The following is a 188,399-nucleotide window of genomic DNA, read 5'->3' as shown; positions in this document are numbered from 1 at the left end:
GCGGTATCAAAAGTAAACTTTGGATTTTCATCGGTAGAACTAAAACTAGTACCCTCAGCAGACCATTGATATGAAGTTGCATGCAGGCTTTTATTAGTAAAACTAACTTCTTCATTGACCATAGGATTAGTAGGAGTAAATGAAAACTCTGCTGTTGGCGGTTCCCCGTCATCTTTGGAACAACCTACAGTAAATAAAAGTAGGATAAAAGAAAAAAAGACTCCTTTTAGTATGGTTAAAAAATGTTGTGATTTCATAATAAAAATGATTTTAATTAGAAAAATGATGGATAATTTTTTTTAGATAAAAGTAATTTTTAAGATTTGTAAAATCTATACGGCATTTATCCTATTTTTTTAAATAAGATCATTTCGTTTTTTAACTAATAATTACAGATATCTTTTTGTGTTTTCTCCTTAATCATTTCAATCCATAACTCACCATCAAAACCATTTACAATATGATGCTTTTTAAGATTTTTTATTTCATTATAGGCTAAACCAGTGTAGCAAGAAAATACAAACCAATCTTTCACTTGTTGTAATCTAAGCTGTGTAAACTGATAATCTTCCAGTATTTGTAATTCCTCTACAGACAAAAAAACTATGTTTGTAATAACCTTTTCTGGTTTGTATAATATGAATGGGTCAGTTACTAAATATTCTTCAGCTAATGCAAGTTTAATTATTTTACGTAACCTTTGAATGTTCTTATTAATAGTAATTTGTTTCTGATTCTTTTCAGATTTCAAATAAAAATCAAAATCATTTATAAACTTCAATTTTAAATCAGACAGTAAAATATCATGCTTTTTATACTGAAACTTTAGAAATGAAAAAACGTGTTTCTTAGCTTCAATAAATTTATTGTAAGTACTTTTTGCATAACTAACTCCAATCAACTTTTCCATTCGTGAATTATGTAATTCAAACACTTCCATTAAAGTTTTATTATCAGTTGTATTTTCACCTTTATATTGTAGAAAAATATCATTTACATCAAAGTTTTGTTTGTTAATTTGAAGCAATAAAAAAGCCTGATTTAGATTATTTGTTATCAGGCTTAATTGTGTGTTCAAAAGTTTATTTTCTTCTTTAGGAATAGCTAATTGTCTTTTACTACCCCATAAATTTGGATTTATAAATAATCCTATAGAAAATTCTCTTCGTTTTTGCAAAAATGTAATTCTACATCTAATAGGGCATTTCCCCTGTTTATTTAATCTAGCTTTTTGTAGAATAAACAAAATAGTTAACTTACTTATTTCCATATTTATATATTCTTAAAAATGGTACACCTGAGAAGAAAATTGGTACACCTAATTGTATGCCTTTTTTTAAAGAAATTGTAAATATTTTAAAAAGTAACATAACTTAAAACCTTGACATTAAGGCATAAAAAAAGCCTCACAATTATGTGAAGCTTACTTAGTAGCGGGGACTGGACTCGAACCAGCGACCTTCGGGTTATGAGCCCGACGAGCTACCTACTGCTCTACCCCGCGATTTGGACTGCAAAGATATAACCTTTTTTTAAAAAAACAATAAGTTTTTTCCAATTAAAATAATTTAAGAGTACCTTTGCAGCCTTAAACATTGGAAATGAAGCATAAAGCAGGTTTTGTAAATATTATTGGTAATCCAAACGTGGGTAAATCAACATTAATGAATGCTTTTGTTGGTGAAAAACTCTCTATTATTACCTCAAAAGCACAAACTACTCGTCATCGAATTTTAGGAATTGTTAACGGAGACGATTTTCAAATTTTATTTTCGGACACTCCAGGCATTATAAAACCAGCTTATGAATTACAATCTTCCATGATGGATTTTGTGAAATCAGCTTTTGAAGATGCCGATATTTTAATTTATATGGTTGAAATTGGTGAAAAAGAACTTAAAGACGAAGCCTTTTTTAATAAAATAACCAATTCTAAAATACCAGTTCTTTTATTGTTAAATAAAATTGATAAATCTTCACAAGAAGAAGTTGAAGAAAAAATATTGTATTGGAAAGAAAAAGTACCTAACGCAGAAATTTTTATCATATCAGCACTTGAAAACTTTAATGTAGAAAGTGTTTTTAATAGAATTGTTGAATTACTGCCGGAATCTCCTCCATTTTACCCAAAAGATCAGTTAACTGATAAGCCTGAACGTTTTTTTATCAATGAAGCTATTCGTGAAAAAATTCTACTTCATTACAAAAAAGAAATCCCTTACGCTGTAGAAGTAGAAACCGAAGAATTTATTGAAAGTGATAAAATTATTAGAATCCGTTCAGTTATCATGGTTGAACGTGAAACTCAAAAAGGAATTATTATTGGTCATAAAGGAACGGCTTTAAAACGAGTTGGGACAGAAGCTAGAAAAGATTTAGAAAAATTTTTCAATAAAAAAATTCATTTAGAATTGTACGTAAAAGTGAATAAAAATTGGAGAAATGATAAACGCCAGTTACGCAGATTTGGATACAATGAATAATTGCTATTTTTTTAAAACACTCATCATAAACTCATAAAGTTCACCCATTTGTTGATGTCCTGCTTTTTTACCTATTCTGCCTAAAAAATACATCAAAATCCACAAAGCTGGAAGAAGAACAACCATGAATAAAGCAACAGCATAATCTTCTTTAAGCGTCCACTTTACGTATGTCATTATTAAAAATCCAATAAATGCAACTGCTACAGCAAAGTGAAAAAACATAAACAATGTCCAAACCTGAGGCTTAGGTCCAAAAAGTCCTTTTACAATTGACCTATGCTCATCCACTTCTTCAATTTCAATATTTAATTGTGGAGACCAAAAATGATTCTCTTTAACAGAAACATCAATAACAATATGATTTCCAACAACTTTACAACAATACCTACAATCTTTATCCTTTATAGCATCCTTAAACTTGGAAAGTAAATTTTGAACATTTTCATTAAATTCCATCTTAAATCTAGGGCGTAAATGAATATCGCTGTTTTTCTTTTCGTTCATTGAAGTTGATTTTTTTAGTATCGAAATATACTATTTTTTAACAAATGTCTAATTTTGAATTAGTAATACATAAAATGCATCAATAAAATTGCGTAGTTTTGCAAAAAATTAAAGAACTCTATGAGTAATATAGTAGCCATTGTAGGAAGACCAAATGTTGGGAAATCAACCTTATTTAATCGTTTAATTAAAAAACGTGAAGCAATTGTTGATTCAGTTAGTGGTGTAACTCGTGATAGACATTACGGAAAAAGTGACTGGAATGGTAAAGAATTTTCAGTAATTGATACTGGTGGATATACCGTTGGTTCTGACGATATTTTTGAAGGAGAAATAAGAAAGCAAGTTCAATTAGCAATTGAAGAAGCAGATATTATTGTTTTTGTTGTTGATGTTGAAGAAGGTATTACACCCATGGATACGGAAGTTGCCAACCTTTTACGCAAAGTAAAAAAACCTATTTTTATGGCAATTAACAAAGTTGATAATGCTATGCGTGAAGCTGATGCTGTTGAATTTTACAACCTTGGCTTAGGCGACCATTATACTATTTCGTCAATTAATGGAAGTGGTACTGGCGAATTACTGGATGCACTAGCTGAAAAATTAGAAGACGCTCCAGAACAAGAAAATGAATTACCAAGATTTGCCGTTGTTGGACGTCCAAATGCAGGAAAATCATCATTTATCAATGCTTTAATTGGCGAAGACAGAAATATAGTTACCAATATTGCAGGTACTACACGCGATTCTATTGACACTAAATACAATCGTTTTGGTTTTGATTTTAATTTAATTGATACCGCTGGTATTAGAAAAAAATCTAAAGTAAAAGAAGATCTAGAATTCTATTCTGTAATGCGTGCAGTTAGATCTATTGAGTTTTGTGATGTTGCTATTTTAGTGATTGATGCTACTCGTGGATTTGAAGGACAAGATGAAAACATCTTTTGGTTAGCTGAAAAAAACAAAAAAGGAGTGGTTATTTTAATCAATAAATGGGATTTAGTTGAAAAAGAAACCAATACTATGCGCGATTTTGAAGCTCAAATTAGAAGAGAAATAGCTCCATTTACAGATGTGCCTATAATTTTTATTAGCGCCTTAACCAAACAACGTATATTTAAAGCTATTGAAACTGCTGTAGAAGTTTTTGAAAACAGAAAAAAACGCATTCCAACAAGTAAATTAAATGAAACGATGTTGGATATTTTAAAACAAAATCCACCTCCTGCTTATAAAGGGAAGTTTGTAAAAATTAAATTTTGTACACAATTACCAACACCAACTCCTCAATTTGTATTTTTCTGTAATTTACCACAATATGTTAGAGATCCATACAAGCGTTATGTTGAAAATAAACTACGAGAAATATTTGATTTTAAAGGAGTTCCAATTGTAATTTATTTTAGAAAAAAATAAAATTTTAGGCTACTAAATTAACATTCATTCTATAAAATAATCTGTAAATTTGAAATGGTTTTTAACCTATTCTAAATACTACAATTATGGATGACGCCCTTTTATATGGTAGATTGCAATTTGCTTTTACAATAACTTATCATTATTTATTCCCTCAGCTTACTATGGGGTTGGCTTTAATCATTGTAATTTTTAAAGGATTACATTTAAAAACCAACAAACCCTTATATAATAATGCTGCCAAATTTTGGGCTAAAATATTTGCTATTAACTTTGGAATGGGGGTGGTTACAGGAATTCCTATGGAGTTTCAATTTGGAACTAATTGGGCTCAATTTTCTGAACGTACGGGAAATATTATTGGACAAACTTTGGCAATGGAAGGAATGTTCTCCTTCTTTTTAGAATCCTCTTTTCTTGGGTTATTTTTGTTTGGAGAAAAGCTTTTAGGTAAAAAATTACACTTTTTAACTGCTTTTTTAATATTTATTGGTTCTTGGGCAAGCGGATACCTAATTATTGCTACCCATTCGTGGATGCAAAATCCTGTTGGTCATGAAATTTTAGCCAATGGAAAATTTGTATTGAAAAATTTTTCTGATTTATTTAGCAATCCTTGGTTACTACCTTCATTTTTTCACAATCAAATGGCTTCATTAATAACCACCTCATTTGTAATTGCTGGTGTTGGTGCCTTTTATATGTTAAATAATAAACATACAGAATACGCTCATTTATTTTTAAAAACAGCCATTATTACTGGAGTAATTTCTACTTTATCAGTTGCATTTCCAACTGGAGATTTATTAGCTAAACAAGTTGCTTTAAAACAACCTGTAACTTTAGCAGCCATGGAAGGCTTATTTGATTCTGAAGAAGGGGCTCCAATTGTACTAATCGGACAGCCTAATATGAAAGAGCAACGTTTAGATAATAAAATTGAAGTTCCGAAAGTACTTAGCTTTCTTACCTATCAAAGGTGGAATGCTGAAATAAAAGGGTTAAACGATTTTCCAAAAGAAGAGTGGCCTACCAACATACCTGGATTGTATTACTCCTACCATATAATGGTGGGTTTAGGAACTATTTTTATAGGAATTATGCTTCTAGGCTTATGGTTTTTATGGAAGAAAAGATTAGCACTAAAGCGCTGGTTTTTATGGGTACTCTTATTTTCAATTCCATTTCCATATATTGCCAATACTGCTGGTTGGTATACTTCTGAATTAGGAAGACAACCTTATTTAGTTTACGGATTGTTAAAAACAGCCGATGGCATTTCAGAAAATGTATCATCTGGAAATACCCTATTTACACTTCTTGGTTTTATAGGTTTGTATTTAGTTTTAGGTTTTATCATGTTAATATTAGCAGGTAAAATTGTATATGCTGGTCCAAAATCAACTTTAAAATCACACTAATTATGGAATTAACTTGGTATCTTATTTTATGCTTTATGTTTGTAATGTATATAGTGTTAGATGGTTTTGATTTTGGCGCTGGTATTATACATTTGTTTTTTGCAAAAACTGAAAAAGAAAAAAAACAAGTAATGCGTGCTATTGGTCCGTTTTGGGACGGAAATGAGGTTTGGCTTGTTGCTGCTGGTGGAGTATTATTTGCCTCTTTCCCCACCCTATATGCATCAGCTTTTAGTGGGTTTTATTTACCTTTAATTATGATTTTATGGTTATTTATTTTTAGAGCCCTAGGAATTGAATTTACTCATTTAATAAATCATGAACTTTGGATCAAACCTTGGCAAAAAGGCTTTGGTATTTCAAGTTTGTTGTTGGCTTTATTTTTTGGTATTGCCTTTGGAAACATAATAAGAGGTGTTAACCTAGGTGGGGTGGAAAATGGGATGGCTCAATTTAAACATAAATATTCTTTTTTTACACCTTTATGGGACGGTAGCTTTTCTCCATTTGCAGAACGACCAGGGGTAATTGATTGGTTTACTATTACTATTGGTTTAGTAGCTGTATTAACACTAACCATACATGGAGCCAACTGGATAATTTTAAAAACGGAAGGAGAATTTGTAAAAAAATTACAAGATAAAATTTTACCGCTATGGATTGCTTTATTCGTTTTTATCATTATTTCATTAATTGCGTTTGTAACAATGAAATCATTTCATAAGGAACTATTTACCCAGCATCCGAGTATGTATTTATTACCATTATTAACATTCATCGGTTTCATTGGAATGTTACTATTTAGAAAAAGCACCAAAAATTGGTTAGGATTTGCTTCATCAACTTTATTTATTATAAGTGGTATTGGCAGTGCAGTTGCTAGTTTATTTCCAGTAGTTATTCCAAGCACCAATACTATTGTTGAATCTTTAACCATCTACAATACATCATCTGAAACTTACGGTTTAAAAGTAGGATTAATTTGGTGGATAATTGCTTTTACTTTAGTGTTGATTTATTTCACCTTTGTTCATAAAGTTTATAAAGGTAAGTTAACCGAAAAACACGATCATCATTAGCATAAAAATTTAGTCATTGTTTTTTAAAATATCATTTACAATTTTTAAATGATGATTGGTATGAATTTCTAAAAAGCGAAGACTCTTTTTTAAAGATAGCATTCCAAAATATGGATGAGAAAAATAATTTTTTGTTGGTAGTTTTTTCATATCAGTTAAATTATTTTTCGCTAAAATTAATTGTTCTTCAACTGTTTCTTTTATAATATTATCAGTTGAAACAACTTGCTTTGGGGCTTTTGCCTTTCCTCTTGGAATATTTCCAGTTAAAAAAACATAACTCTTTATAAAGCTATGTGTTGGTTTTATTTTTGTTGATTTCACTATTTTTAAATCATCACAAACACTGTTTATTACTTTTAATGAATGGTCTAAGTGCCAAGCTATACCAGCTTTAGAAACTTTATGATTTCCAATTTCTAAAAAAGGTAGTAACTTTTCAAGTTCTAAAATACTTTTATCAATACTCATAAAATTTGTTTTTTTAGGTTTGTAGTTTTATAAAAGTAGTTGAATTAAACTTAATAACTTATTTTTTAAATTTAAGCTTTATTTCTTCTATTATAATACCCTAAAATAAAGCCTAACACTACACTCCAAACTGCTGCCAACCCTATTTGATATGGTTTATCTAACATAAAAGTTATTGTATGTGCTGGAATCCAAAACCAAACTAAAGAGAACATTCCTTTATCAATATTTTTCCAATTGTTTTGCTGTGCTATTAAATTATCTAAAAAACGATGAAGAATAACCAACAATAAACCAAATTGTAAATTCATAGTAACCGAAACAGTAAAAGCCCTTCCAAAAACACCTAGTTCTGGCACTAAATTATGTGATATCAAACTGTCTACAAACCCTTGAAAACCTACAAATGCATATTTTATAGTTATGGCTAAAAAAGCCCACTCTAACATTTTAAAAAAAATTATATGCCATTTGTAAGGAAGGAAAATTACCTTACTTTGCATCCATTTAGAAAAAACATCACCTAAAGTTCCCAAAAGTGCAAACTGAATCATTGCACTGTAAATTGGATATTCTTTTACTAAATCAACATACCAATTCATTACTTTGCATTTAATTTTTAGATTCTAAAAATACAAAGTAAAAAAGACTTAAAAGGGGTTAATTACCATATTTTGTTTTGCTATTAAAAACCCATTTTGAATCACTTTTTGTTGTGCTTCACTCCCATCAATTAACAAAGGGTTTGTATGATTGAAATGAATAAAATAAATCTTCTTTTTATCTGAAGATGATAAATTTTTGAACAAACTCATACTTTCTTCTACAAAAGGATGAGGTATTTCACTCATAGGTCTTCCTTTTATTTCTCCATCTTTAAAAAAAGTAGCATCTAGTAATGCAATATCAACTTCTTTAACCAAGCTTGTAATATCAGCTTCCCAAGTATTCCACTTATCAATATCAGGTATAAATAATATTTTTTTATTGTTTAAATGAATTACAAATCCAACTGTTTCAGAATATTCATCTCTATGCGGTACTTGTAATGGTGTTACCGAAATTCTTTTATTTAAATTAATTGTAGAATCCCTGCGCAAACTTTTTAATTCAATATTTTTTAGGTTTACCAGCTGACTCCAAGGGCCATTATTGCTTAGGTAATTTTTCATTTTTGGCATTGCATAAACAGGCATCCTTTTGGCATTTATAACTTCTCTTCCTAAATGCATTAAACCTGTATAATGTCCTATATGCGCATGGGTTAAAAAAATACCATTTGGTAAGTTTGTTTCTTTGCTTAAATGGGTGGAAAGCAATTTTAGCTGCTTCGGAAAATCTGGTGTAGCATCAAAAATCCAGTTTTCATTTGAAATAGGATCTATTAACGCAATTGAAGAAACTAGCCTGCTATTTTCAGGGTTTTTATAAACACGTTTACAGCATTCTTTCTCACAACCCGCTTGTGGATACCCTGCATCTTGTGCATTTCCTAAAACTAAAATATAAGGATTTACAATTTTAGTTTTTGCAATTTTAAAAGGTTCATTTTTACAAGAAAGAACTAAAACGGAAATTCCGAATATTAAAAATATTTTAGTAAAAAAACGAAGCATTATTTATTATATAAAATTACCAACTACCACCAGATCCACCGCCACTAAAGCCTCCGCCACCAAAACCACCTCCGAATCCGCCACTGCCAAAACCACCACTTGAGCCACTTCCAAATCCTCCACCACCAAAACCACCTCTACCTACTCGGCTTAAAATAATTGCTTCTAAAATATCAGATGCTGTTGAATCTCTTCTAAAACCTCTTCCTCCACCACCTCCTTTATTTTTCTTTGAAAAAGCAATTAGTAAAATAATAAATATGATAAAAATAATTACAAACCCAGGTATTCCTTTACTTTCACTTTTGCTACTTTTGTTATTTTTGTAACTACCTTTTAACACTTCAAAAATAGCATCAGAACCTTTGTCTAAACCAGTGTAAAAATCTCCTTTTTTAAACTCAGGAATAATAATATTTCTGGTAATTTCACCACCAATACCAGCAGTTAATAAATGCTCAACACCATAGCCAGCAGAAATCCATATTTTTCGTTCTTTATTTGCTAATAAAATAAAAACTCCATTGTCTTCTTTTTCTTGACCAATTCCCCAATTATGTGCCCATTTTGGTGTTAAAATTCCAATATCTTCTCCTTGAATTGTTTCAACAGTAGCTATTACAATTTGTGTTGATGTGGAATCTGAATACCTAATTAATTTATTTTCTAAGGCTTTCTTTTGAGAATTTGATAATAAATTCGCATAATCATATACACTCGTTTGAAGTTTTGGCTTTTGAGGAATTGTAAACTGACCAAACGCAACTTGAGCAAATAAAAGACTTAAAAGTAAGATATTGAATTTACTTTGTATGTTTTTTAATATCTCCATTTATCCTTTTGAAATTTCGTCTGATAATTCATTTGTATCATTTGAAAGGTGTGGAAAGAATTCTTTTAATTTAGCTCCAGCTTCTAAAATAGCAAGCTCTAATCCTTTTACAAATTCTCCTTTTTTAAAATGCTTTAATATTAATTCTTTTTCTGTTTCCCAAAAATTTTCTGGCACTTTGGCATTGATTCCTTCATCTCCAAGAATTGCAAATTTTTTACTTTCTACAGCAATATAAATTAGCACCCCATTTCTTAACTCCGTTATATCCATTTTTAAAAAATGAAAAACCTCTAATGCCCTTTCCATAGGAGATTTGTCAGTCTCTTTTTCTATATGAACACGGATTTCTCCAGACGTATTATTTTCTGCTATTTTAATAGCTTCAATAATTGTTTTTTCTTCTTGTTGCGTTAAAAAATCTTCTACTTTAGACATTATTCTTTTTTTCCGAAATCAAAATTTACATCAGGAGCTTTTTCTAGACCAGGCTCAGCATCAAAATAAGGTTTTCCTTCAAAATCAAAAAAGCCTGCTAAAATATTATTTGGAAATGTTTTAACATGATTATTAAAAGGTTTTATTGCTTCGTTAAAACGTGTTCTAGCCGTTAAAATTTGATTTTCAGTACTTGCCAATTCATCTTGTAATTTTAAAAAGTTTTGATTAGCCTTTAAATCTGGATAACGTTCAACAGTAACTAATAAACTTTTTAAAGCGCCACTTAAACCACCTTGAACTTGATTAAATTGTGCTAATTGCTCCGGAGTAATATTAGCGGGATCAATACTCATTGAAGTTGCTTTTGCTCTGGCTTCTATTACAGATGTTAAAGTTTCTTTTTCAAAATCTGCTGCTCCTTGAACCGTTTTTACCAAGTTTCCTATTAAGTCTCCTCTACGTTGATAAGCTGTTTGTACATTTCCCCAACTTTCAGATACATTTTCATTTAACTGTATTCCTTTATTGTAAAATCCTTTTACCCAGCTATAGCCACCAAAAGCTAGCAATGCAATTATGATTACTGGTATAAGCCACTTTTTCATTTGTTTAGTTTTTTAGATTGTTAATATATTTGATTAGTTGTTTTAAATGCAATCTTGTTACAAATCAACTTGATTTTTATGAAATTTGTTCTTTTATTTTAATCAATTCAGCTTTGATATTTTCTAAACGAATTATAATTTCATGATTACTTTTAATGCTTTTTGGGTTTTCTTTCATTTTACTTTTAGCTCCTTCTAAGGTAAACCCTTTTTCTTTAACCAAGTGATAAATCAATTTCAAGTTTTTTATATCATCTTGCGTAAATAATCGATTTCCTTTTTTATTCTTTTTAGGCTTAAGTATGTCAAACTCCTTTTCCCAAAATCGTATATGAGAAGTTTTAAGGTCAAAAGCTTTAGCAACTTCACCTATTTTATAATATCTTTTTTCAGGTAAATCTACAAACATTAATCAAGAGATTGTCCTTCAATTTGAGCAGCTTTTTGCATCGCTTCAAACTCTTCAGGAGATAAATTACCGTAGTAAAAATTAATTGGATTTATTCTATTTCCATTTTTAAAAATTTCATAATGTAAATGCGGAGCTTGAGATCGACCAGTATTACCTACAAAGCCTATTAAATCTCCTCTTTTTACTTTCTGTCCTTTTCTAACATTATAATTACTTAAATGGGCATATAATGATACATAGCCAAAACCATGGTCTATTCTAATGTGTTTTCCATACCCTGCGGATGTTTGATCTGCTCTAACAATAACACCATCACCTGTTGCATAAACTGGAGTTCCACGTGGTGCTGTAAAATCCATACCCCAATGTTTTTTTCGCGCTTTTGTAAAAGGGTCAGTACGCCAACCATATCCAGATGCCATTCTTGTTAAATCTTTATTTTCAACAGGCTGTATCGCTGGTATTGCGGCTAATAATTTTTCTTTATCTTCTGCTAGTTTTACAATTTCATCTAAGGATTTTGATTGCACATATAATTGTTTCGATAAAATATCCATGTTTTTGGTAACATCAATTATCATTTCAGAATTGTTAAACCCTTCAAGTGCCTTATATCTATTTACCCCTCCAAAACCTGCCTTTCTTTGTTCATCAGGAATTGGATTTACTTCAAAATACAATCTATAAATATTGTTATCTCTTTCTTGAATTTCAGCTAAAACTTTTCCAAGTTGTTCTATTTTTTTACTATGTAACTCTTCATTTAGCTTTACAAATTCCAACTCTCTTTTTAGTTCTTTCTCTTTTGGCGACTCAAATACAGGTGTAAAAACTACAAAACCCAATATCATAAAAATAAAAGCTGCTAAAACCATGAGCATAAAAGTTCTGAATTTTTCTCGTTTTCGCACCTTGATCTTTTGATAAGAAAGAGTATCAGGATCGTAATAATATTTTACCTTCGCCATTGTTTAGAAATTATGTTATTTTTGCACCATAAACGTCATTTTATTTTCTAATATTGTGATGCTTAATTAACAAAATTACAAAATGTTTTACAAAAGGAGTAAAACGCATATTTTTTAGCATATAATTAACAACTAATTTAGTTTAAAGAACTTTTAAAAAATAAGTTAGTTGTTCTATAAAAAAGAGGATTTATAAATGAAATCACAACAAATACGTAAGCAATTTTTAGATTTTTTTGCATCAAAAAAACATACAATTGTACCTTCTTCACCAATGGTGCTTAAAAACGACCCAACTTTAATGTTTACCAATGCTGGGATGGTTCCTTTTAAAGAATATTTTTTAGGTCAAAAAACTGTGGTTGACAAACGTATTGCCGATACGCAAAAATGTTTACGTGTATCAGGAAAACATAACGATTTAGAAGAAGTTGGCAAAGACACCTACCATCATACAATGTTTGAAATGCTTGGAAATTGGAGTTTTGGCGACTATTTTAAAAAAGAAGCTATTGCTTGGGCTTGGGAGCTATTGACCGAAGTTTATAAAATTGACAAAGACTGTTTGTATGTAACTGTTTTTGAAGGTGCAGAAGATGATAATTTAGCTTACGACCAAGAAGCTTTTGATTTTTGGAAACAATACATTGATGAAGATCGGATTATTAACGGAAATAAAAAAGATAATTTTTGGGAAATGGGATCACAAGGACCTTGTGGCCCATGTTCTGAAATTCATGTAGATATTAGATCTGCTGAAGAAAAAGCAAAAGTAGCTGGAAAAAGTTTAGTAAACCAAGATCACCCTCAAGTAGTAGAAATTTGGAATCTAGTATTTATGGAATTTAACCGTAAAGCTGATGGTTCTCTAGAAAAACTACCTGCTCAACATGTAGATACAGGAATGGGGTTTGAGCGTTTATGCATGGTGCTTCAAAACAAACAATCTAATTACGATACCGATGTATTTACCCCTCTAATTAGAGAAATTGAAACAATCACAGACAATGAATATGGTACAAATGAAAAGATTGATATTGCAATTAGAGTAATTGCTGATCACGTAAGAGCTGTGGCTTTTGCCATAGCCGATGGACAATTACCTTCTAACACCGGGGCAGGTTATGTTATTAGACGAATTTTAAGAAGAGCTATTCGTTATGGATTTACTTTTTTAAATACCAAAGAACCTTTTATTTATAAATTAGTAACTACCTTAAGCAAACAAATGGGAGAAAATTTCTCTGAACTTAAGGCTCAAAAACAGCTAATTACAAACGTTATAAAAGAAGAAGAAAATTCTTTTTTAAGAACTTTAGATCAAGGGTTAGTACTATTAGATGGTATTATAAAAAATACCCATGGAAAAGAGGTTTCTGGAAAAAAAGCCTTTGAATTATTTGACACTTACGGCTTTCCAATTGATTTAACAGCGCTTATTCTTTCTGAAAAAGGAATGACTTTAAATGAAGAAGAGTTCTCAACTGAATTAGAAAAACAAAAAAGTAGATCTAGAGCGGCAGCAGTTGTTGAGACAGATGATTGGGTTATTTTAGATGATGACCCTGAAGAGGAGTTTATAGGGTATGATACTTTAGAAGCTAAAGTAAAAATAACTCGTTATCGTAAAGTTTCTTCAAAAAAAGAAGGTAATTTATACCAATTGGTATTTAATATGACTCCTTTTTATCCAGAAGGTGGAGGACAAGTTGGAGACAAAGGATATATTGAAGTTAGCAATGGTAACGTAATTTATATTGTTGATACTAAAAAAGAGAACAACCTAATCATTCATTTTGCTAAAAGTTTACCTAAAGATACTTCTCAAATACTAAAAGTTGCTGTTGATGAAAAACAACGATTTAGAACAGCTTGTAACCATTCTGCAACCCATTTATTACATCAGGCCCTTAGAGAAGTTTTAGGAGAACATGTAGAGCAAAAAGGATCAGCTGTACATTCAAAAAACTTACGCTTTGACTTTTCTCATTTCGCAAAGCTAACCGTTGATGAATTACGCGATGTTGAAGATTTTGTAAATGCAAGAATTGATAGTAAAATTCCATTAAAAGAATTTAGAAACATTCCTATGGAAACCGCCAAAGAAAAAGGAGCAATGGCCTTATTTGGAGAAAAATATGGAGATACAGTTCGTGCTATTCAATTTGGACAATCAGTAGAACTTTGTGGGGGAACACATGTACAAAACACTAGTGATATCTGGCATTTTAAAATCACTTCAGAAAGTGCAATTGCAGCAGGTGTTAGACGTATAGAAGCAATTACAAGTGACGCTACAAAAGATTTTTATTTTGAAAATAATAGAGCTTTTTTCGAAATAAAAGATATTTTAAAAAATCCTAAAAATCCACTTAAAGCTATTTTAGATTTACAGGAAGAAAATACAGTTCTAAAAAAACAAATTGAAACTTTGTTAAAAGACAAAGCTAAAAATTTAAAAAGTGATTTAATTCAAGAAGTTAAACCTATAAATGGTATAAACTTTTTAGCAAAAAAATTAGATTTAGACCAAAACAATGTTAAAGATTTAGCTTTTGATTTAGGAAATGCCACTGATAATTTATTTTTAGTGGTTGGTACTGAAAAAGATGGGAAAGCATTTTTAACTTGTTTTATCTCAAAAAACTTAGTGGAAGAAAAACAGCTAAATGCTGGATTAGTGGTGAGAGAGCTAGGTAAGCTAATTCAAGGTGGTGGTGGTGGACAACCATTTTATGCTACTGCTGGTGGTAAAAATCCTGCTGGAATTGAAAACGCTTTAAAAGAAGCTGAAAAATTTATTTTATAATGTTGTTTTAGCAAAACATGCAATGAAATTTAGAACCAAAATAGTACTAAATCAAGCTCATAATCAAATAGATTATAACTCAAAATTGGTATTAATTGGTTCTTGTTTTTCAGAAAATATTAGTGAAAAACTAACTTATTTTAAGTTTAACACTTATAAAAATCCTTTCGGAATTTTATTTAACCCAATTGCTATTGAAAATTTAATTACAAAAGCTATCAATCAAACAAAATTTACCGAAAAAGATATTTTTTATTTGAATGAAAGATGGCATTGTTTTGAAGCTCATTCCAATTTAAGTAATGTTGATAAAAATACTTTATTAGCCAACTTAAACACCTCTGTAGAACAAACTCATAAAAACTTAAATGAGGCCTCGCATTTAATTATTACTTTAGGAACCTCTTGGGTGTATCGGTTTATTGAAACAGATTTAATTGTTGGGAATTGCCATAAAATTCCTCAAAAGAAATTTTTAAAAGAAATCCTTTCTGTTAAAAGTATCATCGCAAGCCTTGAAAACATTATTACACTTGTTAAAAATATAAACCCAAAAATTAATATCATCTTTACCATAAGTCCAGTTCGTCATTTAAAAGATGGTTTTGTTGAAAATTCTAAAAGTAAAGCGCATTTATTAGCTGCCATTCATCAATTAATTGAGCCACGAAAAAACATAAACTACTTTCCTTCATATGAAATAATGATGGATGACCTACGCGATTATAGGTTTTATAAAGAAGATATGATTCACCCAAATAAATTGGCAATACAATATATTTGGGAGCAATTTACTACCACTTGGATTCACCAAGAAGCTTTTCCAATTATGAAAGAAGTTGAGACAATTCAAAAAGGATTAGCTCACAAACCTTTTAACCCTAACTCTAAGCAACATCAGCAATTTTTAAAAACACTTACTGAAAAGAAAAAAACACTTCAAAATAGGTTTTCACATTTTACTTTTTAACAAAATACTACATTTGACGTATTGTTTTCGCATTTATTTATTTTGATTTTTGAATCGTCAATTCAAAATCTGCACTATGAAAACATTAAACATTACATCAAAAAAATTAAAACTAGTTTTTATTGGATTATTTCTTTCAACTATTTCTTTTTCTCAAAACTATGTAGATAGCTCAACACTTACCGTTGAAAAACTTGCCGAAATTTTTAAAAACGCATATATTTAAGTATTGGAAGTCAAAAGTTCTTATGTTACAGTTAAAGACAAATACAAAACTTTTATTGACCTAGATAGTCAAAAAAGATATATTACATTAAGTGGAAATTATGCTTTAAAACCCAATTTAAACAAAGTTGAAATTTTGGATTTTATCAACAAAATTAACACTGAAGTTGCCTTGGTAAAAGCGTATTATAAAGAAGCTAATAATTCCATAAATTATATAGCCTATTTATGGATTGAAAAAGGGTTTACTGAGGCTACTTTAATAAAAACTTTACAATCATATAATTTAGCGTTAGACTTAGTTTTACAAAAAGACCCAAACCTCAAGTTTTTAAAATAAAAACCTAGACAAAAAATTAATGTAGTATCTAGAAACTACATCAAACTTCAATTAAATTAAAACCAATAGTTTCTTTCAATATTAAGTATAATATAGCTTCAATTTAGGTAAAATACGTCATATGCCGTATTGATTTAAGTCGCTATTTATTTGACTTTTGATACCATACCGAACAAAAAAATTAACAAAATTATAATTTATGAAATCAGGATATTTTAATTTAAAAAACAATTTGATAATTACCTTGCTCTTTAGTGTTACATCAATTGTTACCGCTCAAAAATTAGAAAACCCAAATACAATTTATGATTTAGGTGCAAATATTAATGAAATGACACTAACAATTGGAGGGGTTTTAGTTGTAGCAACTAACGAGGGTTTAGTTGGAATAAAGCCAACACAAAAAGAGCCTGTTTTTTCATTTAACACTTTTGGAAAATTAAAACCAGAAGAAACCGAATATATTCCAAACTCCCCATACATTGTAGTTTCACAAGGAGCTGATTCTAAATTTGCTGGACTCACAAAAACAAAACGAGCAGTTATTGATTATGTACAAGGAGATGTTATTTTTAATTCTGAAAATGACAATTGGAATCAAATTTATACTTGTAATGTTATTTTACCTCAAAACAAATTAATAATTAGTGGTATTCAAAAAAAAGGAGATAAGTTTGAAAAAATGACTCCTAAAGTCGCTGTGTATGATTTAAGTTCAAGAAAATTAGATTTTAGTTTCTTTTTAGACAAACCTGGTAGAGTTGGTATTGCAAAAGACTTTAGTGTAACAGGAACCCCACTTTTACTAAAAGATTTTATTATTGTCCCAACTGCTCAAGGATTATTAGCAAAATCGCATACTGGAGAAGACCTTTGGGAAAATAAAATAAAAAAAATAAACTGGATGGTAGCTGATGCTACAGAAACAGAAATCTATGGCTTTGAAACTACCACAAATAGTAAAAATACCAGAATTCATAAAATAGGGAAAAATGGTGAAGAACTTTGGAAAGATGATAGAAAAGTAAAAGGCATTGTTTCTAATTTTGAGATTACACCTAATGGATTGGCAGTTGTTAGTGACAAAAATGATGGAGGAAGTTCAAGCATACTCGCTACAAAAAACGAATCTGAAATAGCATTTTTAAGTGCTTCTTCAGGTGAAGATATCTGGGAAAAAGCACCAAAAACAAAAGGGTACGTACAACATTTTTATGTTCAAGAGGATGGAATTTTATTTGGCATACAACAAGGTGGAATTAATAAAATTTCTTTTGATGGAAAAGCTTTATTTAAAAAACCATTAAAAACTGGTGAAAACATTTTAATAATGGCACAAACACCTCAGGGTTTAATTTATATTACAAGTGAAGATGCAAATATTGTAAATTTAAAAACGGGTGATCAAGTTTGGAAAAAACCTTTAAAATATAAAAATTCAGCCTCAGTAGCTTCAACATTTGACAACTCTAAAAACAGGTATTTAATTGCAGCTAACCAAACTATTTTTGCTATAGATGCAGACTCTGGCGATGTTTCGGAATTAGCCAAAACAAATTTTGACGAAAAAGAAATGGCTAATACTTTAGAAATAAAAAATAACAATATATTTTTAAGTTCATCACAAAATATGATGTTACTTGGGAACAATGGTGATGAAATATATCACAAGTATTTTAAATCTCCAGGGAAAAGCGGTTTTATGAAAGCTCTTTCGGGGGTTGTTGCTGTAGCTTCAACAGCACTTGCCGTAACTACAGCTGCAAGAGCCGGTGCTAACAGATCTGCCTTCGGAAATTCAAACGATTTAAGTAGTTACAACGATTATGGTAAAGAAGCAAAAAGAGCTTCTGATATGTTTGCAGCTATTGGAGCAGCGTCATTTGCTTTAATGTCTCAACGTTTTAAAGCAACAGCTGCAACTGAAAATTCTCAATTTATTTTAACTAAATTAGAAGAAGGTGTTGGTTTAGTTAAAGTTGATAAAGAAACTGGGGAAATTGCTAAAGAAATTATATTAAAAGATAAAAAACCCGAGTATAAAGTGGATGAATATGGAGGTTTTTTATATTACAAAGCAAGTAACAACACCATTAATGCCTACAATTTAAAATAATTATTTTTAAAACCGTTTCAACAACCTACAATTGCTGAGGCGGTTTTTCAATTCTACTTTTTTACTTTAATCTTATAAGTTTATACCTTTTTTTCAATTATCTTTTCCTAAAACAATCAGTTGGTTTACTTTCTAATCCTCCTAATTTAAAGTATTTTAAATATTTATTTTAAACTCAAAATAACAAAAAAAGCTATTACTGCACTTATTTTTTAATTCATTAAATTATTATTATTTTTCTACAATTAAATTGCATTGTAATAACATTAAAATATGAAATTAAAATTGCTCTATGTTTTTTTAATGATTGGCATTTGTGCTATTTCTCAAAACGGTCAATACATTGATAGCCTTGAAATATCCATAAAAAATGTTTCTAAAGAAAAGAAATTACAAGCAATTGTTCATATTCCTTATGATCAATTTGTTGGCAATATTTCTAAATCTGAAAAAATTATTAATTATGGCAAAGAATTGGCTATTGAATTAACAGATAGTCTTTCATTAGCTGAAATTTATTTCAAATTAAGTCAAATAAGTGCCTACAAAGATCAAAGTGAACAAAAGATAGAATACGTTTTAAAAGCAATTAAAATTTATGAAAATTTAGGTGAAACATTAAAAGCTGGTGTTGCATATGGTCAACTAGGGTATTCCATAAAAAGAAATGATATGGATAAAGCTTTTTACTATATGAGAATGAGTATTAAATTAATTGAATCTACAAAAGATCAAACTTTAATAGACCCTATTTATGATAATTATGGCACACTACATTTATTAAATAAAAATGCTGATAGCGCATTGTATTTCCATCAAAAATCATTGGTTTTAAAAAAACAATTCAAAGATAATGTTGGTTTGGGTTATGGCTATGCTAACCTTGCTGATACCTTTACTCAACTCAAAAAATTTGATATTGCAAAAAAATATATTGACAGCTCTTTAACTATTAGAAAAAAACTGAATGACAACTATGGTATAGCCGTTAGTTATACACATATTGGAGACATTAATTTTGCTGAAAAGAAATACGAAAAAGCCATCCAAAATTATAAAACAAGTGGTGATTTAGCTAAAAAGTATAACTACCAACACTTAGAAAAATACTGTGCAGAAATAATTACGCAATGCTATTTAGAATTAAATGATTATAAAAATGCTTTTAACTATAACAAAATTTTTCAAGCCTTAAAAGATAGTGCTACAAATATACAAACCAATACAAGAGTTGCAGAATTACAAATAGAATTTGAAACCGAAAAAAAAGAAAAAGAAATAGCTCAACAAAAAGAACAACTATTAAAAAGTGAATTAGAAATAAAAAACAAAAATTTATATGCATTACTGTTAAGCTCTGGTGTTTTAATATTTTCGTTGGTTTCTTTAGGTTTATACAAACGTCAACAACATAAAAAAAGAGAATATTTAAATCAACTTCAACTTAAAGAAGCGCAAACATATAGCAAATTACAAGATCAAAGACTACAAATTTCTCGTGATTTACATGATAATATTGGGTCTCAGCTTACTTTTATAATTTCATCTATAGATAACCTAAAATTTTTAACCGATACCACCAATATTAAACTTAAAAGTAAATTACTAGAAATTAGCCAATTTGCAAATACTACTATAGGACAATTGAGAGATACTATATGGGCTATGAATAAAAATGAGATTACTTTTGAAGATTTTTACAGCAGAACTTTGGCGCTTATTGAAAAAGCAAAATTGGTTTCAGAAAATATTCATTTTAATATTGAAAACAAGATTACAAGCAAAATCATTTTTTCATCAATTAAAGGAATGAATATTTTTAGAGTTTTTCAAGAAGCTATTAACAACACTATAAAATATGCCGAAGCAACTGAAATTAATATACACATTTCAGAAAATAAAAACTCCATTACTTTTTTGATAAATGATAATGGTAAAGGCTTTGACAAAAACACCACTGAACTTGGTAATGGTTTGGAAAATATGGAACGAAGAATTCTTGAAATTGAGGGTGAAATTTTAATAAATTCTGAAATCAACAAAGGAACCTCAATTAAAATTGTATGTCCTAAAAATTAGTCAAACTCACATTAATTTAAGCATTTTTCAAATTATGATTTTAATACATTTTTAAATTATTTACGAAATATAATACCAATTATTACATATAATACTACATAATTTTTATAAAACAAGTGTTTTTATTAAATATTAAACATACATAAAAACAAGCATCCTTTTTTGTATATTGCTTAAAAACTTCATATGAAACTAAAACTAGCTACCTTATTTTCAATAGTATTTTTATCAACTTCTGCTCAAAATAATGTAATTGATAGCTTAAAATTACTTTTAAAAACTCCAATTTCAGATTCAACAAAAGTAAAAGTATTAGGAGATTTATCTTGGTATTATAGTGGTATTTCAACAGATTCTGCTTTTTATTTTGGCAACGCAGCACTTGATTTATCAAAAAAAACAAAAAATTTAAATGGCGAAGCTCAGGCTTATAATGATTTTGGTATTATTCATTATAAACTTTCAAATTTTGATACATCCATTTCATTTTATAAAAAAGCGTTATTAATTCGAATTAAAAACAAAGACTCTTCTGGTGTTGGAAGCTTGTATAATAAAATGGGAATTTCATATCAAAGAATTTTTAAAATGGATTCTGCAATTTATTTTAATACAAAAGCACTTGAAATTTTTGAAAAATTAAAAAACATACAATACGTTGCTCTTATAAAAAACAATATTGCCAACATTTATTTTAACTTAAAACAATATGAAAAAGCATTAACAGAACATCTTGAAGTTGCAGAAATAAGAACAAGAATTAATGATGAATATGGTTTAGTTTACTCCTACACAAATATTGGAAATTCATATTTGTATTTAAAAGATACTCTACAAAGTTTAACGTACTATAAAAAAGGAATTGAAGTTAGTGAAAAAAACAATTATGAACAAGAACTTTCTGCACTTTATAACAATTATGGAGGTGTTTTAAAAGATCAAAAAAAATATGGTGAAGCACTTAAAATGTTTGATAAATCATTAAAATTACGCAAAAAATTAAATGATAGCTATGGCATTTCAAGTGTAGCTTTAAATATGGGCGATTTATATTTACAAACTGGCAAAATTAATAATGCTGAACTTAAATTTAGAGAAGCTTTATATTTGGCTAATAAAACAAATGCCAATGAATTAAAAATGAATTCATACAAATCGCTACTATATTTATTTGCGCATAAAAATAATAGCGATAGCGTAATTCATTATCAAAAATTGTATTCTGTTATGCAAGACTCTATGTTTAATTCAAGAGTAACAAAAGAAATTGCAGAAATTCAAGAAAAATATGATACTGCACAACGTGAAAAAGAAATTTCGCAACAAAAAGAACAAATACTCAAAAGTGAATTAGAAATTAAAAACAAAAATTTATATGCTTTATTGTTAGGATCCGGATTGTTGGTTTTTTCAATTATTTCATTCGGATTATACAAAAGACAACAGCATAAAAAAAGAGAATATTTAAATCAACTTCAACTAAAAGAAGCACAAACATATAGTAAATTACAAGACCAGCGTTTACGCATTTCTCGTGATTTACACGATAATATTGGGTCTCAGCTCACTTTTATAATTTCATCTATCGATAACCTAAAATTTTTAACCGATGCTACTAATGAAAAACTTAAAAACAAATTAGCCGAAATTAACCAATTTGCATCGGCAACTATTGGACAATTAAGAGATACCATTTGGGCAATGAACAAAAACGAAATTTCTTACCAAGATTTGCAATCTCGCCTATTAGCATTTATTGAAAAAGTAAAAACAGTTGCAACAACTATTCAGTTTCATTTTACATCAAATATACAAAGTAGCAATATTGTATTCTCTTCAATTAAAGGAATCAATATTTTTAGAGTCTTTCAAGAAACCTTAAACAACGCAATTAAATATTCAGAAGCAACTGAAATAAACATATGTATCTCTGAAAATAGTGAACATATTGAATTTGAAATAGCTGACAATGGTAAAGGTTTTGATATAAACACAACCGAACTAGGAAATGGATTGGAAAATATGCAACATAGAATTAAAGAAATTGGCGGAGAAATCATTATAAGTTCTACACCAGCTAAAGGAACCTTAATTAAAATTTCATGTTTTAAAAATAAGACAAATGCCTTATAGCTTTTAGAATTTCAATTTTTTAAATTTAATAATTCAAAAAAACTCATTAAAAATGAAATTAAAAATAGCCATTGCAGAAGATAATAGCTTTTTAGCAAAAGCTATTATAGAAAAATTATCTTTTTTTAAAGATTTAAATTTTAAATTTAAAGGAAATAATGGTGCTGAATTGATTGGAAAGTTAGAAGTAAATCATAATATTGATGTTATTTTAATGGATATTCAAATGCCAGAAATGGATGGTATTACCGCTACTGAAATTATAAAAACAAAATACCCGCATATAAAAATTATTATGCTTACTGTTTTTGATGATGATGAAAATATTTTTAAGGCTATAAAAGCAGGGGCTAATGGATATTTATTAAAAGAAATTGATCCTGAAAATTTACATAAATGTATTTTGGAAGTTGTAAATGGCGGAGCACCTATGACCCCTAATATAGCTTTAAAAACCCTTAATTTATTAAGAAACCCTAAACGTATTCATTCTATTAAAATAAATGAAGAAATTAAACTTACCAATAGAGAAGTTGAAATTTTAGAACATTTAAGTAAAGGATTGAATTATAATGAAATTGCTGATAATTTGATTATATCTCCTTCAACTGTTAGAAAACATATTGAAAATATTTACAAAAAATTACAAGTACATAATAAAATGGAAGCTGTTTTAATGGCTCAAAAACACAAGTTGATCTAAACCAAAAAAGAGTGGAAAACTCCACTCTTTATAATAACTTATTTATACTTTATTAATTTACAAATTTAGCTACATTTTGCCAAGGACCTCCATTTATTATATCCACCCCTTGTTGTTTTAAAAATGATGTTGCTTGTCCGCTTCTAGCTCCACTTCTACATACAGCAATCACTTTTTTATTTAAGGCTTTAATTTCTTCAACTTTAGCAGGAATAGAATTTAAAACCATATTTTTAGAACCTGTAACATGTCCACTTTTAAATTCATCAATTGTTCTTACATCTATAACTACTGCTCCATCTTTTAAATATTCTTCAATGGAAGCTCCGCTTGTTCCACCTCCAAATAATCCGAAAAAACTCATTCTTTTATATTTTTAATTTTGCGCAAATATAAGTCATTAAATATGATTAACAGTAACCATAGTTACTATTTATTTTTTAAAATAAGATCTAATCCACTATTAATGAGGTTATTGAAATAGCCATTACCTTTTAATTTTTTTAAATACGCTTCTAATTTTTCTTCTAAACTACTGGATGATTGATAAATCAACTCATACATTTCTAAAATCAAAAGCCAATCTTTAGGGTAATTTTCAGAAATTTCTTCAAATATTATAGCTAACCTAGGAATGTCTGTTTTATGATTATTTCTCATTGCTGCAACTTCTTTATAAAAGCTAAAAAGTTTTAATTCTTTTTTTGAATACGATATTTTATGTGTTTTTGTTGTTGAAACTTGTCCAATATTTTCAAAAGAATTCGGATCAGCAGGACCTGAGTAAGCCGAAACAATTTCTTTTCCAATGGCCATATCATAAATTCCCCATTCTGGTTTAAAAAGCACTTTTTCAAGGTAAGTTACAGTACAATTTTTAAATGAAATTAATAAAATTTTTCCTTTTAAATCTCTTTTACCAGTAATAACTTCTCCTTCAATTTTAATACCACCTTCAAATTCTAATGTAGTTGTTTTTCCTTCGTAAATGCCGTAAACTTCTAGATCTTTTGGATACATATTTTCTATCGCCAAATTGATTCCTTTTAATTTACCAACTGGGCTTCCAAAACCATCTGCATGATAACTTACCCCATGACCTATTAATTCTTTATCTCTACTTGCTAAAGCTGTTGGTCCAGTAGTTTGTATATATATTGCATTTCCATTATCATCATCAATAACATTGGTAAATCTACCTGAAATTTGTATTCCTGTGCTTAATTCTACGGTTCCTAAATTATTAGAATTTACTAATTTTTGAATACCTTTTAACCCTCCTTTTCTTAATGCCATATTATTTGCAAATTCTTCTAAAACAAAGCTTAAATGAGCAAAATCTGGTGTTACAAATAATTGAGGTTGTGTTTTAGTAATGTCAAAACTTTGTTTAGCAGCATCAATAGTGTAAGGTATTTTTTTAACGTCTTTAGTTAAACATAGTTTACTTTCACCAATTGATGATAATAATCCAGCTCCATAAATTTTTGGTTTATCTAAAGTTCCAATTAATCCATATTCTACCGTCCACCAATGTAAATTTCTTATTTGAGCCATTTCAGAGAGTTCCCCCATATTGTTTTGTAGGTCTTCTACTTTTTGTTGGGCTACATTTATTTCAATTTCTGAAGAATTAGGGTCTTCTTTTAAAATTGAAAGTAAGCGTATGGCTTCATACATTTCATAATCTTTTGCAGAAGAAATTGCTTTACAACCAATTTCTCCAAAACGTCTTAAATACTCAGCATATTCTGGATTTGCTATAATGGGCGCATGTCCAGCTGCTTCATGAATAATATCTGGCGCAGGGGTGTATTCTATATGATCAATGGTTCTAATATCTGAAGCAATCACCAACACATTATAGGCTTGAAATTCCATAAAAGCATTTGGAGGTATAAACCCATCTACAGAAACTGCTGCCCATCCAATATCTTTTAAAATACGATTCATTCCCTCCATTTTAGGAATTCTATCTATAGAAATTCCAGTTTTTTTTAATCCTTCCAAATAAGATTCATGAGCAACTTTACTTAAATAATCAACATTCATCTTCATTACATAACGCCAAACTGCCTGATTTTGTGAAGTATAAGAATCATAAGGTTGCTTTACGATAAACTTATGCAGGTGTTTTGGCAATCTTTTAGTAACCTCATTAAAATTTATTGAATCTTCCATATAAAATTTATAATTTAGGTTGTGAATTTACAATTTTTTAAAAATCTTAGTATCAATTTCACAATAATTTAACTTTGTATCTTTACAAGTATTTAAACAAAAAAAATGAGAAGAAAAAATTCTAAAGTAAAATTACTGATTGGTGCAGCAATCATTATTTTTTCAATTATTCAATACTTTTCAAATAGTGAAATCAATGAATATACTGGTAAAAAGCAACATATTTCAATTTCAGTGAATGATGAAATTGCTATTGGTTTACAAAGTACTCCTACAATGATTCAACAACATGGCGGTTTGCATCCAGATGAAAATTATCAAAAATTTATAGATAATGTTGGAAAAAAACTAGTCAACAATAGCATTGCCAAAAAAACCGATTATCACTACGATTTTCATTTACTGAAAGACCCAAATACTATCAATGCTTTTGCACTTCCTGGTGGACAAATATTTATTACCTACGCATTATTTTCCAAGCTTGAAAACGAAGACCAACTAGCTGGTGTTTTAGGCCATGAAATTGGTCATGTAATAGGCAGGCACTCTGCAGAACGAATGGCAAAACAAGGTTTAACTCAAGGTTTAATTAATGGTGTAGCTGTTGGAATTGATCCAAACACTGCACAAGGAGCTGCAGCAATAGCAAATATTATTAATATGAGTTATGGTAGAGAAGATGAATTAGAAAGTGATGTTTTAGGTGTTAAATTTATGATCAATGCTGGTTATAATCCAAATGAACTAATTGGTGTAATGAAAATTTTAAAAGAGGCTACCGGTCCAAACAAAACTCCTGAAAGGTTAAGTACGCACCCTGATCCAGAAAACAGAATTGAAAAAATTAAAGAAGCCATCAAAAAATATAGAAAATAAGGTTACCCATTAATTACAAATCTATAACCAATTCCTCTAACATTAATAATTTTTAAACTTGAGTCTAGTTCAAGTTTTTTTCTGAGTTTAGAGATGTATACATCGAGTGTTCTACCAATATAGCTCCCTTCATCACCCCAAACCTCATTTAAAATATATTCTCTTTCAAGCGTTTTATTTTCATTAGAATACAATAAAAATAATAAACTAGCTTCTTTATTTGATAGTTCAACAGATTGACCTTGAATACTTAACAACATTTTTTTTTGATTGAACCGATACTTACCAATTAGTATAACACTAGATTTTAAAGTTAAATGGGTTCTCCTTTTTTTATAATATGTAATTGTACTTAAAGTTATTGCCAAAAAAATAAAGATATATGTAAAGTTGTAAAGTGAAGTTGCGTTATTTTTTACAATTTCTTCATTGGTATTTTCAATAACAGTAAAATAAAAAATATAACAATCGTTTGGTAAAACTCTTTGCTTGCAGGGAATAATATTTCCATCTTTTCTGATACTTGTTTTAAAACTATAGATAACTTCTTGGGTTATACATTGTTCTACTTCAACAATAAATGTTTCTGATATATTATATTTTTCAATAACATTAAAAACTGTTGAAAATAGCAAATTGGGCTCAAATGAAAATTTTCGTTCAAATTGAACGGCATACCTCCCATTTATTTTTTTAATAGGCAAAACACGCGAAGTACTATCATTTAATTGTAATAAAAATTCATGTCCTATTGCTCGTAGTGAAACTTGTAGTTCTTGATTATTGGTAGTTTTTGCATCTACTTGAAAAGCAAAACATCCTATAACAAATAAAAATAATGAGAGCTTATATAATTTATGAAACATCATTTTACAAATCTATTTGAATAAACTCTTTATTAAAATTTTTTTGGATTAAATTACATAAGATTTACATTAATTTACACTTTTTAAATCTTTTTTGAACAACCTCAAAATATTTTTAAGCATAATTAAAAAACATAAATTATGAAAACTAAAATCATCAATGTATTAATGGTATTGTGCCTAATTTCTTTTACAGCTTGTTCTCAAAATAAACCGACAAAAGAAGTGGAGGTTCAAACCAAAGCAAAACAAATAAAAACTGAACCACACACATATGGAGGATGGTATTGCCCAGATAATCTAAATGGATTTCCGCCTGTTGACATCCAAAATTGGAAAAATGTACCTGTTGTAAATGGAAGAATGGCTACAAAGGAAGAAACCCAAAATGGAACTTCTTTAATATTTGTAGATACTAAAAAATATCCAAATGCAAAAGTTTTAGATATTAAATTACCTAAACTTGCTAATTATTATAATGAAATTACTAGAAGAAATGACCTTATAATTGTAATACAAGCAATACATATAAATAATGATTCTATAGTGGGTTTTAGGTATTTAAATGGTGGAAATGGAAGTGCTAGATTAAATGAAATTGAATTTCTATCAGACAATGAAATCAAAAACATTCCTAATTCAAAATTTGTTACATACTCGATAAACATAAACAGTTCACAAGATAACATTTGGAAAGTGCTTACAAAAAAAGAGTATACTGCTGAACTGCAACCTATTTTTGATAAAAACAATTTACTAAATAAAGATTGGAGAGAAGTTTCAAATGTAAATTTTCACTATAACAATGATAAAATTTTGACTTCACAATTTGCAAGAAAACTATTTGGGAATTTTTATATTCAAAATGATTACAAGAATGCACTATATAATGAAAAATTTCTTCTGTTAGAAAATTTAGTATCAAAAAACACAGAGTTAAAAATTGTTTGCGGTCCTTTTGAAGATGATTATGAAAATCAAAAAAATATCCTCATTGAATGGGCTTCAAAAGTGAAAGAATTGAGTGAACTATAATTAAAATAAGAAAGCTGGGGAAATTCCCAGCTTTTTATTCAACTACATCAACAAAGGGAAATTACCCTCTATTTCTTTTTTGTTTTTTTTGTAGCTTTTCTTCTTCTAAAGCACTTTTTATCACTTTATAACACTCTTTTGCATTGGATAATTCTGCATATTTGAGTGCAGTTATTTTTAATCTATCCGATTTCACTTTTAATTTTGCACCGTTTTCAATTAATAATTTTACAATTTCAACTTTATTATATCGAGCTGCAAACATCAAAGGTGTTAATCCTGTAGATTTCCTATTGATATCAACTCCTTCATCAATTAAGGCTTTTACCGCTACTACATCTCCCATACGAATTAAAGTACAAAATGCATTTACATTTGTAAATGGTTTTTCTATTATTTTTAAATTTGGATTCAAATTATTTTTAGCTTCAACTTTTTGAAAGGTTATTGCAAAAATTACGACTAAGGCTACTACTAGTTTTTTCATGTTTTTAAGTTTTTAAGTTATTATTGTATTTAAAAGACGACAAAACTTTAAAATTGTTATTTAACAAAATAGCTATTAACAAGTCTTTAACTAGGCTTTGATGTGAATAGCATTATTTTTGCTGTAGTTGAGTTACTACCATTTTAAAAAAACAAAAATCTCGCAATCGTTTTAGTGAATTAGAGCTAATTTTAACATCATAAAACTGAATACTTCGTATCTTTGAATCACCAAATATTCAAACCTAATTCTGATGAATAAGAAAGTAATTTTAATGATTTTAGATGGTTGGGGAATTACACAAGACCCAAAAGTTTCAGCAATTTTTAATGCAAAAACTTCCTATATAGATAGCTTATACAACAAATACCCAAATGCTAGTTTAAGAACTGATGGTGAACATGTTGGTTTACCAAAAGGTCAAATGGGAAATAGTGAAGTTGGGCATATGAATTTAGGCGCTGGTAGAATTGTATATCAAAACCTAGTTCGTATTAACATGGCTGTTGAAAATAAAACTTTAGGTGACGAAAAAATTTTAAAAGACGCTTTTTCTTATGCCAAAGAGAACAACAAAAGCATTCATTTATTAGGATTGGTTTCAGATGGAGGAATTCATTCTCACATCAACCATTTAAAAGGATTGTTAGATGTGGCTGCTGAAAATGCTATGGAACAAGTATTTTTACATGCATTTACTGATGGTAGAGATTGCGATCCAAAATCAGGTAAATATTTTATCAATAACATTCAAGAATACATGGCAAAAACAACTGGTGAATTGGCAACAATTACTGGTAGATATTATGCTATGGATAGAGATAAACGTTGGGAAAGAGTTAAAGTTGCCTACGATGCTTTGGTAAATGCAATCGGTGAAAAATCAACCAATGCTATTGAAAGCATTGAAAAAAGTTATAGGAATGAGGTTACCGATGAATTTATCAAACCTATTATATTAACCAATGAAAATGGTACTCCAAAAACTCAAATTAAAGCAGATGATGTTGTGATTTTCTTTAATTATAGAACTGACAGAGGTAGGGAGTTAACAGAGGTACTTTCACAACAAAATTTTCCAGATTTTGGAATGAAAACCTTACCATTACATTATGTTACAATGACAAACTATGATGAAACCTTTAAAAACATCAATGTAATATATAATACTGATAATTTAGAAGATACTTTAGGTGAAGTTTTAGAAAAAGCAACTAAAAAACAAATAAGAATTGCTGAAACTGAAAAATACCCACATGTCACGTTTTTCTTTTCTGGAGGAAGAGAGCAAGAATTCAAAGGAGAAAAACGCTTGCTTTGTCCTTCTCCAAAGGTTGCTACATACGATTTAAAACCTGAAATGAGCGCCTATGAAATTAGAGATGCTATTATTCCAGAATTAAACAAAAAAGAAGTAGATTTTGTATGTTTAAATTTTGCAAATGGAGATATGGTTGGACATACTGGTGTAATGGAAGCTGCCATAAAAGCTTGTGAAGCAGTTGACGAATGTGTAAAAGATGTAGTAACAACAGCAAGTCAAAATGATTATACTACTATCATAATTGCTGACCATGGAAATTGTGAAACTATGATAAATCCTGATGGAACTCCACATACAGCACACACAACAAACCCTGTTCCTTTAATTTTGGTTGACAAAGAGTTGAAACAAATAAACGATGGTATTTTAGGTGATGTTGCTCCAACTATTTTAAAATTAATGGGTATTGAACAACCTAAAAAAATGACGCAACATTCTTTAATTTAATTTTGTAGTTTTACTTACATTAAATTAAAAAATATGAAAAAAATAATTTTATGCTTTGTAGTATTAGCTACTATAAGTTGCAAAGTTCAAAAACAAGAAACCAAAGTTATTAAAGATAAATCTGGTAATCTAATTGGTGTTGTTGAAAAAAATCACTTTTTACAAGAGCCTTTTAAAGGCTGGTTTAATTTTAATTATGACGATTATACCTCTAATAAAAATGTTATTGAACAACTAAAACCTTTATTAAAAAAAGTAAAAATTAAAGCTTTTATGGGAACTTGGTGTGGAGATAGTAAAGAGCAAACACCTGTTTTTTATAAAATTTTAGATGAAGCTGGATTTGATTATAAAAATTTAGAATTAATAGCTGTTGATAGAAGTAAAAAAACTCCTGATAATTTACAAGAAGGACTTGACATTATTAGAGTTCCAACCTTTATTTTTTATAAAAAAGATAACGAAATTGGTCGTTTTGTAGAATATCCAAGAGAAAGTGTTGAAGAAGATATCTTAAAAATTGTTAGTGGTAAACCTTATAAACATTCTTACGAAAACTAATCAATAAATAACAAAAAAGGCTGGTTAAATTTAATCAGCCTTTTTTGTTATTATTCTTTTGAGCCTTCTCCTTCTTCCAATTCGTGTAATTCATCAAGCTGTTTCAAAAGCTCAAATGTTTTTTTAGCCTCTACTTCATCAATAGTAGAAATTGCTGCACCAACATGCACCAGTACATAATCTCCAACTTTTGCCTCTGAAACTAAGGTTAAACTTACTTCTTTTATAATTCCATCAAAAGAAACCTTTCCAACTCTAAAAACCTCATCTAATTCCGATGTAATTTCAACTAATTTTCCTGGTATAGATAAACACATAATTTTAAATATTAGATTTTAACCAATGATACCATGCATCCATTCCGTCTCCATTTGTAGCTGAAATTTCAAAAAATTGAAGTTTAGGGTTTACCTGAAGTGCATAATTTTTCAATTTGTCCAAATCAATATTTACATACGGAAGTAAATCTATTTTATTAATAATGCAAACGTCAGCTGTATGAAACATATCTGGGTATTTTATTGGCTTATCTTCCCCTTCAGTAGTACTGATAATCACAACACGTTTCCCTTCTCCTAAATCAAACATAGAAGGGCATACTAAATTTCCTACATTTTCAATCATTAAAACGGAATGATCTTTAGGTTCTAACTTTTTTACAGCATTATAGACCATATCACTTTCTAAATGACACCCCTTACCAGTATTAATTTGCACTACTGGAATATTTAAAGCATCAATTCTATTTGCATCATTCAAGGTTTGTTGATCTCCTTCAATAACATAAAAAGAAATTTCACTTTTTAAATCATTTAGTGTGCGTTCTAATATGGATGTTTTTCCTGAACCAGGAGAACTTACTAAGTTTAAAGCAAATATATTTTTTGCCTCAAAATAACCTCTATTTCTTGCCGCTAAAATTTGATTATTTTGTAAAATATCTTGTTCAATCTCTAATACTTTATGGGTATGAGCATGTTCATGATTGTGATTTTCATGAGGATGGTGGTGGTGATCATCGTGATGATGAGAATGAGAATGATGATGAGTATGTGAATCATTATGTTCACCAGGTTTTAAAATTGTAGGACCATGAGTATCAGATCCACATCCGCAAGTTCCACACATAATTATAGTTTTTTAGATTACTTCTAAAGATTTTACTTTTAATTCTTTCCCTTTTAAAATACCTTTAAAATTGCTTCCACACTTAGGGCAACAATCAAAAATATTTTCCATGTTAAATTTAGTTTCACAATCTGCACATATCCCAACTCCTTCAACTACAATAATTTCTTTTTCTGCTCCTTCTAAAACACTATTCTCAACTGCAGATTCCCAAACAAAATTTAAAGATTCTAATTCAATACCCGATAAAACACCTATTTCAAGTTCAATTTTTGTAACCTTTTGGGCTTTTACTTTAGCCGTTTCATCCTCAGCTATTTTAACAATACCCATTGCAATTGATAATTCGTGCATTTTAGCTATAAAAAGTATTTCTAGTAAAATTACAAATTATATAATAATAAACCTACTTCTATAAATTTTTATGATTTAAAATTTAAAAAAATAACAAAAATTTAAGGTTAATTAATCTTATTTTAATACGTTCTAAATTAGCTACTTACGTAAATACAATCAAATTATTATGTAACTTAGATAGGTTATTACATAGCATATCGACGTAATACAATTAAAAGTCTTTTAATATTTTAAAAACTTCTCCTATGTCAACTAATAATCAAAAGCGTAAAACTTATTATGAAAGCATTATAAAGCAAGGCTATACTCGTAGAGATTTTATGAAATTTTCTACTTATATGGCTGCTTTTATGGGCTTAGAATCTTCTATGATTGGCCAAATAGCCAAATCTCTAGAAAACACTCCTAGACTGCCTGTAATTTGGGAGCACTATCAGGAATGTACTTGTTGTAGTGAATCTTTTATAAGATCTAATCATCCCATAGTTTCAGATATTATTTTAGATAAAATTTCTTTAGATTATACACTTACCTTAATGGCCGCTTCTGGTCACCAAGCTGAAGCTGCTAAACAGGAAACTATGAAAAAATACAAAGGAGAGTATATTCTTTGTGTTGAAGGATCTGTACCTATGGGTGATGATGGTAATTATTGTTGCATTGCTGGAAAATCAGCCAAAGAATCATTTTTAGAAGCAGCGGAAGGTGCAAAAGCAATTATTGCTTGGGGAAGTTGTGCTTCAAATGGTTGTGTACAAGCTGCAAAACCAAATCCAACTGAGGCAACTCCAATTCATAAAATTGTTAAAAACAAACCTATCATTAGAGTTCCTGGTTGCCCTCCTATTGGTGAAGTAATGGCTGGCATTATTGTTCATGTAGTTGCTTTTGGACGTTTACCAAAATTAGACCGATTAGGAAGACCAAAAGCTTTTTATGGAAAACGAGTACATGACAGTTGTTATAGAAGACCTTATTACGACGCAGGTCTTTTTGCAGAATCATTTGATGACCAAAATGCTAAAAATGGATACTGTTTGTATAAAGTAGGCTGCAAAGGACCTATGACATATAACTCTTGTGGTACCATTAAATGGAATAATGGCGTTAGTTACCCAATTCAATCTGGACATGGTTGTATAGGTTGTAGCGAAGAAGACTTTTGGGACAATGGACCTTTCTATGAAAGAACCACAAAAGTGCCTGGTTTTTCTGAAGAAGGAATTGCCGATGATATTGGAAAAGTTGCAGCAGGCGTTTTAGCCGGAGGAATAGCTGTACACGCTGTTGCTGCAAATATTTCTAAACGAAAAGAGCTTATGAATAGAATTAAGCGAGGAAAAAGTAATGAAAAAAATATTGACTCTTAAAAACGATAAAAAATGGCAAATAGAATAGTAGTTGACCCAATTACTCGTATAGAGGGTCATTTAAGAATCGAAGCAGAAATTAAAGATGGAAAAATAGTTGATGCTTTTAGTTCCAGTACTATGGTTCGTGGTATTGAACAAATAGTTAAAGGACGAGACCCAAGAGATGTTTGGGCTTTTGTACAAAGAACTTGCGGTGTTTGTACCACAGTTCATGCATTAGCTTCTGTGAGAGCTGTTGAAGACGCTTTAGGAATTTCAGTTCCAGCCAATGCCGAAATGGTTCGTAATATTATGGAAGGAGCATTATATATGCACGATCATGCGGTTCATTTTTACCACCTTCATGCATTAGATTGGGTTGATGTGGTAAATTGTTTAAAAGCAGATCCTAAAAAAACATCTGAAATTGCACAAAGTATTTCTAAATGGCCAAAAAGTTCTCCAGGATACTTTTCAGACATACAAAAAAGAATTCAAAAGTTTGTTGAAAGTGGTCAACTTGGAATTTTTGCAAATGGGTATTGGGGTCATAAACAAATGAAATTACCTGCAGAAGTTAACCTATTGGCTGTAGCTCATTATTTGGAGGCATTGGATTGGCAAAAAGAAATTGTTAAAGTTCACACTATTTTTGGTGGTAAAAACCCACATCCAAACTATCTGGTTGGAGGTATGGCTTGTGCTATAAATTCTGATGGTGCAGGAGGCTTAAATGCAGAGCGTTTAGCTTATGTTGGTAAATTACTTCAAGATGGTAAAGAGTTTATTGAACAGGTTTATATTCCAGATTTACTAGCTATAGCTTCCTTTTACAAAGATTGGGGCGCTATTGGAAAAGGCTTTGGAAATTATATGTCGTATGGAGATTTTCCTACCAATGGCTATGCCGATTTATCTAGCTTTAAATTTCCACAAGGAGTTATTTTAAATAGAGATTTATCTAAAGTTCATGATGTAGATCATAGAAATGGTGATATTGAAGAATTTGTAAACAATTCTTGGTACAACTATTCTGATGGAGATGATAAAGGAAAACATCCTTGGGATGGAGAAACCAATATCAAATACTCGGGTCCTAAACCACCATACACTCATTTAAATGTAGAAGAAAAATACAGCTTTATAAAAACACCACGTTGGAAAGGATTGCCTATGGAAGTAGGTCCATTAGCTCGTTTATTAGTAGGTTATGGTAGAGGAAATAAAGAAATTCAAGATGCTGTAAATGGAGCACTTTCACATTTAAACGTTCCTGTAGATGCACTATTTTCTACACTAGGAAGAACCGCTGCTAGAGGTATTGAAACACAATTAGTAGCTAATTGGACCATGGAATTCTATAACACCTTAATGAATAACATTAAAAATGGCGATGAACGTATGGCTAATATGGATAGTTGGGAACCATCAAGCTGGCCTTCTGAAACTAAAGGTGTTGGGTTTATGGAAGCTCCAAGAGGTGCTTTGGCTCACTGGATTAAAATTAAAGATGGTAAAACTGAAAATTATCAACAAGTTGTTCCGAGCACATGGAATGCATCTCCACGTGATCCAAAAGGACAACGTTCTGCCTACGAATCTACTTTAATTGGTACGCCTATAGCTGACCCAGAATTACCTTTAGAAATTATTAGAACCATCCATTCTTTTGATCCTTGTATTGCATGTGCGGTACATTTATATGATGAACATGGAAATCATATTTCTAAAGTTCAAAATATTTCTAGTTGTGATAGTTAAATACTAAAATTATGAAAACTAAAAATTTTAAACGAGTTATGGTTTGGGAATTACCCGTACGCTTTTTTCACTGGATAAATGTTCTTGCAATTATAATTCTAACATTAACAGGTTTTTTAATAGCCAATCCACCTGCATTGGTATCAAGTGCTGAAGCTACAAATTTACATTCATTTGGAATCGTAAGGTTTATTCATTTTACTGCGGCATATATTTTCTTTTTTAATATGATTTTAAGAATCTATTGGTCATTTGTAGGAAATCAGTTTGCTAGTTGGAAAGCTTTTTGGCCATTTAGTAAAAAAATGTGGAATAACTTTTGGCATGTGGTAAAAATTGATGTGTTACTATTAAATGAAGAAAAAAGAGATGTAAAAAACATCAGTATTGGTCACAATAGCGTTGCAACAATCTCTTATATTACCATGTTTTTTATTGCCATTATACAAGTTTGCACTGGATTTGCTTTATATGCTGATATGTCTAGTTGGTGGTTACCTAAACTTTTTAGCTGGGTAGTTCCATTATTTGGAGGCGATTTTATGGTAAGAACCATACATCATATCGCTATGTGGGCTTTTATTTTATTTAGTTTAGTTCATATCTATTTAGTATTTTACCATGATTGGTTAGAGGGCCGTGGTGAAGTTTCTTCCATGTTTGGAGGTTATAAATTTGTTCGTGATGATCGCATCAAAAATTCAGTAGAAGTAAGTGAAGAAGATTTAGAAGATTAGCAATTTCCCAAAGTAAAAGTAAATTCATTTTGCTCCTGTATTTTTAAGTGAAATGAATTTACTTTTTTAACCATGAATTATGAAAAAAACAGCAACAACCCCAATAGCAATTTGTAGCGATTCCTACTTCTTTGAAAAAGATAAAACCAATTCTATTTTAGTGATGGGAGTTGGAAATTACTTAATGGGTGATGAAGGAATTGGCGTACACATTATTCAAGAAATGAGTAAGATTAAATTACCAAACTATGTTGATATTTTGGATGGTGGAACAGGGGGTTTTTTACTGCTAAATTGTTTTGAAGCATATAATACCATTATATTTATAGATGCTACTATGGATGGAAAACCTGCAGGAACAATTTCATTAATACGTCCTAAATTTGCTTCCGATTTTCCTTCGGCATTAAGCGTACATGATGTTGGTTTAAAGGATATGATTGAAGCGGTTTATTTAATGGAAAAAATTCCTGACATTCATTTATTCACCATTTCAATTGAGGAATTAAATCCAATGACCGTAAAATTGAATGAAAAAGTTAGTGCTGCAATTCCAAAAGTTATTGAAAATATTTTAGCTCATTCCAAAGAACTTCACTCAAAAAAATTGTAAATTTATAGGATCTTTTAAGCACTAAACTGAATGCTAAAAACCTATCAAATTACTATTTCTGGACAAGTACAAGGGGTAGGTTTTCGTCCTTTTGTTTATAATTTGGCCAATGAATTTTTATTAAACGGAACCGTTTCTAACAACGAAGAGGGTGTTATTATTTATGTTTCTGGAGCAACTGAAAATATTCAAAGTTTCTATAAAAAACTAACCCATTTCCCGCCTCCTGTTTCTAAAATTCAACATAGCTCAATTACCAAAATTGATTTTATAGATTATAAAAATTTCAAAATACTACCCTCTAATAAAAAAGGACAATTAAATTTATCGCTTACTCCTGATTTTGCAATTTGTAACGATTGTAGAAAAGAACTAAAAAATAAAAAAAACAGAAGATATTATTATCCATTTACAACCTGTGTAAATTGTGGTCCAAGATGGGCAATAACCGAAACATTTCCTTTTGAAAGAAATCATACAAGTATAGACGAGTTTGCTATGTGTGATGATTGTTTACAAGAATATAAGAATCCGCTTAACAGACGTTTTCATTCACAAACAAACACTTGTCCAACTTGTGGAGTTAGCTTAAAATTAGTAGATTCTAAAGAAAATGAGATTGAAATTGTTAACGAAACTATATTTAATAAAATTGCTAAACTTCTTTTAGAAGGAAATATTGTAGCCATAAAAAACACTAGTGGGTATTTATTATGCTGCAATGCTGAAAATGAAACTGTTGTTCAAAAATTAAGACTTCAAAAAAATAGACCTAACAAGCCATTTGCAGTATTATTCCCTTCATTAAAATTTTTAAAAAAAGAGTTGACTTTATCTTCAAAAGAGCTAAAATTACTAACCTCAACTGAAAGTCCAATTACCATTGTTCCTTTACAAAACTATCATGGAAAAATAACGATAAACTCCGTAGCTCCTAAATTAAATCAATTAGGAGTTATGTTGCCCTATTCTGGTATTTTACAACTACTAGCAAGTAAATTAAATTTTCCAATTGTAGCTACCAGCGGAAATATTCATGGATCTCCAATTATAAGTGAAAATAAAGAAGCTATAGAAAAACTTAAATCTGTTGCAGATTATTTTTTACAACACAACTTAAAAATAACACACCCTCAAGATGACTCCGTGATTAAAATAAGTAAAAAATTTGAACAAGAAATTCTCTTTAGGCGCTCTCGTGGTTTTGCTCCCAATTATTTCAATCCTTCTATAAATTCTAACAAAAAAATACTTGCGTTGGGTGCCGATTTAAAAAGTAGCATTGCTTATTATCCCAATGAATATTTATACTTAAGTGAGTATCTTGGCAATTTAGAAAATTATGATGTATATAATAGATTTACTTCCACTACAAATGCATTTTTAGCTATTTTTGAACAACAACCTAACATAGTTTTAATTGATAAACACCCTAATTATTATAGCAACCTATTTGGGAAAGAATTAGCTCAAAAAATTTCTTCAACATTAATTGAAATTCAACATCATAAAGCACATTTTTCAGCAATTTTAGGAGAACATAATTTATTTAATAAAAAAGTATTAGGTGTAATTTTTGATGGTACAGGTTATGGAGATGATGCACAAATTTGGGGAGGTGAATTTTTTAAATATGAAAGTAATCAAATTGAAAGATTAAATCATTTCAATTATTTTAACTGGCTGTTAGGCAACAAAATGTCAAAAGAACCACGCTTGTCATTACTATCATTAGCTTCTGAAGAAATGAATACAGTTTTAAAACAAAAATTTACCCAAAATGAATTAAAAACCTATCAACACCTAAAACAAAATAATCAGCTAAAAACTTCATCTGTTGGTAGATTATTTGATGCCGTTGCTTCTTTGTTAAACATAACCGACTACAATACTTATGAAGGAGAAGCCGCCATTTTAATGGAAAATTTAATTACAAATTACGATCTAAAAACTTGTAAAAATTATTTAAACAACCTTGAAAATGAAATTTCATCAACTCAAATTATTAAATACATTTATCAAGATATACAAAACGGAGTTTCAAAAGAAAACTGTATTGCTAATTTTTTATTTACGTTAGCTTCTACTATCTTAAAAATAGCAACTACCAATCATTATAAACATATTGCTTTTAGCGGAGGTGTTTTTCAAAATACCATTTTGGTTGATATGTTAATTGAGTTAGTTCCAAAAGAAATAAAGTTGTATTTTCATAAACAATTAGCTCCAAATGATGAAAATATTTCTTTTGGGCAAATGATGTATTATTTAAACATCAAAAATTAGTTTATGAAATATTTAAGTGAATATAGAAACCTTGAAGCTACGAAAAGAATTTTAGATGAAATTCACAAAATTACAACTCGTGAATGGAATATTATGGAAATTTGCGGAGGACAAACACATAGCTTAGTAAAAAATGGAATTTTAGAACTATTACCTGAAAAAGTAAGAATGATTCATGGTCCTGGTTGCCCAGTTTGTGTAACTCCCCTAAATTTAATTGACAAAGCCATTGAATTATTAGAGCAAGGTGTAATTGTATGTTCATTCGGAGATATGATTCGTGTACCAGGAAGTAAAAAAAGTTTGTTGGAGGCTAAAGCAAAAGGAGGCGATTTACGCATTTTATATTCTCCAATTGAGGCTGTTTCAATAGCTAAACAAAACCCAACAAAAGAAGTCGTTTTTTTTGCAGTTGGTTTTGAAACTACAGCACCTGCAAATGCTTTATCAGTTTTACATGCTGAAAAAGAAGGAATTTTAAACTATTCCATTTTAGCTTCTCATGTATTAGTCCCTCCAGCAATGGAAGCAATTTTAGATGATAAATTTTGTAGCATTGATGCATTTTTAGCCGCAGGTCATGTTTGTGCAATTATGGGAATTCAAGAGTATTATCCTTTGGTAGAAAAATATAAAATTCCGATTGTAGTTACTGGGTTTGAACCTCTCGATTTAGTACAAGGAATTTATATGTCCGTTAAACAATTAGAAGAAGGCAACCATCAATTAGAAAATCAATATGCCCGTGTTGTTAAAGAGCATGGAAACACCTCAGCCATCAATGTCATTCAAAAAGTATTTAAAATAGGAAACAGAGAATGGCGTGGTATCGGTGAAATTCCAAATAGCGGTTATGTTATTAAAACTGAGTACCAAAAATACGATGCAGAACTAAAATTTAAAATTAATAATATAAAAGTACCTGAAAACAACAAGTGTATTGCTGGTGAAATATTACGAGGTATTAAAAAACCTCATCAATGCAATCAATTTGCAAAAACCTGTAAACCATCAAATCCTTTAGGAGCCCCTATGGTTTCATCAGAAGGTGCTTGTGCAGCATATTATCATTTTTCAAACAATTTAATAGAATAAAAATGGATATAGAAAATATAGGTTTTGAAACCATAAATTTAGGACATGGAAGCGGTGGTGAACTTACTAGAAATTTATTAGATAAAATTATATTTAAAACATTTAGCAACCCCTATCTAGATCAAAAACATGATGGATCCGTCGTGAAAATTGAAGGAGAAATTGCAATTTCAACAGATAGTTTTGTAATAACACCTATTTTTTTTAAAGGAGGAAATATTGGTGAGTTAGCTGTACACGGAACTGTAAATGATGTAGCTATGTGTGGGGCAATTCCAAAATATTTATCTTTAGCGTTTATTGTAGAAGAAGGATTAAAAGTTTCTGAATTCATTCAAATAGTGCAATCTGTAAAAAAAGCTGCTGACGAGAGTGGCGTTTTAATAATTACAGGAGACACCAAAGTTGTAGAACGTGGAAAAGGCGATAAAATTTTTATAAATACCACTGGTTTTGGTTTAGTGCACCCAAAAGCAAACATTTCTGTTGATACTATAAAAGAAGGCGATAAAATTTTAGTAAATGGCTATATTGCTCAACACGGGATGGCTATTATGAGTGAGAGAGAAGGGCTAAATTTTGAATCTACCATAGAAAGTGATACAACCAACTTAAACTTTATAGTTACTGAATTACTAGATAAATTTGGCGATAAAATTAAACTATTTAGAGATCCAACTCGTGGTGGTTTAGGAACGGTTTTACACGAAATTGCAAATGACATATCCAAAGGCATATTCTTAAAAGAAAAGTATATCCCTTTAGAAAAACAAGTTGCTGCAGCTTGTGAAATGTTAGGTTTAGACCCCATGTATGTTGCTAACGAAGGTGTATTTTTAGTTATTGTAGATTCTAGTATTGAATTAGAAGTTTTAGCTTTAATGAAAAATCACAAAAAAGGTGAAAACGCAGCTATTATTGGTGAAATTACATCTGAGCATCCAAATAAAGTTGTAATGCAAAGTTCCATAGGAGGAAAAAGAATTGTAAGCCCTCTAGTTGGCGAGCAACTCCCAAGAATTTGTTAATTAGCAAAAATCCAATAAACCCCAATTACTAAAGCAAATAATCCACCAGCAAATCTAATACCTTTAAAAAAAATTTCATTGTGATCTCTTTTAGAAAAATCTGCAATTCTTCCAATAACAATTGCAAAAGAAATCATAGCCAACAAAGTTCCTATTGCAAAACCAATTATGTATTTTGAAGAATCAAACATAGAAGTAAAGCCAATTACAGGTAAAAAAAGTAAAAAATGAGCTACTCCTGCCAAACCATGAATAAAACCTACAGATAAAGAAGCTAAAGTTCCTTGTTTTAAATTGGGGTGAGTGTGATTGTGTTTTTTCTCTATGTGGTGGTCATGCTCATGTTTATGAATCAATGGATGAAGAGTACTATGAATATGGGTGTGTTTATGAGATTGTTCTTGTTTAAATATTTTAAAAAGCACCCATATTCCTAAACCAATTAAAACAATACCTACAAACTGTTCACTATGTGTTGAAATTTTTTCAATAGGAATCAATTCTTTAAAAACCATAAATAACATTCCAATAAACAACATGCCTAATAAATGACCAATTCCCCAAAACAAGCCAACTTTCCAGGCTTTCTTTTTACTTTCAATTGCAAACGGTGTAACTGCAGCTAAATGATCGGGACCTGAAATTACATGTAACATTGCGGCTATTACACCCGCAAATAAAGGAAAAGTAAGCTCCATAATTATCTTATAATTTAATTACTAAATTTAAGATTAATTTTCATTTTTTTTAAATTAAAATCACAAAAAAAGCCAAAACAAATTTGTTTTGGCTTTTAATTAATTTTGCTTGTTTATTAAGATTTAACAGTAATTGGCATACTGTATATTTTATCTCTTACTCCCGGATTTTCAATTTTTTTATAATTTAAATTCTTTCGTATGTAATTAAGTACATCTTGATTTTTTGAATCTACATTTAGTACTACTACCTCACCTTCAGAGCTAAATGTAAAAGTAATATTTACATAAATTTCATTTTCAACAATAAAATCTGGTTTTTCCAATAATTTCACAATTTCGCTTCTCATCTTATCTTTAGAAATATCTTCTTCAATATTAGCTGCAAACAAGCTTGATGTTCCAATAATTAAGGCTAGTGTTAATAGTTTAAATTTTTTCATGATAAAGTAGTTTTATAAGTTATAATCTATTGTAAAGACGCATCAAAAAAAATTATGTTACCTTTTTATAAAGCTATTAACAAATGTTTAACTATTTAACAAGTAAAATTTTTGAAGTATTGTTTTCAATAACAAAATGATATAGGCACTATAGAGATTGATAAAATCTAAGACGATTTTATTATAGTTTTAAATATCTAAGCCTCTAATCTTTTTTTGGTTTATTCACAAAGTGAATCGAAGCTCTGTTGCTATCTGGTTGCTCGTGAACCAAATCCAGACCGATACTCTTGCAAAATTCTTGCATAATCTCTATTGCTTGTGAAGCTGATATTTGCTCTCGCTGTTTTTTCTTTTTTGATTTCATAAACTATCTCTAAAAATAATGAATTATTCTATTTTATTCAAATTTATACTCTAAAAATATTTAAGAGATATAATGCTTACTTTCAGAATTATAAGTAAAACCTTCTACTTTTTTAAAACAAAATATTAGAAAATTTAAAAGCAATTTACAATATTGATTACATAGCAGAAATAACACATTCTATAATTCAATTTTTATTTTATAAATTTATTTTAAGCTTTTAAGAATTAGTGAGGTTTAGAAGGCTCAAACTGAGCAATGAGGACTAAACTGTCTTTAAAGAACGTTATTCTAAAAAGTTAACCACTCATTATTTGCTATAATACATTAAATTATCAGAACACCTCCTTAAAACTAAAAAACCTTGAAAATCAAACGATTAACAAGGTTTTTAGTACAGAAGGCGGGACTTGAACCCGCACGGACATTACTGTCCACTGGATTTTAAGTCCAGCGTGTCTACCAATTCCACCACTTCTGCATTGGTATTTTATATATTGTAGAGCGAAAGACGGGATTTGAACCCGCGACCCTCACCTTGGCAAGGTGATGCTCTACCCCTGAGCTACTTTCGCAGTCATTTTTTTAAGAACTTGGCATTTATTATCTCAAATGCGAGTGCAAATTTAAAACAATTATAATAACTGCAAAGACTTTTTTAAAATTTATTTTAATTATTTTTTTAATCTCCTTATTTTAAGGTTGTAAATCTCTAATAATAAAATATCTTTGCACAGATTTTAAACCTTTTTAATGCAAGCGTCATCTAATTCTACTCATAAAAACATGAATTTTACTCTAATTTATAGAGATTTTAAGCAACTTACCAAGGTTGGTTTATCTTTGAGTGTCGTATTTTCATCACTTGCAGGATATTTATTGGCCACAGAAGAAATTAAAGCTTTAACACTTATTTTATTGGCTATTGGAGGTTATTTAATGGTAGGTGCTTCAAATGCTTTCAATCAAATTATTGAAAAAGATACCGATGCTTTAATGAAAAGAACAATGAATAGACCTTTACCAGCTGGAAGAATGCATGTTTCAATGGCAATGGTAATTGCAGTCTCATTCACCATTTTAGGATTAGCTATCCTATATAGTATCAATCCGAAAAGCGCACTATTTGGAGCTATTTCAATCTTTCTTTATACAAGTGTTTATACCCCTTTAAAACCAATAACACCTTTGGCTGTTTTTGTTGGAGCAATTCCTGGTGCAATACCTTTTATGTTAGGATGGGTTGCAGCAACTAATACTTTTTCAATAGAACCAGGCATGTTATTTTTAATTCAATTTTTTTGGCAATTTCCTCATTTTTGGGCCATTGCTTGGTTGCAATTTGACGAGTATAAAAAAGCAGGGTTTAATTTAATGCCAATGGGTAAAAAAAATAAAAAAGCTGTAATACAAATAATTATTTATACTAGTTGTTTAATTATAGTTTCTATTATTCCGGTTTTAAAAATCACTGGAACTTTTTATATTTACCCAATTACAGCTATTCTTTTAGTTGCCTTAGGAAGTATTATGTTATATTATGCAATTAAATTATACAAACACCAAACCAATAAAGAAGCACGACAATTAATGTTATCAAGTGTTTTGTATATTACATTAATTCAAGTAATCTACGTAGTTGATAAATTTTTACACTAAAATAAATCATATTGAAATGAAAGAAACTTTAAAACAAGAATACAAACAAGCTAAAAGAAAGTCTGCTAAACCAATGCTATGGGTTTCAATGATTAGTATGGTTATGATGTTTGCTGGGCTTACCAGCGCATATGTAGTTAGTAGAAAAAGAAGCGATTGGGTTTCATTTGATTTACCAAATGCATTTTATACTAGCACCATTTTAATTGTTTTAAGTAGCATCACATTTATTTTAGCAAAAAATTTTATTAAAAAAAACAATTATAAACTTACTTCAACTTTTTTAATAACCACCCTTTTATTAGGAATTGGATTTATATTTTTTCAATTTCAAGGTTTTAATGAATTGTTTGATGCAGGTTTTGTTTTTGCAGGAGAACAGAGTACCGTTAAATCTTCATTTATTTATGGAATTACTCTGGCTCATTTAGCACATATTGCTGCTGGAATTGTTGTTCTTTTAGTGGTTATTTTTAATCATTTCAATAAAAAATATTCATCAAAAGATTCTCTTGGGTTAGAGTTAGGTGCTATCTTTTGGCACTTTGTTGATATACTATGGATTTACTTGTTTTTATTTTTCTATTTTATTAGATAAAAAAAATAATGTACTTTTGGCGAAACTATAACTAAAAAATCAAAACAAAACTTTTATGGAAGCAACTATTGCTACTAAAGCTAATGGAAAAACTTGGGATGGTGGTAACAACAAACCACTTGGTGCAAGTTATGGAAAAATGATGATGTGGTTTTTCATTTTATCTGATGCACTCACATTTTCAGGATTTTTAGGCGCATATGGTTTAATGCGTTTTAAATTTATTGAATCTTGGCCTATTGCCGACGAGGTATTTACTCACTTTCCTTTTTTACATGGTTTTCATGCACCAATGTACTATGTAGCTTTAATGACTTTTATCTTGATATTTTCATCTGTAACTATGGTGCTAGCTGTTGATGCTGGACACCAAATGAATAAGAAAAAAGTTACTTTTTATATGTTTTTAACCATTATTGGTGGTTTAATATTCTTAGGTTCACAAGCTTGGGAATGGAAAAATTTTATCAATGGTTCTTATGGAGCAGTTCAATTAAATGATGGAAAAATCATACAATTTGTAGATGCTTCTGGGCATCAAATAGAATTAAAAAGTTTTGCAACTTCCGCACACTCTGAAAGAATACAACATACAAAAGATAAAGGACTTTGGTTTGAAAAAGAAGCTACTTTACCAACCTTTACAGTTGCTGAAGTTATTGAAGGTTTTAAAGCAAATCCAGATATTACAATAAGAACTGAAAAAATAAACGCAGACACTAAAACCAAAACTATTATTCCTCGCGCAGAAGCTATGGCATATTTAAATGAAGCAAATGCAGTAATTGAAGGAGCTAATTTAAAAGTAAATGAATATGGTAAAACATTGTTTGCCGATTTCTTTTTCTTCATCACTGGTTTTCACGGTTTTCACGTTTTATCAGGTGTAATTATTAACATAATTATCTTTTTTAATGTAATTATTGGAACTTATGAACGCAGAGGGCATTATGAAATGGTTGAAAAAGTAGGATTGTATTGGCACTTTGTAGATTTAGTTTGGGTATTTGTATTTACATTCTTCTACTTAGTTTAATTCATTAAAAAAACAACAAAATGGAACACGCACAAGAACATACATCTCACACTAAATTAATTTGGAAAGTATTTGGGATACTTTCATTAGTAACAATTGTTGAAGTTGTTTTAGGAATTATAAAACCTGACTCACTTCATTTAACAAAAATTTTAGGAACAAGTCCATTAAATATCATTTTCTTAGTATTAACATTGGTAAAAGCATACTACATTACTTGGTTTTTTATGCATATGGCCGATGAAAAAAAGAGTTTAAGACGTGCAGTTGTGTGGACAGCAGTTTTTCTAATTATTTATTTAGCTACTTTATTATTAATTGAAGGAAGTTATATAAATGATGTATTAGGTCCACTAACAAAATGGAACTACTAAACAATAAAATATTAAATAAAGAAGGTGGTTAATTAAGCCACCTTTTTTTATTTTTGTAAAAAACATCATGAAAAAATTTTGGATACTTTTTAGCTTATTCATTCTTCCATTAGTATTTTATATTTTCCTTTCAAAAGGGATTTATAAGTACTCAAATTTACCAATTTTAACAGAAAATGTTCTTGATGTTCAAGAATTTTCTTCAACTAATACCACCTTTAAAGAACATCTTACAGTAGTTTGTTTTTTGGGAAACGATTTAAATACAGCAAAAGGAAGTATGTTTAATTTAAATCAAACAATTTATAAACGATATTATCAAAAACCTTATTTTCAAATTGTAGCAATACTTCCTAAAGGAACTGAAAATAATTATAAAAGTGCTATAGAAGAACTTTCTGCCTTTACAGATATAAGCAAATGGAATTTCATTTACACGAATGAAAATAACATAACTTCAACCTTTAAAAGTTTAAATACCCCATATAGTTTAAACGAAAATTTATATTCTGAAAATGCTTTTATAGTAGATATGGAAAATAGATTGCGTGGTAGAAAAGACGATGAAGATACCGCAGATGGTAAATTATATGGCTATAATATGAAGTCGGTATCAACGTTAAAAAATAAAATGAAAGATGATATTGATATTATTTATTATCAATTAAAAAAATCTGCCGAAAAAGAAAGTAGAAGAAAAAGAAAAATTTAAAGTCATGAAAAAATATTCATATATCGGAATTGCCTTTATTATTTTAATTTTTGGAATCTATGCCGTTCCTAAAATTGTAAATAAATTTAAAACTCCCAAACTTGTTAAAATTGGTCAAGTTCCTACTTTTGAATTCACAAATCAAGAAGGACAACTTATTTCAAATTCATTTTATGATGAAAAAGTATATGTAGTGGAATTTTTCTTTACTACTTGTCCAACTATCTGTCCAAAAATGAATGAAAATATGGTAAAAATTCAAAAAGAGTATTACGGCAACCCCAATTTTGGAATTGCTTCTTTTAGTATCAATCCAAAACATGACACTCCAGAAATTTTAAAAGCTTATGCTAAATCTCATGGAGCAACTTTAAAAACTTGGAATTTTTTAACGGGTGATCAAGATAAAATTTATGAATTAGCAAATAGTGGTTTTACATTATACGCAGGTGAAAATAGTGAAGCCGAAGGTGGTTTTGAACATTCAGGAATGTTTGCTTTAATAGACAAAGAAGGAAATATACGTTCTCGTATGGATGAACTTGGAAACCCAATTGCGTTTTACGATGGTTTAGACCCAAAAGGTGTACAAATGATTAAAGAAGATATTGCAATTTTACTTAAAGAATAATGAACAAAGAAATTAAAAAATATAATAAGTGGATTGTGACATTATCCATAGCTATTCCCCTTGTAGTTGCTATCTTGTTTCGTGTAAAAATAGATGCAACTTTACCTATCTTTTTACCTCCAATTTATGCAACATTAAATGCTTTTACAGCTGTGATTTTAATTATTGCTTTTTGGGCAATTAAGAATAAAAAAGTAGTGTTACATGAAAAACTTATGAAAACTGCTATATTGTTTTCTGTTCTTTTTCTAGTAATGTATGTAGCTTATCATATGACCTCAGAATCAACAAAGTTTGAGGGTGAAGGTGCTTTAAAAATCTTTTATTTTATCATTTTAATATCTCACATTGTATTATCTATAGCTGTAATACCGTTTGTATTGATAACTTATGTACGTGCAATTACAAATAATATTGAATTACATAAAAAAATTGCTCGTATAACATTTCCTCTTTGGCTGTATGTTGCAATTACTGGAGTACTTGTTTATCTTATGATTTCACCTTACTATTAAAATGAAAAAAATACTACTTACCATATTACTTTTTTTTACAATCCAAATAATGAGTCCGCAATGCGCAATGTGTAAGGCTGTAGTTGAAAGTGGTAATGCTTCAGAAGCCGAAGGTTTGAATTCTGGCATTCTATATTTAATGGTATTTCCTTATCTTTTAGTTGGGGTCTTATTATACTTCATTATTAAAAATAAAAGAAAAAATAAAATTTAACATTTCTATAAGAGGCTAAAAGTGTAACAAATAATAATTTTAGTCGTCATATAACAAAAATCGACTTTCCCGAAGGAAATTTCTGTTATTATATTTTTTACAATATAAAAGTTCTTGAATTCGGTATTGACCATAAAATTTTAAAAAACTCAACTTAAATGAGATCAAAAATTGTTACTATTTTAGCACTCGTATTTTTTATTACAGTACAAGCTCAAGATAAAAAATGGACACTACAAGAATGTGTTAATTATGCATTAGAAAACAACATTTCAATTAAACAACAAGAACTAAACAAAGAACTGATTGAAGAAGATATTATTACTGCTGAAGGGAATTTTTACCCTTCTTTAAATGCCTCTGCTTCACAAAACTTCAACTTTGGGTCCTATATAGACAATTATGGAGGTCGTGTTTCTCGTGACAGTAGATCCAACAGCTTTAGCCTTGGAACTGGTGTAACACTGTACAATGGACAAAGAAATAAAAACACACTGTTGAGAGCTCAAAAAAACTTAGAGGCTGCTGGTTTTGATTTAGAAGAAAACAAAAACAACATTATGTTATTTGTTGTAAACTCTTACTTAAACGTACTATTAAATAAAGAAAGTCTTAAAATAGCTGAAGAACAAGTTTCTATAAGTGAAAGTCAAGTTGAAAAAGTAAAAAATTTAGTGGAAGCTGGTTCCCAACCAAGAGCAAATTTATTTGAAGCCCAAGCTACATTAGCTACCAACACACAACAATTGGTTACCGCACAAAATAATTTAGATCTTTCATTATTAAGTTTAGCTCAACTACTTCAAATATCTCATAAAGGTTTTGATGTTGAAGATGTAGTATTAAATATCAATGCAGCTTCTTTAATTTATAATGATACAGATGTAATTTATAATACTGCACTTGGTAATTTACCTGAAATTAAAAGTGCTGAAATTGCTGTTGAAAATTCTGAAGTTGCTATAGATATTGCTAAAGGAGCGTTTTTACCTTCACTATCATTTAGTGCAGGTTTAGGAACTTCATACCAACACAATCAAGGACAAAAAGATGTAAGAGCTATTTTAGATGAAAATAACAATGTAGTATATGTACCTAATGGCTTTGGTAAACAACTTGAAGATAACTTAGGTTATAATTTTGGGTTTTCATTAAACATTCCAATATTTAATAGGTTTCAAACAAAATCCAATGTTGCAAGAGCTCAAATAAACAAAGAAAGGTTTGAACTTGCTTTACTTGACAAACAAGTAAAATTAAGAGAAACTATTGAAAAAGCATATGCTGATGCTAAAGCTTCACTAAATCAGTTTGTAGCAGCTGAACAATCTTTAAAAGCACAAGAAGAATCTTTTAAAAACGCACAGGTTAGTTACAATTCAGGTGTAATGACATCTTTTGATTTTGATCAAGTTAGAAATAGGTTAGTAAACTCACAATCATCGCTTATAAATGCAAAATATAATTTTGTGTTTAGAACAAAATTATTAGAATACTATTTAGGTATTCCAATAGTTATAGATTAATATTTTTTACGGAATAATTAATAGTTAAAACATCTAAAGTTTCTCTTTAGATGTTTTCTTTTTATAATCATCAATTTAAGTATCTTTGTTCTTTTAAACAAGACTACTAGTGACTTACATTTTAAATATTGAAACCGCCACAAAAAACTGTTCAGTTAGCATTGCAAAAGACGGTAAAAATGTTATTTTAAAAGAACTCAATGATGGAGCTTATTCTCATGCAGAAAAATTACATGTACTGATTGAAGAAGCGCTTAATGAAGCTCAAATTTCATTTTCAGACTTAAAAGCTATTGCGGTAAGCAAAGGTCCTGGCTCATATACAGGACTAAGGATTGGTGTTTCTGCAGCTAAAGGATTGTGTTTTGCATTAAATATTCCATTAATTTCAGTTGATACGCTTTTATCACTAGCAAATTCAATTTCAATTACTGAAGGTATAAAAGTTCCTTTGTTAGATGCTAGAAGAATGGAAGTTTATAGTGCCATTTACAGTTCAGAAAATGAAAAACTAAGAGCTATTGAGGCGCAAATTATTACTGCTGAATCATTTTATTCCTATTTGAAAGAAAATAAAGTTTATTTTTTAGGAGATGGCGCTGAAAAGTGTAAAAATTTAATTACACATGAAAATGCAAAATTTATGGTTGACCTATTTCCTTCGGCTAATGAAATGAGTTTTTTATCATATGAAAAGTACAAAAAAAGCGACTTTGAAAATGTCGCTTATTTTGAGCCTTTTTATTTAAAAGATTTTGTAGTTACTAAATCTAAAAAAAATGGTTAATTTAACGTATTGTAATACTTAAATAACTGTATTAAATCTTCTTTATCTTTAAAACTAAGCCTATTCTTTTTAGCATAATTTTGAATATCATTAGACTTTTCAGAAAATAACTTTAACACATCTTGTTTCTTTCTAGGTAATTCAGTAGTAGTTCCATTTTTATAACCAATGTAAAATTTGTCATTTACCCTTTTTAATGTTGGTGGTTTATATTTATCATAACCTGTTTTAGGCTTTACAGCTTCAAAAAATTTAATTTTTTCTTTATTTAATAAATCTATTTTATTCCCTTGAAATAAAACAACAAAATATCCAATCGAATTATCATTGTTTTCAGTATCAAAAAATAATTTATATTTTTTGTTAGTAGCCAAAAATACTACTTCTTGATTTAAAACTTTATTAAAATTATAGAACTTTCCTTCTTTTTCAAATTCCATTTCATCTTCATATGCATTATATCTCATAGGGTAGGCTGTTTCAATACCCTTTATTTTAGCTGGGAAAAAATCATCATTAACATATGGACTACCCACTAATTCCTTAGACCTTAAATCTAAAGAAGTTACACTGACACTATGGTTTAAAATTTGTTCAGATTCAGATTGCCCATAACTAAACAAACATGTTAAAAAACATGGTAAAAAACATAATTTAATTAATCTTGTATTCATTTTAAATCTTTTTAAGTTATTAATATAGCTATCAAAAATTATTCCAATAATAATCTTCATTTTTTTATTTCTACTTGATGTGGATAAGGAATTTCTATACCGGCTTTATCTAAGGCTAATTTACCTTCTTCTAAAACGCTATGATATACCTTCCAATAATTTTCAGAAGTTGCCCAAGGTCTTACTGCAAAGTTAACTGAACTATCCGCCAATTCAGATACATTTATCGTTGGAGCAGGATCTTTTAAAACATTTGGGTTATTTAATAAAACTTGCATTAATACTTCTTTAGTTTGTTTAATATCTTCATCATAACCCACTCCAAAAGTTAAATCTACTCTAAGTTGGCCTTCTTCTGTATAATTAATAATATTACCATTTGATAAGGCTCCATTTGGAAGAATAATCAATCTATTTTGTGGTGAATTTAGTTTTGTGACAAAAATTTGAATTTCTTTAACAACCCCTATTTGACCTTGTGCTTCTATCACATCACCCACTTTAAATGGTTTAAAAATCATAATTAAGGCTCCTCCTGCAAAATTTGCTAAAGATCCTTGTAAAGCCAATCCAACAGCTAAACCTGCCGCACCTAAAATTGCTATAAATGAAGTTGTTTCAACTCCTACTTGAGAAATCGCAGTTATAAAAACTAAAATTTTAAGAGCCCAACTCAATAAATCTCCTAAAAATTTTTGAAGAGTTTCATCTACACCTCTTTTTTTCATTAATTTTTTTGTGATTTTAACCACTTTTTTGGCTAACCACAAACCAATAATTAAAATTAAAAGCGCAGAAACTACATTCATTGCATTTTTATCTATTATATCAATTATTTTGTCTAAGTATTTTTGGTAATCCATAAGTTTGTTTTTATTGTTAATTTTCTATTTATTTACTAAAAGTGGTGTACTTCAAAGGTAATAAGCACATATCGATTAAAAAAATTATAAGTTAATTTCTAAAACTCAATTTTTAATTTGGTGATTGCTTTTTGTGCATTAATTTCTGGCAGCTTACAAGTTCCATTTTCACAAACAAAAATATACGTTTCTTGATTTGTATATCTTCCTTTTAATAATGGAAGATTGCTATCTTTTATACTTCCAGCTAAAATTTTATTGGGTATATACTTTTTATGAATCTTAGATAATTTTTCAAATGCACTTTTTCCAGAAATAACAATTTCATAAAATTCGCCAACAAAATTACTCATTAATAGTAACCAGTTTGAGTATCCAGAGCCATACTTAAAAGTTTTATCTTTTACATTATGAAGCATTTGCTGACTAACTTTTAAATAATACGAATTTGAATAATAATGACTTAATTTAAACAAATTAATTGCCATAATTGAGTTTGAAGCAGGAATTACATTGTCTTCAATTTCCATTTTTCGCGTTATTAAACTATCATCTATAGTTGAAGTAAAATAAAACATTGACTTTTTTAAATCAAAAAAATGATCAAAAGTATAATCCGTTAATTGTTTGGCTGTGGTTAACCAAGCTTCATTAAATGTTACTTCATATAAAGAAATATAAGCGTCAATTACGGCGGCATAATCTTCTAAATATCCATTTATACTACTAATTCCATTTTTATAATTATGATTTAAATTTCCAGTTTCCTGTATTTGTTTGGTATAAATAAATGCTGCATTTTTGTTAGCAATATCTAAAAAGTGAGGTTCATTAAAAACTTTATAAGCATCTATAAAACCTTTTAGCATTAATGCGTTCCATGAAGTTAGTGATTTATCATCTAACCTAGGTTTTGCTCTTTTATTTCGTTCGGTTAAAAGTATATTTTGCCACTTTTTTACTTTATTTTTTAATTCTTCTATTGAAATTGAGTTGTTGTTTGCGATTATACTATCTTCGTTTTTTCGAATTAAAACATACGTATCGTTTTCCCAATATCCATAATAATTAACATTGTAATATTCTGAAAATAACTCATAATCTGATTTTAGTAGTTTTTGTAATTCATCTTTAGTCCATACATAATAAGCGCCTTCCTCTAACCTCCCTTCAGAATTTAAACTATCAGCATCTAAAGATGAATAAAAAGCGCCTTCATTATTCATCAGTTCTCGTTCAACAAATTGTAATGTTTGATAAACGATATTTTTGTACAATGGGTTTTTGGTAGCTTGAAAAGCTTCTGAATACAAACTCACTAACTGTCCGTTATCATATAACATTTTTTCAAAATGAGGAACATGCCATTTTTTATCCACCGAATACCTTGAAAACCCACCTCCTACTTGGTCATAAATACCACCATAAGCCATTTTGGTTAAAGAAGTGTTTACATATGTTAATATGTTTTTATCTTTTGCCTGAGTTGCATAACGAAGCAAAAATTGGTAATTATTAGGCATTGGAAACTTAGGAGCTCCTCTTCTACCTCCTAAATTTTCATCCATATATTGATTCCAATTTGTAACAGCTATTTTTAAGTTTTCAAAAGAAAAATTAATAGCTTCTTTATTTTGAACAATTAAATCAGAATTTTTAATTCCTTCGGTCAATTTTTCAGCATACTCTAATACTTCTTCAGTTTTATCAGTATACATTTTATTTAATTGTTCTAGAGCATTTATCCAACTCTCTTTAGGAAAATAAGTTCCTCCCCAAATTGGTCTTCCATCAGGTAAAGCAATGCAGTTAAGTGGCCAGCCACCTTTCCCTGTCATTAATTGGACTGCATTCATATAAACTTGATCAATATCTGGACGCTCCTCTCTATCCACTTTAATATTGATGAAATATTGATTCATCACCGCTGCAACCTCTTCGTTTTCAAAACTTTCATGTTCCATTACATGACACCAATGGCAAGATGAATATCCTATAGAAATGATGAGCAGCTTATTTTCTTTTTTAGCCAACTCAAGCGTTTCTTTATTCCAAGCTTTCCAATTTACTGGATTATGTGCATGTTGAAGTAAATAGGGGCTTGTTTCATGAATTAAACTATTGGTGTATTTTGACATTTTTGTTGTTGTTTTATAATTGCATCCTATTAATAAGGCAACAATAATAGTTGTTAATTTGAAAATAAAAAAGCGCATTAAAGCGCCTTTATTTAATTTATAAAATACGTTGTTATTTAACCTCAAAAGTAATTTTCACATTTACTCTAAATTCAACAACCTCATCATTATCAACAACAACACTTTGAGATTGTACAAATGCAGATTTAATATGTTTTACACTTTTTGAAGCTTGAGAAACTGCTTTTCTAGTAGCATCCTCCCAACTTCTATCAGAACTTGCCATTACTTCAATAACTTTCATAACTGCCATAATAATATATTTTTTGTTAATAGAACTTAAATATACAATTTTCTTGCCTAAACATTGATATTTCTCATTTAAAACAACATTCTAAATTTTAATTTTGGAGCTCTTAAATGAGTCTTCATAATGAAAAAGTTAATTTTGTTTTTAACCCTATTTATAATTGTAACCAAAACCTATTCTCAAATTGAAATTTTAAAAGGTAAAAGAAACTCAAGGTTATTTATTAGCTCCAAGTTTAAATTATAAAATTTCTAAAGCTATCGTATTTAAGTTTTGGTATTTATATTTTAACTATTTCCCAAATGGTGTTTCTCAGGTATTTCTTCATAAAAATGAGCACAGATTTTGGCAATTAATTACTTTAAATTCATCTTTAAATAGTGTACTACATTGTACATTAAGTACACCTTTATTACCTTTTGATTTGACTAAACATTAAAATCCATAAAAAAACCCGAGTAAAATTACCCGGGTTTAATTACAATCAATATAATTTTTAATTCAATGCTGTTTTAATTCTACTTATGGCTTCACGAAGTTGTTCTTCAGAAGCTGCATATGACATTCTAATACAATTTGGTGCTCCAAACGCTTCACCGGTTACTGTGGCAACATTCGCTTCTTCTAAAAGAAACATTGAAAAATCAGAAGCAGTTTCTATTTTATGACCTTTGATTTCTTTTCCAAAAAAAGCGGCAACATTTGGAAAAACATAAAAAGCTCCTTCAGGAACATTTACATCAAATCCATCAATTTCTTTTAATAAATTTACAACAATATCTCTACGGTTTTTAAATTCATCAACCATATATTTTATTTTAGAAACAGGAGCTTCTACGGCTGCAATAGTTGCTCTTTGCGCAATACTATTGGCTCCTGACGTAATTTGACCTTGCATTTTGGTACAAGCCTTAGCAATCCATTCTGGAGCTCCAATATAACCAATACGCCAGCCAGTCATTGCAAAAGCTTTTGCTACACCATTAACGGTAATAGTTCTATTATACATACTTTCAATAGAAGCAAAGCTAAATACAGGCTCTCCATAATTAATATGCTCATAAATTTCATCTGAAAGTATGTAAATATTTGGGTACTTTTCTAATACTTTTGCCAACGCTCTATATTCTTCTTCACTATAAACCGTTCCGCTAGGATTGTTAGGTGAGTTAAAGAAAATCATTTTAGTTTTAGGCGTTATGGCCGCTTCTAATTGTTCTGGAGTAATTTTAAAATCGGTTTCAATTGTAGAAGGAATTTCTTTATAAGTAGCCTCTGCCAAAATTGAAATTGCGGAATAGCTAACCCAATAAGGTGCTGGCAATAAAACTTCATCACCAGGATTCAATAAAACCATTGCAACATTAGCAATGGATTGTTTGGCTCCAGTTGAAACCACAATTTGACTTGGTTTATACTCCAAGTTGTTATCTCGTTTAAATTTAGCACAAATTGCTTGTTTTAAATCCAAATACCCATCCACAGGACTATAAGAACTATAATTATCGTGTATAGCCTGTACTGCTGCTTCTTTAATAAAATCTGGAGTATTAAAGTCTGGTTCCCCTAAACTTAAACTAATGATATTTTTTCCTTGCTCTTTTAATTCTCTTGCTTTAGCAGCCATGGCTAAAGTTGCAGAAACTGGTAAACTGTTAATTCTGTTTGATAGTTGGTCTTTCATAGACATAAAATTTATGCGTAAGCAGGTTGTTTTCCTAAAGATTTAAGTTGATTAAAATGTTCTATTATTGCTTTCCTCATAGTTTTATACTCGTTATAAGGTAAGTTAAATTCTTTCGCTGTTTCTTTCACAATTTTAGCGATTTTTCCATAATGAATATGTGAAATATGAGGAAAAATATGATGCTCCACTTGATGATTTAAACCTCCTGTGTACCAAGAAATTATTTTATTTGTTGGTGCAAAGTTAGCAGTAGTATATAATTGGTGAATCGCCCAAGTATGTTCTAAGTTTCCTTCTTTATCTGGTAAAGGCATTGTTGTTTTTGGAACAACATGTGCTAATTGAAAAATAACACTTAAAATCATGCCAGCTGTATAATGCATTACAAAAAACCCTATTAAAACTTTCCACCAAGCAATATCTAAAACTGTTAATGGTAACACAATCCAAAGTAAGTAATAAACTATTTTAGTAATAATTAAAACAGTCCATTCTTTTGCTGGATTTGGAAACTCTCCATAAGAAAGTTTTCTTTTTAAATAATTATGCATTTGCTTAAAATCTGTAGTTATTGCCCAATTAATGGTTAATAAACCATATAAAAATATGGAATAATACTTTTGGAATTTGTGTATTTTAAACCATTTTGCATGCTTTGAAAAACGAATAATTCTACCTGCATCAATATCTTCATCATGTCCTTGAATATTTGTAAACGTATGGTGTAATACATTATGTTGAACTTTCCAGTTGTATACATTTCCTGCTAAAATGTAGATACTACTTCCCATTATTTTGTTTACCCATTTTTTACTTGAAAATGACTCGTGATTGCTATCATGCATTACATTCATCCCAACACCAGCCATTCCTATACCTATAACAACTGTTAACAATAACAATAACCATTGTGGCATTGAAACTGTTAAAATTAATACTAACGGAATTAAAAATACTCCAAACATAATAATAGCTTTTGAATATAATTTCCAATTACCAGTACGTTTAATTTCGTTTTCTTTAAAATAGGTATTTACTCTTTTATTTAGCGTTCTAAAAAATTTTGCTTTATCTATTCTTGAAAAGCTTATTGTTTTGTTACTCATTATCTTATTTTATATATCTACATCTACGAATTGTCAAAATTAAGCCATTTAAACTTCGCAATTGCTATTTTATGAAAAAAATAACATTTTCACAAAAGATGTTATTTTAATTTTAGAAATAGTAATTTTGCCGCTACATATTAATAATAATGGAAACAATACTAAAATATTTTCCTGATTTAACAGAAACTCAACTCCAACAATTTTCAAAATTAGGTGGTTTATATAAGAAATGGAATGCTCAAATCAATGTCATTTCAAGAAAAGATATTGATGAATTATATACTCGACATGTACTTCACTCCTTAGCCATTGCAAAAGTACAGCCTTTTCAACCTAATAGTTCTGTGTTAGATATTGGAACAGGTGGCGGCTTCCCAGGAATTCCATTGGCTATTTTATTTCCTGAAACTAATTTTTATTTGGTAGATTCTATTGGTAAAAAAATAAAAGTTGTTCAAGAAGTTACTACTGCTTTAGGATTAAAAAATGTAAAAGCGGCACATATGAGAGCTGAAAAAGTAAAAGGAGAGTTTGATTTTATTGTTAGCAGAGCGGTTACTAAAATGGATGATTTTGTTAAATGGACCAAAGGTAAAATTGCAAAAAAACAACAACATCAGCTAAAAAATGGGATATTGTATTTAAAAGGAGGTGATTTAACTGAAGAGTTAAGCAGCTTCCCTAAAGCTACATTATTTAATTTAACCGATTTTTTTGATAACGATTTTTTTGAGACCAAAAAAGTTGTGCATATTCCTCTTAAGAAAAAATAATTATGACATATGTTAGTTTTTAAGTAAATAATAAAAGGTAAGTTTGTCCTATAATATTTAATTAGAATTATGAGTCATAATAAAGAATGTTTAGTTTGCAAAACATCATCATCAGAAATACCTGTAACAAAATTTTATTATCAAGAAAGCGAATTTTTTATTTGCCCTCAACATATTCCTATTCTAATTCATAACCCTCAACAATTAGTAGGATTATTACCTGGAGCGGATAAATTAAAAGGTGGATAATAATTAGGTTCGTTTTAAACTTTGTAACAAAAAAAGCTCGCTAAACAATTAGCGAGCTTTTTTTAAATATATTGTCTTTTATCCTAAAAATGGATATCTATAATCTGTTGGCGGTACAAAAGTTTCCTTAATTGTACGGTTACTTACCCAACGCAATAAATTCCACACTGAACCTGCTTTATCATTTGTTCCTGACCCGCGAGCACCTCCAAAAGGCTGTTGTCCTACAACGGCTCCCGTTGGTTTGTCGTTTATGTAAAAGTTTCCTGCTGCATTTTCTAATTTATTAGTTGCGGTTTCAATTACATAACGATCTCCACTAAAAATAGCTCCTGTTAAAGCATATTCACTTGTATTATCCACAACATCTAAAATTTCTTCCCACTGTTCATCTTCATAAACATAAATAGTTATTATTGGACCAAATAATTCAGTACACATAGTTTTATAATTTGGATTGGTAGTAACAATTACTGTAGGCTCAATAAAATACCCAACAGAATCATCATAACCACCACCTATAATTATCTCAGCATCAGCATCTTTCTTTGCTTGATCTAAATAACCTGCCAATTTATCAAATGCTTTTCTATCGATGACTGAATTGATAAAATTTGAAGTATCTTCAGGTGAGCCTATTTTAAAAGATTTTACATCTTTTTCTACTGAAGTTTTAATTTCGTTCCATAAACTTTTTGGTAAATATGCACGTGAAGCTGCTGAACATTTTTGACCTTGATATTCAAAAGCTCCTCTTGAAATTGCAGTTGCAACTTCTTGTGCATTTGCACTTGGGTGTGCCCAAATAAAGTCTTTTCCTCCAGTTTCTCCAACAATTCTTGGATACGTTTTATAGGTGTCCATATTTTTACCTATGGTTTCCCAAAAACTATTAAAAACTGGTGTAGATCCCGTAAAGTGAACTCCAGAAAAATCTGGGCTATTCAACAACGTGTCTGTTATCATACTTGAGCTACCAGTAACCATGTTTATTACACCATCAGGTAAACCAGCTGCTTTAAACAATTCCATAATAACTTGCGCTGAGTATACTTGTGTACTCGCAGGTTTCCAAATTACCACATTTCCCATCATAGCAGGTGCTGCTGGTAGGTTTCCTGCAATTGCAGTAAAATTAAATGGTGTAATTGCATAAACAAAACCTTCTAATGGGCGGTACTCCATTCTATTCCAAATACCTGGTGCCGATTGTGGTTGGTTACTATAAATTTCAGTCATAAACTCTACGTTAAAACGTAAAAAGTCAATCAACTCACAAGCTGAATCTATTTCGGCTTGGAAAGCATTTTTTGACTGAGCAATCATAGTTGCTGCATTCATTTTATAACGAAAAGGTCCTGATAACAATTCTGCGGCTTTTAAAAAAATTGCTGCTCTATGCTCCCAGCTTGTTGCTGCCCATTGTTTACGAGCTTCTGCCGCTTTTGTAATTGCTAATTCTATATGTTCTTTTTCGGCTGTATGATATTTTCCAACACAGTGTTTATGGTCATGCGGTGGATGAATATCTACAGTATTTCCTGTTCGGTATTCTTTTCCTCCAATATAAAAAGGAATATCAACTTGCTCACCATACATTTTTTTGTAGGTATCTAATAATAACTTACGTTCTGGTGTTCCAGGAGCATAAGAATTAATGGGCTCGTTAACTGCTTTTGGTACATTGTAAAATCCTGAAGCCATGGTATTAATTTTTAAGGTTTTTTAGTTTAAATTTGTTGGCAAAGTTACAAAATCGAAATGACTTATTTTTGTTCAAACTAATACTCAATACTCATATTTTAATAGCATGTGTACCGTTACTTTTTTACCTTTATCAAATACAGATTTCATTTTAACTTCAAACAGAGATGAACAAAAACAACGCGAAACACTTCCTCCTAAAACTTATATTGATGATGGAGTTGAGTTATTTTTTCCAAAAGATAAATTAGCTGGAGGCACTTGGATTGGAACAAGTTCTAAAAAAAGATTGGTTTGTGTTTTAAATGGTGCATTTATAAAACATAAAAGAAATACTCCTTATAAAAAAAGTCGAGGAGTTATTGCAAAAGAGCTATTAAAAACAACTCATTTATTAAATTCAATTGAGCAATTAGATTTAACTAAAATTGAGCCTTTTACCATGGTAATTGTAGATTGGAATCATCAATTAAGTTTATATGAACTCATTTGGGATAATCATAAAAAACACTTTTCTAAATTGGAAAATGAAGCTAAAATATGGTCATCATCTACACTTTATACTGAAGAAATTAAAGAAACTCGAAAACAATGGTTTCAAAACTGGCTTAAAAACAACGAGTTTTCAACTGAAAATATCTTAAAATTCCATCATTCAGAAATTGGTGAAAAAGAACAATCTATTTTAATGAAAAGAAAAAATGTTGAAACTGTGAGCATTACATCTATTCAAAAAATAAACAATACTATAAGTATGTTTTATGAAGATATTGTAAACACAAAAACGTATCAAATTAAATTACCCCAAAATAAAAGATAATACTGCAACAATTGTAAAACCAACTATAGCTAAAAACATATAGTAGCTATTTAATAATATAAATTTTATGATGGTTTTTATTCTTCCTTGTTCATAAAAATAACGCAAGGCTTTATATAAATATATTAAAAATATAACGATTAAAACCCAAGCTACATTTTGCATTTTTACAAAAAAGTTAAGAAAATAAAAAATTGTAAAAAGTAAAAAGAAAACTGTTTGTGTATGGAAAACAAAAACCAAATGTTCCATATAAGTATATTTTCTTCTAATATAAAGCAGCTTTAAAAACAAGGTAAAAACAGGTAAAAATATAAATAGAGAAATGGATATATAAGAGGTCAATGTTTTTAAAAACGTTTTTCCTTTATCTTCTTTTACTTTGTCTAAATTTTTATGAGAGTTTATAGTTTGCTGATAACAAAACCTATTCCAAAAAGTTTCTTCATATTCCAAAGTATCAAGCGCTTGTTTTATGGTATAGGTAGGATGTTCTTTATGAAAATGTTGAAAATCGTTTATTTTATGAAAAAAACTAATTTTTTTAATGGTATCTATTTTACTTTTATAAACATACTTTTCGTCTTTCTTTTTTGATTTATCTTTTAAAACACTAAACACTTTATTTAATTCTTCAAGCTCTCCTTTATTTAGAGAATCTTTTGAAGTATTTGCAATTTGTTCTGTTGTTGTTTTTAAAATGGAATCAAGTTGCTCTGCACTATTTTCAGACAATGAATCTAATTTACTACTAACTTCAACTAAATTGCCTAAAGGTTTTACTTCATCTAACCTATTACTAATTCCAAGGATTAGAAAAAATACAATTGATACATTTAAATATAATTGAAAAGGGTTTACAAAACGCTGTCTTTTGCCTTCTATATAATCTTTAGATACCTTACCTGGTTTAGTTAATAAAGGAATAAAAGTTCTCCAAAACCTAGAATCATACGAAAAAAATCCAGAAAATAAATTGTTTAAAAAAACACTAAAACTTAATGCTTTTGTAGAGTTTTTTTGTCCACAATATGAACAAAAATTCTCATTTCCAGTTAAAGGTTGCCCACAATTTAAACACTCTAATCCTTTTATTTGATTAGGCTTTCTTTTAAACTTTACTAATTTATATTTCATAAATTAATTATAAATACTTGAAACCATTAACTGAAATGTAGGTATGTACACCTTAAATGCTTTAGATGTTGAAAAGTTAACCATATTATAATATCCTTTCATAGCTCCAATAGGAGATGTTAAAAAACAACTGGATTTATAAGTGTGTATTTGTGAAGGTTTTAAAATTGGTTTTTTCCCAATTACACCAGACCCCTCCACAATTTCAGTATTATTTAATGAATCAAAAATTTTCCAATAACGGTCTAAAAGTTGAACTGTATCATTACTTTGATTTTCAATGGTAACTTGGTAACTAAAAGCATAGTACAGCCTATAATTTCTATAACTTGTGCCTTCAAAGTTAGAAATTACTGAAATTTTTATTCCATTTGTTACTTGTTGCACCATATACAATTATTGCTCAATACACAATACCAAATATACTAATTTTTTGAAATTGATACTAATTGTTTATTTTTTCAGAATTCCCAAAACCAACACCTATAACTCTAGTATATCTACTTCCAAACTTCTTATAATACACCAAAACTGTATAATCATTTTCGGTTTGGTAAAATGACCCATCTATATCATGATTGCGAATACTTCCATCATTGGATTTAGTAACATATTGATAATTATAGAAACCTTGTTTTAATAATAATGTGGCTTCATACAAACCAGAATTCATATTATACTGAAGTTTATTTTCTTCTAGCAATTTCCAATTATTATAATTTCCTTGAATGTAGATTTCTTTTCCCTCCAAATTTTCTAAACTTTTTAGTGAAAAATGAACCCAGCTATAATCAGCATCAGTTTGTGGATTTTCACCATTTAAAGTTCTAATTATAAAATTCCCATTAATGTCTGGAAATAATGTATAAGGAAGGTCTATTCTTTCATCATTAGTATATAAATAGGTATGATATAATTCTTCTCCTTGCTCAACATTGGAAATATTTAATGTGGTGCTTCTTATCGCTTTTGAATCAAAGTATAAAAATTCATTCCCTCCAAAAAAACTTGTCTCCTTATTATATTTATATAACAACTGTGTTCCTCTATAAAATTGTGGTTTTAAACCTGCAATTGCAGTTTGCCAGTTGTTGTTTTGAATTATTACAGGAACTACTTCTGCACTTGGATTGTTAATTCTAAAATTAGGATTATTGATAATAAATTCTACCGATTGCTTAGATTGGATTGTTGAAATGTCTCTACTACGGTAAACTGCTACTGCTACTGTAACCTTTGGTTCATAAACCACAAATTTTCTATTAAAAACAACTTTATTATCTTCATCTAATATTGAAATTATATAATTGCCTGAAATTTTAAAACTTGTATGTTCATTAGGAAATATTACACTATAATTTGTATATGGCTGAAGGGTATTGAACGAATTTTCATAATCACGAATTCTGTATTCCGCATAGCCATTTATAAATTCAAACGCCGTTAAATTAGAGCTTTCCCAAAACTCATTACAATGTTCAATTTTATAAGAATAATCATGTTCATCTGCATTTAAATCATCAAATGATAATTTAATTTTTTCATCTAATCTTATTATAGGAGCAAATGCATTTACACCAACTGGTTTTAATATGATTGTTTTAATATGATTTGGTTCAATTATTTCATCTTGAGAAAAACTCAATTGAAAAATTAAAAAAAAGATGATGCTTAGAAACGTACTTTTCAAAATAAAATATTAATACTAGATTTGACAAAATTTATACCAAATATATAACTGTAAACGCAATAAACCTTAAATTGATTGTAAATGAAGACTAATATTGAATAAAAAGTTGTTAAAAAATGTTAAAACTACGTTAGAAATTCTTATTTTTGTGCCGTTTTTTAAAGACTATTAAATATACTTAAAATATGTCACAAGACATTCAAATTAAAAAAGGTCTAGATATTAAGCTAAAAGGTGAATCTGAAAAAATTACCGAAAACGCACTATCTAGTAATGTAATAACATTAAAGCCTGAAGATTTCCACAGCATCATTCCTAAATTATCTAAAAAAGTTGGTGAATTTGTAAAAGCAGGAGAGTCTGTTTTTTATAACAAATCCATTGAAGAGATGAAATTTGTTTCACCTGTTAGTGGTGAGGTTACTGATATTGTTCGTGGTGAAAAAAGAAAAATATTAGCCATTAAGATTAAAGCTGATACAAAACAACAATTTGTTGATTATGGGATAAAAGATCCAAAAGCCATGAATGCTGAGGAAATTAAAAACCATTTATTAAACACAGGTTGTTGGTCTTTTATCAAGCAAAGACCTTATGACGTAATTGCAAATCCAACAAAAACTCCAAAAGCTATTTTTGTATCTGCCTATGCAAGTGCTCCTTTAGCTGCTGATTATGATTATGTGTTGGCAGGAAAAGAAAATGAATTGCAAGCGGCAATCACGGCTTTAAGTAAGTTAACCACAGGAACTATTCATGTTTCCGTTGGTAAAAACTCAAATTCACCATTAACTGGCTTAAATAACATAGCACTACACAAAGTTTCAGGACCACACCCATCAGGAAATGTAGGTACTCAAATTGCAAAAATTGACCCTGTCAACAAAGGTGAAGTTGTTTGGACTATTACACCACAAGATTTAGTAATTATTGGAGAATTATTACTAACTGGAAAATTTAATGCAGAGCGTATTATTGCTTTAGCAGGTTCTTCCGTTAGTGCTCCAAAATACTATAAAACAATTATTGGAGCAACAATCACTTCAATTGTAGAAGGTAAATTAGTAGGAAAAAACAATAGAATTATTAGCGGAAACGTACTAACTGGTAAAGCCAAAAGTCTTAAAGATTGTTTAGGATACTATGATAATTTAGTTACTGTAATTCCTGAAGGAGATGATTACGAGCTCTTTGGTTGGACAGTGCCTGTTTTCAATAAAATATCAATGTCTAGAGCTTTAACTTTTTCTTGGTTATTTCCAAATAAAAAATACGATTTGAATACGAATACCAATGGAGAGCATAGAGCTTTTGTAATGACAGGCCAATACGAAAAAGTTTTCCCATTAGATATTTATCCGCTACAAATTTTAAAAGCTTGTATGTATAAAGATTTAGATGAAATGGAAGTATTGGGTATGTATGAAGTAGCACCAGAAGATTTTGCCTTAACTGAATTTGTATGTGTTTCTAAACAACCACACCAGCAAATTATTAGAGAAGGTTTAGACTTAATGTTAAAAGAAATAGGATAAGATTATGGGATTAAAAGAGAAATTACATAATATTAGCGAAAAAGTGAAAGGAACAAAATTCCAAACCATGTTTGGTGCCATTCACACACTTTTTTACACACCAAAAGAAACTACACATTCTGGAGGGCATTTGAGAGGAGCAGACGATTTAAAACGTACGATGATGAACGTTGTGCTTCCTTTAATTCCTTTATTAATATTTGGAATGTACAATGTAGGATTTCAACATAATGCTGCAATAAATGGTTTTCCTGAAGGAATTGGTTTTTTTAGTTCAGAGTTTTGGAATCTAGACAATTTTACATTTGGAGCTTTAAAATTATTACCGTTAGTTTTAGTTTCATACGTTGTAGGTTTAGGAATTGAGATACTTTTTGCTACCATAAACAATCACGAAGTTGAAGAAGGTTATTTTGTAACAGGTATGTTGGTTCCATTAATTATACCTATAGATACTCCTTTATGGATGCTTACGGTAGCTGTTATTTTTGGAGTTGTAATTGGAAAAGAAATTTTTGGAGGAACTGGAATGAATATCCTAAACCCAGCTTTAACAATTAGAGCATTTTTATTCTTTGCGTATCCAACTTGGATGAGTGGAGATAAAGTATGGGTAGCTGGCGCAAAGGAAAGAGCCAATGAAATAATGGAAGGTGCAAATTTAGATGCTATTTCTGGTGAAACCATTTTAGGAAGTTTAGCACAAGGTCAAGAATTAGCTTATTCAGTATCTGATATGTTCTTTGGTTTTGTACCTGGTTCTGTAGGTGAAACCTCCACACTATTAATATTACTTGGTGGTTTGTATTTGCTTTATACCAAAGTGGCAAGTTGGAGAATTATGTTATCATCTGTAATTGGTGCCTTAGTTATGGGACTTATTTTTAACGGCGTAGTAAACGCGGGTTGGATAACAGAAAGTAGTAAATTTTATTCGTTAATGAATACTGAATTTTGGCATCATTTATTAATTGGTGGTTTAGCTTTTGGTATTGTATTTATGGCAACCGACCCAGTAACGGGTTCACAAACAAATAAAGGAAAATGGATTTACGGTTTCTTTATTGGATTTATCTCGGTAATGATACGTGTATTTAACCCAGCTTATCCAGAAGGTGTGATGTTAGCCATTTTATTAATGAATGTGTTTGCTCCAACTATCGATCATTACGTGGTTCAAGCAAATGTAAAAAGAAGGTTAAAACGTTTAAAAGCAAAAACAGCATAGCAATGGCAAAAAATACTGATAGTAACGTTTATACAATATTATTCGCAACGGCAATGGTGCTTGTTGTTGGTACCTTATTAGCGTTTTTAGCTTCGTCATTAAAAGAAAAAATAGCTGAAAACAAGAGAATTGAAAAGCAACAAAATATATTGTATGCAATGGGCATTAATGAAAATGACGAAACTAGTGTTACGTTTGTTTCTAAAGAAATTGTTAGCGAAAAATTTTCTGAATACATCACTAAACAATTGATAATACAAGGGAGTGAAGTTACTGAAAATGATGAAGCGTATTTAATCGATTTAAAAAAGGAATCAGCTAGAGAAAAAGCAGGAGAACAAAGAAGACTCCCTTTATTTGTAGGTGAAAAAGAAAATTCTAAATTTTATATCATACCTGTAAGAGGAAAAGGTTTATGGGATGCTATTTGGGGTTATGTAGCTTTAGATAAAGATTTAGTAGTTCAAGGTGTATTTTTCGATCACGCAGGAGAAACTCCAGGTTTAGGATCTAACATAAAAGAACGTTTTTTTATGGACGATTTTATAGGTGAACACATCATGGATGGTGATACATTTAAAGGTATTGCAGTTTCAAAAAGTAATGCAGACCCTAAAAACTTAAGAAAAACAGATTTTGCAGTAGATGCAATTTCGGGCTCTACAATTACTGGTGATGGATTAGCAGCAATGCTTAAAAAAGATTTAAAAATGTATCTACCTTATTTAAAAACATTAAAGCAATAATTTATGGGACTTTTATCAAAAAAAGATATAAAATTAATAACAGATCCTTTAGCAGATAATAACCCAATTACTATTCAAGTTTTAGGTATTTGTTCTGCATTAGCTATTACAGCTGAATTAAAGGCATCTATAGTAATGTCTATTGCAGTACTTTTTGTAATGGGACTGGGTAATTTAACTATTTCATTAATGCGAAATATCATACCATCAAAAATCAGAATCATTGTTCAATTAATTGTAGTTGCTTCTTTAGTAATTATTGTTGATTTAGTGTTAAAAGCATTTGCTTATGAATTAAGTAAAACACTTTCGGTATTTGTAGGGTTAATTATTACCAATTGTATTATTATGGGACGTTTTGAAGCCTTTGCTTTAGGAAATGGACCTGTTCGATCATTTATAGATGGTGTAGGAAATGCGTTGGGATACGCATTAATATTAATAATTGTTGGGTTTTTTAGAGAGTTACTAGGTTCTGGTACCTTGTTGGGATATAAAGTTTTAGGCGACCCTATTGAAAAAACTGGTGTATATGCTTTTGGTTATGAAAACAACGGTTTTATGTTGTTAGCACCAATGGCATTAATTACTGTAGGAATTATTATTTGGGTACAACGCTCAAGAAATGAAGCATTAATAGAAGACAACTAAGATATGGAGCATTTAGAATTATTTTTTAAGTCAATATTTGTAGATAACATGGTATTTGCAACATTCTTAGGGATGTGTTCATACTTAGCAGTATCTAAAAAAGTATCAACTGCTGTAGGATTAGGTGCAGCAGTAATATTTGTAATGGCAATTACGGTTCCTTTAAACTGGTTATTAGACCAATATATTTTACAAGATGGTGCTTTAGCTTGGTTAGGTGAAGAGTATGCCGCTTATGATTTAAGTTTCCTTTCATTTATTATGTTTATTGCAACCATTGCAACAATGGTACAATTAGTTGAAATAATTGTTGAAAAATTCGCTCCAGCATTGTACAACTCTTTAGGAATCTTTTTACCTCTTATCGCGGTAAACTGTGCTATTTTAGGAGGGTCGTTATTTATGCAATCAAGAGAAATTGCTTCTTTAGATTTAGCATTTAATTATGGTATTAGTTCAGGAATAGGTTTCTTTTTAGCAATCTTAACAATTGCTGCTATTCGTGAAAAAATTAGATATTCAAATATTCCTGCACCATTAAGAGGACTGGGAATTACATTTATTATAACTGGTTTAATGGCAATTGGATTTATGAGTTTTGGAGGAATGTTAACTGGTGGTGATGAAGAAACAATCAAAGAAGAACAAACTGTTCAAGTTAAGGTTAAAGACAACGATAAAGAACTAGTTATTAACGAAAAAGAAACTAAAGAGTAATGATGATACTAGCAGCAAATACTTTAGGCGTAATTGTAGCAACTGTTGCAGCATTTTTAGTGCTAATACTATTACTTGTTACAGTATTATTAGTTGTAAAACAAAAACTTTCTCCTTCTGGCCCTGTAAAAATTACAATAAATGGAGAAAAAGAAATTGAAGTTGCTTCTGGAGCAACTTTACTTACAACTTTAGGAAATGAAAAAATATTTTTACCATCGGCGTGTGGTGGTGGTGGAACCTGTATACAATGCGAATGTCACGTTCATTCAGGAGGAGGAGAGGCCTTACCAACCGAAACACCACATTTCTCTAGAAAAGAATTGAAAGAGGGTATTCGATTGGCATGTCAGGTAAAAGTGAAACAAAACATGGATATTTCAATTCCTGAAGAGATTTTTGGAATTAAAAAATGGGAAGCAACTGTTGTTAGAAACTACAATGTAGCATCTTTTATTAAAGAATTTGTTGTTGAAATTCCTGAAGATATGAATTATAAGGCAGGTGGTTACATTCAAATTGAAATTCCAGAATGTGAAATCGATTATAAAGATATTGATATAACAGCTCATCCTGAAGAACACGATACTCCAGATAAATTCCAAATGGAATGGGATAAATTTGGTTTATGGGATTTAAAAATGAAAAATACTGAATTGGTAGAACGCGCCTATTCTATGGCTTCTTTCCCAGCAGAAGGACGTGAAATTATGTTGAATGTTCGTATTGCAACTCCACCTTGGGATAGAGCTAAAAATGGATGGATGAATGTAAATCCTGGTATTGCTTCTTCTTATATCTTTTCAAGAAAAAAAGGAGATAAAGTAACTATTTCTGGTCCTTATGGTGAGTTCTTTATTAATGAATCTGATGCTGAAATGTTATATGTTGGTGGTGGTGCTGGTATGGCTCCAATGCGTTCTCACTTATACCACTTATTTAAAACACTAAAAACAAACCGTAAAGTTACTTATTGGTATGGTGGACGTTCTAAGCGTGAATTGTTCTATCTAGAACATTTTTATGATTTAGAAAAAGAGTTTCCCAACTTTAAGTTTTATCTAGTATTGTCTGAACCAGCTCCTGAAGATAATTGGGTAAACAAAAAAGACATTAACGATCCTGAAGGAGATGGATTTACTGGCTTTGTACACCAAGCAGTAATTGATGAATATTTATCTAAACATGATGCTCCAGAAGACTTAGAATTATATTTCTGTGGACCTCCATTAATGAACAAAGCAGTTCAAAAAATGGGAGAAGACTTTGGTTTAGAAGATGAGAATATTAGATTTGATGATTTTGGAGGATAAACTAAATTCAACATCACAATTTTAACACTATAAAATAAAATCCGGTACATTTGTATCGGATTTTTTATTTAATCAATCTTAATATGAGTAAAAGACCTTTAACAAAACAAGAACTGCATAATTTAGCAATGAACATCGTAGGAAAAGATCTAGAAGCTAAAGGATTTGAATTTATTGCTATCAATAGTCAGTTAAAAACAAATCCACAATTTGTATGTATTGATGAAAATAATGTTAGACATTTTGTGCTAGTAAAAACAGCACATATTTCAGAATATGCAATAACCTACGATGTTATTTGGATGGAAACATTTAAAGCTCATGCAAGAAAAAATAATGCTAAGGTATTGTTTGCGGGAGTTGGTATAGGAAACATCAATAATAAAAACTTACCTCCTAATTTAAATGAAGAATACCTTTTGCAATATGAGGGCTTACAATTATTAGATATTGAACTTAATTAAGTTTGCTTCAAAAAAAAACCACGCTGTAGCGTGGTTTTTTTTGAATATTAACTAATTAAATTAGTCTATTTTACTTTCTAGTAATTTAAAGAATTGATCTAATTTTGGCATTAAAACAATTCTAGTTCTTCTGTTACGAGCTCTACCTTCAACAGTATCATTAGTTTCTAATGGTAAATACTCACTTCTACCAGCCGCAATTAAACGAGTAGGATCAATACTAAAATCTTTTTGTAACATTCTAACAACAGATGTTGCACGTTTTACACTTAAATCCCAGTTGTCTTTAATTCCAGCAGTACTAATTGGCTTATTATCAGTATAACCTTCTACCATAATTTCAAGTTCTGGTTGTGCAGAAACAACATCAGCAACTTTTTTAAGAACATCTTTCGCCGCTGAAGAAATTGTAGCACTTCCGCTTCTAAATAATAACTTATCAGCTATAGAAATATACACAACAGTTTTTTCAACATCTACTTGAATATCTTCATCATTAAATCCATCTTTCAATACACTTTTAAGTTTGAAACCTAAAGCCAAATTAATAGAATCTCTTCTAGTCATTGCTTTTTGGATGTGTTGAATATATTCATCTTTTTTACCCATTTGAGCCAATGTTTCTTTAATATTATCTGAAGCAGATTTAGATAATACGGTTAAATTGTCAACGTACTCTAATGTTTTTTCTTTGTCCTTTTTCAAATCAACAACTTGTTGTTCTAAAGCAGAAACTTGAGCATCTTTTTCTACTCTACATTTCATTAAATCAGCTTTTACATCAACCAATTCTTGATTTTTTTTGTTAAAACTATCCTCTAGTTCTGTATATTTTTTTTGAGATACACAAGAACTCAACACTACTGATGCAAAAATCATCAATACAACTATTTTTCTCATAATTCTTATACTGTTTTAAATGTTAATGGCAAATTTAAAAAAAAGAAGTGTAGAATACTATATTTTAGACTAATTTAAGATGATTTTAGCATTAATTAAAATTATATATTTGTGTCTTAGTTTTTTAATCATCCTATAAGCTTAACCTTTGAAAAAAATAACTTATATACTTGCATTTATTGTTTTCATTTCCTGTAAAGATAATGAACCTAAATTAACAACTTTACAAGGAAACGCAATTGGTACTACATTTACAATTAAATATTTAGGAGAAAGCACCATTGATTTTGAGTCTAAAATTGATAGTTTAATTAAATTAGTAAATAAATCAACATCTACCTACATTCCAACATCAGATATTTCTAAAATCAACAAAGGAGATAGCACTGTAATTATTGATTCATATTTTAAAGAAGTTTTTATAAAATCTGAAAGAATATACAAAGAAACAAATGGAGATTTTGATCCAACAGTTGGAATTTTGGTAAATGCTTGGGGATTTGGGCCTGAAAAAGAAATTCAAGATTTAGACTCTTTAAAAATTACCCAACTTTTAAAATATGTAGGTTTTAATAAAGTGAAGCTTCAAAACAATAAAGTATTTAAACAGTATCCTGAAATTTATTTCGATTTTAATGCTATAGGAAAAGGGTTTTTAGTAGATGTTATAGGAAGATTGTTTGAACGCTACCACATTAAAAATTATATGGTTGAAATAGGAGGAGAAATTAGAGCTAAAGGAAAAAACCACCATGGTGAATTTTGGAGAATTGCCATTGAAAATCCAAATTTTGATGGAACAAGATCAATTGCAACTACCATACAACTTAAAAACGAATCGATAGCTACTTCAGGAAACTATAGAAAGTTTAAAACAACAACAGATGGTAAAAAATATGTGCATACCATTAATACCAAAACTGGATATGCTAATGAGAGTAATTTATTAAGCGCCTCTGTTATTACCAAAGGAGATTGCGCAGATGCTGATGGTTATGCTACCGCATTTATGGCAATGGGCTTAGAGAAAACTAAGCTTTTTTTAAAATCTCACAATGAGTTGAAATCTTTTTTAATTTTTGCAGATGAAAATGGAGAATTAAAAACATTCAAATCAGAAAATTTTGAAGATTAAATAAATGTTACTTTTCTTAATCTTCTATTTTTAAAAAATTTAACATCTTTTTTTATATTTCCTTAGATACACTTTGTCTAAGTATTAACACTTTTTTAACACTCATAATATTAGGCTTATATTTTTATAACATTTACAATTCTTTACAGTAAACCCTGAGTTTCATATTTGCACCCTAATCAAATTAACAATTAGTAAATATGAAAAAACATTTTAAAAGGAAAATTCTTTTTTCGTTACTTACATTTATATGGGTAACTGGATTTTCTCAAACACTTATTAAAGGTAAAGTAGTAGATGAAAATAATCTTCCACTACCCGGAGCATCCATTGTTTTAAAAGAATCCAAAATTGGTGTTTCTACAGATTTTGATGGTAATTTCTCCATTAATGCAAATACAACATCAGAAACTTTACTCGTTTCTTATTTAGGATACCAAACGCAAGAGTTAAACAATCTTACTTCAGATTTTTTAACCATAATTATGGTAGCCGATGCTCAAAGCTTAAATGAAGTAGTAATTACAGCTTTAGGAATTACAAAAGAAGAAAAGAAAATTGGTTATGCAACACAAAAAATAGAAACAACCGTAGTAAAAGATGTAAACGTCCCTAATGTAGGAAGTTTATTTTCTGGTCAAGTTGCAGGTTTAACTGTAAATAACCCAACAGGTTTATTTCAAGCTCCATCTTTTTCTTTAAGAGGCAAAAATCCTTTAATTGTAATAGACGGTGTGCCTGTTGAAACAGATTTTTACGACGTTTCTCCAAATGATATTGCAGATATCAATGTTTTAAAAGGAACTACAGCCTCTGCACTTTATGGGTCAAGAGGTAGAAATGGAGCCATTTTAATTACCACCAAAAACGCTACCAACGAAGGTTTAGAAATTTCAGTTTCACATAACACTATGGTAACAGCTGGTTTTACAGTGTTTCCAGAAACACAAACTGAATACGGAAATGGTTCTAATGGAAAATATGAATTTTGGGATGGAAAAGACGGAGGTATCTCTGATGGTGATATGATTTGGGGTCCAAAATTTGAGTCTGGTGTAAAAATAGCACAATGGAATAGCCCTATATACGACAATGTAACTGGCGAAACGATTCCTTGGTGGGGAGATGTTTATGGAACTCAATATAACGATAAATCTCGCTATTCAAGAGTACCAATAGATTGGAAATACCACAATAACTTGAAAGATTTCTTAAAAACCGGAGTTATTTCTTCTTCAGATTTTTCTATTTCTCATAAAGGTGAAAAAGGTTCTTTTAGGTTAGCTGGAAATTATTCAAGTCAAACAGATAGAGTTCCAAATGCAAACTTAAAAACTGGAGGACTAAGCTTTAAAGCAAGTACTAAATTATCTGAAGCTTTAACTTTAGACAGTAAACTAGCTTATAATAAAGTTTATTCACCAAACTACCCTAGACACGGATATGGTCCAAAAAATCACATGTACACCATACTAATTTGGATGGGTGATGATGTAAATGGAAAAGAATTAGAAGAACATCAATACATTCCAGGACAAGAAGGTTACAGACAAGCAAATTTTAACTATGCGTGGTATAACAACGTCTATTTTGCGGCACATGAACTTACTCAAACTTACGATGCAAATAACATCAATGGTCAATTAAGTTTAAATTATAAAATTAATGATAATTTGAACTTACAAGCAAGAGGTTCAGCAATAATTAATGACACTTTTGAAGATAGAAAAAGTCCTAAATCATATCTAAATTATGGAGACCCTAGAGATGGGGATTATAAAACTTGGAATAAAAATAAACTCACCGTAGATTATGACTTTTTAGCAAGCTATAATACCTCTATTAATGATAATTTAGCTATAAATATAAATGCTGGAGCTGCAACATACTACAGAAAATATCAACAAGAGTATAATGCTACAGATGGTATTATAGTTCCTTTTATTTATAGTTTAAATAATACAAAAGGAAGTGTAAAAGCTGAAACTTATTATGAAGAAAAAGCAACTAATAGTGTTTATTCAACTTTAGAATTAGACCTATATAATTCAGTATTTTTAACATTTGCTGCAAGAAATGACTGGTCTTCAACGCTGTCAAAAGATAATAGATCTTATTTTTATCCTTCTGCTTCACTAAGTACGTTGGTTTCAAACTATATTGAAATGCCATCAAGCATAGATTACTTAAAACTATTTGGATCTTGGGCAAAGGTATCTAGCGATTTAAACCCCTACCAAATTTCATCATATTATCAAAATTCAGGAAACTTTGGAGGTTTAACACAACTATACTATCCTAATAGTATTGTAAACCCTTTAATTGAACCTGAAAACTCCACTTCTTTTGAATTAGGTTTAAGTGCTGCTTTCTTAAAGAAAAAATTGAAACTTGATTTTACATATTACAATGTTGTAGATTCAAATCAAATTATAAATTTACCAGTATCAAATGCTTCAGGATTTACTAGTAGAAAAGTAAATGGTAATGAATATACCACTAATGGTTTTGAAGTTGTTTTAAATGCTACGCCAATAAATAGGGAAAATTTTAAATGGGATTTAACAACCAACTGGAGTAAAAAAATACAAAAAATAACTAGTATTTATGATAACCAAACTACTTATGGAGACCTTAATTTAAATGATAGAACAGATAGTTATTATGCAACCGTTTGGCAAAAATCAGCTGACGGTAGGTTAATTTTAAATGATCAAGGACTTCCTGTTAAAGATCCATACAAACAATTTATAGGAAACAAAGACCCTAATTGGAGATTAGGACTACAAAATAGTTTTAAGTATAAAAATATGACTTTAACTGTTGGTATTGATGGTGTTTGGGGAGGTTTAATGCGTTCCAGAACTGTTGAAAAAATGTGGTGGGGAGGCAAACATCCTAATTCAACAGAATTTAGAGATGCTGAATATGCCGCAGGAACTCCGGTTTATATTCCTAATGGTGTAAATATTGTTAGTGGAGAATTGATTAGAGATGTTGAAGGTAACATCACTTCAGACACAAGAGTTTATCAAGAAAACACCACTGCAGTTAACTGGCAAACTTGGTCTCAAAACTACCCATATAGAGCCCAAGTAACCCAAGAGGAAAGCAAAAAATTTGCCAATGTATTTGATAGAAGTTTCTTTAAATTAAGAGCGGTATCCTTCAAATATGATTTAACAAAAGAATTAAACATTAATGGAATCAAACATATTGATGTTACTTTAAACGGATACAATCTTTTAGCTTGGAAAAAAGCAGACATTATTGATCCTGATTTTGGGAATGACGATAATCTTCAAGATCCTTCATCGCGTTATATCGGATTTGGAGTTAATATGAAATTTTAAAAAAATGAACAACATGAAAAACACGTTATTATTATTTTCACTTATAATTTTAGTGTCTGTCTCTTCTTGCCAAGACTTATCTGAAATTAATGAAAATCCGAACAATGTAAACGAAACCCATCCGCAACTTTTATTAACCAATATTTCAGAAAATGCTTTTGAAGTAGATGGCACAGGCGCAATGTACGCAGCAAGAATGTTGGTACAAACTGATGGTGAAAATAGAAGTCAATATTACAACTGGGATAGAGCTAGCTTTAACGATTATGATATGTTAGGCGAAGTGACCAAAATGATGGAAGAAGCTCAACGCATAGAAAGCAATGCCTATATTGCATTAGCCAAATTTTTTAGAGCTTATTACTTTTACAACTTAACATTAACCTTTGGAGATATTCCATATAGTGAGGCTTTACAAGGTGAGTCTAATCAAATTTTCACTCCAAAATACGATGTTCAAAAAGATGTTTTTATTGGTATTTTAAGTGAGTTAGAAGAAGCTAATAACTTGTTAGATGGAAATAATGATATTATTTACGGAGATATTATTTATGGTGGAAATGCACTTAATTGGCAAAAACTAATTAATTCTTTTCGCTTAAAAGTATTAATAACCTTATCTAAAAAAGAAAATGATACTGAGTTAAATATCAAAAGTGCTTTTGCTTCCATTGTAAACAATAATCCAATTATGCAATCTAATAATGATAGTGGTCAATTGGTTTTTTTAGATCAAGATGGAAGTAGGTATACCGAATTTAATTCCAGTGGTTATGGATCGGGTATGTATATGTCTTCAACGTTTATTGAAAGATTACAAGATAGACAAGATCCAAGGTTATTTATTTTTTGTGGAAGAACAAAAAATGCCAAAGAAGCTGGATTAGCAATAGACGATTTTAATGCCTATGAAGGTGGTGATCCTTTAGCTCCTTATGCTGAAGTTAATGACAAAGCAGCACAAGGAGATGTTTCTAAAGTGAATTTAAGATACTCTACTGATCCAACTACGGAGCCACATGCGCTTTTAAGTTATAGCGAATTAGAATTTATTTTAGCGGAGGCTTCTGTCAGAAACTGGATTAGTTCAAATGCTGAAACGCATTATAACAATGCGGTTAAAGCTTCATTTCAATTTTATAATACGTTTGCAAAAGGATTTGAAAGCTATGTAGAAAGTTCTGCTGCTGAAGCCTATTTAAATGGCAACTTAGTTTCATTTAATAATGCACTAACAATGGAACAAAAATTAGAATTAATTTTAACTCAAAAATATTTTACTTCATTCTTACAATCAGGTTGGAGAATGTATTTTGATCAATTAAGAACTGGATATCCAAATTTTGTATATCATGGAAATTCAACACCTCCAAATAGATGGATTTATCCAACTTCAGAATATCAACAAAACACCCAAAATGTTTCAGAAGCTATTAAATCTCAATTTGGAGAGGGCAATGATTTAATCCGTGAACTAACTTGGTGGTTAAAATAACTTATATAAAAACAATATCAATTATAAACTTAAAACCTTGGAAGAATATTCTTCCAAGGTTTTAGAATTAATACCAATAAGTATGTTAAATAATAGATTATTACTTTTTTTTAGTTTAATTTCTTTTTTTGTTACGGCTCAAACAAAAGAAATAATTATAGAAGTTCAACCTTATTTACAAGATGCTACACCTTCATCAATAAAAATCATGTGGCAAACTAATGCAAATGAAGAAAGTATTGTTGAATGGGGATTAACACCTAAGTTAGGTAAAAAAACCAAAGGAATATCTTATGATGTAAATTTTACGGAAGCAAGGATTCATGAGGTTAGTTTAAAAGGTTTAAAACGGTTTACAAACTATTTTTATCGTGTAAAAACAGGTAAAACTAAATCTGATATTTTTCAATTTAAAACACCTCCTTTCGCAAAAGATCAAGAATCTTTTAAAATAGTTGCAATGAGTGATATGCAATACGATCATAATCAACCTAATAAATTTTATGAAGTTGTAAATGATGGAATTTTAGAGCTCTTAAGTAAAAATTCTAAAGATAGTTTACCTGATAATTTAGCCCTAGTTATGATTCCTGGAGATTTGGTAGAAAACGGGACTAAATACCATCAATGGAAAGATCACTTTTTTAAACCCGCTGAAAAATTATTTAGCAATGTTCCTGTTTATCCAGTTTTAGGAAATCATGAAAAAAATTCGTTGTATTATTTTAAATACTTTAGCCTTCCTAAAAATGGTAGCCCAGAATATGCTGAACATTGGTGGTTTAAAGATTATGGAAATACGCGAATTATTGGATTAGATTCTAACAACGGCTATAGAAACTCAAAAGAGCAATACAATTGGTTAAAAGAATTATTAGATAAAACTTCACAAGATGATACTATAGATTTTGTTTTTGCCCAATTACATCATCCTCATAAATCTGAGCTTTGGATTCCAGGAGAAGAGGATTTTACAGGAAAAGTTGTAAAACTTTTGGAAGAATTTAGTACTAAAACAGGAAAGCCAAGTATCCATTTTTTTGGACATACACACGGTTATTCTAGAGGGCAATCTAAAGATCATAAACACTTATGGATTAATGTTGCTAGTGCAGGTGGAGCTATTGACAATTGGGGAGAATTTGAAGGAAGAGATTATGATGAATTTACTGTTACACAAGACGAATATGGCTTTGTTTTAGTTGAAGTTGATGGAAATAAAGAAGATACCAAATTCACTATTAAAAGAATAAGCAGAGGCAATACTAAAGAATTTAAAAATAATATAGTAACCGATAGTATTACTATCTATAAAAATGAAAAAAAACCTCTACAACCCCAAGCAGTTTCGCCTAACAATTCAACGGTTTCTATAACAAAAACTGTATTAAAGGCAAATGAATTTGAAAGTAGTTTTAAAAACGCTTTTCATGCAGCTTCTAATTGGCAAGTTGCAACTGACAATGATTTTACATCTGTTATATTTGATAGTTGGAAACAATTTGAAAATTGGTACTACAAAGAGAACAGACAAAAAGATGACGATTTAACTGATGAGGAAATTACTAAACGTTTAACTCCAAATACTACATATTACTGGAGAGTTAGATACAGAGATCAGCATCTAAATTGGAGTAATTGGTCTAAAGTAGCTACCTTTAAAACTGATTAAAACTTAAATCAATAATAAATTTGAAATAATAATTAAACACAACAATGAAAAAAAATATACTATCAATAGCTCTTTTAATATTTAGTTGCGTAGTACTAAATGCCCAACAAAAAGAAACGAATTCAAATGTAATTTTAATAACCTTAGATGGCTTACGCTGGCAAGAATTATTTGGAGGAGCAGATTCTTTATTAATCTCAAATAAAAAATACACTAAAAACATTACTCATTTAAAAGATAAGTTTTGGGCTAACACACCTGAAGAGCGAAGAAAAATTTTATTTCCTTTTATTTGGTCAACCATTAAAGAAAAAGGTCAAATTTATGGAAATAGAAAACATGAAAATAACGTAGATTTAACCAACAACAAATGGTTTTCTTATCCAGGGTATAATGAAATTTTAACTGGAAAAGCTGATGATGAAAGAATTGTAAGTAATAGTAAGTTGCCAAACCCAAATACCACTATTTTAGAAACCGTTAATCTAACTGAAACTTATAAAAATAAGGTCGCTGCATTTACAAGTTGGGATGTTTTTCCTTATATTATAAATGAAACAAGAAGTGGTGTGCCTGTAAATGCTGGTTTTGATATTGCTGAAGAAGAAAAACTAACCGATAATGAAGCTTATCTAAACAAACTTCAAAAAGTCACTCCTAGCCCTTGGGGTTCTGTTCGTTTAGATGTATTTACACATCATTATGCTTTAGAATATATGAAAAAGAACCATCCTAAATTTATGTATATTTCTTACGGTGAAACTGATGATTTTGCACATGATGGAAATTATAGCGCTTATTTACAATCTGCAAATACAACAGATGGTTTTATAAAAGAACTATGGGAGTTTACGCAGCAAGATGATTTTTACAAAAACAACACAACCTTTATTATAACTACAGATCATGGAAGAGGAACAAACCCAATTGACACTTGGAGAAGCCATGGCAAAGATATAGAGGGGGCAGATGAAGTTTGGTTGATAGCTTTTGGAAACAAAATTAAAAGTACAGGTGAACAAACCTATAAAAATCAACTTTATAGCAATCAAATTGCCAGAACCATTGCAGAAATTTTAGGAGTTGAAATTACCGATAAAACGATTGGGAACAAACTAGAGTTTATAACGTACTAAAGTTGTTTTAATAAAAAAGAGAGAGCTATTCTAGCTCTCTTTTTTATTTAGTACAAACTGGTAAAATTTCACCTTTTACCAAACAATATTTAGTTACTAATTCTGAAGATAGTGTTTTTGAATAATCAAGTTCATTTACCTTAAAACCAACTTTTCTCAATCGTTCAAAATAATCTTTGCCATATACACGAACATGGTCGTATTGTCCAAAATGTTTTTTCCGATCTTCTTTTGACGTAATTGAAAAATCTTCATATGTTTTTTCTAAATTTAAATCTTGAGGTATTTGAAAAATCCCCATTCCTTTTGGCTTTAAAACACGATATAATTCGCTCATTGCTTTTTTATCATCTTCAATATGTTCTAACACATGATTGCAAAAAACAATGTCAAAAGAATTGTCTTCAAAAGGCAAATTGCAAATGTCAGCTTTTACATCAGCTAAAGGTGAAAATAAATCTGCTGTGATATAATCTAAGTTTGATTGCTCTTTAAAACGTTTTAAAAAACATTGTTCAGGAGCTATATGTAATACCTTTTTTGATGCAGTAAAAAAATCAGTTTCATTTTTTAAATACAACCAAAGTAATCTATGTCGTTCTAGAGATAATGTACTAGGAGATAAAGCATTTTTTCGTTGTTTTTCATAGCCATAAGGCAAAAATCTTCTAAAACTTTTACCATCAATAGGATCTGTATAAGTAGCTCCTTTTAAATAACACGAAAGTATTGGACGTACCCAATAACTTGCTTTTAGTAATAATGGTCTAGGTATGGTATTTAGTATAAGTTTAAAAAGTTTCATTAAAAATTTTGTCTAAACTCATCTTCCTCATTGCTTTCAATGCCTAATGCTTCGTATATGTATTTGAAAGTTGATAAAAGTTCCGGTTTTCCATTTACAATGGCTACATCATGTTCAAAATGCGCACTTGGTTTACCATCTTTAGTTAAAATAGTCCAACCATCATTTAATTGATTTATATGTTGTGTTCCAAGATTCACCATAGGCTCAATAGCAACTACCATTCCTTCTACAAATTTTTTACCTCTACCTCTTCTTCCATAATTTGGCATCTCAGGATCTTCATGCATATCTCTTCCCAAGCCATGACCTACTAATTCTCTTACAACTCCATATCCATGATTTTCACAGTAATTTTGAATTGCAAACCCTACATCACCAATTCTATTTCCTACTTTAAATTCTCTAATTCCCACATACAAACTCTCTTTGGTTATTTGTAATAATTGTTTTACGTCTTCAGCAACTTCTCCTACTTGAAATGTATAGGCATGGTCTCCATAAAAACCATTTTTTAACGCACCACAATCTATTGAAATAATATCGCCTTCTTCTAAAGGTTTGTCGTTGGGTATTCCATGTACTACTTGCGCATTTGGACTCATACAAAGTGTATTTGGAAAATCGTACAAGCCTAAAAATCCTGGTTTTGCACCATGGTCTCTAATAAATTCTTCTGCTAATTTATCTAAATATAATGTGGTTACTCCTGGCTTAACTTCTTTAGCTAAAATACCCAATGTTTTAGAAACTATTAAAGCGCTCTCTCGCATTAATTCAATTTCTTCACGAGTTTTAATTTTTATCATGTAACTGTAAAATTAGAGTTGCAAAGGTACTTTTAAAAAAAAGAATTTCAAAGCTATGATTTTAGTATTGACTTTATACAAAAAAGCAATTAAAAGTGTGACATTTGACAGCTTTTAAACTTAAAAACCTATTTAAATTTGTGAAAAGAAAAATTTAATAATTAGTTATGTATAAAGCAGTAACTGCCGAAGAGGCCGTAAAAGTTATAAAATCTAATGATAGAGTATATATACAAGCAGCAGCAGCAGCTCCTCAAGTTTTAATTAATGCGATGTCTGCAAGACATGAAGAATTGAAAGGCGTAGAAGTTTGCCATTTACACATTGAAGGTGATGCTCCTTATGCAGATCCAAAATATAAAGACAGTTTTCATGTAAACTCTCTTTTTATAGGTAAAAATGTACGTCATACTTTAAAAGCTGGTAATGGCTCATACACTCCTGTTTTTTTAAGTGAAGTCCCTAACTTATTTAGACGAAATGTTTTGCCTGTTGATGTTGCTTTAATTCAAGTTTCAACTCCTGATAAACACGGATATTGCTCTTTAGGAGTATCTGTTGAAGCTATATTAGCCGTTATTGAAAACGCCAAGCACGTAATTGCTCAAATAAATGATAAAATGCCAAGAGTTCATGGTGAAGGGTTAATTCATATTTCTGAACTAGATACTTTTGTTGAAGAAAGTGAACCCATACACGAATTTCCTACCACCGAACCTACTGAAGTAGAAAGCAAAATTGGTGATAATATTGCTGAACTAATTGAAGATAGAAGTACTTTACAAATGGGAATAGGTTCTATTCCTAATGCCGTTTTATCTCGTTTAGGAAATCATAAAGATTTAGGATTGCACACTGAAATGTTTTCAGATGGAGTTATAGACCTTATTTTAAAAGATGTAATTAATGGTAATTACAAAGGTGTAAATGCTGGTAGAGCACTTACAACATTTTTAGGAGGTTCAAAACGTTTATATGACTATGTTGATGACAATCCATTTATTGAAATGCGATCTTGCGATTATACAAATAACGTCTCTATTATTAGACAAAACCCTAGAATGGTTGCTATCAACTCAGCTATTCAAGTAGATTTGTCTGGTCAAGTTTGTGCAGATTCTATTGGAACTAGAATGTATTCAGGAGTAGGTGGACAAATGGATTTTATAAGAGGAGCTTCTTTAAGTGATGGTGGAAAAGCAATCATTGCATTACCTTCAGTAACTAATAAAGGAATTAGTAGAATTGTACCTTTTTTAAATAAAGGTGCTGGAGTAGTTACTACAAGAGCCCATGTACAATATATTGTAACTGAATATGGCGTTGCTGATTTATATGGAAAAACTATTCAACAACGTGTTGCTGCCTTGACCAAAATTGCACATCCAGATCATAGAGAAGCTATAGAGAGAGAATATTTTGAAGCAACAAGTTAATAGTTGATTAACATCCCTTTTAAGAAATATTCTTAAATTAACTTGTTAAAAAAAGCAGAGTATATTACTCTGCTTTTTTTGTATATTTTTTTGTTTGTTAGAAATCAAAATACCAATTAAATACATCGGTTTTTAAACCAACAGTTATCCACGTAGAATTTGAAGTGTCAAAAGCATTTGTTGGAGCATTTGGATTGAAATCTCTAAATGTAAAACCTCCAAATATTTTTAAATTAGTTGCTGGATTTACCAAATATCCTAATTGAAAATCAGCGATAAAAATATTTGCTTTATTTCCTTGTCCTATATGATTTCCATATTCTGAAGCTCTATCATCATTATCTCTATAAATGTTTCCTCCGTAGCTAAAAGTATCTGTACTGTTTTTATAATCAAATCCTTTTTTACCAAAGAGTACTTTAGCATTGGCAAACCATCTATTTTTTGAATAGCGAGCAATTCCAATTGTTTCATTAAAATTAGAACCCCACAAATGAGCTAAAGGTTGATTATTATGTCCAAAGTTATAATTTAATTCATCGTGAGAGTATGTGTATGGTCTCACTGAATTATATTCGGCTTGTAAATATAAATTGTCAACACCAAATGCATTGTAATACTTTGCGCCAATTTGAATACCATTTTTATTCCCCCACCAACCATCATTGCTGGTCATTTCAGAAACTCGAAACTCATCAATTAATACTTGTGAATATAAAGAAATATCCTTCATTTTATATTTTAAACTAAATCCTAATAACGAATTTCCAGCTCTTGAACCCGAAGAAAACTCAATGGCTGTATAAAAAATAAGCGGATTTAGGTAATTTACATCAAAGCCCCTATCATTTACGTTATCCCAAATAACAGCTTCAAATAAACCTAAATTTAACTTTTTTGATACATTCCAGCTTAAATAATGTATGGCCATAAACTTTCGTTTATAAGCCCCATCAACCGTTAATTCTGGTCTTACATCTTGCATCCACATCCACATATTAGTGTACTTAATTTTCCAAAAATTAGTATTAATTTTAAACGAGGTAAATGGAGAAGCTACATCAGATAAGAACATAGATCGATATCCATCTCCAATGAAATTTTTGCCATGACCAAATTGAAAGTTAAAAAAGTTGTTCGGAGTGTATGAAATGTATGCTTCTGAAACTGGATAGTCATACGCATCAGATTTAAACTCCTTGGCTATTCCTCTTCCTGGAATTATTGCTGGATTTCCTCCATCTGGTTTTATAGACTCCGCATACTTATTCGCATATTCGGCAAAACGTCCTTGACTTTCATAAAAGCTTGCTGAAAAATTGAATTTTTTGCCCAACCCACCATTCACTTGAATTGCTCTAGTATTGTTAAAGGTACTTATTCCTTCGCTATCTTTTCCAACCTGTAAATCAACTATGGGGTCAATTGTAAACCAATAATCTTTTCCCTTAACAAAAGCCATATGTTCATTTAAAAGTTTTTTACTAAACCACATATTTTTGGGTTTCATTAATTTATTTTTTTGAGCATCTAAATCAATATATTGTTTTACTTCAGAAAATAAATAAGGTTTCATTGCAGTATGGGAATTTGAAGCTTGATCTAAATAAGAATCAAACGTAGTATATTCTGCATGAGTAAAAGGAATATTTAGCTCACTTTGATGCTCTGGAAACAGTGTGTTTTTTTGAGTTTCTTTTAAAGTTTCAATATTAGAAATTAATTTTTCTCTTTTTATTTCAGCCTTTTCTTCAACAATTATTTGATTTTCATTTTTATTAAATGGAATACTAAGTGGTAAAACAAATCTCATCTCAACAGGATGGTTGTTATATTTTGCAGGTGTGATAATTGGAAGGGTTGAAAAAACACGCTGCACTTCTTCCTTAAGTTCTTTATAGGGAGAGTTTACATAAATTACTTTTAATTCTCCTTCAGCGGTTACTAAAAAAACGATATTTACCGTTTCTTGAAAATTTTCTTTTTGTAAATTTTCAGGTATTCTAAAGGCATCAATAACTTTATTTTTAACGTTCACTTTAAAACATTTCTCAATTTTAGAAATTTCTAAAGAATCACAATCTTGAAAAACAGGGTATTTTTCTATTTGGGCTGTTACACTAACTGATAACAATAGGAAAAGTAAACTAATAGTAGCTTTATTCATTATCATTTATTTCGAAACTTTTTGAACTTGATTATTTTTTAGTTGATATTTTTCACCGCTTTCAGGGCATATTGCAACACCTTCTTTATTAAAATTTAATCGATGTCCATATTCACTTATCCAACCTATTTGTTTTGAAGGATTTCCAACTACCAACGCATAAGGTAAAACTTTTTTGGTTACCACTGCCCCAGCACCAATAAAGGCGTATTCACCTATTTCATTTCCACAAACAATTGTAGCATTTGCACCAATACTTGCTCCCTTTTTAACAATGGTTTTTTGATACTTACCTCTTCTAACAATAGCACTTCTTGGGTTAATTATATTGGTAAATACCATTGAAGGGCCTAAAAAAACATCATCTTCACAAATAACACCTGAATATATGGATACATTGTTTTGAACTTTCACATTTTTACCTAAAATGACTTCAGGGGAAATGACTACATTTTGACCAATATTACAGTTTTCACCAATTTTTGAATGAGGCATGATATGACTAAAATGCCATATTTTAGTACCAGCTGCAATTTCACAACCCTCATCAATTACAGCAGTTTCATGTGCAAAATAGTTGCTCATTTTTAATACCCTTCTTTACTTGTTCCTCCATCTGCTATTATTTTAGCTGATGATGTTCCAATACGTGTTACACCTAAATTAACCATTTTTACGGCATCATCGTAATTTCTAACCCCTCCAGCTGCTTTTGCTGGTAGTGGTTTTGCATTTTCAACAATTAATTCCATAGCCTCAAATGTTGCTCCGTTAGGTTTACCTCCTTCTGTTTTAAAAAATCCTGTGGAAGATTTTACAAATACTTTAGTTGCATTTTCCTCTCCAAAATTATCTAGAACTACATCTCTTATCAATTGTGTAAGCATCACAATTTCTTTAGTTGTTAAGGCAGCAATTTCTATAATCCATTTTACAACTTTATTATTCTCCAAAGCTAATTTTGTACCTTGAAAAATTTCAGCTTTGACTAAATTAATTTTTTCTTTCTTAAAAGCTTCATAATTTACTACATAATCTAACTCATCAACCTTATTATTTATTGCTTGTTGTGCTTCTTCTAATTTTTGAGAAGTTGTATAGGTTCCTTCGTGAAAACCAATAACTGTACCCACTAAGGTTGTAGAATTAGCTTCTTTTATTATATTATGAGCTAATGCAATAAACTTAGGCCTAATCATTACTAGTTTGAAATTATTTTCAATAGCTTCATTAACTAGCTCTTTAACTCTATTTTCGGTTTCTTCTTCAGAAATTCCAGCTTGGATTGCTGTTTTTAAATATGTTGAATCTAAATATTGGTTAATATTCATCCTATTTTTTTTACTAAAGTAATTAATTATGATACAAATATACTTTAATAATTAGCTTTTGTTTATAAAAAAATCCCGTTAAAACGGGATCTTTTTACTCAACTCTAAAAACAATCGGTAAACCATACCTAACACCTACTGCTCTACCTCGTTGTTTTCCTGGAGTCATTTGAGGCAATAAATTTATTACTCTTATGGCTTCCTCTTGTAATTTTTTATGTGGCGCTCTTGCATGAATATCTGTAATATTTCCTTCTTTATCAATTTTAAACATTACAAATATTTTTTGTATACTGCCTGATGTTAAACCTAAATCTGAAGCCAGTTCTGAATTGAATCTTTTAGCAACAAATTTTGATATTTGATTTGAAAAACATTCTCTTAATTCTGCATTATTGCCCTTACATCCTGGAAAAATTGGCACATTTTCTATAACCACAAAAGCAACATCCTCTACAATATCCTCATCTTCTTCAACTGCTACAATATCTTTATTAATATCCATATTAATTGCTTCCATTTCGTCGGTTTCTGTTGACTCAATAATTGTTTCCTGAATTTCAACCTCATCTTCTACTTTTACTATTTTTTCAGGAATAACAGCTTTTGCTGCTTGAGGTTCTAATACTTCAATTGGTTTAATTTCAATAACTTCTTCAGTATCATCTTCAACCGACATGGTGCCTACTAACTCTTTAACAGGAGTAGGATACGTTTTCATATTGATAAATTCATATACAATAAACAAAGCCAATACAAGACCTAATTGCATTAAAATTTTACTGTAATTTTCTAAAATTGCACTGGGATATTTTTTTACTTCCATGAGATTCTTTATTTAAGATTACACACGAAAAACTAAATATAACTGCTAAAGGCAGGATAGTTTATAATGCAAGAAATTACGGTAGGTTAAGTAATATTGATAACGTAATATCTAGCAAGATAGATTTCATATTAAATTTACGTTTTTTAAACTTGAAAAACAATGTTTTAAGATAAAATCATTTATATACTTAAAAAGCATCTAAATTTTTATAAATATTTAACCTTAAGATAGTTAAATAATGTTTTTATCAAAAAAAATTTATTACTCAATTTTAAATAGTATAGGTAATGCATATTTAACAACTACTGGTCTACCTTGTTGTTTACCAGGTTCCATTTTAGGCAATAAATTAATAACTCTAACAGCTTCTATTTGTAGTTTTTTATAAGGAGCTCTGGCTTGAATATCAACTACATTGCCATTTTGGTCTATTTTAAATAGTGTGTGTATTTTTTGAATTCCTGGGGATAAACCTAGTTCAGATGCAATATCCGTATTAAATTTACTATTGATATATTTGCGTATTTTATTAGCAAAACAAGCTTTTTTCTCTTCATTAGTTCCTTTGCAACCTGGATATAAAGGGACTTCTTCTAAAAATACAAAATCGACCTCATCATTAGGATCAAATTCTTCAGCTTCTTTTACATCTTCTAAGTTGGTAATATCTACGGGAGCTTCCGGATCAATATTTTCAAAAAAGAATTCATCAATTTCTGCATCATTGTCTTCTTTTTTAATAATTTCTGGAATTATTTTTTTAACAATCTTTACTTCAGGTTTGGGTTGTTCTCTATTTATATCTACTATTTGTTCTTGCTCGTCAATAAAGTTTCTTTCAATACCTGAAATGTCTTCAAAATCTTTAGCATACGATTTATTTTGAATTAAAACATAAACCACAAATAATGATAAAACTAATCCTAATTGAGTAAATAATCTGCTGTAATTTTCTAAATTTGCTTTTGAGTGTTTTTTGGTATTCATAATGTATAAGGTTTATTTTATCCTTTTGTTATGAACTGCTACTAATTAATTGTTTTTAAGTGGAATTGAGAAAATTAATTATAAAGCAATTGATAATTTTGGATAACTGTTAAAATTATGTTAACATCAAGAAACATACCAAAAAAGAAGCTGTCCAATTGGACAGCTTCTTTAAAGCAATTAACCTATTTCTAACTAATCTATAATTGCAATATTTTTATGGTAATCCGTTAATTAAAGCTTCTAAAGCTGGTTGACTTATTGGACTTAAACTTGTTATTACCTCTATATGATCTTCAACAATTGTAGTTCCTTGGATAGCATAATGCAACTGGCCATCAATTTCAGCTACCATAATGATATGAACTTCCATTCCAACAGGGATTAACCCATAATGCTCAGTAAACATCTCCAATTCGGTATTATATACATCCATTCTAGCTAAAGCTGTTGGTTCTCCATCATAAGATAAATACACTGCACAGTTATCTTGATTAAACTCATTAGGAACATCGATAAAAAGTTCTGTTTTAGCTCCAACGAAATTGTACCATCTGTCAAGATTAGTCCATCCAAAATCTCCAATATCATAATTATAAGTTGCAAATTCTCCGTCAGCACCTTGTCCGTCTCTTATTTTTGCATCATCAGTTTGACCATCACCATCTTCATCAGCTTCAACCCAATCACAGGTTGCATCAATTCCATCACAATCATTATCTAATCCACCAGCTCTAAATATTTTCATACCTCCATCTAAATCTGCAAAATCTACAGGTTTACTTGTTACTTCAGCCATTACTAATAGTTCTAAATCATTGTTAGCTTGTTGCGCATTTATAAAAAACTGTCCTGCAGATTTTAACGCTTCTTTGTCTCCATTTGCTTTTTCACCCAAAGTTGATCTGTTTTTAAGTACCATAGAGGCTTTATCATAAATTTCTATTAATTGAACTTTCACATTTCCTGTAACCGGAGTTCCGTTAATTCCAAAAGAGTTTGGTGCAAAAGTTACTTGTGTTCCTTGACTTCCTGTAATAACTCCTCCTGTAGAAGCATCTAAAGTAAATTCTTGCAGAACATCAACCCTATTATTATAAAATCTTTCTGCTAATGCGTCTCCATCAGGTTGAGGTTGGTAAGGTGCATCACCATTATCGGTCACACAACTTGTAAAAAAAGTTAATACTGATACAACTACTATGTTTTTAAAAAATTGGCTCACTCCTTTACTATTATTTAAGTTTGTGATGTTTTCTTTTTGTGTTTTCATAATTATTCGTTTTTAATTGTTTTTAAATTTGTTTTACACTTACATATCAACTCAATTATTTTTTTGTTACCCTTGTTTCTGAAAAAAAAATTAAATTAGCTCTCTATAACTTTAATAAATGAACCAAAAACCACACGAAGACCATATATATATTGAAGCGTTGCTGAAAAATGATAGTAGAATACTTTCTAAAATTTATGAGAAGTATTCTTATAAAATTGTGGCTATGGTTAAAAAAAATAACGGAAATGCAGACGATGCTCAAGACATTATTCAGGAAACTTTAGTAACTATCTACCATCAAGCAATTGAAAAAGGATTTATACTTACTTGCCCTTTTGATGCTTACTTTTACTTATTGTGTAAACGAAAATGGCTAAACGAACTTAAAAAAAGAGGAAATAAGAAGGTAACAATTTTAGAAGATATTACATCTATTAGTGAAGAACAAAAACAACAAGTTGAAGAAACCGAATTGTTTGAACAACAACATCAACTTTTTGAGTCAAAGTTTAAAGAATTAGGCATAAAGTGTCAAGAATTATTAAAAGCATCATTTAAAATAAAGTCGATGGAAAAAGTTGCTGAATTTTTAGGAGTTTCTTATGGATATGCCCGTAAGAAAAAATCGCAATGTATGGGACAATTAACAAAACTTGTTAAAAATTCAACTGAGTTTCAACAACTAAAAGAGTATTAAAATGGAAGATGAAAGATATATAACATTTGAAAATTATTTAACCAATAAACTCTCTAACGAAGAACTTAAATTATTTGAAGAGAAAATTCAGTCAGATGTTGATTTTAAATATGAATTTGAAATTTATAAAGCCTTAAACTCATCTTTAGCCTCAAAGTTTAGCAATGAAGAAAAAGAACAAGAACTTAAAAAAACATTAACTAGTTTAGGAAATAAACACCTTAAAAAAGAAACCAAAGTAATCTCATTATTCAATTATAAAAAATTAATGGTAGCGGCAAGTATTGCATTACTAATTGGATTCTTTTTATTTAAAAATGGAGACCCTGTTTATAGTGATTTTTCTAACCATCATAAATTAGAGCTAGTTGTTAGAAGTGAAAACAACCAAGCAATTTCTAAGGCTGAAGCAGCTTTCAATTCTAAAAATTATAATGAAGCTCTAGAACAACTAAACACCTTATCTCAAATATATTTAAATGATACTGAAATTTTATTATACAAAGGAATTTGCTTATTAGAACTCAATAATTTTTTTGAAGCCGAAGCTATTTTCGATAAAATAAGTAATGGAAATTCAGCATTAGTTAACCAAGCAATTTGGTATAAAGCGCTTAGTTTATTAAAACAAAAAAAGTATTTGGAATGTAAAAAAGTATTAAAAACAATTCCTAAAAGTGCCGAAGAGTTTAAACAAGCTAAAAAATTATTAAGGAAATTGTAACAACTACTTTTTACTTTTAAGCTTTATCTTACTTTTGTATCATGATAATTACCGATACACATACACACTTATATAGTGAACAATTTGATGAAGACAGAAATGAAATGATACAACGAGCTATAGATGCTGGTGTATCTCGTTTATTTATTCCTGCCATAGACTCCACTTATTTTAACGCAATGTTAACTCTAGAAAAACAGTATCCAAAAAATACTTTTTTAATGATGGGACTACACCCTACACATGTAAAAGATAACGTAGAAGAAGAATTGGCTTTTGTAAAAAAGCAATTAAATAAAAGAAATTTTTACGCAGTAGGTGAAATAGGCATCGATTTGTATTGGGATAAAACATTTTTAAAACAGCAACAACACGCTTTTAAAACACAAATAAACTGGGCAAAAGAAAAAAACCTTCCAATAGTTATTCATTGTAGAGATGCTTTTGATGAAATTTTTGAAGTTTTAGAAGAAGTTAAAGATGAAAGATTAATTGGAATATTTCATTGTTTTACTGGAACATTAGAACAAGCAAAAAAAGCAATTTCGTTCAACATGAAATTAGGAATTGGTGGAGTTGTAACTTTTAAAAATGGTAAAATAGACCAATTTTTAAACCAAATTCCTTTAAATCACATTGTATTGGAAACAGACGCTCCTTATTTAGCACCCTCTCCTTTTAGAGGAAAAAGAAATGAAAGCAGTTATATTATCAATGTTTTAAATAAATTAGCAGATATTTATAACTCAACTGCTGAAGAAGTTGCTGAAATAACCACACAAAATTCAAAAAAGATATTTGGAATCTAAACCAACTGCATATTATAAAACACCTATTGGAACAGCCAAAATTATTGGAGATGAAGACGGAATTATAGCTGTTACAGTTTTAGATAATGAAATTGAAACCTCTAAAAATATTCCTAACTGTTTAAAAGAATGTATTCAGCAATTAGATGAATATTTTAAAGGAACTAGAACTACTTTTAATCTAAAATTAAATCCGCAAGGAACCAGTTTTCAAAAAAAAGTTTGGAAAGAGTTATTGAATGTCCCATTTGGAAAAACACGAACTTATTTGGAACAAACCAAAAAAATAGGAGATCCAAAAGCTATTAGAGCTGTTGCTTCTGCTAACGGAAAAAATCCAATTTGGATTGTAATACCTTGCCATAGAATAATTGGAACTAACGGATCATTAACTGGGTATGCTGGTGGATTATGGAGAAAAAAATGGTTGTTAGAACACGAAAATGGAAGCAAACAACAATCTTTATTTTAACCACCAAAAATTTTAAATATTTTTATTTTGGTTTAATTATTGATAGTACATTTGCTTTACAATTAAAAATTATCGTATGAAAAAAATACTACTTCTTCCTTGTTTATTTTTAACCCTTACAGTTTTTGCACAAAACAATTCAAATTCAACTCCAAAAAAACACGAACTTAAATTAAATGTAGGTTATACCTTAGCAGAATTACCTGAAATTACTTACGAATATATATTAAGTGATGAGTCTGCTATTGGAACAAGTGTAACTTTTGGTTTTAATGAAGATGATTTAAAATTTGCGTTAACACCTTATTATAGATTTTACTTTGGACAAAAAAAAGCCGCGGGTTTTTTTGCAGAAGCTTTTAGCATGTTAAATGTAGTGGAAGACGAAATTTATTATTTAGGAGCTTCTAAAGTTACAAATACTGAAACTGGGCTTGCCCTAGGTATTGCCATTGGCGGAAAATGGATAACCAACAATAATTGGCTTTTTGAGCTCTATTTTGGGGTTGGTAGAAATATTATAAATAATGAAAGTATTGACGGAGTTCCAAGAGCTGGTTTAACACTTGGAAAAAGATTTTAACCAAAAAAAGCCTTGCTAATGCAAGGCTTTTTTTGGTTTGAGTTAAAACTGATTACATTTTCATCAACCAATTTTTTACATCTACTTCTTTTTTAATTATTTCTTTAAGTTCAGAAATTTTTACTCGTTGTTGTTCCATTGTATCTCTATATCTAATGGTAACCGATTGGTCTTTTAATGTATCGTGATCTACTGTAATACAAAATGGTGTTCCAGCAGCATCTTGTCTTCTATAGCGTCTTCCAACAGCATCTTTCTCGTCATAATCAACATTAAAATCCCATTTTAATTCATCAACAATTTGACGTGCAATTTCTGGCAAACCATCTTTTTTTACCAATGGTAAAACAGCTGCTTTTGTAGGAGCCAATACCGCAGGTAATTTAAGCACTGTACGCGTTGTCCCATTTTCTAATGCTTCCTCTTGTAAAGAATTAGAAAAGACTGCTAAAAACATTCTGTCTAAACCTATGGAAGTTTCTACAACATAAGGTACATAACGCTCATTTATTTCAGGATCAAAATATTGTAATTTTTTTCCAGAATATTTTTCATGACTCGATAAATCAAAATCTGTACGAGAGTGTATTCCCTCCAACTCTTTAAATCCAAATGGAAATTTAAATTCTATATCAGCCGCAGCATCTGCATAATGTGCCAATTTTTCATGGTCATGAAAACGATAATTTTCAGCGCCCATTCCTAAAGATAAATGCCATTTTAAACGTGTTTGTTTCCATTCCTCATACCATTCTTTTTGGGTTCCAGGGCGAACAAAAAATTGCATTTCCATTTGTTCAAACTCACGCATACGGAAAATAAACTGACGCGCAACTATTTCATTTCTAAATGCTTTTCCTGTTTGAGCTATCCCAAAAGGAATTTTCATTCTACCTGTTTTTTGAACATTTAAAAAATTAACAAAAATACCTTGAGCTGTTTCAGGACGTAAATACAAATCCATAGCAGTGTCTGCAGAGGCGCCTAATTTTGTTCCAAACATTAAATTAAACTGCTTTACATCTGTCCAATTTTTTGAACCAGACAACGGACAAACAATTTCTAATTCTTCAATTAAAGCTTTAACATCAGCTAAATCTTCATTTTCTAAAGATTGTCCCATTCGCTTTAAAATAGCTTCTCCTTTTTCTTTGTATCCTAAAACTCTTGGGTTTGTTGCTAAAAATTGTTCTTTATCAAAGGCATCTCCAAATCTTTTTTGAGCTTTTGTAACTTCCTTTTCAATTTTAGCGTCAAGTTTTCCAACATAGTCTTCAATTAAAACATCTGCTCTATATCTTTTTTTAGAGTCTTTATTATCAATTAAAGGATCGTTAAAAGCATCTATATGGCCAGAAGCTTTCCATGTTGTTGGATGCATAAAAATTGCGGCATCTAACCCAACAATATTTTCGTGCATTTGCACCATTGCTTTCCACCAATAGTCTCTTATATTTTTCTTTAATTCTACACCGTTTTGCGCATAGTCATATACTGCGCTTAAACCATCATAAATTTCACTAGATTGAAATACGTATCCGTACTCTTTTGCGTGTGAAACTACTTTTTTAAATTGATCATCTTGATTTGCCATGCTGCAAAAATAGGAAAGGTTTTAGTAGAAAAAAATAAAAAAGTGGAAATAGCCAAAACTATTTCCACCCATTTAACATTAAACAATTATTAAATTGGAGTTGTCTTCTTTACTTTAACATTGCTTTTGTTGCTCCAACAAATTTATTGTCTATAAAAATATTTACTGTATAAACACCTTTTTCAATATTGTCTCTATTCACTTCTACTAAAGATATTACATCTACCGATTCGTTTAAATAGTTAATTGTGGTGTTATCACTATAAGTTATTGAAGTTCCGCCGGTTAAAATTAATTCTCCTTTGCCTGCAATAGTATTTCCTTTAGAATCTACTATTTGAACGTAAACTTGACGTTCACCTTGCTCTGAAATTTCATTTTTTCCAACCGTAAAGTTAATTCTAAAAGCATCTGTATTTCTTGATCTTGAAGTTTCAACTAATTTACCACTTGAACGTTCTCTCATGGCAATCACTTTTGATGTACTTAACTTTAATACTGAACCAATAGCAACTTTTTCTGCTAAATTTAAATTTTGCATAGATAACGTGTCATTAATTGCTATTTGATTAGATATTTTAACATTTGCACTGTCAAGATTCATTGCTAATAGTTGATTTTGTCCTGTTAAAGAATCGTTTAAATAAAATAAACGTCGGTTTGTTTCCTCTAAATTGGCAATTTGTTTTTTATAACGTCTCATTAAGCTATAATTAGTAGCTTTCATATCTTTTACAGAATCTCTTAAAGCTATAATTCTGTCACGTTCTATAGCTAATTCATTTGACATAGAAGTTTTTTGCGCAATAGCATCCTCATACTTCACTATCATACTATCTAAATTTTGCTCAATCTCTTCTTTTTCCTCTTCAATTGCATTGGTTAGTTTTGTGTACTCACTTCTATTATAAAGAGTATATGCCACTACACCTATTAACAATAAGGCTAATATTATAACTATTACCTTGTTGTTTGATTTTTTGTTTTCTTCCATTGTTTGAATATTTTAGTATTACAATTTAACGCAAAAAATGCGAATAAATTATAATAAAATTAACAAATATTTTTGAGGTAACTATTTTAATAGAGGTGCTATAAATTTACAAAAACCTGTCTAATTATCATAATCTTATTTTAAAATATTTATGCTTATATTTTTTTAATTAAATTTAAATTCTTTATCAAAAAAGATTTGCTATGATTTTTTTAAATGAAATACTTTCTATTTTTTATCCAAAATTATGTTTGGGTTGCTACGAACCTTTAACAACTCATGAAAACTTAATTTGTATTAATTGTAGACATGAGTTGCCATTGACAAACTTTAGTTTTGAAAAAAGTAATTTAGTTGAAAAAGCATTTTATGGAAGAATTCCTATTGAAGGTGCTACTGCTTTATGTTATTTTTTAAAAAAAGGAATCATTCAACAATTAATTCACAATTTAAAATATAAAAATCAACAAGAAATTGGGAAACTCTTAGGCGGCTGGCTTAGTGAAGAAATGCTACAAAGCAACAGATTTAATACTATAGATTATATAATTCCTGTTCCGCTTCACAAAAAAAAGCTTAAAAAAAGAGGTTACAATCAGGTTTCTGAATTTGGAAAAAGCCTGTCTGAAAACCTTCAAATTCCCTATTCCGAAAAAATTTTAACTAGAATTTCGTCAACTAAAACACAAACCAAAAAATTACGCTTTGAAAGGTGGAAAAATGTAAGCGAATTATTTTTTGTAGAAAATCCTGCTGTATTAAATAATAAACACATTTTATTAATTGATGATATTATTACTACCGGTGCAACGCTTGAAGCTTGTTATTTAGCCTTAAATAAAAGCAAAAACATTAAAATTAGTATTGCGTGTATGGCTTATACTAAATAAAAGAACATAATTTACAATACTCCTAATTTTAGTGCGTTTTTTAAATAAAATAATTGTTATTTTGTAACCAAAAAACAACTTATGAGGCATTCTTTATTAAAGTTTATCGCTGTGATTGTATTCACAAGCTTATTTTTTAATTGCGCTAGAAGAGGTACTCCTACAGGTGGTGATAAAGATAGTATTCCTCCAGTTTTAATAAAAGCAATTCCAGCTATTGAAACAACTAATTTTAAAGAAACCAAAATAAGAATATATTTTGATGAATACATTAAACTTAAAGATGTAAAAAAACAACTGGTCATTTCACCTCCTCAAAAATACGATCCAATTATATCTCCAGTTGGAACCGCAAGCAAGTTTATTTCAATTAAAATATTAGACACATTAGATCAAAATACAACTTACGCTTTTAATTTTGGCAATAGTATTGTAGATAATAATGAAGAAAATGAATTAGGTAATTTCAAATATGTTTTTTCTACAGGTAATTATATTGATTCCTTAAACTTATCAGGTAAAGTAATCGATCCAATGGTTAAAGAAATGGTTTCAGGCATAGATGTTATGCTCTATGAATATAACGAAACCTATACAGATTCAATTATTTATAAAGAAAAGCCTCGTTATATTGCAAACACCTTAGATAGCACTTTATTTGAACTTACAAACCTTAGAGCTGGAAAATATTTATTGATAGCTTTAAAAGATGCCAACGGAAATAAAATTTACAATCCTGAAATTGATAAAATTGGTTTTATTAATGATACAGTAACCCTACCAACTGATAAAAGTTACAATTTTAATATTTTCAAAGAAATTCCTGAACTAAACGTTATTAAACCAAAAGAAGTTAATAAAGGTCATGCCATATTTGGTTTTTTAGGAAATGCTAAAGATTTAAAAATTGAACTTCTAACCAAAACTCCAGAAAATTTTAAATCGCAAATTATTTACGAAAAAGATAAAGACACTATAAATTATTGGTACACTCCATTTGAAACAGATTCATTAAATTTTATAGTCTCAAAGGATGAATTTTACCAAGAATATACTTTTAAACCAAGAAGCTCTAAAATTGATTCGTTAAAAATTCAAAAAAGCACCAATAGTGTTTTACACTTGTTAGACACCTTTTCCATAGCAACTAACACCCCAATTGTAGCTTTTGATAAATCCAAAATTAAAATTATTGATCAAGACTCTACTGCAGTAGAATTTACACCAATTTTAGCACCTTCTAAAAACAAATTATACCTCAATTTTGATAAAAAACACAATAGCGAGTATAATTTTGAGTTATTACCTAAAACAATTACAGATATTTATGAAATTTCAAATGATACCTTATCTTTTAAATTAAAAACAAAAACCACTGAAGATTATGGTATTATTAATGTTAATTTATCTGCAAGTAAAAAAACAGCTTTAATTGTAGAACTTTTAGATGATAAAAATAATTTAATTAGAACTTCTAAAGTTAAAGAGCCTCAAGTTGTGAAATTTGATTTTTTAAATCCTGGAAATTATACTGTTAGAGTTACTATTGATGAAAATGGAAATGGCATTTGGGATACTGGAGACTTTCTAACAAAAAAACAGCCTGAAGTTGTAAAATATTTTGATGAAATAATAGAGTTGAGAGCCAATTGGGATGTCAACCAGCCTTTTAATTTAGATTAGTTTTTATTTAATTATGGTATTTCTTTAAGTTTTTATTACATTTGAATCTCTAAATTTTTTCTTTTTTGAATAAAATTATAAAAATAACAACCTCAATTCTATTACTATTATTTTCAATAAATAGTAATGCACAAGACGAAGCTAGTCACGAAGTGGGCTTTATTTCAGGATCAGCATCTTTCACAACAGATTATGGGCAACGAAATCACTTAAAAAGTAATGTAGCTGGTAATATAGGTATGGGGGTTGGTGTAATTTATTACTTAAATTTTACTGATTATAGGTATCGATGGAATCAAAGAACTAGCTATTTTGCTGAACATTTTAGAGTAAGAGCTGAAGTTTCGTATATGTCTGCAGAATTAGATCATTTTGGGAAATGGGTTGATGAATCTAAAACTACACCCGAAGCAGATAAATTACGTGCAATGCACGGAGAAACTAAATTGCTTAATTTAGGAGCGCAGTTAGAATTTCATATTGTTGATATTGTAGACTTTGGATCTAGAAGAATTCCAGATTTAAAATGGTCTCCTTATTTAAGTGCTGGTTTAATGGTTGATTTTTACAATCCATCATTAAAATCTGATTTAGGAGATTGGGAAGCAAATCCAAATTTACTCTATCCTAAATGGGCTGTTCCAGGGGCTACTAAAATGAAATCTAATGTGACGGGTTCTGCAACTTTAGGAATTGGAACTAGACGTAAATTAGGTGAATATTCTGATATTTTAATAGAATCTCGTTGGCAATATTTCTTTTCAAATTATGTAGATGGATTAAATGCTAAAAATGATCCTGCTAACAAATATAACGACTGGTTATTATGGGTTCATGTAGGATACGTTTACTATTTAAACTAAAATATATTCTCAATAAAAAAGGAGCTTTTAAAAGCTCCTTTTTTTATATTTATTTTTAAGGTAGCTTTCTAAATAAGTTTTAAGGCTTGTTCTAAATCTTCTATCAAATCTTGCTCATCTTCAATACCAACACTTAATCTAATTAAAGAATCTACTACACCGGTTTTTTCACGTTCTTCTTTTGGAATAGATGCATGAGTCATACTTGCTGGATGACCACTTAAAGATTCAACACCACCTAAAGATTCAGCCAAAGTAAATATTTTTAAATTTTCAACAATCTTAAATGCATCTTCTATCTTATTCCCTTTAGTTACAAAAGACACCATACCTCCAAAATCTTTCATTTGATTTTTTGCCACTTCATGATTTGGATGATCTTCAAAACCTGGCCAATATACCTTTTCAATTTTAGGGTGCTTTGCCAAATATTGCGCTACAGCTTTCCCATTTTCACAATGACGTTGCATACGCACATGCAATGTTTTAATTCCTCTTAACACCAAAAAACTATCCATTGGACCACAAACAGCTCCACAAGAATTTTGGATAAAATACAGTTGATCTGCTAATGTTTTATCATTCACTATTAAAGCTCCCATAACAACATCCGAATGACCTCCTAAATATTTAGTTGCAGAGTGCATTACAATATCGGCACCCAAATTTAATGGGTTTTGTAAATAAGGTGTTGCAAATGTATTATCTACAGCTAATAAAACCTTATGCTTCTTTGCTACTTTTGAAACTGCCACAATATCTATGATATTCATCATGGGGTTTGTTGGCGTTTCCACCCAAATTAATTTAGTTTTGTTAGAAATATAACTTTCAATATTTGTTGCGTTTTCCATTCCAATAAAATGAAACTTAATTCCGTAATTTTCAAATATTTTAGTGAATATACGGTAAGAACCACCATACAAGTCATTTGTAGAAACTACTTCATCTCCTGGTTTCAATAACTTTAAAACACAGTCAATTGCTGCTAACCCTGAACCAAAAGCCAATCCAAACTTTCCATTTTCAATACTTGCGAAAGCATTTTCTAGAGCTGTACGTGTTGGATTTCCTGTTCGAGAATATTCATACCCCTTATGATCTCCTGGAGAAGCTTGAGCATAAGTTGATGTTTGATATATTGGAGGCATAACCGCTCCAGTTGATGGGTCATGCTGTTGATTTCCGTGAATTGTTTTAGTGTTAAATTTCATCTTGTATTCTCTTTGTTTAGAATTGTATTAGGCTACAAATTTACTTATTCTTTACTTAATCTTTTAATTAATTTCCCTACAGTTAAACCTTGTCCAATAATAGAAAAAACTACAACAATATAGGTAATTACTAAAAATAAATCTCTATGCATTTCAGAAGTTAAACTCAATGCTAATGCAATAGAAATTCCTCCTCGTAAACCACCCCAAGTCATAATTAAATTTGTGTTTGGTACAAAATCTAACTTTTTCGCAAATAGTTTTATTGGCAACATTAACGATAAATAACGAGCTAATAGTAAGGTTGGAACACAAAATATACCTGCAAGAATGTATTGATGGTTATAGGTAAGAATTAGAATTTCCATACCAATCATTACAAATAAAATGGTATTCAATAAAATATCGATTAACTCCCAAAATTTATCTACATATTGTTCTGTAGTTTTACTCATTGTTGTTTGCCTAACAGTATCATGTCCCACTATTAAACCTGCAGTAACCATAGCTAATGGAGCTGATAAATGTAAATACTGGGCTAAAACGGTTCCTCCCATAACTGCTGCAATGGTTATTATAACTTCAACATCATAATCATCTATAGATTTTAATAATTTGTAAGTTATCCATCCCAATAAAAATCCTAAACCTATTCCTCCGATAACTTCAACTAAAAACATTTCGGCTACATGCATAAAAGTAACATCTCCACCACCTTTAGCGATTTGATAAATTGTTAAAAACACAACAACTCCTACTCCATCATTAAACAACGATTCACCAACAATTTTGGTTTCTAAATTTTTAGGTGCTCCAACTTGCTTAAGGATGCCTAAAACAGCAATTGGGTCTGTTGGTGAAATTAATGCCCCAAATAATAAACAGTAAATAAAATCTACTTCTAAAGTAAGCATTTGTAATAAAAAGTAAACTAATACACCTACTAAAAAAGTAGAGGTAATAGTACTAAATGTTGCAAAAGTTAGAATTGGTTTTCGTTGTATTTTTAGTTGCTGAAAATTGGTATGTAAAGCACCTGCAAATAGCAAAAAACTTAACATTACATCTAACAATACAGTTTTAAAATCTATTTGAGAAATTAATTGTTTTTCATGCTCCAACAAAGTATCATCAACAAAGCTTGTTGCCAAAATTAATAACGTAAAAATAATGGTAATTACCATTAATCCTATCGTATTTGGAAGCCTTAAATAACGAACATTTAAGTATCCAAATAATGCAGAAATAACAATTAAAATTGAGGCAATGGCAAACAAACTCATCCTAAATAAATTTCATAAGTTGAAGAATGATTCCCAAATGAATACCTTCATGGTATAAATTGAATGAAATTGCATCTTCCACAGAATTTAAAGTAACATTAATACTTGTTGTGTATTGATTGTATTGTTTAAAAACTCCTTTAGCATAATCTTCTTTTAAGAGTAGAGGTAATTCTAAAAATTGTTTTTTTATGGTCGCAAATTCTGCTTCAGAAATCATGTAATTTGGTGCCGATCCTTTTTGAAAATTTTCTATCATTTCATTTGACACCAAACATTTCAATCCAGATAATTTATAACACAACAATTGTTGAGTTACAAGTAAATGTGTCAAATTCCAAGCAATATTATTTTTAAATCCTTCAGGTATTTTATTCAGCTGTTCAATGGTTAAATTTTCTGTAATTTTTAATAAAAATTTTCTTGTAATAAGTAAAGTATCTATTTGATTTTGCATGCTAATTTGAATTTTTAATTTTATTCAAATTTAAAATAAAAAGTCAGTAATTTTACTGAGAACTCTATTTATTAAAAAATGAAAAAAATTTATTATTTAAAAACTTGTGATACTTGTAGAAGAATTTTAAAAGAAATGGATATTACTAATTATATACTACAAGAAATTAAAACAGAACCAATTACTGTAAAACAGTTAGATGAACTTTTTTCTTTAACTAAAAGCTATGAAGTTTTATTTAGCAGAAGAGCTAAAAAATACAAACAAATGGACTTGAAAAATCAAAATTTAACTGAAAAAGATTATCGACAGTTAATTTTAGATGAATATACGTTTTTAAAACGACCTGTTATTATTAATGAAAATGAAGTTTTTGTAGGAAGTAATAAAAAGAAAGTGGTTTAAATTAACTATTTTTTAATTTAAGATTCAATAAATTACATTTATCACATTAATGATACAAAAGTAACATTAGACACATTATAATTTCATTTAAAATATAAATTTGTTCTTATATTAAAAACAATTTTATATTATGAAAAAACATATGCTATTATTGGTTGCTTTGGTTATTGCAACAAGTGCAAGTGCACAATTTTATGTAAGTGCTAGTGGCGGTTATGCAATCCCAAGTGCTGGTGTATTAATGGGTACTAAAGTAACAGCAACAAAAACTGAAAATACGTACGGAAGTTATGGCGAAGGCTTAAATGGGCAATTACGTTTTGGATATTCTATCAATGAAACTTTTGGAGTTGAGTTAGGACTTGGATATTTACATGGTTCTGATCAAATCAAAAGCGATGTTAATATTCCAAACTACAGAATTACAGATGCTGTAGCTAGAGGTAGAGCTTTTGGTGTATTACCTCAATTAACTTATAAATTTAACAGTCATTTTTATGGTAGAATTGGCGCATTACTTAAAGTTGGTGGTAAAACAGAAGCTGTAGTAGATGATAAAAACTATATGTATGACGCCGAAAACGGTATTACTATCTCACAAGCTCTTAATCTTCCTTCAGGATCATATACACATACAACATATACAGAAGATTACCATGGAAAATTACCTTTAGGAATAGTAGCTGCTATGGGATACAAATTTGATTTAAGTGAAAAATGGTCTCTATTTACTGAACTTGAGTATATGGGTGTTAGTGTTAAACGTAAAGACTCTGAATTGGCAGAATTTAATACTGATGTTGTTTTAGCAGATGGCACTATTGCAGTTCCTGGTTTGTACACATTAGATAACCTGCCTGATGGATATGTTAAAAAAACAACATATGTAGATGAATTATCAAATGCTAATACAGATCCTTCAAAAAAATTATCTGAAAGAGTGCCTTATTCTTCTTTTGGGTTAAATATTGGTATTACTTATACTTTTTCTAAAAAATAAGCTAAATTTTAGCTAACAAAAAAGCCGTTTAGAATTCTAAACGGCTTTTTGTTAAAGTTTTTTAAGTTTAATTACTCGTTAATTTTACATTTGATTCTTCAATAATTTTATTAAAATCTTCTTCAGAAATATTTGATTTTAAACCAAGTAAAACAAAATCTTCATCGCTTTTTACTTTTAAAACCAATTCCCTAATTTTATTTTTCTTTTGCAAAAAATACAATTCAACTTGTTCTCCTTTCTCATTCAATCTAAATATGGAAGTATATTTGTGTTGTTTTATAAACCTATTAAATTTTTTATTAAGTGATCTTGATCCCTCAGAAAAGATCATGACTCTGTAATGTTTTACTTTTTTTAATAATGTCTCAAATTCTTTTACATCCTCATTTGGTATAAATAAATTGGCTACAAAGGCTGGTGTACTTATTGAAAACTCACAATCATGTTTATTTTCTGAATAAAAGGAATTGAATGACGTTTGTGCAGCACAAGAAGTTAATACAATGACTGCAAAAAAAGTTAAAATATAGTTTTTCATAAAAAAAGGTGTTTAATTTATGACGATTAAACACCCTTTTTGTTTCTTCTTTAAAACATTTTATTTCTTTTTGTATAACATTGGATTGGTATCCTCATCATTATACATTTTCATTTGTTTATACACTTTTACGTATTTTTCACCTGTGGCATAATCATGTAACAATTCATTAATTGCAGTAGATAAGTCTACTCTTTGTTCTAATAATACATTTAATTTTTGTTGACACTTTGCTCTATGTTCTTCAGAAGCACTTTCTCTTGTTGCTTCTTCTCGCATATGATATATTTTAAGTGCTAAAATTGATAACCTATCTATAGCCCAAGCTGGAGTTTCAGAATTTATTTTAGCTCCTTCTTTTACTTTTACATCTTTAAATTTATCCAAAAAATAGCTATCAATATATTCAACCATATCCGTCCTATCCTGATTAGAAGCATCAATTTTTCTTTTTAAAACAATCGCTTCTTCAGGGTTAATATCTGGTAAACGAATAATATCTTCATAATGCCATTGGACCGTATCTATCCAGTTTTTTCTATACAATAAATGCTCAAAAGAATTTTTATCATAAGGATTTTCAAAAGGTTGGTCCACGCTATCAATTATATGGTATTTTTCAATTACCTCATCAAAAAGTTTGTTGTATTGGTTTGCTAAATCTATCATTGTTTTTCTAATATATGTAAATATTCAACTGTTTCAGTTGCTTTGTGATTTCTGTTTTCTGTCTTATCAGCTTTAAAGCGCTGATAATTAACTTTTTTTAAACTATACTTTCCATAAGTACTCATTATAGTACTCACCTCATTTTCAGTCATTAAACCCTCATTGTTATAACTTAAAAAAATGTATCTAAAGTTAGCATTTTTTATCAACTCTTCGAAAGATTTTTTCACTTCATTTTTCTTACAATAAGATGATTTATAATAAGCTCTTAAACCCGTTTTCCCTTTTGGTTCAAAGTCATCATATTTAGCAATAGTTGTTAGTATGTGATAATTTGCTCCATATTGCCTCGAATTGTATGGTGGATCCAGATACAAAATATCGCCTTTTATTTTGGTGATAAGTTGATTACTGTCTTCATTAAAAACCTGATGTGTATGTTTAGATTCGGAAAAAAAAGCTGGTGTTATTTGAATTTTTTTTTGTGCAGATTTTTTAAGACTTTTTAAGTAAGCTCCATAAACAGAGGCTGTATTGGCAACTTTATCGGCACTTTCAATTAATGATGCTAGTAAATAAAAATAAAGGTCTTCTGTTATTTTATTATAGTGTTTCCATTCTTCAATTTTTTGCCTCACAGCATCAATTTTTTTTCCATTATCTTTAGAAAAATAAAGTCTATTTCCGCTACCTCCTTCACTATAATTTTGAAAAATAAATCCTTCAACACCTTCTAAATTATTTAACGTATCAATAAAATTTGAATAATCATACGCTTTATTATTTCCTATATAATTTCTATTTAAAACATAACTATAATACTCTACGTCATTTGCAATAATTTTTTTAACCAAAGGTTTAAAAGTCCTACCTACACTTCCAGTTCCAGCAAACAAATCACAAAAAATTAACTTTGATATATCTAAATCAACAGTATCAATAATGGAGTTTTTAATAAATTTAGATAATGTATGTTTTGAGCCTATATAATTCAATTTAAATATTGATTATTGATGTTAGAGATTTATAAATATATTAGTTAAATTATTATTTAATTGCCCAAATAATATCGGATGTTATTATTTGATTTTGAAAATAAAATTTTTCTAAATTTTGAACATCAAAAGTACTTAAATAAGTTGAAATGATATTTTTTAACCACATTAAGTCTGCTTTTAGTTTCCAATGTTCTTGTTCGTTTGCTGTATTAATTAATACAATAAAAAGCCTATTTTTAAAATGTTTACGTTGTTGTTTGCTTTGGTTTTTATAAAACCAATTTATTAATTCTCTTTTATGCTCTATGGCATAAGGAATTGATTTTTTAAATCCTTTAGGGAAAATGGTTGTTTTATGATCAAAAGGAATTTGTTGAATAAAAAAATCGACATATTTATCCTTTGTATTTTGATGTGGATAAACAGATTGATGTTTACAAAAAAACTCTTCAACTGCTTTTGCTGACCAAAAATTAAACCACCTATTTAAAGCATAATTTTTAAAGCTTGTAGAAACTGAAGTGTCTTTAAAATTTGTTTCAATTTCTTTTAAAAGCGTTTCAAAATTAGCACTTTTATAAATAAAATTAGTTTCTTTATCAAAATTATCAACCTGTTTTCTACCCCAAGAGTACGGAAAATCTAATCTTTTTTTTAATTCATTTTCAAGCAATTTATAATCCATTTATACTACATAAATTTACGTTCAATTAAGTTTATTAAGCGTTCTTCATATTCCTCTTTTCCACTCCAATCATAATCGGGTTTTACTAAGTTAAATAAAAAGTCTTTCGTTTCTTTTTCTGTTTTAAATGAGTTTAACTGAGATAACACCCTGTTAAAATCTTCTTGACTTCCGTCAAATAAATACTTTACAAAAGCAATTCTATCATTTAATCCAATTTGCAAATTACTTTTAAACAAAGCGTCGTTTATTGATCTACTTCCACTAGTAGGGGCTTCATCAACTGTAGGACTTTCTTTGGTTGCTTTTTCAAAAAGATTGGTTGCAACATCGGCCGAAATTGCATCTTTAAATTCTTCATCTAAATTAGGTTGAATTGATGGTATTTCTTTCATATCATTTTTAGCCATCGTATCTTTTTCACTAAAAATTTCTTCAACTTGAGTTTCCATTAACGGTTCTTTTCCTTCCTTTTCTTTTTCAACTTCAATTATAGATTGTACGGTAACTTCAACATCTTCATTTTTCTCTTCTATATTAAGTTCTTCATCTTTTAAAGTACCTTCTATATTTGATTCAACAAATTTCAAAACCGTTAGTTTTTCATAAATTGCTTGTGCTTTTTTATGCAACACAAGAATATTATTATTTTTTTGTTCTAAAATACTGTGTGCTAGACTTACTAATTCAGCTTCTATTTTTTTGTGCATAAGTTGATATGTTAAATGATATTTGGTGTGTTATTTTTAATAAATTTGTACAAATCAAAATAGAATTTTCTTGTTTTAAGATTATATTTTAACGAATATAAAAAATATGATCGTTCTATTTTTGCATTTATTTTAAAATGAAAAGATTACAATAACCTTTCAAGCGTGAAATTACAAAATGTTTCTTGAAAATACCGTAAATCATACAGAACAATTTGGTTGGATTGAAGTTATTTGTGGATCCATGTTTTCTGGTAAAACAGAGGAATTGATTCGCAGGTTAAAACGAGCTCAGTTTGCCAAACAAAAAGTTGAAATTTTTAAACCTGCTATAGATATTAGATATGATGATGAAAAAGTAGTTTCACATGATGCTAATGAAATTAGATCTACACCTGTGCCTTCATCAGGAAATATTAGAATTTTAGCTACTGATGTTGACGTTATTGGTATTGATGAAGCTCAATTTTTTGATGATGAAATTGTTGCTGTTTGTAATGATTTGGCAAATAGAGGAGTTCGTGTAATTGTTGCTGGTTTAGACATGGATTTTAAAGGAAATCCGTTTGGTCCAATGCCTGCACTTATGGCAACTGCTGAATATGTAACCAAAGTTCATGCAGTTTGTACCAGAACTGGAAATTTAGCACATTACAGTCACAGAACTGCTGCAAGTGAAGAACTTGTTTTGCTTGGAGAAACGCAAGAATACGAGCCTTTAAGCAGAGCTGCATATTTTAAGGCAATAAAAGAAGAGAAAAAGAAAAAAGCGGAGCCAAATAATGGAAAATAACCACGTTACGGTGCTTGAAATAGATTTAAATGCCATAGATTATAACCTAAACTACTTTAAATCTAAAATTAAAAATTCTACAAAAATTTTAGCAGTTGTTAAAGCCTTTGGATATGGCAGTAATCCAGTTGAAATAGCAAAACATATTGAGTCTAAAGTACATTACTTTGCTGTTGCATATTTAGACGAAGGCATTGCACTTAGAAAGGCAGGCATTAAACTACCTATTTTAGTACTTCATCCACTAAAATTAAATTTTGAAAAAATTATTAAATATAATTTAGAACCAAATATTTATTCTTTAGATTTACTACAATCATTTATCGAAATCTCAAAAAATTTAAACCTAAAAAACTATCCAATTCATATTAAGTTTAATACAGGATTAAACAGGTTGGGATTTTCTAAAAGTGATATTTCAAAAATATCAACCATTGTTAATAAACAAGATGCTATTGAAATAATTTCAATGTTTTCTCATATTGCTGCTAGTGAAGATTTAGAAGAAAGAGCATTTACTTTACAGCAAATAGATACTTTTAAAATGCTTTCTAAAGCACTAATCACAAACTTAAAAAGCACCCCTTTTAAACACATGTTAAACACCTCAGGTATTATAAATTATGCCAATGAAGCACAATTTGACATGGTTCGTTTAGGAATAGGATTGTATGGTTTTGGAAATGATAAACAAATAACTACAACGCTAAAAAATGTACTCACTTTAAAATCCGTTATTTCTCAAATTCATACTATAAATAAAGGAGAAAGCGTGGGTTACAATCGCGCATATACAGCAACAACTAAAATTCAAACTGCAACTATTCCAATTGGACATGCAGATGGAATTTCAAGACAACTAGGGAATGGCGTTGGCTATGTATATATAAATAATCAAAAGGCTTCAATTGTTGGAAATGTTTGTATGGATATGATTATGGTTAACGTGACAGGGATAAATTGTTGCGAAGGTGATGAAGTTTTAATCTACAAAAACAAAGAACATATTGAAGATTTAAGCAATCGATTAAATACAATTCCATACGAATTAATTACCGCTATTTCTCAAAGAATAAGAAGAGTGTTAAAGGAATGTTAATGAAATTATTTTTTTTATTACATTAGCACCTAAGAAATTAATTAACTAAAACTTTAAAAAATGGGAATGTTAAAAGAATTTAAAGACTTTGCAATGAAGGGAAACCTTGTTGACATTGCAGTTGGTTTTGTAATGGGTGCAGCTTTTAAAAGTGTTGTAACCTCATTTACTGGAGGCATTGTTTCTCCCCTTGTTGGGCTAATATTTAAATCTGATTTTAAAGATTTAAAATGGATTGTAACTGAGGGAGTTGCTAATGATGCTGGTGAAGTAGTTGGTGAAGTTGCAGTACTTTATGGTGATTTTTTAACAAATGTTATCGACTTTATTATTGTTGCATTTGTTATGTTTATGATGATTAAAGGAATCAATAAAACCAAAAAGAAAGAAGAACCTGCTCCTGAAGCACCTAAAGGACCTTCCCAAGAAGAATTATTAACAGAAATTAGAGATTTATTATCTAAAAAATAAACCAAACTTTCTTTAATTTATGAAAGGGCTCTCAATATATACGGGAGTCCTTTTTTAGTATATTTTTTTAGATTCGTATACTTCTGCTATTGTGGGTGAGTTTTCAACTTTTTTGATAAGTACCAACTCATCGTTTACTAAAACACTTCCTGTTTGATTTACTTTAAAATAAATTCCACTTTTAGTAGAATTCCAAAATTGCTTTAGTATATTTTGTGTTCCAAAAACAAGCCCTAATTTAAAACAAGGTTGTCTAGGTTTAGTAACTTCAATTATAACTTCGCCTACCTTATAGGTATCTCCAACACAAATTGTAGTTTCATCTAAATTAGAAATGGTCAAATTTTCTCCAAACATGCCAAACCTCCAATCTAAATTTGGATATAATTGCTTCCAATACTCATAATGATTTTCAGAATAAGCATAAACCGCCTTATCTACGCCACCATGATACCTTCTATCAATTACAGCATCATTAACTACATCTTCTTTCCCTAAAAAGATAGGTTGTTTAATCGGAAATTTAAAAATTCCTGTTACAACCTTTTTCCCTTTGTAGTCAATTGTTTTTTTATCGCCAATATTTACTGAAACAACTTTCATTTTTAACTAGTATTAATCTTCATATTTACTAAGTTCATCAGCTATTTTTCTATCATTGGATAAACGTGGAACTTTATTTTGACCACCTAACTTTCCAACTGATTTCATATACTTATTAAAGCCTCCTTTTTTAATAATTGTGACTTTTAAAGGGCGTAAAATTTTTCCATCAATTAAATCAAAATAATAACTATTTTGTTGTTGTAACGCATTATCTACTGCTCCTGAAAATTTTTCAAGATCATCAGGTTTATTCTCAAATTCAATAAACCATTCATGATACGGCAATCCTGAACTAGGTGAAATTTGTGGGGCTACCGTAAATTCATTTACTCTAATTGAAGTTCCTTTTGTTTGGCTATTAATTGCATCTTCTACTTCTTTTCCAATCACATGTTCACCAAAAGCCGAAATAAAATGTTTAATACGACCTGTGACAATAATTCTATGTGGATTTAATGAAACAAACTCAATTGTATCTCCAATATTATACCCCCACAAACCTGCATTGGTATTTAAAATAATTACGTAATTAACGCCTAATTCTACATCTTCTAGTGAAATTCTAGTTGGGGTTTCATTATAAAATTCTTCAGCAGGAATAAATTCATAAAACATTCCGTTATTGGTTAATAGTAACATTCCTTTAGCCGTTTGAGAATCTTGATAAGCAATAAACCCTTCAGAAGCAGGATATAACTCAATAGTATCTACTTTTCTTCCTATTAAATTTTCAAACTTATTTCTGTAAGGCTCATAATTAACTCCTCCATAAACAAATAAATTAAAATTTGGAAAAATATCACCCACTTTTTTACCTGTCCGTTCAATTAACTTTTCAAAATACATTTGTACCCAAGATGGAATTCCGCTTATTAAAGTCATATTTTCATGAACGGTTTCATCAACTATGGCTTCAATTTTCTTTTCCCAATCATCAATACAATTAGTTTCCCAACTTGGCATTCTATTTTTGGTTAAATAGTTTGGTACATAATGTGCTGAAATACCAGATAGCCTACCAGTTTTAACTCCATTTTTTTCATCTAACTCAGGACTTCCTTGTAAAAAAATCATTTTTCCATTTAAAAAGTCGGTGTTTTGAGTTTCATTGATATAATGCAATAAGGAGTTTTTAGCTGCACTTATATGAGTTGGCATAGATTGTTTAGTGAGCGGTATATATTTTGCTCCAGAAGTGGTTCCTGAAGTTTTTGCAAAATACAAAGGTTTCCCTTTCCATAATACATCTGCTTCACCATCAACCGCTTTTTCTACATAAGTTTTCAGCGCTTCATAATCTCTAATTGGCACGTGCTTTTTAAAATCTTGATACGAGTTTATTTTAGAGAAATGGTGGTCTTTTCCAAACTTAGTATGTTGAGCTTGTTTTATAAGTTTTTTTAATAATTTATATTGAATTTTAACTGCATTACTGCTCTCTTTATATGTTTTTGCTGCAATGCTTTTTGCAAATGGTTTTGCTAAAATTGATTTTAAGCTCATAGTTTTTATTCGAAATCAATATAATTAATTGGGTTTACTGGATAACCTTCATTCCATAATTCAAAATGTAAATGTGGCCCAGTACTTAGTTCTCCTGTATCTCCTGCTGACGCAATAACTTCTCCCGAAACTACTAAATCACCTTGTTGTTTATGTAAAGACGTATTGTGCTTGTATATGGATATAAATCCTTGAATGTGCTCTACAATTATCACATGACCTGTTTGCGCCGTCCATTCTGCAAAAATTACGGTGCCATCAGCAACTGTTTTCACTGGAGTTCCCATTTCTACAGCTATATCAACTGCAAAATGTTTTAACTTTGCATTGTAGCCTTCTGTTAATGTTCCAACAACAGGTGCAAAAAATACAATATCAGCATCTTTAGTAGCTTCATTAAAAATACTGTACCTATCTGCTCTTTCAATTTCTTGACGAAATTCTAAATCTACCTCTGAAGGTTCTAAATTCATCGTATCTTTATCATACTGAATTACTTGAAGCGCTGAGTCTTTATCAAATAAAACTTCTGAAACTTCTCCAGTTAATAATTCTTTTACTTTTTTAATATATACATTATTTACCTCCAAAACTTGCTCTAGAGAATCTACTTTGTAAACTAACTGCGTAGCTTCTTTTTTTAGTTTGGTTGATGAGTATCCTGGAATATATTCTCTTAAAGGCGTAAACGCAATTAAAAAAATAGTTGCAACAATAAGTATAATTGAAAATAAACTTCCAAAAATAAACACATTTAATCGGTTTAATTTAAATGTTAATTTTTCTTCAAAAGTATTTTCATTTAAAATAACCAATCGGTATTTATTGATTAATTTCTGCCTAAATTTTCCTTTATTTTTAGGTTTTTTTGTCATAATGCTACTTCAAACAAATATACAACGAAAATATGTTTATTTAATTTTAAACTGTTAATGTTACTATGTTAAAACTTAGCTAAAATTACTATTTATAAAAATTCATTTCATCTATATAACTCCAAACGTTTGTTGGCAACATAGTACGTATATCTTTATTCTCTTTTATAGCATTTCTTATAAATGTTGAAGAAATTTCAACTATTGGTGCATTTACAATTTGTATTTTAGAATGGTTTTTAAATTGATGTTCCACTTTTCCTTCAGATACTCTAGGATACACATACAGTTCATAATTTTGAAGAATGGTTTCATAATTTTTCCATTTATGAAAACCTTTTAAATTATCTTCACCCATAATTAAACAAAATTGATGATTTGTGTATTTTTCTTCTAAATGTACAAGTGTGTTAATGGTATAATTAGGTTGAGGCAAATCAAATTCAATAGATGATGTCTTTAATTTTGGATATTCCTCAACGGCAATAGTTACCAACGCCAATCTATGATGATTGCTTAACATTGATTTTTTTTGTTTGAATGGACTTTGTGGGGTAATTACAAACCAAACCTCATCCAAATCTGAAAATTCAGCAATATAATTTGCAATAATCATATGTCCAATATGAATTGGATTAAAGGTTCCAAAAAACAATCCTACTTTCATTTATTTAATAAACTTTTGAACTAAAGTATAGGCTTCTTCTTTTGCTACTTTTAAATCATCATTTATTAAAATAACATCAAAATCTGTTGCGTATTTTAATTCCTTTTCAGCTTTAGCAACACGTTCCTTAATTTTTTCTTCACTATCAGTTTGCCGATCTCTAAGCCTTCTTTCCATCTCTTTTATTGAAGGAGGTTGCACAAAAATAGCCAAGGTTTTGTTGGGAAATTGTTTTTTAATATTTAAACCGCCTATAACATCAATATCAAAAATTACATGTTTTCCTTGTTTCCAAATTCGTTCAACTTCATTTTTAAGTGTTCCATAATAATTATTATGGTAAACCTCTTCCCACTCAATAAAATCATCTTTTTTAATATGCTCTTGAAATTTCTTTAAGGATATAAAATAATAATCTTTCCCATCAATTTCATTCCCTCTTTTATTTCGAGATGTTGCTGAAATTGAAAAATCTAAATTTAATTCTTGTTGCTTTAACAAATGATGAACAATTGTTGTTTTACCTGAACCAGAAGGCGCTGAAAAAACAATTAGTTTTCCTTCTTTTTTCATAAGTTTAAAGTACGTTTAAATTTTGTTCTTTTATTTTTTCCAACTCATCTTTCATTTGAACTACAACTTTTTGCATTCCTGCAAAGTTAGATTTAGAGCCAATAGTATTAATTTCTCTTCCAATTTCTTGAGTGATAAATCCTAACTTTTTACCATTTGAAATTTCAGATTTCAATTCTTTTCTAAAATAGTCTAAATGATTTTTAAGTCGTACTTTTTCTTCAGTAATATCTAGTTTTTCTATGTAGTAAATAAGTTCTTGTTCAAATCTGTTTTGATCTACTTTGGTTTCTAATTCTGCAATAGCCTTTGATAATTTTTCTTTCACCTGCTCCATTCTCTGAGGATCTAATTCAATTACCTTTTCTAATAAATTTTCAATATTAGAAATTCGCAATTCAAAATCTTGATGCAAGGCTTTTCCTTCATCAAATCTATAGGTATTAATTTTCACAGCTGTTTCATCAATTGCTTTATTAATTTGCAACCATTCTTCCTCATCAAGCTCTTCTCTTTCAGTTTTTAATGAATCTGGCAAACGAACTGCCATTTTTAATAATTCAACTTCACTAGAATCAACAATACTTTTCAATTGATTCATATATTCTTTCACCACTTTTTCATTAATTTTTGAGGAAAGTTCACCTCCATTATCTTCAATATATATTGAAAAATCAATTTTACCTCTTACTAATAATGAAGCCAGCTTTTTGCGAATATCCAATTCTTTTTCTCTATAATAAGAAGGAATACGAACATTTAAATCTAAATTTTTACTATTTAAAGATTTTAATTCTACCGTAATTTTTTTGGTGGAAAGTTGTAATACGGTTTTACCGTATCCGGTCATTGATTGTATCATATAATTTTCAATATTTTGGCAAATTTAAGCAATTTAAACTAGCTATTATTTAATTATAGTTTTGATACTTATTTTTTGTACTAAAACTATTGTGTATTTTTGTTTTGAAAATAAAACACTTACCTTATTTTGAGTCAAATTAAACATTTATTAGTTATCCGGTTATCTGCAATGGGCGACGTTGCTATGACAGTTCCTGTTCTTAGAGCACTTATTAAGCAACATCCAAATTTAAAAATAACCATACTTTCAAAACCTTTTTTAAAACCCTTATTTTCTGATTTAAAAAACGTCCATTTTTTTGCTGCGGAAGTTACTGGCAAACACAAAGGTCTTTTTGGAATATACAAACTATACAAAGAATTAAAAAAGCTACCTATAGATGCTGTTGCTGATTTGCATAATGTTTTACGTTCAAAAATTTTAAGAACATTTTTTAAACTATCGTTTACAAAAGTTGCTTTTATTGAAAAAGGAAGAAAAGAAAAAAGAGCGTTAACAAGGTCTAAAAATAAAGTTTTTAAACAGCTAAAAACAACTCATGAACGTTATGCAGACGTTTTTAGAAATTTGGAATTTAATTTAAAAATTTTAAATCCTGAGTTCCCACATAAAAAACAATTATCACAAGAAGTAATAGATATTACAGGATTAAAATCTGAAAAATGGATTGGAATTGCTCCATTTGCTCAATATAACTCCAAAATGTATCCATTAGATTTAATGGAAAAAGTACTAGAAAGTTTATCTGAAAAAACTCATTTAAAAATTTTACTATTTGGTGGTGGGCAAAAAGAAGTTGAAGTTTTACAAAAATTTGAAGTAAACTACAAAAACACTATAAATGTAGCAGGTAAAATAAAATTAGATCAAGAACTTACGCTAATTTCAAATTTAGATCTTATGGTTAGTATGGACTCTGGAAATGCACATTTTTCAGCTATGTTTGGCATACCTACTATTACAATTTGGGGAATTACACATCCATTTACTGGCTTTGCCCCATTTAACCAACCTTTTAACAATGCTATTTTACCCGATTTAAAGAAATACCCAAACATTCCTTGTTCAATATATGGTAATAAAGTTTGTGAGGGTTATAATGATGTAATGAGAACAATAGTACCTGAAACGGTAGTTGAAAAAATTTTAAGTTGTTTAACTTAAAAAAGACAAAGAGAATTTCAATTTATCAAGGAAAATAATCAATATTTAAAAGGTTATTTTCTATTTTAAAGTAGTATTTTTGCAGTAAATAACTACCAATGATTATCAATATTTTAGATACCAAACAAACCATTCTTAATAAATTTATTTCTGAAATTAGAGATGTAAACATTCAAAAAGATTCAATGCGTTTTAGAAGAAACATTGAGCGAATTGGGGAGGTAATCTCATACGAAATTAGCAAAACACTCGATTATAAATCTCAAACCGTTTCAACTCCCTTAGGAACAAAAATAATGCAATTACCCAAAAAAGATGTGGTATTGTGTTCTATTTTAAGAGCGGGTTTACCTTTACACAATGGACTACTCAATTATTTTGATGATGCAGAAAATGCTTTTATTTCAGCTTATAGAAAGCATATTTCAGAAACTGAATTTGAAATAAAAGTAGAATATTTTGCCTCTCCAAATTTAGATGGAAAAACATTAATTTTAGCAGATCCAATGTTAGCAACGGGTCGTTCTTTAGCTAGTGTCTATGAAGGTTTAAAAAAACATGGAACTCCTAAAGAAATTCATTTAGCTTGTGTTATTGGCGCAACTGAAGGTTTAAATTATATCAAAAAATATTTTCCAGAAGATACCAAATTATGGATTGCTACTGTTGATGAAAACTTGAATAAAAAAGGATATATTGTTCCTGGATTAGGAGATGCAGGTGATTTATCTTTTGGTGAAAAACTATAAAAAATAACTGCTTATTGAAACAAGTAAAAACAAGTATAAAACCATATTTTTAAATGTTTTAGAGCTACTTATTTGTAAAAAATTAGCAAAAACAACACCTAAAGGAAATAATAGAAAATAGAATTCTGATCCATTTTTTATAGGAGATAAAACTATAATTGTTAGAGCTATTAAAAGGTGATTGATAATTACTTGCCAAGATAGTTTTAACTTGTTTCCAACTAAAACTAATTTTGGAGTTACTGAAAAAACAGACCACAATAAAATTGTAACTATAAATGTTATTGGCAACAGTAAATGTAAGGCGTTATACGATGTAAAAACTAAACTTAAATCATATTTAAATTTATCGTAAAAAACAACCACATTGTCAAAACAAAACACATACGTAAAAAATAAAAATAAAGGAGTTATTAAACCTACAAGAGGTATTAAACTGTTTTTTAGATTTATTTTTTTATAAATAATAATACTTACATATACTAAAACTATAAAAAATATACTCCAAGAGTAAATTAAAGATGAAACTCCAATCCACAAACCAGCATCAAAAAGTTTAGCACTTGTATTAATTTCAGATTTTAGACTATAAATTCTTCTATATGAAAGCAATAAAATAAGATTTGAAAAAACGATGTTAGTTGACAAAAATGCTTCTCTAAAAGTACCTAACATTAAAACAATTAATAATAAAGCATAAGAATTATCCTGAGTTAATTTATTTTTTTTAACTATAAAATTAACAATCATTAAAAATAAAATATGCCATCCAAAAAAAAGGATCATTTTTAAAAAATTGTAAATTGAAAACTCCTCTGTATTTACCATTAAACTTGATGACAAATAAAAAATAAACAACAAAACAACTAAGTTAAAAATAGTTACAGGTTTTGTTTTATTAAAAAAATTTGCAATCATTACTATATTTTATACTTTTGCCTGTAAATATAAATAAGAAATGATTGCAAACAATATTTTTAAGGCGATAGGTGATTTTTTTACAAATGTATTATTTGCCCCATACAATGAAATTAGGTTTATGGACAACTGGTGGCTTCAAAACACTGTAAGTTGGATATTTATTGTAATTACATTTATAGCTTTTTTCTACTGGCTAGGAGAAATCAGAAAATACAAAAAAGCTGGAAACGAATAATTTTTCTTTTTCAAAAAAACGATACCATCTTTCCTTTTAAAACACAAAACCTGTGGGAAGTAAAAACAAACTTAAAAGATTTCGTGAAAACGAAACATTCTCTAATGTTATTCAACCAACACGAAAAGAAGTAATTGATGGATTTTCATTAAAAGGAAAATGGCAATCTCATTTTGGAAATAACCATCCAATTATTTTAGAATTAGGATGTGGCAAAGGTGAATATACCATTGATTTAGCACGTAAGAACCCTAATATCAATTATATAGGTATAGACATTAAAGGAGCTCGTTTTTGGAGAGGTGCAAAAACCGCATTAGAAGAAAACTTAACTAATGTAGCTTTTTTAAGAACCCAAATTGAATTAATTGACTTACTTTTTAATGAAAATGAGGTCACTGAAATTTGGATAACTTTTCCCGACCCACAAATTAAATATACCCGAACCAAGCACCGGTTAACTAATGCTGAATTTCTAAAAAAATACCACCATATTTTAACGCCAAATGGTATTGTAAATTTAAAAACCGATAGCGAGTTTATGCATGGTTATACACTTGGATTATTACATGGCGAAGGTCATGAAATACTATATGCACATCATGACATTTATAAGAACTTTCATTCTCCAGAAGAAGTAATCTCTACACAAACTTTTTACGAAAGTCAATACTTAGAAAAAGGAAAGCCAATTACATACATCAAATTTAGAATTCGTTATTAATTATTATTTTTAACGAATGAAAAAATCTTCTGAAAATTTTTTTGATAAAGTTTATGAAGTTGCAAAACTTATTCCCTTTGGAAGAGTTACTAGTTATGGTGCTATTGCGAAATATTTAGGTGCAGCTCGTTCAGCTAGGATGGTTGGTTGGGCAATGAATGCTTCTCATAATAACGATGAAATTCCTGCTCACAGAGTAGTTAACCGAAAAGGTTTATTAACTGGTAAACATCATTTTGACGGTACAAATTTAATGCAGCAATTATTAGAAAGTGAAGGAATTGTAGTAAGAGATCATCAAATTCAACATTTTGAAACAGTTTTTTGGGATCCTTTTATAGAATTGCCCAACAATTTATAAGCAATTTCTTTTTGTAACAAACTCTGCATTACTTTTTAATTCTTAGCTTTTTATATTCAACTGAACTCTGTATATTTGTTGTTTAGAATGATTTTATATAAACAACATGGCATATACCAAAAAAGATATAACAAAAGCTCTTGAAACCATTACTGCACCTGGAGAAGGTAAAAGTTTAGTTGAAAGCGGAGCAATCAAAAATATTGTCACTTTTGACAAAGAAATAATTGTAGACGTTACTATTAGCAATCCAACTTTACAAGCCAAAAAGAAAGTTGAAATTGAAATTATGAAAGCGATTCACACCCAAGTAGATCAAAAAGCTGATGTAAAAGTAAATGTCACGGCTGAAGTTCCATCTACACCTTTAAAACCTGAAAAACCTAAAGTTCCAGGAATACAAAACATTATAGCAATTGCATCTGGTAAAGGCGGCGTAGGGAAATCTACTATTACAGCAAATATGGCAATCTCTTTACAAAAAATGGGATTTAAAGTAGGGATTCTTGATGCCGATGTTTACGGCCCTTCTACCCACCTAATGTTTGATGTCGCAAATGCTAGACCTTTATCTGTTGAAATTGATGGGCGTTCAAAAATGCAACCTATTGAAAGTTATGGGGTAAAAATATTGTCTTTAGGATTTTTTACAGATGCCAATCAAGCAGTTATTTGGAGAGGAGCTATGGCTTCTAAAGCTTTAAATCAAATGATTTTTGATGCGCATTGGGGAGAGTTAGACTTTTTATTAATTGATTTACCTCCTGGTACCGGTGATATTCACTTATCTATTGTTCAAGCAATCCCTGTAACTGGAGCTGTCATTGTTAGTACACCTCAAAATATTGCTTTAGCTGATGCCAAAAAAGGAGTTGCTATGTTTAAACAAGAAAATATAAATGTTCCTGTTTTAGGTATTGTTGAAAATATGAGTTATTTCACACCTGCTGAATTACCAAATAACAAATATTACATCTTTGGGAAAGATGGTGCTAAAAATTTAGCTGAAGATATAAACACTGCTTTCTTAGGTGAAGTACCATTGGTGCAAAGCATTAGAGAAGCTGGAGATGTTGGTCATCCTGTAGCATTACAAGATAATACACCCCTTGAGAATGCTTTTTCAGAAATTACTAAAAATGCTTTATCCCAATTAGTAAAAAGAAATAAAGATTTACCACCTACTGAAGTTGTTAGAATAACTACAATGAGTGGATGTAGCACTAAATAAATTATAAAATGACAACTGAAGAACTAAAAATTAATGTAGAAAACGCCTTGCAAGAAATAAGACCTTATTTAGAGGCTGATGGAGGTAATATTTCATTAGTTGAAATTACAGACAATACTGTAAGTGTTCAACTCGAAGGAGCCTGCTTAGGTTGTTCAGTAAATCAAATGACTTTAAAAAATGGTGTTGAGGCTACCATAAAAAGACATGCACCTCAAATTAAACGTGTTATTGAAATAAACGGTATTACTTTTTAGTTTTTCTTTAAAATTGAAAGTTAAAGAGCTTGTTTGGAAAATATTTTCTAAACAGGCTCTTTTTTAGTTTAATACATAAAAAATTTTATATTTGTGAACTATGAACAATCATTGGACAGGATTATTATTACTTCTAAAATTCTTAATCAAGAGAGATCCTGAGTGAATTTGTTTTATCAAAAGCTTAACAATTTCATAAATAAAATTGCTTAACTTTAATACTTTCAAAGTGCATGTACATCATTATTAACATGTTACTTCTTTGTAAAAAATTTATATTCCATCTATAAAATGGAGTTTTATAACTAAAAAAATTAAACTATGCCTAGATATCATTCATTAGGTAAAATACCTCCAAAACGTCATACAACTTTTGAAAAACCTGAAGGAGGATTGTACCAAGAAGAGCTTTTTGGAACTGCTGGTTTTGTAGGTATGTCATCGTTGATATATCATATTCATCCGCCTACAGTTGTTTCAGAAATTAAAAAATTAAAAAACGTTACTCCAAAAATTGCCATCGAAAAAAACATGAAAGCATTAAGTTTTAAAGGCTTTTCATTGCAACCTGAAACAGATTTTTTAGAAAGCAGAAAAACACTTTTTGTCAATCATGATTTGCATATTGGATTAGCAGCACCTAAAGAATTTTCATCATCCTATTTTTATAAAAATGCCGATGCTGATGAAATGTTATTTGTACACGTAGGTTCTGGAATTTTAAAAACGATGTATGGAAACATTGAATTTGAATATGGAGACTATTTAATTATTCCTAGAGGAACCGTTTATCAAATTGAATTTAATACTACTGAAAATAGACTTTTATATATAGAATCATTCAGCCCAATTGTAACCCCTAAACGCTATAGAAATAACTTTGGTCAATTATTAGAGCATTCTCCTTTTTGTGAACGAGATTTTAAATTGCCTACTAATTTAGAAACTCATGACGAAAAAGGTTCCTTTAAAATTTGTATAAAAAAACAAGGAGTTCTTTGGGAGTATATTTATAAAAACCACCCTTTTGACGCCGTTGGATGGGATGGATTTAATTATCCTTATGCATTTTCAATTCACGACTTTGAACCAATAACTGGACGTATTCATATGCCGCCTCCAATACACCAAACTTGGGAAGCAGCCGGATTTGTAGTTTGCTCTTTTGTACCACGAATGTACGACTATCATCCAAAATCTATTCCAGCTCCTTACCACCATAGCAACATAGATTCAGAAGAAATTTTGTATTATGTTGATGGAGATTTTATGAGTAGAAATAATATTGAAAAAGGTCAATTAACATTACATCCTGGCGGAATACCTCATGGCCCACATCCAGGTGCAATTGAAAGAAGCATAGGAAAAAAATCAACCGAAGAATTAGCTGTTATGATTGACCCTTTTAAACCTGTAATGATTACTGAAGAAGCAATGAATTTACAAGTAGAAGACTATTATAAATCTTGGATAACCGAATAAACCTAAAAAAATGTCAGATTTAAAAAATAAACAGAATTTTAATTACGGTTTGGAAAAAATCTTTCCAGAAGCTGAAGATTTTTTACCACTATTAGGAACCGACTATGTAGAACTATATGTAGGAAATGCAAAACAGGCAGCCCATTATTACAAAACAGCTTTCGGATTTCAATCTTTAGCTTATGCTGGTTTGGAAACTGGACTTACAGACAGAACTAGTTATGTTTTAGTACAAGATAAAATTAGATTGGTACTAACTACTCCCATGCCAAATAAGAATAACCCTGAACTCTTTGAACATATTGAAAAACATGGTGATGGTGTTAAAGTAGTAGCTCTTTGGGTTGAAGACGCTACTAAGGCTTGGGAAGAAACAACAAAAAGAGGAGCAAAATCGTACTTAAAACCAACCAAAGAAACCGATGAAAATGGAGAAGTAATTCGTTCTGGAATTCATACTTATGGAGATACTGTGCATGTGTTTGTAGAACGAAAAAAATACAACGGAGTATTTTTACCAAAATTTCAAAAATGGGAAACCACTCACAATCCTAAAGATGTAGGCTTACGTTATATAGACCATATGGTGGGTAATGTTGGATGGAATGAAATGAATGTTTGGGCTAAATTTTATAATGAAACTATGGGTTTTGCCAATTTAATAACTTTTGATGATAAAGACATTTCTACACAATATACCGCTTTAATGAGCAAAGTAATGACCAATGGTAATGGACGTGTAAAATTTCCAATTAACGAACCTGCAGAAGGAATAAAAAAATCACAAATTGAAGAGTACTTAGATTTTTATAAAGGTCCTGGAGTACAACATATTGCTGTTGCTACCAACAATATTTTAGAAACTGTAAAAGCGATGACAGAAAGAGGTGTTGAATTTTTATACGTTCCAGGTACTTACTATGATACCGTAATGGACAGGGTTGGAGAAATTGATGAAGATTTAGCTGAATTAAAAGACTTAGGAATTTTAGTTGACAGAGATGATGAAGGTTATTTACTTCAAATTTTTACCAAACCAGTAACAGACCGACCTACTTTATTCTTTGAAATTATACAACGAAAAGGAGCTCAATCTTTTGGTAAAGGAAATTTCAAAGCTTTATTTGAATCTATTGAAGCAGAACAAGCCAGAAGAGGAACGTTATAATTTTCTTAATTCATACTTTATTTAATAAAAGCTTAACCTTATGTGTTAAGCTTTTATTATTTTTGGAACAGTAATTGTATTTTTTATAAAAAACAATAATTTACACTACTATTAAATGAAAAAATTACTTATCATATTAGCTTTATTTACCTCTGTAATTTCATTGGGACAATCGGTAAAAAAATTAACTCCCGAAAAAAATTATGCTTTTAAACAAGGAGAATGGCTAAAATTTAGAATGAGCTATAGTAATTTTTTAAATGCTGGTTTTTCAACTATTGAAGTTAAAGAAACAACTAATTTTAATAAAGAAGCGTTTCATATAATTGGAAAAGGAAAATCAACCGGACTTGTAAGTTTGTTTTTTAAAGTAAAAGATGATTATCAAACTTTTATGTATAAAGAAACTTTAAAACCCTATCGCTTTATTCGCAAAATAAATGAAGGAGGCTACACCAAAGACAAAGAAATTCTTTTTGATTATGAAAAAAACGAAGCCATTGTAAAAAATCACAAGCACAATACCGAAACTAAGCATCCAATTAATGATGAAATTCAAGATATGCTCTCATCACTTTACTTTTTAAGAAATCAAAAATTGAAAAACTTAAACAAGGGTGATGAAATTGAGTTGCCAATGTTTTTTGATCAAGAAATTCATAATTTTAAATTGGTGTTTTTAGGCGAAGAAATTATTAAAACAAAATTTGGAAATATTAATTCACTTGCTTTTAGGCCTATGGTACAAGCTGGTAGAGTTTTTAAGGAACAGGAAAGTGTAACAGTTTGGATTAGCAATGATGATAATAAAATTCCATTAAGAATTAAAGCATCATTAGCTGTAGGATCTTTACGAGCAGACATAGAAGCTTTTAAAGGCTTAGCACATCCTTTTAACATTATTTTTGATAATTAAATTGTATTTTTGCGTTTAACTTTAACAAACCAAAACATAAAACGCTTAAACCCTTGAAAAATTTAATAATCTTATTTCTATTTGTTTCATTTATTTCTTGTAAAACTGATGAAAAACCACAAGCAAGTATTGTTCCCGAAACGCCTAAAATTGTTAAAGAATTTGGTTTTAAATTAAATAATTTTAAAGTCATAAACGACACTATAAAGCCTGGAGAAAACTTTAGTGAAATTCTTGATCGAAATCATGTAGATTACCCGAGAGTATTAGAGATTGTCAATAAAATTAGAGACACTTTTAATGTTCGAAAAATAAAAAGTGGAATCCCATATACCGTTTTGGCTAAAAATGATTCAACTGAACAAGCACAAGTTTTTATATACCAACATTCCAAAGTTCGATATACTGTTGTCGATTTTAGAGATTCTATTCCCGTAGCTTATCATGGAAAAAAACCTGTAAAAACTGTACTAAAAACTGCTTCTGGAATAATCACAACCCATCTTTCAGATGCGGTGGAAAGTCAAGGTTTAAGTTCTTACTTAACTTATAAAATGGCTGATGATATTTATGCTTGGACTATAGACTTTTCTAGACTTCAAAAAAATGATAAGTTCAAACTTATTTATGAACAGTTATACATTAATGATACCATTCCAGTTGGAATAGGAGAAATTAAAGCAGCATACTTTGAACATGGAAATCAACCCTTTTATGCGTTTAAATATGTTGCAGATACTATTTTAAATATTCCTGATTATTTTGATGATGAAGCCACCAACCTACGTCGTCAATTTTTAAAAATGCCTGTAAAATTTAGCAGAATTTCTTCTCGGTACAATTTAAAAAGAAGAATTGCCTTATATGGAAACAGAGTAAGACCTCATAAAGGAACCGATTTTGCAGCACCTATTGGAACACCAATAATGGCAACTGCTAATGGAACTGTTACTGAATCTAGAAGAAAAGGCGGTAATGGAAATTATGTTAAAATTAGACATAATGCAACGTATAGCACTCAATATTTACACATGAGTAGAAGAGCTGTTAAAGTTGGAGACGTGGTTAAACAAGGAGATGTTATTGGTTATATTGGAATGACTGGAAATACTTCTGGACCTCATGTTTGTTATCGCTTTTGGAAAAATGGAAGACAGGTAGATCCTTTAAAAGAAAAACTTCCTGCAGCAGAACCTATGAAGGAAAATATAAAACCTCATTATTTTGAGTTTATTAAATCTTTAAAAGAACAGATAGACGCCATTAATTATTCAACAATTGATAACGAAATTATAATTCCTAAAAAAGAATTACAATCTTAGCATATAACACATGAAAAATATAAATCCAACTACAACCAAAGCTTGGGAAAAACTTACCAAAAATTATAACGATACAAAGCACCTACATTTAAAATCATTATTTAATAGCAATCCTTCAAGAAAAGAAAAATTCACTATAAATTTTAACGATTTTGAATTTAATTTTTCCAATAATAGAATTACTGAAGACACCTTAAATTACCTATTAGAGCTAGCAAACGAAGTAGATTTAAAAGGCGCAATAAAAGCGTATTTTTCTGGAGAGAAAATTAATGTCACTGAAAATAGAGCTGTATTACATACCGCACTTAGAAACCAAAATAATCAAGAAATAGTTGTTGATGGTATAAATGTAATGCCTGAAGTTAAAGAAACCTTGCTTAAAATGGAAGCTTTTACCAATAAAGTTGTTTCAGGCACTTGGAAAGGTTACACTAACAAAACTATAACAGATGTTGTAAATATTGGTATTGGAGGATCTGATTTAGGTCCTGATATGGTCGTAGAATCTTTAAAATACTACAAAAACAATTTAAATGTTCATTTTGTTTCTAATATTGATGGAGATCACGTACAAGAAATAATTAAACATTTAAACCCTGAAACTACGTTGTTTGTAATTGTTTCAAAAACGTTTACAACTCAAGAAACATTAACAAATTCAACAACCATAAAAAATTGGTTTTTAGAAAAAGCTACTGAAAAAGATGTTGCTAAACACTTTGTAGCAGTTTCAACCAACTTAAAAAATGTACGTGAGTTTGGAATTGACTCTGAAAATATTTTTCCAATGTGGGATTGGGTAGGTGGTCGTTTTTCGCTTTGGAGTACTGTAGGTTTATCTATTAGCTTAGCCGTGGGGTTCAAAAATTTCAAAGAACTTTTAATTGGAGCTTTTGAAATGGATGAGCACTTTAAAAACACCCCTTTTGAAAAAAACGCCCCAGTTTTAGCGAGTCTTATTGGAATATGGTACACTAATTTTTACAAATCTGAGTCTGAAGTAATTTTACCTTACACTCAATACTTAACTAAATTAGCGCCATACTTACAACAAGCAATTATGGAAAGTAATGGGAAAAGTGTGGACAGAAATGGAAACCAAGTAGCTTACCAAACAGGTAATATAATTTGGGGAAGCACAGGTACAAATTCACAACATGCTTTTATGCAGTTATTACACCAAGGAACCAAATTAATTCCAGCAGATTTTATAGGGTTTAAAAATTCGTTGTATGGAAATAAAGAACACCATAAAAAATTAATGGCAAACTTTTATGCTCAAATACAAGCTTTAGCTGAAGGAAAAACAAAAGAAGAGGCGCATTTAGATTTAAAAACTCAAGGTAAAATGGATGAAATTGAAACGTTGTTACCTTATAAAGTTTTTGAAGGAAACAAACCAAGCACATCCATACTAATAAACAAATTAACCCCTAAAACTTTAGGAAGTTTAATTGCTTTTTATGAACATAAAATATTTGTTCAAGGGGTTATATGGAACATCTATAGCTATGACCAATTTGGTGTAGAGCTTGGAAAAGAATTAGCGCATAAAAACCTAACAAAGCTATAAACACTTAACAATTCTATAACATACTTAAAGTTTTTAACAATATTTTACATATTTCTCAATAATTGTTAATATTTATTTTATTGAAAATCAGCAAAAGGTAGCCATTTTTGTATATTTATAAGTTCTTAATTTTTTGTTAAAAATTAACAATTAATTAAAAGCGAAATCGACAAAAATTTGCACTTTTGCAAAACATTTAATTCAAATTAAAATTAAACAATGAGAAATTTAAAAAATTGGCTAGTGGTAGTTATGTTAATTTCAACATCTATCATTTTTGGACAAACCAAACTTACTGGTAAGATTGTTGACGAGACAAATCAACCTTTACCTGGAGCTTCAGTAGTTTTAAAGGGAGCTACTTCAGGTGCATCATCAGATTTTGATGGTAATTTTACATTTGAAACATCCGTTTCTAATGGTACAGTTTTAGTTTCATTTGTTGGCTATGAAACAAAAACATTAACTTTTAATGGAAGTACTAATTTTGGCACAATTGCCTTAAATCCTTCATCTGAATCATTAGAAGAAATAGTAATTACAGCTACCTCTTTTGCTGTTGACAGAAAAACTCCTGTTGCAGTTTCAACTGTTAAAGCTGATGTTATTGAAAACAAATTAGGATCTCAAGAATTTCCTGAAATTTTAAAATCTACACCAGGTGTGTATGCTACTAAATCAGGTGGTGGTTTCGGTGATGGAAGACTTAACTTAAGAGGTTTTAACTCTGAAAACGTTGCCGTTATGATTAACGGAGTTCCTGTTAATGATATGGAAAATGGTAGAGTTTACTGGAGTAACTGGGCTGGTTTAGCTGACGTTACAAGTGCTATGCAGGTTCAACGTGGATTAGGGGCTTCTAAAGTAGCGGTACCTTCAATTGGTGGTACTGTAAATATCTTATCTAAAACTACTGATATAGAGAAAGGTGGAAATATTTTTACTGCTGTAGGAAATGATGGTTATCAAAAATATGGAGCTACTGTTTCTACTGGATTATTAGATAATGGATTTGCAGCTACAGTATCTGCATCAAAAACCAAAGGTGATGGTTATGTAGATGGAACTGAATTTGAAGGTTATAATTATTTTGTGAATATTTCAAAACAATTGAACGAAAACCACAAATTATCATTAACATCATTCGGAGCACCACAAAGACACGGACAAAGACAAAATAGAAGTCTTATCTCTAAATACCGAAATGCTGAAAGTGGGAATAAATTTAATCCAGATTGGGGGATAAAAAATGGAAGTGTTGTACATGTAGAGGACAACTTCTACCACAAATCACAAACTTCATTAAACCACTATTGGACTATCAACGATAAAACAGATTTATCTACTGCACTTTATGCCTCTTGGGGTACTGGTGGTGGTGGTGGAACTGCTGGAGACAACAGAGATTTATTCAATGTTAGATTAGGTGGAGATGATCAACCTATTGATTTAGACAATATAGTTGAAATAAACAGAGCCAATGCAGCTCAAGGATTGGGTTCTGAAGCTTATTTAAGAGCTTCTAGAAATGATCACAGTTGGTTTGGTATGTTATCAACATTTAAAACTGAATTAAACGATAACTTAGATTTTATCACAGGTCTAGATTTAAGAACTTATACTGGAAAACACTTCTCTGAAGTAACAGATTTATTAGGAGGTGCTTATGCATATGACAATAATAATGTTAACAATCCTAATGCTGCTTTAAAAGTAGGTGATAAACGTGATTACTGGAATGATGGTGAAGTTGGATGGCAAGGTATATTTACTCAATTAGAGTATAATAATGACCAAATTTCTACTTTTGTATCAGCAGCAATTTCTAATACTTCTTACAGAAGAATTGATTACTTCCAATATACACCAGGAAATCAAAAAACTGATAAATATAATTTTACTGGATTTAGTGTAAAAGGTGGTGCTAACTATCGCTTAAATGATACTCATAACATTTTTGCTAATATTGGTTATTTTGAAAAAGCAGCAGGCTTTGATTCTGTTTTCTTACAATTTGATAATGATCATATTAATGCTGATGCTGAAAATCAAAAAATATTTAGTGCAGAATTAGGGTATGGCTTAAGAAGTGAAAAATTAGCTGCTAATTTAAATATTTACAGAACTCAATGGAATGATAGAACTCTAACAAGAGGATTCCAAAATCAAGATGGAACCTTTAATACAGCTAATATTTTAGGTGTAAATGCTATTCACCAAGGTATTGAGTTAGACTTTACCTATAAACCATCTGACAAACTTACTTTAATTGGTATGTTATCTTTAGGTGACTGGCAATGGGATAATGACTTAGAAAATGTTCAAATCTTTGACGAAGAACAAAATTTAGTAAACACAGTTAACCTATATATCTCAGGATTAAAGGTTGCCGATGCTGCACAAACAACAGCAGCTTTAGGTTTAGACTATGAATTAATGTCTAAAACTCATTTCACTGTAGACTTTAACTTCTTTGATGATTTATATGCTGCATATGATCCTAACGACAGAGGAACTCAAGGTGCTCCTCAAGCATGGAAAGCACCAAGTTATAGCACTTTTGATGCAAGTATAAGATATGGTTTCAAAATTGGAGATTTAGACACTACTTTAATTGGTAGAATGAATAATGTTTTCAATACTGAATATATTGCTGACGCATTAGATGGCTCAGGTTCAACTGACCAAACTGCACTAGTATGGTTTGGGTACGGAAGAACGTTTAACGTAAGTGCTAAAATTAGATTTTAATTAAAAAAACAGTAAACAATGAAAAAAATAATTTATTTATTGATGGTTTTAGGCTTAGTTTTTACAACGGCCTGTGACCCTATGGAAGATATATATGCTGAAATAGATGCACAAGAAGAAATTATTACTGGTGAAGTTACTTTTACTTTAAGTGATGATGACTATGAGGATTTAGAATTAAATTATGGTAATTTTAGTTCAATTGATGATGCCAAAGCGATGATACCAGGTCTACTTATTGACAAATATCCTGTTTGGGGAGAAGGGTCTTTAGCTACTGTAACTTTTAAACTATACAACCCTTTAAGCACACCAAGTGCTGAAGTATATGAATTAAGTGACGCTGAACATAATGCAATTACTGGTAAAACCTATGGTAATTTTGACAGAGATTATCACATTTTTGACTATTTAGAAGCTACTTATCCAACACCAGATGAAGGTGATTTTTATTCTTTAAGATACCGTTTTTACGCAGGAGGAGAAGTTACATTAACTGATGGATTTTTATATAAAAATGGTGAATGGAATAGATTTGCAGGGTTTACTCCTGATGAATATAAAGCTATGGGAGAAGGGTATCCTAACTTCTCAAGCCATGATGAAGCAGCAATTAAAATACCTTTAGCATTACCTGACATCTTTAAATTTAGTCCAAAAAAAGCGGGAGATATTGTTCAAGCAATGTATGAATTATATGCTGGTGGTGGAGTTACAAAAAGTTATGTAAATAACTATATTTTTGATGGCTCAACTTGGTCTAAATACAATAATGTAATTGAAGAAACTATTAAGTTTGGTCATGATGGTACTACTTGGGTTCCTGACAACACCATAAAATATACTTTAACAGCTGCAGATTATGATCTAGTTGGAAATGGATATTATCAAAATTTTGATGTAAGATCTGGTAAAGCTGAAGAGTTAGAAAGTGTTAGACTAGAAAAAATTAATACTATTTTATTAAATAATTTCCCTGATAGCGCTGAAGGACAAAAATACGTTGTATCATATAATGTATATTCCGGTGCTGCTGAAGTATGGGAAATGAAAGTTATTTTAAGTGGAGGTGTATATGTTCTTCAATAAAAATAACTAATAATCCTTATAAAAAAAGACCGCTAATTAGCGGTCTTTTTTTATTTATGTTTTATCTAAGCTTAATAAGCTAATTAAATTGAATTATAATCTTATTAAATAAAATCAATAAACTAGCTTTAAGTATTCGTTTTAAAATATCAATAATAAAAAAGGAGTAACCATTTTTATTAAATTTATACTATTGCTTTATAATTTTTAAAGTTAAAGTTTCATCATCTAAATAAACTTTAGCAAGATACAACCCTGTAGGTTTATTTTCAAGGTTTACTTGGATTTTTCCATACATTACAGGATAGCTTTTAGAGGAAATTAATTGACCTTCAATAGAGTATAATTCAACCAGCACCTCCTTTTCAGTTGTTGGTAAAGCGATTGTTGTCCATTCATTGGTTGGATTTGGATACGCAGTAATTGTTGAAAACAACTCTATTTGTTTTGAAAACACCCCTTCACAAGCGATATCGGTTTTTACTTCCAATAAATCTCCTGGCGTTACAGCTACCTCAAATGATGGAGCATAGGTATGCAATACTGTTTTTCCATTGACTAGTACTTGATAAGGCGCTGTTCCTTGTTCTATTGCTACATATGCTTTATTAGACACCACTTTAGCAGAAGCTTTTGCTGAAGTTCCAGCATCAACAGTTACGGTATAACATTGTTGGTAGGTTTCACCTTCTACTGAAATACAAAATTCATAGGTATCAGGAGCCAATCCTTCAATAAAAGCATTGGTAGTATTGGTGAAGTTATAAATTGTTCCATCTACTGTTACAGAATAATTATAGGCTTCTTGTGCAGCAATCTCAATGCTACCATTTTCTTTACCAGCGCAAGTTTCTCCAATAACTTCTATCGTAAAATTGGTTGGGGGTAATGCAAAACACCCTGCTTCATCAACATAAGTTCCTATAGGTGTATTTGTACATTGATCAATCTCATTACTCACACCATCATTATCATCATCCAATTGACTATTGGAACATCCATTAACATCAACTTCTTCTCCTACTGGAGTATTTGGACACGTATCAATATTATTCATTACTCCATCGTTATCATCATCTAGTTGACTTTCAGAACAACCATTAACATTTACACTTTCACCTGTTGGTGTATTAGGACATAAATCAGCACTATTTTGAATCCCATCGTTATCATCGTCCAATTGACCATTGGAACAACCATTAGCATCTACTTCTTCTCCTGCTGGGGTATTTGGACATAAATCATCTACATTTAAAACACCATCACCATCTATATCATCATTATCTTCATTATCTGCAATAATTTTAAAACTATCCACTGTCCAGCGGGTTGGTTCTGCAGTTGAATAATATTTGAATGCTATATAAACCGAGCCTGATATTTCACTTATATCAATGTCTGTAAAAGAGTAAACTTCTTCAGTAGCTTTTCCTGTAGAATGTATCGGTATGGTTACATTTGGTATTTCATTCCAAGTATAATTTGAAGGATTACCTGAACCATCATAATCTGAAGAAAAAACCAGCTCTAAAGGAGTATCTCCATAAGCAGCATCTGTATAAAAACTCAACATTTCACCTGTACTATTATCAAAATCTACTGGGCTTACAGTTATCAGCCAATCTTTACTTAAAACATCTTGTTGATTCCCATTCATTCCCATTGAACCAGAGTTATTTTCTCCATACAAATTTCGGCACTCCCAATTTTTGTTACTTGCTTCACTATAAGTAACAAAATTTAAATTTCCACAATCGCTAAAATCTTCCTCAAAAAGAACTTTAGGCCCTACTGCTGTGGTAAACTCAAGTACAGCACTCATATTTGAGTAATTTGAAGAAATATCTCTAGCTTTAATTGTGATTTGATAAGTAGTTGCTGCAATTAAATTGGTTAAAATTGTTGAAGTTGTTGTTGCTGTTTGCGTATAAAAACCATTTACATAAATTAAATAATCATACACCCCAATATTATCAGTTGAAGCGTTCCAAGAAATTTCTACTGTTGTATCGGTAACATTAGAAGCTACAAGATTTTCTGGAGTAGATGGGGCTTCTGTATCTGAAGATGAATTCATATTCCACTTATCTTCAGCAGCTAAGCCACCCCAAATTAAGGTTGCTAAATATGGATTATCTATATAAGGGTTTCTATTTCCTTGAATACCCGCTAATACTTCATTTCTATTGGCTTCAAAAGGAGATACAGGGTCTTCTACATTCCATTTTAAAAAAAGGTCAATCATATTAGCATCTATAGCGTTTACAGTACCAAAAGCAACATTTATAGGCAAGCAATTGGTTTCAGAGCTTTGAGTTCCGTTTCCATGATAACGCGTGTACATATACATTATAATTCGTGCCACATCACCTTTCCATTCATCACCTGGATACCAACCACCATTGCTAGTTATAATTTTAGAAACACCGCTTCCATCTGTAAATTTATTATTACTTCGCAAGGTATTTCGATCTTGATCTGCAGGTCTTAAATTATGCACATCCGATCCTGGACTTACTAAACCCGACTCGGCTTCTAAAGATGGGTTGGCTAATGATTTAGGAAATACATGTTCTCTATTCCATTTTCCAGGAATATAAGTTGACCCTGCATTTTCGGTTTTTAATCGGGTTCTATCTGTAGAAAAATTTTCATCAGTATCATTATATCCATAAATAAGCAATACGTTTGTTGAAATATCGGGATCTTCATCTGCTAATCTGCAAGCATCCCAAACATCTGTAGTAGAACTTGTATAAGGAATTCCTGTATGTGTTGAGGTAATTCGTCCTGATAATTCTAAAAATAATTCATTTCCTGTTTTGGAAAAATCTAAACCATTGTAATAAGAGGGTATTTGTTGTCCAAAAAATGAAGTTGTAACAAAAAAAAGAATTAAATATAAATAGGGTAATGTTTTTTTCACGAGATATAAAATTATTTGATTTACAAACTTATTATTAATTTATATAAATAAATAATAATGTGAATAATATATTGCCTAAAAGGAATACAAATTAAACCTTCTTATAACCATTAATATTCAAATAAGTTTCATTTTAATTCCCTATTTTTGCTTGAAACTAAAAACTAACTATTATGATAAAAATGATTCACTCCTATTGGGCTTACATTGTATTAATTGTATTAATTTTTGCAGTTATAAATGCATTTATGGGACTCAATTCTAAAAGAGAATTTAAAGCAAAAGATTTAAGAATCTCATTATTTACACTTATTGCATCGCATATTCAATTAATTATTGGGCTTGTAGCTTATTATACTTCGAGCTTTTATGATACTTTGCGTGCAGCCGGAATGGGAGAGGTAATGAAAAATAGCGATTTAAGAAAAATTTTAGTTGAACATCCGTTAGTTGGTATTATTGCTATTACTCTTATCACCATAGGATTTTCTAAACATAAAAAGAAAAATACCGATACCGCAAAATTTAAAACTATTGCGGTATTTTATACCATAGCCTTACTATTAATTTTAAGTAGAATTCCTTGGTCTCAATGGTTTTCAAATTAAAATAAACATATCCTAAGCCTCGTGCTTAGGATTTTCTTTTTTACAACTTATGAAAAAAATTCTCTTATACATTCCTTCAGCCATCTTCTATATTTTTTATGGGAGCTTTTTATTATTTTTTCATGTACTACAATGGCTAGGGTTTAATTTAGGAAAATATAAAGGTCATAAACTAGCAGTTGATTTAATGAACTGTACCTTAACTTATTTATTATATATTTTAGGTAATAGAATACAGTTTATTAGCAAACATCCTATCCCAAAAAATGTGCCTTTAATTGTGGTTTCTAACCATCAAAGTATGCATGATATCTCTCCTATCTCATGTTTTTTAAAAAAATATCATCCAAAGTTTGTTTCAAAAATTGAATTAGGAAAAGGAATTCCAAGTGTATCCTATAATTTAAAACATGGAGGATCCGTTTTAATTGACAGAAAAGACCCTCGACAATCTTTAGCAGCTATTAGAGATTTTGGAAAATATATTGAAAAAAACAATTATACAGCAGTCATTTTTCCAGAAGGAACTAGAAGCAAAAATGGAGTTCCAAAACGATTTTCTGAAAATGGATTAAAAATGCTAACCAAATTTGCCCCTTCTGCATATGTAATACCCGTAACCATTAATAATTGTTGGAAACTAAATAAATATGGGATGTTTCCTTTAAACATGGGGATTAAAGTTACTTTTGAATTTCATAAAGCTATCGAAGCTAAATCAATGAAATTTGAAAATCTATTTAAAAAGGTTGAAGAAACAATTAAAAATAACGTAGTTTAGCGCCCTACTAAACTAAAATCAAAAACATGTCAACACATAATATAAGACTTGAGGTAATGAAAGTCTTAGAAAAAAACATTGATACCTTTATTGAAAAGTTTTTAATTACACCCGAAAAAATTTGGCAACCTACCGATTTTTTACCAAACTCTCAAAGCAATAATTTTATTGAAGAAGTCACTGAAATTAGAGAATTATCTAAAGAAATGAATGACGACTTTTGGGTAGTTTTGGTTGGAGATACTATTACAGAAGAAGCTTTACCAACGTATGAATCTTGGCTTTTAGATATTGATGGAGTTTCACAACATAGTGAAAATGGAGGTGATAATGGTTGGGCAAAATGGTTACGCTCATGGACTGGTGAAGAGAATAGACACGGCGATGTGTTAAATAAATACTTGTATTTATCTGGCAGAGTAAATATGCGCGAAGTAGAAATTACAACGCAACACTTAATTTGCGATGGCTTTGACATTGGAACAGCCCGCGACCCTTATAAAAACTTTGTTTATACAAGTTTTCAAGAGCTAGCCACTTATATTTCTCACAATAATGTAGCTAAAATTGCTCGTAAAAAAGGACATAAATTGTTAGCAAAAATGTCTAAAATTATTGCAGGAGATGAAATGAGACATCATTTGGCTTATACAGAATTTGTAAAGCAAATTTTTCAACACGACCCAAGCGAAATGATGTTAGCTTTTCAACACATGATGAAACATAAAATTGTAATGCCTGCAATGCACTTAAGGCTTTCTGGTGAAGAAAAAGGAACTATTTTTGATCAATTTTCAGCAGTTGCCCAACGAACAGGAGTTTACACTGGTTTTGACTATGTGGATATTATCAAAAAGTTAAATTCTACTTGGAATATTGACAAAATAACTGGTTTAACTTCAGAAGCTGAAAAAGCTAGGGATTATTTAATGAAACTTCCTGATAGAATGTACAGAATTACGGAAAGAATTGTAGTTCCAAACACGAAATATGAATTTAAATGGATGAACCCTATAAGTTAATATTCTAGCTAACAAAATGCTTAAAACGCTATATTATTTTTTTTAATATAGCGTTTATTTTATTACAAAAACATCCTTATCATTTAAAAAGTTTAAGTTACTTCTAACTTCGGTTATGTGCTTTTTATTTAAACTAACAACTATTGTATTCTCAACATTTTCAATAGTACCAGTCATTTTCTCGCCAAGACAATTATAGACTGCTGAGTGCCCGTTGTATTCTAAGTTATTAGCATCTTTACCTACTCTATTTAAACCAATCGTAAAACACATATTTTCAATAGCACGTGCCTTTAATAAAGCATCCCAAGCAGCAATTCTTGGTTTTGGCCAATTTGCCACATAAATTAACACATCATAAGCTTCAATATTTCGTGCCCAAACCGGAAAACGTAAATCGTAACAAATTAAAGGACAAATCTTAAACCCTTTATAATTAATCACAATTTTTTTATTTCCAGAAGTGTAAACTTTATCCTCTCCTGCCAAGGTAAATAAATGTCGTTTGTCATAGTATTCTACCTCACCTGTTGGCTTTACAAACAAAAAACGGTTATAATATGCTTCATTTTCCTTAATTATAGCACTTCCTGCAATTGCAACATTTTTTTTTGTTGCTAAATTTAACATCCAATTTACAGTAGTTCCATCCATAGTTTCAGCTAAATTTTGAGGCTTCATACTAAAACCTGTGCTAAACATTTCTGGAAGAAGAATTAAATCTATTTGTTCTTCAATTCCATTTATTTTTTCAGAAAACCGAATCAAATTTTGTTCAATATTTTCCCAAACTAAATCTGTTTGAAGTAAAGCTACTTTAAGCATATGATTAAATATTAATTTTTTGAAATTAACCAAAGTAACACATATAAACAAGCATTCGTTATTTTTTTGCATTATTGAAAAAACTAGCTTCATGAATGATTTTTTTAAACTTCCTTTTTCTTTTAACATTGAAAACTTGCTCAAAGATTTTAATATTTGTAACCAAACTACTTCTATTCCACACTTTAATACTAATAACTATAGTGGAAAATGGAATTCCATTTACTTAAGATTATAAAATGGAGATTCTACCAATATTTATGCTCACAAAACCGAAAATACTACGTATAAAAATTGTGAAATTTTAAAATATTGCACTTATTTTCAACACATTATCGATCAATTTTATTGCAATAAAGAAGCTATTAGACTTTTAAACTTAGCTCCAAACAACAAAATTAAAAGTCATAAAGATGATAGCTTAAGTTACGAGGATGGCTTTTTTAGGATTCATATTCCAATTAAAACCAATTCTAAAGTTCTATTTCATATTAACAACAAACCTCTTCAAAAGCACTTATTTTATCACTTGAAAGGCAACTAAATTCATGCAAAAATCAATAGAATAAACTAATTCGTTGGTTAGGTTAAATTGTATTTAAAATTTCGGCTGCTTGTTTTAAGGTTTCATCGGTTTTAGCAAAGCAAAAACGCAATACTTTAGTATCTAAAGTATTTTCATTAAATACCGAAATTGGTATGCTTGCAATTTTATATTTTTGGGTAAGCTTTACAGCAAAATCATAGTCATTTTCTTCTGTTATATTTTTAAAATTCAGCAATTGAAAGTAAGTTCCTTTTGAAGGAGAAAACTCAAATCTAGATTCTTTTATCAAGCTTAAAAATAGATCTCTTTTATGTTGATAAAATGCATTTAACTCTAAATAATTAGAAGGTGTTTTTAAATACTCTGCTAAAGCAACTTGAGTTGGATGATTTACACTAAATACATTAAACTGGTGTACTTTTCTAAATTCATGGGTTAATTCTTTAGGTGCAATACAGTAACCCACTTTCCAACCAGTATTATGAAATGTTTTTCCAAAGGAAGCCGTAATAAATGTTCTTTCAGCTAATCCTGGATATAAAGCTGCTGTTTGATGTTTTTCACCATCGAAAATAATATGTTCATATACCTCATCGCTTAATAAAACAATATTGGTGTTTTTAAGTAAAGTTTCTAACTGAGTCATATCATCTTTCGTTAAAATTTTTCCAGAAGGATTATGAGGTGTATTCACAATAATCATTTTGGTTTTTTCAGTAATTAAACTTTTTACCAATTGCCAATCAATTTTAAAATCTTCAGGATTAAGTTGCACTGCTATTGTTTTACCTCCAAAAAGTTCAATAGTAGGCTCATAGCAGTCATATGCCGGTTTAAAAATGATTACTTCATCATCTTTACTAATCGTTGCAGCTATAGCTGTAAATATGGCTTGAGTTGCTCCCGCTGTAATGGTAATTTCCGTTTCAGGATTGTACCTAACTTGGTATAAATTTTCCATTTTATCTGAAATAGCTTTGCGCAAACTAAAAATTCCAGGCATTGGTGCATATTGATTTTTACCATTAAACATCGCATTATTTACCAATTCAATTAGATTATTATCGCTTTCAAAATTTGGGAACCCTTGTGATAAGTTTAGTGCTTTTTCTTTGTGAGCCAAAGCACTCATTACAGAAAATATAGATGTAGAAACATTGGGTAATTTAGATGAAAATGAATTGTTATAGTTTGGCATATTTTTTCAAGTTTAGATTTTTAAATTTACTAAATCTAAAGTTTATTCAATAAAAAAACCTGTCTCATTTTTGAGACAGGTTTTCTTTTTAATTTATACTATTTTTAAAACTAAATAATACTAGCTTTTAAATATTCACGGTTCATACGTGCAATGTTTTCTAAAGAAATTCCTTTAGGGCATTCCACCTCACACGCTCCAGTATTAGTACAGTTTCCAAAACCTTCTTCATCCATTTGCTTAACCATATTTCTAACTCTATCTGCAGCTTCAATTTTTCCTTGAGGCAATAATGCAAACTGAGATACTTTAGCAGAAACAAATAACATAGCACTAGAGTTTTTACAACTTGCAACACAAGCTCCACAACCAATACAAGCAGCAGCATCCATAGATAAATCTGCATTGCGTTTAGAAATTGGAATAGCATTGGCATCTTGTGTATTTCCAGATGTATTTACAGAAATATACCCTCCAGCCTGTTGAATACGTTCAAAAGCAGTACGGTCAACAATTAAATCTTTAATTACAGGAAATGCTTTTGCTCTCCAAGGTTCAATATAAATGGTATCACCATCTTTAAAAGTACGCATATGTAACTGGCAAGTAGTAATTCCTCTATCTGGTCCATGAGCTTCACCATTAATATGTAAAGAACACATTCCACAAATACCTTCTCTACAATCGTGATCAAAAGCTATTGGAACTTCATTTTTTGCTACTAAACTTTCATTTAACACGTCCATCATTTCTAAAAATGACATATGTTCTGAAATATCGGTAACTTTATATTCGACCATTTGACCTTTTTCTTGAGGTCCTTTTTGTCTCCAAATTTTTAACGTTAAATTCATAATGTCTTCTTATTTATATGAACGAGTTTTTAATTCGATATCTTTAAATTCTAATTGTTCTTTATGTAAAATAGCTTCGCTAGGTTTACCTGTGTATTCCCAAGCAGCAACATAAGCAAAGTTAGCGTCATCACGCTTAGCTTCACCATCTTCAGTTACGTGTTCTTCACGGAAATGACCTCCACAAGATTCTTCACGGTGTAAAGCATCCTTAGCAAATAATTCACCCAATTCTAAGAAATCAGCTACTCTACCTGCTTTTTCTAATTCAGGATTTAATTCATTTAAACTTCCTGGAACTTTTACGTTTTTCCAAAAATCTTCTCTAATTTCTCTAATTTCTTCAATTGCTTCGGTTAATCCTTTTGCGTTACGAGCCATCCCTACTTTATTCCACATCACATTTCCTAATTTTTTGTGGTAATAATCTACAGAATGTGTTCCTTTATTATTGATAAAGAACTCTAATTTATCTTTAATTTCTTTTTCAGCAGCATCAAATTCAGGTGAATCTGTAGAAATTTTGCCTGTTCTAATATCATCTGCTAAATAATCTCCTATGGTATAAGGAAGTACAAAATAACCATCTGCCAAACCTTGCATTAGAGCCGATGCTCCTAAACGATTGGCTCCGTGATCAGAGAAGTTAGCTTCTCCAATACAGTACAACCCAGGAACTGTTGTCATCAAATTATAATCAACCCAAACACCTCCCATAGTATAGTGTGTTGCAGGATAAATCATCATTGGTGTTTTGTAAGGATTTTCATCTACAATTTTCTCATACATTTGGAATAAGTTTCCATATTTAGCTTCAATAACTGCTTCCCCTAATTTGGTAATTTCTTCTTTTGAAGGGTTGTGTAACCCTTGAATTTTTGCTTTTTCACTACCATAACGTTGAATGGCAGCCGCAAAATCTAAATACACAGCTTCACCTGTTGCATTCACACCAAAACCAGCATCACAACGCTCTTTTGCAGCTCTAGATGCTACGTCACGAGGTACTAAGTTTCCAAATGCAGGGTATCTTCTTTCTAAATAATAATCTCTATCTTCTTCAGCTATTTCAGTTGGTTTTAATTTTCCTTGCTGAATGGCTTTTGCATCTTCAATTTTAGCAGGAACCCAGATTCTACCATCATTACGTAATGACTCAGACATTAAGGTTAATTTAGATTGGTAATCTCCTGAACGTGGAATACATGTTGGGTGAATTTGAGTAAAGCAAGGATTTGCAAAAAAAGCTCCTTTTTTATGAACTTTCCAAGCTGCTGTAGCATTAGAGCCCATTGCATTAGTTGATAAGAAATATACATTTCCATAGCCACCTGTAGCTATTACTACTGCGTGTGCTGAATGACGTTCAATTTCTCCTGTAACTAAATCACGTGCAATAATCCCTCTTGCTTTTCCATCAACTTTTACAACATCTAACATTTCATGACGATTGAACATTTCAATCTTACCACGAGCAATTTGACGGTTCATCGCAGAATAACAACCTAATAATAATTGTTGCCCTGTTTGTCCTTTAGCATAAAAAGTTCTTGAAACTAGTACTCCACCAAACGAACGGTTGTCTAGTAGCCCACCATAATCACGTGCAAAAGGAACCCCTTGCGCAACACATTGATCTATAATAGCTCCTGAAACCTCTGCTAAACGGTGAACGTTTGCTTCTCGAGAACGGTAATCTCCTCCTTTAACAGTATCATAAAATAAGCGATAGTTAGAATCTCCATCACCCATATAGTTTTTTGCTGCATTGATACCTCCTTGAGCAGCAATTGAATGTGCTCTACGTGGAGAATCTTGATATGCAAATGCTTTTACGTTATACCCTAACTCAGCTAAAGTAGCAGCAGCTGAACCTCCTGCCAATCCTGTTCCCACCACAATAATGTCAATATTACGCTTGTTTGCTGGGTTAACTAGGTTAATTTTGTCTTTATAAATTGTCCATTTATCTTTTATTGGACCTTCTGGTACTCTTGAATTTAAAGTAGTCATATTCTCTTAAGATTAATGGTTAAAATGGTGATATAATGCAATAATAATAAATCCTAAAGGAATTATAATTGAATAAATAACCCCAAGATTTTTAACACATTTAGTATATTTATTATTAAACCCTATTGATTGAAAAGCTGATTGAAAACCATGTAATAAATGCAGTGCTAATAAAACAAATGCAACTACATAGATTCCAACTTTTACTGGGCTCATAAATTTGTGCTGTAATTCTCCAAAATAACGAGTTGGGTCTTCTGGTAAAAACTCAACGTATTTATGGTTTATTTCTGGAATCCAAAAATCGATAAAATGGATTACAATAAATATTAAAATTACACCACCACTAATTGCCATATTTCTTGACATCCAAGAAGCACTTGCAGCTCCATTGAATTTAGTGTATTTAATATTTCTTGCTTTTCTATTCTTTAACTCTAAAACAAACCCCATAACAAAATGAAAAACAACACCAAAAATTAGAACAGGTTGCAGCGCAAATTGGACTAAGGAGTTTGTTCCCATAAAATGGGATAATTCGTTAAATAAATCCTCACTAAATAAGGAAGTTATGTTTACCGCTAAATGAATAATTAAGAAGAAAATAAGGAAGAGTGCAGACAATGCCATAGCCACTTTCCTTGCGATTGATGAAGATAAAAATCCGCTCATTTTTTATTTAATTTTTATAAAGATACAAAGATACTATTTACTTTTTTGTTTAAAAACACAATTTAACTTATCAACGCTATTTAGAATGATTTTAAAAAATTGATTAAAAAAGCATACATTAGTACATTCTAAAACAACTAATTATAAAGACTGTCATGAAAAATTTAATTCTATTATTTTTATTAATCTCATTACCAATAAATGCCCAACAACTAGATATTTCATTATTAAAAAATATGAAAACTCGAGCTATTGGCCCTGCAGGTATGAGTGGCAGGGTGACTTCAATTGATGTTGTAAACAATAATCCAGAAATTATTTATGTTGGAACAGCCTCTGGAGGCTTATGGAAATCTGAAAGTGGTGGTGTAGATTGGAAACCTATTTTTGACCAACAAGCTGTAACATCTATTGGAGCTATTGCTATTCAACAAAACAACCCCGACGTTATTTGGGTTGGTACTGGTGAAGGCAATCCAAGAAATAGCTTAAATGGAGGATACGGACTTTATAAAAGTTTAGATGCAGGCAAAACTTGGCAACTAGTTGGCTTACAAAAAACACGCAATATTCATAGAATTATTATTGATAAAGACCATCCCAATACAGTATACGTAGGTGCTATTGGTTCTCCTTGGGGAGAACACCCTGAGCGCGGAGTTTTTAAAACAACCGATGGAGGTAAAACTTGGGAAAAATCATTATTTGTCAATAACAAAACAGGTTGTGCAGATTTGGTTGTAGACCCAACTAACCCTAATAAATTAATAGCTGCAATGTGGCAACATGAAAGAAAACCTTGGACATTTAATTCTGGAGGTGAAGGCTCTGGATTATATATCACTGTAGATGGTGGTTCAACTTGGAAAAAACTATCAGAAAAAGAGGGGCTTCCTAAAGGCAATCTAGGAAGAATTGGAATTGCAATTGCTCCAAGTAATACAAAATTTATCTATGCTTTGGTTGAAGCTAAAAAAAATGCATTATATAAATCTGAAGATGGTGGTTTTAATTGGAAAATGATCAATGATAAATCAAGTGGAAGAGGTTCTGGTGGAATTGGTAACAGACCTTTTTATTATTCCGACATACATGTAGATCCTTCTAATGAAAATAGAATTTATTCAGTTTTCACCTATGTAAATGTTAGTGAAGATGGTGGAAAAACATTTAAACAACTAATGCCAGCTTATGGAACTGAAAAAGGAGTGCACCCCGATCATCATGCTTGGTGGATTCATCCAAAAGATTCAAATTTTATGATTGATGGAAATGATGGTGGCTTGTACATTACAAGAGACAAAGGTAAAACTTGGCGTTTTGCAGAAAATATTCCTGTAGCACAATTTTATCACATAAATGTAGATAACGAATTTCCGTATAATGTTTATGGAGGTATGCAAGATAATGGTTCTTGGGTTGGTCCAGCTTATGTATTAAAATCTCAAGGAATAAGAAACGCTTATTGGCAAGAATTAATGTTTGGTGATGGTTTTGACGTGGTTCCTGATCCAAAAAATTCTCGTTATGGCTATGGCATGTCTCAACAAGGCTATGTTGGGCGATACGATCGTATTACGGGAAATGCTAAAATGATTCGCCCAACACACCCAAACCCTGATGTAAAACTACGTTTTAATTGGAATTCAGCCATTGCTTTAAACCCGCATGATAACGAAACCATTTATTTTGGAAGTCAGTTTGTACATAAATCTTCGGACAAGGGATATACTTGGGAAATCATTTCACCAGATTTAACAACTAATAATAAAAACAAACAAAAACAACATGAGAGTGGTGGTATTACTATGGATGCAACGGGTGCCGAAAATCATTGTACAATTTTAGCAATAGAACCAAGTTCATTAGATGAACAACTAATATGGGTTGGAACCGATGATGGAAATGTACAACTAACCAAAGACAACGGCAACACATGGGTAAATGTTACTAAAAATATAAAAGGAATGCCTAAAGAAGCTTGGATTCCTCAAATTAGGGCATCTAAATTCAATAAAGGTGAAGCTTATGTAGTAGTTAACAATTATCGTCAATTTGATTTTAAACCTTATTTATTTAGAACACGTGATTTTGGAAAGACTTGGGAAAATATACTTGAAAACAAAAAAGAAACTTTTGGTTATACACTTTCTATAATTCAAGATTTAGAAGAACCCAATTTACTTTTTTTAGGAACTGAATATGGCTTGTATATAAGCATAGATGAAGGAAAAAATTGGGCAAAATGGACGCATAATTTTCCAACAGTTTCTACTATGGATTTAGCTATTCAACCACGTGAACATGACTTGGTAATTGGAACTTTTGGTAGAGCTGCCTATATTTTAGATGATATTAGACCTTTAAGAGCCATCGCTAAAGAAGGAAAACAACTTTTAGAAAAACCTTTATATTTATTTAAACCACCTACTGCATTTATTACCCAAAACCAAGAACCTTCTGGAACTCGTTTTGGAGCAAATGCTATTTTTAATGGTGAAAATAGAGCAAGAGGAGCTATGATTACCTATAGTATTAACAAACCAGATACTACAAAAAATTCAACTTTAAAATCCGAATCATCTAAAAAACCTGCGGTAAAATTCGACTCCATATTTTTTGAATTTTACAATGATAAACTTGAGTTAATTAGAACAATTACTAAAAAAGCTCCAAAAGAAAATGGAGTGCATAAACTATATTGGCAATTAGGAGAAAAAGGTAAAAGAGGACCTTCAAGAAGAAAAATTCAGAAAACTAATATTGAACCTAGAGGGGTTACTGTTTTACCTGGAACTTATACTATGAAAGCCCATTTTGGAAATATAACTGTTTCGGAAAAAATTACCGTTAATTATGATCCAAGAGTTGAAATGCCTATAGAAGTTTTAAAAAGTAAATACCAATTATTAAAACAACTAGAAACAAAAATAGGAGTTGCTGGTGATGCCTCTCAACAATTAATTACCTCTAAAGAAATTGTTGAAGATTACCAAAAAAGAATAAAAGCTCAAGATTCAAAAGAAAAGCATAAAGAACTATTAAAAGCCCATTCTGAAATATTAAATAAAATAAACACTTTGTTGGATGAAATGCTTGGCAAAGAAGATAAAAGACAAGGAATTACCGCTTCTGAATTTCCAAGTACTATTTCATATTTGTACACGGCAAGAAGTTATGTAAACTCTTTACTTCAAAAACCAGGAAAAACTGAAATGACCTTAGTAAAAAATGCGGATGAAAAAGTAGGTACTGTTATTTCTAAAATTAATAAATTTTATAATAAAGACTGGATTGCATATCAAAAATCGGTAGAAAGTTTAAATCTATCACCATTTAAAGAAATTAAAAAATTAAACTACTAAAAATAACCCCATCAGATTTAAAAAATCTGATGGGGTTATTAATAATTGGTTAACGTGGTTATTTTAATTAATTATAAGTGCTTTTTCTGAAGTTCCTTTAGAATTAGAAATTTTAACTATATATTTTCCTTTAGGTAAATAATAACTTCCATTTTGGGCTTCTTTTACAGCTATATCTTGCTTTTCAAAGTGTTTTTTTACACTTTGTTTATCAACTGAAACATTATAATTAAAGTAATTAAAACCTTTATCTGCCTCTACTTTATAACTTTTTAATTTGATACCATTTTCAGCTAAAATATCAATTGTATACTTTCCAGAACTAGCAACATAGTAAGAGATAGTAACCTTAGGTTCATAAACATCATACCATTGACTCCAAGAGCTTCCCCATCTCGATGAAAAACGAACAGCAGGAACTTCTATAATTGAAATCTCTTTATTATTAATAGAATTAAACTTTTGTAATGCAGCAATGTTTGCTTTATAAATTGAACGTCCATGAGTACCAATTACTAAATCTTTTGCTTCCTTTTGAATTACTAAATCGTGAATTGCAACTTTTGGCAATCCTTTAGAAAATAATTGCCAATTTTCACCTTTATCAAAACTTACATAAGCTTCATTATCTGTTCCTAAATACATTATATTTTCATCGGCAGGATCTTCTTTAATAACATTTATTGGATAATTTGGCAATTGACTTCCAATATTCTTCCACGTGGCTCCTTTATCTTCACTTACATACACATACGGTTTAAAATCATCATTTCTATAACCATTTAAGGTTACATAAACTCTATCATTTTCATGTTGTGAAGCAATTACTCTAGAAACCCAAAGACCCTGAGGTAAATTATCAGAAATTCTTTTCCAAGTAGCACCTCCGTTTTCAGTTATATTAACATAACCGTCATCACTTCCAACATAAATAAAACCAAATTGAAAAGGACTTTCAGAAATACTTGTTAAAGTACCATAAGGAACATTACCTTTTTTACCACCCGTAGTTAAATCGTCAGAAATTACATCAAAAGTAGCTCCTTGATCCATTGACCTTAACAACTTATTTGCTCCCATATATAAGATATCTTGATTGTGTGGAGATAATAAAATTGGAGTTTGCCAATTATAACGGTATGGTGTATCACCTAATTCATGAGTTGGATGAATACTCATGCGTTCTTTTGTTTTTAAATTATAACGGAAATAGTATCCAAATTGAGACCCTGAATACACAATATTATTATCTCTATTATCAATTTGAACTTGCATACCATCACCTCCTCCAATACTTTTATATGGATAATTTCCACTACTCTCCCAACGTTTAGATGCTTCATAATTACTTGGTCCATACCAAACCCCATTATCTTGTAATCCTCCAAATACATTGTAAGGTTTTTGATTGTCTACATTTATATAATAGAATTGCCCAACTGCTGGTGAATTATTTTTAATCCAATTTTCACCATCATCGTACGTAATATTTATACCTCCATCGTTACCATCAATTATATGACCTTCTAAATTTGGATTTACCCAAAGTGCTTGATGATCTGAGTGTACATTTTCTTTTCCGATTGAACTAAAGTTTTCTCCACCATCATCAGATCTTAATAATGGAACTCCTCCAATGTAAATTTTATTTTGGTTAGATGAATTAACAGCAATAATTCCAAAATAATAACCATAAGAACTATACATTCCATCCAAATAGCCTTTGTGAGTTTTGTTCCATGTTTTTCCACCATCGTCAGATTTATATACCTCAGCGCCTATTACTTCCGAATTTAATAAAACGAAATTGGCATCTTCTAAATATATAGCTAAATCACTAGGCTTAATTTTTCCTTTTCTAATAGAGGTTTTTACATTTTCGGCTGAATATTTTCTATCAAAATTATGAACTCTCAAATATGTGTTTAATTCTTTATTGTCTAATCTCAAAAAATCTTCTTTAGACATTTTTTTAAAATCATTCTTTTTCAATCCTTGTTCTTTCTTCTTTTCTTTTTCAGATCTCATAAATTGATTGTCTAACAAAGCATATATCACCTCATTATTAAACGCAGCCAAACCAATTCTTCCAATACCACTCCCTGTTGGAAATCCATTTTTTTCAGTAGTTATTTTTTCCCAAGTTGAACCTGCATCAGTACTTTTATAAATTGCTGAGTGTTTTCCATCTCCATCAAAGTTCCAGGCTTTTCTTATTCGTTCCCAAGAAGCAGCATAAAGCACATTAGAATTCTTTGGTGATACGCTTATATCTATTACACCTGTATTTTCATCTATAAACAACACATTTTTCCAAGTTTTTCCTCCGTCAATTGTTTTATATATTCCACGTTCTTTATTTGTTGTATATAAATTGCCTATCACTCCAACAACTACTTCATTTGGATTATTTTTATTGATAATAATTCTGCCAATATGCTGAGAATTTTTTAAGCCAACATTTTCCCAAGTTTTTCCTTTATTGGTACTTTTTAAAATTCCAATTCCAGAATAAGATGAACGCGAAGAATTACTTTCACCAGTTCCAACCCAAATAGTGCCATTTTTCCAATCTATCGCAATATCTCCCATATTTTGAGTTGGAGCATTTTCTGAAATTGGAGTAAATGTTGTTCCATTGTTATTGGTATACCAAAGACCTCCTGAGGCATAGGCCACATAAAATTCTGAAGGTTTTTGTGGGTTCACATCTACATCTACTACACGACCACTCATAATTGAAGGTCCAATATTGGTAAAGGATACATTTTTTACTAAAGAAGTTTGTGCGTTTAATCCTAAAAAAATTAGTAGCATCGAAAACAGTAAGGTTATTTTTTTCATTTTAAAAAGTTGGTGTTTAGTTTAAGTTGTACACCTATTTGGTGTAAAACTCAAATTTATCATTATAAAAAATGATTGAAGCACGCTATTTCTTAAAATTTTCTTAAATTAAAAGGTGTGGTGTAAAATTAAAAAAGGAGTTGTAGAGTAATATTTAATATTATTAATATTAGGTCTAAAAAGAATTTGCTCAAATAAATTTAAATTTTTAGCTGCCATTACTATTAAATTTACAGCTGTTTTATCTACAAAATTTTCGATAGCAATTTCAAATTTTTCATTAATTTCATTATGAAAACTGTGATTTTTATCTTTAAAATAATCACATAAAGTTTCTTTGTTCCAAACTTGTTCTTTATCTAAGTTATTATTTGTCTTAGCTAAATATACAAAGTGAATGCTTGATTCTTTAAAATTTAAAATATTAGTACCATTTTGCAATAACTTGGCTTCGTAAAAGTTAGTATAATCCGTTGGAAAAGCTATCTTTTGCAAACCATTATATCTAGCTTTGCTAGGAACAGCTAAAACAGAACATTTTACTTTTGTAATTATATCTTCAGAAACAGACCCAATACTTTTATCTGTTTTAGCAGATAATCCTTTTGTTCCTATAACAATAAGTCCAATACTTTTTTCTTTTACAATATCTCTTGTTGCATTTACGATGTTTGAATTGATAAAAGTTGGGTGAAAAGTATGGTTTTTAGCTAATTTTTTTGCTTTTATTTTAAGAAGTAAATTATCAAATTCTTTGGCGGGATTGATTACATCTTTAATAGCTTTAGAGTTGTTTTTAAAAGATCTATTTTTACTATTAGGAGTATTTAATAAATAAAAAATACTTTCCTTGTCCTTATATAAAGTAAGAATATACTCTATAGAATTCCAAGAACTCTCTGAAAAATCAGTTAAAATTAAGATGTTTTTCATTTACTTTATTATTGATACAAACTTATAGAAAGGTGCATTAATAATAAATGACATCGGTCAGTGAAATTTTAGACCATTAAAAAGCAAAATAATGAAAACAAAATTGACAAAAATTAATTATACGATTCTAATTTACCTAAATCTAGAATTCTAATATTTCTCCCTTCAATTTCAAGAATTCCTTCTTTTTTCATATCGGTTAATGTTCTAATTAAACTTTCGGTAGCAATTCCTGCAACACCTGCTAAATCTCTTCTAGATATATTGATACTATCTGATGATTTGTGAGACATTTTATCAGCAAATTTTAAAATGGTTTTGGCAGTTTTTCTTTTCATAGAACCATATGCCATTTCTAAAAGTTGCTCTTTTACTTCGGTCAAAGAATTATTCATTAACTGAAAAAAATCTAACGTTAATTTATGGTTGCTTTCTAAAATTTCTAACACCGTTTTTTTAGACAAAAACATTACTTCAGAATCTTCCATTGTTTTAACTGATTCAAAGTAATAAGAACCATCAATAATAGCAGAAACTCCAAAAAAGTCATCATCCTTAAGGATGTTAATGATTAGTTCTTTCCCTAATTCGTCTATTTTATAGGTTTTAATAACTCCTTTGTAGATGAAGTAAATATTATTAGAGAGGTCACCTTCTTCATAAATTATTTTTCCTTTTTTTAGATTATTAGAGGTTCCATAATCACAAAAATAATTTTTTAAATCTTCTATAGTTTCTATTTCTGAATATGGGTTTTTAGGCTCTTTTATTGGTGCTTCAACTTTCTCTACTTCTTTTAATAAGGCAGCTTTTGCTAACCTACTTTCAATAGCGCTAATTAATAAATCTTCATTAATAGGTTTTGTTAAATAATCATCTGCTCCTAAATCCATTCCTTTACGAACATCTTTTGTTTCTGTTTTGGCAGATAAAAAAATGAAAGGAATTCTTTTCGTTTCTTCATACGTAGACAATATTTCTAACACCTCATAACCATCCATTTCAGGCATCATAATATCACAAATAATGATATCTGGAAGCATTATTTTTGCTTGCTCAACACCTCTTTTTCCGTTAGCCGCTGTAAAAACTTTATAATTCTCTAACTCTAATATTTCTGCAGTTGTTTCTCTTAAAACCGTATCGTCTTCTATGATTAATATCGTTTTCATTATTCTTTAATAAATGGTATTTCTACAATAAATGTTGTTCCAGTATCTTGGATACTTTTAAAACTAACACTACCTCCTAAACTTTCTAAATGTCCTTTTATAATATTAAGACCAATTCCTGTTCCTTGATTGGTCAATGCATTTTCAGCTCTAAAGTAACGTTCAAAAATATGTTTTTGATCTTTTGAAGGGATTCCAATTCCTTGATCTTTAATTTCAAATATAAGTCCTTTTGGAGTTTCATCAATTTTAAAATCAATTTCCGTATTTTCTGGTGAATATTTTATAGCATTACTTAAAAGATTGGTAAGTACCAATTCTAAAATTTTTTCATCATGATAAATACTAATATCATTAATGTTTTTGGGATAAGTAATATGCTGTCCATTTTTTAACATCATATTTGCATTATAAACCACTTCATTGACAACCTTACTAAGTTTAAAATTAGTAAATTTATATTTCACTTTTCCTGAGTCTAGCCTTTCAACAGATAAAAAATCGTTTAAAATTCCATCTAAATAATGAACTTTACTTTTAATGGTTTGCAGATGCTTTTCTCTTTTATCTTGCATTTCAGTTTGAGTATATTTTCCAACTAAAACAGCTGCATTTAAAACACCGCTTAATGGAGTTTTAAACTCATGAGAAACCAACGACAAGAATTTTGTTTTTAGTTCGTTAAGTTCTTTTTCTTTTTTAAGTAAACTTCTTAATCTGGATTCGGCTTTTACTCTTTTGGTTATTTCCTCCTTTAAATTTGCAACCGTTTTATGAAGTTCTTTTGTTCGTTCTGAAACCTTTTCTTCAAGTGATGCGTTTAACTCTATAATTTTGTCTTCGGCCTCTTTTCTAACGGTAATATCTATTATAATAGACATTACATATGTTTTATGATTAATTTTAAATGGATTTAATCCAACTTCTACTGGAAAATTTTCACCATTTTTACGGACTCCAAACAACAGTCTGTTTTGTCCCATTTGTCTTGGTGAAGCTTTTTTATAAAAAGAAGAAAAATGTCCTCCATGAACTGTATGATGTTTTGATGGAATTAGTATATTTAAATGTTGATGACTAATTTCATCTTTCGTATATCCAAACATTTTTTCAGCAGAAGAATTGGTTGCTACAATAGTTTGATTTTCATCAACTACCAAAACACCTTCAGAAACTGCTTCAAACAAGACGTTAAAAACGAATTCGTTTTCTTGAAACAAACTAGGCAATATTGTAATTTTTTTAGTTTATAGTAGTTTCGAAATTACTAAAAATTTAATGATTTAAAAAGCAATTCTTTCGTAAAAAAGAAATTTTTAAATCTATGATATTCCAAGGTTTAAATAAAATTAATAAGTTTTTGTCATTGTTTTAGGCACTACAATAATAAAATCTGCTCTTTTTAATTCTTCTTTCTTTAGCTTTTTAATATTTTCTTGTTCTACTACAGTAATCGTAACAATTTTTATTTCATTGTTTAACTCTTTTAAATACCAGTATATTCCTTCATAATTATCAGAATGATATGAACCATTATAATGTATAAACAAACTTTTATTAGTTCTATTTTTGGTTATAAAATATCCCATGGTGGCATCTTTTATTGCTTGAGCTTTGGGTAAATTTTCACCTCCATGTCCTCCCATCATTTCTTTCATTTTCACATAACCTGGCAATGTTTTATCATATTTAATAGGTAAAGGTGCTATCCAGGATTTTTCTTCACTGGTAAGGTTTTCTAACACTTCAAAACCTCCTCTAAAAACTTTACTTGCATACCTTCTTGGAATATTGGTTGCTATAAATTTTAATTGATTGTTTTTGGCAAAATCAACCAAAGGTTGATAATCTGTTTTATAGTTATTCCACAATCTTGCTAAAGTATCTAATGCTTTTTCATCAATATTTCCTGCTAAATAATCATCCAATACTTTTTGATTATCGGCTTCAAGCATTTCGGCTCCTAATATTAATTTTCTTTTTTGAAATAAATCTTTCGTAGTTTCAAACTGCAACCAATGTATAATTGGGTTATTATGATGCTCACCAAACAAAACCACATCTGCTTTGTTCATTGTTTTGATCATTTTATTATAAGAAACTTTATTTCCTTTTGCATTAAATAATTTGTACGCTGGTTTACCTTGTGAAAAAATAAACGTGGTAAAACAACTAAAAAGCAGAGATACTATTAATTTTCGCATAAATAATATTGGTTTTGTAAGGTTTGGTTTTCAACAAATTTATAACTTTGTTACTAAATTCTTTCATAAAATTTTTATTTCCTAAATTAGGAACTTAACATTCATTTTTAAGTTTGAATTTTGAACTAAGTTTTATGTTAAGATCATTAACAATTCTAAATTATATCCGATGAAATACCATCCTATTAATAATCAACTTTTTATTAAAAACAGGGCTAAATTTACAGCTCAAATGAAACCAAAATCAATTGCCATTTTCAATTCAAATGATTTATTTACAACTGGTGCAGACAGCACTATTCCTTTTGAACAAAGTAGTGATTTACTGTATTTAAGTGGAGCAGACCAAGAAGAAAGTATTTTATTACTTTTTCCAGATGCCATTGATGAAAAACATAGAGAAATTTTATTTTTAACTGAAACTAATGAACATATTGCTATATGGTATGGTGCAAAATACTCTAAAGAAGAGGCTACAAATGTTTCAGGTATAAAAACAGTTTATTGGCTATCTGAATTTAAAAAAGTGTTTTTTGATTTAATGACTGAAGCTGAAACTATTTACTTTAACACCAACGAGCACTATCGTCAATCTGTTGAATTAGAAACAAGAGAGGATAGATTTATAAAACAATGTAAAAAAGACTTTCCTGCTCATAAATGGGAAAAAAGCAATCAAATATTACAACATATAAGAGGCGTAAAAGAACCTGAAGAAATTGACATTATTCAAACTGCTTGTGACATTACAGAAAAAGGTTTTAGAAGAGTTTTGCCTTTTGTGAAACCTGGAATTATGGAATTTGAAATTGAAGCTGAATATATGCATGAATTTTTAAGAAATCGCTCAAAAGGCTTTGCTTATACTCCAATTATAGGTTCAGGCTATAGTGCTTGTGTACTACATTATATTGAAAATAATAAAGAATGTAAAGATGGCGATATGTTATTAATGGACGTGGGGGCAGAGTATGCAAATTATTCAAGCGATATGACACGTACAATACCTGTAAATGGTCGTTTTACTGATAGACAAAAAGCTATTTATAACGCTGTTTTAAAAGTTAAAAATGAAGCTACTAAAATGCTTATACCTGGAACTCTTTGGGTAGAATATCATAAAGAAGTAGGAAATTTAATGACCCATGAATTATTAAATTTAAAATTAATTGATAAAGCAGATGTTCAAAATGAAGATCCAAACTGGCCAGCATATAAAAAATATTTTATGCATGGCACTTCTCACCATTTAGGGTTAGACACACACGATTATGGTGCTTTAAAAACACCAATGAAAGCAGGTATGGTATTTACCGTTGAACCAGGAATTTATATTCCAAATGAAAATATGGGAATTAGAATTGAAGATGATGTTGTGGTTCAAGAAAATGGTGAACCATTTAATTTGATGAGAAATATCCCTATTGAAGTAGAAGAAATTGAAGATTTAATGAACAGCTAATCTATTCTTAATATTTATAAAAAAAATTCGAAACCTCTGTTTCGAATTTTTTTTCATATAGCAATTCCCCTCAAAATAATTTATTTATTTTGGAGCTGATTAAAAACTTATACCTTTAAGTTTTCTATGCAATAGTACTGCCAGTATTTTTTTTAACAAAATACAATAAGTCTAAATACATAAATTTAGACTTCTTTTTTCTATAAAAATGAATTATTACATTTGTTTTAAAATTAGCATCCATATTTTTTAATGAAAAAGTTTTTTACTTACCCCTTTTCTTTCTCTTTTAAAACTTACAAAAGGTCTTTTTTACTTTTTATAAGTATATTGCTTTTTAGCAAAAGTTATACCCAAAACAAAAAGCAATTTTATATCCCAGACTCATTAAAAAATTATACCTTCCAAGAATTATATGAAAGACAAAATGTTTTTAAAAATGATTTAAATAAACTAAAAATTTACTCAACTGCTTATTTACATAAAGCCAAAAATGAAAATGATACTATCAAAATAGCCAATGGATATTCTCAGTTTGCATCTAACTTTTTTATTAACAATCCAGAAAACGCAATTAAATATTATGACAGTATAATAAATTTAACTGATGGTTTATCTGATTTAGATTATCCAGGATATGGTTATTTATATAAAGGCTCCGTTCAGTTTATCATAGGCAAATACAACAAAGCATTAGAAAATTTATTAATCGCTCAAAAACTTGCTACATTAAAAAACAATAAAAAACAACACTTAGAAATAAAAAATCAAATAGGTTCTATCAAACTAATTTGGGGAAATTATACTGAAGCAAAAAAAGAGTTTAAATATGTGCTCAAAAATTTTGATAGTATCAACATTCCTAAAAATTTTATTACCATAAAACATCAAAGTTTATATTTTTTATCATACTCATATTTAAAAGAGAAAAGCTTTGACTCTGCTTACTTTTACGCAAATAAATATTTTGCATTAGAAAAAGATTTAGGCATTAAAAAAGCCGAATTTAACTATAAAGAATTACTTGCTGAAATAGAATATTATAAAGCCAATTATAAAAAAACAATCAAACTTCTTGATGAAATTAGTGTAGATGATTTTTACACAACTTCTTTTAATTACATGTTTTTATATGGAAGCTCTCTAAATAAATTAAATAAAAAAGAAGAGGCATTTCACTACTTTAAACTAGCCGATTCCATTTACAATTCAACTAACGATTTAATGCCTGAGGTTAGAATGGTACAAGAGTTTTTTATTGATTACTATAAAGAAAAAAAAGAGATAAAAAACCAACTTAAATACATTAACAAACTTTTATATGTTGACAGCATTATTAATTTTAACTCTAAAACATTAAATGAAACTATTACTAAAAAATATGATACCCCTATTTTAATCGCCGAAAAAGAAAAAATTATTTATGAATTAAACAATCATCATAAAAATTATAATCTAATTATTATTATACTTAGTAGCCTTACTTTAATTTCATCAATTCTAATAGTTAGAAACAAGAGGAAACAGAAAAAATTAAATAAGCGTATTAAATCTTTAGAAAATAATAGTTCAAAAAATAAAAAGTTAGCTACAAAATTTAATTCAGGAATTGAAGGAGTTCCTCAAAATGTAATTGATTCTATTTTAAACAACCTTAATTCTTTCGAAAAGAATCATTTATTTTTAAATAATAAAATTAAGTTAAACTCTTTAGCTAAATCATTAAATACAAATGCAAATTATCTTTCAAAAGTGATCAATCATTTTAAAGAAAAAAACTTTAATACCTACCTAACCGATTTAAGAATTGATTATTGTATTAGCAAATTGAAAGCTGAAAAAATCTATAGAAAATTTACTATTCAAGCAATTGCTTACGAAGCTGGCTTTAACAATACTGAATCTTTCTCAAAAGCATTTCATAAAAAAACGGGGGTTTATCCTTCAAATTTTATTAAAAAATTAAATAAAAAGCTCGAAATATAATATCTCGAGCTTTGTTGTTAACCATTAAATTTATTCATAAAAGCTTATGAGGTTGCTAACTCAAAAATATAGCTATTTAGTTTTTTAAGTGCTTTAATTTTATCGTTAGTATTTACCAAAAGTGAAATATTATTATTACTTCCTCCATAAGATATCATCCTCACTGAAATATCTTGCAACACCTTAAATAACCTATGCGTATCTTGATGTTTTACTATTGAATTTCCAACCAAACAAATGATACTTTGTTGTTGATCAACCTCCACATTTGAAAATCGCTCTAATTCTTCTAAAATTGATGTTAAGTTTTTATCATCATCTATAGTTAAAGAAACTGCAATTTCAGAAGTTGTTATCATATCAATTGAAGTTTCATATTTTTCAAAAATCTCAAAAACTTTTTTCAAAAACCCATGTGCTAATAACATTCTAGCTGATTTAATTTTAATAGCTGTAATAGTATCTTTAGCTGCAATTGCTTTTATTCCTTCACTTGTTGTTTCTCCAGTAATTAATGTTCCATCAGACTCTGGATCCATGGTGTTTTTTAATCGAACAGGAATATTAGCTTCTCTAGCAGGCATTACTGTTTGTGGATGTAAAATTTTTGCTCCAAAATAAGCCAACTCAGCAGCCTCATCAAAAGATAAATTAGAAATGGCATGAGTGTTTTCTACAAAACGAGGATCGTTATTATGCATTCCATCAATATCTGTCCATATTTGAACTTCATCTGCTTCCACTACTGCTCCAATAATTGTTGCAGTATAATCACTCCCACCACGTTGTAAATTAGCAACATTTCCATAAGCATCTAAACAAATAAAGCCTTGGGTAATATAAATATCAGCAGGTAATGCACTATTAATAATGCGTTGTAAATTTTGTTTTATATAAAAATCATCTGGATCATTCGTTTTATCAATTCTCATAAATCCTAAAGCTGGTAACAGCCTTGCATTAACCCCTTCTTGATTTAAATATTTTGTAAAAATATAGGTGGAGAGTAACTCTCCTTGTGAAACTATTTTTTTATAAAGTGACTCTGAATATTTTTCAGAAATGCAATTTTTAAGATATTCAAAAACTTTGTCTATATAATTACTAACATCCTGTTTTAAAGGTGATACTTCTATCAATTCATCTAAAACAGTATGGTATTTTACGTGTAGGTTATCTACACTTTTTAAAGCTTCTTGTTTTTGTCCGTTTTTAATAAAGTTCGATAACTCTACTAAAGCATTGGTAGTACCAGACATTGCAGATAGTACCACAATTTTTTTATCACCATCGGTAATAATGTCTTTCACTCTCTTAATATTTTCAATGGAACCTACTGAGGTTCCTCCAAATTTTAAAACTTTCATCGTTTTTATATTTAATACTACAAATTTAAGCGATAATTTTCCACAAATTGTGCATATTAAAAAAATATACACTAATTTTGCACAAACTGTTAAATATTTAACATTATGAAAACTATCGCCACCTGTGTAGAAGAAATTTTAGTTTCGCAACCTTTTTTAGAAGATGCTTTAACAAGAAACATCTTAAATTATAGCGCCTTAGCTGAAGAGCTTAGAGAGCCAATTTCTAAAATGTTACGTAAACCTGTAAAATCTGGAGCTATTATGATGGCTTTACGAAGATACAGTCCACCAAAAGAAATGGCTAACAAAATAAAACTGAATAAGGTTTTAGAAAACTTAGGAGACATAACTGTTCGATCAGATTTATCCGATTATACTTTTAAAAATTCTAGCACATTAATTCATAGTCACTTAAAAATGTTAGAAGTCCTTAAAGATGATCCTCATATATTTTACACATTTACACGTGGAGTACATGAAAGTAATGTGTTAATTAATTCAACATTAAAAAATCAAATTGAAGAAAGCTATAAAGATGAAATTTGTACTACAGTACAAGATCACTTATCGGCAATAACCATTGGTTTACCAAAAGAAAACACCAAAATAGCCGGCTTATATTATCAGTTTTTTAAACGCTTAGCCTGGGAAGGAATTTCATTATATGAAGTTGTTTCAACAACTAATGAGTTCACTATTTTAGTTGAAGATGAAGTAGTTGACACTGCCTTTTCTGCCGTTAAAGGATTGAAAAATTAACCAACCTCAGCTATTGATTATGACTTTTACATACAAAAACACTGCAATTCATTTTACATCTGAAGGAAAGGGAAAAGCGATTGTTCTTTTGCATGGTTTTTTGGAAAATTTGACCATGTGGAAAGCTACCGTAAAAGAACTTTCTAAAAAAAATCGTGTAATTTGTATTGATTTGTTAGGTCATGGACAATCTGAAAGTCTTGGATATATTCATACAATGGAAGAGCAAGCCAAAATGGTTATTGTTATTTTAAAACATCTTCGTTTAAGAAAATATGTGATTGTTGGGCATAGTATGGGAGGTTATATTGCCTTGGAAGTGGCAAAATTAGTTCCACCTAGTATAAAAGGTCTGTGTTTAATGAATTCAACTGCTTTAGCAGATACTAAAGAAAAACAGTTAAATAGAGAGCGAGGAATTGTTGCTGTAAAACAAAACCATAAAACATTTATAAGAGTTGCTATTCCAATGCTTTTTTCTGAAAAAAACAGAGAAATTTACACCTCTGAAATTAAAAATATTACCAATGAAGCTTTAAAAATGTCTCCACAAGGAATTATTGCAGCGTTAGAAGGTATGAAAATAAGAAAAAACAACAGTAATATTCACCAAACAGCAACATTTCCAATACAAATGATTATTGGCAAACAAGACCCTGCTTTGGAGTATCAATCACTTATCAATCAAACAAAAAATACGAGAGTACAAATAATTGAATTTCCAGATGGACATATGAGTTATATAGAGAATCAAGAAGAATTGATTAAAACACTCTTAAAATTTTCAAAACTATGTTTTTAAAAAAGTGGTTTCCTATTTTTTACAAACTAATACTTGTTTTAATTGTGATAAATTATTACAAAAAATTAAACAAACCCATACCTGAAGGGCAACCTGGATTAAACCCAAATGGAATGTCAACTTCACCTAATATTACACTTGTTTAGATTATTACACTCAAAAGGTTTTAAATTAACTTTTTAAGCCATTCCAGCCTTGTGCAGTTAATTTAACTTGTTGGCCTGCTCTTGTAATTAAATTTGCCCCTTGACTTTCATCAATAATATGACCAATAACTGTTAAATGTGGATTACCTTTAATTTTTGAGAAATCATCTTGAGAAATTGTAAATAACAACTCATAATCTTCACCTCCACTTAAAGCAATTGTTGTACTGTTTAAGTCAAATTCTTCACAAGTTGAAATTACTTGCGGATCTAAAGGTATTTTTTCTTCATACAAATTACATCCTACTTTAGATTGGTCACAAATATGTAAAATTTCTGATGAAAGACCATCTGAAATATCTATCATGGAAGTGGGTTTAACTTTTAAATCATGCAATAATTTTACGATATCTTTTCTTGCTTCTGGCTTTAATTGGCGTTCAACTAAATAAGAATAATCCGTTAAATCTGGCTGAGAATTAGGATTTACTTCAAAAACTTGTTTTTCGCGTTCTAAAACTTGCAACCCTAAATAAGCTGCTCCTAAATCTCCAGTTACTACCAATAAATCATTAGGCTTTGCAGTATTTCTATACACTATATTTTCTTCCTTTGCTTCACCAATAGCTGTTATACTAATTAACAATCCTTTTGTTGAAGATGTAGTATCTCCACCCACTAAATCTACATTATATGTTTTACAAGCCAAGTAAATTCCTTCATACAATTCTTCAATTGCTTCCAAAGGAAAACGATTTGAAACAGCGATAGAAACTGTTATTTGTGAAGCATTTCCATTCATAGCATATACATCCGATAAATTAACCATTACAGCCTTGTAGCCTAAATGTTTTAAAGGCATATAACTTAAATCAAAATGCACCCCTTCAACTAGCAAATCGGTAGTCACTAAAACCTGTTTATCTTTAACTTCAACAACAGCTGCATCATCACCAACTCCTTTAACAGTTGTAGCTTGTTGAACTTTAAAATTTTGAGTTAAATGTTTAATCAATCCGAATTCCCCTAATTCAGATAAACTAGTACGAGATTGGTTTTTATCTTCTATCATTTTGCAAAGATAATTGTTTATAGGTAACTTCAATTACACTATCAATTTTATTCATTGTAAAACATTATTATAAATCATTTTTTGTGCCTATATTTGCACTAATTTAGAATTAATCTATATAAGGAAATGATAAAAGTTTCAGACATAGCAAAAAAGAAAGTTGTAGAGCTAATGCAGGAAGATGGATTTAACCCAGAAAATGATTTTGTTAGGGTTGGAGTAAAAAGTGGCGGATGCTCTGGATTATCGTATGATTTAAAGTTTGACAAAGAAAATAAAGAAGACGATAAAGTTTTTGAAGACAATGGTGTAAAAATTATTGTAGATAAAAAAAGTTTTCTATATTTAGTTGGAACCACATTAGAATATTCTGGAGGATTAAACGGAACAGGTTTTGTTTTTAACAATCCTAATGCACAACGCACTTGTGGATGCGGAGAAAGCTTTTCCTTGTAATCATTAAAATTTTGAAATGAGTAAATTTACTGAAGACGATTTAAAGAAAGAACTCGAAACTAAAGAGTACGAATACGGTTTTTATACAGATATTGAAGCTGATAAATTTCCAGTAGGCTTAAGTGAAGAAGTGGTGATTGCAATTTCTAAAAAGAAAAATGAGCCTGAATGGATGACTTTATGGAGATTGGATGCTTTTAAAATTTGGAAAGAAATGGAAGAACCAGAATGGGCAAATGTTCATTACGAAAAACCAAAATTTCAAGAAATTAGCTATTATTCTGCTCCTAAAAAAAAGCCAAAATTAGACAGTTTAGACCAAGTTGATCCTGAATTATTAAAAACTTTCGAAAAATTAGGAATCTCAATTGATGAACAAAAACGTTTATCTAATGTAGCGGTTGATGTTGTTATGGATTCCGTTTCCGTAGCTACAACTTTCAAAAAAACCTTGAACGAAAAAGGCATCATTTTTTGCCCTATTTCAGAAGCCATTCAAGAACATCCAGAATTAGTAAAAAAATATTTAGGAACCATTGTTCCAAAAACCGATAACTTTTATGCGGCTCTAAACTCTGCTGTATTTTCTGATGGTTCTTTTTGCTATATTCCAAAAGGCGTTACTTGCCCAATGGAACTTTCTACCTATTTTAGAATAAATGAAGGTGGAACCGGACAATTTGAAAGAACCTTAGTTGTTGCTGATAAAGGAAGTTTTGTAAGCTATTTAGAAGGTTGTACAGCACCTGCTCGTGATGAAAATCAACTTCATGCTGCTGTTGTAGAATTGATAGCTTTAGACGATGCTGAAATAAAATATTCAACCGTACAAAATTGGTTTCCTGGAGATGCTGAAGGTAAAGGAGGAGTTTATAATTTTGTAACTAAAAGAGGCTTGTGTGAAAAAAATGCTAAAATCTCTTGGACACAAGTTGAAACTGGAAGTGCTGTTACCTGGAAATATCCAAGTTGCATATTAAAAGGAGATAACTCAGTTGGTGAATTTTATTCTATCGCAGTCACTAATAATTACCAACAAGCTGATACTGGTACTAAAATGATTCATTTAGGGAACAATACCAAAAGTACCATTATTTCTAAAGGTATTTCAGCTGGAAAATCTCAAAACTCCTACAGAGGACTTGTTCAAGTTGGGGCAAGAGCCAATAATGCTCGTAACTTTTCACAATGTGACTCATTATTAATGGGAAATAAATGTGGAGCGCATACATTTCCTTACATTGAAGCAAAAAATAAAACCGCACAAATTGAACACGAAGCAACCACAAGCAAAATTGGAGAAGATCAATTATTTTATTGTAATCAGCGTGGAATAGATACAGAAAAAGCAATTGCACTAATTGTCAATGGCTTTAGCAAAGAAGTTCTAAATAAGTTACCGATGGAATTTGCTGTTGAAGCTCAAAAATTATTAGAAATAAGTTTAGAAGGAAGTGTTGGGTAATATGAAAAATAACAAAGTTATAATAGTAGGTTCTTCTAGAAGCAATGGAAATACTTCAAAAGTTATTTCTACTATTTCAAAAAAACAACATATTGATGTGGTTGATTTAAATGATTACACCATTTCGTATTACGATTATGAAAGTAAAAATTTAAACGATGATTTTTTACCACTCATAAAATCTATTATTGAAAAATACGACACACTTATCTTTGCCACACCTGTTTATTGGTACAATATGAGTGGCATTATGAAAGTATTTTTTGACAGATTTTCAGACTTAATTAGAATTGAAAAAGAAACTGGAAGGAAATTAAGAGGTAAAAATATGTTTGTAATTTCTAATTCACATGACAATAAAATAGATGCAAATTTTTACATCCCCTTTCAAAAGTCAGCAAATTATTTAGGGATGAATTATACTGGAGAATTGCACTTAAATGCTGATAATATAAAAGAATTAAACAATATAGAATTAACACAACTCTACAATGCTTAGTATAAAAAATTTACACGCAAGTATCAACGATAAAGAGATTTTAAAAGGAATTAATCTTGAAATAAAAGCTGGTGAAGTACACGCAATTATGGGCCCTAATGGCTCTGGAAAAAGTACACTTTCATCAGTAATAGCAGGAAAAGAAGAATATGAAGTAACAGAAGGCTCCGTAGTTTTAAACAATGAAGATTTGGAAGATTTAGCTCCAGAAGAAAGAGCACACAAAGGGATTTTCTTATCATTTCAATATCCTATTGAAATTCCAGGTGTAACTGTTACAAATTTTATTAAAACAGCAATTAATGAAACTCGAAAAGCTAAAGGTTTAGATGAGTTGCCAGCTAAAGATATGCTGAAATTAATTAGAGAAAAAGCTGATTTATTAGAAATTGACCGTAAATTTTTATCGCGTTCTTTAAATGAAGGATTTTCTGGAGGTGAAAAAAAACGTAATGAAATTTTTCAAATGGCAATGTTAGAACCTCAACTAGCTATTTTAGATGAAACTGACTCAGGATTAGATATTGATGCACTAAAAGTAGTTGCTAACGGAGTTAACAAGTTAAAAAACAAGGATAATGCAGTATTAGTAATTACTCACTATCAACGTTTATTAGATTATATTGTTCCAGATTATGTTCACGTTTTATATAATGGAAAAATTGTAAAATCTGGCGGGAAAGAATTAGCTTTAGAATTAGAAGAAAAAGGATACGATTGGTTGAAATAATAAAACTATGGATTTAAAAGAAAAATTGGTTACTTCATTTTTGGCATTTGAAAATAAGGGTGGATTAGATTTAGATTCAAATGTACATTCCATACGATCTAAAGCCATTCAAAATTTTGAAAAAGAAGGGTTTCCAACTAAAAAAGATGAAGAATGGAAATACACGAGTCTTAATAGTTTATTAAAACATGACTTTAGCTTATTTCCTGAAACCAAAAAAGCAGTAGGATTTAAAAACGTAAAAGAATTTTTAATTAATGATATTGAATCCTATACCTTAATATTTATAGATGGTGTTTTTAGTTCATTTTTATCGGACACTACGCATGATGATTGCGATGTTTGTGTGCTTTCATCAGCTTTAACTCGTCCAAAATACAAAATGGTGGTTGACAATTACTTTAACACCATAGCTAAAGACAATAATAGTTTATCTGACTTAAACACCGCTTTTGCTAAAGAAGGAGCATTTATTAACATTCCAAAAAACACAATTGTTCCTAAACCAATTCAAATATTAAACTTTTCAACTGGAAGTGAATCGGAAGTAATGATTCAACCTAGAAATTTAGTAGTAGTAGGTGAAAATTCTCATGTTCAAATTATAGAACGTCACCAAAATTTATCAAAAAATACGGTACTCACCAATGCTGTTACAGAAATATTTGTACATAAAAGAGCCATTGTTGATTATTACAAGATTCAAAATGATACAGAAACTTCTTCTTTAATTGATAGTACTTTTGTTTCACAAAAACAACAAAGTGTTGCTTCAGTTCACACCTATTCTTTTGGAGGAAAATTAACTAGAAATAATTTAGAGTTTTACCATGAAGGAGAGCATATTACTTCTAACTTAAATGGTATTTCTATTTTAAATAACAAGCAACATGTTGATAATCATACTCTAGTTAACCATAAACACCCTAATTGTGAAAGCCATGAACTTTACAAAGGCATATATGCAGATAAATCTACTGGTGTTTTCAACGGAAAAGTTATTGTTCAACAAGAAGCTCAAAAAACAAATGCCTTTCAACAAAACAATAATATTTTAATGGATGATGGAGCAAGTATTAATGCAAAACCTCAATTAGAAATTTTTGCAGATGACGTAAAATGTTCACATGGTTGTACTATTGGTCAATTAGATGATAGTGCTTTATTTTACATGCAATCTAGAGGAATTCCAAAAAAAGAAGCCAAAGCATTATTGTTATTTGCTTTTGGAAATGATGTAGTTGAAAAAATTAAAATTCCGCAATTAAAAACTAGAATTACTAAACTGATAGCAAAAAACCTAGGAGTTGAATTAGGTTTTGAATTTTAAACATATTTAATTTATATAAAGAGCTACTATTTAGTAGCTCTTTTTTTATGCTCATATTAATGTTTGAGAACTTCAGGATTTAACACTACAAACTCTGTTCTTCTGTTTAATTGATGCTCAATTTCTGCGCATTTAACATTGTTTTTACAGTGATTAACCAACCTTGTTTCTCCATATCCTCTTCCAATAATCCTTGTAGAATCAACACCTTTTTTAAGCATCCAACGAATAACAGATTTAGATCTATCTTCTGATAGTTTTAAATTATACTCATCAGAAGCTTTAGAATCTGTATGAGATTGTAATTCAACTTTAATTTTAGGATACTTAACCAATATGCTTAAAACCCTTTGTAATTCTAACTCAGCTTCATCTCTAATATCAAATCTATCATTATCAAAATAGATTGAATGGGCATTAATTTTTAATACATCTTTTTCTTTTATAAAATCATTTAAATCAAGTTGTACCTCCTCTACAGAAGGTTTTTTAGTATAAATACTACTTGCATAATTTTTACATTTAACTCTCAACGGCTTGGCGATAGGGTAATCATTATTTAAATCAAAATCTTTCAAATAACCATCATCTGCATAATTATCTAACTCAACTATCGCAACATTTTCAAACTCAAACATTACTCTACTTGTAGCCCCTTCATTTTCATCTACATTGCCTACAACAATTATTGTTGGAGGAGTGTTAATAACCGTTAAATTTGTTTCTTTAGCCGTTCCAAGAAATTTCAATTTTGTATCACAATTTGTTGCCAAAGCTTCATTATTTGGTCCATCAATGTCATTAATAATAAATCTGAAATTATTTAATGCAATAGGCGTACGTTTATCAGATTGTAAAAATGTAAATCTTATTCTACTTAAATTCTTTGGAATTCCTGATGAAGATGCTATTGAACTGTACCTAATATTATCTTTGTTTTGTGTAAAAACTCCATTTTGAGGCCCACTAATTCTTTGAGCTCTTATATATTTTAGCGAAGGAATACTTGATAACACTCTAAATAAGGCATTGCTTGTTTCATTTCCAGAAACCACTTTTGTAATGGCTACTGTTTCATAATTTTGGGCTACTCCACCAATTGAAATCAAAAACAATGCAGTAATAATATTCAACTTTAAATAAAAAAAAATCACCTTCATACTTGAGTATTTTTCTATATCCCTATTTTTAATAGCCCAAATTTATTGAATAGCTGAAGTCACTTCTCTTAAAAATTGATCAATATTAAACAATGGATTTTCTGCCAAGCCAAAACGCACTACAACTAAATCTTTTGAAGGAATTATAAAAACATGCTGACCTTGATATCCATTACAAGAAAACAAATCGCGTGGAACATTTGGATATACACCTCCTGCATTTAGCCAAAACTGAGCGCCATATTCACCATTTGAACCATTTGTTGGAGTTTTACTGTAGTGTACCCAAGATGAATTTAATAGTTGTTCTCCATTCCAATTTCCATTATGAAGGTATAACAATCCGAATTTTGCCCAATCACGAGCGGTTGCCCAAGCATAAGAAGACCCCACGTAGTTTCCTGAAATGTCTGTTTCAATAATCATTGAGTCCATTCCAATTTTATCAATTAATTCGGTATACCAAAAATCTAGATATTCTTGATGTGTTTGAAATTGATTTCTAATAAATCTAGATAATAAATTGGTAGTTCCAGAGGAATAATTCCAGCTATTATTGGACTCATTAACTAAAGGTTTATTAAGTTGAATTTCAGTCATATCATCCGCTAAAAACAACATTTTAGTGACGTCTGAAATATTGTTGTAATCTTCAACCCACTCCAAACCACTATTCATTTGAAGCAAATTATTTAAAGTAATTTTGGCACGATTATCTTGTTTCCATTCTGGAAATAAATTAGTTTGATTGACATTGATTTTCCCCTGCTTTTCTAAAATTCCTAAAACTCCATTGGTAATGCTTTTTGTCATAGACCATCCTAATAATTTTGTATCTTTATTAAATCCTGAACTGTATTTTTCTGCTACAATTTGGTCTTTATAAATAACCACAACAGCTCTAGTTCTTTTCAGCTGTTCTCCTTCTTTATCAAAAGCTTTATCTACAGCATTTTGTAATACTTGGTAATTAATATTAAAAAACAGGGTATCTTTTTGAGCCAAATTACCATATGGAAATGGTAGCTTTTTGTTTGAAATTTTTCTATTAGGCTTAAAATCTATGTTTTTATAATCTTCAGGAAGTAAAACACAACCAACTCCTTGTTTGTAAATAGCTTTTCTTTTTTTTAAACCAAATACGGTTGAAGTTACCGATTTTTCTTCTTCATTAACTACATTTTTAGCATAATAAACTGGGTTAATATCATTATCTCCTGCTTCAATAGAAGCTAAATCTCTACCTGCCTCAAAAGTACAAGAGCAAACACTTTTTGCTGCAAAACCAGTAATAATATTTAAGCGAGGATAATTATAAACCATTAAACCAATGGTAATAATTAGCAAAGGAATAACTCCAAATTTCACTATTTTTTTCATGTAATTTCAATTAAAATAAGTGTTAAAAATAACATTAATTTTATCAGTTTAAAAAAAAGATTTTAATAACAATAACTTTAAAACAATATGGATTTTGTAATTTTGTATTTAGAATCATTCTAAAAAAAGAATATGATAGACATTAAGAAAGTTAGAGCTGATTTTCCAATTTTAAATTCAACTGTAAACGGAAAACCCCTAGTATATTTAGACAATGCTGCAACCAGTCAAAAACCTCAGGTTGTAATAGATGCCATTGTTAATTATTACACTACTATTAATTCAAATATTCATAGGGGCGTACACACCTTAAGTCAAAAAGCAACTGAAGCTTATGAACAAGCTCGTATCAAATTGCAACAACATTTTAATGCTAAAAAAAGTTTTGAAATAATACTAACTGCTGGTACTACCCATAGCATAAATATTGTAGCAACTGGTTTTACTTCTTTCTTAAAAAAGAACGATGAAATAATCGTTTCTGCTATGGAACATCACTCAAATATTGTTCCTTGGCAAATGCTATGTAAACGAACTGGTGCTATTTTAAAGGTTATTCCAATGAATAATGAAGGAGAGTTATTAATGAATGAGTATGATAAATTACTATCGCACAAAACTAAACTAGTATTTGTAAATCATGTTTCAAATGCCTTAGGCACTATCAATCCAATTCAAGAAATTATTGATAAAGCACATAACGTTGGCGCAGCAGTTTTAATTGATGGAGCGCAAAGTTGTCCACATATTAAACCCGATGTGCAAAAATTAGATGCTGATTTCTATGTAGCCTCTGCCCACAAACTATGTGGCCCAACAGGTGTTGGTATTTTATATGGAAAAGAAGAATGGTTAAACAAACTCCCTCCCTATCAAGGTGGTGGAGAAATGATTAAACAAGTTACCTTTGAAAAAACTACTTATGCCGATTTGCCTCATAAATTTGAAGCCGGCACACCTAATATTGCTGGTGTAATTGCTTTTGGAACTGCTATTGATTATATGAATAAAATTGGCTTTGACAATATAGCAGCCTATGAAAATGAGTTATTAGCTTATGCTACTAAAAAACTTCTTGCAATTGATGGACTTAAAATTTATGGAACTTCAAAAAATAAAACATCTGTAATTTCATTTAATATAGAAAATATTCACCCATATGATATTGGAACTATTATTGATAAGCTAGGAATTGCTGTAAGAACTGGTCATCATTGCGCACAACCCGTAATGGATTTCTATAAAATTCCTGGGACAGTTAGAGCTTCTTTTTCATTTTACAATACTTTTGAAGAAGTAGATTTACTATATAATGCATTAGTAAAAGCTAAAAACATGCTTTGTTAATTATTTAACATTTTAAATAGTATTGTTATATATGTTGTTTTATTGCTAATAATTCAATTTTTTTTGAATTTATTTTTACATTCTATCTGTTTTTAACATTTTTTTAATATATTCGTCCGTCTTCTTATTAAAGACAAACCTCAATTATTAACCAAAACTATTAAAAACTCAAAATGAAAAAACTAATTCTTTTTTTCGCAATTCTTGCTTTAGCTATTGTTGCATGTCAAGACAACTCTGAAGAAGCAACTCCAACTCAAGAAACTTTATCGGTGGATATGAGTGATTTTTACGTATATACTGATGATGATTTATCAAGCAGAAGCGCAACAGCTTCAAACAATGATAAGTGTTACAGTATGAAAGTTTTAAACAAGCAATTAGATGAAAACCCAGGCTTGTATAAAAAAATGTACAACATTGAAAAACACACTAGAACTGTTATTTCCTTAAAAGGAAAGCCAACAAAGCCAGGTGGAGGAAATGGTGGCGGTGGAGGAACCACACCAACACCTTATGATGGAACTATCAATATTCCTGTATATGTATATGTAATTTATTCTAATGCTAGCCAAAATATTAGTGATGCACAAGTAAATTCTCAAATTTCAGTTTTAAATGCTGATTTCAATGATACTAATTATAACGATGTGCCTACAGAATTTCAAAGCGTAGGTGCAGATATCGATATTAATTTTACCCTAGCTACCATAGACAGACAAGCAAATTCCACAACAAGCTGGGGAACAAATAACGCTGTAAAAAGTGCTTATCCAGCAGTACCAGGTCACTTAACTATTTGGGTGGCAAATATTGGTGGAGGAATTTTAGGATATGCGCAATTTCCAGGAGGAAACGCATCTACAGACGGTGTTGTAATCTCACCTCAATATTTTGGAACTACAGGTACAGCTCAAGCTCCATTTGACAAAGGACGTACTGCAACTCATGAAGTTGGTCACTGGTTAAACTTGCGTCATATTTGGGGTGATGGAAGATGTAAACAAGATGATTTTGTGGCAGATACCCCAAGCTCTGATGGACCTAACTATGGATGCCCTTCTTACCCAACTGTTAACTGTAGATCAAATGACATGACCATGAATTATATGGATTACACAGATGATGCTTGTATGAATATGTTTACATTAGGACAAAAAGATAGAATGAGAGCTATTTTTGCATCTGGTGGAGCAAGAGAAAACTTTGTTCAGTAAAATGAATTTGTTTTATTAATTTTAAAAGGAGCTTTTTGCTCCTTTTTTTATTTTTATAGAAAACCCATTTAAAATGAAAACTTTTATCTATTTATTTATAGTATTAACAACGCTTTACAGTTCTTGTAACAATCAAAACTCAAAAAATCTGGAAATAAACTACAAAGCTCAAACAAGAGGATTTAATTATGAAATTCATTTAAAAAATGATACTCTTCAAATTAATAATGACAATATTATTAAAAAAATAAAACTTCATAAAACACAACATTCCCAAATTACCAATTTGGTGAATTTAATAGATTTTAAAGAAATTAAAAATAACATTTCAACTGATGAATTCGCAGTTGACAGAGCTATTAAAGGAAAATTTAAACTTAAGTTTAACAACCAAGTTTACGAATATGAATTAGACCATCATAATTTACCCAAAAGCATTCAACAATTATTTACAACATTAGAACAAACTATAAAGTAAAATTATTTTCTACCAAAATCAGCAGGAATTTCTCCCCAAGCTTTGGTTTCCCATTTTAATATTTTAGTAGTGTATGTATTCTCTTTCAACCATTTTTCAGCCCTTTTTACAAAATCAAAAAGCGGTTTATTTTCTTCAGTAATAGGTAAATTGGTTCTACATTGCCCTTTCTTTACCCAATTTATAGCAATTTTAGAATCGGAATAAATAGGATACGTTAAATTTCGCTGTTTTAAAAACCCTAAACCATGTACTAGTGCTAAAAATTCACCAATATTATTGGTTCCTTTCTCAAATGGTCCTTGAATAAAAAGTTGTTTTTTAGATTCAGTATCAACTCCTCTATATTCCATTTTCCCTGGGTTTCCTGAACAAGCAGCATCTACTGAAATTGAAGGCATTATTGGCTTACCTATTAAAGTAAGTTCTTCATTTGATAAAGCAACTCTTTTAGTATCTTTCCCTTTATAAACATCATAAGTCTCTTTAAAAGCTTTTTCGGCTTCATCTTTTGAAGAGAATGATTTATATTGAGCTCCTTTAAAATTTGTAATATTCTTCTTACAAGCTTCCCATGAGGTAAAAACACCTGTTTTAGTTCCTTTCCAAATAACGTAAAATTTTTTTTTAGCCATTTTTTAACAACACTTTTTCAATAATTTCTGGAAAATACCTATATTCTAACTCATGAATTTTTTCAGCAACATTTTCTGCAGTATCAGTTGATAAAACTTCAAAACGTTTTTGAAAAATAATAGCGCCTTCATCATAATTTTCATTTACAAAATGAATGGTAATTCCAGATTCTCTCTCATTATTTTTTACTACTGCATTGTGCACATGCATTCCATACATACCCTTTCCTCCATACTTAGGCAATAAAGCTGGGTGAATATTTAGTATTTTATTAGGAAAAGCATTAATTATAGATATTGGGATTTTCCATAAAAAGCCAGCCAAAATAATAAAATCTGCTTTTTCTTTTAATAAATTTAAAATTTTATCCGAAAAAATAAAATCACCCTTATCAAAGGTAACACTACTAATTCCCAACCTATTAGCTCGTTCTAAAACTTTAGCCTCTTTATTATTTGACAATACCAAATCTACCGATATAGTTTTATGGTTATTAAAATATTTTATGATATTTTCAGCGTTAGTTCCTGATCCTGAGGCAAATATTGCAATACGTTTCATTTCAAATTAAATTCGTTTTTAATTTTTTAGAATATTCTATTTCAAAAAAAGAATTGTGTTTGCCACAAATAAAATAAATAATTGACAACTTTTAATGGTTAAATACAAAAACTTTTAATAATTTTAATCTGCAAAATAGGTACTTTTATCGATTAAAAGATTTTCATTTAAATAAAGTTTTATATTTTTGCCGAGTAATTAAATTTTAAAATTAAAAAATTATGTCAGACATTGCATCAAGAGTAAAAGCCATTATCGTAGATAAATTAGGCGTTGACGAAAATGAAGTAACAATCGAAGCTAGCTTTACTAACGACTTAGGAGCAGACTCACTTGATACTGTTGAATTAATCATGGAATTCGAAAAAGAATTCGATATTCAAATACCAGACGATCAGGCTGAAAATATTGGTACTGTTGGTCAAGCAATTAGCTATATAGAAGACGCAAAAAAGTAATTTTATATGGAAATTAAACGAGTTGTAGTAACTGGACTTGGAGCATTAACACCAATAGGAAATACTGTAAAAGATTATTGGAATGGTCTCACCAATGGAGAAAGTGGAGCTACTCCAATAACGTATTTCGACGCCTCCAAGTTCAAAACTCGTTTCGCTTGCGAATTAAAAAACTTTAATGCCAACGATTTTATTGATAGAAAAGAAGCTAGAAAAATGGACAGGTTTACTCAGTATGCAATGGTTGCAACTGATGAGGCCATTTTAGATGCTAATCTTGATATTGAAAAACTAGATAAAAATAGAGTTGGTGTCATTTGGGGAGCTGGAATTGGAGGTTTAGAAACTTTTCAAAATGAAGTTTTAAACTTTGCCAATGGTGATGGCACTCCAAGATTCAACCCTTTCTTTATTCCAAAAATGATTGCAGACATTGCTCCAGGACAAATTTCCATTAAATATGGGTTTAGAGGACCAAATTTTGCAACCGTTTCTGCTTGTGCATCATCTTCCAACGCAATTATTGATGCCCTTAACTATATCCGTCTTGGATATGCAGATGTAATGGTATCTGGTGGTTCTGAAGCCGCAGTTACAATTGCTGGAATGGGAGGTTTTAATGCTCTTCAAGCACTTTCTACAAGAAATGATGACCCTACAACAGCTTCGAGACCATTTGACAAAGATCGTGATGGTTTTGTTTTAGGTGAAGGTGCAGGAACACTTATTCTTGAAGAATATGAGCACGCCAAGGCTAGAGGCGCAAAAATATATGCCGAAATAGGCGGTGGAGGTTTATCTGCCGACGCTTATCACATTACTGCCCCACACCCTGATGGATTGGGAGCTTACAACGTAATGGCAAATTGTTTAAAAGATGCTGGTTTAAAACCAGAAGATGTTGATGCTATTAACATGCACGGAACTTCAACTCCTCTTGGAGATATTGCCGAAGCTAAAGCTATTTTAGAGGTTTTTGGAGAGCATGCCTACAAGCTAAACATAAATTCAACCAAGTCAATGACTGGTCATTTACTAGGTGCTGCTGGAGCAGTTGAAGCTATTGCTTCAATACTTGCCATCAAAAATGGCATCGTACCTCCTACAATAAATCATTTCACTAGTGATGATCAAATTGACAGTAAATTAAACTTTACGTTTAATAAAGCTCAAAAACGTACTGTAAATGTAGCCATGAGTAATACTTTTGGATTTGGAGGACACAATGCTTGTGTACTCTTTAAAAAACTAGAATAACCGCTAAATTATTGAATGAACTTCATTCGTAAAATTATTGATACTCGCATTAAAAATGACGAGTCCTTTTTTGTTGAATTAAAAAAAATTATAGGATTTACTCCTAAGAACCTCTCTTTTTATAAAAAAGCATTTATACATCGCTCTGTTAAAGAGTTAGATAAAGAAACTGGCTATCCTATAAATTATGAACGTTTAGAATTTTTGGGCGATGCCATGTTAAGCGCAATTATAGCTTCCTACCTATTTAATGAAGTGCCTTCAGGAGATGAGGGATATTTAACTCAAATGAGGTCTAAAATTGTAAGTAGAGAACATTTAAATGAACTTGGAAGAGATTTAGGATTACTTCGTTTTGTAAAAAGCAATGTAGCAAGCTCAAAATTTGGAGAAAACATACATGGCAATATCTTTGAAGCTTTAGTGGGCGCTATCTATTCAGATAGAGGATATAATTATTGTAAAAAATTTATTTATAAACGCGTTATTGATCCTTATGTTGACGTTTTAAAATTAGAAGGTAAAATAACTAGTTATAAAAGTATTTTTATTGAATGGTGTCAAAAAACAAAAAAAGATTTCAATTTTGATGTTTATGAAGACACTGGGAACGATACTGTAAAACACTTTAGCGTAAAACTTTACTTAGATAAAAAAATTATTGCAAAAGGAAGAGCAACTTCTAAGAAAAAAGCTGAAGAAATTGCAGCAAAAAGAGCCTATTATGCGTTCCAAGATGAAATTTCTACATTTTAAAATTAATAATTTTACGAATACGATTTCGTAAAATTATTAGTTACTGTTAGTAAACAATAGTACTTTTGTAAACCAATATTCATTCTTTATATGCAACTATTTACGCTTGATTTTGAAGATGATTATTCACTAATCGGAATTCACTCACCTGAAGAAGATTACAGACTGGCTTATCTTTTAAATTTACATTTAAAAACAAAATTAACCAGATATAAACACCATTTAGATTTTGAAAATTCTGAAGCAGAATTTCCATTATTTGAATTTAAAGACGAAACTAATTTTAACAATTATTATTTAATTAATAACAAACACACACAGCTCAATAGCGAACTTAAAAACGAGGGTTTATTTGGAGGAAATATTAGTACAACTTCATATTTAATACCTGAAAAAAAGAACATTGATTATTTCTTGAAAATTGAAGGTTGTAACAGCGACATTTTTATCAAAAATTTAGTAGTTAACTTAAATAAAATTAAACAAATAATCACCTCTTATTCTATTGAACCTAACACATTAAAATCAAAAGATCACTTAATTTTTTAATTATGGCAGAAAACAGAAAACGAACTAAAATTGTAGCAACATTAGGACCAGCTTGCAGTACTAAAGATATCCTTGAAAAAATGATGGAATCTGGTGTAAATGTGTTCAGAGTTAATTTTTCACATGCCGAATATACCGATGTTGAGAAAAAAATAAAACTTATAAGAGAAATTAATAAAAGTCGCAACTTTAACGTTGCTATTTTAGCTGATTTGCAAGGCCCAAAATTACGTGTAGGTAAAATGGCTGAAAAAGTAAAATTAGAAGTTGGAGACACTTTTATTTTTACTACAAATAAATGCGAAGGGACTAATGAAAAGGCTTATATGACTTACCAAAATTTTCCAAAAGATGTACAAGTAGGTGAACACATTTTGGTAGATGATGGCAAACTATTATTTGAAGTTATTGATACAGATAGAGACAGTCAAGTTATAACAAAAGTATTGCGAGGTGGCAAATTAAAATCTAAAAAAGGGGTAAACTTACCTAACACTAAAATTTCATTGCCTGCACTTACAGAAAAAGATATTGAAGATGTATTATTTGCCATTAAAATGAAGGTAGATTGGATTGCTCTTTCTTTTGTGAGAACTCCTGAAGATTTAATTCAATTAAAAGAATTAATTAAAGAAAACTCTTCTTATAAAATACCAATTATAGCAAAAATTGAAAAGCCTGAAGCGGTTGAAAATATTGATAAGCTAACACCATATTGCGATGCTTTAATGTGCGCTCGAGGTGATTTGGGGGTAGAAGTTCCAATGGAAAAAGTTCCTTTGATACAAAAAAGATTAGTGCTTAAAGCTAAAAAAGCACACATTCCAATTATAATTGCTACTCAAATGATGGAAACAATGATAACCAATCAAGTTCCAACAAGAGCGGAGGTTAATGATGTTGCAAATTCAATAATGGATGGGGCTGATGCTGTAATGCTATCTGGTGAAACTTCTGTTGGAGAATTTCCATTAGAAGTGATTAAACAAATGCGAAAAATAATTGAAAGTGTAGAAAATTCTCCACTTATTTCAATGCCTGAAACTTATGTGCAATGTATTAACGAACGCTTTATTTCAAAAGCTATTTGCCATCAAGCGTCTATTATGGCAAATTCAATTAATGCAGAGGTAATTACCACTTTAACAGATTCAGGATTTACCGCTTTTCAAATTTCTTCTTGGAGACCAAAATCAAATATTCTTGTTTTCTCTTCTAACAGACGAATTTTAGCTATGTTAAATTTACTTTGGGGAGTTAAAGGCATTTATTACGATCGTTTTGTAAGCACAGATCAAACCATTGAAGACATTAATAATTTAGCCCATGAAAGAGGGTATTTAAATGAAGGTGACTTTGCAATTAACATAACTTCAATGCCTGTTAAACAAAGAGGTATGGCAAATACCATGAGAATAACAGAATATAAGGAAACCAAAAAAAGTAATTAATTACTTTTTAATATAGCATACAAAGCAAACGAAGCTAACCAATGGGCTCCGGCATATTCGCCAGAGTCCATTTTTTTATAACTATAATCAAAATGTTTGTTGGCCAAATTTAACATCTTATCATTATGTAGTGTTAAACCTATTTCATACAAACACCAAGCTCTACTAAAGTTTAAACCATCTAAATGCGCTAATTTTCCGTCGGATCTATCGGTAACTTCAGCCACTTCCAAATAAGTTGATGGATGTTGTCTGAAATTTGGTAAAAAATTGTCTAACCAACTCGTAAATTCTTCTTCCGGTAATACTTTCATCATTAAAGATGCTTCTTGTAAACAAGGAGATAAAAAATCAAATCCACCAGGCTCCCAAGTAATTGGACATCCTTTATCATTCAAATAATATTCTTTTGCTTTAACCTCAATTATAGCTGCTAACTCAGGAGCATATTTTTTTGCATAATCCAAGGCAAAAGACATACCAAAAGCGGTATTTGGATGTTCTCCTACCCTAATTGGATAGGTTAATTTTGGTAAAAATTCTATGTATTTATTTTCTATTAATTTTACTAAAGGTTCTAAATTTTGGTAAAGTTCTAAGGACTTTTCAGTGTTCCAATCTCGCAAAGTTTCTGCTACTTTTAACAGCCAAGCCCACCCGTAAGTTCGCTCAAAAGTTTTATTATGAACATCCTCAAAATACTCGATTTCTTTTAAAATATTTTCTTTGGTGATGTTTTTTTGAAGTTTCGCAAAAATGGCATCTCTATGTTCAAAGTTTGGAAGTTCTTTTAAAATATTTAATAAAGTCCAATGCCCATGTACAGAAGAGTGCCAGTCAAAACAACCATAAAACGCTGGGTGCAACTCAGAAGGCTCTTTTAAATAAGAGCTGTCTCCTAAAACTTGACCTAATTTATTGGGATACTCTTGGTCAATACATTCAAAAGCAAAATGATATAAATAATTGGCACTTTTTTTATTTAATTCGGGTTTTGGATACATCGTGGCATCTTCTAATTTAGAAGTAGTATTGGGCTGACAACCGCAGGTAATTATTCCTAAAAGGAGTACTAAAAAAATTCTTTGCATGATTAAAATTTTAGGTTCATTTTTATAACTGTTGCATCATTTAATACAAATGGTGTTGGAATCATACTTTTGGATCTAGGTTTAAACTTAAATTGGGAGTTTGTCAATAAATCATACTTAGCTTCTAATACATCTATATCAAATTGTTGATCTTTATCCACTATAAATTCTAAATCAATTAACTCACTTTCTTTAGTTATATAATAACTCATAATAGTTCCTTTAGAAATGTTTAAAACATAACCGTTTGTTGGTTTATTTTTAAGTGCTTCATCATTTACTTTAAAGGACTTAAATTTAATGGGAGTATGGGTTAAAATTTCAAATTTATTAGCATTTCTTTGTGTTACCAAACTTAAACAAACTTTCCTAGTATCATTCACAATAGTATCTGAAACTATAGAAATTAAAGGCTTTTTAAAATTTCTTATTTGGGTTTTAGTATGTAATTGTATGTTGGTTTTATACTTGCTTGCTGTGGTGTTTTTATCGTAACTGCCTTTTGTTGGATGATCTCCTAAAAACTGTTGAGTAAATGCATCTAATTTGGTATTATAACTCGCCCAATAGGCTTCATTTTTATTTACATCAATAACATATAAAATACTGTTTGGTTGCTTTCTATCCTCATTATAAGTTGCTTTTAAAGAGGCCGTTACCAACAGTAAACAACCAATAAATAAAAATAGTTGTTTCCATTTTTTATAATTTTTATACTGTTGAATAATAGGAATTAATAAACCTAATAACAACACCGTAAATACTTCGCTTATTACTAACATTTTTAATCCTAAGCCAACAGGAAACATTTGTATTAGAGGTGTAAATATGATTAATATTGGTACTACTAAAAAAGTACATACCCATAAATTATTTTTGGTTGAATTTGAAAAAAGTAATATTGAAAGTATGGTTAAAGTAATGAACACCGGAAGGATAAAAAACCCAGCTCCTTTTAAATAAAAGGAAATGCCAAAATTAACAATCAGCCAAAAAAACAGTGGAGCAATTAACAAATCTTGTGCTGTACGTTTTTTTAAAAATCCTTTATAAAACCAATAACTAATAGCCAACGTAAAAGCAACAAACATTGCAATATAATAATACCCATTGTAAGTAAATCCGTGAAGAATATCATGATACTGTGGATGAATTTTTAAAAGTAATTTCCAACCTAAATAGGTAAATAAACCAGAAATTACCAACGATAATATAAAAGGAATAAAGCCTTTTAAAACACCAATAGTAGTTAATCTATTTTTAAAAAAACCAACCAACAAAAGAATGACAAATACAACTACTGAAATAAGATACATTGGAGTTACCCAAACAAAAGGATAATGAACCAACCCTACATATGGAAAATTAAAATATACATCATCTTCATTTGCTTTTAAATTAGATAATTCACTATTTGCAAAATAATTTAAAGTTGCTTCTAAATACATAGCTTGATGTTGTAATGAATTTAAATCCATTCTTTCAAAAGAATCTTGACTGGTATGATAGTCGAAATGATCTCCTATAAAAGCAAAATTAAAACCTTCAATATCTCCCTGTTCTCTAAACACTGTTAAATCAGTATCATTGGGTAACATTTTATAAATGCTATACATTAAGGAGTTTCCAACTGGGTGTGTGGTATTTGTTTTTTGGAAAGCTTCAATTAAATTTTTGTTTCCTCCATTGGTTTCTAATAATAAATAACTTGGTCCTCCACTTCCTCTGGCTTCAAAATTTAAAACCAGTTTCACATCTTTTGCCCATGGATGATGATTTACAAATGCATTGGCTCCTAACAAACCTAGTTCTTCAGCATCAGTAAAACCAATAATAATATCGTTTTTTGGGAAGGTGTTTTTAGCTAAAAAAGCTCTAATTCCTTCTAAAATAACCACCACACCACTACCTGCATCACTAGCACCTAATGAGGAATGTGGATTAGAATCGTAATGAGATAACAACATCACCGCTTTTCCAGTTCCAGTTCCTTTAATTTTAGCTAAAATGTTTTGGGTGTTGGTGGCTGCTCGCCATTTTTTATTAACTGCTATTTGCTCTTGAATTTCAACCTCTAAACCTAATTTTTTAAGTTCATCAACTAAATAATTTTTAACAACCTCATGTTCTTTAGAGCCTGTAAAATGAGGTTTTTTAGTAATTTCTTTTAAATGCGTTAATGCGTTGTTTATAGATAATTTGTCAGTTGGTAAGTTGGTTTCAATTATTGGTTTTGGAAGTAATAAATTAAAACTAAAATAAATAGCGGCAACTATAACAAGTATCGAAAGTAGTTGGTGGTATTTTTTGGAATTCATAAGAAGTTTTTCAATTGTTTAAAAATAATTGATTTTTTTTACTATTTAAATAAATTGTTAAGATATAATTAAATACGCTTTTTTAGCAAACTATAACACCAAAATTATTTTAAAATAAGGTATATTTGACACTGTTTTTTACAAAAAATAACAATTTTATGGATAGAAGAAAATTTTTCAGAAACGGATCTCTTTTTGCAATTGGGTCTTCATTATTAAGTCCTTTTGACTTAAATGCAACCTCCTTAGATCAAGATTTAATCAATACTAATAAAAAAGCCAAAAATATAATTATTGTTGTAAGCGATGGTATGAGTACTGGTACTTTAAACATGGCTGATTTATACCTTTCAAGAAAAACAGGAAAAGGTAGTCAATGGCTACAATTGTATAAAGAAAACAAAGTAAACAGGGCTTTAATGGATATGGCTTCTGCCAATTCTATAGTTACTGATTCTGCAGCTGCAAGTTCTTCTTGGGGAAGTGGTTACCGAGTAAAAAATGGGGCATTAAATATGGGTGTCAATGGTGAAGAACACCTTCCAATTTGGCAAAAATTTAAAAGCGTAGGTAAAATGGCAGGGTGTGTTACAACGGTTCCTATTACCCATGCTACCCCTGCTGGTTTTTGTGTAAATAGTAAAAGTAGAAATGACCAAGAAGGCATTGCTGAAAAATACTTAAAACATGGTTTTGATGTGATGATGGGAGGTGGAAATAATTATTTTTCACCTGAATATCGAAAAGATAAAAAAGACATGTATCAAGCGTTTGCAACCAATGGTTATCAAGTAGTAAAAACCAGAGATGAAATGCTTCAAGCAACTAATGAACTTCCTATTTTAGGTGTTTTTTATAATGATGGATTGCCTTATACTGCTGATAGAAATAGCAGTAAAGAACTCACTGAAAAAATCCCTACCTTAGGTGAAATGACCCAAAAAGCTATTGACCGAATGAAAAATAACGAAGAAGGTTTTGTGTTACAAGTAGAAGCCGGAAAAGTTGATTGGGCTGCTCATGGCAACGATATTGCAGGTTTAATTTATGATCAAGCAGCCCATGACGAAGCGGTAAAAGTTGCTATAGATTTTGCTGAAAAAGATCAAAATACTTTGGTTATTATAACTACAGACCACGGTAACGCCAATCCTGGAGTGATTTATGGAAAAAAAGCAAATCAACAATTTGATAGCATACAACATTACAAACATACTAATGAATGGATTTTAAATGGCTTTGGAAAAGAAACTTCTATTGCTCAAATAAAAGAAAGAATTGAATATGCTAATAATATGGTTATTACCAATGAAGAAGCCAGTTTGCTTTTAAGCTATTACAACAACTTAAATGCAGAAAACGGAATTTACAATCCACGGCATTTACCTTTTAACGAATTGGCACAAATTCAAAAACAATACAACTCCGTTGGATGGATTAGTATGAATCATTCTTCCGATTATGTTGAATTGGCCATGTTTGGACCAGGAAGTGAACTATTAAACCCTTTTATTAAAAATACAGATTTACACTATTTAATGTTAGAAGCTGCAGAGGTTGAAAACAACTTTTAACAACTAGGACTATTCCTTTTTTATCAATAAATAATATTCATTTTCTAACGGCAAATACCCTTGATCATAAATATAATAATAGGTGTTCCCAGTTTTTGTAGTATAAATAGAGGTAAAAAAATTAAAATCAAAGTTGCCATCCAATAATTTGGTTCTGGTAACTTTGGTTTTACCACTGGTGTTTAAATTAGAAAGTAGCCTATAATTTTTTCGTAACCTATTATTGGTGTTTCTAATTAAGTTTTTACTCTCTTTATTTATTTTATTGTTATACGTGTTTCTGCAATAATCTGAACAGAATTTTTTATCAATCCTACCGTTGAGTACTTCACCACACTCTAAGCAATTTTTTTTCATTCTTAATTTTTAACATTCTTTTTTTCACAATTCACAACAATAATACGCTGTTTTTTATAATACTGCAACAATTTAACCTTTGTTTATTCTTCATCAATTTTTACACTTCCCCAGTTTTCACCAGTCTTTATTCTATACAATTGCATTTCTGAAATACCAAACTGTTTGGCAATCATTTTCATACGTGTTTTTCTATTGGGATCAAAAATTTTCTTTTTAATCAATCGTACTCTACCTTCGGTTAATTTTGCATAAGTTCTTTTTCCTATTCTATTTAATTTTTTAGGGTTTTTTTTATGATGCAAATACATTTCTTCTTTACTTACCCATTGTAAATTAGTAGCCTCATTGTTTAGTTTATCAAAATCTAAATGTATCACATAAGGTTGATGTTCTTTTTTTTCTAAAAACAGTTCTGCAACTACTCTATGAATATAACAATACGTACTTCTATCTTTTCCTTTTTTTCGAATCCAAAAAGTATTATACCCACCAACTAAAGAAGTTCTAGATAATTTCCAAGTAGCTTCATAGTTCTTTTTGCGTTGCACCCTGCCATAATTAGAAATTAAAAATTCATTTTCATCACACCAGTTTTCATTAACATACGGTTTCCAAATTTCATTTCTATAATGTGCTATCATAAAGTGGTTTTTTAGTTAGGGAGCTTCTCAAATATACTAAAATAATTATTCGTTTACAAACGATTACAAACATTTACATACGAAAGTAAGTAGCTAAATACCGAATTCAATTAAAAAACCAAAACATATTTGCAGTGTTGAATTGACCAAACGATGTTCAACCTAATTTAAATCCTTATCTTATGAATACGTTAAGAAACAAAGTACAGTTAATTGGAAATTTAGGAAATAACCCAGAAATAATACAATTAGACACTGGTAAAAAAATAGCAAAGTTTAGCATTGCCACCAATGAAACCTATAAAAATGCAAAAGGCGAAAAAGTTACCGATACGCAATGGCACAACGTAGTAGCTTGGAACAAAACGGCTGAAATAGCTGAACAGTATTTAGAAAAAGGCAAAGAAGTTGCTATAGAAGGAAAATTAACCTCAAGAAGTTATGATGACAAAGATGGAAACAAACGCTATATTACCGAAGTAGTGGTAAACGAACTTTTAATGCTCGGCAATAAACAATAGAGGAAAGTTGTTATGAAAAAGAAAAAAAGCACTTACCATAAGTGCTTTTTTTTATTTATATAAGTAAAGTTAGGTTAAACATTCTAAAATAATACAGTAAAAGTAAAAACCTAAGGCATAAATTTAACCATTTAATTATCTAAAATGCCATTTCCTAAAAATAGTTAATTTTAAAACTAGCTATCAATACATAACAACCAATTTAATAAAGAGCAATGATTAGTAAACAGCCTTGTTTGAAGCATTTAGGCAGTATTTTAACGCTTTTAAAATAAAGAATACACAAAAAAAAGCCGAATTAAAGTCTTTTTTTTCAGTAAAATAAGGACTTCTTAAGTAAAATATCCATCAAAAATTGAAAATAATTAGATTTTATTAAAAAGTTAACTCCTTATTTTTTAAGTTTTTAAATACAATTAAAGCATTTTTTTAGTAGATTAGCAGTAAAAAAACAATAGTTTTAGTAAATCAATTATTGCATAATAAAAATTATATATGTAGTTTTGTTGACTAATTGTAATAACACAAGTTTATTAACCTATTTAAATTTTAAAGAATATTAATTAAAAAGTTACAAAATGAAACATTTAAAAAAATTGTCGGTAGTTCTGATGATAACTACCCTATTCAGTGCTAGCTTTACATCTTGTATCGATACAGAAGTGTCGCCAGTTGTTGAAGCCATTTATGAGGCTCAGGCCGATTTAATTGCTGCACAAACTGCTGTGCAAAATGCTGAAGCTGCATTAAGAAATGCGCAAGCTAATGCTGCACAAGCACAAGCTGATTATACCGCTGCGCAAACTGCTCAGGTAGAAGCTATTACAGCAGGTATAGAAGCAGATAATGCTCACCAAGCTGCTTTACGTGAGCAAGAACTAAGATTATTAGTTGCTCAAACTGATTTAGAAGTAAATGAAGCTCAAAACGCACTAGCTATTGCTGAAGAAGAGTTTAAACTTCAAATGGCTGCACTTGTGGCTGAACTTGAAGAAGCTGGTGTTCAATTAGCTATTGAGTATGCTTACAAGTATAGAAATGCTATGTATGCTGCTAACAATATCTTAAGTGATAAATTAGATGCTGAAGAAGAATTAGCAGATGCTCAACTTATGCTTGTTGATGCTGAAGATATGACTTATGAATATCACTTAGCTCAACTTCAAAATGAAGTGACAATGTATGAGGCTGAAATAGCCTATATTACTAACTGGTTAGCACTTTTAAATGAAGATGCTGCAGATCCATTAGCTGTAATGGAAACTTTAAAAGTTCAAATTGCTGATTTAGAAGCTCAAGAAGATGCTATGGATATTTTAATGCAAGAGCAATGGAATAAAGTAATGGCTCTTTATGACCAAGATGATAATAGAGACGATGCTTTATCTAGAGCTATGGACGCTTTAAATGACCATAACAATGCTGTTAATGGAAAGATAAGTAGAGAAACTCAAATTGCAAATGCACAATCTCAAATTGCTGCTTATCAAGCTGCAATGGTTAATTATGAAGCTACCAAAACTGCACTTAATGATGCTGTACAAGCTGCTTTAGACAGAATTGGTGCAGAAGAAGCTGACAACCACCCAAGCAATCACGCTCCTGGATATGGTTTATTAGGAGATATTGAAACTAAACAAGCAGAAATTGATGCTTTAAATGCTGATACACCTACATTTAATGCTGCAGTAACTGACGCCCAAAATGCATTATCTGCTCATCAAACTGCTTTAGATGGTCTTGTAGCAACTTACAATGCTGCTGTAACTGCTTTAGCAATAGCACAAAATACTTTTGATACAGGTAACTATGATGCTCTTTTAACAAGTGCTCAAACTGCTTTAACTACTTTCCAAGCAGGTGCTTACCAAGACGCTGTAGATAACTATAACGCTGCTAAAACTGCTTTTGAAGCTGACCCTTCTGGTTCTACAGATACAGATACTGATGGAAACCACTCTAACTTTTATACTGCATCTTATAATAGTACATTTGATTTAGGTGAAATTGGTATTCATACTGATTTAGCTGGAGATACTTATATGAGAGTTGCTACATGGAAAGAAACTACTTTAGGTTCTGGTAAATATATACCAGCTACTTTATACCCAACTAAATACAATACTGCTGACTTAGCTGTTGAAGCTGCGGCTCTTATTGCTGATGCTGGTAACGGTATAGGTGCTAATGCTGATATTTGGTTATGGGAAGATAATGTTGGAGATATGGATATTGATGATATTGATGGTAATGAAGTAACTTTAGACGGACTTGAAGTTGGGTCAAATACAGATTTACATGCACTTGGTGCTAATGATGCAATTGATGCTGATGCTGAAAACATTGCTGTATTTATCAATGTAGAATCTGATGACGATTCAATATCACATGAAGTTGCATTAAACGCTGCAACAAATATGCTTGGTCAGGATGATTTCTCTGATAGAGACTTTATGACAGGTCCAGCGACTTTTGAAATTCCTTTAGTACCTGGTGATACAAGTGCTGGTTATAACGCTGCTACTCCTGAAAATGATGCTGCTGCTCATGATACTTTAACTGCACGTGCTGAGTTATGGAACTTACAATTGGCTGTAGAAATTGCACAGTTTAACAAAGATAATGCTGCTGTTTTATTACAAGCTGCAATTGATTTATTCAACGAGCAAAAAGCATTATATGATGACGGTTTAGCAACTCAAGCTACTTTAGCTGCTGCTGTAGCTACAGCACAAAGTGCTTTAAATGCACACCTAGCTTTAATTGCTACTGCAACTAATGAGAAAAACGCTCTTTTAGCTGAATTAGGTTCTGATGATTATAGTACAAGAGATACAAGTATTGCTAGTAATTTAGAACTTTCTTGGGATGACCACGCTAACGATGGTTTACCAGTAGGTAGTGAAATTTATGACATACTTGCATCTGCTAAGTGGGATTCTGATGGTGATACTAATGCTGATTCATTAACTGCGTATGCTGAATTATGGAATGCTCAAAATGCATATGACGATCATACAAATTATTCTTTAGCACAATACCAATCTATGATTGATGGTGCTCAAGCTAATATCGACCTTTGGAATGCTGAAATAGCTAACATTATACCTATCATTGATGCTAAATATGCTGTAGTTACTGGTTTATTCCCTACTTTAGATAATTTAGGAGTTGAATATACTTTTGAAGTAGATGCAGCTGGTTTAGGAACTTTAGTAGTTATTAACTTTGGTGAATTATCATCATTATACTCTGACTTACACGCTGCAATTATTGCTGAGTGGCAAGTATACTGGGATCTTGAATTACAAGATGAAATGATTCACGACGAACAAGATTACCTAGAAGACTTATTAGATGAGTACGAAGATCAATACGAAAACTTATTTGATGACATCGCTGATTTTGAAGATGATTTAGCTACTGCTCAAGATGATTTAGAAGAAGCTAAGGCTGCTTTAGCTCTAGCAACAAATGATAAAAATGCTGCTGAAGCTTATATTACATACTTAGAAGCTAAAATAGCTAACTTAGAAGTACGTCACGCAAATGCATTAGCAATTGCAGCTCAATATAAAGCATTAATGGATGCTGCATTAGCGTCATAATAAGATTCTTTAAGTAAAATAATAGGGCTGTTTAGGCAGCCCTTTATAAAACAAAAATTAACTCTTAAAGAACTAAAACATATGAAAAAATATTTAATTTTATGCTTTATCCTTGCTTTTACACTAACCAGTGTAAACGCTCAAGATAAAGATTCAAACCACGTTTGTAAAACAGACCCTTGTAACCATGGTGTAACATATGCACCTGAGAAAGGAGACTTTACTGCAGCGATGGTTTTTGGACGAGGAGCATATCTAAATGGAGGGTTAACTGTACCTAGTTCTTATTATAGTGTTAGTGGTGATGCACCTTACGCAAATGACGTAGATGCTAACAATAACAGTATAACAAATATGGTAGGTGCTGAAGGACGTTACTACGTAAGTAATAGATTTGCCCTTTCATTAACAGGAGGTGCTATATTACGTAATACACCTTCTCAATTAAACATCCCAGCTGTTACAGATGTTAATGGTAATGTAATCATCCAAGCGTACGATGCAGTTGTTGCAGATGAACGTGCAGATGTTAGCTTTTCTGTTGGTGGACAATGGTTGTTTAATACAAAAAATAATAGATTATTTCCTTATTTAGGCGTTGCATTTCCTTTTGACTATGCTAGAAGATCTTTATACGATCCAACAGTAACAGTTGATAATTCAGGAAACCCTACAATCACAGATTTAGGTGCACGTCACGTAGATATCACAGCTTTTGGAATTCAAGCTGTAGCAGGTGTTGATTATTATGTTGCTAAAGATGTATTCTTTGGTTTCGATATCAAACCAGTATCTTATACATATGCTGCAAGCGTTAAATCTCCAGGTCCAGGTTTATTAAACTTGGAAGCTGAAAACAATACAGTTTCATTCTTTGCTCAATTTTCTTTCAAACTTGGGTTTAAATTTTAACTTGTAGGTTACTATAAATAATGAAAGGGTTACTTAACGGTAACCCTTTTTTTATATCAATACAATTTAAATTTGATTATTTTACTAAAGACAGTTGAATTCGTTTACGTACACTATCAACTTCTAAAACCTTTACTATAATTTGTTGATGTAAACTTACCACACTTGACACATCACTTACAAAACTATCAGACAAGTTTGAAATATGAATTAAACCACTTTCTTTAATTCCAAGGTCAACAAAACAACCAAAGTTTGTAATATTATTTACTATTCCTGGAAGCAACTGGCCTTCGTGTAAATCGGTTATGGTTCTAATATTTTGATTAAACGTAAAAACTTTAGCTTTTTCACGAGGATCTAATCCTGGTTTTTCTAATTCAGATAAAATATCCTTTAAGGTTAGAATTCCAACTGTTTTTGTACAGTATTTTTCTAATTTTATTTTTTGAAGCAATTCTTTATTCCCAATTAAATCGGCAACAATACAACCTTCATCTTTTGCCATTTTTTCTACAATAACATAGCTTTCTGGATGTACGGCAGAATCATCTAATGGATTATTAGGATTTTTAATTCGTAAAAAACCTGCACCTTGTTCAAAAGCTTTGTTTCCTAAACGAGCTACTTTTTTAATATCGTTTCTTGATGTGAATGCACCATTTTCATCTCTATACTTAATAATATTTTCGGCCAATTTTGGTCCAATACCCGATACGTAACTTAATAAAGAAACACTTGCAGTATTTATATTTACACCAACAGAATTTACACAACTTTCTACAACAGTATCTAACGATGTTTTTAATTTAGCTTGATCAACATCGTGCTGATATTGCCCAACTCCAATAGATTTTGCATCTATTTTAACCAATTCTGCCAAAGGATCAGCCAATCTTCTCCCAATAGAAACCGCTCCACGTACAGTTACGTCGTAATTTGGAAATTC

The 188,399-nt window shown here is 29.9% G+C and carries 179 protein-coding genes, 3 tRNA genes and 1 pseudogene (1 of these 183 running past the window's edge); 102 read left to right on the top strand and 81 right to left on the bottom strand.

Features of this window, described 5'->3' with window-relative positions:
* The 3 genes from ACFQZW_RS07155 to ACFQZW_RS07145 form a co-directional block, all read right to left on the bottom strand.
* The coding region (locus ACFQZW_RS07155; protein ID WP_386782033.1) for a hypothetical protein at positions 1 to 257 on the bottom strand (257 nt) is incomplete at its 3' end.
* Between the two features lie 125 nt (positions 258 to 382).
* A complete protein-coding gene (locus ACFQZW_RS07150; RefSeq protein WP_386782031.1) occupies positions 383 to 1,270 on the bottom strand; it encodes a phage integrase SAM-like domain-containing protein in 888 nt (295 codons plus the stop codon).
* A gap of 161 nt (positions 1,271 to 1,431) precedes the next feature.
* Positions 1,432 to 1,504, bottom strand: a tRNA-Met gene (locus ACFQZW_RS07145).
* Between the two features lie 97 nt (positions 1,505 to 1,601).
* Between ACFQZW_RS07145 and era the strand changes: the two genes are divergently transcribed.
* Positions 1,602 to 2,483, top strand: coding sequence for a GTPase Era (gene era, locus ACFQZW_RS07140; RefSeq protein ID WP_386782029.1), 882 nt, complete (start codon positions 1,602 to 1,604; stop codon positions 2,481 to 2,483).
* 3 nt (positions 2,484 to 2,486) lie between these two features.
* On the opposite strand, the gene ACFQZW_RS07135 is transcribed toward era, so the two are convergent.
* Entirely contained in the window at positions 2,487 to 2,990 is a 504-nt protein-coding gene (locus ACFQZW_RS07135; protein ID WP_298265509.1) for a GTP-binding protein, read from the bottom strand.
* Positions 2,991 to 3,110: 120 nt separating this feature from the next.
* Here ACFQZW_RS07135 and der point away from each other — a divergent pair, with 120 nt between their 5' ends.
* The 3 genes from der (at position 3,111) to cydB (ending at position 6,912) form a co-directional block, all read left to right on the top strand.
* Positions 3,111 to 4,412: a ribosome biogenesis GTPase Der gene (gene der, locus ACFQZW_RS07130; RefSeq protein ID WP_372800929.1), complete on the top strand. Its 1,302-nt coding sequence runs from the start codon at positions 3,111 to 3,113 to the stop codon at positions 4,410 to 4,412.
* Positions 4,413 to 4,498: 86 nt separating this feature from the next.
* The gene (locus ACFQZW_RS07125) at positions 4,499 to 5,833 is read left to right on the top strand and encodes a cytochrome ubiquinol oxidase subunit I (protein WP_386782026.1); all 1,335 of its coding nucleotides are present in this window, start codon (positions 4,499 to 4,501) and stop codon (positions 5,831 to 5,833) included.
* Between the two features lie 2 nt (positions 5,834 to 5,835).
* The gene (gene cydB, locus ACFQZW_RS07120) at positions 5,836 to 6,912 is read left to right on the top strand and encodes a cytochrome d ubiquinol oxidase subunit II (protein WP_372800931.1); all 1,077 of its coding nucleotides are present in this window, start codon (positions 5,836 to 5,838) and stop codon (positions 6,910 to 6,912) included.
* Between the two features lie 9 nt (positions 6,913 to 6,921).
* Here cydB and ACFQZW_RS07115 read toward each other — a convergent pair whose 3' ends face one another.
* The 8 genes from ACFQZW_RS07115 to ACFQZW_RS07080 all read right to left on the bottom strand — a co-directional run bounded on the left by ACFQZW_RS07115 (position 6,922) and on the right by ACFQZW_RS07080 (position 12,257).
* Positions 6,922 to 7,383, bottom strand: a complete 462-nt coding sequence (locus ACFQZW_RS07115) for a DUF1569 domain-containing protein (protein WP_386782024.1) — start codon at positions 7,381 to 7,383, stop codon at positions 6,922 to 6,924.
* A gap of 71 nt (positions 7,384 to 7,454) precedes the next feature.
* The gene (locus ACFQZW_RS07110) at positions 7,455 to 7,985 is read right to left on the bottom strand and encodes a hypothetical protein (RefSeq protein ID WP_298265500.1); all 531 of its coding nucleotides are present in this window, start codon (positions 7,983 to 7,985) and stop codon (positions 7,455 to 7,457) included.
* Between the two features lie 48 nt (positions 7,986 to 8,033).
* Complete coding sequence (locus ACFQZW_RS07105; protein WP_298265499.1) at positions 8,034 to 8,999, bottom strand: MBL fold metallo-hydrolase; 966 nt, start codon at positions 8,997 to 8,999, stop codon at positions 8,034 to 8,036.
* Positions 9,000 to 9,015: 16 nt separating this feature from the next.
* Positions 9,016 to 9,831 (bottom strand): TPM domain-containing protein, encoded by an 816-nt coding sequence (locus ACFQZW_RS07100; protein WP_298284750.1) that lies wholly within the window; start codon positions 9,829 to 9,831, stop codon positions 9,016 to 9,018.
* A complete protein-coding gene (locus ACFQZW_RS07095) occupies positions 9,832 to 10,269 on the bottom strand; it encodes a TPM domain-containing protein (RefSeq protein WP_298265496.1) in 438 nt (145 codons plus the stop codon).
* The gene (locus ACFQZW_RS07090; RefSeq protein ID WP_298265495.1) at positions 10,269 to 10,877 is read right to left on the bottom strand and encodes a LemA family protein; all 609 of its coding nucleotides are present in this window, start codon (positions 10,875 to 10,877) and stop codon (positions 10,269 to 10,271) included. The genes ACFQZW_RS07095 and ACFQZW_RS07090 overlap by 1 nt, the downstream gene beginning before the upstream one ends.
* Positions 10,878 to 10,953: 76 nt before the next feature.
* Positions 10,954 to 11,286: a MerR family transcriptional regulator gene (locus ACFQZW_RS07085; RefSeq protein ID WP_298265493.1), complete on the bottom strand. Its 333-nt coding sequence runs from the start codon at positions 11,284 to 11,286 to the stop codon at positions 10,954 to 10,956.
* The gene (locus tag ACFQZW_RS07080; protein ID WP_386782018.1) at positions 11,286 to 12,257 is read right to left on the bottom strand and encodes a M23 family metallopeptidase; all 972 of its coding nucleotides are present in this window, start codon (positions 12,255 to 12,257) and stop codon (positions 11,286 to 11,288) included. The genes ACFQZW_RS07085 and ACFQZW_RS07080 overlap by 1 nt, the downstream gene beginning before the upstream one ends.
* A 196-nt stretch (positions 12,258 to 12,453) precedes the next feature.
* On the opposite strand from ACFQZW_RS07080, the gene alaS reads away from it, so the two are divergent.
* From alaS to ACFQZW_RS07040, 8 genes are all read left to right on the top strand, one after another.
* Positions 12,454 to 15,066 (top strand): alanine--tRNA ligase, encoded by a 2,613-nt coding sequence (alaS, locus tag ACFQZW_RS07075; RefSeq protein ID WP_386782016.1) that lies wholly within the window; start codon positions 12,454 to 12,456, stop codon positions 15,064 to 15,066.
* A gap of 22 nt (positions 15,067 to 15,088) precedes the next feature.
* Positions 15,089 to 16,036 (top strand): GSCFA domain-containing protein, encoded by a 948-nt coding sequence (locus tag ACFQZW_RS07070; protein WP_386782014.1) that lies wholly within the window; start codon positions 15,089 to 15,091, stop codon positions 16,034 to 16,036.
* Between the two features lie 76 nt (positions 16,037 to 16,112).
* The gene (locus ACFQZW_RS07065; RefSeq protein WP_386782012.1) at positions 16,113 to 16,262 is read left to right on the top strand and encodes a hypothetical protein; all 150 of its coding nucleotides are present in this window, start codon (positions 16,113 to 16,115) and stop codon (positions 16,260 to 16,262) included.
* Between the two features lie 3 nt (positions 16,263 to 16,265).
* Positions 16,266 to 16,601 carry a YbjN domain-containing protein gene (locus tag ACFQZW_RS07060; protein ID WP_386782010.1) on the top strand — a complete coding sequence of 112 codons (336 nt, stop codon included), beginning with the start codon at positions 16,266 to 16,268 and terminating at the stop codon, positions 16,599 to 16,601.
* A 199-nt stretch (positions 16,602 to 16,800) separates the two neighbouring features.
* Positions 16,801 to 18,717, top strand: a complete 1,917-nt coding sequence (locus tag ACFQZW_RS07055) for an outer membrane protein assembly factor BamB family protein (protein WP_386782008.1) — start codon at positions 16,801 to 16,803, stop codon at positions 18,715 to 18,717.
* A gap of 273 nt (positions 18,718 to 18,990) precedes the next feature.
* Positions 18,991 to 20,796, top strand: a complete 1,806-nt coding sequence (locus ACFQZW_RS07050; protein ID WP_298265481.1) for a tetratricopeptide repeat-containing sensor histidine kinase — start codon at positions 18,991 to 18,993, stop codon at positions 20,794 to 20,796.
* 186 nt (positions 20,797 to 20,982) lie between these two features.
* A complete protein-coding gene (locus ACFQZW_RS07045) occupies positions 20,983 to 22,929 on the top strand; it encodes a tetratricopeptide repeat-containing sensor histidine kinase (protein WP_386782005.1) in 1,947 nt (648 codons plus the stop codon).
* A 52-nt stretch (positions 22,930 to 22,981) separates the two neighbouring features.
* The gene (locus ACFQZW_RS07040) at positions 22,982 to 23,632 is read left to right on the top strand and encodes a response regulator (protein WP_298265477.1); all 651 of its coding nucleotides are present in this window, start codon (positions 22,982 to 22,984) and stop codon (positions 23,630 to 23,632) included.
* Positions 23,633 to 23,684: 52 nt separating this feature from the next.
* On the opposite strand, the gene ACFQZW_RS07035 is transcribed toward ACFQZW_RS07040, so the two are convergent.
* The gene (locus ACFQZW_RS07035; protein ID WP_298265475.1) at positions 23,685 to 23,996 is read right to left on the bottom strand and encodes a rhodanese-like domain-containing protein; all 312 of its coding nucleotides are present in this window, start codon (positions 23,994 to 23,996) and stop codon (positions 23,685 to 23,687) included.
* Positions 23,997 to 24,061: 65 nt separating this feature from the next.
* Positions 24,062 to 25,813: an aromatic amino acid hydroxylase gene (locus ACFQZW_RS07030; protein WP_298265473.1), complete on the bottom strand. Its 1,752-nt coding sequence runs from the start codon at positions 25,811 to 25,813 to the stop codon at positions 24,062 to 24,064.
* A 105-nt stretch (positions 25,814 to 25,918) separates the two neighbouring features.
* Here ACFQZW_RS07030 and ACFQZW_RS07025 point away from each other — a divergent pair, with 105 nt between their 5' ends.
* A complete protein-coding gene (locus tag ACFQZW_RS07025; protein ID WP_386782001.1) occupies positions 25,919 to 26,689 on the top strand; it encodes a M48 family metalloprotease in 771 nt (256 codons plus the stop codon).
* 2 nt (positions 26,690 to 26,691) lie between these two features.
* Here the strand turns inward: ACFQZW_RS07025 and ACFQZW_RS07020 are convergent, their stop codons facing one another.
* Positions 26,692 to 27,558 (bottom strand): winged helix-turn-helix domain-containing protein, encoded by an 867-nt coding sequence (locus ACFQZW_RS07020; protein ID WP_386781999.1) that lies wholly within the window; start codon positions 27,556 to 27,558, stop codon positions 26,692 to 26,694.
* Positions 27,559 to 27,696: 138 nt separating this feature from the next.
* Here ACFQZW_RS07020 and ACFQZW_RS07015 point away from each other — a divergent pair, with 138 nt between their 5' ends.
* Positions 27,697 to 28,590 carry a hypothetical protein gene (locus tag ACFQZW_RS07015; RefSeq protein WP_386781997.1) on the top strand — a complete coding sequence of 298 codons (894 nt, stop codon included), beginning with the start codon at positions 27,697 to 27,699 and terminating at the stop codon, positions 28,588 to 28,590.
* A gap of 61 nt (positions 28,591 to 28,651) precedes the next feature.
* Here ACFQZW_RS07015 and ACFQZW_RS07010 read toward each other — a convergent pair whose 3' ends face one another.
* The gene (locus tag ACFQZW_RS07010; RefSeq protein WP_298265465.1) at positions 28,652 to 29,077 is read right to left on the bottom strand and encodes an ankyrin repeat domain-containing protein; all 426 of its coding nucleotides are present in this window, start codon (positions 29,075 to 29,077) and stop codon (positions 28,652 to 28,654) included.
* Between the two features lie 253 nt (positions 29,078 to 29,330).
* On the opposite strand from ACFQZW_RS07010, the gene gpmI reads away from it, so the two are divergent.
* Entirely contained in the window at positions 29,331 to 30,848 is a 1,518-nt protein-coding gene (gene gpmI / locus ACFQZW_RS07005) for a 2,3-bisphosphoglycerate-independent phosphoglycerate mutase (protein ID WP_386781995.1), read from the top strand.
* A gap of 33 nt (positions 30,849 to 30,881) precedes the next feature.
* The gene (locus ACFQZW_RS07000) at positions 30,882 to 31,409 is read left to right on the top strand and encodes a thioredoxin family protein (protein WP_386781993.1); all 528 of its coding nucleotides are present in this window, start codon (positions 30,882 to 30,884) and stop codon (positions 31,407 to 31,409) included.
* A 50-nt stretch (positions 31,410 to 31,459) separates the two neighbouring features.
* Here ACFQZW_RS07000 and ACFQZW_RS06995 read toward each other — a convergent pair whose 3' ends face one another.
* The 3 genes from ACFQZW_RS06995 to hypA are packed head-to-tail and all read right to left on the bottom strand — an operon-like array spanning position 31,460 to position 32,891.
* Positions 31,460 to 31,726: a HypC/HybG/HupF family hydrogenase formation chaperone gene (locus tag ACFQZW_RS06995; RefSeq protein ID WP_386781991.1), complete on the bottom strand. Its 267-nt coding sequence runs from the start codon at positions 31,724 to 31,726 to the stop codon at positions 31,460 to 31,462.
* Between the two features lie 4 nt (positions 31,727 to 31,730).
* The gene (gene hypB, locus ACFQZW_RS06990; protein WP_298284794.1) at positions 31,731 to 32,537 is read right to left on the bottom strand and encodes a hydrogenase nickel incorporation protein HypB; all 807 of its coding nucleotides are present in this window, start codon (positions 32,535 to 32,537) and stop codon (positions 31,731 to 31,733) included.
* A gap of 12 nt (positions 32,538 to 32,549) precedes the next feature.
* Positions 32,550 to 32,891, bottom strand: a complete 342-nt coding sequence (gene hypA, locus ACFQZW_RS06985; RefSeq protein WP_298284797.1) for a hydrogenase maturation nickel metallochaperone HypA — start codon at positions 32,889 to 32,891, stop codon at positions 32,550 to 32,552.
* A gap of 248 nt (positions 32,892 to 33,139) precedes the next feature.
* Here hypA and ACFQZW_RS06980 point away from each other — a divergent pair, with 248 nt between their 5' ends.
* The 7 genes from ACFQZW_RS06980 to hypE all read left to right on the top strand — a co-directional run bounded on the left by ACFQZW_RS06980 (position 33,140) and on the right by hypE (position 41,766).
* Positions 33,140 to 34,264 (top strand): hydrogenase small subunit, encoded by a 1,125-nt coding sequence (locus ACFQZW_RS06980; RefSeq protein ID WP_386781987.1) that lies wholly within the window; start codon positions 33,140 to 33,142, stop codon positions 34,262 to 34,264.
* Positions 34,265 to 34,276: 12 nt separating this feature from the next.
* Complete coding sequence (locus ACFQZW_RS06975; protein WP_298265451.1) at positions 34,277 to 36,007, top strand: nickel-dependent hydrogenase large subunit; 1,731 nt, start codon at positions 34,277 to 34,279, stop codon at positions 36,005 to 36,007.
* A gap of 11 nt (positions 36,008 to 36,018) precedes the next feature.
* Positions 36,019 to 36,744: a Ni/Fe-hydrogenase, b-type cytochrome subunit gene (cybH, locus tag ACFQZW_RS06970; protein ID WP_298265449.1), complete on the top strand. Its 726-nt coding sequence runs from the start codon at positions 36,019 to 36,021 to the stop codon at positions 36,742 to 36,744.
* 79 nt (positions 36,745 to 36,823) lie between these two features.
* Positions 36,824 to 37,357 carry a hydrogenase maturation protease gene (locus ACFQZW_RS06965; RefSeq protein ID WP_298265447.1) on the top strand — a complete coding sequence of 178 codons (534 nt, stop codon included), beginning with the start codon at positions 36,824 to 36,826 and terminating at the stop codon, positions 37,355 to 37,357.
* A gap of 30 nt (positions 37,358 to 37,387) precedes the next feature.
* Positions 37,388 to 39,643, top strand: coding sequence for a carbamoyltransferase HypF (gene hypF, locus ACFQZW_RS06960; RefSeq protein WP_386781984.1), 2,256 nt, complete (start codon positions 37,388 to 37,390; stop codon positions 39,641 to 39,643).
* Positions 39,644 to 39,646: 3 nt separating this feature from the next.
* Complete coding sequence (gene hypD, locus ACFQZW_RS06955) at positions 39,647 to 40,738, top strand: hydrogenase formation protein HypD (protein ID WP_298265443.1); 1,092 nt, start codon at positions 39,647 to 39,649, stop codon at positions 40,736 to 40,738.
* Between the two features lie 2 nt (positions 40,739 to 40,740).
* Positions 40,741 to 41,766, top strand: coding sequence for a hydrogenase expression/formation protein HypE (gene hypE / locus ACFQZW_RS06950; RefSeq protein WP_298265441.1), 1,026 nt, complete (start codon positions 40,741 to 40,743; stop codon positions 41,764 to 41,766).
* Here hypE and ACFQZW_RS06945 read toward each other — a convergent pair.
* From ACFQZW_RS06945 to ACFQZW_RS06930, 4 genes are all read right to left on the bottom strand, one after another.
* Positions 41,763 to 42,464 carry an urease accessory protein UreH domain-containing protein gene (locus tag ACFQZW_RS06945; RefSeq protein ID WP_298284816.1) on the bottom strand — a complete coding sequence of 234 codons (702 nt, stop codon included), beginning with the start codon at positions 42,462 to 42,464 and terminating at the stop codon, positions 41,763 to 41,765. The genes hypE and ACFQZW_RS06945 overlap by 4 nt on opposite strands.
* A 116-nt stretch (positions 42,465 to 42,580) precedes the next feature.
* Positions 42,581 to 42,907, bottom strand: coding sequence for a hypothetical protein (locus tag ACFQZW_RS06940; RefSeq protein ID WP_298265437.1), 327 nt, complete (start codon positions 42,905 to 42,907; stop codon positions 42,581 to 42,583).
* Positions 42,908 to 43,669: 762 nt separating this feature from the next.
* A tRNA-Leu gene (locus ACFQZW_RS06935) sits at positions 43,670 to 43,755 on the bottom strand.
* Positions 43,756 to 43,777: 22 nt separating this feature from the next.
* A tRNA-Gly gene (locus tag ACFQZW_RS06930) sits at positions 43,778 to 43,849 on the bottom strand.
* 211 nt (positions 43,850 to 44,060) lie between these two features.
* Here ACFQZW_RS06930 and cyoE point away from each other — a divergent pair.
* The 10 genes from cyoE (at position 44,061) to tsaB (ending at position 51,326) form a co-directional block, all read left to right on the top strand.
* Positions 44,061 to 44,933: a heme o synthase gene (gene cyoE / locus ACFQZW_RS06925; RefSeq protein WP_298284819.1), complete on the top strand. Its 873-nt coding sequence runs from the start codon at positions 44,061 to 44,063 to the stop codon at positions 44,931 to 44,933.
* A 16-nt stretch (positions 44,934 to 44,949) separates the two neighbouring features.
* Complete coding sequence (locus tag ACFQZW_RS06920; RefSeq protein WP_298265427.1) at positions 44,950 to 45,531, top strand: cytochrome c oxidase subunit 3; 582 nt, start codon at positions 44,950 to 44,952, stop codon at positions 45,529 to 45,531.
* 55 nt (positions 45,532 to 45,586) lie between these two features.
* Positions 45,587 to 46,567, top strand: coding sequence for a cytochrome c oxidase subunit 3 (locus tag ACFQZW_RS06915; RefSeq protein WP_298265425.1), 981 nt, complete (start codon positions 45,587 to 45,589; stop codon positions 46,565 to 46,567).
* Positions 46,568 to 46,587: 20 nt separating this feature from the next.
* Positions 46,588 to 46,941, top strand: a complete 354-nt coding sequence (locus ACFQZW_RS06910) for a cytochrome C oxidase subunit IV family protein (RefSeq protein WP_372801166.1) — start codon at positions 46,588 to 46,590, stop codon at positions 46,939 to 46,941.
* A gap of 67 nt (positions 46,942 to 47,008) precedes the next feature.
* Positions 47,009 to 47,653 carry a hypothetical protein gene (locus ACFQZW_RS06905; protein WP_298265421.1) on the top strand — a complete coding sequence of 215 codons (645 nt, stop codon included), beginning with the start codon at positions 47,009 to 47,011 and terminating at the stop codon, positions 47,651 to 47,653.
* Between the two features lie 4 nt (positions 47,654 to 47,657).
* Entirely contained in the window at positions 47,658 to 48,284 is a 627-nt protein-coding gene (locus ACFQZW_RS06900; RefSeq protein WP_298265420.1) for an SCO family protein, read from the top strand.
* On the top strand, positions 48,284 to 48,799 hold the full coding sequence (locus ACFQZW_RS06895; protein WP_298284824.1) for a DUF420 domain-containing protein: 516 nt from the start codon (positions 48,284 to 48,286) through the stop codon (positions 48,797 to 48,799). The genes ACFQZW_RS06900 and ACFQZW_RS06895 overlap by 1 nt, the downstream gene beginning before the upstream one ends.
* 1 nt (position 48,800) lies before the next feature.
* Positions 48,801 to 49,013 carry a hypothetical protein gene (locus ACFQZW_RS06890; RefSeq protein WP_298265418.1) on the top strand — a complete coding sequence of 71 codons (213 nt, stop codon included), beginning with the start codon at positions 48,801 to 48,803 and terminating at the stop codon, positions 49,011 to 49,013.
* Between the two features lie 158 nt (positions 49,014 to 49,171).
* Complete coding sequence (locus ACFQZW_RS06885) at positions 49,172 to 50,539, top strand: TolC family protein (protein WP_386781975.1); 1,368 nt, start codon at positions 49,172 to 49,174, stop codon at positions 50,537 to 50,539.
* Positions 50,540 to 50,648: 109 nt separating this feature from the next.
* Positions 50,649 to 51,326, top strand: a complete 678-nt coding sequence (gene tsaB / locus ACFQZW_RS06880; protein WP_386781973.1) for a tRNA (adenosine(37)-N6)-threonylcarbamoyltransferase complex dimerization subunit type 1 TsaB — start codon at positions 50,649 to 50,651, stop codon at positions 51,324 to 51,326.
* Here the strand turns inward: tsaB and ACFQZW_RS06875 are convergent.
* The 6 genes from ACFQZW_RS06875 to ACFQZW_RS06850 form a co-directional block, all read right to left on the bottom strand.
* On the bottom strand, positions 51,323 to 52,000 hold the full coding sequence (locus ACFQZW_RS06875; protein WP_372801172.1) for a hypothetical protein: 678 nt from the start codon (positions 51,998 to 52,000) through the stop codon (positions 51,323 to 51,325). The two genes, tsaB and ACFQZW_RS06875, sit on opposite strands and share 4 nt — an antisense overlap.
* Before the next feature lie 56 nt (positions 52,001 to 52,056).
* Complete coding sequence (locus tag ACFQZW_RS06870; protein WP_372801174.1) at positions 52,057 to 52,863, bottom strand: mechanosensitive ion channel family protein; 807 nt, start codon at positions 52,861 to 52,863, stop codon at positions 52,057 to 52,059.
* 98 nt (positions 52,864 to 52,961) lie between these two features.
* On the bottom strand, positions 52,962 to 55,001 hold the full coding sequence (locus tag ACFQZW_RS06865; protein ID WP_386781969.1) for a thioredoxin domain-containing protein: 2,040 nt from the start codon (positions 54,999 to 55,001) through the stop codon (positions 52,962 to 52,964).
* 112 nt (positions 55,002 to 55,113) lie between these two features.
* A complete protein-coding gene (locus ACFQZW_RS06860) occupies positions 55,114 to 55,314 on the bottom strand; it encodes a dodecin family protein (RefSeq protein WP_298265409.1) in 201 nt (66 codons plus the stop codon).
* A gap of 493 nt (positions 55,315 to 55,807) precedes the next feature.
* Positions 55,808 to 56,995: a pyridoxal phosphate-dependent aminotransferase gene (locus ACFQZW_RS06855; protein ID WP_298265407.1), complete on the bottom strand. Its 1,188-nt coding sequence runs from the start codon at positions 56,993 to 56,995 to the stop codon at positions 55,808 to 55,810.
* Positions 56,996 to 57,006: 11 nt separating this feature from the next.
* Positions 57,007 to 58,104, bottom strand: coding sequence for a fatty acid desaturase family protein (locus ACFQZW_RS06850; RefSeq protein WP_298265406.1), 1,098 nt, complete (start codon positions 58,102 to 58,104; stop codon positions 57,007 to 57,009).
* A gap of 149 nt (positions 58,105 to 58,253) precedes the next feature.
* Here ACFQZW_RS06850 and rsmG point away from each other — a divergent pair, with 149 nt between their 5' ends.
* Positions 58,254 to 58,880 (top strand): 16S rRNA (guanine(527)-N(7))-methyltransferase RsmG, encoded by a 627-nt coding sequence (rsmG, locus tag ACFQZW_RS06845; protein ID WP_298265404.1) that lies wholly within the window; start codon positions 58,254 to 58,256, stop codon positions 58,878 to 58,880.
* A gap of 69 nt (positions 58,881 to 58,949) precedes the next feature.
* Positions 58,950 to 59,129, top strand: coding sequence for a hypothetical protein (locus ACFQZW_RS06840; RefSeq protein WP_298265402.1), 180 nt, complete (start codon positions 58,950 to 58,952; stop codon positions 59,127 to 59,129).
* Positions 59,130 to 59,207: 78 nt separating this feature from the next.
* On the opposite strand, the gene pruA is transcribed toward ACFQZW_RS06840, so the two are convergent.
* Complete coding sequence (gene pruA, locus ACFQZW_RS06835; protein WP_298265400.1) at positions 59,208 to 60,833, bottom strand: L-glutamate gamma-semialdehyde dehydrogenase; 1,626 nt, start codon at positions 60,831 to 60,833, stop codon at positions 59,208 to 59,210.
* A 106-nt stretch (positions 60,834 to 60,939) separates the two neighbouring features.
* Here pruA and ACFQZW_RS06830 point away from each other — a divergent pair, with 106 nt between their 5' ends.
* Complete coding sequence (locus tag ACFQZW_RS06830) at positions 60,940 to 61,653, top strand: NRDE family protein (protein ID WP_298265399.1); 714 nt, start codon at positions 60,940 to 60,942, stop codon at positions 61,651 to 61,653.
* Here ACFQZW_RS06830 and ACFQZW_RS06825 read toward each other — a convergent pair.
* From ACFQZW_RS06825 to ACFQZW_RS06815, 3 genes are read right to left on the bottom strand one after another with little or no spacing between them, the layout of a single operon-like run.
* Positions 61,633 to 62,790 (bottom strand): DUF3667 domain-containing protein, encoded by a 1,158-nt coding sequence (locus ACFQZW_RS06825; RefSeq protein ID WP_298265397.1) that lies wholly within the window; start codon positions 62,788 to 62,790, stop codon positions 61,633 to 61,635. The genes ACFQZW_RS06830 and ACFQZW_RS06825 overlap by 21 nt on opposite strands.
* A gap of 3 nt (positions 62,791 to 62,793) precedes the next feature.
* Positions 62,794 to 63,180, bottom strand: coding sequence for a Co2+/Mg2+ efflux protein ApaG (gene apaG / locus ACFQZW_RS06820; RefSeq protein WP_298265396.1), 387 nt, complete (start codon positions 63,178 to 63,180; stop codon positions 62,794 to 62,796).
* 55 nt (positions 63,181 to 63,235) lie between these two features.
* Positions 63,236 to 64,435: a type IX secretion system plug protein gene (locus ACFQZW_RS06815; protein ID WP_386781962.1), complete on the bottom strand. Its 1,200-nt coding sequence runs from the start codon at positions 64,433 to 64,435 to the stop codon at positions 63,236 to 63,238.
* 230 nt (positions 64,436 to 64,665) lie between these two features.
* On the opposite strand from ACFQZW_RS06815, the gene ACFQZW_RS06810 reads away from it, so the two are divergent.
* The 7 genes from ACFQZW_RS06810 (at position 64,666) to ACFQZW_RS06780 (ending at position 71,134) form a co-directional block, all read left to right on the top strand.
* Positions 64,666 to 66,015, top strand: coding sequence for a Na(+)-translocating NADH-quinone reductase subunit A (locus tag ACFQZW_RS06810; RefSeq protein ID WP_298265392.1), 1,350 nt, complete (start codon positions 64,666 to 64,668; stop codon positions 66,013 to 66,015).
* A 4-nt stretch (positions 66,016 to 66,019) separates the two neighbouring features.
* Positions 66,020 to 67,243: an NADH:ubiquinone reductase (Na(+)-transporting) subunit B gene (locus tag ACFQZW_RS06805; RefSeq protein WP_298265390.1), complete on the top strand. Its 1,224-nt coding sequence runs from the start codon at positions 66,020 to 66,022 to the stop codon at positions 67,241 to 67,243.
* Between the two features lie 2 nt (positions 67,244 to 67,245).
* A complete protein-coding gene (locus tag ACFQZW_RS06800; RefSeq protein WP_386781959.1) occupies positions 67,246 to 67,989 on the top strand; it encodes a Na(+)-translocating NADH-quinone reductase subunit C in 744 nt (247 codons plus the stop codon).
* A 3-nt stretch (positions 67,990 to 67,992) separates the two neighbouring features.
* Positions 67,993 to 68,640, top strand: a complete 648-nt coding sequence (locus tag ACFQZW_RS06795; RefSeq protein ID WP_298265386.1) for an NADH:ubiquinone reductase (Na(+)-transporting) subunit D — start codon at positions 67,993 to 67,995, stop codon at positions 68,638 to 68,640.
* Between the two features lie 3 nt (positions 68,641 to 68,643).
* Positions 68,644 to 69,357, top strand: coding sequence for an NADH:ubiquinone reductase (Na(+)-transporting) subunit E (nqrE, locus tag ACFQZW_RS06790; protein ID WP_298284847.1), 714 nt, complete (start codon positions 68,644 to 68,646; stop codon positions 69,355 to 69,357).
* Between the two features lie 2 nt (positions 69,358 to 69,359).
* Positions 69,360 to 70,670: an NADH:ubiquinone reductase (Na(+)-transporting) subunit F gene (gene nqrF / locus ACFQZW_RS06785; RefSeq protein ID WP_298265519.1), complete on the top strand. Its 1,311-nt coding sequence runs from the start codon at positions 69,360 to 69,362 to the stop codon at positions 70,668 to 70,670.
* A gap of 83 nt (positions 70,671 to 70,753) precedes the next feature.
* Positions 70,754 to 71,134, top strand: coding sequence for a Na(+)-translocating NADH-quinone reductase subunit F (locus ACFQZW_RS06780; protein ID WP_298265382.1), 381 nt, complete (start codon positions 70,754 to 70,756; stop codon positions 71,132 to 71,134).
* Between the two features lie 60 nt (positions 71,135 to 71,194).
* Here the strand turns inward: ACFQZW_RS06780 and ACFQZW_RS06775 are convergent, their stop codons facing one another.
* Positions 71,195 to 72,034 (bottom strand): OmpA/MotB family protein, encoded by an 840-nt coding sequence (locus ACFQZW_RS06775; RefSeq protein WP_298265380.1) that lies wholly within the window; start codon positions 72,032 to 72,034, stop codon positions 71,195 to 71,197.
* 148 nt (positions 72,035 to 72,182) lie between these two features.
* Between ACFQZW_RS06775 and ACFQZW_RS06770 the strand changes: the two genes are divergently transcribed.
* From ACFQZW_RS06770 to ACFQZW_RS06750, 5 genes are all read left to right on the top strand, one after another.
* Positions 72,183 to 73,169, top strand: a complete 987-nt coding sequence (locus ACFQZW_RS06770) for an FAD:protein FMN transferase (RefSeq protein WP_298265378.1) — start codon at positions 72,183 to 72,185, stop codon at positions 73,167 to 73,169.
* Between the two features lie 200 nt (positions 73,170 to 73,369).
* Positions 73,370 to 76,522 carry a SusC/RagA family TonB-linked outer membrane protein gene (locus tag ACFQZW_RS06765; protein WP_386781954.1) on the top strand — a complete coding sequence of 1,051 codons (3,153 nt, stop codon included), beginning with the start codon at positions 73,370 to 73,372 and terminating at the stop codon, positions 76,520 to 76,522.
* A 13-nt stretch (positions 76,523 to 76,535) separates the two neighbouring features.
* Entirely contained in the window at positions 76,536 to 78,017 is a 1,482-nt protein-coding gene (locus ACFQZW_RS06760) for a SusD/RagB family nutrient-binding outer membrane lipoprotein (protein WP_386781952.1), read from the top strand.
* A gap of 37 nt (positions 78,018 to 78,054) precedes the next feature.
* A complete protein-coding gene (locus ACFQZW_RS06755; protein WP_386781950.1) occupies positions 78,055 to 79,689 on the top strand; it encodes a fibronectin type III domain-containing protein in 1,635 nt (544 codons plus the stop codon).
* Positions 79,690 to 79,733: 44 nt separating this feature from the next.
* On the top strand, positions 79,734 to 80,825 hold the full coding sequence (locus tag ACFQZW_RS06750) for a sulfatase-like hydrolase/transferase (RefSeq protein ID WP_386781948.1): 1,092 nt from the start codon (positions 79,734 to 79,736) through the stop codon (positions 80,823 to 80,825).
* 43 nt (positions 80,826 to 80,868) lie between these two features.
* Here ACFQZW_RS06750 and ACFQZW_RS06745 read toward each other — a convergent pair whose 3' ends face one another.
* Together ACFQZW_RS06745 and map are read right to left on the bottom strand one after the other, a co-directional pair.
* Positions 80,869 to 81,630: a class I SAM-dependent methyltransferase gene (locus tag ACFQZW_RS06745; protein WP_386781946.1), complete on the bottom strand. Its 762-nt coding sequence runs from the start codon at positions 81,628 to 81,630 to the stop codon at positions 80,869 to 80,871.
* A complete protein-coding gene (map, locus tag ACFQZW_RS06740) occupies positions 81,630 to 82,439 on the bottom strand; it encodes a type I methionyl aminopeptidase (protein ID WP_386781944.1) in 810 nt (269 codons plus the stop codon). The genes ACFQZW_RS06745 and map overlap by 1 nt, the downstream gene beginning before the upstream one ends.
* A 167-nt stretch (positions 82,440 to 82,606) precedes the next feature.
* Between map and ACFQZW_RS06735 the strand changes: the two genes are divergently transcribed.
* Entirely contained in the window at positions 82,607 to 83,875 is a 1,269-nt protein-coding gene (locus tag ACFQZW_RS06735; RefSeq protein WP_298265366.1) for an acetyl-CoA hydrolase/transferase family protein, read from the top strand.
* A 97-nt stretch (positions 83,876 to 83,972) separates the two neighbouring features.
* Here ACFQZW_RS06735 and ACFQZW_RS06730 read toward each other — a convergent pair whose 3' ends face one another.
* The 6 genes from ACFQZW_RS06730 to ACFQZW_RS06705 all read right to left on the bottom strand — a co-directional run bounded on the left by ACFQZW_RS06730 (position 83,973) and on the right by ACFQZW_RS06705 (position 90,462).
* Complete coding sequence (locus tag ACFQZW_RS06730) at positions 83,973 to 86,042, bottom strand: gliding motility protein RemB (RefSeq protein ID WP_386781942.1); 2,070 nt, start codon at positions 86,040 to 86,042, stop codon at positions 83,973 to 83,975.
* A 6-nt stretch (positions 86,043 to 86,048) separates the two neighbouring features.
* Positions 86,049 to 86,627 (bottom strand): acyltransferase, encoded by a 579-nt coding sequence (locus ACFQZW_RS06725; protein ID WP_298265362.1) that lies wholly within the window; start codon positions 86,625 to 86,627, stop codon positions 86,049 to 86,051.
* A 2-nt stretch (positions 86,628 to 86,629) separates the two neighbouring features.
* Positions 86,630 to 87,373 (bottom strand): deoxyribose-phosphate aldolase, encoded by a 744-nt coding sequence (gene deoC / locus ACFQZW_RS06720; protein ID WP_386781939.1) that lies wholly within the window; start codon positions 87,371 to 87,373, stop codon positions 86,630 to 86,632.
* A gap of 94 nt (positions 87,374 to 87,467) precedes the next feature.
* Positions 87,468 to 88,199 (bottom strand): energy transducer TonB, encoded by a 732-nt coding sequence (locus ACFQZW_RS06715; RefSeq protein WP_298265358.1) that lies wholly within the window; start codon positions 88,197 to 88,199, stop codon positions 87,468 to 87,470.
* 264 nt (positions 88,200 to 88,463) lie between these two features.
* The gene (locus ACFQZW_RS06710) at positions 88,464 to 89,189 is read right to left on the bottom strand and encodes an energy transducer TonB (RefSeq protein WP_386781936.1); all 726 of its coding nucleotides are present in this window, start codon (positions 89,187 to 89,189) and stop codon (positions 88,464 to 88,466) included.
* Between the two features lie 217 nt (positions 89,190 to 89,406).
* The gene (locus tag ACFQZW_RS06705) at positions 89,407 to 90,462 is read right to left on the bottom strand and encodes a hypothetical protein (RefSeq protein ID WP_372801671.1); all 1,056 of its coding nucleotides are present in this window, start codon (positions 90,460 to 90,462) and stop codon (positions 89,407 to 89,409) included.
* A 118-nt stretch (positions 90,463 to 90,580) separates the two neighbouring features.
* Between ACFQZW_RS06705 and ACFQZW_RS06700 the strand changes: the two genes are divergently transcribed.
* From ACFQZW_RS06700 to ACFQZW_RS06680, 5 genes are all read left to right on the top strand, one after another.
* Positions 90,581 to 91,162 carry an RNA polymerase sigma factor gene (locus ACFQZW_RS06700; protein ID WP_298265352.1) on the top strand — a complete coding sequence of 194 codons (582 nt, stop codon included), beginning with the start codon at positions 90,581 to 90,583 and terminating at the stop codon, positions 91,160 to 91,162.
* A 1-nt stretch (position 91,163) separates the two neighbouring features.
* Positions 91,164 to 91,886, top strand: coding sequence for a tetratricopeptide repeat protein (locus ACFQZW_RS06695; RefSeq protein WP_386781932.1), 723 nt, complete (start codon positions 91,164 to 91,166; stop codon positions 91,884 to 91,886).
* Between the two features lie 41 nt (positions 91,887 to 91,927).
* Positions 91,928 to 92,695 (top strand): TatD family hydrolase, encoded by a 768-nt coding sequence (locus tag ACFQZW_RS06690; protein WP_298265348.1) that lies wholly within the window; start codon positions 91,928 to 91,930, stop codon positions 92,693 to 92,695.
* Entirely contained in the window at positions 92,685 to 93,167 is a 483-nt protein-coding gene (locus ACFQZW_RS06685) for a methylated-DNA--[protein]-cysteine S-methyltransferase (protein ID WP_298284876.1), read from the top strand. Before ACFQZW_RS06690 ends, ACFQZW_RS06685 begins: the two co-directional genes overlap by 11 nt.
* 76 nt (positions 93,168 to 93,243) lie before the next feature.
* Positions 93,244 to 93,750 carry a DUF3575 domain-containing protein gene (locus ACFQZW_RS06680; RefSeq protein ID WP_298265344.1) on the top strand — a complete coding sequence of 169 codons (507 nt, stop codon included), beginning with the start codon at positions 93,244 to 93,246 and terminating at the stop codon, positions 93,748 to 93,750.
* A 52-nt stretch (positions 93,751 to 93,802) separates the two neighbouring features.
* On the opposite strand, the gene ACFQZW_RS06675 is transcribed toward ACFQZW_RS06680, so the two are convergent.
* The gene (locus ACFQZW_RS06675; protein WP_298265342.1) at positions 93,803 to 95,344 is read right to left on the bottom strand and encodes a glycine--tRNA ligase; all 1,542 of its coding nucleotides are present in this window, start codon (positions 95,342 to 95,344) and stop codon (positions 93,803 to 93,805) included.
* 109 nt (positions 95,345 to 95,453) lie between these two features.
* Positions 95,454 to 96,338, bottom strand: coding sequence for a hypothetical protein (locus tag ACFQZW_RS06670; protein ID WP_386781927.1), 885 nt, complete (start codon positions 96,336 to 96,338; stop codon positions 95,454 to 95,456).
* A 203-nt stretch (positions 96,339 to 96,541) separates the two neighbouring features.
* On the opposite strand from ACFQZW_RS06670, the gene ACFQZW_RS06665 reads away from it, so the two are divergent.
* From ACFQZW_RS06665 to ACFQZW_RS06655, 3 genes are all read left to right on the top strand, one after another.
* On the top strand, positions 96,542 to 97,228 hold the full coding sequence (locus ACFQZW_RS06665; protein WP_386781925.1) for a ComF family protein: 687 nt from the start codon (positions 96,542 to 96,544) through the stop codon (positions 97,226 to 97,228).
* An 81-nt stretch (positions 97,229 to 97,309) separates the two neighbouring features.
* Complete coding sequence (locus tag ACFQZW_RS06660) at positions 97,310 to 98,911, top strand: Ig-like domain-containing protein (protein WP_386781923.1); 1,602 nt, start codon at positions 97,310 to 97,312, stop codon at positions 98,909 to 98,911.
* 65 nt (positions 98,912 to 98,976) lie between these two features.
* Positions 98,977 to 99,774 (top strand): THC0290_0291 family protein, encoded by a 798-nt coding sequence (locus ACFQZW_RS06655; RefSeq protein ID WP_298265335.1) that lies wholly within the window; start codon positions 98,977 to 98,979, stop codon positions 99,772 to 99,774.
* A 68-nt stretch (positions 99,775 to 99,842) separates the two neighbouring features.
* On the opposite strand, the pseudogene ACFQZW_RS06650 reads toward ACFQZW_RS06655, so the two are convergent.
* The 3 genes and pseudogenes from ACFQZW_RS06650 to ACFQZW_RS06640 form a co-directional block, all read right to left on the bottom strand.
* Positions 99,843 to 100,994, bottom strand: a pseudogene (locus ACFQZW_RS06650) (cystathionine gamma-synthase); the annotation flags it as partial.
* Positions 100,995 to 101,032: 38 nt separating this feature from the next.
* Positions 101,033 to 102,271, bottom strand: coding sequence for a cation:proton antiporter (locus ACFQZW_RS06645; RefSeq protein WP_298284887.1), 1,239 nt, complete (start codon positions 102,269 to 102,271; stop codon positions 101,033 to 101,035).
* Position 102,272: 1 nt separating this feature from the next.
* A complete protein-coding gene (locus tag ACFQZW_RS06640) occupies positions 102,273 to 102,728 on the bottom strand; it encodes a DinB family protein (RefSeq protein WP_298265331.1) in 456 nt (151 codons plus the stop codon).
* A gap of 78 nt (positions 102,729 to 102,806) precedes the next feature.
* Between ACFQZW_RS06640 and ACFQZW_RS06635 the strand changes: the two genes are divergently transcribed.
* Both ACFQZW_RS06635 and ACFQZW_RS06630 read left to right on the top strand, forming a co-directional pair.
* Complete coding sequence (locus ACFQZW_RS06635) at positions 102,807 to 103,133, top strand: arsenate reductase family protein (RefSeq protein ID WP_298265329.1); 327 nt, start codon at positions 102,807 to 102,809, stop codon at positions 103,131 to 103,133.
* 130 nt (positions 103,134 to 103,263) lie between these two features.
* Complete coding sequence (locus tag ACFQZW_RS06630) at positions 103,264 to 104,133, top strand: outer membrane beta-barrel protein (protein ID WP_298265327.1); 870 nt, start codon at positions 103,264 to 103,266, stop codon at positions 104,131 to 104,133.
* Positions 104,134 to 104,200: 67 nt separating this feature from the next.
* Here the strand turns inward: ACFQZW_RS06630 and ACFQZW_RS06625 are convergent, their stop codons facing one another.
* From ACFQZW_RS06625 to ACFQZW_RS06605, 5 genes are read right to left on the bottom strand one after another with little or no spacing between them, the layout of a single operon-like run.
* Positions 104,201 to 104,674 carry a DUF4252 domain-containing protein gene (locus tag ACFQZW_RS06625; protein ID WP_386781919.1) on the bottom strand — a complete coding sequence of 158 codons (474 nt, stop codon included), beginning with the start codon at positions 104,672 to 104,674 and terminating at the stop codon, positions 104,201 to 104,203.
* Between the two features lie 60 nt (positions 104,675 to 104,734).
* On the bottom strand, positions 104,735 to 105,343 hold the full coding sequence (locus ACFQZW_RS06620) for a DUF4254 domain-containing protein (RefSeq protein ID WP_298265323.1): 609 nt from the start codon (positions 105,341 to 105,343) through the stop codon (positions 104,735 to 104,737).
* A complete protein-coding gene (locus tag ACFQZW_RS06615) occupies positions 105,340 to 106,338 on the bottom strand; it encodes a DNA adenine methylase (protein WP_386781916.1) in 999 nt (332 codons plus the stop codon). Before ACFQZW_RS06615 ends, ACFQZW_RS06620 begins: the two co-directional genes overlap by 4 nt.
* A gap of 52 nt (positions 106,339 to 106,390) precedes the next feature.
* Positions 106,391 to 107,026, bottom strand: coding sequence for a hypothetical protein (locus ACFQZW_RS06610; RefSeq protein WP_386781914.1), 636 nt, complete (start codon positions 107,024 to 107,026; stop codon positions 106,391 to 106,393).
* Positions 107,027 to 107,031: 5 nt separating this feature from the next.
* Entirely contained in the window at positions 107,032 to 107,736 is a 705-nt protein-coding gene (locus ACFQZW_RS06605) for a hypothetical protein (protein WP_386781912.1), read from the bottom strand.
* 178 nt (positions 107,737 to 107,914) lie between these two features.
* On the opposite strand from ACFQZW_RS06605, the gene ACFQZW_RS06600 reads away from it, so the two are divergent.
* From ACFQZW_RS06600 to mscL, 3 genes are all read left to right on the top strand, one after another.
* Positions 107,915 to 108,529, top strand: coding sequence for a thymidine kinase (locus ACFQZW_RS06600; protein ID WP_298265315.1), 615 nt, complete (start codon positions 107,915 to 107,917; stop codon positions 108,527 to 108,529).
* A complete protein-coding gene (alr, locus tag ACFQZW_RS06595) occupies positions 108,519 to 109,628 on the top strand; it encodes an alanine racemase (protein ID WP_372801322.1) in 1,110 nt (369 codons plus the stop codon). Before ACFQZW_RS06600 ends, alr begins: the two co-directional genes overlap by 11 nt.
* 66 nt (positions 109,629 to 109,694) lie before the next feature.
* Positions 109,695 to 110,099, top strand: coding sequence for a large-conductance mechanosensitive channel protein MscL (mscL, locus tag ACFQZW_RS06590; RefSeq protein WP_298265517.1), 405 nt, complete (start codon positions 109,695 to 109,697; stop codon positions 110,097 to 110,099).
* 54 nt (positions 110,100 to 110,153) lie between these two features.
* Here mscL and ACFQZW_RS06585 read toward each other — a convergent pair whose 3' ends face one another.
* The 6 genes from ACFQZW_RS06585 to ACFQZW_RS06560 form a co-directional block, all read right to left on the bottom strand.
* On the bottom strand, positions 110,154 to 110,702 hold the full coding sequence (locus tag ACFQZW_RS06585) for an MOSC domain-containing protein (RefSeq protein ID WP_298265311.1): 549 nt from the start codon (positions 110,700 to 110,702) through the stop codon (positions 110,154 to 110,156).
* Positions 110,703 to 110,714: 12 nt separating this feature from the next.
* Positions 110,715 to 112,208, bottom strand: coding sequence for a GH3 auxin-responsive promoter family protein (locus ACFQZW_RS06580; protein WP_372801324.1), 1,494 nt, complete (start codon positions 112,206 to 112,208; stop codon positions 110,715 to 110,717).
* Positions 112,209 to 112,213: 5 nt separating this feature from the next.
* Entirely contained in the window at positions 112,214 to 113,083 is an 870-nt protein-coding gene (locus tag ACFQZW_RS06575; RefSeq protein WP_298265306.1) for a M23 family metallopeptidase, read from the bottom strand.
* Positions 113,084 to 113,171: 88 nt separating this feature from the next.
* Positions 113,172 to 113,750 carry a nicotinate (nicotinamide) nucleotide adenylyltransferase gene (nadD, locus tag ACFQZW_RS06570; protein WP_298265304.1) on the bottom strand — a complete coding sequence of 193 codons (579 nt, stop codon included), beginning with the start codon at positions 113,748 to 113,750 and terminating at the stop codon, positions 113,172 to 113,174.
* On the bottom strand, positions 113,751 to 114,323 hold the full coding sequence (gene gmk, locus ACFQZW_RS06565) for a guanylate kinase (RefSeq protein WP_298265302.1): 573 nt from the start codon (positions 114,321 to 114,323) through the stop codon (positions 113,751 to 113,753).
* Between the two features lie 4 nt (positions 114,324 to 114,327).
* Positions 114,328 to 115,185 (bottom strand): YicC/YloC family endoribonuclease, encoded by an 858-nt coding sequence (locus ACFQZW_RS06560; RefSeq protein ID WP_298265300.1) that lies wholly within the window; start codon positions 115,183 to 115,185, stop codon positions 114,328 to 114,330.
* A 129-nt stretch (positions 115,186 to 115,314) separates the two neighbouring features.
* On the opposite strand from ACFQZW_RS06560, the gene ACFQZW_RS06555 reads away from it, so the two are divergent.
* Positions 115,315 to 116,352 (top strand): glycosyltransferase family 9 protein, encoded by a 1,038-nt coding sequence (locus ACFQZW_RS06555; RefSeq protein WP_386781906.1) that lies wholly within the window; start codon positions 115,315 to 115,317, stop codon positions 116,350 to 116,352.
* A gap of 98 nt (positions 116,353 to 116,450) precedes the next feature.
* A complete protein-coding gene (upp, locus tag ACFQZW_RS06550; protein WP_386781904.1) occupies positions 116,451 to 117,101 on the top strand; it encodes a uracil phosphoribosyltransferase in 651 nt (216 codons plus the stop codon).
* Here upp and ACFQZW_RS06545 read toward each other — a convergent pair.
* Positions 117,096 to 118,019, bottom strand: coding sequence for a DUF6427 family protein (locus ACFQZW_RS06545; RefSeq protein ID WP_386781902.1), 924 nt, complete (start codon positions 118,017 to 118,019; stop codon positions 117,096 to 117,098). The two genes, upp and ACFQZW_RS06545, sit on opposite strands and share 6 nt — an antisense overlap.
* Before the next feature lie 40 nt (positions 118,020 to 118,059).
* On the opposite strand from ACFQZW_RS06545, the gene ACFQZW_RS06540 reads away from it, so the two are divergent.
* The 12 genes from ACFQZW_RS06540 to ACFQZW_RS06485 all read left to right on the top strand — a co-directional run bounded on the left by ACFQZW_RS06540 (position 118,060) and on the right by ACFQZW_RS06485 (position 131,134).
* Entirely contained in the window at positions 118,060 to 118,257 is a 198-nt protein-coding gene (locus ACFQZW_RS06540; protein WP_298265293.1) for a DUF6341 family protein, read from the top strand.
* A 52-nt stretch (positions 118,258 to 118,309) separates the two neighbouring features.
* The gene (gene trmB / locus ACFQZW_RS06535; RefSeq protein WP_298265291.1) at positions 118,310 to 118,981 is read left to right on the top strand and encodes a tRNA (guanosine(46)-N7)-methyltransferase TrmB; all 672 of its coding nucleotides are present in this window, start codon (positions 118,310 to 118,312) and stop codon (positions 118,979 to 118,981) included.
* A 16-nt stretch (positions 118,982 to 118,997) separates the two neighbouring features.
* Entirely contained in the window at positions 118,998 to 119,342 is a 345-nt protein-coding gene (locus tag ACFQZW_RS06530) for an MGMT family protein (protein ID WP_298284903.1), read from the top strand.
* A 106-nt stretch (positions 119,343 to 119,448) separates the two neighbouring features.
* Entirely contained in the window at positions 119,449 to 120,573 is a 1,125-nt protein-coding gene (locus ACFQZW_RS06525) for an Mrp/NBP35 family ATP-binding protein (protein WP_386781898.1), read from the top strand.
* Positions 120,574 to 120,581: 8 nt separating this feature from the next.
* A complete protein-coding gene (locus ACFQZW_RS06520; RefSeq protein WP_386781896.1) occupies positions 120,582 to 120,830 on the top strand; it encodes a NifU family protein in 249 nt (82 codons plus the stop codon).
* Positions 120,831 to 121,151: 321 nt separating this feature from the next.
* A complete protein-coding gene (locus tag ACFQZW_RS06515; protein WP_372801740.1) occupies positions 121,152 to 122,312 on the top strand; it encodes a homogentisate 1,2-dioxygenase in 1,161 nt (386 codons plus the stop codon).
* A 10-nt stretch (positions 122,313 to 122,322) separates the two neighbouring features.
* A complete protein-coding gene (gene hppD, locus ACFQZW_RS06510; RefSeq protein ID WP_298265280.1) occupies positions 122,323 to 123,480 on the top strand; it encodes a 4-hydroxyphenylpyruvate dioxygenase in 1,158 nt (385 codons plus the stop codon).
* A gap of 115 nt (positions 123,481 to 123,595) precedes the next feature.
* Positions 123,596 to 124,396 (top strand): DUF3108 domain-containing protein, encoded by an 801-nt coding sequence (locus ACFQZW_RS06505; RefSeq protein ID WP_298265278.1) that lies wholly within the window; start codon positions 123,596 to 123,598, stop codon positions 124,394 to 124,396.
* Positions 124,397 to 124,449: 53 nt separating this feature from the next.
* A complete protein-coding gene (locus ACFQZW_RS06500) occupies positions 124,450 to 125,718 on the top strand; it encodes a M23 family metallopeptidase (RefSeq protein WP_298265276.1) in 1,269 nt (422 codons plus the stop codon).
* Positions 125,719 to 125,728: 10 nt separating this feature from the next.
* Entirely contained in the window at positions 125,729 to 127,294 is a 1,566-nt protein-coding gene (pgi, locus tag ACFQZW_RS06495) for a glucose-6-phosphate isomerase (RefSeq protein ID WP_298265274.1), read from the top strand.
* Positions 127,295 to 127,513: 219 nt separating this feature from the next.
* Complete coding sequence (locus ACFQZW_RS06490; RefSeq protein ID WP_298265272.1) at positions 127,514 to 130,045, top strand: TonB-dependent receptor; 2,532 nt, start codon at positions 127,514 to 127,516, stop codon at positions 130,043 to 130,045.
* An 18-nt stretch (positions 130,046 to 130,063) separates the two neighbouring features.
* Positions 130,064 to 131,134, top strand: coding sequence for a hypothetical protein (locus tag ACFQZW_RS06485; RefSeq protein ID WP_298265270.1), 1,071 nt, complete (start codon positions 130,064 to 130,066; stop codon positions 131,132 to 131,134).
* Positions 131,135 to 131,324: 190 nt separating this feature from the next.
* Here the strand turns inward: ACFQZW_RS06485 and ACFQZW_RS06480 are convergent, their stop codons facing one another.
* Entirely contained in the window at positions 131,325 to 134,060 is a 2,736-nt protein-coding gene (locus ACFQZW_RS06480; protein ID WP_386781891.1) for an endonuclease, read from the bottom strand.
* 173 nt (positions 134,061 to 134,233) lie between these two features.
* On the opposite strand from ACFQZW_RS06480, the gene ACFQZW_RS06475 reads away from it, so the two are divergent.
* The 3 genes from ACFQZW_RS06475 to ACFQZW_RS06465 are packed head-to-tail and all read left to right on the top strand — an operon-like array spanning position 134,234 to position 136,471.
* The gene (locus ACFQZW_RS06475; protein ID WP_386781889.1) at positions 134,234 to 134,668 is read left to right on the top strand and encodes a hypothetical protein; all 435 of its coding nucleotides are present in this window, start codon (positions 134,234 to 134,236) and stop codon (positions 134,666 to 134,668) included.
* A 49-nt stretch (positions 134,669 to 134,717) separates the two neighbouring features.
* The gene (locus tag ACFQZW_RS06470; protein WP_298284925.1) at positions 134,718 to 135,449 is read left to right on the top strand and encodes a lysophospholipid acyltransferase family protein; all 732 of its coding nucleotides are present in this window, start codon (positions 134,718 to 134,720) and stop codon (positions 135,447 to 135,449) included.
* Positions 135,450 to 135,475: 26 nt separating this feature from the next.
* Positions 135,476 to 136,471: an acyl-ACP desaturase gene (locus tag ACFQZW_RS06465; protein ID WP_298262610.1), complete on the top strand. Its 996-nt coding sequence runs from the start codon at positions 135,476 to 135,478 to the stop codon at positions 136,469 to 136,471.
* Between the two features lie 54 nt (positions 136,472 to 136,525).
* Here the strand turns inward: ACFQZW_RS06465 and ACFQZW_RS06460 are convergent, their stop codons facing one another.
* The 5 genes from ACFQZW_RS06460 to ACFQZW_RS06440 all read right to left on the bottom strand — a co-directional run bounded on the left by ACFQZW_RS06460 (position 136,526) and on the right by ACFQZW_RS06440 (position 142,580).
* Positions 136,526 to 137,296 (bottom strand): amidohydrolase, encoded by a 771-nt coding sequence (locus tag ACFQZW_RS06460; protein WP_298262611.1) that lies wholly within the window; start codon positions 137,294 to 137,296, stop codon positions 136,526 to 136,528.
* Positions 137,297 to 137,883: 587 nt separating this feature from the next.
* Positions 137,884 to 139,041, bottom strand: a complete 1,158-nt coding sequence (locus ACFQZW_RS06455) for a methionine aminotransferase (protein WP_298262612.1) — start codon at positions 139,039 to 139,041, stop codon at positions 137,884 to 137,886.
* 110 nt (positions 139,042 to 139,151) lie between these two features.
* Complete coding sequence (locus ACFQZW_RS06450; protein WP_298262613.1) at positions 139,152 to 139,895, bottom strand: succinate dehydrogenase/fumarate reductase iron-sulfur subunit; 744 nt, start codon at positions 139,893 to 139,895, stop codon at positions 139,152 to 139,154.
* 9 nt (positions 139,896 to 139,904) lie between these two features.
* Positions 139,905 to 141,908, bottom strand: a complete 2,004-nt coding sequence (locus ACFQZW_RS06445) for a fumarate reductase/succinate dehydrogenase flavoprotein subunit (RefSeq protein WP_298262614.1) — start codon at positions 141,906 to 141,908, stop codon at positions 139,905 to 139,907.
* Positions 141,909 to 141,920: 12 nt separating this feature from the next.
* The gene (locus tag ACFQZW_RS06440) at positions 141,921 to 142,580 is read right to left on the bottom strand and encodes a succinate dehydrogenase cytochrome b subunit (RefSeq protein ID WP_386781884.1); all 660 of its coding nucleotides are present in this window, start codon (positions 142,578 to 142,580) and stop codon (positions 141,921 to 141,923) included.
* A gap of 155 nt (positions 142,581 to 142,735) precedes the next feature.
* On the opposite strand from ACFQZW_RS06440, the gene ACFQZW_RS06435 reads away from it, so the two are divergent.
* Entirely contained in the window at positions 142,736 to 145,945 is a 3,210-nt protein-coding gene (locus ACFQZW_RS06435; protein ID WP_386781882.1) for a WD40/YVTN/BNR-like repeat-containing protein, read from the top strand.
* 63 nt (positions 145,946 to 146,008) lie between these two features.
* On the opposite strand, the gene ACFQZW_RS06430 is transcribed toward ACFQZW_RS06435, so the two are convergent.
* The 5 genes from ACFQZW_RS06430 to ACFQZW_RS06410 all read right to left on the bottom strand — a co-directional run bounded on the left by ACFQZW_RS06430 (position 146,009) and on the right by ACFQZW_RS06410 (position 153,098).
* A complete protein-coding gene (locus ACFQZW_RS06430) occupies positions 146,009 to 148,789 on the bottom strand; it encodes a WD40/YVTN/BNR-like repeat-containing protein (protein WP_386781880.1) in 2,781 nt (926 codons plus the stop codon).
* Between the two features lie 108 nt (positions 148,790 to 148,897).
* Positions 148,898 to 149,722 carry a universal stress protein gene (locus ACFQZW_RS06425; RefSeq protein WP_298284937.1) on the bottom strand — a complete coding sequence of 275 codons (825 nt, stop codon included), beginning with the start codon at positions 149,720 to 149,722 and terminating at the stop codon, positions 148,898 to 148,900.
* Positions 149,723 to 149,835: 113 nt separating this feature from the next.
* Complete coding sequence (locus tag ACFQZW_RS06420) at positions 149,836 to 150,894, bottom strand: response regulator (RefSeq protein ID WP_298262619.1); 1,059 nt, start codon at positions 150,892 to 150,894, stop codon at positions 149,836 to 149,838.
* Complete coding sequence (locus tag ACFQZW_RS06415; RefSeq protein WP_372801392.1) at positions 150,894 to 152,114, bottom strand: PAS domain-containing sensor histidine kinase; 1,221 nt, start codon at positions 152,112 to 152,114, stop codon at positions 150,894 to 150,896. The genes ACFQZW_RS06420 and ACFQZW_RS06415 overlap by 1 nt, the downstream gene beginning before the upstream one ends.
* A gap of 129 nt (positions 152,115 to 152,243) precedes the next feature.
* Positions 152,244 to 153,098, bottom strand: a complete 855-nt coding sequence (locus ACFQZW_RS06410) for a ChaN family lipoprotein (protein ID WP_298284943.1) — start codon at positions 153,096 to 153,098, stop codon at positions 152,244 to 152,246.
* Between the two features lie 169 nt (positions 153,099 to 153,267).
* Here ACFQZW_RS06410 and ACFQZW_RS06405 point away from each other — a divergent pair, with 169 nt between their 5' ends.
* Together ACFQZW_RS06405 and ACFQZW_RS06400 are read left to right on the top strand one after the other, a co-directional pair.
* Positions 153,268 to 154,560 (top strand): aminopeptidase P family protein, encoded by a 1,293-nt coding sequence (locus ACFQZW_RS06405; RefSeq protein ID WP_386781877.1) that lies wholly within the window; start codon positions 153,268 to 153,270, stop codon positions 154,558 to 154,560.
* 330 nt (positions 154,561 to 154,890) lie between these two features.
* Positions 154,891 to 156,546 (top strand): helix-turn-helix domain-containing protein, encoded by a 1,656-nt coding sequence (locus ACFQZW_RS06400; protein ID WP_386781876.1) that lies wholly within the window; start codon positions 154,891 to 154,893, stop codon positions 156,544 to 156,546.
* A gap of 44 nt (positions 156,547 to 156,590) precedes the next feature.
* Here ACFQZW_RS06400 and ACFQZW_RS06395 read toward each other — a convergent pair whose 3' ends face one another.
* The gene (locus ACFQZW_RS06395; RefSeq protein ID WP_386781874.1) at positions 156,591 to 157,913 is read right to left on the bottom strand and encodes an aspartate kinase; all 1,323 of its coding nucleotides are present in this window, start codon (positions 157,911 to 157,913) and stop codon (positions 156,591 to 156,593) included.
* Between the two features lie 105 nt (positions 157,914 to 158,018).
* Between ACFQZW_RS06395 and ACFQZW_RS06390 the strand changes: the two genes are divergently transcribed.
* The 3 genes from ACFQZW_RS06390 to ACFQZW_RS06380 are packed head-to-tail and all read left to right on the top strand — an operon-like array spanning position 158,019 to position 159,623.
* Entirely contained in the window at positions 158,019 to 158,675 is a 657-nt protein-coding gene (locus ACFQZW_RS06390) for a hypothetical protein (protein WP_386781872.1), read from the top strand.
* A gap of 19 nt (positions 158,676 to 158,694) precedes the next feature.
* On the top strand, positions 158,695 to 159,477 hold the full coding sequence (locus ACFQZW_RS06385; RefSeq protein WP_386781870.1) for an alpha/beta fold hydrolase: 783 nt from the start codon (positions 158,695 to 158,697) through the stop codon (positions 159,475 to 159,477).
* Positions 159,468 to 159,623, top strand: a complete 156-nt coding sequence (locus tag ACFQZW_RS06380) for a hypothetical protein (RefSeq protein WP_386781868.1) — start codon at positions 159,468 to 159,470, stop codon at positions 159,621 to 159,623. Before ACFQZW_RS06385 ends, ACFQZW_RS06380 begins: the two co-directional genes overlap by 10 nt.
* 25 nt (positions 159,624 to 159,648) lie before the next feature.
* Here ACFQZW_RS06380 and thiL read toward each other — a convergent pair whose 3' ends face one another.
* Positions 159,649 to 160,695, bottom strand: a complete 1,047-nt coding sequence (gene thiL, locus ACFQZW_RS06375) for a thiamine-phosphate kinase (protein ID WP_298284961.1) — start codon at positions 160,693 to 160,695, stop codon at positions 159,649 to 159,651.
* Positions 160,696 to 160,821: 126 nt separating this feature from the next.
* Here thiL and ACFQZW_RS06370 point away from each other — a divergent pair, with 126 nt between their 5' ends.
* From ACFQZW_RS06370 to sufD, 5 genes are read left to right on the top strand one after another with little or no spacing between them, the layout of a single operon-like run.
* The gene (locus ACFQZW_RS06370) at positions 160,822 to 161,151 is read left to right on the top strand and encodes a HesB/IscA family protein (RefSeq protein ID WP_298262634.1); all 330 of its coding nucleotides are present in this window, start codon (positions 160,822 to 160,824) and stop codon (positions 161,149 to 161,151) included.
* A 16-nt stretch (positions 161,152 to 161,167) separates the two neighbouring features.
* On the top strand, positions 161,168 to 162,616 hold the full coding sequence (gene sufB, locus ACFQZW_RS06365; RefSeq protein WP_298262635.1) for a Fe-S cluster assembly protein SufB: 1,449 nt from the start codon (positions 161,168 to 161,170) through the stop codon (positions 162,614 to 162,616).
* Between the two features lies 1 nt (position 162,617).
* Positions 162,618 to 163,115 (top strand): flavodoxin family protein, encoded by a 498-nt coding sequence (locus ACFQZW_RS06360; RefSeq protein ID WP_298284964.1) that lies wholly within the window; start codon positions 162,618 to 162,620, stop codon positions 163,113 to 163,115.
* Positions 163,108 to 163,845, top strand: coding sequence for a Fe-S cluster assembly ATPase SufC (gene sufC, locus ACFQZW_RS06355; RefSeq protein WP_298262637.1), 738 nt, complete (start codon positions 163,108 to 163,110; stop codon positions 163,843 to 163,845). The genes ACFQZW_RS06360 and sufC overlap by 8 nt, the downstream gene beginning before the upstream one ends.
* Before the next feature lie 7 nt (positions 163,846 to 163,852).
* Complete coding sequence (gene sufD, locus ACFQZW_RS06350) at positions 163,853 to 165,175, top strand: Fe-S cluster assembly protein SufD (protein WP_298262638.1); 1,323 nt, start codon at positions 163,853 to 163,855, stop codon at positions 165,173 to 165,175.
* Positions 165,176 to 165,231: 56 nt separating this feature from the next.
* Here sufD and ACFQZW_RS06345 read toward each other — a convergent pair whose 3' ends face one another.
* Positions 165,232 to 166,335 carry an OmpA family protein gene (locus tag ACFQZW_RS06345; protein ID WP_386781862.1) on the bottom strand — a complete coding sequence of 368 codons (1,104 nt, stop codon included), beginning with the start codon at positions 166,333 to 166,335 and terminating at the stop codon, positions 165,232 to 165,234.
* A 42-nt stretch (positions 166,336 to 166,377) separates the two neighbouring features.
* Positions 166,378 to 167,715 carry a serine hydrolase domain-containing protein gene (locus ACFQZW_RS06340; RefSeq protein ID WP_386781860.1) on the bottom strand — a complete coding sequence of 446 codons (1,338 nt, stop codon included), beginning with the start codon at positions 167,713 to 167,715 and terminating at the stop codon, positions 166,378 to 166,380.
* A 132-nt stretch (positions 167,716 to 167,847) separates the two neighbouring features.
* On the opposite strand from ACFQZW_RS06340, the gene ACFQZW_RS06335 reads away from it, so the two are divergent.
* From ACFQZW_RS06335 to ACFQZW_RS06325, 3 genes are all read left to right on the top strand, one after another.
* A complete protein-coding gene (locus ACFQZW_RS06335; RefSeq protein ID WP_386781858.1) occupies positions 167,848 to 169,062 on the top strand; it encodes an aminotransferase class V-fold PLP-dependent enzyme in 1,215 nt (404 codons plus the stop codon).
* A 173-nt stretch (positions 169,063 to 169,235) separates the two neighbouring features.
* Complete coding sequence (locus ACFQZW_RS06330; protein ID WP_386781856.1) at positions 169,236 to 170,279, top strand: M43 family zinc metalloprotease; 1,044 nt, start codon at positions 169,236 to 169,238, stop codon at positions 170,277 to 170,279.
* A gap of 73 nt (positions 170,280 to 170,352) precedes the next feature.
* The gene (locus ACFQZW_RS06325) at positions 170,353 to 170,757 is read left to right on the top strand and encodes a hypothetical protein (protein WP_386781854.1); all 405 of its coding nucleotides are present in this window, start codon (positions 170,353 to 170,355) and stop codon (positions 170,755 to 170,757) included.
* A 2-nt stretch (positions 170,758 to 170,759) separates the two neighbouring features.
* Here ACFQZW_RS06325 and ACFQZW_RS06320 read toward each other — a convergent pair whose 3' ends face one another.
* Both ACFQZW_RS06320 and purN read right to left on the bottom strand, forming a co-directional pair.
* Positions 170,760 to 171,392: a ribonuclease H1 domain-containing protein gene (locus ACFQZW_RS06320; protein ID WP_372802107.1), complete on the bottom strand. Its 633-nt coding sequence runs from the start codon at positions 171,390 to 171,392 to the stop codon at positions 170,760 to 170,762.
* Entirely contained in the window at positions 171,385 to 171,954 is a 570-nt protein-coding gene (purN, locus tag ACFQZW_RS06315) for a phosphoribosylglycinamide formyltransferase (RefSeq protein ID WP_386781851.1), read from the bottom strand. The genes ACFQZW_RS06320 and purN overlap by 8 nt, the downstream gene beginning before the upstream one ends.
* A gap of 221 nt (positions 171,955 to 172,175) precedes the next feature.
* Here purN and ACFQZW_RS06310 point away from each other — a divergent pair, with 221 nt between their 5' ends.
* From ACFQZW_RS06310 to pyk, 5 genes are all read left to right on the top strand, one after another.
* The gene (locus ACFQZW_RS06310; RefSeq protein WP_134248150.1) at positions 172,176 to 172,412 is read left to right on the top strand and encodes an acyl carrier protein; all 237 of its coding nucleotides are present in this window, start codon (positions 172,176 to 172,178) and stop codon (positions 172,410 to 172,412) included.
* Between the two features lie 6 nt (positions 172,413 to 172,418).
* The gene (fabF, locus tag ACFQZW_RS06305; protein ID WP_386781849.1) at positions 172,419 to 173,669 is read left to right on the top strand and encodes a beta-ketoacyl-ACP synthase II; all 1,251 of its coding nucleotides are present in this window, start codon (positions 172,419 to 172,421) and stop codon (positions 173,667 to 173,669) included.
* A 15-nt stretch (positions 173,670 to 173,684) separates the two neighbouring features.
* Complete coding sequence (rnc, locus tag ACFQZW_RS06300) at positions 173,685 to 174,425, top strand: ribonuclease III (protein ID WP_298284984.1); 741 nt, start codon at positions 173,685 to 173,687, stop codon at positions 174,423 to 174,425.
* A gap of 90 nt (positions 174,426 to 174,515) precedes the next feature.
* On the top strand, positions 174,516 to 174,974 hold the full coding sequence (locus ACFQZW_RS06295; RefSeq protein WP_386781846.1) for an IPExxxVDY family protein: 459 nt from the start codon (positions 174,516 to 174,518) through the stop codon (positions 174,972 to 174,974).
* 2 nt (positions 174,975 to 174,976) lie between these two features.
* Positions 174,977 to 176,425, top strand: a complete 1,449-nt coding sequence (pyk, locus tag ACFQZW_RS06290; RefSeq protein WP_386781844.1) for a pyruvate kinase — start codon at positions 174,977 to 174,979, stop codon at positions 176,423 to 176,425.
* Here pyk and ACFQZW_RS06285 read toward each other — a convergent pair.
* Both ACFQZW_RS06285 and ACFQZW_RS06280 read right to left on the bottom strand, forming a co-directional pair.
* Entirely contained in the window at positions 176,422 to 177,516 is a 1,095-nt protein-coding gene (locus tag ACFQZW_RS06285) for a DUF2891 domain-containing protein (RefSeq protein WP_386781842.1), read from the bottom strand. The genes pyk and ACFQZW_RS06285 overlap by 4 nt on opposite strands.
* A 2-nt stretch (positions 177,517 to 177,518) precedes the next feature.
* Positions 177,519 to 179,834, bottom strand: a complete 2,316-nt coding sequence (locus ACFQZW_RS06280; protein ID WP_386781840.1) for a M28 family peptidase — start codon at positions 179,832 to 179,834, stop codon at positions 177,519 to 177,521.
* A 158-nt stretch (positions 179,835 to 179,992) separates the two neighbouring features.
* Between ACFQZW_RS06280 and ACFQZW_RS06275 the strand changes: the two genes are divergently transcribed.
* Complete coding sequence (locus tag ACFQZW_RS06275; protein ID WP_298262652.1) at positions 179,993 to 181,408, top strand: alkaline phosphatase; 1,416 nt, start codon at positions 179,993 to 179,995, stop codon at positions 181,406 to 181,408.
* A gap of 9 nt (positions 181,409 to 181,417) precedes the next feature.
* Here ACFQZW_RS06275 and ACFQZW_RS06270 read toward each other — a convergent pair whose 3' ends face one another.
* Together ACFQZW_RS06270 and ACFQZW_RS06265 are read right to left on the bottom strand one after the other, a co-directional pair.
* On the bottom strand, positions 181,418 to 181,765 hold the full coding sequence (locus tag ACFQZW_RS06270; protein WP_298284998.1) for a hypothetical protein: 348 nt from the start codon (positions 181,763 to 181,765) through the stop codon (positions 181,418 to 181,420).
* 83 nt (positions 181,766 to 181,848) lie between these two features.
* Positions 181,849 to 182,409: an HNH endonuclease gene (locus ACFQZW_RS06265; protein ID WP_298262654.1), complete on the bottom strand. Its 561-nt coding sequence runs from the start codon at positions 182,407 to 182,409 to the stop codon at positions 181,849 to 181,851.
* 182 nt (positions 182,410 to 182,591) lie between these two features.
* Between ACFQZW_RS06265 and ACFQZW_RS06260 the strand changes: the two genes are divergently transcribed.
* The 3 genes from ACFQZW_RS06260 to ACFQZW_RS06250 all read left to right on the top strand — a co-directional run bounded on the left by ACFQZW_RS06260 (position 182,592) and on the right by ACFQZW_RS06250 (position 187,450).
* The gene (locus ACFQZW_RS06260) at positions 182,592 to 182,930 is read left to right on the top strand and encodes a single-stranded DNA-binding protein (RefSeq protein WP_298262655.1); all 339 of its coding nucleotides are present in this window, start codon (positions 182,592 to 182,594) and stop codon (positions 182,928 to 182,930) included.
* Between the two features lie 578 nt (positions 182,931 to 183,508).
* Positions 183,509 to 186,538, top strand: coding sequence for a hypothetical protein (locus ACFQZW_RS06255; RefSeq protein ID WP_386781836.1), 3,030 nt, complete (start codon positions 183,509 to 183,511; stop codon positions 186,536 to 186,538).
* Between the two features lie 81 nt (positions 186,539 to 186,619).
* On the top strand, positions 186,620 to 187,450 hold the full coding sequence (locus ACFQZW_RS06250; RefSeq protein WP_386781834.1) for a BT1926 family outer membrane beta-barrel protein: 831 nt from the start codon (positions 186,620 to 186,622) through the stop codon (positions 187,448 to 187,450).
* Between the two features lie 76 nt (positions 187,451 to 187,526).
* Here ACFQZW_RS06250 and ACFQZW_RS06245 read toward each other — a convergent pair whose 3' ends face one another.
* Positions 187,527 to 188,399, bottom strand: partial view of a Tex family protein gene (locus ACFQZW_RS06245; protein ID WP_386781832.1) — the final stretch only. The gene runs 1,251 nt beyond the window's last position; 873 of the gene's 2,124 nt are visible here — the last part of the coding sequence; the start codon falls outside the window, past its right edge; the stop codon is at positions 187,527 to 187,529.

Source organism: Lutibacter aestuarii (assembly GCF_042676885.1).
GTDB classification, from domain to species: Bacteria; Bacteroidota; Bacteroidia; order Flavobacteriales; family Flavobacteriaceae; genus Lutibacter; species Lutibacter aestuarii.
The sequence above is the reverse complement of the archived record's forward strand: the minus strand, read 5'-3'. Positions and strand labels throughout refer to the sequence as shown.

Coding starts and splice junctions, on each gene's coding strand:
- ACFQZW_RS07070 (WP_386782014.1), top strand. CDS start 15,089: ATGAAATTTAGAACCAAAATAGTACTAAATCAAGCTCATAATCAAATA.
- ACFQZW_RS06700 (WP_298265352.1), top strand. CDS start 90,581: ATGAACCAAAAACCACACGAAGACCATATATATATTGAAGCGTTGCTG.
- ACFQZW_RS07135 (WP_298265509.1), bottom strand. CDS start 2,990: ATGAACGAAAAGAAAAACAGCGATATTCATTTACGCCCTAGATTTAAG.
- ACFQZW_RS06850 (WP_298265406.1), bottom strand. CDS start 58,104: ATGAGTAACAAAACAATAAGCTTTTCAAGAATAGATAAAGCAAAATTT.
- pyk (WP_386781844.1), top strand. CDS start 174,977: ATGGCAGAAAACAGAAAACGAACTAAAATTGTAGCAACATTAGGACCA.
- ACFQZW_RS07030 (WP_298265473.1), bottom strand. CDS start 25,813: ATGGAAGATTCAATAAATTTTAATGAGGTTACTAAAAGATTGCCAAAA.
- ACFQZW_RS06800 (WP_386781959.1), top strand. CDS start 67,246: ATGGCAAAAAATACTGATAGTAACGTTTATACAATATTATTCGCAACG.
- ACFQZW_RS06370 (WP_298262634.1), top strand. CDS start 160,822: ATGATAAAAGTTTCAGACATAGCAAAAAAGAAAGTTGTAGAGCTAATG.
- ACFQZW_RS07080 (WP_386782018.1), bottom strand. CDS start 12,257: ATGGCGAAGGTAAAATATTATTACGATCCTGATACTCTTTCTTATCAA.
- fabF (WP_386781849.1), top strand. CDS start 172,419: ATGGAAATTAAACGAGTTGTAGTAACTGGACTTGGAGCATTAACACCA.
- ACFQZW_RS06435 (WP_386781882.1), top strand. CDS start 142,736: ATGAAAAATTTAATTCTATTATTTTTATTAATCTCATTACCAATAAAT.
- ACFQZW_RS06735 (WP_298265366.1), top strand. CDS start 82,607: ATGTATAAAGCAGTAACTGCCGAAGAGGCCGTAAAAGTTATAAAATCT.
- der (WP_372800929.1), top strand. CDS start 3,111: ATGAGTAATATAGTAGCCATTGTAGGAAGACCAAATGTTGGGAAATCA.
- ACFQZW_RS06920 (WP_298265427.1), top strand. CDS start 44,950: ATGAAAGAAACTTTAAAACAAGAATACAAACAAGCTAAAAGAAAGTCT.
- ACFQZW_RS06730 (WP_386781942.1), bottom strand. CDS start 86,042: ATGAATAAAGCTACTATTAGTTTACTTTTCCTATTGTTATCAGTTAGT.
- sufC (WP_298262637.1), top strand. CDS start 163,108: ATGCTTAGTATAAAAAATTTACACGCAAGTATCAACGATAAAGAGATT.
- pruA (WP_298265400.1), bottom strand. CDS start 60,833: ATGGCTTCAGGATTTTACAATGTACCAAAAGCAGTTAACGAGCCCATT.
- ACFQZW_RS06545 (WP_386781902.1), bottom strand. CDS start 118,019: ATGATTGCAAATTTTTTTAATAAAACAAAACCTGTAACTATTTTTAAC.
- ACFQZW_RS06260 (WP_298262655.1), top strand. CDS start 182,592: ATGAATACGTTAAGAAACAAAGTACAGTTAATTGGAAATTTAGGAAAT.
- ACFQZW_RS06695 (WP_386781932.1), top strand. CDS start 91,164: ATGGAAGATGAAAGATATATAACATTTGAAAATTATTTAACCAATAAA.
- ACFQZW_RS07090 (WP_298265495.1), bottom strand. CDS start 10,877: ATGAAAAAGTGGCTTATACCAGTAATCATAATTGCATTGCTAGCTTTT.
- ACFQZW_RS06795 (WP_298265386.1), top strand. CDS start 67,993: ATGGGACTTTTATCAAAAAAAGATATAAAATTAATAACAGATCCTTTA.
- ACFQZW_RS06885 (WP_386781975.1), top strand. CDS start 49,172: ATGAGATCAAAAATTGTTACTATTTTAGCACTCGTATTTTTTATTACA.
- cydB (WP_372800931.1), top strand. CDS start 5,836: ATGGAATTAACTTGGTATCTTATTTTATGCTTTATGTTTGTAATGTAT.
- upp (WP_386781904.1), top strand. CDS start 116,451: ATGATTATCAATATTTTAGATACCAAACAAACCATTCTTAATAAATTT.
- ACFQZW_RS06905 (WP_298265421.1), top strand. CDS start 47,009: ATGAAAAAATTTTGGATACTTTTTAGCTTATTCATTCTTCCATTAGTA.
- ACFQZW_RS07125 (WP_386782026.1), top strand. CDS start 4,499: ATGGATGACGCCCTTTTATATGGTAGATTGCAATTTGCTTTTACAATA.
- ACFQZW_RS06980 (WP_386781987.1), top strand. CDS start 33,140: ATGTCAACTAATAATCAAAAGCGTAAAACTTATTATGAAAGCATTATA.
- ACFQZW_RS06505 (WP_298265278.1), top strand. CDS start 123,596: ATGAAAAAATTACTTATCATATTAGCTTTATTTACCTCTGTAATTTCA.
- ACFQZW_RS06450 (WP_298262613.1), bottom strand. CDS start 139,895: ATGAATTTAACGTTAAAAATTTGGAGACAAAAAGGACCTCAAGAAAAA.
- alaS (WP_386782016.1), top strand. CDS start 12,454: ATGAAATCACAACAAATACGTAAGCAATTTTTAGATTTTTTTGCATCA.
- ACFQZW_RS06830 (WP_298265399.1), top strand. CDS start 60,940: ATGTGTACCGTTACTTTTTTACCTTTATCAAATACAGATTTCATTTTA.
- ACFQZW_RS06640 (WP_298265331.1), bottom strand. CDS start 102,728: ATGCAAAATCAAATAGATACTTTACTTATTACAAGAAAATTTTTATTA.
- ACFQZW_RS06265 (WP_298262654.1), bottom strand. CDS start 182,409: ATGATAGCACATTATAGAAATGAAATTTGGAAACCGTATGTTAATGAA.
- ACFQZW_RS06490 (WP_298265272.1), top strand. CDS start 127,514: ATGAGAAATTTAAAAAATTGGCTAGTGGTAGTTATGTTAATTTCAACA.
- nqrE (WP_298284847.1), top strand. CDS start 68,644: ATGGAGCATTTAGAATTATTTTTTAAGTCAATATTTGTAGATAACATG.
- thiL (WP_298284961.1), bottom strand. CDS start 160,695: ATGATAGAAGATAAAAACCAATCTCGTACTAGTTTATCTGAATTAGGG.
- ACFQZW_RS06775 (WP_298265380.1), bottom strand. CDS start 72,034: ATGAGAAAAATAGTTGTATTGATGATTTTTGCATCAGTAGTGTTGAGT.
- ACFQZW_RS06635 (WP_298265329.1), top strand. CDS start 102,807: ATGAAAAAAATTTATTATTTAAAAACTTGTGATACTTGTAGAAGAATT.
- ACFQZW_RS06895 (WP_298284824.1), top strand. CDS start 48,284: ATGAACAAAGAAATTAAAAAATATAATAAGTGGATTGTGACATTATCC.
- ACFQZW_RS06890 (WP_298265418.1), top strand. CDS start 48,801: ATGAAAAAAATACTACTTACCATATTACTTTTTTTTACAATCCAAATA.
- ACFQZW_RS06430 (WP_386781880.1), bottom strand. CDS start 148,789: ATGAAAAAAATAACCTTACTGTTTTCGATGCTACTAATTTTTTTAGGA.
- ACFQZW_RS06530 (WP_298284903.1), top strand. CDS start 118,998: ATGAAAAAATCTTCTGAAAATTTTTTTGATAAAGTTTATGAAGTTGCA.
- ACFQZW_RS06680 (WP_298265344.1), top strand. CDS start 93,244: ATGAAAAAAATACTACTTCTTCCTTGTTTATTTTTAACCCTTACAGTT.
- ACFQZW_RS06965 (WP_298265447.1), top strand. CDS start 36,824: ATGAAAAAAACAGCAACAACCCCAATAGCAATTTGTAGCGATTCCTAC.
- ACFQZW_RS06560 (WP_298265300.1), bottom strand. CDS start 115,185: ATGATACAATCAATGACCGGATACGGTAAAACCGTATTACAACTTTCC.
- ACFQZW_RS06705 (WP_372801671.1), bottom strand. CDS start 90,462: ATGAAAACACAAAAAGAAAACATCACAAACTTAAATAATAGTAAAGGA.
- ACFQZW_RS06840 (WP_298265402.1), top strand. CDS start 58,950: ATGAGTCATAATAAAGAATGTTTAGTTTGCAAAACATCATCATCAGAA.
- ACFQZW_RS06855 (WP_298265407.1), bottom strand. CDS start 56,995: ATGAAAGACCAACTATCAAACAGAATTAACAGTTTACCAGTTTCTGCA.
- ACFQZW_RS06485 (WP_298265270.1), top strand. CDS start 130,064: ATGAAAAAAATAATTTATTTATTGATGGTTTTAGGCTTAGTTTTTACA.
- ACFQZW_RS06940 (WP_298265437.1), bottom strand. CDS start 42,907: ATGAAAAAATTTAAACTATTAACACTAGCCTTAATTATTGGAACATCA.
- ACFQZW_RS06310 (WP_134248150.1), top strand. CDS start 172,176: ATGTCAGACATTGCATCAAGAGTAAAAGCCATTATCGTAGATAAATTA.
- ACFQZW_RS07015 (WP_386781997.1), top strand. CDS start 27,697: ATGAAAACTAAAATCATCAATGTATTAATGGTATTGTGCCTAATTTCT.
- hypD (WP_298265443.1), top strand. CDS start 39,647: ATGAAATATTTAAGTGAATATAGAAACCTTGAAGCTACGAAAAGAATT.
- ACFQZW_RS06440 (WP_386781884.1), bottom strand. CDS start 142,580: ATGAGCGGATTTTTATCTTCATCAATCGCAAGGAAAGTGGCTATGGCA.
- map (WP_386781944.1), bottom strand. CDS start 82,439: ATGATAAAAATTAAAACTCGTGAAGAAATTGAATTAATGCGAGAGAGC.
- hypB (WP_298284794.1), bottom strand. CDS start 32,537: ATGTGTGGAACTTGCGGATGTGGATCTGATACTCATGGTCCTACAATT.
- ACFQZW_RS07050 (WP_298265481.1), top strand. CDS start 18,991: ATGAAATTAAAATTGCTCTATGTTTTTTTAATGATTGGCATTTGTGCT.
- cyoE (WP_298284819.1), top strand. CDS start 44,061: ATGAATTTTACTCTAATTTATAGAGATTTTAAGCAACTTACCAAGGTT.
- cybH (WP_298265449.1), top strand. CDS start 36,019: ATGAAAACTAAAAATTTTAAACGAGTTATGGTTTGGGAATTACCCGTA.
- sufB (WP_298262635.1), top strand. CDS start 161,168: ATGAGTAAATTTACTGAAGACGATTTAAAGAAAGAACTCGAAACTAAA.
- ACFQZW_RS06710 (WP_386781936.1), bottom strand. CDS start 89,189: ATGAATACCAAAAAACACTCAAAAGCAAATTTAGAAAATTACAGCAGA.
- ACFQZW_RS06405 (WP_386781877.1), top strand. CDS start 153,268: ATGAAATACCATCCTATTAATAATCAACTTTTTATTAAAAACAGGGCT.
- ACFQZW_RS06575 (WP_298265306.1), bottom strand. CDS start 113,083: ATGACAAAAAAACCTAAAAATAAAGGAAAATTTAGGCAGAAATTAATC.
- ACFQZW_RS06295 (WP_386781846.1), top strand. CDS start 174,516: ATGCAACTATTTACGCTTGATTTTGAAGATGATTATTCACTAATCGGA.
- gpmI (WP_386781995.1), top strand. CDS start 29,331: ATGAATAAGAAAGTAATTTTAATGATTTTAGATGGTTGGGGAATTACA.
- ACFQZW_RS07095 (WP_298265496.1), bottom strand. CDS start 10,269: ATGTCTAAAGTAGAAGATTTTTTAACGCAACAAGAAGAAAAAACAATT.
- ACFQZW_RS06750 (WP_386781948.1), top strand. CDS start 79,734: ATGAAAAAAAATATACTATCAATAGCTCTTTTAATATTTAGTTGCGTA.
- ACFQZW_RS06585 (WP_298265311.1), bottom strand. CDS start 110,702: ATGAAAGTTGTTTCAGTAAATATTGGCGATAAAAAAACAATTGACTAC.
- ACFQZW_RS06945 (WP_298284816.1), bottom strand. CDS start 42,464: ATGGAGCTTACTTTTCCTTTATTTGCGGGTGTAATAGCCGCAATGTTA.
- alr (WP_372801322.1), top strand. CDS start 108,519: ATGGAAAATAACCACGTTACGGTGCTTGAAATAGATTTAAATGCCATA.
- ACFQZW_RS07055 (WP_386782008.1), top strand. CDS start 16,801: ATGAAATCAGGATATTTTAATTTAAAAAACAATTTGATAATTACCTTG.
- ACFQZW_RS06275 (WP_298262652.1), top strand. CDS start 179,993: ATGGATAGAAGAAAATTTTTCAGAAACGGATCTCTTTTTGCAATTGGG.
- gmk (WP_298265302.1), bottom strand. CDS start 114,323: ATGAAAAAAGAAGGAAAACTAATTGTTTTTTCAGCGCCTTCTGGTTCA.
- ACFQZW_RS06870 (WP_372801174.1), bottom strand. CDS start 52,863: ATGGATTACCAAAAATACTTAGACAAAATAATTGATATAATAGATAAA.
- ACFQZW_RS07105 (WP_298265499.1), bottom strand. CDS start 8,999: ATGCTTCGTTTTTTTACTAAAATATTTTTAATATTCGGAATTTCCGTT.
- ACFQZW_RS07000 (WP_386781993.1), top strand. CDS start 30,882: ATGAAAAAAATAATTTTATGCTTTGTAGTATTAGCTACTATAAGTTGC.
- hppD (WP_298265280.1), top strand. CDS start 122,323: ATGTCAGATTTAAAAAATAAACAGAATTTTAATTACGGTTTGGAAAAA.
- hypA (WP_298284797.1), bottom strand. CDS start 32,891: ATGCACGAATTATCAATTGCAATGGGTATTGTTAAAATAGCTGAGGAT.
- ACFQZW_RS06690 (WP_298265348.1), top strand. CDS start 91,928: ATGATAATTACCGATACACATACACACTTATATAGTGAACAATTTGAT.
- sufD (WP_298262638.1), top strand. CDS start 163,853: ATGGATTTAAAAGAAAAATTGGTTACTTCATTTTTGGCATTTGAAAAT.
- ACFQZW_RS07045 (WP_386782005.1), top strand. CDS start 20,983: ATGAAACTAAAACTAGCTACCTTATTTTCAATAGTATTTTTATCAACT.
- ACFQZW_RS06745 (WP_386781946.1), bottom strand. CDS start 81,630: ATGAAACTTTTTAAACTTATACTAAATACCATACCTAGACCATTATTA.
- ACFQZW_RS06665 (WP_386781925.1), top strand. CDS start 96,542: ATGATTTTTTTAAATGAAATACTTTCTATTTTTTATCCAAAATTATGT.
- rnc (WP_298284984.1), top strand. CDS start 173,685: ATGAACTTCATTCGTAAAATTATTGATACTCGCATTAAAAATGACGAG.
- ACFQZW_RS06645 (WP_298284887.1), bottom strand. CDS start 102,271: ATGAGTTTGTTTGCCATTGCCTCAATTTTAATTGTTATTTCTGCATTA.
- ACFQZW_RS06670 (WP_386781927.1), bottom strand. CDS start 96,338: ATGGAAGAAAACAAAAAATCAAACAACAAGGTAATAGTTATAATATTA.
- hypF (WP_386781984.1), top strand. CDS start 37,388: ATGCTAAAAACCTATCAAATTACTATTTCTGGACAAGTACAAGGGGTA.
- hypE (WP_298265441.1), top strand. CDS start 40,741: ATGGATATAGAAAATATAGGTTTTGAAACCATAAATTTAGGACATGGA.
- ACFQZW_RS06525 (WP_386781898.1), top strand. CDS start 119,449: ATGGCATATACCAAAAAAGATATAACAAAAGCTCTTGAAACCATTACT.
- ACFQZW_RS06915 (WP_298265425.1), top strand. CDS start 45,587: ATGGAAGCAACTATTGCTACTAAAGCTAATGGAAAAACTTGGGATGGT.
- nadD (WP_298265304.1), bottom strand. CDS start 113,750: ATGAAAGTAGGATTGTTTTTTGGAACCTTTAATCCAATTCATATTGGA.
- ACFQZW_RS06335 (WP_386781858.1), top strand. CDS start 167,848: ATGATAGACATTAAGAAAGTTAGAGCTGATTTTCCAATTTTAAATTCA.
- ACFQZW_RS06340 (WP_386781860.1), bottom strand. CDS start 167,715: ATGAAAAAAATAGTGAAATTTGGAGTTATTCCTTTGCTAATTATTACC.
- ACFQZW_RS06445 (WP_298262614.1), bottom strand. CDS start 141,908: ATGACTACTTTAAATTCAAGAGTACCAGAAGGTCCAATAAAAGATAAA.
- ACFQZW_RS06470 (WP_298284925.1), top strand. CDS start 134,718: ATGAAAAAAATTCTCTTATACATTCCTTCAGCCATCTTCTATATTTTT.
- ACFQZW_RS07025 (WP_386782001.1), top strand. CDS start 25,919: ATGAGAAGAAAAAATTCTAAAGTAAAATTACTGATTGGTGCAGCAATC.
- ACFQZW_RS06420 (WP_298262619.1), bottom strand. CDS start 150,894: ATGAAAACGATATTAATCATAGAAGACGATACGGTTTTAAGAGAAACA.
- ACFQZW_RS06580 (WP_372801324.1), bottom strand. CDS start 112,208: ATGAGCTTAAAATCAATTTTAGCAAAACCATTTGCAAAAAGCATTGCA.
- ACFQZW_RS06660 (WP_386781923.1), top strand. CDS start 97,310: ATGAGGCATTCTTTATTAAAGTTTATCGCTGTGATTGTATTCACAAGC.
- ACFQZW_RS06910 (WP_372801166.1), top strand. CDS start 46,588: ATGGAACACGCACAAGAACATACATCTCACACTAAATTAATTTGGAAA.
- ACFQZW_RS06270 (WP_298284998.1), bottom strand. CDS start 181,765: ATGAAAAAAAATTGCTTAGAGTGTGGTGAAGTACTCAACGGTAGGATT.
- ACFQZW_RS06460 (WP_298262611.1), bottom strand. CDS start 137,296: ATGCTTAAAGTAGCTTTACTTCAAACAGATTTAGTTTGGGAAAATATT.
- ACFQZW_RS06515 (WP_372801740.1), top strand. CDS start 121,152: ATGCCTAGATATCATTCATTAGGTAAAATACCTCCAAAACGTCATACA.
- ACFQZW_RS06825 (WP_298265397.1), bottom strand. CDS start 62,790: ATGAAATATAAATTAGTAAAGTTTAAAAGAAAGCCTAATCAAATAAAA.
- ACFQZW_RS06610 (WP_386781914.1), bottom strand. CDS start 107,026: ATGGATTATAAATTGCTTGAAAATGAATTAAAAAAAAGATTAGATTTT.
- pgi (WP_298265274.1), top strand. CDS start 125,729: ATGAAAAATATAAATCCAACTACAACCAAAGCTTGGGAAAAACTTACC.
- ACFQZW_RS07085 (WP_298265493.1), bottom strand. CDS start 11,286: ATGTTTGTAGATTTACCTGAAAAAAGATATTATAAAATAGGTGAAGTT.
- ACFQZW_RS07110 (WP_298265500.1), bottom strand. CDS start 7,985: ATGAATTGGTATGTTGATTTAGTAAAAGAATATCCAATTTACAGTGCA.
- rsmG (WP_298265404.1), top strand. CDS start 58,254: ATGGAAACAATACTAAAATATTTTCCTGATTTAACAGAAACTCAACTC.
- ACFQZW_RS07115 (WP_386782024.1), bottom strand. CDS start 7,383: ATGAGTATTGATAAAAGTATTTTAGAACTTGAAAAGTTACTACCTTTT.
- ACFQZW_RS06255 (WP_386781836.1), top strand. CDS start 183,509: ATGAAACATTTAAAAAAATTGTCGGTAGTTCTGATGATAACTACCCTA.
- ACFQZW_RS07035 (WP_298265475.1), bottom strand. CDS start 23,996: ATGAGTTTTTTCGGATTATTTGGAGGTGGAACAAGCGGAGCTTCCATT.
- ACFQZW_RS06780 (WP_298265382.1), top strand. CDS start 70,754: ATGAGTAAAAGACCTTTAACAAAACAAGAACTGCATAATTTAGCAATG.
- ACFQZW_RS06605 (WP_386781912.1), bottom strand. CDS start 107,736: ATGCACAAAAAAATAGAAGCTGAATTAGTAAGTCTAGCACACAGTATT.
- ACFQZW_RS06725 (WP_298265362.1), bottom strand. CDS start 86,627: ATGAGCAACTATTTTGCACATGAAACTGCTGTAATTGATGAGGGTTGT.
- ACFQZW_RS07150 (WP_386782031.1), bottom strand. CDS start 1,270: ATGGAAATAAGTAAGTTAACTATTTTGTTTATTCTACAAAAAGCTAGA.
- ACFQZW_RS06995 (WP_386781991.1), bottom strand. CDS start 31,726: ATGTGTTTATCTATACCAGGAAAATTAGTTGAAATTACATCGGAATTA.
- ACFQZW_RS06975 (WP_298265451.1), top strand. CDS start 34,277: ATGGCAAATAGAATAGTAGTTGACCCAATTACTCGTATAGAGGGTCAT.
- nqrF (WP_298265519.1), top strand. CDS start 69,360: ATGATACTAGCAGCAAATACTTTAGGCGTAATTGTAGCAACTGTTGCA.
- deoC (WP_386781939.1), bottom strand. CDS start 87,373: ATGAATATTAACCAATATTTAGATTCAACATATTTAAAAACAGCAATC.
- ACFQZW_RS06330 (WP_386781856.1), top strand. CDS start 169,236: ATGAAAAAACTAATTCTTTTTTTCGCAATTCTTGCTTTAGCTATTGTT.
- ACFQZW_RS06760 (WP_386781952.1), top strand. CDS start 76,536: ATGAAAAACACGTTATTATTATTTTCACTTATAATTTTAGTGTCTGTC.
- ACFQZW_RS06860 (WP_298265409.1), bottom strand. CDS start 55,314: ATGGCAGTTATGAAAGTTATTGAAGTAATGGCAAGTTCTGATAGAAGT.
- ACFQZW_RS06875 (WP_372801172.1), bottom strand. CDS start 52,000: ATGAATACAAGATTAATTAAATTATGTTTTTTACCATGTTTTTTAACA.
- ACFQZW_RS06250 (WP_386781834.1), top strand. CDS start 186,620: ATGAAAAAATATTTAATTTTATGCTTTATCCTTGCTTTTACACTAACC.
- ACFQZW_RS06285 (WP_386781842.1), bottom strand. CDS start 177,516: ATGCAAAGAATTTTTTTAGTACTCCTTTTAGGAATAATTACCTGCGGT.
- ACFQZW_RS06765 (WP_386781954.1), top strand. CDS start 73,370: ATGAAAAAACATTTTAAAAGGAAAATTCTTTTTTCGTTACTTACATTT.
- ACFQZW_RS06380 (WP_386781868.1), top strand. CDS start 159,468: ATGTTTTTAAAAAAGTGGTTTCCTATTTTTTACAAACTAATACTTGTT.
- ACFQZW_RS06630 (WP_298265327.1), top strand. CDS start 103,264: ATGAAAAAACATATGCTATTATTGGTTGCTTTGGTTATTGCAACAAGT.
- ACFQZW_RS06345 (WP_386781862.1), bottom strand. CDS start 166,335: ATGAAGGTGATTTTTTTTTATTTAAAGTTGAATATTATTACTGCATTG.
- ACFQZW_RS06465 (WP_298262610.1), top strand. CDS start 135,476: ATGTCAACACATAATATAAGACTTGAGGTAATGAAAGTCTTAGAAAAA.
- ACFQZW_RS06600 (WP_298265315.1), top strand. CDS start 107,915: ATGTTTCTTGAAAATACCGTAAATCATACAGAACAATTTGGTTGGATT.
- ACFQZW_RS06900 (WP_298265420.1), top strand. CDS start 47,658: ATGAAAAAATATTCATATATCGGAATTGCCTTTATTATTTTAATTTTT.
- ACFQZW_RS06475 (WP_386781889.1), top strand. CDS start 134,234: ATGATAAAAATGATTCACTCCTATTGGGCTTACATTGTATTAATTGTA.
- ACFQZW_RS07100 (WP_298284750.1), bottom strand. CDS start 9,831: ATGGAGATATTAAAAAACATACAAAGTAAATTCAATATCTTACTTTTA.
- ACFQZW_RS06410 (WP_298284943.1), bottom strand. CDS start 153,098: ATGCGAAAATTAATAGTATCTCTGCTTTTTAGTTGTTTTACCACGTTT.
- ACFQZW_RS06320 (WP_372802107.1), bottom strand. CDS start 171,392: ATGGCTAAAAAAAAATTTTACGTTATTTGGAAAGGAACTAAAACAGGT.
- ACFQZW_RS07010 (WP_298265465.1), bottom strand. CDS start 29,077: ATGAAAAAACTAGTAGTAGCCTTAGTCGTAATTTTTGCAATAACCTTT.
- ACFQZW_RS07040 (WP_298265477.1), top strand. CDS start 22,982: ATGAAATTAAAAATAGCCATTGCAGAAGATAATAGCTTTTTAGCAAAA.
- ACFQZW_RS06395 (WP_386781874.1), bottom strand. CDS start 157,913: ATGAAAGTTTTAAAATTTGGAGGAACCTCAGTAGGTTCCATTGAAAAT.
- ACFQZW_RS06360 (WP_298284964.1), top strand. CDS start 162,618: ATGAAAAATAACAAAGTTATAATAGTAGGTTCTTCTAGAAGCAATGGA.
- ACFQZW_RS06520 (WP_386781896.1), top strand. CDS start 120,582: ATGACAACTGAAGAACTAAAAATTAATGTAGAAAACGCCTTGCAAGAA.
- ACFQZW_RS06280 (WP_386781840.1), bottom strand. CDS start 179,834: ATGAATTCCAAAAAATACCACCAACTACTTTCGATACTTGTTATAGTT.
- ACFQZW_RS06425 (WP_298284937.1), bottom strand. CDS start 149,722: ATGAAAAACATCTTAATTTTAACTGATTTTTCAGAGAGTTCTTGGAAT.
- ACFQZW_RS06865 (WP_386781969.1), bottom strand. CDS start 55,001: ATGTCAAAATACACCAATAGTTTAATTCATGAAACAAGCCCCTATTTA.
- ACFQZW_RS06620 (WP_298265323.1), bottom strand. CDS start 105,343: ATGATAGATTTAGCAAACCAATACAACAAACTTTTTGATGAGGTAATT.
- era (WP_386782029.1), top strand. CDS start 1,602: ATGAAGCATAAAGCAGGTTTTGTAAATATTATTGGTAATCCAAACGTG.
- ACFQZW_RS06540 (WP_298265293.1), top strand. CDS start 118,060: ATGATTGCAAACAATATTTTTAAGGCGATAGGTGATTTTTTTACAAAT.
- purN (WP_386781851.1), bottom strand. CDS start 171,954: ATGAAACGTATTGCAATATTTGCCTCAGGATCAGGAACTAACGCTGAA.
- ACFQZW_RS07020 (WP_386781999.1), bottom strand. CDS start 27,558: ATGATGTTTCATAAATTATATAAGCTCTCATTATTTTTATTTGTTATA.
- ACFQZW_RS07065 (WP_386782012.1), top strand. CDS start 16,113: ATGAAAACATTAAACATTACATCAAAAAAATTAAAACTAGTTTTTATT.
- ACFQZW_RS06325 (WP_386781854.1), top strand. CDS start 170,353: ATGAAAACTTTTATCTATTTATTTATAGTATTAACAACGCTTTACAGT.
- ACFQZW_RS06625 (WP_386781919.1), bottom strand. CDS start 104,674: ATGAAAAACTATATTTTAACTTTTTTTGCAGTCATTGTATTAACTTCT.
- ACFQZW_RS06385 (WP_386781870.1), top strand. CDS start 158,695: ATGACTTTTACATACAAAAACACTGCAATTCATTTTACATCTGAAGGA.
- ACFQZW_RS06715 (WP_298265358.1), bottom strand. CDS start 88,199: ATGGAAGTAAAAAAATATCCCAGTGCAATTTTAGAAAATTACAGTAAA.
- ACFQZW_RS06390 (WP_386781872.1), top strand. CDS start 158,019: ATGAAAACTATCGCCACCTGTGTAGAAGAAATTTTAGTTTCGCAACCT.
- ACFQZW_RS06810 (WP_298265392.1), top strand. CDS start 64,666: ATGTCACAAGACATTCAAATTAAAAAAGGTCTAGATATTAAGCTAAAA.
- ACFQZW_RS06805 (WP_298265390.1), top strand. CDS start 66,020: ATGGGATTAAAAGAGAAATTACATAATATTAGCGAAAAAGTGAAAGGA.
- apaG (WP_298265396.1), bottom strand. CDS start 63,180: ATGGTGCAACAAGTAACAAATGGAATAAAAATTTCAGTAATTTCTAAC.
- ACFQZW_RS06455 (WP_298262612.1), bottom strand. CDS start 139,041: ATGCCAAACTATAACAATTCATTTTCATCTAAATTACCCAATGTTTCT.
- ACFQZW_RS06675 (WP_298265342.1), bottom strand. CDS start 95,344: ATGGCAAATCAAGATGATCAATTTAAAAAAGTAGTTTCACACGCAAAA.
- mscL (WP_298265517.1), top strand. CDS start 109,695: ATGTTAAAAGAATTTAAAGACTTTGCAATGAAGGGAAACCTTGTTGAC.